Origin of the sequence: Microbulbifer sp. THAF38, from assembly GCF_009363535.1 — a bacterium.
Lineage (GTDB): Bacteria > Pseudomonadota > Gammaproteobacteria > Pseudomonadales > Cellvibrionaceae > Microbulbifer.
Map to the genome: position 1 here is coordinate 3,216,014 of NZ_CP045369.1, position 230,686 is coordinate 3,446,699.

General features: G+C 50.4%; 196 protein-coding genes and 3 pseudogenes (1 of these 199 only partly in view). 69 read left to right on the forward strand and 130 right to left on the reverse strand.

Going from position 1 to position 230,686, the window contains the following annotated elements; genetic code table 11:
* Positions 1–1,010, forward strand: partial view of a signal peptide peptidase SppA gene (sppA, locus tag FIU95_RS13880; RefSeq protein WP_152454336.1) — the 3' portion only. 859 nt of this gene lie to the left of the window's left edge; 1,010 of the gene's 1,869 nt are visible here — the last part of the coding sequence; its start codon lies beyond the left edge, outside the window; the stop codon is at positions 1,008–1,010.
* 35 nt (positions 1,011–1,045) lie between these two features.
* Here the strand turns inward: sppA and FIU95_RS13885 are convergent, their stop codons facing one another.
* From FIU95_RS13885 to leuC, 21 genes are all read right to left on the reverse strand, one after another.
* Positions 1,046–1,330, reverse strand: coding sequence for a DUF3175 domain-containing protein (locus FIU95_RS13885; protein ID WP_216646248.1), 285 nt, complete (start codon positions 1,328–1,330; stop codon positions 1,046–1,048).
* An 81-nt stretch (positions 1,331–1,411) separates the two neighbouring features.
* Positions 1,412–2,632 (reverse strand): MFS transporter, encoded by a 1,221-nt coding sequence (locus tag FIU95_RS13890; protein ID WP_152454338.1) that lies wholly within the window; start codon positions 2,630–2,632, stop codon positions 1,412–1,414.
* 24 nt (positions 2,633–2,656) lie between these two features.
* Entirely contained in the window at positions 2,657–4,681 is a 2,025-nt protein-coding gene (locus FIU95_RS13895; protein WP_152454339.1) for a DUF3488 and transglutaminase-like domain-containing protein, read from the reverse strand.
* Positions 4,681–5,694, reverse strand: coding sequence for a DUF58 domain-containing protein (locus FIU95_RS13900; RefSeq protein WP_253868638.1), 1,014 nt, complete (start codon positions 5,692–5,694; stop codon positions 4,681–4,683). The genes FIU95_RS13895 and FIU95_RS13900 overlap by 1 nt, the downstream gene beginning before the upstream one ends.
* Positions 5,695–5,704: 10 nt before the next feature.
* Positions 5,705–6,616, reverse strand: coding sequence for a MoxR family ATPase (locus tag FIU95_RS13905; protein ID WP_152456373.1), 912 nt, complete (start codon positions 6,614–6,616; stop codon positions 5,705–5,707).
* Positions 6,617–6,792: 176 nt separating this feature from the next.
* Positions 6,793–7,974, reverse strand: coding sequence for an O-succinylhomoserine sulfhydrylase (locus tag FIU95_RS13910; RefSeq protein ID WP_152454341.1), 1,182 nt, complete (start codon positions 7,972–7,974; stop codon positions 6,793–6,795).
* Between the two features lie 101 nt (positions 7,975–8,075).
* A complete protein-coding gene (purF, locus tag FIU95_RS13915; protein ID WP_152454342.1) occupies positions 8,076–9,563 on the reverse strand; it encodes an amidophosphoribosyltransferase in 1,488 nt (495 codons plus the stop codon).
* A 42-nt stretch (positions 9,564–9,605) separates the two neighbouring features.
* Complete coding sequence (locus FIU95_RS13920; RefSeq protein ID WP_152454343.1) at positions 9,606–10,100, reverse strand: CvpA family protein; 495 nt, start codon at positions 10,098–10,100, stop codon at positions 9,606–9,608.
* 433 nt (positions 10,101–10,533) lie between these two features.
* Positions 10,534–11,220: an SPOR domain-containing protein gene (locus FIU95_RS13925; protein ID WP_172975410.1), complete on the reverse strand. Its 687-nt coding sequence runs from the start codon at positions 11,218–11,220 to the stop codon at positions 10,534–10,536.
* Complete coding sequence (folC, locus tag FIU95_RS13930) at positions 11,201–12,472, reverse strand: bifunctional tetrahydrofolate synthase/dihydrofolate synthase (protein ID WP_152454345.1); 1,272 nt, start codon at positions 12,470–12,472, stop codon at positions 11,201–11,203. Before folC ends, FIU95_RS13925 begins: the two co-directional genes overlap by 20 nt.
* Before the next feature lie 82 nt (positions 12,473–12,554).
* Positions 12,555–13,409: an acetyl-CoA carboxylase, carboxyltransferase subunit beta gene (accD, locus tag FIU95_RS13935; RefSeq protein ID WP_152454346.1), complete on the reverse strand. Its 855-nt coding sequence runs from the start codon at positions 13,407–13,409 to the stop codon at positions 12,555–12,557.
* 159 nt (positions 13,410–13,568) lie between these two features.
* Positions 13,569–14,378 carry a tryptophan synthase subunit alpha gene (trpA, locus tag FIU95_RS13940; protein WP_152454347.1) on the reverse strand — a complete coding sequence of 270 codons (810 nt, stop codon included), beginning with the start codon at positions 14,376–14,378 and terminating at the stop codon, positions 13,569–13,571.
* 92 nt (positions 14,379–14,470) lie between these two features.
* A complete protein-coding gene (gene trpB / locus FIU95_RS13945) occupies positions 14,471–15,694 on the reverse strand; it encodes a tryptophan synthase subunit beta (protein WP_152454348.1) in 1,224 nt (407 codons plus the stop codon).
* A 322-nt stretch (positions 15,695–16,016) separates the two neighbouring features.
* Complete coding sequence (locus tag FIU95_RS13950) at positions 16,017–16,628, reverse strand: phosphoribosylanthranilate isomerase (protein ID WP_152454349.1); 612 nt, start codon at positions 16,626–16,628, stop codon at positions 16,017–16,019.
* 151 nt (positions 16,629–16,779) lie between these two features.
* Positions 16,780–17,673: a tRNA pseudouridine(38-40) synthase TruA gene (gene truA, locus FIU95_RS13955; protein WP_152454350.1), complete on the reverse strand. Its 894-nt coding sequence runs from the start codon at positions 17,671–17,673 to the stop codon at positions 16,780–16,782.
* A 168-nt stretch (positions 17,674–17,841) separates the two neighbouring features.
* Positions 17,842–21,261, reverse strand: coding sequence for a FimV/HubP family polar landmark protein (locus FIU95_RS13960; protein ID WP_152454351.1), 3,420 nt, complete (start codon positions 21,259–21,261; stop codon positions 17,842–17,844).
* A gap of 197 nt (positions 21,262–21,458) precedes the next feature.
* Entirely contained in the window at positions 21,459–22,454 is a 996-nt protein-coding gene (locus FIU95_RS13965) for an Asd/ArgC dimerization domain-containing protein (protein WP_152454352.1), read from the reverse strand.
* 191 nt (positions 22,455–22,645) lie between these two features.
* Positions 22,646–23,761, reverse strand: coding sequence for an aspartate-semialdehyde dehydrogenase (gene asd, locus FIU95_RS13970; RefSeq protein ID WP_152454353.1), 1,116 nt, complete (start codon positions 23,759–23,761; stop codon positions 22,646–22,648).
* A gap of 89 nt (positions 23,762–23,850) precedes the next feature.
* Complete coding sequence (gene leuB, locus FIU95_RS13975) at positions 23,851–24,909, reverse strand: 3-isopropylmalate dehydrogenase (RefSeq protein ID WP_371416966.1); 1,059 nt, start codon at positions 24,907–24,909, stop codon at positions 23,851–23,853.
* A gap of 27 nt (positions 24,910–24,936) precedes the next feature.
* The gene (gene leuD, locus FIU95_RS13980) at positions 24,937–25,587 is read right to left on the reverse strand and encodes a 3-isopropylmalate dehydratase small subunit (RefSeq protein ID WP_152454355.1); all 651 of its coding nucleotides are present in this window, start codon (positions 25,585–25,587) and stop codon (positions 24,937–24,939) included.
* Entirely contained in the window at positions 25,587–27,035 is a 1,449-nt protein-coding gene (leuC, locus tag FIU95_RS13985; RefSeq protein WP_152454356.1) for a 3-isopropylmalate dehydratase large subunit, read from the reverse strand. Before leuC ends, leuD begins: the two co-directional genes overlap by 1 nt.
* A gap of 142 nt (positions 27,036–27,177) precedes the next feature.
* Here leuC and FIU95_RS13990 point away from each other — a divergent pair, with 142 nt between their 5' ends.
* The 3 genes from FIU95_RS13990 to FIU95_RS14000 all read left to right on the forward strand — a co-directional run bounded on the left by FIU95_RS13990 (position 27,178) and on the right by FIU95_RS14000 (position 30,279).
* Positions 27,178–28,050 (forward strand): LysR family transcriptional regulator, encoded by an 873-nt coding sequence (locus FIU95_RS13990; RefSeq protein ID WP_152454357.1) that lies wholly within the window; start codon positions 27,178–27,180, stop codon positions 28,048–28,050.
* Between the two features lie 186 nt (positions 28,051–28,236).
* Positions 28,237–28,974 carry a TIGR04219 family outer membrane beta-barrel protein gene (locus FIU95_RS13995; protein WP_152454358.1) on the forward strand — a complete coding sequence of 246 codons (738 nt, stop codon included), beginning with the start codon at positions 28,237–28,239 and terminating at the stop codon, positions 28,972–28,974.
* Positions 28,975–29,226: 252 nt separating this feature from the next.
* Entirely contained in the window at positions 29,227–30,279 is a 1,053-nt protein-coding gene (locus FIU95_RS14000; protein WP_256366391.1) for a nitronate monooxygenase family protein, read from the forward strand.
* 49 nt (positions 30,280–30,328) lie between these two features.
* On the opposite strand, the gene FIU95_RS21340 is transcribed toward FIU95_RS14000, so the two are convergent.
* The 8 genes from FIU95_RS21340 to FIU95_RS14040 form a co-directional block, all read right to left on the reverse strand.
* Positions 30,329–30,541 (reverse strand): VOC family protein, encoded by a 213-nt coding sequence (locus FIU95_RS21340; RefSeq protein ID WP_216646249.1) that lies wholly within the window; start codon positions 30,539–30,541, stop codon positions 30,329–30,331.
* Between the two features lie 301 nt (positions 30,542–30,842).
* Positions 30,843–31,586: a sporulation protein gene (locus tag FIU95_RS14010; protein ID WP_152454359.1), complete on the reverse strand. Its 744-nt coding sequence runs from the start codon at positions 31,584–31,586 to the stop codon at positions 30,843–30,845.
* 88 nt (positions 31,587–31,674) lie between these two features.
* Positions 31,675–32,622 carry an IS30 family transposase gene (locus FIU95_RS14015; RefSeq protein WP_152450975.1) on the reverse strand — a complete coding sequence of 316 codons (948 nt, stop codon included), beginning with the start codon at positions 32,620–32,622 and terminating at the stop codon, positions 31,675–31,677.
* A 146-nt stretch (positions 32,623–32,768) separates the two neighbouring features.
* Positions 32,769–33,119: a VOC family protein gene (locus tag FIU95_RS14020; RefSeq protein WP_152454360.1), complete on the reverse strand. Its 351-nt coding sequence runs from the start codon at positions 33,117–33,119 to the stop codon at positions 32,769–32,771.
* A 145-nt stretch (positions 33,120–33,264) separates the two neighbouring features.
* Positions 33,265–33,591, reverse strand: a complete 327-nt coding sequence (locus FIU95_RS14025) for a hypothetical protein (RefSeq protein WP_152454361.1) — start codon at positions 33,589–33,591, stop codon at positions 33,265–33,267.
* Between the two features lie 822 nt (positions 33,592–34,413).
* A complete protein-coding gene (locus FIU95_RS14030; RefSeq protein WP_152454362.1) occupies positions 34,414–34,833 on the reverse strand; it encodes a VOC family protein in 420 nt (139 codons plus the stop codon).
* Positions 34,834–34,904: 71 nt separating this feature from the next.
* Positions 34,905–35,324, reverse strand: coding sequence for a helix-turn-helix domain-containing protein (locus FIU95_RS14035; RefSeq protein ID WP_152454363.1), 420 nt, complete (start codon positions 35,322–35,324; stop codon positions 34,905–34,907).
* Positions 35,325–35,468: 144 nt separating this feature from the next.
* On the reverse strand, positions 35,469–35,666 hold the full coding sequence (locus tag FIU95_RS14040; RefSeq protein ID WP_152454364.1) for a hypothetical protein: 198 nt from the start codon (positions 35,664–35,666) through the stop codon (positions 35,469–35,471).
* Between the two features lie 336 nt (positions 35,667–36,002).
* On the opposite strand from FIU95_RS14040, the gene FIU95_RS21345 reads away from it, so the two are divergent.
* Both FIU95_RS21345 and FIU95_RS21350 read left to right on the forward strand, forming a co-directional pair.
* Positions 36,003–36,383, forward strand: coding sequence for a hypothetical protein (locus FIU95_RS21345; RefSeq protein WP_216646250.1), 381 nt, complete (start codon positions 36,003–36,005; stop codon positions 36,381–36,383).
* A gap of 23 nt (positions 36,384–36,406) precedes the next feature.
* Positions 36,407–36,934 (forward strand): transposase, encoded by a 528-nt coding sequence (locus tag FIU95_RS21350; RefSeq protein ID WP_216646251.1) that lies wholly within the window; start codon positions 36,407–36,409, stop codon positions 36,932–36,934.
* A gap of 34 nt (positions 36,935–36,968) precedes the next feature.
* Here the strand turns inward: FIU95_RS21350 and FIU95_RS14050 are convergent, their stop codons facing one another.
* Both FIU95_RS14050 and FIU95_RS14055 read right to left on the reverse strand, forming a co-directional pair.
* Positions 36,969–37,514, reverse strand: coding sequence for a hypothetical protein (locus tag FIU95_RS14050; RefSeq protein WP_152454365.1), 546 nt, complete (start codon positions 37,512–37,514; stop codon positions 36,969–36,971).
* A 124-nt stretch (positions 37,515–37,638) separates the two neighbouring features.
* Complete coding sequence (locus tag FIU95_RS14055) at positions 37,639–37,986, reverse strand: hypothetical protein (protein WP_152454366.1); 348 nt, start codon at positions 37,984–37,986, stop codon at positions 37,639–37,641.
* A 952-nt stretch (positions 37,987–38,938) separates the two neighbouring features.
* Between FIU95_RS14055 and mutS the strand changes: the two genes are divergently transcribed.
* From mutS to FIU95_RS14075, 4 genes are all read left to right on the forward strand, one after another.
* Positions 38,939–41,593, forward strand: a complete 2,655-nt coding sequence (gene mutS, locus FIU95_RS14060) for a DNA mismatch repair protein MutS (RefSeq protein WP_152454367.1) — start codon at positions 38,939–38,941, stop codon at positions 41,591–41,593.
* A 137-nt stretch (positions 41,594–41,730) separates the two neighbouring features.
* Positions 41,731–42,054 carry a ferredoxin FdxA gene (gene fdxA / locus FIU95_RS14065; protein WP_020411359.1) on the forward strand — a complete coding sequence of 108 codons (324 nt, stop codon included), beginning with the start codon at positions 41,731–41,733 and terminating at the stop codon, positions 42,052–42,054.
* Between the two features lie 67 nt (positions 42,055–42,121).
* Positions 42,122–42,790, forward strand: coding sequence for a polysaccharide deacetylase family protein (locus FIU95_RS14070; RefSeq protein ID WP_152454368.1), 669 nt, complete (start codon positions 42,122–42,124; stop codon positions 42,788–42,790).
* A gap of 89 nt (positions 42,791–42,879) precedes the next feature.
* Positions 42,880–43,047 (forward strand): DUF1328 domain-containing protein, encoded by a 168-nt coding sequence (locus FIU95_RS14075; RefSeq protein ID WP_152454369.1) that lies wholly within the window; start codon positions 42,880–42,882, stop codon positions 43,045–43,047.
* Positions 43,048–43,093: 46 nt separating this feature from the next.
* On the opposite strand, the gene FIU95_RS14080 is transcribed toward FIU95_RS14075, so the two are convergent.
* Positions 43,094–43,636 carry a carboxymuconolactone decarboxylase family protein gene (locus FIU95_RS14080; RefSeq protein ID WP_152454370.1) on the reverse strand — a complete coding sequence of 181 codons (543 nt, stop codon included), beginning with the start codon at positions 43,634–43,636 and terminating at the stop codon, positions 43,094–43,096.
* An 86-nt stretch (positions 43,637–43,722) separates the two neighbouring features.
* Between FIU95_RS14080 and dinB the strand changes: the two genes are divergently transcribed.
* From dinB to FIU95_RS14105, 5 genes are all read left to right on the forward strand, one after another.
* Positions 43,723–44,802 (forward strand): DNA polymerase IV, encoded by a 1,080-nt coding sequence (gene dinB / locus FIU95_RS14085; RefSeq protein WP_152454371.1) that lies wholly within the window; start codon positions 43,723–43,725, stop codon positions 44,800–44,802.
* A 429-nt stretch (positions 44,803–45,231) separates the two neighbouring features.
* Positions 45,232–45,753, forward strand: coding sequence for an RNA polymerase sigma factor (locus FIU95_RS14090; protein WP_152454372.1), 522 nt, complete (start codon positions 45,232–45,234; stop codon positions 45,751–45,753).
* Between the two features lie 13 nt (positions 45,754–45,766).
* Positions 45,767–46,216: a hypothetical protein gene (locus FIU95_RS14095; protein ID WP_152454373.1), complete on the forward strand. Its 450-nt coding sequence runs from the start codon at positions 45,767–45,769 to the stop codon at positions 46,214–46,216.
* Between the two features lie 138 nt (positions 46,217–46,354).
* Positions 46,355–46,969 (forward strand): hypothetical protein, encoded by a 615-nt coding sequence (locus FIU95_RS14100; RefSeq protein ID WP_152454374.1) that lies wholly within the window; start codon positions 46,355–46,357, stop codon positions 46,967–46,969.
* A gap of 70 nt (positions 46,970–47,039) precedes the next feature.
* A complete protein-coding gene (locus FIU95_RS14105) occupies positions 47,040–47,807 on the forward strand; it encodes an ABC transporter substrate-binding protein (RefSeq protein ID WP_152454375.1) in 768 nt (255 codons plus the stop codon).
* Positions 47,808–47,953: 146 nt separating this feature from the next.
* On the opposite strand, the gene FIU95_RS14110 is transcribed toward FIU95_RS14105, so the two are convergent.
* The 5 genes from FIU95_RS14110 to FIU95_RS14130 all read right to left on the reverse strand — a co-directional run bounded on the left by FIU95_RS14110 (position 47,954) and on the right by FIU95_RS14130 (position 52,571).
* Positions 47,954–48,730 carry an SDR family NAD(P)-dependent oxidoreductase gene (locus FIU95_RS14110; RefSeq protein ID WP_152454376.1) on the reverse strand — a complete coding sequence of 259 codons (777 nt, stop codon included), beginning with the start codon at positions 48,728–48,730 and terminating at the stop codon, positions 47,954–47,956.
* A 1-nt stretch (position 48,731) separates the two neighbouring features.
* The gene (locus FIU95_RS14115) at positions 48,732–49,508 is read right to left on the reverse strand and encodes an SDR family oxidoreductase (RefSeq protein WP_152454377.1); all 777 of its coding nucleotides are present in this window, start codon (positions 49,506–49,508) and stop codon (positions 48,732–48,734) included.
* Positions 49,509–49,577: 69 nt separating this feature from the next.
* Positions 49,578–50,633 carry a phosphotransferase gene (locus FIU95_RS14120; RefSeq protein WP_152454378.1) on the reverse strand — a complete coding sequence of 352 codons (1,056 nt, stop codon included), beginning with the start codon at positions 50,631–50,633 and terminating at the stop codon, positions 49,578–49,580.
* Positions 50,626–51,858, reverse strand: a complete 1,233-nt coding sequence (locus FIU95_RS14125) for an acyl-CoA dehydrogenase family protein (RefSeq protein WP_152454379.1) — start codon at positions 51,856–51,858, stop codon at positions 50,626–50,628. Before FIU95_RS14125 ends, FIU95_RS14120 begins: the two co-directional genes overlap by 8 nt.
* Positions 51,859–51,893: 35 nt before the next feature.
* Positions 51,894–52,571: a histidine phosphatase family protein gene (locus FIU95_RS14130; protein WP_152454380.1), complete on the reverse strand. Its 678-nt coding sequence runs from the start codon at positions 52,569–52,571 to the stop codon at positions 51,894–51,896.
* A 108-nt stretch (positions 52,572–52,679) separates the two neighbouring features.
* Here FIU95_RS14130 and FIU95_RS14135 point away from each other — a divergent pair, with 108 nt between their 5' ends.
* Together FIU95_RS14135 and FIU95_RS14140 are read left to right on the forward strand one after the other, a co-directional pair.
* Positions 52,680–53,573, forward strand: a complete 894-nt coding sequence (locus tag FIU95_RS14135; RefSeq protein ID WP_152454381.1) for a LysR family transcriptional regulator — start codon at positions 52,680–52,682, stop codon at positions 53,571–53,573.
* Positions 53,574–53,785: 212 nt separating this feature from the next.
* Positions 53,786–55,822: an NADPH-dependent 2,4-dienoyl-CoA reductase gene (locus FIU95_RS14140; protein ID WP_152454382.1), complete on the forward strand. Its 2,037-nt coding sequence runs from the start codon at positions 53,786–53,788 to the stop codon at positions 55,820–55,822.
* Between the two features lie 138 nt (positions 55,823–55,960).
* Here FIU95_RS14140 and FIU95_RS14145 read toward each other — a convergent pair whose 3' ends face one another.
* Positions 55,961–57,232 carry an MFS transporter gene (locus FIU95_RS14145; protein WP_152454383.1) on the reverse strand — a complete coding sequence of 424 codons (1,272 nt, stop codon included), beginning with the start codon at positions 57,230–57,232 and terminating at the stop codon, positions 55,961–55,963.
* Between the two features lie 616 nt (positions 57,233–57,848).
* Here FIU95_RS14145 and FIU95_RS14150 point away from each other — a divergent pair.
* From FIU95_RS14150 to FIU95_RS14160, 3 genes are all read left to right on the forward strand, one after another.
* The gene (locus tag FIU95_RS14150) at positions 57,849–59,528 is read left to right on the forward strand and encodes a hypothetical protein (protein WP_152454384.1); all 1,680 of its coding nucleotides are present in this window, start codon (positions 57,849–57,851) and stop codon (positions 59,526–59,528) included.
* A 737-nt stretch (positions 59,529–60,265) separates the two neighbouring features.
* Positions 60,266–61,831: a carboxylesterase/lipase family protein gene (locus FIU95_RS14155; protein WP_152454385.1), complete on the forward strand. Its 1,566-nt coding sequence runs from the start codon at positions 60,266–60,268 to the stop codon at positions 61,829–61,831.
* 12 nt (positions 61,832–61,843) lie between these two features.
* On the forward strand, positions 61,844–62,392 hold the full coding sequence (locus FIU95_RS14160) for a histidine phosphatase family protein (RefSeq protein ID WP_152454386.1): 549 nt from the start codon (positions 61,844–61,846) through the stop codon (positions 62,390–62,392).
* 88 nt (positions 62,393–62,480) lie between these two features.
* Here the strand turns inward: FIU95_RS14160 and pepN are convergent, their stop codons facing one another.
* On the reverse strand, positions 62,481–65,111 hold the full coding sequence (pepN, locus tag FIU95_RS14165; protein ID WP_152454387.1) for an aminopeptidase N: 2,631 nt from the start codon (positions 65,109–65,111) through the stop codon (positions 62,481–62,483).
* Positions 65,112–65,459: 348 nt separating this feature from the next.
* Here pepN and FIU95_RS14170 point away from each other — a divergent pair, with 348 nt between their 5' ends.
* From FIU95_RS14170 to FIU95_RS14185, 4 genes are all read left to right on the forward strand, one after another.
* Complete coding sequence (locus FIU95_RS14170; RefSeq protein WP_152454388.1) at positions 65,460–65,906, forward strand: nuclear transport factor 2 family protein; 447 nt, start codon at positions 65,460–65,462, stop codon at positions 65,904–65,906.
* Positions 65,907–66,115: 209 nt separating this feature from the next.
* Positions 66,116–69,106 carry a YdbH domain-containing protein gene (locus tag FIU95_RS14175; protein WP_152454389.1) on the forward strand — a complete coding sequence of 997 codons (2,991 nt, stop codon included), beginning with the start codon at positions 66,116–66,118 and terminating at the stop codon, positions 69,104–69,106.
* Positions 69,107–69,298: 192 nt separating this feature from the next.
* Entirely contained in the window at positions 69,299–69,493 is a 195-nt protein-coding gene (locus FIU95_RS14180; RefSeq protein WP_152454390.1) for a YnbE family lipoprotein, read from the forward strand.
* Between the two features lie 11 nt (positions 69,494–69,504).
* On the forward strand, positions 69,505–69,831 hold the full coding sequence (locus FIU95_RS14185; RefSeq protein WP_152454391.1) for a YdbL family protein: 327 nt from the start codon (positions 69,505–69,507) through the stop codon (positions 69,829–69,831).
* Positions 69,832–69,942: 111 nt separating this feature from the next.
* On the opposite strand, the gene rpoS is transcribed toward FIU95_RS14185, so the two are convergent.
* From rpoS to FIU95_RS14255, 14 genes are all read right to left on the reverse strand, one after another.
* Positions 69,943–70,995 carry an RNA polymerase sigma factor RpoS gene (gene rpoS / locus FIU95_RS14190; RefSeq protein WP_253868642.1) on the reverse strand — a complete coding sequence of 351 codons (1,053 nt, stop codon included), beginning with the start codon at positions 70,993–70,995 and terminating at the stop codon, positions 69,943–69,945.
* 202 nt (positions 70,996–71,197) lie between these two features.
* Positions 71,198–71,935 (reverse strand): peptidoglycan DD-metalloendopeptidase family protein, encoded by a 738-nt coding sequence (locus FIU95_RS14195; protein ID WP_253868644.1) that lies wholly within the window; start codon positions 71,933–71,935, stop codon positions 71,198–71,200.
* Between the two features lie 221 nt (positions 71,936–72,156).
* Positions 72,157–73,119, reverse strand: a complete 963-nt coding sequence (locus tag FIU95_RS14200; protein WP_216646252.1) for a DUF368 domain-containing protein — start codon at positions 73,117–73,119, stop codon at positions 72,157–72,159.
* Positions 73,116–73,787: a protein-L-isoaspartate(D-aspartate) O-methyltransferase gene (locus tag FIU95_RS14205; protein ID WP_172975411.1), complete on the reverse strand. Its 672-nt coding sequence runs from the start codon at positions 73,785–73,787 to the stop codon at positions 73,116–73,118. Before FIU95_RS14205 ends, FIU95_RS14200 begins: the two co-directional genes overlap by 4 nt.
* Before the next feature lie 52 nt (positions 73,788–73,839).
* Positions 73,840–74,802 (reverse strand): tRNA pseudouridine(13) synthase TruD, encoded by a 963-nt coding sequence (gene truD / locus FIU95_RS14210; RefSeq protein ID WP_152454393.1) that lies wholly within the window; start codon positions 74,800–74,802, stop codon positions 73,840–73,842.
* The gene (gene ispF / locus FIU95_RS14215) at positions 74,795–75,280 is read right to left on the reverse strand and encodes a 2-C-methyl-D-erythritol 2,4-cyclodiphosphate synthase (RefSeq protein WP_152454394.1); all 486 of its coding nucleotides are present in this window, start codon (positions 75,278–75,280) and stop codon (positions 74,795–74,797) included. Before ispF ends, truD begins: the two co-directional genes overlap by 8 nt.
* Positions 75,280–75,999, reverse strand: coding sequence for a 2-C-methyl-D-erythritol 4-phosphate cytidylyltransferase (ispD, locus tag FIU95_RS14220; RefSeq protein WP_152454395.1), 720 nt, complete (start codon positions 75,997–75,999; stop codon positions 75,280–75,282). Before ispD ends, ispF begins: the two co-directional genes overlap by 1 nt.
* Positions 75,996–76,283 carry a septum formation initiator family protein gene (locus FIU95_RS14225; RefSeq protein WP_152454396.1) on the reverse strand — a complete coding sequence of 96 codons (288 nt, stop codon included), beginning with the start codon at positions 76,281–76,283 and terminating at the stop codon, positions 75,996–75,998. The genes ispD and FIU95_RS14225 overlap by 4 nt, the downstream gene beginning before the upstream one ends.
* A gap of 85 nt (positions 76,284–76,368) precedes the next feature.
* The gene (gene eno / locus FIU95_RS14230; RefSeq protein WP_152454397.1) at positions 76,369–77,655 is read right to left on the reverse strand and encodes a phosphopyruvate hydratase; all 1,287 of its coding nucleotides are present in this window, start codon (positions 77,653–77,655) and stop codon (positions 76,369–76,371) included.
* Positions 77,656–77,926: 271 nt separating this feature from the next.
* Entirely contained in the window at positions 77,927–78,772 is an 846-nt protein-coding gene (kdsA, locus tag FIU95_RS14235) for a 3-deoxy-8-phosphooctulonate synthase (protein WP_152454398.1), read from the reverse strand.
* 54 nt (positions 78,773–78,826) lie between these two features.
* Positions 78,827–80,461 carry a CTP synthase gene (locus FIU95_RS14240; protein ID WP_152454399.1) on the reverse strand — a complete coding sequence of 545 codons (1,635 nt, stop codon included), beginning with the start codon at positions 80,459–80,461 and terminating at the stop codon, positions 78,827–78,829.
* A 125-nt stretch (positions 80,462–80,586) separates the two neighbouring features.
* Positions 80,587–81,906 carry a tRNA lysidine(34) synthetase TilS gene (gene tilS / locus FIU95_RS14245; RefSeq protein WP_253868646.1) on the reverse strand — a complete coding sequence of 440 codons (1,320 nt, stop codon included), beginning with the start codon at positions 81,904–81,906 and terminating at the stop codon, positions 80,587–80,589.
* Between the two features lie 249 nt (positions 81,907–82,155).
* Complete coding sequence (locus FIU95_RS14250; RefSeq protein WP_152454400.1) at positions 82,156–84,735, reverse strand: exo 1,3/1,4-beta-D-glucan glucohydrolase; 2,580 nt, start codon at positions 84,733–84,735, stop codon at positions 82,156–82,158.
* A gap of 304 nt (positions 84,736–85,039) precedes the next feature.
* A complete protein-coding gene (locus FIU95_RS14255; protein WP_152454401.1) occupies positions 85,040–86,389 on the reverse strand; it encodes a sugar MFS transporter in 1,350 nt (449 codons plus the stop codon).
* Between the two features lie 353 nt (positions 86,390–86,742).
* Between FIU95_RS14255 and FIU95_RS14260 the strand changes: the two genes are divergently transcribed.
* Together FIU95_RS14260 and FIU95_RS14265 are read left to right on the forward strand one after the other, a co-directional pair.
* Positions 86,743–87,915 carry a sensor histidine kinase gene (locus FIU95_RS14260; RefSeq protein ID WP_172975412.1) on the forward strand — a complete coding sequence of 391 codons (1,173 nt, stop codon included), beginning with the start codon at positions 86,743–86,745 and terminating at the stop codon, positions 87,913–87,915.
* Positions 87,912–88,748 (forward strand): LytTR family DNA-binding domain-containing protein, encoded by an 837-nt coding sequence (locus FIU95_RS14265; protein WP_152454403.1) that lies wholly within the window; start codon positions 87,912–87,914, stop codon positions 88,746–88,748. Before FIU95_RS14260 ends, FIU95_RS14265 begins: the two co-directional genes overlap by 4 nt.
* A gap of 180 nt (positions 88,749–88,928) precedes the next feature.
* On the opposite strand, the gene FIU95_RS14270 is transcribed toward FIU95_RS14265, so the two are convergent.
* The 7 genes from FIU95_RS14270 to FIU95_RS14300 form a co-directional block, all read right to left on the reverse strand.
* Complete coding sequence (locus FIU95_RS14270) at positions 88,929–90,188, reverse strand: sugar MFS transporter (RefSeq protein WP_152454404.1); 1,260 nt, start codon at positions 90,186–90,188, stop codon at positions 88,929–88,931.
* Between the two features lie 345 nt (positions 90,189–90,533).
* Complete coding sequence (locus FIU95_RS14275; RefSeq protein WP_152454405.1) at positions 90,534–91,490, reverse strand: acetyl-CoA carboxylase carboxyltransferase subunit alpha; 957 nt, start codon at positions 91,488–91,490, stop codon at positions 90,534–90,536.
* A 92-nt stretch (positions 91,491–91,582) separates the two neighbouring features.
* The gene (gene dnaE / locus FIU95_RS14280) at positions 91,583–95,101 is read right to left on the reverse strand and encodes a DNA polymerase III subunit alpha (protein WP_152454406.1); all 3,519 of its coding nucleotides are present in this window, start codon (positions 95,099–95,101) and stop codon (positions 91,583–91,585) included.
* 58 nt (positions 95,102–95,159) lie between these two features.
* Positions 95,160–95,375 carry a DUF1289 domain-containing protein gene (locus FIU95_RS14285; RefSeq protein ID WP_152454407.1) on the reverse strand — a complete coding sequence of 72 codons (216 nt, stop codon included), beginning with the start codon at positions 95,373–95,375 and terminating at the stop codon, positions 95,160–95,162.
* Positions 95,376–95,387: 12 nt separating this feature from the next.
* Positions 95,388–95,930 (reverse strand): gamma carbonic anhydrase family protein, encoded by a 543-nt coding sequence (locus tag FIU95_RS14290; RefSeq protein WP_152454408.1) that lies wholly within the window; start codon positions 95,928–95,930, stop codon positions 95,388–95,390.
* An 81-nt stretch (positions 95,931–96,011) separates the two neighbouring features.
* Positions 96,012–96,533: a methylated-DNA--[protein]-cysteine S-methyltransferase gene (locus tag FIU95_RS14295; protein WP_152454409.1), complete on the reverse strand. Its 522-nt coding sequence runs from the start codon at positions 96,531–96,533 to the stop codon at positions 96,012–96,014.
* On the reverse strand, positions 96,530–97,996 hold the full coding sequence (locus tag FIU95_RS14300) for a DNA-3-methyladenine glycosylase 2 (RefSeq protein ID WP_152454410.1): 1,467 nt from the start codon (positions 97,994–97,996) through the stop codon (positions 96,530–96,532). Before FIU95_RS14300 ends, FIU95_RS14295 begins: the two co-directional genes overlap by 4 nt.
* A gap of 607 nt (positions 97,997–98,603) precedes the next feature.
* Here FIU95_RS14300 and FIU95_RS21355 point away from each other — a divergent pair.
* Positions 98,604–101,189, forward strand: coding sequence for a thrombospondin type 3 repeat-containing protein (locus tag FIU95_RS21355; RefSeq protein ID WP_152454411.1), 2,586 nt, complete (start codon positions 98,604–98,606; stop codon positions 101,187–101,189).
* A 61-nt stretch (positions 101,190–101,250) separates the two neighbouring features.
* On the opposite strand, the gene FIU95_RS14310 is transcribed toward FIU95_RS21355, so the two are convergent.
* From FIU95_RS14310 to FIU95_RS14320, 3 genes are all read right to left on the reverse strand, one after another.
* Positions 101,251–102,030: a PhzF family phenazine biosynthesis protein gene (locus FIU95_RS14310; protein WP_152454412.1), complete on the reverse strand. Its 780-nt coding sequence runs from the start codon at positions 102,028–102,030 to the stop codon at positions 101,251–101,253.
* Between the two features lie 244 nt (positions 102,031–102,274).
* On the reverse strand, positions 102,275–102,826 hold the full coding sequence (locus FIU95_RS14315; RefSeq protein ID WP_152454413.1) for a hypothetical protein: 552 nt from the start codon (positions 102,824–102,826) through the stop codon (positions 102,275–102,277).
* 280 nt (positions 102,827–103,106) lie between these two features.
* Positions 103,107–103,763: a glutathione S-transferase family protein gene (locus FIU95_RS14320; RefSeq protein ID WP_152454414.1), complete on the reverse strand. Its 657-nt coding sequence runs from the start codon at positions 103,761–103,763 to the stop codon at positions 103,107–103,109.
* Between the two features lie 287 nt (positions 103,764–104,050).
* Here FIU95_RS14320 and FIU95_RS21775 point away from each other — a divergent pair, with 287 nt between their 5' ends.
* The 8 genes and pseudogenes from FIU95_RS21775 to FIU95_RS14360 form a co-directional block, all read left to right on the forward strand.
* Positions 104,051–104,248, forward strand: coding sequence for a transposase (locus FIU95_RS21775; RefSeq protein WP_152454419.1), 198 nt, complete (start codon positions 104,051–104,053; stop codon positions 104,246–104,248).
* A gap of 206 nt (positions 104,249–104,454) precedes the next feature.
* Positions 104,455–104,850: a transposase gene (locus tag FIU95_RS21780; protein ID WP_152454415.1), complete on the forward strand. Its 396-nt coding sequence runs from the start codon at positions 104,455–104,457 to the stop codon at positions 104,848–104,850.
* A gap of 207 nt (positions 104,851–105,057) precedes the next feature.
* On the forward strand, positions 105,058–105,843 hold the full coding sequence (locus tag FIU95_RS14335; protein WP_152454416.1) for an SDR family NAD(P)-dependent oxidoreductase: 786 nt from the start codon (positions 105,058–105,060) through the stop codon (positions 105,841–105,843).
* A 121-nt stretch (positions 105,844–105,964) separates the two neighbouring features.
* Positions 105,965–107,797, forward strand: a complete 1,833-nt coding sequence (locus tag FIU95_RS14340; protein ID WP_152454417.1) for an ABC transporter ATP-binding protein/permease — start codon at positions 105,965–105,967, stop codon at positions 107,795–107,797.
* 72 nt (positions 107,798–107,869) lie between these two features.
* Entirely contained in the window at positions 107,870–109,588 is a 1,719-nt protein-coding gene (locus FIU95_RS14345; RefSeq protein WP_152454418.1) for a Zn-dependent hydrolase, read from the forward strand.
* A 216-nt stretch (positions 109,589–109,804) separates the two neighbouring features.
* Positions 109,805–110,002 carry a transposase gene (locus FIU95_RS21785; RefSeq protein WP_152454419.1) on the forward strand — a complete coding sequence of 66 codons (198 nt, stop codon included), beginning with the start codon at positions 109,805–109,807 and terminating at the stop codon, positions 110,000–110,002.
* A gap of 206 nt (positions 110,003–110,208) precedes the next feature.
* Positions 110,209–110,541 carry a transposase gene (locus FIU95_RS21790; RefSeq protein WP_152454420.1) on the forward strand — a complete coding sequence of 111 codons (333 nt, stop codon included), beginning with the start codon at positions 110,209–110,211 and terminating at the stop codon, positions 110,539–110,541.
* A gap of 25 nt (positions 110,542–110,566) precedes the next feature.
* Positions 110,567–111,253: pseudogene (locus FIU95_RS14360) on the forward strand (integron integrase); the annotation flags it as partial.
* Positions 111,254–111,319: 66 nt separating this feature from the next.
* Here FIU95_RS14360 and aroC read toward each other — a convergent pair.
* Together aroC and prmB are read right to left on the reverse strand one after the other, a co-directional pair.
* Positions 111,320–112,396 carry a chorismate synthase gene (gene aroC, locus FIU95_RS14365; RefSeq protein WP_152454422.1) on the reverse strand — a complete coding sequence of 359 codons (1,077 nt, stop codon included), beginning with the start codon at positions 112,394–112,396 and terminating at the stop codon, positions 111,320–111,322.
* A gap of 177 nt (positions 112,397–112,573) precedes the next feature.
* Complete coding sequence (prmB, locus tag FIU95_RS14370; RefSeq protein ID WP_152454423.1) at positions 112,574–113,497, reverse strand: 50S ribosomal protein L3 N(5)-glutamine methyltransferase; 924 nt, start codon at positions 113,495–113,497, stop codon at positions 112,574–112,576.
* Between the two features lie 384 nt (positions 113,498–113,881).
* On the opposite strand from prmB, the gene folE reads away from it, so the two are divergent.
* On the forward strand, positions 113,882–114,427 hold the full coding sequence (gene folE, locus FIU95_RS14375; RefSeq protein WP_152454424.1) for a GTP cyclohydrolase I FolE: 546 nt from the start codon (positions 113,882–113,884) through the stop codon (positions 114,425–114,427).
* A gap of 61 nt (positions 114,428–114,488) precedes the next feature.
* Complete coding sequence (locus tag FIU95_RS14380) at positions 114,489–114,833, forward strand: 5-carboxymethyl-2-hydroxymuconate Delta-isomerase (RefSeq protein ID WP_152454425.1); 345 nt, start codon at positions 114,489–114,491, stop codon at positions 114,831–114,833.
* Positions 114,834–114,859: 26 nt separating this feature from the next.
* On the opposite strand, the gene FIU95_RS14385 is transcribed toward FIU95_RS14380, so the two are convergent.
* The 7 genes from FIU95_RS14385 to FIU95_RS14415 all read right to left on the reverse strand — a co-directional run bounded on the left by FIU95_RS14385 (position 114,860) and on the right by FIU95_RS14415 (position 122,413).
* Positions 114,860–115,729: an alpha/beta fold hydrolase gene (locus FIU95_RS14385; protein ID WP_152454426.1), complete on the reverse strand. Its 870-nt coding sequence runs from the start codon at positions 115,727–115,729 to the stop codon at positions 114,860–114,862.
* 143 nt (positions 115,730–115,872) lie between these two features.
* Positions 115,873–116,331 (reverse strand): phosphohistidine phosphatase SixA, encoded by a 459-nt coding sequence (sixA, locus tag FIU95_RS14390; protein ID WP_152454427.1) that lies wholly within the window; start codon positions 116,329–116,331, stop codon positions 115,873–115,875.
* A gap of 19 nt (positions 116,332–116,350) precedes the next feature.
* A complete protein-coding gene (locus tag FIU95_RS14395; RefSeq protein WP_152454428.1) occupies positions 116,351–116,875 on the reverse strand; it encodes a DUF4389 domain-containing protein in 525 nt (174 codons plus the stop codon).
* Between the two features lie 12 nt (positions 116,876–116,887).
* On the reverse strand, positions 116,888–117,919 hold the full coding sequence (locus tag FIU95_RS14400; protein WP_152454429.1) for an NAD(P)H-dependent glycerol-3-phosphate dehydrogenase: 1,032 nt from the start codon (positions 117,917–117,919) through the stop codon (positions 116,888–116,890).
* Positions 117,920–118,178: 259 nt separating this feature from the next.
* Positions 118,179–120,092, reverse strand: a complete 1,914-nt coding sequence (htpG, locus tag FIU95_RS14405; protein ID WP_152454430.1) for a molecular chaperone HtpG — start codon at positions 120,090–120,092, stop codon at positions 118,179–118,181.
* A 263-nt stretch (positions 120,093–120,355) separates the two neighbouring features.
* Complete coding sequence (locus tag FIU95_RS14410) at positions 120,356–121,567, reverse strand: serine hydrolase (protein WP_152454431.1); 1,212 nt, start codon at positions 121,565–121,567, stop codon at positions 120,356–120,358.
* A 243-nt stretch (positions 121,568–121,810) separates the two neighbouring features.
* Positions 121,811–122,413: a peroxiredoxin gene (locus FIU95_RS14415; protein WP_152454432.1), complete on the reverse strand. Its 603-nt coding sequence runs from the start codon at positions 122,411–122,413 to the stop codon at positions 121,811–121,813.
* 316 nt (positions 122,414–122,729) lie between these two features.
* On the opposite strand from FIU95_RS14415, the gene FIU95_RS14420 reads away from it, so the two are divergent.
* The 3 genes from FIU95_RS14420 (at position 122,730) to bfr (ending at position 125,242) form a co-directional block, all read left to right on the forward strand.
* A complete protein-coding gene (locus tag FIU95_RS14420; protein WP_371416924.1) occupies positions 122,730–122,960 on the forward strand; it encodes a bacterioferritin-associated ferredoxin in 231 nt (76 codons plus the stop codon).
* Between the two features lie 161 nt (positions 122,961–123,121).
* Positions 123,122–124,450, forward strand: a complete 1,329-nt coding sequence (locus tag FIU95_RS14425) for a DUF2254 domain-containing protein (RefSeq protein WP_152454433.1) — start codon at positions 123,122–123,124, stop codon at positions 124,448–124,450.
* 300 nt (positions 124,451–124,750) lie between these two features.
* A complete protein-coding gene (gene bfr / locus FIU95_RS14430) occupies positions 124,751–125,242 on the forward strand; it encodes a bacterioferritin (protein ID WP_152454434.1) in 492 nt (163 codons plus the stop codon).
* A gap of 123 nt (positions 125,243–125,365) precedes the next feature.
* Here the strand turns inward: bfr and grxD are convergent, their stop codons facing one another.
* Both grxD and FIU95_RS14440 read right to left on the reverse strand, forming a co-directional pair.
* A complete protein-coding gene (gene grxD, locus FIU95_RS14435; protein WP_152454435.1) occupies positions 125,366–125,698 on the reverse strand; it encodes a Grx4 family monothiol glutaredoxin in 333 nt (110 codons plus the stop codon).
* Positions 125,699–125,731: 33 nt separating this feature from the next.
* Positions 125,732–125,920, reverse strand: a complete 189-nt coding sequence (locus FIU95_RS14440) for a hypothetical protein (RefSeq protein ID WP_152454436.1) — start codon at positions 125,918–125,920, stop codon at positions 125,732–125,734.
* A 120-nt stretch (positions 125,921–126,040) separates the two neighbouring features.
* Here FIU95_RS14440 and FIU95_RS14445 point away from each other — a divergent pair, with 120 nt between their 5' ends.
* The 5 genes from FIU95_RS14445 (at position 126,041) to FIU95_RS14465 (ending at position 134,343) form a co-directional block, all read left to right on the forward strand.
* Positions 126,041–127,225, forward strand: a complete 1,185-nt coding sequence (locus tag FIU95_RS14445) for an aspartate aminotransferase family protein (protein WP_216646253.1) — start codon at positions 126,041–126,043, stop codon at positions 127,223–127,225.
* A gap of 22 nt (positions 127,226–127,247) precedes the next feature.
* Entirely contained in the window at positions 127,248–128,162 is a 915-nt protein-coding gene (gene argF / locus FIU95_RS14450; protein ID WP_152454437.1) for an ornithine carbamoyltransferase, read from the forward strand.
* A gap of 833 nt (positions 128,163–128,995) precedes the next feature.
* The gene (locus FIU95_RS14455) at positions 128,996–131,935 is read left to right on the forward strand and encodes a ribonucleoside-diphosphate reductase subunit alpha (protein ID WP_152454438.1); all 2,940 of its coding nucleotides are present in this window, start codon (positions 128,996–128,998) and stop codon (positions 131,933–131,935) included.
* A 455-nt stretch (positions 131,936–132,390) separates the two neighbouring features.
* Positions 132,391–133,647, forward strand: coding sequence for a ribonucleotide-diphosphate reductase subunit beta (locus tag FIU95_RS14460; RefSeq protein WP_152454439.1), 1,257 nt, complete (start codon positions 132,391–132,393; stop codon positions 133,645–133,647).
* A 309-nt stretch (positions 133,648–133,956) separates the two neighbouring features.
* Entirely contained in the window at positions 133,957–134,343 is a 387-nt protein-coding gene (locus FIU95_RS14465; RefSeq protein WP_152454440.1) for a DUF2750 domain-containing protein, read from the forward strand.
* Positions 134,344–134,495: 152 nt separating this feature from the next.
* Here FIU95_RS14465 and FIU95_RS14470 read toward each other — a convergent pair whose 3' ends face one another.
* On the reverse strand, positions 134,496–135,026 hold the full coding sequence (locus FIU95_RS14470) for a redoxin domain-containing protein (RefSeq protein ID WP_152454441.1): 531 nt from the start codon (positions 135,024–135,026) through the stop codon (positions 134,496–134,498).
* 91 nt (positions 135,027–135,117) lie between these two features.
* On the opposite strand from FIU95_RS14470, the gene FIU95_RS14475 reads away from it, so the two are divergent.
* Complete coding sequence (locus FIU95_RS14475) at positions 135,118–136,038, forward strand: alpha/beta hydrolase (protein WP_152454442.1); 921 nt, start codon at positions 135,118–135,120, stop codon at positions 136,036–136,038.
* Between the two features lie 121 nt (positions 136,039–136,159).
* Here the strand turns inward: FIU95_RS14475 and FIU95_RS14480 are convergent, their stop codons facing one another.
* Together FIU95_RS14480 and FIU95_RS14485 are read right to left on the reverse strand one after the other, a co-directional pair.
* Entirely contained in the window at positions 136,160–137,377 is a 1,218-nt protein-coding gene (locus FIU95_RS14480) for a hypothetical protein (protein ID WP_152454443.1), read from the reverse strand.
* Between the two features lie 755 nt (positions 137,378–138,132).
* The gene (locus FIU95_RS14485) at positions 138,133–140,067 is read right to left on the reverse strand and encodes a hypothetical protein (RefSeq protein WP_152454444.1); all 1,935 of its coding nucleotides are present in this window, start codon (positions 140,065–140,067) and stop codon (positions 138,133–138,135) included.
* Positions 140,068–140,596: 529 nt separating this feature from the next.
* On the opposite strand from FIU95_RS14485, the gene FIU95_RS14490 reads away from it, so the two are divergent.
* Positions 140,597–141,367, forward strand: a complete 771-nt coding sequence (locus tag FIU95_RS14490; RefSeq protein WP_152454445.1) for an SIMPL domain-containing protein — start codon at positions 140,597–140,599, stop codon at positions 141,365–141,367.
* Positions 141,368–141,460: 93 nt separating this feature from the next.
* Here FIU95_RS14490 and FIU95_RS14495 read toward each other — a convergent pair whose 3' ends face one another.
* From FIU95_RS14495 to FIU95_RS14505, 3 genes are all read right to left on the reverse strand, one after another.
* Positions 141,461–142,129 (reverse strand): DNA-3-methyladenine glycosylase I, encoded by a 669-nt coding sequence (locus FIU95_RS14495; protein WP_152454446.1) that lies wholly within the window; start codon positions 142,127–142,129, stop codon positions 141,461–141,463.
* Positions 142,130–142,368: 239 nt separating this feature from the next.
* The gene (locus FIU95_RS14500) at positions 142,369–142,644 is read right to left on the reverse strand and encodes a DUF1737 domain-containing protein (RefSeq protein WP_152454447.1); all 276 of its coding nucleotides are present in this window, start codon (positions 142,642–142,644) and stop codon (positions 142,369–142,371) included.
* A gap of 149 nt (positions 142,645–142,793) precedes the next feature.
* Entirely contained in the window at positions 142,794–144,173 is a 1,380-nt protein-coding gene (locus tag FIU95_RS14505; RefSeq protein ID WP_152454448.1) for a DASS family sodium-coupled anion symporter, read from the reverse strand.
* A 403-nt stretch (positions 144,174–144,576) separates the two neighbouring features.
* Here FIU95_RS14505 and FIU95_RS14510 point away from each other — a divergent pair, with 403 nt between their 5' ends.
* From FIU95_RS14510 to FIU95_RS14520, 3 genes are all read left to right on the forward strand, one after another.
* Entirely contained in the window at positions 144,577–145,251 is a 675-nt protein-coding gene (locus FIU95_RS14510) for an outer membrane beta-barrel protein (protein WP_172975414.1), read from the forward strand.
* Between the two features lie 208 nt (positions 145,252–145,459).
* On the forward strand, positions 145,460–146,059 hold the full coding sequence (locus FIU95_RS14515) for an SLATT domain-containing protein (RefSeq protein WP_152454450.1): 600 nt from the start codon (positions 145,460–145,462) through the stop codon (positions 146,057–146,059).
* 42 nt (positions 146,060–146,101) lie between these two features.
* Entirely contained in the window at positions 146,102–146,620 is a 519-nt protein-coding gene (locus tag FIU95_RS14520) for a TrmH family RNA methyltransferase (protein WP_152454451.1), read from the forward strand.
* A 58-nt stretch (positions 146,621–146,678) separates the two neighbouring features.
* Here the strand turns inward: FIU95_RS14520 and FIU95_RS14525 are convergent, their stop codons facing one another.
* The 3 genes from FIU95_RS14525 to purL form a co-directional block, all read right to left on the reverse strand.
* The gene (locus FIU95_RS14525; RefSeq protein ID WP_152454452.1) at positions 146,679–147,560 is read right to left on the reverse strand and encodes an aldo/keto reductase; all 882 of its coding nucleotides are present in this window, start codon (positions 147,558–147,560) and stop codon (positions 146,679–146,681) included.
* Between the two features lie 341 nt (positions 147,561–147,901).
* A complete protein-coding gene (locus FIU95_RS14530) occupies positions 147,902–148,225 on the reverse strand; it encodes a TfoX/Sxy family protein (RefSeq protein ID WP_152454453.1) in 324 nt (107 codons plus the stop codon).
* 477 nt (positions 148,226–148,702) lie between these two features.
* Positions 148,703–152,569, reverse strand: a complete 3,867-nt coding sequence (gene purL, locus FIU95_RS14535) for a phosphoribosylformylglycinamidine synthase (RefSeq protein WP_172975415.1) — start codon at positions 152,567–152,569, stop codon at positions 148,703–148,705.
* A 413-nt stretch (positions 152,570–152,982) separates the two neighbouring features.
* Between purL and mltF the strand changes: the two genes are divergently transcribed.
* Both mltF and FIU95_RS14545 read left to right on the forward strand, forming a co-directional pair.
* Entirely contained in the window at positions 152,983–154,458 is a 1,476-nt protein-coding gene (gene mltF / locus FIU95_RS14540) for a membrane-bound lytic murein transglycosylase MltF (protein ID WP_152454454.1), read from the forward strand.
* Positions 154,459–154,580: 122 nt separating this feature from the next.
* On the forward strand, positions 154,581–154,994 hold the full coding sequence (locus FIU95_RS14545; protein WP_152454455.1) for a hypothetical protein: 414 nt from the start codon (positions 154,581–154,583) through the stop codon (positions 154,992–154,994).
* A 13-nt stretch (positions 154,995–155,007) separates the two neighbouring features.
* Here FIU95_RS14545 and FIU95_RS14550 read toward each other — a convergent pair whose 3' ends face one another.
* From FIU95_RS14550 to mtnP, 6 genes are read right to left on the reverse strand one after another with little or no spacing between them, the layout of a single operon-like run.
* The gene (locus FIU95_RS14550; protein ID WP_152454456.1) at positions 155,008–155,649 is read right to left on the reverse strand and encodes a TIGR04282 family arsenosugar biosynthesis glycosyltransferase; all 642 of its coding nucleotides are present in this window, start codon (positions 155,647–155,649) and stop codon (positions 155,008–155,010) included.
* Complete coding sequence (locus FIU95_RS14555; RefSeq protein WP_152454457.1) at positions 155,642–156,316, reverse strand: TIGR04283 family arsenosugar biosynthesis glycosyltransferase; 675 nt, start codon at positions 156,314–156,316, stop codon at positions 155,642–155,644. The genes FIU95_RS14550 and FIU95_RS14555 overlap by 8 nt, the downstream gene beginning before the upstream one ends.
* A gap of 41 nt (positions 156,317–156,357) precedes the next feature.
* The gene (locus FIU95_RS14560) at positions 156,358–157,833 is read right to left on the reverse strand and encodes an NAD(P)/FAD-dependent oxidoreductase (RefSeq protein WP_253868653.1); all 1,476 of its coding nucleotides are present in this window, start codon (positions 157,831–157,833) and stop codon (positions 156,358–156,360) included.
* 9 nt (positions 157,834–157,842) lie between these two features.
* A complete protein-coding gene (locus FIU95_RS21515) occupies positions 157,843–158,526 on the reverse strand; it encodes a TVP38/TMEM64 family protein (RefSeq protein WP_253868656.1) in 684 nt (227 codons plus the stop codon).
* Between the two features lie 31 nt (positions 158,527–158,557).
* Positions 158,558–159,505, reverse strand: coding sequence for an arsenosugar biosynthesis radical SAM (seleno)protein ArsS (gene arsS / locus FIU95_RS14565; RefSeq protein ID WP_152454458.1), 948 nt, complete (start codon positions 159,503–159,505; stop codon positions 158,558–158,560).
* 5 nt (positions 159,506–159,510) lie between these two features.
* Complete coding sequence (gene mtnP / locus FIU95_RS14570) at positions 159,511–160,410, reverse strand: S-methyl-5'-thioadenosine phosphorylase (RefSeq protein ID WP_152454459.1); 900 nt, start codon at positions 160,408–160,410, stop codon at positions 159,511–159,513.
* Positions 160,411–160,683: 273 nt separating this feature from the next.
* On the opposite strand from mtnP, the gene FIU95_RS14575 reads away from it, so the two are divergent.
* Together FIU95_RS14575 and FIU95_RS14580 are read left to right on the forward strand one after the other, a co-directional pair.
* Positions 160,684–161,250, forward strand: coding sequence for a DUF2239 family protein (locus FIU95_RS14575; protein ID WP_152454460.1), 567 nt, complete (start codon positions 160,684–160,686; stop codon positions 161,248–161,250).
* A 12-nt stretch (positions 161,251–161,262) separates the two neighbouring features.
* A complete protein-coding gene (locus FIU95_RS14580) occupies positions 161,263–162,636 on the forward strand; it encodes an MATE family efflux transporter (protein ID WP_152454461.1) in 1,374 nt (457 codons plus the stop codon).
* 86 nt (positions 162,637–162,722) lie between these two features.
* Here FIU95_RS14580 and FIU95_RS14585 read toward each other — a convergent pair whose 3' ends face one another.
* From FIU95_RS14585 to sdhC, 11 genes are all read right to left on the reverse strand, one after another.
* On the reverse strand, positions 162,723–163,442 hold the full coding sequence (locus tag FIU95_RS14585; protein WP_172975416.1) for a M12 family metallopeptidase: 720 nt from the start codon (positions 163,440–163,442) through the stop codon (positions 162,723–162,725).
* Positions 163,443–163,660: 218 nt separating this feature from the next.
* Positions 163,661–163,861, reverse strand: coding sequence for a hypothetical protein (locus tag FIU95_RS14590; protein WP_152454463.1), 201 nt, complete (start codon positions 163,859–163,861; stop codon positions 163,661–163,663).
* A gap of 56 nt (positions 163,862–163,917) precedes the next feature.
* The gene (sucD, locus tag FIU95_RS14595) at positions 163,918–164,790 is read right to left on the reverse strand and encodes a succinate--CoA ligase subunit alpha (protein ID WP_152454464.1); all 873 of its coding nucleotides are present in this window, start codon (positions 164,788–164,790) and stop codon (positions 163,918–163,920) included.
* Positions 164,791–164,792: 2 nt separating this feature from the next.
* Positions 164,793–165,959, reverse strand: coding sequence for an ADP-forming succinate--CoA ligase subunit beta (sucC, locus tag FIU95_RS14600; RefSeq protein ID WP_152454465.1), 1,167 nt, complete (start codon positions 165,957–165,959; stop codon positions 164,793–164,795).
* A 163-nt stretch (positions 165,960–166,122) separates the two neighbouring features.
* Complete coding sequence (lpdA, locus tag FIU95_RS14605) at positions 166,123–167,565, reverse strand: dihydrolipoyl dehydrogenase (RefSeq protein ID WP_152454466.1); 1,443 nt, start codon at positions 167,563–167,565, stop codon at positions 166,123–166,125.
* Positions 167,566–167,630: 65 nt separating this feature from the next.
* Complete coding sequence (gene odhB / locus FIU95_RS14610; RefSeq protein WP_152454467.1) at positions 167,631–168,824, reverse strand: 2-oxoglutarate dehydrogenase complex dihydrolipoyllysine-residue succinyltransferase; 1,194 nt, start codon at positions 168,822–168,824, stop codon at positions 167,631–167,633.
* A 46-nt stretch (positions 168,825–168,870) separates the two neighbouring features.
* The gene (locus FIU95_RS14615) at positions 168,871–171,699 is read right to left on the reverse strand and encodes a 2-oxoglutarate dehydrogenase E1 component (RefSeq protein WP_152454468.1); all 2,829 of its coding nucleotides are present in this window, start codon (positions 171,697–171,699) and stop codon (positions 168,871–168,873) included.
* A 211-nt stretch (positions 171,700–171,910) separates the two neighbouring features.
* Positions 171,911–172,615, reverse strand: a complete 705-nt coding sequence (locus FIU95_RS14620; protein ID WP_152454469.1) for a succinate dehydrogenase iron-sulfur subunit — start codon at positions 172,613–172,615, stop codon at positions 171,911–171,913.
* A gap of 19 nt (positions 172,616–172,634) precedes the next feature.
* Positions 172,635–174,407 (reverse strand): succinate dehydrogenase flavoprotein subunit, encoded by a 1,773-nt coding sequence (gene sdhA / locus FIU95_RS14625; RefSeq protein ID WP_152454470.1) that lies wholly within the window; start codon positions 174,405–174,407, stop codon positions 172,635–172,637.
* A gap of 3 nt (positions 174,408–174,410) precedes the next feature.
* Positions 174,411–174,779, reverse strand: a complete 369-nt coding sequence (sdhD, locus tag FIU95_RS14630) for a succinate dehydrogenase, hydrophobic membrane anchor protein (protein WP_152454471.1) — start codon at positions 174,777–174,779, stop codon at positions 174,411–174,413.
* Positions 174,773–175,147: a succinate dehydrogenase, cytochrome b556 subunit gene (sdhC, locus tag FIU95_RS14635; RefSeq protein WP_152454472.1), complete on the reverse strand. Its 375-nt coding sequence runs from the start codon at positions 175,145–175,147 to the stop codon at positions 174,773–174,775. Before sdhC ends, sdhD begins: the two co-directional genes overlap by 7 nt.
* A 442-nt stretch (positions 175,148–175,589) precedes the next feature.
* On the opposite strand from sdhC, the gene gltA reads away from it, so the two are divergent.
* The 5 genes from gltA to FIU95_RS14660 all read left to right on the forward strand — a co-directional run bounded on the left by gltA (position 175,590) and on the right by FIU95_RS14660 (position 182,220).
* The gene (gltA, locus tag FIU95_RS14640) at positions 175,590–176,879 is read left to right on the forward strand and encodes a citrate synthase (RefSeq protein ID WP_152454473.1); all 1,290 of its coding nucleotides are present in this window, start codon (positions 175,590–175,592) and stop codon (positions 176,877–176,879) included.
* 319 nt (positions 176,880–177,198) lie between these two features.
* Entirely contained in the window at positions 177,199–177,735 is a 537-nt protein-coding gene (locus FIU95_RS14645) for a hemerythrin domain-containing protein (protein ID WP_152454474.1), read from the forward strand.
* Positions 177,736–178,275: 540 nt separating this feature from the next.
* Positions 178,276–180,306 carry an FAD-dependent oxidoreductase gene (locus tag FIU95_RS14650; RefSeq protein ID WP_172975417.1) on the forward strand — a complete coding sequence of 677 codons (2,031 nt, stop codon included), beginning with the start codon at positions 178,276–178,278 and terminating at the stop codon, positions 180,304–180,306.
* Complete coding sequence (locus tag FIU95_RS14655; RefSeq protein WP_152454476.1) at positions 180,307–181,659, forward strand: ammonia-forming cytochrome c nitrite reductase subunit c552; 1,353 nt, start codon at positions 180,307–180,309, stop codon at positions 181,657–181,659. It begins immediately after the preceding gene.
* Between the two features lie 12 nt (positions 181,660–181,671).
* Entirely contained in the window at positions 181,672–182,220 is a 549-nt protein-coding gene (locus FIU95_RS14660; RefSeq protein WP_152454477.1) for a DUF3365 domain-containing protein, read from the forward strand.
* Positions 182,221–182,771: 551 nt separating this feature from the next.
* Here the strand turns inward: FIU95_RS14660 and FIU95_RS14665 are convergent.
* On the reverse strand, positions 182,772–182,981 hold the full coding sequence (locus FIU95_RS14665; RefSeq protein WP_152454478.1) for a DUF3820 family protein: 210 nt from the start codon (positions 182,979–182,981) through the stop codon (positions 182,772–182,774).
* A gap of 152 nt (positions 182,982–183,133) precedes the next feature.
* On the opposite strand from FIU95_RS14665, the gene FIU95_RS14670 reads away from it, so the two are divergent.
* Positions 183,134–183,403 (forward strand): hypothetical protein, encoded by a 270-nt coding sequence (locus tag FIU95_RS14670; protein WP_152454479.1) that lies wholly within the window; start codon positions 183,134–183,136, stop codon positions 183,401–183,403.
* 147 nt (positions 183,404–183,550) lie between these two features.
* Here the strand turns inward: FIU95_RS14670 and FIU95_RS21520 are convergent, their stop codons facing one another.
* From FIU95_RS21520 to FIU95_RS14750, 17 genes are all read right to left on the reverse strand, one after another.
* Positions 183,551–183,736, reverse strand: coding sequence for a hypothetical protein (locus tag FIU95_RS21520; protein ID WP_152454480.1), 186 nt, complete (start codon positions 183,734–183,736; stop codon positions 183,551–183,553).
* Between the two features lie 660 nt (positions 183,737–184,396).
* A complete protein-coding gene (locus tag FIU95_RS14680) occupies positions 184,397–185,005 on the reverse strand; it encodes a MaoC family dehydratase (RefSeq protein WP_216646254.1) in 609 nt (202 codons plus the stop codon).
* A gap of 151 nt (positions 185,006–185,156) precedes the next feature.
* The gene (locus FIU95_RS14685) at positions 185,157–185,870 is read right to left on the reverse strand and encodes a 4'-phosphopantetheinyl transferase superfamily protein (RefSeq protein WP_172975418.1); all 714 of its coding nucleotides are present in this window, start codon (positions 185,868–185,870) and stop codon (positions 185,157–185,159) included.
* Between the two features lie 54 nt (positions 185,871–185,924).
* On the reverse strand, positions 185,925–187,112 hold the full coding sequence (locus FIU95_RS14690) for a hypothetical protein (RefSeq protein ID WP_152454482.1): 1,188 nt from the start codon (positions 187,110–187,112) through the stop codon (positions 185,925–185,927).
* Positions 187,113–187,116: 4 nt separating this feature from the next.
* On the reverse strand, positions 187,117–187,914 hold the full coding sequence (locus tag FIU95_RS14695) for an outer membrane lipoprotein-sorting protein (protein WP_152454483.1): 798 nt from the start codon (positions 187,912–187,914) through the stop codon (positions 187,117–187,119).
* Complete coding sequence (locus tag FIU95_RS14700; RefSeq protein ID WP_152454484.1) at positions 187,904–190,249, reverse strand: RND family transporter; 2,346 nt, start codon at positions 190,247–190,249, stop codon at positions 187,904–187,906. Before FIU95_RS14700 ends, FIU95_RS14695 begins: the two co-directional genes overlap by 11 nt.
* Positions 190,246–191,313: an NAD(P)/FAD-dependent oxidoreductase gene (locus FIU95_RS14705; RefSeq protein ID WP_152454485.1), complete on the reverse strand. Its 1,068-nt coding sequence runs from the start codon at positions 191,311–191,313 to the stop codon at positions 190,246–190,248. Before FIU95_RS14705 ends, FIU95_RS14700 begins: the two co-directional genes overlap by 4 nt.
* Positions 191,313–191,585, reverse strand: a complete 273-nt coding sequence (locus FIU95_RS14710) for an acyl carrier protein (protein WP_216646255.1) — start codon at positions 191,583–191,585, stop codon at positions 191,313–191,315. The genes FIU95_RS14705 and FIU95_RS14710 overlap by 1 nt, the downstream gene beginning before the upstream one ends.
* A 21-nt stretch (positions 191,586–191,606) precedes the next feature.
* Entirely contained in the window at positions 191,607–193,316 is a 1,710-nt protein-coding gene (locus FIU95_RS14715; protein WP_152454486.1) for a fatty acyl-AMP ligase, read from the reverse strand.
* Between the two features lie 12 nt (positions 193,317–193,328).
* A complete protein-coding gene (locus FIU95_RS14720) occupies positions 193,329–194,510 on the reverse strand; it encodes a cysteine desulfurase family protein (protein ID WP_152454487.1) in 1,182 nt (393 codons plus the stop codon).
* Positions 194,507–194,887 (reverse strand): iron-sulfur cluster assembly scaffold protein, encoded by a 381-nt coding sequence (locus tag FIU95_RS14725; RefSeq protein WP_152454488.1) that lies wholly within the window; start codon positions 194,885–194,887, stop codon positions 194,507–194,509. The genes FIU95_RS14720 and FIU95_RS14725 overlap by 4 nt, the downstream gene beginning before the upstream one ends.
* A gap of 28 nt (positions 194,888–194,915) precedes the next feature.
* The gene (locus tag FIU95_RS14730; protein WP_152454489.1) at positions 194,916–196,103 is read right to left on the reverse strand and encodes a LuxE family acyl-protein synthetase; all 1,188 of its coding nucleotides are present in this window, start codon (positions 196,101–196,103) and stop codon (positions 194,916–194,918) included.
* Positions 196,104–196,246: 143 nt separating this feature from the next.
* Positions 196,247–196,399, reverse strand: coding sequence for a hypothetical protein (locus tag FIU95_RS21225; protein WP_172975419.1), 153 nt, complete (start codon positions 196,397–196,399; stop codon positions 196,247–196,249).
* A 2,129-nt stretch (positions 196,400–198,528) separates the two neighbouring features.
* On the reverse strand, positions 198,529–199,146 hold the full coding sequence (locus FIU95_RS14735; protein WP_253868658.1) for a cation transporter: 618 nt from the start codon (positions 199,144–199,146) through the stop codon (positions 198,529–198,531).
* 457 nt (positions 199,147–199,603) lie between these two features.
* Positions 199,604–202,735: an efflux RND transporter permease subunit gene (locus FIU95_RS14740; protein ID WP_152454490.1), complete on the reverse strand. Its 3,132-nt coding sequence runs from the start codon at positions 202,733–202,735 to the stop codon at positions 199,604–199,606.
* Positions 202,736–202,748: 13 nt separating this feature from the next.
* The gene (locus FIU95_RS14745) at positions 202,749–204,110 is read right to left on the reverse strand and encodes an efflux RND transporter periplasmic adaptor subunit (RefSeq protein WP_253868660.1); all 1,362 of its coding nucleotides are present in this window, start codon (positions 204,108–204,110) and stop codon (positions 202,749–202,751) included.
* A 2-nt stretch (positions 204,111–204,112) separates the two neighbouring features.
* Positions 204,113–205,444, reverse strand: coding sequence for a TolC family protein (locus FIU95_RS14750; protein ID WP_152454491.1), 1,332 nt, complete (start codon positions 205,442–205,444; stop codon positions 204,113–204,115).
* Positions 205,445–206,437: 993 nt separating this feature from the next.
* On the opposite strand from FIU95_RS14750, the gene FIU95_RS14755 reads away from it, so the two are divergent.
* Positions 206,438–207,181: a transglutaminase family protein gene (locus FIU95_RS14755; RefSeq protein WP_152454492.1), complete on the forward strand. Its 744-nt coding sequence runs from the start codon at positions 206,438–206,440 to the stop codon at positions 207,179–207,181.
* Positions 207,182–207,238: 57 nt separating this feature from the next.
* Here FIU95_RS14755 and FIU95_RS14760 read toward each other — a convergent pair.
* The 3 genes and pseudogenes from FIU95_RS14760 to FIU95_RS14770 all read right to left on the reverse strand — a co-directional run bounded on the left by FIU95_RS14760 (position 207,239) and on the right by FIU95_RS14770 (position 210,540).
* Positions 207,239–208,179, reverse strand: a pseudogene (locus tag FIU95_RS14760) (IS1595 family transposase).
* Positions 208,180–208,281: 102 nt separating this feature from the next.
* A pseudogene (locus FIU95_RS14765) lies at positions 208,282–209,487 on the reverse strand (IS256 family transposase).
* Between the two features lie 447 nt (positions 209,488–209,934).
* Positions 209,935–210,540, reverse strand: a complete 606-nt coding sequence (locus tag FIU95_RS14770; RefSeq protein WP_216646256.1) for a 3'-5' exonuclease — start codon at positions 210,538–210,540, stop codon at positions 209,935–209,937.
* 327 nt (positions 210,541–210,867) lie between these two features.
* Between FIU95_RS14770 and FIU95_RS14775 the strand changes: the two genes are divergently transcribed.
* Entirely contained in the window at positions 210,868–211,983 is a 1,116-nt protein-coding gene (locus tag FIU95_RS14775) for a hypothetical protein (RefSeq protein ID WP_152454493.1), read from the forward strand.
* A gap of 9 nt (positions 211,984–211,992) precedes the next feature.
* Here the strand turns inward: FIU95_RS14775 and FIU95_RS14780 are convergent, their stop codons facing one another.
* The 6 genes from FIU95_RS14780 to dcd all read right to left on the reverse strand — a co-directional run bounded on the left by FIU95_RS14780 (position 211,993) and on the right by dcd (position 220,359).
* On the reverse strand, positions 211,993–213,408 hold the full coding sequence (locus tag FIU95_RS14780) for a TnsD family Tn7-like transposition protein (protein ID WP_152454494.1): 1,416 nt from the start codon (positions 213,406–213,408) through the stop codon (positions 211,993–211,995).
* 22 nt (positions 213,409–213,430) lie between these two features.
* Positions 213,431–214,825, reverse strand: a complete 1,395-nt coding sequence (locus tag FIU95_RS14785; RefSeq protein ID WP_216646257.1) for an ATP-binding protein — start codon at positions 214,823–214,825, stop codon at positions 213,431–213,433.
* A 59-nt stretch (positions 214,826–214,884) separates the two neighbouring features.
* Positions 214,885–216,969: a DDE-type integrase/transposase/recombinase gene (locus FIU95_RS14790; protein ID WP_216646258.1), complete on the reverse strand. Its 2,085-nt coding sequence runs from the start codon at positions 216,967–216,969 to the stop codon at positions 214,885–214,887.
* A gap of 62 nt (positions 216,970–217,031) precedes the next feature.
* Positions 217,032–217,838, reverse strand: coding sequence for a TnsA endonuclease N-terminal domain-containing protein (locus tag FIU95_RS14795; protein WP_152454496.1), 807 nt, complete (start codon positions 217,836–217,838; stop codon positions 217,032–217,034).
* Between the two features lie 715 nt (positions 217,839–218,553).
* Complete coding sequence (locus FIU95_RS14800) at positions 218,554–219,762, reverse strand: NAD(P)/FAD-dependent oxidoreductase (RefSeq protein ID WP_152454497.1); 1,209 nt, start codon at positions 219,760–219,762, stop codon at positions 218,554–218,556.
* Positions 219,763–219,789: 27 nt separating this feature from the next.
* Positions 219,790–220,359 carry a dCTP deaminase gene (gene dcd, locus FIU95_RS14805; protein ID WP_152454498.1) on the reverse strand — a complete coding sequence of 190 codons (570 nt, stop codon included), beginning with the start codon at positions 220,357–220,359 and terminating at the stop codon, positions 219,790–219,792.
* A gap of 219 nt (positions 220,360–220,578) precedes the next feature.
* Between dcd and imuA the strand changes: the two genes are divergently transcribed.
* The gene (imuA, locus tag FIU95_RS14810) at positions 220,579–221,277 is read left to right on the forward strand and encodes a translesion DNA synthesis-associated protein ImuA (RefSeq protein WP_253868663.1); all 699 of its coding nucleotides are present in this window, start codon (positions 220,579–220,581) and stop codon (positions 221,275–221,277) included.
* Positions 221,278–221,289: 12 nt separating this feature from the next.
* Complete coding sequence (locus tag FIU95_RS14815; RefSeq protein WP_152454500.1) at positions 221,290–222,468, forward strand: DNA polymerase Y family protein; 1,179 nt, start codon at positions 221,290–221,292, stop codon at positions 222,466–222,468.
* A 658-nt stretch (positions 222,469–223,126) separates the two neighbouring features.
* Here FIU95_RS14815 and FIU95_RS21630 read toward each other — a convergent pair.
* Positions 223,127–223,549, reverse strand: a complete 423-nt coding sequence (locus FIU95_RS21630) for a prepilin-type N-terminal cleavage/methylation domain-containing protein (RefSeq protein WP_152454501.1) — start codon at positions 223,547–223,549, stop codon at positions 223,127–223,129.
* A gap of 394 nt (positions 223,550–223,943) precedes the next feature.
* Here FIU95_RS21630 and pilB point away from each other — a divergent pair, with 394 nt between their 5' ends.
* From pilB to yacG, 5 genes are all read left to right on the forward strand, one after another.
* Positions 223,944–225,656: a type IV-A pilus assembly ATPase PilB gene (gene pilB, locus FIU95_RS14825; RefSeq protein WP_152454502.1), complete on the forward strand. Its 1,713-nt coding sequence runs from the start codon at positions 223,944–223,946 to the stop codon at positions 225,654–225,656.
* 122 nt (positions 225,657–225,778) lie between these two features.
* Positions 225,779–226,993 carry a type II secretion system F family protein gene (locus FIU95_RS14830; protein WP_152454503.1) on the forward strand — a complete coding sequence of 405 codons (1,215 nt, stop codon included), beginning with the start codon at positions 225,779–225,781 and terminating at the stop codon, positions 226,991–226,993.
* 6 nt (positions 226,994–226,999) lie between these two features.
* Entirely contained in the window at positions 227,000–227,878 is an 879-nt protein-coding gene (locus tag FIU95_RS14835) for an A24 family peptidase (RefSeq protein WP_152454504.1), read from the forward strand.
* 133 nt (positions 227,879–228,011) lie between these two features.
* Entirely contained in the window at positions 228,012–228,608 is a 597-nt protein-coding gene (gene coaE / locus FIU95_RS14840) for a dephospho-CoA kinase (RefSeq protein ID WP_152454505.1), read from the forward strand.
* A gap of 74 nt (positions 228,609–228,682) precedes the next feature.
* Positions 228,683–228,898 (forward strand): DNA gyrase inhibitor YacG, encoded by a 216-nt coding sequence (gene yacG, locus FIU95_RS14845; RefSeq protein WP_152454506.1) that lies wholly within the window; start codon positions 228,683–228,685, stop codon positions 228,896–228,898.
* A 65-nt stretch (positions 228,899–228,963) separates the two neighbouring features.
* Here the strand turns inward: yacG and mutT are convergent, their stop codons facing one another.
* Together mutT and argJ are read right to left on the reverse strand one after the other, a co-directional pair.
* Positions 228,964–229,362: an 8-oxo-dGTP diphosphatase MutT gene (gene mutT, locus FIU95_RS14850; RefSeq protein ID WP_152454507.1), complete on the reverse strand. Its 399-nt coding sequence runs from the start codon at positions 229,360–229,362 to the stop codon at positions 228,964–228,966.
* Positions 229,363–229,371: 9 nt separating this feature from the next.
* Positions 229,372–230,574, reverse strand: coding sequence for a bifunctional glutamate N-acetyltransferase/amino-acid acetyltransferase ArgJ (argJ, locus tag FIU95_RS14855; RefSeq protein ID WP_152454508.1), 1,203 nt, complete (start codon positions 230,572–230,574; stop codon positions 229,372–229,374).
* Positions 230,575–230,686 lie beyond the last annotated feature (112 nt).

Genomic DNA, 230,686 nt, shown 5'->3' on the forward strand with positions numbered 1-230,686 from the left:
CGATGAAGGAGCTGAAAAAGGACATCGGTGAAGATGACAGCAAAGAGCGCGATTACAAATTTATCGACGCCCTCGCCTATCTGCGCAGTCACAAGCTCGCCGAAGCCGCCAAACCCATCCGGGAATCCAAGAAAATCGGCCTGATCACCGCCAGCGGTTCCATTGTCGATGGCGAAGCCCCCGCTGGGCGTATCGGCAGTGAGAGTCTCGGCAAATTAATTCAGCGTGCGCGCGAGAAAGAAGTGGATGCCCTGGTACTGCGCATCGATAGCGGTGGCGGCTCCGCCTTTGCCTCCGAAGCTATTCGCCAGGAGCTGCTGGCCACTCGCGAAGCAAAAATCCCGGTGGTGATTTCCATGGGCAGCGTCGCCGCTTCCGGTGGCTACTGGATAGCCACGGCTGGTGACCGCATCTGGGCCTCGCCGGCGACACTCACCGGTTCTATTGGGGTTTTTGGCGCCTTCCCGACCTTTGAGGATTCCCTCGAGCATATTGGTATCTACACCGATGGTGTAGGCACTTCTGATCTGGCCGGCAGTATGCGTCTCGATCGCGCCCTGCCGCCAGCTGCGGCCAGTATTCTGCAGCAGGGGGTGGACAATACTTATGCGCGCTTCCTGCGCATCGTTTCCGAAGCTCGCGGCAGTACCCCCAAAGAGATACACAAAATAGCCCAGGGGCAAGTGTGGACCGGCCGCGCCGCGAAGAAGTTGGGACTGGTGGATGATCTCGGCAACCTCAGCGATGCCATCGCCGACGCCGCGCAGCTTGCTGAAATCGAAGAATACGACGTAGTAGAGATCCAGCGTGAACTGAGCCCCGGCGAAAAATTCCTGCGCGCTTTGAGCGATAATGTAGACGCGAAAATTGCCGCGAGCCTTGAAGCCAACCTGCCACTCGGCGCCTGGTTAAACAGCGTACAGCCGGTGTTGGCACCAATCGGCGAGCTGCAGAGCTATCGCGACCCCCGCGCCCTCTACGTGCGCTGCCTGCCCTGCCAGGCACCTTAAAGCGTCTCACACTTTCACCACACTCCGCCGCCGGCTCAATGCCGGCGCGGACGCCCGTAAAGACCGCGCAGCTCCTCCTTGGCCATTTCCAGTAACCGCCGCCTTTTCGCCGGCAGCCGCTGTCCCGCCCGGTTGATATAGAACGTCAGCATAGACATGGCGGAGCGATAGGGATCGGACTTGCGCCGCTGGCTGGATTCCGCAGCCGCTTTCAATCCCCGTGCGATCGCTTTCGGGTCCTCCAGGCTAAAGAGGCCCTCACTCAAATCCAGGGCATGGCTGTGGCGCGTGGCCTCTTCCGACCAATTGGCCTTTTTCACGGGACTCACCGACACCTCCACTCATTGGCTGACCCACCTAACTATATGGTGGCGGTGTCTGGGTTGGTCGCACGAAGCAATTCAGACCTCGCTGTCAGTGATTTTGACCCGGCGCAGGGCACCACTTAAAGCCACCAGGGCAAAGGCAAGCAGACTTAAAATTCCCGCCCACAGCAAGGTGGTCAGGGGGGCGGCGTATTCACTCAAGACGCCAGCCGCCAGTGCTCCAAGGGCAGCGGAGCCAAACAGGGCAAACTGGTAAATGGAGATAATGCGACTGCGGTATTCCGCCGGGGCGAGCAACTGTACTATGCCGCGACCGAGGCCCGCCGAAGCCGCCGCCACCGCCCCCCAGCACAGACACAGCAGGATCAGGCCCAGCTTGGTGGGACCGAGACTGATGGCAATTAACAGCGCCGCACTGTAGAGCAGGCACATAAGAATACCGCGCCCAGGTTCAGCACCCTGGCCGCGACGCAACATAGTCACCGTGGCGATGACGGTACCAGCTACGAAGGCCAGTTGCAGCGTGGCGTAATAACCGGCGCCGCGACCGTAGTCCTCCGCCAACAGCGGCAGCACCACCAGAAAAACACCAATATGCACAAATCCGTTAAAGGCCATCAACGCAGTCAACTCGCGCAGTACCGGGTGCCGCCAGGCCTGGGATAAGCCATCGAGAATCAGGCTGTGAGTGATTTTTTCCTTAGTCGTACGGCTGGCCCCACCCGCGCGCAGACTAATCAAGGCCGCAGCCGCCAACAGCAGTACCCCTACCTGTACTAACAGCAAGGCTTGCAGCCCCCAGTGTTCAAAGCGGCTCGCCAGCAACATCCCCACAGCCTGACCACCGTATTGGGCCAACATCATCCAGGTCACCGTTTTCTGCACCCGCCGCTCGGAGGTTTGACCACCGCCTTGGCGTGCACTGCGCTGTACCAGATTGTCCCGCGCCGGTTGTAGGAAAGCGCTGCAAATCCCCAGGCAAATCCCGTAGAGCATCAATACCGGTAGGGAGATCACGGACAGGAGGTAAACCAGCAGCAGACTTGTGTGGCAAAGGGCCAAACCAATGCAGGCCAGTGCGGAGACCGCTGCCGGATCACGGCGGTCTGCCAGGGCACCGCCGAACAGCAGGAACACCAGATTGGGCAAAAGCACCGAAGCCTGCACCCAGCCCAGTTGTAGAGCCGGCAAATCCACCACGGTGAGCGCAATCCAGGGCAGGAGGATCACCTGCAGCCCGGTAGCCAGGGAAGTGCCGCTGTAGCCCAGCAGAAATTTTTGCAGCCTGTGAGGCATCTTTCGCGATAGACCTTCCAAAGGTTAGTGACCAGCCTGCTGGCTTTTGTTTGTCCGGACTCTTAGAGGGAGCCCCAAGCACCAACGCAGCAGACGGCGCAGCTCCATTAAAGCCCCTTTATCCCCGCCATAGGCTGCGCGCTCAAAGGCATCCGTCACCTGTCCGGCAAACTCTGCCAGCTGGGGTTTTTGCTCGGCGATGCGCCTGGCGAAATCCCTGGGCGCCTCACCGGGGCGGCGAGTGATACCGGCTCTGGCCATACGCTTGCAGAAGACTGTGTAGAGACGCTCCACGGCGGGCCGCTTGCGCCCCCGGCCGGTCAGGCGAGTCCACAGGAGAATCCCAAATAATACGACAACCACCGGAGTAGCAAAAAACAGTGCCACACGCATGGGAGAAAGATCACCGAGTAATCTTTGCAAAGTATCCCGCTGCTTTTCACTATCAAAACTCACTACCGTCTGATACCAGCGGTAATTGATCATGTCCCACTGCAGGCGCAGCTTCACCAGGACATCAAAGCGGTGCACCGGCAGCAGCGAGTCCTGCATAAACTCCTCGCCGGCGGCACTTTCAAGACCATCCCGAACCCGCTCCGGGGAGACGGCAGCCGTGGGGTCCACCCGCTGCCAGCCGCGGCCATCGAGCCAGATCTCCGCCCAGGCATGGGCATCGTACTCGCGCACCAACAGGTACTTCTCACCATTCACCCACTCGCCACCCTGGTAGCCCGCTACCACCCGCGCAGGTACACCGGCGGCACGCATGGCAAACACATAGCTGCCGGCAAAGTGTTCACAGAAACCCTTCTGGCTGTCGAATAGGAACTCGTCCACGCTGTCACTGCCCAGTGCCGGTGGACGCAAGGTATAGGTAAATTCGCGGTTGTAGAGCGCCAATAGCTGTGACGAAATCTCTTCAGCCCCCAATCCCCGGCGGCGCAAGCGTTCCACCCACTCGCGGGTGCGCTGGTTCCCATTGGCCGGCAGCTGCAGATTGCGGCGGCGCTCAGCGCTATTCAGTGGCGAGGGGATCGCCTGGGAATCACGAGGCCAGGAACGCACCTCATAGGCAAAGCGACTGTACACCGGCGAACGCTTTACCAGGCGGTCATCCGCGGTTTCCCCGACACCGGGGCTATCCGAAGCGGGCCTTGCCAGGGCAAATAACCAGGGGCTGCGGCTCGCCTCCTGAATCACCTGGTAGCGGTAACGTGGGCCGATTTGTGGCAGCGGGCGCTCGCCACTATTCCAGTACACCTGCCCCCCATTGCGCGGGTCCACACCCAACCCCTGACGCCAGGTACGCCCATCGAACTCGGAGTACACCAGCCCTCGCCAATAACGCTGCTCTGGCGGCGGTATGGGTCCATCGAAGGAAATGCGCAGTGCCGGCTTGGCGGATTTGGACAGGCGGGTGAAATCACCCGGTGCCATGGAGTCACTCACGCCGGTGCGACCGGCGGAGGTATCCTGGGGCACATTCCACAAAGGGCCCAAACGCGGCATCACCACAAACAGCAGCAGCATCAGCGGTGTGGCTTGCGCCATTAATCGCAGGGAGAGCCCCAGGGCCCGGCGCGGCCGCGCACTGAAGCTTCCCAGCTGTGCCGCCAGTGCAGCGGTAATCACCAGGGTAGCGATCAAACCGTAGAGGGCATAGGGAATCGATTGTTCGCGCACGAACAGGGTCGCGGCAACAAAATAGGCCAGCAGCAAACTGACAAAGGCATCGCGGCGGCTTACCAGCTCCAGGTTTTTCAGGGTAAAGGACAACGCTAATAAAGCCACCATCGGCTCCAGCGCAAACCAGCGCTGGTAGGATTGCGCTAAACCCGCCACCGTGAGCGCAATCACCAATAGTTTGAGGGCGCGCCCCGGCAGATCACGGCGACCGCGAAAGACCTCCAAGCGCCAATAGACTGCAAACGCCCAGGCAAAACCAATCCACAGTGGCAACTGGCTCAGCTGTGGCAGCAGGGCGACAAACTGCGCGGCGAAAATCCACAACAGGCTTTCGCGGGGCAATAGATCTCGATTATTCGCCATCAGCCACCCCACTTTGGAAACAGGGCCAGTGCCGACAACACTCGCTGCTGGTGCTCGGTGCCTAGAGAGGGCGGCAAAGTAGTGCCGGGAATGCGCAGGCCATAGGCAACGCCCTGCTTCTCCGCCTGTAAGACCCAATCACACAGGTTACTCAGGCGGGTCTCTACATCGCGCCCATCCAGCAACTCCCAGTCGAGCCACAATCGAGTATCCGTACGACTCTCATACTCCTTGCTATAGAGATCGCGACCGGCGGCATATTGTTTCCAGGCCAGATGGCGCAGAGAGTCACCGGGCTGGTAGGGTTTGAGGGAGGCATAATCATCCCCGCCGCGACGTACCTGGCCGGATGTACCCTCTACCAGGGCCTCTCCCAACGGCAGGGGCCCGGCGGTGAGCGGTCGCGGATATACCAGGAATTCCACATCCAGATCGATGCGGCTCCAGCAGCGAAACAGTCCCAGCGGAAAGCGGCTCTCAATTCTTAATCGCGGCGCCTGAATTCGCCCCCGCTGCAGGGCTGGCAGCGCAATACGAAAGTCCGCCGAAGCCACCTCACAGAGATCCACATAGGCGCCCTCCTCCGGTGGCCAACAAATTTGTATCCACTCCCGTTGGCGTTTGTCCGTACGACTCAGATTAATTTGTGCCTCGGCAAAGTCCCCGGCAAAAGCCGCTTCAGTGCCCAGTAATTGCAGACGCAGGCCGCTCAGGTTGGCGAAAGTATGCACCGGCAAGATAACGAAGACACTGATCAGTAAAAAGGTCAGGGCAAAAACCAGATTGTTCTCGTAATTGGTGGCCAGTAACCAGAGTAAAGCGGTTACCAATAAATAACCGAGCCCCGCGCGAGTGGGCAGGATAAATAAGCGGCTGTGATTTAGGGTGATATCCCGTGAGCGGGGCGCGCGCCGGCTGAGCCAGCGCTCCCCCAGCCCGCGAAAAAAATTGCGCGAGCTTTTCGAGTCTGTCGAACCTGTACTGGAAGCCTGCCGAGGAAAATCGCGGTTCACACTCATCTGCTTAGGCCGCGATAATATCCACCTGGCGCATAAGGCGCTCCACCAACTGATCGCCATTGCCGCCATCACTCTGCAAGCGGTGCCCAGCCACTGAGGGCAGCACCGCCTGGATATCCTCCGGCAGGACATGGCCGCGATTGTGAATCAGCGCCCAGGCCTTGGCGGCACGCAGTAACGCCAGGGCCCCTCGGGGCGATAAACCCACGGCACAATCCGGGCTCTGGCGGGTGTGCAGCACCAGGCGCTCTAAATAATCAAGCAGGCTGTCTGAGGCCTTCACCTGTCCCACCAGACTTTGCATTTTTTTCAGGGTGGCGAGGTCGATGCGCGGCTTTAGCTTGGCCAGCTGTTGGCGGGGGTCAGCCCCTAAAAACAGCGCCCGCTCGGCTTCGCGAGTGGGATAGCCTAGGCTGATACGCATCAGGAATCGGTCCAGTTGCGACTCTGGCAGGGCAAAAGTACCGGACTGCTGCAACGGATTCTGGGTGGCAATCACAAAGAAAGGCTGTGGCAGCGCGCGGGTTTCGCCGTCCACACTGACCTGGCGCTCCTCCATTGCCTCTAACAGGGCACTCTGGGTTTTGGGGGAGGAGCGGTTAATCTCATCGGCCAGTAATAACTGGCTGAAAACCGGCCCCTCATGAAAATGAAACTGCCCGGATTCCCGCTCAAAAATTGATACACCGAGAATATCCGCCGGCAGCATATCGCTGGTAAATTGCACCCGTTTATAGGAGAGGCCGAACACCTGGGCCAAAGCATGGGCCAGAGTGGTCTTGCCCATTCCGGGCAGGTCTTCAATCAACAAGTGGCCTTTAGACAAAAGGCAGGCCAAGGCCAGCTTCACCTGGCGCTCTTTTCCCAGCAAAACACTGCCAATATCGGAGACGATGGCGGAAACTATTTTTTGCACGGCAAATCCATTACTGCTCATTTTTTCTCAGGCCAACAGAGGCCCGGTGTAAGCGCCCGCCAACGCTGTGCGGCAGGCGCCATGGTGCCAAGTCCGGATAAAAGCGGATTTGGTACCCGCTATTAATCATAGGAAGTCAGGGACCGATCCGGCCCAATCAAGGCCCGGCGAAACGCTTATAACAGGGACAGGCCCCGCATCAGATCGCGCTTCAGATCCTCGGCATTTTCCAGACCCACAGAAATACGAATCAGGTTTTCGGTGATACCGGCGCGGGCCTTGTCCTCATCGCTGAGGCGTCCATGGGTGGTGGTGGCCGGGTGCACGATGGTGCTCTTGGCATCGCCGAGGTTGGCGGTACAAGACAGAATTTTACAGTTATCGATCACCTTCCAGGCTTCCTCGCGGCCACCGCGCACGGTAAAACTCAACACCGCCCCGAAGGCGTCCTGTTGTTCGCGGGCCAAGCGGTGCTGGGGGTGTTTGGGCAAGCCGGTGTAGTTGACCTTCTCCACCATCTCCTGCTCATCGAGCCACCAGGCCAGATCCAGGGCATTGGTGCAGTGGGCCTGCATCCGCAGCTTGAGCGTCTCCAAACCCTTGAGGAACACCCAGGCATTAAACGGACTCATACTGGGGCCAGCGGTGCGCAGAAATACCACTAGCTCATCCATGATCTCCTTGCGACCCACCGCGACACCGCCCAGGGCACGGCCCTGACCATCGAGGAATTTGGTGGCGGAGTGCACCACAATATCAGCGCCGAGTGCCAGCGGGCGCTGTAGCGCCGGCGTGCAGAAACAGTTATCCACCACCAGCAGGGCACCGGCACTGTGAGCAATTTCCGCCAAGGCACGGATATCCGCCACTTCACACAGTGGGTTGGAGGGGGTTTCCATAAACAGCAGCTTGGTGGAGCCATCCACCGCCTGCTTCCAGGAGTCCATATCGGTGAGATCCACATAGCTCACACGCACGCCGAACTTTTCCATATAGCGCCCGAACAGCGCGGTAGTGGTGCCGAATACGCTGCGGGAACAGATCACCCGGTCGCCACTTTTCAATAAGGACATACAAATACTGAGGATCGCGGCCATACCGCTGGCCGTGGCTACCGCAGCCTCACCACCTTCGAGCGCGGCGATGCGCTGTTCGAACATTCGAACGGTGGGATTGGTATAGCGGGAATAGACGTTGCCGGCACTCTCGCCGGTAAAGCGCGCGGCGGCTTCCGCGGCAGAGGGAAATACGTAACTGGAGGTGAGATAGAGGGCTTCGGAGTGCTCGCCCTCTTCCGAGCGGACCTGCCCGGCGCGAACGGCCAGGGTTTCCAGAGCGTAACCGTCGTCTTCAAACATATACCGCTTCCTGGTCAGTATTTTTGGAAGCGGTCATATTAACCGAAACGGCCGTGCATGGCGCCCTCTTCTGCCGTGAACAGAGCGCCGCCGGAGATAACTTACAGAGCGCTGGTATCGGTCTTCTTGTGTTTGGCTTCGTCGTTGCGCGCCGCGTGAAGACTATCGAGGTAATCTTCATCCACATCGCCGGTAATATAGTTACCGTCGAAAACAGAGCAGTCGAACTGATCGATTTTCTGCTTGCCGCCGCTGGAACTCACCACCAGGTCTTCCAGGTCCTGGTAGATCAACCAGTCTGCACCGATCTCTTCACAGATCTCTTCAGTAGTGCGGTTGTGCGCCACCAGCTCACTGGCAGACGGCATATCAATACCATACACATTCGGGTACTTCACCGCTGGCGCCGCGCTGGCGAAATACACTTTTGCGGCACCCGCATCGCGGGCCATCTGGATGATCTGCTTACAAGTGGTACCGCGCACAATGGAGTCATCCACTAACAACACGTTCTTACCGCGGAATTCCAGTTCAATGGCATTCAGCTTCTGGCGCACAGATTTCTTACGCTGCTTCTGCCCCGGCATGATGAAGGTTCGGCCGATATAGCGGTTCTTCACCATGCCCTCACGGAATTTCACCCCCAGGCGGTGTGCCACGGTCTGGCCAGCGGTGCGAGCGGAATCGGGGATGGGAATCACTACGTCGATATCGTGGTCCGGGCGCAGGCGCAGAATCTTGTCTGCCAGGTGCTCACCCTGGCGCAGGCGCGCCTTGTGTACGGAAACGCCATCCATAATGGAGTCCGGGCGGGCGAAGTACACATGCTCGAAAATACAGGGAGTCAGGGTTGGATTCTCTGCGCACTGCTCGGAGTGCACCGTGCCATCCAGTTCGATATACAAGGCTTCACCGGGGGCCACATCACGTACCAGGGTGTAGCCCAGTACATCCAGGGCCACAGATTCGGAGGCCACCATATACTCGGTGCCTTTGTCGGTCTCGCGCTTACCGTAAACCAGCGGGCGAATACCGTTGGGATCGCGGAAGGCGACGATGCCGTAACCCACAATCAGGGCCACACAGGCGTAGGCGCCGCGCACACGTTTGTGCACACCGCGCATAGCGGTGAAGATATCCTCAGCCTTGGGGTGCAGCTTGCGCAGCTTGTGCAGCTCATGGGCAAATACGTTGAGCAGCACTTCTGAATCGGAATCGGTGTTGATATGGCGTAGATCCTGCTGGAAGATTTCCTCCACCACATCCCCCACATTGGTGAGGTTGCCATTGTGTGCCATGGCAATACCGTAGGGAGAGTTCACATAGAACGGCTGCGCCAGGGCGGGGCCGGAGCTACCCGCGGTGGGATAGCGTACATGACCGATACCAAAGTTACCTTTCAGGCGCTCCATGTGGCGCGCGCGAAACACATCGCGCACCAGGCCATTGGCTTTTTGCTGGTTCAGGCGATCATCGTCACAGGTTACGATGCCCGCAGCATCCTGTCCCCTGTGTTGCAACAGAGTGAGCGCATCATAGAGCTGCAGATTGACATCACTCTTACCGACGATACCGACGATACCACACATATATTTGACCCTATTGATCGAAAAAGCGGCGCTAGCGCCCGATTAAAATAACTCTACGAAATAGTCCTTCACAGACTTGGCCAGCTCCCGTGCACTGCCCTCGAATTCGAGGAAGTGGGGAATCAACACCGACTCACTCCACCAGCTGTCCTGATCCACCGGAGCCAGTGCCGGGGCCAGAATCAGCAGTGCCATCACCACAATGGCTCCCCGCGCCAGACCAAACACCATACCCAGCACCCGATCGGTACCGGACAAACCAGTGGCCTCGACAAAAGCAGAAAGCATCATATTCAACAGAGCCCCAGCCAGGAGCGTACCGAAGAACAGAATGGCGAAGGCGGCGATCGCCTGGAGAGATGGGGTATCGACAAGGTTTGAAAGCAGTGGTGCCAGCTGTTCGCGAAACATCATCGCGACCAAAAAAGCGGCAACCCAGGTGAGCAGTGACAGGGTTTCACGCACGAAACCTCGACTAAGGCCGATAAGTGTGGAAACACCCACAATAGCCACGATGGTCCAGTCAGCCCAATTCATTCAAACCTACCTGCGTGGCGGCTGCTGCCGCGAAGAGCGCGCATTCTAACTTAAGGGACTAAGCGCGTGAAGCCGTAGACGAATCGATTGGAATTTCCTACCCCAACTGCAAAATTTCGTGGGCGAATCGCCTTACCGCAATGGATTTATGCCGAAAAAAGTACAGGCGTATAGCCGCTTTCAGCGCGTCACCCTCCTGGGAAAGACCATACACCAGCGGGTAACGAGCCTAGCAAGAAATGAATGGACGCCCAGCCAGTTTCACAGCCACCCGCGAAATACTGGCACAGGCTGGAGAAATTGCCGCTTCTTTAGAGTGAGAGAGAGCCGAATGGCGAGAGAGAACCAAGAGAGGGTCGACAAGAGCGAGAGCGGCTCGTCAGGCTCGCTCCCTAGCATCGCTGTAATTACCTGCTTGCAGGTCAATAAGCCATCAGGCTTTAAAGCGGAGTACCAAGGTTTGTGCTTGCAATAGGGAATCCAGCTCCCGCTTAATACCCTCGGCATCGGCCTTATTGACCTTGGGCCCCACAAAGACCCGCACAAAGCGCCCTTTGTCCGTTTCCACCGCGCGGGTATAGGCGCGATAACCCTTATCCATCAGCCGCATGCGCAGCTGCTGCGCGCGGGAGTCGTCCTTGTAGGAGGCCACCTGTACCACCCAGGCCATCGGCTGCCCCTGCTCGTCCACCAGTGGCGAAGTGGCCTTTTTGGAAGTTTTGGCAGTATCGCTCTCCGCTTCCGAGGCGGAATCGCTCACGTCTTGCTTGGACTGTGAGCCGGACTGAGAATCGGGATGAGAGTCGGAAGCGGCAAACTTGGCCGCCCCCTCCGCAGGGTTGGAAAACTTCTCCGGCACTTCCGGTTGAAAAATCTCTCCAGCCGCAGGAGCCGGTGCCACACCGGCAACAGGCTCGGGTTTGCCAATCTCAACCGGGCGAATATCGGGTTCCGCCGGGATCTGGCTCGCTTCGCTGATAGGCCCCTTGGACTCCCGGTCCAGCAGGCTCGGCAGGAAAATTACCGCGAGCGCAATCAGCACCAGCGCACCGACAATGCGCTGTTTAAAGCCGTCGTTCAGCCGCCCTCTGAGGGGGGACTTATCCTCGCAATTCTCCATTACCCTCGTCTCGTATCTGCTGCAGAACTTCCGCCACAGTAAAGAAGGATCCATAGACAAGCAACCTGTCCTGTGGACCGAGGGTCGGCAGCAGTTGTGACAACCCTTCGGCTACAGTTGGACAGCGCCGATCCATATTTGTCTCATCCACGCCAGCTTCTTGAAGCCCCGCGCACAGCGCCTCGCCACCGGCAGCACGGTTATTTTCCGGCAGCAGGGCCGGGTGCCAGCGATCCACCAGTCCACGGAGAGGGGCAAACAGGCCGGGCAGGTCCTTGTCTTTCATAGCTGCTACCAAAGCATGGGTCTTCCCCTCTACCGGGTTGGCGGCAAGCCAATTTGCCAGGTGTTCCGCCGCAGCCGGGTTGTGCCCCACATCCAACAGCAGATTTCGCTCATGCCAATAGACTTGCTGACAGCGCCCGGGCAGCGTTATTTGGGCCAGGGCTGTCTCGCTACCCTCTTGAGGTAGAGCATCCAGTATTGCCAGAGCGGTGAGCGCGGCAGCGATACTGGGACGCGGCAAGCTGATATCCGGTATCGACAGTACCAGATCACCAAAGTGATAGATCTCACTGTCCCCACTCGAAGTGATACTGAAATCCTGGCCAATAAAATAACTGGAACTGGCCTGCTTTTCGGACGCAGACAACACCGATTGAGGCGGTGCGCTATCTGCACAGATGAAGGGGGCACCGGGACGCAAAATGCCTGCCTTCTCGCGGCCGATAACCTCTCGATCACTGCCCAACCAATCCTCGTGATCAACCGCCACACTGGTGATAACCGCCAAGTCGGCATCCACCAGGTTGACCGCATCCAACCGGCCACCGAGGCCGACTTCCAGCAGGGCATATTCCACTCCCGCGCGCTGGTATAACCACAGTGCGGCCAGGGTGGTGAACTCAAAATAGGTCAGGCTGGTTTCCCCACGAGCAGCCTCCACCGCGACAAAAGACTCGACCAACTGTTGATCGGATACCTCCTCGCCATTGATACGTATCCGTTCATTAAAACGCAGCAGGTGTGGAGAGCTGTAAGCCCCAACAGAGTGACCGGCGTGACATAAGAGTGCCTCCATAGTCGCCACACAGGAGCCCTTGCCATTGGTGCCCGCCACGGTAATCACCTTGGGGGCGGGTTTTTGCACCCCCAGGGTAGCGGCGACAGAGGAGACACGCTCGAGCCCCAGTTCTATTTCAGTAGGGTGCAGCCGCTCCAGGCGGGCGAGCCAATCTTGTAATGAGGACATAATCGGATAGATCGCTGGTGGGAGGCAGCAGCCAGGTTTTCTTCCTGGCTACTCTTAAGCACCTCCGGGGAATGGGGAATAATTAATTACCGCTCAGTTTACCCAATAGGCGCGAGACGGTGGTGCGCATATCCTTGCGCGGAATAATCATATCGATTGCGCCGTGCTCCAGCAGGAATTCACTGCGCTGGAAACCCTTGGGCAATTTCTGGCGGATGGTCTGCTCGATAATATTGGGGCCAGCAAACCCGGCACGTGCGCCCGGTTCGGCCGCATTGATATCCCCCAACAGGGCCAGGGAGGCCGAAACGCCGCCATACACGGGGTCGGTCATAATGGAGATATAGGGCACACCCGCCATCTTCATTTTTTCCAGCACCGCCGAGGTCTTGGCCATCTGCATCAGGGAGATCAAAGCCTCCTGCATGCGCGCCCCACCAGTGGCTGAGAAGCACACCAGAGGAATGCGCTGCTCCAAGGCGCGCTGGGCCGCGCGAGTAAAGCGCTCTCCCACCACATAACCCATGGAACCGCCGTGGAAGGCAAATTCGAAGGCCACCGCCACCAAGGGCTCGCCGTTCAAGGTGCCCTGCATGGCAATCAATGCGTCTTTTTCACCAGTGGATTTTTGCGCCTGCAGCAGGCGATCTTTGTACTTTTTGACGTCTTTAAACTTCAGGCGATCCACTGGCAGCACATCGGTGGCCAGTTCTTCACGCCCGTCCTCATCGAGGAAGATATCCAAGCGACGGCGGGCGCCGATACGCAAATGGTGATCGCACTTGGGGCACACATCCAGGTTGCGCTCCAGCTCCGGGCGGTAAAGCATGGCGTCACACTTGACGCACTTCTTCCATACCCCCTCTGGGACCTTGCTGTTGCCGGCACGTCGCTCGGTGCGAATTACCGCGGGAACAATTTTTTCTAACCAGCTCATCTCGTTTCCAAATCCGGATGCTTTCTGTAGGCCGGCGCATTTTACCGACCGGTGAGTTTCAGGCTACGAATTAAAACACTAAGCTGAACATCAAACCCAGCCAGATCAGCCGCTATTTTTGGTGATCTGGCCAGCTTCCTGCCTTAGCCCGGGGCAAGCCTAGCGGTCCAGAGCCCGGCGCATCTCGCTGACGATGTCCCCCAGCTTCGCCTTGGCGGCAGCCAGATCCGCAGCGTTATCTACCGCTGAGACCAGCACACTACCCACTACCGCGCCGTCGCCATGGGCACTGACGGATCGCGCCGAGCTACCGTCTTTGATACCAAAACCCACACACAGGGGCAAATCGGTGAAGCGGCGAATATGTTCGAGATTATCGCGCACAGAGTCCAGGTCGAGATGGCCGGCACCGGTAACGCCCTTCAGGGAGACGTAATACACAAAACCACTGGCCAGGCCGGTAATCTCGCGAATACGCTCTTCGGTGGTGGTGGGCGTCAGCAGGAAGATATTGCGCAGGTTCCGCTCCGCCAAAAGCTTATTGAGCGGCCCCGCTTCCTCCGCCGGCAGATCCACCGTGAGGGCACCGTCAACTCCGGCATCGAGCGCAGCATCGGCGAACTCCCGCTCACCCATACGCTGGATCGGGTTGGCATACCCCATCAGGATAATCGGGGTCTCCGCATCCACCTGACGGAACTCTTTAACCAGCGCCAGACACTTGCGCAACGAGGCACCACTGGCCAGGGCGCGCTCATGCCCCTTCTGGATTACCGGCCCCTCAGCCATGGGATCGGAAAAAGGCACCCCCAGCTCGATAATATCCGCACCACTGGCCACCAGCTGATGCATCAGGGGTACGGTATTTTCCAGGCCGCCATCACCGGCGACGATATAAGTTACCAGGGCCTTTCGGCCCTCGCCGCGCAGTCTGGCAAAGCGGCGATCAATTCTATTTTGTTCTGTCACTGTGTATTCCCTGAGCTACTCCTGGCTTAGCGCCAGCTCACTTGGTCACGATTTTTTTGATAGGCCCACCCGAGGTGGTGGGCAGAGCGCCGTTAAACCTCAATACCGTCAATCGCGGCAACGGTGAAAATATCTTTGTCACCGCGACCGGAGAGGTTCACCACGATGTTTTGTTCAGGCGCCATTTCAGCCGCAAGTTTCATCGCGTAGGCAACTGCATGGCTGGACTCCAATGCCGGCAGAATACCCTCGGTGCGGGTGAGACGACGGAAGGCCTCGAGCGCCTCTTTATCATCGGCGGTGACATACTCAACACGGCCGATATCTTTGAGCCAGGCGTGTTCGGGACCGACACCTGGGTAGTCGAGGCCCGCAGAAACCGAGTGGGTCTCAATAATCTGGCCGTCTTCGTCTTCCATCAAATAGGTGCGGTTGCCGTGTAAAACACCGGGAATACCATCGTTGAGCGGCGCCGCGTGCTTGCCGGAAGCCAGGCCTTCACCGCCGGCCTCAACGCCAAACATTTTCACTTCAGAATCATTGAGGAAGGGGTGGAACAGGCCAATCGCATTGGAGCCACCGCCAACACAGGCCACCAGGGCATCGGGCAACTGACCAAACTGTTCCAGGCTCTGGCGACGCGCTTCGCGGCCAATAATGGAGTTAAAGTCCCGCACCAACTGGGGATAGGGATGGGGGCCAGCCACGGTGCCGATAATGTAGAAGGTGTTATCGACATTGGTCACCCAATCGCGCATGGCCTCATTCATAGCGTCTTTCAAGGTCTTGGAACCGGACTCCACCGGCACCACTTCGGCGCCCAACAGCTTCATACGGTAGACATTGGGGGATTGGCGTTTGACGTCTTCAGCGCCCATATAAACGGTGCACTGCAACCCCAAGCGTGCGGCCACGGTAGCGGTGGCCACACCGTGTTGGCCAGCACCGGTTTCAGCAATGACGCGACTCTTACCGCTGTGCTTGGCCAACAGTGCCTGGCCAACGGTATTGTTTACTTTGTGCGCACCGGTATGGTTGAGGTCTTCCCGCTTAAGCCAGATTCGCGCACCGCCCGCCTGCTCAGTCAATCGCTCAGCGAGATACAGCGGTGATGGCCTGCCTACATAGTGCGCCAGATCGTGATCAAAGGCAGCGACAAAATCCGGATCATCTTTCAGGCGGCTATACATTGCCTGAAGCTCATCCAATGCGCTGATCAGCGTCTCCGATACAAAGCGACCGCCGTAGGGACCAAAATGTCCGCTCGCATCCGGGAAGGTGGAAAAATCGATAGCACCTGGCTTACTCACACTCATACTCCGTGGGTCACGTGGTTTTTAAACTGTTTGCCTATTTATTAATGCTTGAATAATTCCTCCTGAACTATTCAAGCATCGCCAGAAAATACTGGCGCAGATGCGTGGATCTGCTGGTATTTTCTGGCTCGCGCCGGCACTGCCGGCGGCGGCACTTCCCTGTGCCGCTTTCATCCTATGCAACAATAGTTCCCTCTGAAGCATTCAAACATCACCAGAAAATACCGGTGCAGGTATACAGAGCTGCTTGTATTTTCTGGTTGGTACCGGTTTTACCGGCAGCGACACATTCTTGTGACGCTAAATTATTCTATCTCGCAAACTAATTGCCTTTAGCTGCGCGAATAAAAGCACTCACTTTTTGCCGGTCTTTAATACCCGGCGCCTCTTCTACGCCGCCGCTGACATCCACTCCCTGGGGGCGCGCTGCTGATATCGCCTTGGAAACATTGTCCGCGTTCAGTCCGCCGGCAAGAACTATGGACCGGCCACTTTCCTGCGGCACCCTGTCCCAGTCGAAGGTCTCACCGGTGCCACCGGGTACACCTGGGCGATAGGCATCCAGTAAAAAACCGCGCGCTTTGGGGTGTTCCTGCATTGCAGCGGCGACATTCAAGCCCTCTTTCATGCGCAAAGCCTTGATATAGGGCCGGCGAAACTGCTCGCAGTAACGGGCTCTTTCCTCACCGTGAAATTGCAATAGGTTGAGGGGAACCAACTCCAGTGCCTGACCTACTTCACTCTGAGCGGCATCCACGAATAAGCCTGTCAGGGTAACAAAGGGAGGAACCGCTGCGGCAATTACTGCGGCAGCCTTGGGGTCGATATAGCGAGGACTGGCCTTATAGAAGACCAGTCCCAGCGCATCCGCGCCGGCGTCAACAGCCATCAGGGCATCTTCTACACGGGTGATGCCGCAAATCTTCACTTGCATCGCTTAACCTGGAGCCGGCCGAGCGGCCAACAAAAATGAGGGAACTCAGGATACTAGCAGATTGGCACGGGGGGCGAAACGCGTGCTATTTCGCCGAAAGTGCAACCTGAGAGCCCGACTGAAAGGATACGCGATAAAATCTGCCAATTATTTAAAGCTGCGGGAGCGTACCGAGTGCCAGGGGCACCAGCAAAGGTCCCGGTTCGCAGACAGGCAATTGAAATTCCCGCGGGTATCGCACATCCACCAAATATAAACCGAATGGCGGCGCAGTGACTCCACCGGCGGAGCGATCGCGCTTCTCCAGTACCTCCCATACCCAGTCGGGGCTGCGCTCTCCTCGCCCCACTGCCATCAAAACGCCGGTAATATTGCGCACCATATGGTGTAAGAAAGCGTTGGCGCTCACTTCCAACACGATCAGCTGCCCCACACGAGCGATATCCAGTCGGGTGATCTCCCGCACTGGGCTCTTGGCCTGACACTGGGAGGCGCGGAAACTGGTGAAATCCTGGCGACCAACCAAGTGCTTCGCCCCCTCGCGCATGGCATCCATGTCCAGTGGGTGCTGAGTCCAGGTCACCTCGGCCGCACTGTGTGCTGAGCGGGTCGGCGCACTGTGAATTAAATAGCGATAGCTACGCGCATGGGCAGAAAAGCGCGCATGAAATTGTGCCGGCATCTCACGAACCCAGCGCACTCGCACAGAGTCCGGCAGTTTGGTATTCACGCCTTGAACCCAGGCGCGCTCCGGGCGCTGAGCACGGGTATCGAAGTGAACCACCTGATTCGTGGCATGCACTCCAGCGTCGGTACGACCAGCGCAAACCAGGGTGATAGGTTCCGCAGCGATATTGGAGAGGGCCCGCTCCAGATGGGCCTGTACAGTTTCCGCGGCAGACTTCTGTTTTTGGAAGCCGTGCAGCCGCGCGCCACAATACTCAACACCCAGTGCAATTCGACGCAGCCCTTCGGGCAGCTGTTCACCGGGGGGGACCTCTCCATTGGCTTTGTAGATGTATTCGCGATCTGTCGCCTGCGTCATAACGGCAAAAATACTCTGAAAATGTGCCGCCCCCAAAGCCGAGGGCAGTGTTTAGTAAAAAAATCCGACAACTCGAATAGAGCGCGAAAAATTCGCCGGGGAGTCCCTGGCAACATAAAAAAACCTCGCAGCCTGTGCGAGGTTTTTTTGGGCGGAGTCGTGAGGCGGTTAAACCATGCGCTCCAACATCTCCTCTGCGCGGCTCTTATGCTCGCCACCGCCATCCTGGGCCACTTCCTTGAGGATATCCTTGGCACCCTCTTTGTCACCCATGTCCATATAAGCCTGGGCCAACTCCAACTTGGTACCCATCTCGTCGCCACCTTCTAGCAGGCTGAGCTCGGAATTGAGATCGCTCTCCAAATTGAAATCCAAACCGGCAAATTCGGACTCGGCATCTTGCTGTTGTGTGGCAGCCACTTCACGACTCTGCTTATTGCCAGCCTGCTCCTGGCCAAGTGGTTCTTGAGCTGGTACAGACTCCAGATCGAGATCATTCTCGGTGCCCAACTCCAAAGCCAGATCCCCGTCGGTAGATTCGTCAATCAGGGCCAGCTCGTCTTCGAGGGAGAACTCCTCTTCAACAGCGCCTTCGCCAATAGACAACTCTTCACCGGTAGCCTCTAGGGAGGCCATATCGAAGTCGAGATCCTCTTCCTGTGGCAAACCATTGGGTTCGGCATTATCGGCAACTGCGGCGCTGGTTGCGACCTCCAGAGATTCTGTCGAAGCGAGATCACCGGTAAGATCGTCGAGATCAATGCTATCGAGATCCAGCTCACCATCCAACTCTGAGCCAATCATATCCAGGTCGTCCTCGGAGAAAGCCTCCAGCGAGAACTCATCCTCGCTACCCGCGCTTGGTGCTGCATCGACAACAGCCTCCAACTCCTGGGCTTCCAGACTATCCTCAGTCGCCGCGACCTCTTCGGCGTGCAGTTCCTTAGCGTCCCCTTCCATCATGGAGAGGTCTAATTCAAAATCCAAACCGCCAATGGAGCCACCGGACTTGCTCTTTTCAGTCTCTACACCGGCCTCTTCCAGCTCAGTAGCCAGCTCGTCAACGCCAGCCTCTGGGCTCTCAGCGGTATCGAGCGCCAGGGAGTCGAGGTCCAGTTCAGAGGTATCAAAATCGATTGGGGCAAGATCTCCCTCGTTCTCTGCGGCAGCTTCACCAGCCAGGGAATCTTGCAACGCCAGTTCATCGGACCCTGTGGTATTCAGGTCACCGAGATCCAAGTCGCCTAAATCGAGATCATCGAGGTTTAACTCTTCATCACTATTAGACGCCAACTGGGAGTTGGCCTGATCGGTATCCAGAGCGTCATCGAGATCCAAATCATCGAGGTTGAATTCGCTATCCAGATCGAGGGAGTCTCCCGTGTCCAGGGGCGGCTCCGCAAAGGTGTCATCCAGGTCGAGGGACAGTTCCTCTGTAGATAGTTCGCCATCCACTTTCTCATGGTCCAGGGACAGATCCATGGTGAGGTCGTCGAGCAGCGAGTTATCGCCATTAAAGCCCTCCTCATTAGAATGGGCTGGCTCGGCCCCGGAAAAATCCTGATCTAGAGCGGCGCCAATATCGTCCAGTTGCGCCGCTTCCAGGGACTCGCTGGAGAAATCCATCGCCGGGGCTTCAAAGTCAGGGGCACCGGCAATCGTTTCACGCAGGCGTGCCGCGCGGTCCGCCGCAGGGCCATCGCTGATAGCAAGCAGCTGGATATAGTGGTCGTCGAACTTCTCAATATCCTGATTGTGGGCGTAAACCTCCATCAGCATCAGCCGCGCATCCACTACCTGGGGGTCTTTCTCCAAGCCCAGCAGCAGTTTGCTCTCGGCTTCTTCGTACTGCCCCAGAGACAGGTGAATTTCCGCCTCAGAGATGGGGTCATCGGTACCCACATCACCCAGGTCGCTGAGGTCGAAAGCATCATCGGCTTCCATACTCTCCACTGCGGCCAGGGTTTCATCCGCTGTGGTGGCCTCTTCAGGCAAGTCCAGGGAGGATTCCTCTGCGGCCAGCTGTTGCTCCAGTTGCTGCTCAGCCTCCTGTTCAGCCTTGCGGCGGCGCCAGGTAAAGAAACCGAACAAGCCCACCAGCAAACCTGCGGCACCGATGCCGACCAATTGCATATTACCGCCGAGCTTCTCCATCAGGCTGGGCTCAGGCTGGGTTTGAACGGACACTACGCGATTGCGCGATTCCGGCTCGGCGGCAGTCGCTTGCGCAGTATTCTGCTCGACAGAATCATCGTGGGATTCGCCAGCAAGGGCTTCATCCGACTGACCTTCCTCGCTGTCCAACTCATTGTTGACCAGTTCATTGTCGGCCAGCTCGTCGCTTTCAATTTCGCTGGTATCGAGGAGCGGATCAGATAATTCGGCGGCGGCCTGCACCGCGAGCATTTCATCATTGGAAACCTCGACCAAGGCCTCCATGGTATCGATCTGTTCATCGAGTTCGGCGATACGCTCGCGCAACTCAGTATTTTCCAGCTGGGATTTATCCAGCTCTTCTTCGGCCACCGTCAGGTCGCCTTCCAGGGCCTCGCTATCCTCGGAACCACTGCCGGAGCCCGAGATAACAGATTCGTTGTCGCCGGGGGCGGTCAGGCTTACGCGACCTTCAATCTCGGTGCTGGCGAGGCGCTCTTCCTCTACAGGGCGCGCATCCAGCGGCGCTCCTGTAGCGACTTCCTCGGAGCGGTTACGCTGACGCCAGGAGTCATTCTGCTGTGCCACCTCGGAAATTGCCTCGGTGAGGCTCAGACTGCGCAAATCTTCGTTGTTGGGCAGACGCAGCACCGCACCCTTTTTCAACAGGTTGATATTGCCGTTGATAAAAGCTTCCGGATTCAGGCGCTGGATCGCCAACATGGTTTGCTGCACGGAAAATTCGCGGCTAACACGATTTTCCAGGGCGATTTCCCACAGGGTATCGGCGGAGGAAACCGGGCCGTAAACCTGGCTGCTATCGCCACTATTTGTAGAGGCGCGCTGCGGCTGACGACGCACAGGCTCGGGTTGCTGTGCCGCAGGTGTTTCAGTGGGCTGCTCCACTTCTGGCTCGACAACCGGCTGCGGTGCGGGTTGCGCCGGACGCGGAGCGGGTCTCTGAACTTGGGTGTCGCGGCGCACCTGCTGGCGCTCGCGCTCGGCCGCGCGCACCGGCTGCTGAGCGCTGTTCGGTGAAAACGCCGGCAGATCCATCAACAGGGTGTATTCCCGCAGCAGGCGTCCACTGGGCCAGCGGGTTTCAACCAGGAAATTCAGAAAGGGTTCGCGGATAGGTTCGCGGCTGGTAATACGGACTACCGGCTTGCTGCCCGAATAATCCACATCAAAACGCAGTGAAGTGAGTAGGTAGGAGCGCTCTACTCCAGCGCGGTCAAATTCATCCGGCCCTGCCAGACGCACTTTGATCTCAGCATCATCCAGGCCGCGGGTTTGCAGCAGGCCAATCTCCGCATTGAGCGGTTGATTAAGGGTGGAGTTGAGTTTGATCTCCCCCAGTCCGAGCGCCAGAGTCGCGTTGCTTCCCAGTGCACCGACTAGACCAACTGCAAGTGCCAACTTACGCACACGCATATCCGATTCCCTTTATTGTTAGAATCTTCCCAGGGCTTCCGAAAAGCGCGCCTTCAGAAAATCCCCATTACTGAACAGTAATCGTTCGACTAATTGACCGCCATACGGGCGGCCACCAACCAGGGCGAATCATTCGCCATTCGCAGCCGGACCAAAGTTAAGATTACACCTTCACTATGGCGGCTAAGTATTAAATATCAGTAGTTTTTTAGCAACAAGTGAGCAATTTGTGCACAGTTCATTGCAACGTCTTTGCGCAAATTATCCGACACCGCACAAAGGTTTATCTGCCGCTTGCCAAGTAGGCTTTGGCGCAAGCGACCGATGATTGTCACGTCACTACCCACGGCATTTTCCGCCGAGGGTTGCTCCGCCAACTGAAGACGCACACCATTGGCTAACAGTGCGCGTATTTTTTCCAGGTCCGCCTCTTCGCGCAAAACAATGCCCAAATTGGCCAGCTGGCCGTGAAATACAGAAACCGTATTAATGCTGGCATCAATAGCGATGTTATCGCCGAGCAAACGGCGCAAGTCGTGAATCAAAGTCAGCTCGCCGAGGGTATGGCCACTGGCGAGCAGGGCTTCACTGGCGCTGAGCTGATTAAATGCGAGACGGTGACCAATGGCGGGATCGACTTCCGCATCCTGGCCACTGAACATACGCGCTGTCTGCGCCGCAGTGGCATCGATGGCAGCTTTGCCTAAGGCGGATACCGGTTGATTGAGTTGCACCTGCACACCCTGCAGATTTTCTGCCAGGGGAAATAGTGCTTCAGCCACCATGGCGGCACCGGCACTGGGCACTGCCACCACGCGGCGCTCTGCGCTGGCCAGCTCTGCGGCGTTGAAAGCGGGATGAATCAGGGCAACACTCTCGTCGCCGCGGGTGTTGTTCGCCGCATCTACCACCCAGGCACCGCTATTTTCGGCGCTGGTTATCGCCGTATTAATGGCTTCGCTGGAGTCCAGCAAAATGACCACCTGCCCCTCAGCAAAAGCGAATTTCTCCAGGGCTTGCACGGAGATACTGCGATTGGCAAATACCTGCGGATCGACTTCGCGCTCCTCGCTCTCCAGCAAACACAGCTGCTCGGCGGTAATAATTTCCCGCTCCTCCAGGATTTCCAGCAGAGGGGCAAAGGCGGCGTTATCGACACCGACGATGACCAGTTCGCGGGCGGCTTCGGACATGGCTATTCACTTCGTTGGGTTGGAAAGGAAAAAATGAGGGGGCGATTATACCCGCGGGGGAAAATCGAAAAAGCCGCTATGACAACTAGTAGCGGCTTTTTACTTGATGGGGTTCACAGCTTGGCAAAATGTCCTCTATTAACAAACGCTGCAACATGCGCCGCTGGAACACTTATACCAAGCTGTACCAGTTACAGCTTACCCAGCAAAATCAGCAGAATACGGCGCAGGGGTTCGGCTGCCCCCCAGAGTAATTGGTCGCCCACGGTAAAGGCGTTCAGATACTCTGGACCCATGCTTAACTTGCGCAGGCGCCCCACCGGGATATCCAGCTTGCCGGTCACCGCTGTGGGCGTCAGCTGCTGCAGAGTGGCTTCGCGCTCATTGGGTACCACATTGACCCAATCATTAGCACTGTCCAGCAACTGCTCTATTTCTGCTAGCGGCAAATCTTTTTTCAGCTTCACGGTAAAAGCCTGACTGTGGCAGCGCATTGCGCCGATACGCACACAGGTACCATCCACCGGAATTGGACTCTGGGTTTGCAGAATTTTGTTGGCTTCCACCTGGGCCTTCCACTCTTCACGGCTCTGGCCATTGTCCAACTGAGTGTCGATCCAGGGCAGCAGGCTGCCGGCCAGAGGGGCACCAAACTGCGCAGTGGGGAAATCTGCCGAGCGCATGTCCGCAACCACCTTGCGATCGATATCCAAAATGGCGCTGGCGGGATTTTCCAGCTCTGGCGCCACGCCGTCACGGATCGCGCCCATTTGCGCAATCAGCTCGCGCATATTCTTGGCGCCGGCACCGCTGGCGGCCTGGTAGGTCATGGCACTCACCCACTCCACCAGATCCGCTTTAAACAGGCCACCCAAAGCCATCAGCATCAGGCTCACAGTGCAGTTGCCGCCGATAAAATTCTTCTGCCCCGCATCAATGGCACGATCGATCACATCGCGGTTGACCGGGTCCAGAACGATTACCGCGTCCTCCTGCATACGCAGGCTGGATGCCGCATCGATCCAATAACCCTGCCAGCCGGCCTCGCGCAGGCGGGGGAAAACCTCTTTTGTGTAATCGCCGCCCTGGCAGCTGACAATGGCGTCCAACGCCGCGAGTGCATCGAGATCGTAAGCGTCGCCGAGCGGCGGCAACTCGCGGCCGATATCCGGCGCTTTGCCGCCAGCATTGGAGGTAGAGAAGAAGATCGGTTCAGCGATATGCGCAAAGTCATCCTCGGCGCCCATGCGTTCCAGTAATACCGAGCCAACCATACCGCGCCAGCCGATAAAACCTATTTTCTGCATTGCTTTGTCCTGTTTGTGAAGTGATCTGAGTGCGCCACCGAGAAAGCGGCGCGATAGTGAAATGGGCAATTTTTTACCGTCACCAGCGCTCAAAGCGCGGCGACGACGGCGGCGCCCATCTCCGCCGTGGAAACTTTGCGGCAACCCTCTGTGTAAATATCGGCAGTGCGCAGCCCCTGCTCCAGCACCTTACTGACTGCAGCCTCAATGGCATCCGCCGCTTCACCCATATCCAGGGAATAACGCAGCATCATCGCCGCAGACAGGATAGTGGCGAGGGGGTTGGCGATGCCCTGCCCGGCGATATCCGGAGCGGAGCCGTGGCAAGGTTCATACAAGCCGAAACCGTTTTCGTTTAGGGAAGCGGATGGCAGCATGCCGATGGAACCGGTGAGCATGGCGGCGGCATCGGAGAGAATATCGCCGAACATATTGCCAGTCACCATTACATCGAACTGCTTGGGTGCACGCACCAGCTGCATCGCGGCATTGTCCACATACATATGTGACAGTTCCACATCCGGGTACTCCGGCGCCAGGCGATCCAGTACTTCGCGCCAGAGCACGGTGACTTCCAATACATTCGCTTTATCTACAGAGCAGAGCTTGCCATTGCGCTTTTGCGCCGCCTCAAAAGCCGAGCGGGCGATGCGCTCAATTTCCGATTCGCTGTATACATAAGTGTTGAAGCCCTGGCGCTCGCCATTTTCCAGGGTGCGAATGCCGCGAGGCTCACCAAAATAAATCCCGCCGGTGAGTTCGCGCACAATCAGAATGTCCAGCCCAGCCACCACTTCCGGTTTGAGCGAAGAGGCGTCGGCCAGCTGCGGATAGAGAATGGCCGGGCGCAAATTGGCATAGAGGCCGAGCCCGCTGCGAATTTTCAGCAACCCCTTTTCCGGACGAATTTCACGCGCCAGGGTATCCCACTGGGGGCCACCGACAGCGCCGAGCAATACCGCATCGCACTCACCTGCAGCTTTGAGCGTTTCGTCGGTGAGCGGCTCACCATAAGCATCAATTGATGCGCCGCCGATGAGGCCCTGCTCAAAACTCAGCCCTAAATTGTATTTTTCCGATGCAACGTCCAGCACCGCCATAGCCTGCTCAACAATTTCCGGGCCAATGCCGTCGCCCGGCAGAATCATTACTTTTTTTGTCACAGGAATTTCCTTTTAGTACTGAACCGCATCGAAAAGCCAGGGCGCTTTTTCACGTCGCGCCATTTCATATGCGCGAATATCATCAGCGTGCTCCAAAGTCAGGCCGATGTGGTCGAGACCGTTAATCAGACAGTGTTTGTGGAAGGCATCCACCTCGAAGGCAATGGTCTCGCCACAGGGCTTATGTATATGCTGTTGCTCAAGGTCGACCGTGAGCGTGTAACCTTCCTGCGCGTGCGTTTCCTCGAACAAGCGGTGTACCACGGCTTCGGGCAAGACAATTGGCAGCAACCCATTTTTAAAGCAGTTATTAAAGAAGATATCGGCAAAACTGGGCGCAATGATTGCACGAAAACCGTGATCTTCCAGCGCCCAGGGGGCGTGCTCACGGCTGGAGCCACAGCCAAAATTTTCCCGCGCCAGCAGCACTGAGCCGCCCCCATAACGGGGGAAGTTCAGGGGAAAATCCGGGTTGATCGGACGGTTCGAGCAGTCCTGGCCGGGAAAACCTTCATCCAGGTAGCGCAACTCATCAAAGAGATTGGGGCCGAAGCCCGTGCGCTTGATGGACTTCAGAAACTGCTTGGGAATAATCAGATCTGTGTCGACATTGGCGCGATCCATAGGCACCACGATGCCCTGGTGCTGGGTAAATGCTCTCATCAGGCCATCTCCTCTTGCGCTTGCACTGGTGCCATCTCGCGCACATCAACAAAGTGTCCGGCAATCGCCGCTGCCGCCGCCATAGCGGGGCTGACTAGGTGTGTGCGGCCGCCGTAACCCTGGCGGCCTTCAAAGTTGCGGTTAGATGTGGAGGCGCAGTGCTCTCCGACCCCTAATTTGTCCGCATTCATTGCCAGACACATAGAGCAGGAGGGCTCGCGCCACTCAAAACCGGCTTCGACAAAAATTTCGTGCAACCCCTCGCGCTCCGCCTGGGCCTTAACCGCCTGGGAGCCGGGTACAATCAATACCTGCTTGACACTGTTGGCCTTGCTGCGGCCCTTGGCTACAGCGGCTGCGGCACGCAAGTCCTCAATACGGGAGTTGGTACAGGAGCCTATAAAGACACGGTCCAGTTTGATATCGCTAATCTTCTGCCCGGCGCTCAGTCCCATATATTCCAGAGCGCGTTGCATACCAGTGCGCTTGGTCGCATCGCCTTCGGCAGCGGGGTCCGGCACATTGGCACTTATAGGGACAACCATTTCCGGCGAGGTCCCCCAGCTCACCTGGGGCTCAATCTCCTCACCCTGTAGTACTACAACCTGATCAAAGTCCGCATCGTCATCGGTATGTAGATGGATCCAGGCCTCAACCGCTCTATCCCAATGCTCTCCTTTTGGTGCGTAGGGTTTATCTTTCACATAATCGAGAGTGATCTGATCTACCGCTACCATGCCCGCGCGAGCACCGGCTTCGATTGCCATATTGCAAACGGTCATGCGACCTTCCATCGACATCTTACGGATGACTTCACCACCGAACTCGATGGCATAGCCGGTACCACCGGCAGTGCCGATCTTGCCGATAATCGCCAGCACCACATCTTTGGCGGTAACACCTGGGAGCAGCTCGCCATCCACACGCACCAACATATTCTTCATTTTGCGCTGGATCAGGCACTGGGTGGCCATCACATGCTCCACCTCGGAGGTACCAATGCCGTGGGCCAGAGCCCCCAGCGCACCGTGGGTGGAGGTGTGAGAATCGCCACACACTACCGTCATACCCGGCAGGGTGGCGCCCGTTTCCGGGCCAATCACATGCACAATGCCCTGCCCCGGCTCGTTGATACCGAACTGCACCACGTCGAAATCCCGGCAGTTTTCATCCAGGGTCTGCACCTGAATGCGGGAAATATCGTCGCGGATACCGCTAACACCGGCCGCACGTTCAGCGCTTTCGGAAGGCACATTGTGATCGGGAGTCGCGACCAGGGAGTCTTTACGCCAGGGCTGCCGGCCAGCCAGGCGCAGCCCTTCAAAAGCTTGGGGGGAGGTCACCTCGTGAATCAGATGGCGGTCGATATAGATCAACGCGGACCCATCGTCACGGGTCTTGATCAGGTGGTCCTGCCAGAGTTTGTCGTAGAGTGTTTGCCCTGCCACAGCCGTTCCTCTCAATAGTTAAGCGCCCGAGTCTAACCAGGACTCAAAAATAACACCAATTTATATTTATTATCCAATGTATTCCAAAAAGGAATTTGAGGTACTATTGGGCCCAGAGTTCCATCAGTGAGAGACATAGCAATTGGAAATTCAGTGGTTGAAGGCTTTCCTGGCAATTGCCGAACAGGGTTCTGTATCGGGGGCGGCAGAGCAGCTGCACCTGACCCAGCCCGCCGCCAGCAAGCGCCTCGCCGCTCTGGAGCAGCAACTGCAGGCGCCGCTGTTTGATCGCATAGGCCGTAAGCTACAGCTCACCGATGCCGGGCGCGCCCTGCTGCCCCGCGCCCGCCATATCCTCAATGAAATCTCCGACACCGAACAAGAGTTGCGTGCCCTTGGCGATACCGTTAGCGGTAGCCTGCGCATCGCTACCAGTCACCATGTGGGTCTACATCACCTCCCGCCAGTACTTAAGGAATTCAGTAATCGCTACCCGAAAGTAGCCCTGGATATCGACTTCGTAGACTCCGAGCAAGCCTACGAAGCCCTGATGGCCGCCAAATACGAACTGGCCGTGGTCACCCTTGCTCTCAAGGATTACCCACACTTGAATGCGCAAGTGATTTGGCCGGACCCCTGCGTAGTAGTGGCGGCACCGAACCATCCACTCACCAGAATCCCAGAGTTAGAGCTGGCTGACCTAGCCAATTACCCCGCCATACTGCCAGACCTCAATACCTATACCGGGCGCCTGATCAAAAGGGAATTCGACGCCCAGGGCTTAAAGCTCACTTCCAAGCTGGCCACTAATTTTCTTGAAACAATCAAGATGATGGCCTGTGTCGGACTGGGCTGGAGTGTTTTGCCCCAAACTCTGGTGGATGAAAGCCTGGCAGTACTGCCGGTGAGAAAATTACAGGTCTTGCGCAACCTCGGTGTGATTAGCCATCGCGGGCGTACGCTAAGTAATGCCGCCAGCGCGCTACAGCGAATGCTATTTGAAGCGAACCCCTAAACTGCCAGGAGGCGGGAAATAAGACATAGTCTCGTATAAATTCCGCCCACCTTCGCCCGCCTTAAATAGCACAGCGCCCCACTCTTGCTTAATCGGCCAACAAATTTGTGAAAATGTGCAACTTACAGCAACACATTAAAAATAACCCTGTAAACTCCGCGGCAAATTTATCACGGAGAGAAACTCATGAAGAAATCTGCTATTGCCCTGTGCGCCCTTCTCAGCAGCGGTGCCGCCAGCGCTGATACGATTCTCGGCCTTGATGCCAGCCTCGGTGCATGGCTGCCAAATTACGACGGTAATATTGGTAAGGACGATTATAATTTGGACAAACTCTCCCTCAGTGAAGACCACATCACCTTTATTCAGGTCGCGCTGGAACACCCAATTCCGCTGGTGCCCAATGTCATGCTGGCACACAGCAACATTGATACCGATGGCAGCGCCGAACTGCAAAGCACCGTCACTTTCGACGATGTCACTTTCCAGACTGGCTCAACCATCAATACCGACCTCGACCTCACCCACACCGACGCAACTTTCTACTACGAAATTTTGGACAACTGGGTAAACCTGGACCTGGGCATTACCGCGCGCAGATACGACGGTGAATTTACCGCCATCAGTGAAGATCGCACAGAAACCATCCAACTAACAGGCTATCTGCCAATGGCCTATGGAATGGCACGTTTTGACCTGCCATTTAGTGGCTGGTCTGTTATTGCCCAGGGCAATGGCACCGCTTATCGCGGCGATACCCTCACCGATTTCACCGCAAAAGTGCGCTGGGATTTCGTACCTGCCGTGGACCTAGCGATTGAGGCCGGCTACCGCGTAATGAACCTGGACCTGGATGAACTGGACGACCTACAGAGCGATGTTGAGATTAAAGGCCCCTATATTGGTCTAAACCTGCACCTCTAATTACCCAGCTAAGCCTCAGGCCTAATTCATCTCCACCAATTCAAAAATTACTTCCGGCCCGCTATAGCTAGCGCGCCGGAATTCCCCTAAGGTGAGCCCATACCTTGCCCCTTGAGAAACCACTAGGCGGTGCGGCAACCTCTCTCAAATACCGCTAGCTAAAATCTCACTGAATATTCTTGAGGGCCGCAGAAACACAATAAACTCTTTTTCAGAGTTTCCTTAAAGCAAGAACAGCGAGGCGAACGGGCAGTGCAATCTTTTCTGCAAACACTGGGAATTTCCCACCCCATTTTTCAAGCGCCAATGGCCGGCGTCTCCACACCAGAGCTTGCTGCCGCGGTCTCCAATGCCGGCGGACTCGGCGCCATCGGCCTCGGCCCTTACTCCCCACAGAAAGCCGCTGAAAAAATCCAGCAGACTCGAGAACTCACTGAGCACCCCTTCAACGTCAATGTCTTCTGTCATCAACCGGCAGTTGCTGATCCCCAGCGTGAAGCCGCTTGGCTCAATCACCTGGCACCCTATTTCTCGGAGCTGGATGCGACGCCACCTCAAGCGTTACATGAGCCCTACCCGAGTTTTATTGGGAACAGCGAACTACTGGAAGTGCTCCTGCAAGAAAAGCCCGCCGTGGTAAGCTTTCATTTTGGATTGCCCGAGCAAGCCGCCATCAGCGCGCTCAAAGACTCTGGAATAATCCTGCTCGCCACTGCCACCACCCCCGAAGAAGCGAAGCTTGCTGAAGACGCAGGAATGGATGCCTTGATCGCTCAAGGCATAGAAGCGGGCGGCCATAGAGGGGTATTCGATCCAGAAGAAGATCGGGAAATAGGGACGCTCGCTCTAGTCCGCCTGCTTTGCAGCCAGAACAATCTGCCCATTATTGCCGCCGGAGGTATTATGGATGGAGCCGGTATACACGCAGCCCTCTCCCTCGGCGCCAGCGCTGTGCAGATGGGAACCGCCTTTATTCTTTGCCCAGAATCCGCCGCTGACGATAACTTCCGGGCAGCTCTTAAAAGTGAGCGAGCTCATAACACCGCGATCACCGCCAATATCTCCGGGCGTCCCGCTCGCGGTATTGCCAATCGTTTTTTCCGAGATCTAAACCGCGATGCGCCAGCAAGGCCTGATTACCCCATTTGCTACAGTGCCGGCAAGGCTCTCGCCAACGCCTCGGCTGCAGCTGGCAGCGATAGTTTTGCAGTGCAATGGGCTGGCCAGGGTGCCCCCCTATGCAGGGCCCTACCAGCAGCAGAATTAATTACTACCTTGGTCGCAGAACTGGAAGCCACACAGTAATTATTGACCAAATGTACTTTTCCCCGAGAATATTTTGACTCGGGGAAAATCACCGAGCAAAAATCGCTACCTTATTTCCATCCAGATCGCGGAAATAAGCACCATAGAAGGCTCCAGGGGCTCTATGACCGGGCTCCCCTTTGCTCATAGCACCCAAGCTAAGAGCCATACAATAAATACGATCAACTTCCTTTTCATTCTCAGCTTTAAGAGCAACCATAGTGCCATTACCAAAACTGGCAGACTCACTATTGAACGGCACTGTTAACGCGAGCCTAGTAGAGGAGTTGGGAAATTTCCAAAAGACCACTCTACCAGACGCATAAATTTCCTTACCACAAGCAAGCTAATTAACTGGCCATAAAAACTGCGAGCCTGCTCCAGGTTATTGGTACCAAGTGAAATATGTGAAATCACTACAATCACTCCTGTTTAGAGTAATTGATGTAAGATATTGTTTTTAGGAGCAGCGAATCAAAATATAGCCGGGCTATTACCCGGCAATATTTTGTTCATGGTTTATCATCTGAGGCTATCGCCCTAAAGCTACATAACTATCGTGGTCAGCGGGAGAGAATTGCCTCAACCGCAGTTTGAACTTCATTATCACTGGCATCGATACCGAGAGAAAAAGACAGATATTCATCACCCCGCCCCCCAAACCTCCGGTCAATCTCGGCCAGGCAGTGAATCGTTTCTCCGTCCAAAATAAATGAAAGCTCGACTTCCTTAGCCCCGAAAAAGCCTCCACCTTTAAATTCTATTTCCTGATAACAGCCAGACTTTGAAGAAAAGGAACCGCCATTCAAATAGCCTTTTTCAACATCTACCTTCACCAGATCAAAACCCTCGCCTTCAATCAGAGCGACAATTGACTGGACTACCGGCAGGGGCTTAACTTCCAGGTAGTCCCTATCCTTGGGGTCAATGGCGAAATCTATATCAAGTGTCGTTTCCAACCAAACACGACATTCATTCTTGCGGGCCCTAAGTGCAGTAATTGGTGCCTCATCGTTTAACTTGAACTCAAAGGGAATTTCTATACTTCTGCCGGCATCAATTGTAAATGGTTCTACAATTCTTATGTCATCTAAAGTGAAATTGATATAGCCGGTACCATTATCATTCTCTACTTTAACCTCAGTACAGAGCTTTAAATTGATTGCATCAACTTCTTGCTCAACATCACCCCCCAGGATGTGGATACTTCCCTTGATTAGCTCCCCCTGAAATAGGCTAGCGCTATCTAAAACAGTATCGACCTTAGCCGCACCAATTCCCAAAGAGGCTTTCAACTTCTGCAACATAACTTCTAACTACCAACCAAGAAACGGAATAATCAATACTAAACACAGCGCCGATCAAAAGACAAATCAAGTTCAAAGAAGAAGTAGCCTAGATTGCCAACATAAGTGACACACGTTTACCCGCCAAAAATTCCAGCGGGCTCAAGTAATTTAGTACTTTCCTAGGTCGAGTATTGATTCGAAACACTGCGTCATCAATACGGCTTTTTGGTATCTTGCCAATTTCCACTCCTTTTGGGAAGAAGCGCCTCAAAAGGCCATTAGTGTTTTCGTTCAGCCCGCGTTCCCAAGAGTGGTAAGGTTTCGCAAAATATATTCTGCATCCTAGCTTCTGCGCAATCGATTGATGACCTGCAAATTCTCCTCCATTATCGAAGGTGATGGTTTTACAGATGGCCTGATATGGCTTCAACATCTGCTTGATCGCCCGGCTCACTGTTTTCTTGCTCTTATTTGGGACTCTGCGAGTGAGCAATAATTTGGAAACTCGTTCAACCAGTGTCACCAGATAGCCATCTTGACCATAAACTGTATCGCCTTCCCAGTGACCGATCTCAGTGTTTTCATCGACAATCGCAGGTCTTTGATCAATATCTATGCGCTCTGGAATAAGCTTTACGCCTGCCTCGGAACCTGCCCGTTTCTGATAAGGTTTGGCTTTCCTTGGCAGACGTGACCTCCAGTTAAGTCGACTGACCCAGCGGTAAATTGTTGAACAACTAACCGTTTTCGCACACCTCTCAAGCTGCATTCGCCCAGCGATTTGTTCAGGACTTGCATTTTTCAGCTGGTGGTCGATTTGTACCTGCATGGCAAAGTCGAGCTTGGTATGTTTAATAGCTCCGTGCCGTCGTTGCAGTGCCTGACGGTGGGCACTCTCGGCACAGTAAGGGCTGTAACGACCAAGCTCACGAGAGATGGTCTTATTGGATCTATTGAGGCGTAGTCCAATGGCTCGGGCTGAATAGTTCTGCCCATTAAGGACCTCAATCTGGTATCGTTCTTTCAAGGTCAGCTGGTTGGTACGGGTTCCCATGAGGTTCCTGGCTTGTTTGTGTGGAAGCTTACTAGCCTACAACCAGCTGGCCTCCTTCGCTATCGCCAAGTGTGTCGGTTATTGTGAGAATCTAGGTAGGACTTCCAAATAAAGACCATAATCATCCGTTATCGCGCAACTACTGGTTATATGTGTTGAAGTACATTAACAAGCTTTCCAAACGGGTCACGAACATAGAACCTTCGAACTCCCCACAGCTCTGATACTGGCCCGTATTCAATTTGAATATTTTCAGCCATTACTTTCTTTAATACCAAATCAAGATCATCAACTTCAATTGACATATCAGGAACAGCAGTCCCCGAGCCACCTTCAGATGCCACACTTATTTGGGTGGTCATTTCTTCCCCTGAGCTATATGTTTTGATCCAGCCATGGTCCATAACAAGATCAAGGTCAAAGATAGATTCATAGAATATTTTGGCATTATCTGGATTTGCAGCCTCTACATTTAAAACTATTCTCTTTACTTTCATTAAACATGCCTCAGGGTAAGTATTGTAGTTAACGCTTTTATCACCTTCGCCGTAGGTGTCGGGCGCCTGTACTTGTTAACTTTTTGGGGCCGGCCAACAATATATACCACCCAACGAAGTAGCGGCTTCAGTTGCAAGCCCAGCATCAAAAAGACCTTCTTTCCATAACCAAATTCCAAAGCGCTTGGCCACCTTTAGCCTCAGTCGGTATTACGTAGCTTGCTGGGCTCTCAGTGATAAAAAAGTGAATATCATCCGAAAACATGTAATCCGTGGCTTCAAAATAAATACGCTCAATTTCTGACAATCGAAATTTGTCATTCCACTGTTCTTTTCTAGGAGCAGCGATGTGTCTATAAATAGACTCGCTATCACAAGTAACAAAGAACCAACTTTCGAGTTTTTTACCTTCTTCTCTAGCTTTAAGCCACGCTTTGAGTTTCTTTATCATTGTGACAATGGTCTTGCCCACAGTAAGAGCATCCTCTTTTTGTGGGCAAGACCAAGTAAGACTTATCCAAAGAAGTGGTGTAACCTTGACCAGCTAAATGCTTAGACTGTAATAACAAAACCAAGTTGCACAAGTCCCCAATAAACCATAAAAGAAATTACCACTAAAGTACCGGAAAAAGCATGATATTTATAATTTGGAAGGTTACGAAAATATCTATAAGCCGATATCATGAAGTGTATAGGTGCAATGGCAATGCAGCTTATGAACCAAAACATACTTGGTATTATAAGAACATCTACTAGACCTATTTCTGTGTAATAAAAAACATAGTAACCAAGTAGATAAGAAAGAATCAGAAAAATAGAAATTATGCTAGTAATGTATTCGATACGAAGCTTCATTTTTGGCACTTAACACCCACCATGAACGGCCGAGCGATAGTGAGATCCGGCGACCGAAGGGAGCGAATTTACGTTAGCCAATTTTTCTTCCACAGGTCGATTGGTAGAGAGATATTTAGTAAATACCCAACGAGCCACATCACCCGACAACCCTTCAACGCCTCCATCATAGTACCTGGACATTCTTGATCAGCCATCTTTGACCTCCAAGACTTCGACTTTTTGACGTTTATATATTGTATTTGTGGCTTTTCTATTTTTGTTTAGAGCCAAGCGCACATTAAAATTACCTGATACCACGTAATAGTCTCCAAGTCAATTGGCATTCGTATATGCGTATGAAATAGTGAAAAGTGCGAAAATATTGCTAGAGCAAGCTTTTTGTGGCAAACCCTTTTTAAGCAGGGCACCGCTTGCAGTGCCCCTGACTTACTTTACGTTATATTTTATTTTTCCGTTGAACCAAACTAAACCAGTTCCCAGAGTTGTCTATGCCCATAGCTTCGACACCATAAAGCTGCTTTGTAGGTGGCTGGATAAATTCCACTCCTTTAGCCACAAGCTCTTCGTACGTTTTTTGGCAATTTTCAGTTTCGAAAACGCCCGCTCCAAATGCACCTTCTTTGATTAAGCTTCGTATTTTTTCGGCAGAGTCTTTAGTGAACATCGGCCCCTCTTTTGGCTCTGCCAATACCAGCTGAAGCTGTGAATTAGATTTCGGATAAACAGTCAGCCATCGGAAACTTCCTTCCACTTTCATGTCATCACCGACCTCGAAACCAAGCTTGTTTTTGTAAAAATCAAGAGCTTCGTCCTGATTAAGTACATATATTGTTGCATGCGCTATGGATGTAATCATCTATATATTCCCAGTTATTAATTCATCTATATTTTATAAAAACAATCAAGATGATATTTCTCCAATATTGCTCAACTAGCCAATTTTCCTAAAAAATGATAGGCATAGCATGCCGGTATAGCCTGCGAGGGAAAACAATATGCCTCAGTAGACAAAGCCCAAAGCTTACGACGATATAAAGTAGGTGCCATGCCAGTTTGTTTTAAAAACAATGAAGAAAAGCTGCCAAGGCTTATGTAACCCACTCTCTCGCAAATTTCTGAGACACTCAAGTTTTCCATAATAAGCATCTTCTTAGCTTTTTCGACTCTAAGCCGAATCAAGAATTCGTTAGGTGTTTCTCCAAAAGTATCTTTGAAAGCACGCAAAAAATAATAGGGGGACATATTAGAGTGCTTTGCTATACCGGATAAGCTGAGCGGTACTTGATAATTGTCAGCAATATAACCCCTGCCAGCACTCAACTTTTTAAATTTTTGGTTCGTAGTCATAAAATATATTTTTCAACCACATAAACTATAAAGCCTGCAGCAACGGCCGCAATGTAGCAGCAAAGCTGTGAAATGGAGATCCTGCCCCATAGGGATGATGTCGCCTGCATTTGTTATGTGTTTGTTGGTTAGCTGCATGACTTACTACTTTAAAAGGCGATTTAGATCGATATAGGTATCTTCTTCGCCTTCGGAAGCCAGGGAAATGTTTATGAAGATTTTCCCTCGAGCGGTATCGAGCTTCCATATTTCCCACTGATCCATATCAGTTTCAACATGCTTCTTCAGAGCTTTCAGCATATCGGTGAATTCCTTTTCGCTTAGTTTATAGGGTTCAGACAACTCTGAGGCCTCTTCTATGTTCTGGACGCTATTGACACATAACTCACACAGCAGGATTGGCAGAAGCGGAGCGTAGACTGTCCCGCGCAAACCCGACGGGCCGGAGCAGCCTGCCAGTGTTTGTATGGTTGTTTTTGTCCGATTCTGATGTTGAAAATCCTTTTCGCTAACGGGTAAATTGAGAACCACCTTCGGCGGCCACCGAAGGCCTTATTTATCACAGTTCGTTGCTGCGCCGGTTCATAAAGACCGATAACAAGTATAAACGTGACAGACACTCACTAGATAGTCATGTGGGCCTCGCACCCGAATAGCAAGGCGAAGATAGCTTATCTTATGGAACCTCAAGAGATCAATGTCGGTATCGTTACCAGCAGTAAACAACTCGATATTTATGTGAGACCTACTGGCCAGTTCTTTAGTGTTACCAATCACAAAGAAGGTATTAAAGACGCCATACAACCGCTTAAACCTCAAAGAATATTAATCGAGTCCACAGGAAGGCTAGAATTAGAATTCGTCTGTGCTGCTCATAAAGCGGGACTGCCGATAGTTGTTTGCAATCCTGCACAAGTAAGAAACTTTGCAAAGTCAGCGGGGCGGCTCGCCAAAACAGGTAAGCTATATGCAATTGATATCGCATATTTTGGTGAAGCAATGAAGCCAAGATTGTCATCAATCAAACCAGAAAACTCAGAAATATCAGTGATTTGCTGACGGTCAGGAACCGGTGCTTAGAGATGAGCAAAATACAAAAGAATCGTCTCAAGAGAATTCCTAAGTCTGCTCACAAGCCCAATCAGACTACCTTAAAGGTCATCAAGAAAGAGCTAGAAAGGGTCGATAAGCAACTTGATAAACTTGTTAACAGTGTTGCCGAGTGGAGACAAAAACGCGATCTCTTATTAAGCGCTAAAAGAGTCGGCAATGTACAGGCTTACACGCTAATGAGCGAACTTCCTGAGCTGAGCAAGTTGAACCGCAAAGATATTGCGGCACTTGTGGGTATCGCCCCCATGAATCGTGATAGCGGTAGCTTCCAGGGTAAACGTTATATTCGAGGTGGGCGACATCGTGTACGCACGGTTTTGTTTGTTTCTATGATGTCGGCAATACAATGCCACCCTAAATTAAAGCCAATGTATGAGCGCTTGGTCACTGCTGGTAAACCAAAGAAAGTAGCCCTTATCGCATGTATGAGGAAGCAACTTACCATCCTCAATACGATGGTAAAAAACAACACTTACTGGGATAAGAAAACGGCTTAAATATTTGACAAAGGGCCATAGTCACTTGTTATTTTTACAACTGCCCGTTGTATACAATGGGCTGCTCAGTAACGCCAATGTCTTTTCGTACGGTGTTTAATAAAGCCAGAGATTTAGCTCTTACTAATCGCCAATCATATGGTGTATCACTATTGATAACGACCAAGAGATAGTCGATTAGATCATCTTGCGCGTCCATAACCTCTTGAGGAGCCATCATAGCAAGGTATCCATATACTTGAATTCTCTTTTCGTTAAACAAGGCAAACAGGTTTTCTGCTTCCGCAGTCGACAATTTTCCATCCTGATATGCCTCAATTGTCGCTAACAGGTTTGCAATGATGTCGATTGCAGATCGATACACGATAATTTTGTCGTTCTGAAACCTCAGAGTTCTTTCTTTGAGTACATCAAGTTCTCTTTTAGCTTTTTCTAAACCTTCAGCCAACTGGTGCTTCTCATTTTCGAGAACCCTATTTGCCCAGACTTTTCCAAGCCAAGACGAAAGAGAAATTATTATTACTGAGCTAGCGCCGATTGATGCGATGATCGCTGCGGCAACTTCAAATATGCCTTCCATCTGTAGAAACGATCCTTCTTGTAAAAATAACGCCTCGCTAAGCGTCGAGCGAAGCAATGCGTAGCGAGTCCAGTGGAGGCCGCGCTTTTCGCGGCCGGAATGGTGCTTGAGCGGCTTGTTATGTTTATGACCAAACCAACCCTACCTCAGACGCCTCAGTTGAGCAGCAAAACATTAAGTTACAACCATGGCTACTCTGTAGCTTTATTAAATCTCGCATCTCTTCAATAGCTTTAACCATTTCTTGATAAAACTCAGGTTTCTTTGGCTTACGAGGAACATCTACTTCTGATGCATTAGCAAGTGCAAAACCACCAAGCATTAAGCTCCTACCACTGATGGCATTCCATGATGCTGCAGATTCTATATCTCCATTATCTACCGCCCTCATAAATCGCTCATTTGAAAATTTATTGCTTGATATAACAGCTCGCAATGAAGACTCAACTGTGCCAATGCATACCGTTGCCACATGCGACTCATGGTCATGATACAAGGCAAAGGTATATATATCTAATTCACGCGCTTTGGCCTTCCTAAGCCCTTCATAGATTATTTTTTTTAAATTCTTCTCTCATAATTACCACAAACTAAAATACATAACAGTTAATTCAAAAGAAGCATCTCTATATCACCCTTCTATATAATTCTAAAACCTTCAACCAAAATCATCTTAAATAGCCCATAAAAATCAAAGGGCTACACCAGTCGGCATGAATTCAACAGGTAGATATATAGCAGCTTCTTTAAAATCCCAAGCTTTATATGCTTTATATGCTTTATATCATTTTTCGGCCCACTTAAAAATCAACAACTTAGCCAACTTCTCCAAGAAATAGGAGAAGCTTCTCTTTAATTCTGATATACGCAACAGGACATAGCGTTCAATACTGTTTTTCCATTTGATGATTCATATGTGTCTAAATTGAAAGCGTAAGCAGCCGCTTTGATGAGTTTCTTTACTCACACTTACGATGAGAAAATGATAAAAGTTAGCCGGAATTAAATGCTATTACTTTCGTAGGTTACATCCTGCCAATGGAGGATGTATGGCTATAGGAAGCTATCCCATAAGTTAAAAGCCTTACTCCCCAATGAAAACTCCTCCCCAAAAATTGGGATACTGCAATTCATCCCTCATGGTGGTGATCAGCCATCCGTAGTGGTTTGCCCCCCACTCTGCTATTCTGCGCCCCCTTAAAGAGGCCCTTCGAACTTTGGGCTGGCCCTCTCGGTTCAGTTCAGCCTCGATTGTGTGCTTCAGGAACATCAGGCTTGGGCTTACTGTTCGATTTTTGAGCGGACTTTTCCATTAATAAGCCCTAAACATGCCTGCCCTCAACCTCGACCTAAGCTGACCGCACTTCCTGCGGGGCTTACGAGGTTTGCGAACAATTTTGTAACTTATTGATTTTCTTAGAAAAATGCCAAAAACCGCAACCAAGGCCGCGAAACCCGAACACACCCCGATGATGCAGCAATATTTACGCATCAAAGCCCAGCACCCCCAGGAGCTGGTGTTCTATCGCATGGGGGATTTCTACGAGCTGTTCTATGACGATGCCAAGAAGGCCGCGGAGCTGTTAGATGTCACCCTGACCGCGCGGGGCAAATCTGGTGGTGAACCAATTCCCATGGCGGGCATTCCCTACCATGCGGCCGAGGGTTATTTGGCGCGCTTGATCAAGGCCGGAGTGTCTGTTGCCATTTGCGAACAGATTGGCGACCCGGCAACCAGTAAGGGGCCGGTTGAGCGGCAGGTGGTGCGTATCGTCACCCCCGGTACCGTTACCGATGAGGCGCTGTTGAATGACCGCCGCGATAACCTGCTGGCAGCTATTTCTCACTTAGGAGATGTATTCGGTCTCGCACTATTGGACTTGGCGACCGGTCGCTTTGTGGTTCAGGAGACTGATACGCTGGAATCCCTGGCCGAACAGGTTCAGCGTCACAACCCGGCTGAATTACTCGCGCCAGAAGATCTCACTTTGCCGGTGGAAATTGAACGCCGCGCCGGTGTACGCCGTCGTGCGCCCTGGGAGTTTGAGCTGGAAACTGCCCTGCGCCTGCTCAATCAGCAGTTTGGCACTATGAATCTGGAGGCCTTTGGTTGCAGCCATATGCACGGTGCCATAGTGGCCGCTGGCTGCTTACTGCAATATGCACGAGATACCCAGCGCACCGAGCTACCCCATATTCGCGGCCTGCATACCGAGAGCGGCGACGAAACCGTCGCCCTCGATGGCGCCAGCCGCCGCAACCTGGAAATCGACCTGAATCTGAATGGCGGCGATGACAATACCCTGCTGTCTGTTTTCGACAGCTGCAAAACCGCCATGGGTAGCCGCCTTCTGCGCCGCTGGTTGAACAACCCGCTGCGCCAGCTCACTACGCTGCGCAACCGCCAGGATGCCATTGCTGCACTGATTGAAGAGTATGGTTTCGAGCCACTGCGTGATGCTCTCAAACCCGTGGGTGATATGGAGCGCATTCTGGGTCGCTTGGCACTGCGTTCCGCACGCCCCCGTGACTTGGCAAGACTGGGTCAGTCTCTAGCCCAGTTCCCCGAAATCCAAGAACAGCTAGCGAATTCCAGTGCCGTCCTACTCAAAGAGCTTTGTGGCCAGATCGGTGAATGGCCGGAAACCGTAGAGCTGCTGCAAAAGGCCATTATCGAAAACCCGCCTGTCGTAATACGCGATGGTGGTGTCATCGCTACCGGCTACGATGAAGAGCTCGATGAGCTGCGCGCTATCAGCGAGAACGCGGGCGATTACTTGGTACAACTGGAGCTTCAGGAAAAGGAGCGCACTGGTATCCCCACATTGAAGGTGGGTTACAACCGAGTGCATGGCTACTTTATTGAAATTAGCCGCGGCCAGAGCGACAAGGCACCGGCGGAATATATTCGACGCCAAACCCTGAAGAATGCCGAGCGTTTTATTACGCCCGAATTGAAAGAGTTCGAGGACAAAGCACTCTCCGCCAAGAGTCGTGCCCTGGCGCGGGAGAAGGCCCTCTATGAGGCGCTGATTAATCAGCTGAATGAATCCCTGGCAGAGCTACAAGCCGCGGCGGCCGGCGTTTCTGAGCTGGATGTTCTGGCTTGTTTGGCCGAACGTGCCGATGACCTGCGCCTCTGCCGCCCCGAGCTGGGTACTGAACCGGGCCTGCATATCAGTGGCGGGCGCCATCCGGTGGTGGAACAGGTATTGGATGAGCCTTTTGTGGCCAACGATATCGAACTGCGCGACGATCGCCGTATGCTGGTGATTACCGGCCCGAACATGGGTGGTAAATCTACCTATATGCGCCAGACTGCGCTGATTGCTTTACTGGCGCATTGCGGCAGTTATGTCCCTGCCGACAGTGCCCAGATCGGCCTACTCGACCGTATCTTCACCCGCATCGGCAGCGCCGATGATTTGGCCGGGGGTCGTTCCACCTTTATGGTGGAGATGACCGAAACCGCTAATATCCTGCGCAATGCCAGCGAGCACAGCCTGGTGCTGATGGATGAAATCGGCCGCGGTACCAGCACCTACGATGGTCTTTCCCTGGCCTGGGCCTGCGCCCACTACCTGGCCGGAGAAGTGCGCGCATTCACCCTGTTCGCCACTCACTACTTCGAACTGACCGATTTGCCTAACCAGTGTGCGGAAGCGGCCAATATCCACTTGGATGCCACCGAACACGGCGAGGGTATCGTCTTCCTGCACCGCATCCAGGAAGGACCCGCGTCCAAGAGTTTCGGCTTGCAGGTGGCCAAACTGGCGGGTATTCCAGCGGATGTACTGACCGAGGCCCGCGCTCGCTTGGCAGCGCTGGAAGCCGGCGCCCAATCGGTAGATGTACCCGCAGCTATTTCTAAACCTGATGCAACGCCTAAACAAGAACCTGAAGCGGTTGTGATTCCGTCGGTTTCAGCACCAGTACAGCCCGGCTCTCCCCAACAGGTCGACCTGTTCGGCAGCCCCAGCCACCCGGCCGTGGATGCCCTGGAAGAGCTGGACCCGGATGATATGACGCCGCGCCAAGCGCTCGAAGCGCTTTATGCGTTACGCAAGTTATTGAAGTAAAAGGCTGGGCGACTTATGTCGCCCAGTGCAACTTGTTATAAACAGTGAACTAAATCGACTGAAAAGCCACTACAATTCGCGCCAGTAATTGATAAAATCCGTGCACGAAAGAATCAGTGCACTATTGAGGGACAATCATGACATTCGTAATTGGGGAAAATTGCATTAAGTGCAAATACACCGACTGTGTAGAAGTTTGCCCGGTAGACTGTTTTTACGAAGGCCCCAACTTCCTGGTGATCCATCCTGACGAGTGTATCGACTGCGCCCTGTGCGAGCCGGAGTGCCCCGCCAATGCGATTTTCTCCGAGGACGAAGTGCCCGACGATCAACAGGAGTATATCGAGCTAAACGCTGAGCTCGCTGAGGTTTGGCCCAATATCACCGAGAAAAAAGACCCGCTGCCGGACGCCGAGGAATGGGATGGCAAGAAGGGCAAGCTCGAACTTCTCGAGCGATAACAAAACACAAAAAAGCCGTCTCAGACGGCTTTTTTCTTTTCTGGGTCAGAAAAATCTGGAGCAGTAAATGAGAATAATAATAACTGCGATTTCGAGTATTATCTTATGTCTATCCCTGACAGTATCTGCAAAATCCAGCGAGGAGAAACGCATCGCCCTCGCTTTTAGCGGGGGGCCAGTACCAGGTGCAACTGAGTCTCTTCTCAAGCAACTAGAAACCTTGCAAATACCTGCGACATTCTTTCTGGTGGGCAAAGAAATGGAGCGCTTCCCCAAACAGACTCGCTCCATTATCAATGCCGGCCATCAGCTGGGAAATCACGGTTATTCCTATATCGACCTGGCAAGCTTGCCACTAAGCAGCGCCAAAGCCGAAATAAAAAAAACCTGTAAGTTATTGCAGCACCACGGATATCAGGAAAGGCCAACGATCCTGCCCCCTTTTGGAAGCCTCTCGGAAGAGCTGGGTAGTCTATTGGCCACGCAGAACTTTCAGGTGGCCCAGTGGGACTTGGAGCCGCATCTGCATGTCGATATGAATAACCCCGACGCCATCGCCGACTATATCGTCCAGAATGCCAAAGATGGCAGTGTGGTTATGCTGCACCCAATGTATGAACACGGCAAAGAAGTGGCGGAGGCGCTGCCGCTGATCTATACACAGGTCACAGAACAGGGGTTTTACTTTGTCAGCTTGGCGCAGATCACTGATACTGGCAGTGTCGGAAATTTGTAATTACCGTCTCAATACACTACCAATTAAGTCGTTGGGAGTCGGCCCCCAAAGTACTACCTCCGGTTCCCTTATCTTATATGGAGACCACCATGATACGTTGGGCCATTATCTTCCTGGTGATTGCGCTGATTGCCGCCTTTTTTGGCTTTAGCGGTGTTGCATCCACGGCAACAGAGATCGCCAAAATCCTGTTCTTTATCTTTATTGTACTTTTTGTCCTGGCATTGATCTTCGGCAGGGGTCGACCACCTAAGTAGAGCTTCTGAAGTATTCTACTGGCCAAACCCCGGCATCTTGCCGGGGTTATTTCTGGTGCGGAGTCCTGGTAGGCACAAGACTCAACGCTTCTGCCAAATGGTTAAAACCCAACACCAACTCCATCACCCCCAAAGCCTCCAGTAGCTCATCATCTCCCGCCCCCAGCTTCCGTGCCTCTGCAATAAGGTGTTGCCGGTGATCATCAGGTGACTTATTGGCGTTGCGGGCCAGATCAAACAACGCGTGCTCCTTCTCGGAAAAGTGCACATGCTTTGGATCGGTCCGAATACGCATCACCTCATCGGGGGTAACCCCTAGCATTTGCAGGGAGGTGCTGTGGTGATAAATGCCATAGTCACAATGGTTATCCGCAGAAACCGCCAAGCCAATAGCTTCTTTCAACTGAGCCGACAGGCAGCCGTGCAGCATCACCGCCTTGAATTTCTGCCAATTGGCCAATAACAGCCCCTCATGGTGGGCATAAATCCTAAACAGACTGGGAATCCCACCCAGTTCATCCTGTATTTCCGCAAATACCCTGGAAGCCTCTTCCGAATCAGGGGTCTCCACTAAAGGGATACTGCTCATCACTCACCTTCCTGCTATCCAGCTGTCTATTGCCTACTGGCAGAAATAACTTCCTGGCGCCACAAAACACTGTATATAATCACAGCATGAGAAAGATCATCCACTGCGACTGCGATTGTTTTTACGCTTCGGTCGAAATGCGAGACGATCCCAATCTCCGTGGGCGCCCGCTCGCTGTTGGCGGTAGCAGTGATCGCCGCGGAGTCATCTCCACCTGCAACTATGAGGCCCGCAGCTACGGTGTCCGCTCCGCCATGCCCACCGCCCAGGCCAAGAAACTCTGTCCTGATTTGATTGTAGTACCCGGTAACATGGCCAAATACCGGGAAGTCAGCCACCAGATTCGTGAGATTTTCCTCGATTACTGTGACGATATTGAGCCACTTTCCTTGGATGAAGCATTTCTCGATGTCAGTAATAGTGGTCACTGCCACGGTAGCGCTACTTTGATGGCCGAGGAGATCCGCCAGAGGGTTAGAGAGACCCTTGGTATTACTATCTCCGCCGGCGTTGCCCCCAATAAATTCCTGGCCAAGATCGCCAGTGACTGGCGTAAACCCGACGGACTTACGGTGATCACCCCTGACGAGGTTGATCAATTCGTATTGCGTTTGCCGGTAACCAAGATTCATGGCGTAGGCCGTGTCACGGCAGAGAAAATGCATCGCCAGGGTATCCATACCTGCGCCGACCTGCGGCGTTATTCCCAGGTAGAGTTAAGTAAAACCTTTGGCAAGTTTGGGCGCCGCCTCTACGAGCTGAGCCGCGGTATCGACGATCGCCCGGTGAGCGGGGATGGCTCCCGCAAGAGTGTCAGTGTGGAGCGCACCTTTAACAAGGATCTCTGTGAATATGATGACTGGCTGGAAGAAATGACCAGCTTATATATGCGCCTACTGGAACGGCTGGAAAAACTCGGCGATCGTTATGAAGTAAATGGCGCCACCGTAAAGGTAAAATATACCGATTTTTCCCAGAGTACCCATGAGCGCAACAGTCGTGCAGGGCGTATTTCTGAGTTTCGCCAATTGCTGCAGGAGTGCTGGGATAAACGCTCCACTCCTATTCGCCTTCTAGGCGTGGGGCTAAGACTCACGGACTTACGCGCCGAACGCGGCCCTTTACAACTTCCTCTCCCCCTACCAGATTTGCCAATACATCACTAACTTGGCCTTTCCTTAGCCAGGATACTTTTCACAAAGTATTCATCCTGAACTGTCCAGATCAGTCGCGCTTTCCAACAAACCACACACCTACCGTTGTTCAAAAAAGTCCTTATTAATAAAGAATAAATTGCCATAATAAAAAATCATCCGCCATTTTAATAAATATGAAAGGCTTAACGCGCCAAGCGACCGTTTATCAAGATATGGCGTTACCCGTTACCCTCTGTAAGCCCCTGAAGAGCTGGGCCATCTATACTTCGCAGGCCAAGAGAACTCGGCTTACTCAAAAACCAATAGAAATCCCGCTCGTTCTCAAAGGTGCCAAGTTTAACGTTTATACCGACTACAATTTTTATGATCAATGACGCATAAACCCAGGCCTAAGCCATCTCTGGCTTGCGGGTTACCTGCGTACGGAGGCACGACATTTTGTCTCGCAAAGTGTTCCAACATTATTCCGATGAGAAGCTGCTCGATCACTACCGGGAGACTCGTCGGCTTGCTGCTTTTGAGCCACTGTATAACCGACACAAGGATGCCCTCTACCGTTACTGCATCCAGATGGCACCAAACTCCACCACACAATTATTGCAGGCTCTGTGGCAAAGCACTCTGGAGAATCCTCCGCAACTCCACGGTCGGCTATTTAAAAACTGGCTGTTTATTCAAATCAATAAGTCCCTGCAGAAGCAAACAGTCAGCAGTCCCCAACCTCAGATATTAGAGGGGGAAAATAAGGTTATCGCAGCCATTCAGAAACTCCCCAAACTTCAACGCAACGTGCTGTTGCTACACATGGAGTGCAAGCTCTCCCTGGCTGCAGTAGCAGATATAGAGCGTATATCACTGAAAAAATGTAGAGAATATTACCAATTAGCTCGGCAGCAAATTGAAACCCTGATTTACGGATCTCAAGCACAACCCTGGCAAGTGGAGGCCATTAAAGAGTGATAGAGGTAGAAGCATGAGTAACTGGGAGCACCAATACCGCGAAGAGGCGTCAGCTTTTACCTCACCGCAACAGTTAGATTCTGAAGTCTTACTACAGGCAAAGGGCTACCAGCCGAAAAAGGATATAGGCCGGATGCTATCCGGTACCTCGCTGAGTTGCGCTCTAGTGACCGCTTTATTGATGTTGGCACACCCGGCACAGCACCTCGGTGCCAGGACTCCCGCAATGACTCAAAATAGTGAGTTTCAACTTGCCACCCAGGAAATAGCCCAGTGGCAACCCCCTCCCCCAGAACCCGAAATACAAGACGATCCCTGGCAAACACTGCGCAGCCAGGTCAATGCCGAAAACTATGTTGCTCTCTGTCAGGAATGGCGACAACAACAAAATAATATTGCGGAGCAAGACTTACCCCGCGAACTGCGAAAAGCTGCCCAGAAGCGCTGCCGTATTCTGCCCTAGCGAGAGGAGTTGAAACGTTTGTTGTGCCCAGTTTCAGTTGCAGCAGTACTCGGAAAGTGCGCAAGCAACACTGGACGGCTAAGTAAACTGTATGTCCCAGAGAGTTACGCCTCTTCTGAGTAGTGCAGTTGTACAGCAATGCCCCTGACTATAAACAGAGCCCCCAGCGCACAAAACTTGGTATCAAAAAATACACTGGCGGTGGCCGGCTTTTACGGTGCCGGTGGTCCAAACGCCGGGGACAACCAATCGCTCAACGCCTGGGTCTCGCACATGGGGGGGGCCATGTTCAGCCCTTTAGCTAAAAGACAGGCAAGACAATATCTTATTCAGGGGGCTTCACAGGGAAAGTTTCTGGTATTAGTAGGTTACAGCCGGGGGGGAACCTCTGCTATTAAATTAGCAAATGTTCTCGGACGCCTTGGAATTAGCCTGAGTCACCTGGTCATTTTCGATGCACACAGTGTCTTCGATAACAAAACCTTTAAGCTGAGATACAACAATATCGGCCAGGCACATAACTTCTTCCAGAGAAACCCAAGAAGTGCTGGCCAATACGGCTGGTGGGGAATAAACCCTTACTGGGGATGTCCCTTACAATCGAATTACATAGAGGTACAGCAAATAGATTTTACCGGGGATTATTTCAAAACCGGTATTTTGGTTTCCCACCTCAACATTGTCCGTCAGTCACTAGCTGCTTTACCTTCGGCATCGGTCCAAGAACACCTAGCGCAACCTATAACGACTTAATGACCGATGAGTACTCAATGATTCAACATCAACACCCCCTGGAAACCAGCGTTCGCTCAAGGAGCCAAATATGGGAAACTGGCATTTAAACACCTTGATTCCATGGGTTATTGTATTTTTTTCAGCACCCTGCACTATCGCTAAAGAGTTGAAAGTTGCCATATCTGAGGATGCTCCCCCCTATGTTATGGATCACGCAAAAAGCGGCTTGGAAATTGAGATCATCTCACAATCACTCTCAGGGTATTCTATAGCGTTTGCTCAAATGGGTTGGGGAGAAATACAAGGTGCAATTGATCGTGGTGTCGCAGATGCTGAAGCCAATGTTCATGAAGCCAGCAAAAATTTATTCTACTCAAAAGACTATATTGCCTTTATAAACTACGCCATTAGCAAGAAAAAAGACAATATCACCATAAACAATGTCAGTGATTTAGCCGAACATCCAATCATTACCTGGCAGGGTGCCCACCGGGATCTCGGCCCCGAGTTCCAGGCGCTGTTCTCACCTGGTTCATCAAATAGTCATAACTATATTGAGCTACAAAGCTCACAGGAGCAGGTGGAAAAGTTCTGGCAGGAAGAAGGTGCAATCATTGTCATAGATATCAGCATATTTTCCTACCTCTCAAAACAAAGTGGACATTCACTGGAAGCGGTATCCCTACACAACTTCAAAATGCCTACCACAAAATTCAAAATGGCATTCAAAAAGGAAGAGGACAGGAACACCTTCGATCTTGGCCTCAGTAAACTCTGTAGCAGTGGCGCTTATAGAGAACTCTTGAGAAAGTACGGGGTGACACCAGCGGCCGATGTCTGCCCTCCAAAAAAATAGAAGTAAAGATTATAAGCTAACTTTCAAAAGCGAACTAAAGTCCACTATAAAGTCCACTATAAAGTCCACTATAAAGTCCACTAAAGGAGCGGGAGTCTGCAACTTTAGCCATTTACCAACTCTTTAGCTTTAAATCACTCCTATCCTCAATATGCCGATAAACCACCATCCACAGCCAGTGCCTGCCCGGTAACATAAGTCATCTTCGGGGAGAGTAGCATCAACATAGCTGCTACCACTTCTTCCGGCTCGCCAAGACGCTTCATCGGACAACCTTCGGCAAGAAAAGCCTGAACATCTTTCGGGCTGGCCCCTGGAGCTTCCACAGAGGTCACCATTGGCGTCAAGCAATAGAATGGGCAGATAGCATTCACCCGAATACCGTACTTGGCGTTTTCCATCGCTGCAGTTTTGGTCAGCCCAATAACCCCATGCTTGGCGGCAGCATAGGAGGCAATTTTGGGTGCGCCGCCCAGTCCGGCCATAGAGGAAACGTTGAGCACCACACCGCCACGATCTTTCATTAATGGCAGCTGGTGCTTGAGACCGAAAAATACGCCCTTCAGGTTTACATTGTATTGATGGTCCATCATCGCTTCGTCAGTCTGCTTTAGGGACATCATTGGCGGAGCGATACCAGCATTATTAACCGCCATATTCAGGCCGCCGAACTCAGACTCAGCCAGTTGCACCAGGGCAACGCAATCCACTTCAGAGGAAACATCACAACGTTGAGCGCGCACCTGGATACCATCACGACCCAGGTCATCGGCGAGCTGCATCAGGCCCTCTTCATTGATATCTCCAAGCACCAGGCGCGCTCCGCGAGATCCCAACTCTTTAGCCAGCAGTTTGCCAAAACCACTGGCAGCACCGGTAATTAGGGCAACCTGATTGTCGAAATCCAATATTGGATCTTGCATATTAAATTCCCCCACAGGAAGTCATTCCACCATCCACCACAACGCATTCGCCGGTGGTGTAACTGGAGGCGTTGGAAACTAAGTAGAGTACTGTACCCGCCATCTCCTCAGGCTCGGCGTGACGGTGCATAGGGATATGGCCGATTGCGGTTTTATAAATATCTTCGTGGGTGAAGAGTGCCCCGGCAAACTTGGTTTTGGTCAACCCAGGCAATAGGGCATTAACACGGATATTGAACTGGGCACACTCCTTGGCAAAAGCTTTGGTCATATTGACCACTGCCGCCTTGGTGATGGAATAGATTCCCTGGCCCACACCAGGCTGCAGGGCATTGACCGAGGCAGTATTCACAATCACACCTCCACCCTGCTCGCGCATCAACTTGCCCGCTTCCACAGACATAAAGAAATAGCCGCGAATATTCACTTCAACGGTTTTTTCAAAAGCCGCGAGGTCGGTATCGAGGATATGACCAAAGTAAGGGTTTGTAGCTGCGTTGTTAACCAGAATATCCAGCCGCCCAAAGCGCTCGCGGACATCGAAAAACATTTTCTGGATATCTTCCATATTGCCGATATGGCAAGGTACCGCTTCCGCTTTACCGCCGGCATCGACAATCGCATCGGCAACAGCCTGACAGCCTTCAATTTTTCGGCTGGATACCAGCACATGGGCGCCCTGTTCTGCCAAAAGTTTTGCAATTGCCTCACCAATACCCCGGCTAGCACCGGTTACCAGAGCAATTTTTCCGGTGAGATCAAAAAGATTCTTTGCCATTTTTTATCCTTATCATTTTTCCAAAGCACAATAAAAAGCACAATAAATTGTATCGAGATGACCTTCTAACTAACTCGCCTCACTGGCAATGCTCATTGCCGTTTGTGCCAGTGGCGCCACCAGGGCGCCGAGGCTCGCCGCATTGCGATTTGAGGCGTTGCCATCCTGTGCACGTTTGGCCACGCCCTGGACTATCGCCGCTAAACGGAAAAAACTAAACGCCAAATAAAAAGGCCAGTGATCAATGCCATCAATCCCCATACGCTCACAATACTTGGCCACATAGACCTGTTCAGAGGGGATACCCAGCGAGGCAATATCCAGCCCCAACAGGCCGGACATCTTGTCACCCCCAGCAGGCATACGCATTTGCATGCACTGGTAAGCAAGATCCGCAAACGGGTGACCCAAAGTAGAAAGCTCCCAATCCAGCAGGGCGATCACTTTGGCTTCTTTAGGATGGAAAATCATATTATCGAGGCGGTAATCACCGTGTACCAGAGCTATCCGACGATCGTCTTCCGGGAGCGCACTGCCAAGCCATTCAATCAACTCTTCCATCGCCGAAATAGGCTGTGTCTCAGAAGCCCGATATTGCCCCGTCCAACGCTCCAGCTGCCGCTGAAAATAATTTCCCGGGCGGCCGTAATCAGATAACCCCAAAAAGTCGATGTCGAGACTATGTAATGCGGCGAGCACCCGATTCATTTCATCGTACATAGCACTGCGCGCAGAAGCATCCACCTCAGGAATTGCCGCATTCCAGAAAATCCGCCCCTCACAGTATTCCATCAGGTAAAACATGGAGCCGATCAGATCCCGGTCTTCACATAAATGAAAAACTTTGGGCACCGGTACATCGGTATCTGCCAGTGCAGACATAACACGGTACTCACGATCCACTGCGTGCGCAGATTTCAATAGTTTTCCCGGAGGTTGCCGACGCAATACATAGGTATTTGTAGGCGTTTCCAGCTTAAAGGTGGGATTGGATTGACCGCCGGAAAACTTACTGATTTTCAGTGGTCCGGAAAAAACTTCAACATTTGCGCTGAGGTATTCTTGCAACTTTTCCAGTGGCAAAGCTTCCACTGAATTACGTGACTCCTTTACGGTTTCAGACATGCTCCTCTCCCTGTACAGTCTCTGCGGCATAACGGGCAGCCAAGTTGCGTCCCAGCTGCATCATATGTACTTGGTCTGGTCCATCGGCTAAACGGATAGTCCGCGCGTAAGCATAGTGATGGGCCAAGCTATAGTCCTGGCTCAACCCTGCCGCACCGTGAATCTGGATAGCGCGGTCAATCACCTTGCAGGCCATTTGCGGTGCAACAATTTTAATCATGGCAATCAGGTCTTTGGCCGCTTTATTGCCAAGTCGATCCATTTGCGCCGCAGCTTTTAAAGTTAGCAAACGTGCCTGCTCAATTTCACAGGCAGACTTAGCAATATCCTCCCGCACTGAGCCCTGCTTGCTCATCGGGCGTCCAAATACAATACGATTTTCCGCTCGGCCTGCCATCATTTCCAGGGCGCGCTGGGCCTGGCCAATTAAACGCATGCAATGGTGAATTCTGCCCGGCCCCAGACGCCCCTGAGCAATTTCAAAGCCTCGCCCTTCTCCAAGAATCAGATTAGACGCAGGCACCCGAACATTCTCAAAAATCACTTCCGCATGACCTTCCGGGGCATCGTCGTAGCCAAATACCTGCATGGGCCGAATTATTTTCACCCCTGGGGTATCTGTGGGAACCAGGATTTGCGATTGCTGGCGATGCCGATCCGGATTAGTGGGATCGGTCTTGCCCATCACAATCATGACCTTACAGCGCTTATTCATTAGGCCACTAATATAAAATTTATGACCATTAATCACATATTCATCGCCATCGCGCACGATAGAAGTTTCGATATTCGTAGCATCGGAGGAGGCCACCTTGGGTTCGGTCATGGCGAATGCCGAGCGAATATTGCCCGCCAGCAATGGCCTCAGCCAGGCTTCCCGCTGCGCTTCCGATCCGTACTGGGCCAGCACTTCCATATTGCCGGTATCTGGGGCGCTGCAATTAAAAATTTCTGAGGCAAATAAGACCTTGCCCATCTCCTCCGCCAAAGGTGCATATTCCAAGTTGGTAAGGCCGGCACCATAGCGGGAATCGGGTAAGAATAAATTCCACAACTCAGCCTCACGGGCCTTTTCTTTTAAGGCCTCCATAATAGGGGGCTCGCCCCAGGGGTCATTCTGCAACTGCTGTATATAGGTACTCTCAGCGGGATACACAGATTCCTGCATAAAGTTTTTGAGCCGCTGCAACAGGCCCTGTACCTTTTCTGAATATTCAAACTCCATGTCTTTTCACCTTTAATTATGTTGTAGGTTTTAATTCAGCTGTAAGTCACGGAAGTGTGGCGCTCATCTCTCTCCAAGTGAGGTACGTGATTAAAACTGTTCAAGCTGAGCCCCTGCCCTACGCTAGAAAAAAAACGGGTAGTGCCGGTATTCTGTATCTGCATATTGAGTTTGATCACCGACTCGGGAGGACCGCCCAATACCTGCCGCACCATCATGGCAATAGCCCCACCGGAACTGACCACCAGAGTTTTACTGCCTTTGGGGCTATCACCGATTAAATCCAAAACTTCACGAATGCGATTTTCGAATGCCTGCCAACTCTCTGCCGGCGCAATTTCCCCTGTGGACCAGGCGAGCATGCCCTGCATTAAAAAGCGGTAAAAGTCGGCACGGGAAGCATCGGGTTTAGGTGTAGCTGCGGGGTTTTTCTCACTGTAAAGGCGAGCTACTTCAAGGAAGTCGAACTCATTCAATTGGGGAACCACCGTCAAGTGGCCCTCTAAGTCGATGCCAAGGCCTGCACAGATACCCTCGGTAGTTTGCCGATGACGGCGCAGGCTGCCGCAGAAAATCCGGTCAAACTTCTGGCCAGTGCCCCGCCAGTATTCCCCCAGCCAGCGGGATTGCTGCCAGCCGATGTCGGAGAGATTGTCGTAATCATCGGCGCCGAAGGACGCCTGTCCATGGCGCACCACGATTGATTCGGCCACAGCGAGTTCCTCTTTTTATGGAACTCCAACCCTAGTCCTCTCGTTTGAATCATCAAAGTTTATTATGCGAATATATGATCATTCACACTGGTTATGATTGAGGCACAGATGCAGCTGCAAAAAATGGATATGAACCTGTTCCTGGTTCTGGATGCCATTTATAACTCGGGCAACCTCACCCGTGCGGCTGAGCAGTTGCATATTACCCAGCCTGCGGTGAGTAATGCCCTGGCACGTCTGCGCCGTACCCTGGACGACCCATTATTTATTCGCAGCCCCTCCGGCATGACTCCCACCCCTGTTACGGAGTCCATTATGCCCAGGGTGCAGCAGGCCCTTTCCCTGCTGGGTACCAGCCTGAATGAACACCGCCAATTCAACCCCGCCCTGGCACGCAAAACATTGCGACTATCTATGAACGACATGGCGGAAACCCTACTGCTGCCGCCCCTCTTAGAGCGCCTGGAAAAAGAAGCGCCGGGTGTAACAGTAGAGTCATTTCACGTTCCCAGGGATCAGCTTGCCAAGGAACTGGCCGCCAATACATTGGATTTCGCCCTGGATGTCCCTCTGGCGACAGCGCCCCAACTGCAACAACAGCGCCTGCACCAGGACCGTTATCTCTGTATGTTGCGCAATGAGCATCCCTTGGCTGGGGAGTCGAGCCTGACACTGGAACAGTATTTACAACTGGAACATATCCATGTTTCCAGTAGGCGCACGGGTCCTGGGTTGGCAGATATAGCACTGAATAAACTGGGGCGTCGGCGTACCATCAAGTTGCGTGTACAACACTACCGAGTGGCGCCTTTAATCGTATTACGCACAGATTTGGCTCTAACCGTACCGGCGAGTCTAGCCAGTCAGTATTCGACACGTCTATTTGAACTACCGTTCCAAATACCCCTGATGGACTGGCACCTGTTGTGGCACAAAAATCTACAGGAAGATCCCGCCAATCGCTGGCTGCGAGAGCAGCTTCTGGCGGTTTTGGCTGTGTAAATGAACAGACGAAAACCCCTTTAAAAACAGGCATTTCCGCCAAATGAGAATGGGACGCAAATAGCTTAATAAAACGTCAGGAATTGATCACTGAATTCGACCGGAAAGGTCACTGTTTCGCGTCAAAGGCTCTTGTTATCCTGCTGGGCAACGATATGCACTTTTTTGCATATATAAATGAACCCCAAAGGTTACAAGAAGAGAATTTTGCCATGTCCCAAGCCTACCCTAATATGCTTGCCCCCCTGGACCTGGGCTTCACCACCCTGAAAAACCGGGTGCTGATGGGCTCCATGCACACCAACCTGGAAGAACACCCCGGTGGCTTTACCCGTTTGGCGGCCTTCTACGCTGAGCGCGCCCGCGGTGGCGTTGGCCTGATTGTAACGGGGGGTATCGCGCCCAACGAAGAGAGTGGCGTATTTAAGGGTGCCTCTAAAATGAACACCCCAGAAGAGGCGCAACAGCATCGGGAAGTGACCGAGGCTGTTCACGCCGAAGGCGGCAAGATCTGTATGCAGATCCTGCACACCGGCCGCTACGCTTACAACGAAAACCTGATTGCCCCCTCCCCCATCCAGGCTCCGATCAACCCTTTCACTCCGCGCGAGCTGACCAGTGAGGAAATCGAAGGCCAGATCGACGATTACGTACGCTGCGCCACCCTGGCCCGCGAAGCCGGCTACGACGGTGTGGAGATCATGGGCTCCGAGGGTTACTTCATTAACCAATTCATCGTAAAGCGCACTAACAAGCGTACCGATGAGTGGGGCGGCAGCTTCGAGAACCGTATCCGCCTGCCGATCGAAGTCGTTCGCCGTGTGCGCGAAGCTGTTGGCGAGGACTTTATTATTATCTACCGCCTGTCCATGCTGGACCTGGTGGAAGACGGCAGTGACTTCGACGAAGTGGTTGCCCTGGGCCAGGCTATCGAAAAAGCCGGCGCCACAATTATCAATACCGGTATCGGCTGGCACGAAGCGCGTGTTCCCACTATCGCCACCAATGTACCCCGCGCCGCATTTACCGATATTACCGCCAAGGTGAAAAAACATCTGACTATCCCGGTAGTTGCCAGTAACCGTATCAATGTGCCGGAAGTGGCCGAAGAAGTGCTGGCCTCCGGACAGGCCGATATGATCTCCATGGCACGCCCATTCCTGGCAGATTCCGATTTCGTCAACAAGGCCGCAGAGGGCCGCGCCGATGAAATCAATACCTGTATTGGCTGTAACCAGGCCTGCCTGGATCACACCTTCCAGCTGAAGCTCACCTCCTGCCTGGTCAACCCACGCGCTTGTCATGAGACTGAGCTGAACTACCTGCCTACCGAAAACGTGAAGAAAGTTGCTGTTATCGGCGCCGGCCCCGCTGGTTTGGCTGCCTCCACCGTTGCCGCCGAGCGCGGACACCAGGTAACCCTGTTTGAAGGCGGCGACAAAGTCGGTGGCCAGTTCAATATCGCCAAGCAGATCCCCGGCAAGGCAGAGTTCCAGGAAACCCTGCGCTACTTCAAGCGTCGCCTGGAAGTGACTGGCGTTGAGGTCAAACTCAACACTATCGCTACCGCAGAAGACCTGCAGTCTTTTGACGAAGTGATAATCGCCACCGGTATCGAGCCGCGCACTCCACCGATCCCCGGTATTGAGAGCGACAAGGTGTTGGGTTATCTGGACGTACTGAAGCACAAGAAACCAGTCGGCGAAAAAGTGGCCATTATCGGCGCGGGCGGTATCGGTTTCGACGTGGCGGAATACCTGACTCACGACGGCCCCCACTCCACCGAAGAGGAAGTGGTTGCCAGCGATAAAGAAGAGTTCTTTAGTGAATGGGGTGTGGATATCGAGCTGGAACAGCGCTCTGGCCTGAAACCCCGCGAAGCAGTAAGCACTCCCCGCCAGGTTTACCTGCTACAACGTAAAACCACCAAAGTGGGTGCAGGCCTGGGTAAAACCACTGGCTGGATTCACCGTGGTAGCCTGCAACACCGCAATGTAGAGATGATTGCCGGTGCCCTTTACGACAAAATTGACGATAAGGGTCTGCATGTTCGCGTTGGCGAAGAAGAGCGGCTGTTGGAAGTGGATAACATTATTGTCTGCGCCGGTCAGGAACCTGCTCGCAAACTGTATGAAGCGCTGCAGGAGCGCGGAGTAAAGACCCACCTAATCGGTGGTGCCGACGAAGCCGCAGAACTCGACGCCAAGCGCGCCATTGACCAAGGCTCACGCCTCGCCGCAGAGATCTAAAAAATTCCCCGGCAATATTCTTGTCGGGGATTTTCTCAGGCAAATCAGAACGGGAAACTCCATGCTTACTGCTGGATTTCCCGTTTTTTATGCCTCACAGACACCTTTTATTTCTATATCTGAAAAACCTCTTTTTAACTACCCAGTGATTTTGGCACTTTCAGTTGAAGAGATTATCGGCTCTTTCTGCTCCGGCCACTGTGGGCGGGAGAGGTAAGCTGTTGTGCGATAAAGGGCGAATACGACACCGCAAAGCGCCAGCAACATCCAATAAAGCGTCGGTCCACCCCACCACTCTAGAACCACCCCTCCAGCCAGTGGGGCCAGGGCCCAACCAAGAGCGTAAAAGGAAGAGGCCCCAAAATAGGTACCGCGTAAATGCTCAGGTGCCAGACGGTCTATCTGTACACTCATGGTTGGAAAGAGAATCGCTTCAGCCAAACTGAGGACAAAGGTCGCCCCCATCCAGCCCCAAAACCAATGCATCGGATTTAAGGCAAACCACATTTGAGCTACAGCCAAAATCACCAGTCCAATCATTATTCGACCATTAATATCCAGCTTGCGCATCAACTGCATGAGCGGAAACTGCAACAATACGATGGTCATTGCGTTCACAAAAATCATGCTGGAGATCAGCTCAACCAATCTCGGTGCCTCTGCCCGTGTCAGATACTGCACCAGGCTGGAATCCATATGGGCATAGATAAACATCGTGAGGATATTGGCAACAATCACCACCATAAACACCTGGTCCCTGCGCAATATCGCCAGGGTACTGCCTAAATCGACAGAACCATCACCATTGCTCTTTACAAGCTGTCCCTTCTCTGTTTTTGCAAATCCCCAAATAAACGCCAGCGCCAAAAGCAAATAACTGAGAGAAGTTAAGCCAAAGGTGGACTGCTGCGCACTCAGCCCCGCCCAGACACCAACAATGGGCCCTAATGCCGCTCCCGCATTAATAAGGAAGTAACGCAGCTGCAGAGCTAGCTCACGACTCGCCTGGTTCTCAATCAAGTCGCCAATCAATGCACTAGCGGGCGGCTCCCAAACAGCACGACCAATTGAACACAGCGTCATTGCCAGAATAAATCCCGGTAATGTTTCAGTCACTGCCAATAGGGCAAAAGAACATAAGTTTATTAGCGAACCTAATAGCAGGATATTCCGACGTCCATAACGATCAGACAAAGCCCCCACAAAAAACCCCAATAGCGCCGCACCAATTGCTGAAGCACTAAGAATCAAACCTATTTCCGCTGCACCCAATGCAAATTTATTGAAAAGAAGAATGGCCAGGAAGGGCCAAACCATAAAGTAAGTGCCACGGCTAAAAAAACTGCCTATTAATATTATCCAGACTAGAGGAGGAAAACCCCTAAGGTTCTGCCACCAATTCCAACGCATTGCCTAATACTCCACATCAATTTCTTCCTTGTTCTCAAATAGTCCATAGAGACTTTTTGAACTCCGCGCCAAAGAGGCAAGTTCCCGCTAAATACCAGGGAGGACAGCCCATCACATAGACTTAACACCCATGTGCCACATTAAAGGTCGACAGGGTAATCAACCGCGGGAACCGACAATCAATTAAGCGGCCAATAGTTTTGACAAAAAAACCCGAAAGGGTCGCCTTTCGGGTTTAGGGATTGGCAAGTGTAAAACCTGCAAAATCATTCAACCTGGATATTAACCCTCGAAATTGCCTAAGGGTTAATCGTGAAAACCTTCGACACTTTGCGTGCCTTTCATTCTCTAGCGCGGTATCCCAATACTATCCAAGTGAATTCATTTTGGAAACCCAATATTCATAATAAATTTAATTAAAAGCAATTTCCCATAGGAGCATTACTTTCTCTCCTGCAGGATCTGTACACAAGTCTATACTCCAGCAGAAAAGTCCTCCAATGATTATCAAAATAAGCAAAATGGAAAACCTGCCCACATCGTGATCCACAGAGAGCAATAGCATATGTCCTTATCCAGCATGCTTATGCGGGCACGTCCACTGGTGGAGCGGGCCTTGAGTAAGGTAGCCCCACCTTACACTCTTTTTTTTTCCATTAGCGACAGTAAACAACGCGCCGAAGTGAGGCATACTAACGCCGCAGACTTTACCAGCGCCTGGCAAACCCTCACCGCCGACATCCACCAGGCTGTTTGGCAAGCTAAGATGAACCCCTGCTGGCTGAGGATCGACTGGGTTAACAGAAGAAGCTCTACCACCCTTGCCAACCTCTATGAAATTCTTTCTAACACTAAACCCGGTTATTTCCGCTACGGTCTAGCGTTGGATCAAGACTGTAAGATCGCTTTTCTGGAGCAGGAACTAAATGGTAATGCCATGCTCTATGAGGGCAACTGTATAGATCATGCGGTCCTCAACAAAAGAAACTTCAAATCCTATTGCCAGCGTAGATTTGGAGATCAAGTCGAACTAGATTTTGCCGACGAAAGAAATGTGGTTCTTTTATCTACAGAAGGGCTTTTCTGCGAAAGCCACAAAGAGCCAGTATATCTATCTGGGGCCGGTCCGAATACTGGACGAAGGATTATCAATAACCTCAATGCAAAACTGATCACCCAATTAATCGAAAATGCCAGCAGCTACTTAGGGCGCCAGCTTACGTCCAGTGGACATTTTCATTCTGGTTGGTACCCATGTTTTGATCTTGAGATAGAAGGCCACAACAACCTACGCCACGCCAGCTGTGCCCATGCCATGATAGAGACCTGGGAAGTCAGTAAGGATCCCGCCTTACAAGCGGTAATAGAACGAGCATTAAACGTTCTCACTAGTGATTTAATCCAAACGATACCGTTAAAAACAGGAGAGACCGCTGCCTTCTTGGTGGAATCCAATAGTGAAATCAAGTTAGGAGGCAATGCACTAAGTCTGTTGGCTCTCGTTAAATATTCCGAAGCTATGGGAGTAAGAGCCTATGCAGATCTAATGGAACAGCTGGCTAAAGGCATCGAATTTATGCAAAACCAAGCCAGCGGTCAGTTTTGTCATGTCCTCGACTACCCTTCACTCAATATCAAAAAACAACGCCTAGCCATCCAATTCGACACTGAAGCAGCCTTCGGATTGATCCGCTTATACAGCTGGGATAAAAACCCCCGCTGGCTCACAATGGTAGAAAAAGCCCTTGAATACTTTATAGCTACTGAGCAATGGCGCACTCATGATCACAGGCTGAGCTATTGCCTGAATGAACTCACCAAATACCGCCCCAAGGAAAAGTATTATCAGCTTGGCATCCGCAACTTTGCTAACCATCTGGGTTTTGTTGAAAACTGCAAGACTACTTTTCCCGCCCTACTTGAACTAATGATGTCTGCAGAGAAGATGATTTCCCACCTGCATTCCCAAGGATTATTCCAAGAGCTTCTCGACCAGGTCAACCTGGAACATTTCTATCGCGTATTAGCCAAAAGAGCCGACCACCTGCTAAACGGATATTTTTGGCCAGAGTTTGCAATGTTCTTCAAAAATCCAGAGAAAATAACAGGCGGCTTTTTTATTCGTCATAAGGGCTTTAGACTTCGAGCAGATGAGGTTGAACAATATCTTTCAGGGCTTATCGCCTATCGTAATTTTTTATTGGATCAGACACTCCAAAAACCAGCCTGTATAGATAATCCGCCTCAAACTGAGAAAGCCAACCATATTGACAACATAATGTTCTCCACACCTTAAAACCCCAGGAACTCCTTCGATAACAATTAGGCTCATCGGTATCAAAGTACCTATAGTTTACTGAGAGTTAGATATACCAACAATTTCCAACCAGCTGCAACCCCAATGAATAACATTCAAATTCATCATACAATCCCATAATAGCTAGTATTAACCTACCCCAACTGATAATGAATGATATAAGGGCAGATTAACTTATCACCTCTAGACTCAACAACCTTAAATATTTACAGTAAATTTGATCCGTCCATTCTCTCCAAAGATAGATCAAACATTGAGAGCTTCGAGCTTAAAATAGCGATTAACATCACTCCAACCGATAGCAGATCATAACGACCACAGCATCCAGCCAATAAGAACACAATCCAAATTTTGCATTGTTACCGTTACATGAATAGAAGCTCAGCCTGTCACCACCCACAAATGAAGCAGAACAATTAGTACTACTAACGACAATACTGCTTCAAGCTTTAATCACATAATAAAAATGCAGGAAACACAAAAACCTCATTAAACCCACCAAAACTTGACTAAAAGACAGTTATTACCGCATCAAGGATCTACCCAAGACTAAATTTATTATTACCTTCCATACTCAGCAAAGGTATAAGCGTGCCAATTATTTCATATATATTTCTTTGGATTAAAAATCCCAGACACAACCTTACAAAAGAACTCTAGGGTTTAATCGCAAGCGTAAAGAGTTAATTGATTTTTTGATATAATGGACGGCAGTCATGACAACGGACCCAGGCATTGGAAAGCACTTAAATAAAAATCTAACGCCAGTTGTTGAAACAAATGCCGGTCCAATTATCGGCACCAGAGATACAAAATCAGGCGTCTATAGATTTCTCGGGATACCTTATGCAAGACCTCCAGTGGGAGAGCTGCGCTGGAGCGCTCCAGAAGAACTCCCCCCCTGGACAGCCCCATATCATGCGGAAGAGTTTGGTACGCCAGCCGCACAAAACCCTTCCGCCTTGATAGAAGTGCGTGGACAAGATGGGGCTCTCCCAGAAAGTGAGGAGTGCTTATATCTCAATATATTTTCCCCGCCTATTAAGAACAACCAAAAGCTTCCTGTCATGTTCTGGATTCATGGAGGCTCTTTCTATATGGGATCTGGTTGCCAACCTGTTTACAATGGCAGCTACCTCGCCTCCAGCGGTAGGGCGATTGTGGTTACCATCAACTATCGGCTTGGCTCTTTTGGTTTTCTAAGGCTGACAGATATCAGCAATATTTCATCTACAGGCAACGAGGGGCTTCAGGATCAAATTGCTGCCCTCAAATGGGTAAAGAAAAACATCTCGGCATTTGGTGGCGATCCCGAAAACATTACAATTTTTGGTGAATCTGCTGGCGCCATGAGCATTGCCTCCCTTTTAAATATACGTGAATGTCAAGGCCTTTACTCTCGAGCGATTGTACAAAGTGGCCACCCTAAAGCCCTCCACTCTATTGATCGAGCCAATCATATGGCCGAAGCTTTTATCTCCCACCTAAGAAAAAACTGCGGCAAAAAATCACTTCGAAACTACCTTGTAAAAGATCTTCTACAAGCTCAGAATGAAATACTACATGATCCTCAAATGACTAAACAATGGGGTCAACTTCCCTTTAAACCGGTCATTGACCACATACTCATAAAGGATAATGAGGCTAACGAGTTAGCCACCTCAAAAAACATCCCCCTTCTTTTAGGGAGTAATTTAGATGAATGGAATTTATTTAGTGCCCCCAACCCAGAAATATACTCCCTAACCTACCAGAAAATTTGTAACCACTTAGAGTGGTTAATACCCGAGAGCAGCTTAAAACCAATCATAGATTACTATTATAAGCAGGCATCAACTACAAAAGATAACCTCTGGCCTAAGTGGAGTAAGACCTGGAATCTCATGCTTACAGATATGGTATTTACTCTTCCAGGAATGAGGCATCTAGGTGTACATCAAGGAGACTGTTACCACTATCACTTTACCCAACCACTTGTCGCTCAACCTTTACTGGGAGCTTGCCATGCAGTGGAGCTCGGCTATGTTTTTGGAACTCATGGTGAGGATTCACTTCAAACACTTTATGGAGGTGAAACCAAGGCACACATACTTAGCGCTTCTATTCAGGAGGCATGGTTAAGCTTTGCCGAGAAGGGTAATCCAGGTATGGATTGGCCCGTTTATTCTGGTATAAATAGCAAAAGATTTGGACACAACCCTGATACCAGAAAATTTAACACCACTGAACTCCTTCGCCTGTGGCAAGATATTCCTGATGAAGTTTTAAACAAGTATCTGTAACCTAGTAACAATATGATAAAAATTCTACTTGTCCGTCATGGAGAAGCAGCAAAAGGCCCCTCCATCGCAGACCCAACCCTCACCACTTTGGGGCAGAGACAGGCCTCCCTTCTAGCTCAAAACTTACCTGGCGATACATGCCTGAAGTTGGTAAGCAGTCCAAAATTACGCGCACAACAAACTGCACAGCCAGTAGCTGAAAGATGGGGGCAAGTTATTACCCTAGAAAGCAGAGTTAGTGAAATCCCTACTCCCAAAGGGATCTCATTACAGCAACGACTTCCTTGGCTACGCTCCTTATTGACTCAGAATTGGGATCCAAGCAATAAACAACAAAAAGAATGGCGTGAGGGTATCATAGATTACCTTTTAGGAGTTCCCGAAGATACCATGGTCTTTTGTCATTTCATGGTGATCAATTCTGTAGTAGCACACATATTAGAAGATTCGAAAGTCCAGCAATTTCGGCCTGATTATACATCCATCACCGAGCTAAGGCTCACCAAAGGAAGCCTTGATCTAGTTCAACTTGGCAGCGAGCGCACCACTAAGATCTCATAACCATCAAAGAAAATCTTGCATCCACTCTAAATCAAAGCAAAATTGGGGCGCTTTAGCGCCCCACATACAAAAATTCCAATAAATAAACTTATTTAAGACTTTTACTCACCACCTCAAAAACATCTGGTGACAACTCTCCTGCATCAAGCACATATTGAAGTGCAGCTTTCATTTTTTCAGAGAGGTTTTTACTATACTTTTTCCATCGGGTAATCGGCACAACAAGTCGGGCAGCTATTTGAGGATTTAACTTATCGAGTAAAATTACCTGCTCGGCAACAAAGCGAAACCCACTGCCATCTTCCTTATGGAACTGTTTGAAGTTTCTATTAGCAAAACCACCGATTACCGCCCGAACTTTATTCGGATTTCTAACCTCAAAGGCAGGATGGCTCATAAGATCTTTGATTTTATTCAAAGTGCCATTACGAGCACTACTACTCTGTAAACCTAACCAAAGCTCCACAACCTGTGTATCACCTTTCCAGCGTTGATAAAAATCTTGGATAGCAGAATCAGATTTCTGTATATCTTCGTAGTTGATCAATGAGCTGAGTGAAGCGGCACTATCCGTCATATTTTCAGCAGCCTCAAACTGCTTTTGCACAAGTTCTAAGGCCTCAAATTTTTCAGTAGCCGCAAGATAAGTTAAACAAGTATTTTTCAAACTACGTTCAGCGATATCCTTTGCATTAGGATCGTAAGGCTTCTGAGCATTCAATTCAGAGTATTTCGCCCAAAGCTCAGGAAATAATGCTTCAGCCAGTGATTTATACGCAAACTCTCGAGCCACCACTATAGCTTCAGCATCAATTAAGTCACTCATCTCGGCTATGGACTGCTCACTTGGCAATCTTAATATTTCAGCCACCAAAGCAGGATCAAGTGCGATGTTACTTAGCACATCTCGATAAGCCTCAACCAGTTCTGGCTGTAACTGCAATGCCCTTCCATTCCGGTAGTCTTTCTGGAGCTTAGATAGTGCTAAGAAAGCTAGCCGCTGCGAAGCATCCCAGCGATTAAAAGTATCGGAATCGTGGCGCATGAGGAAAATCAATTGCTTTTCGGTGTAAGGATAACGAACCCTGACCGGTGCTGAAAAATCACGTAATAGTGAAGGCAGTGGTTTTTCTTGAAAGCCACTAAACTCAAATACTTGATCTGATTTAGTGATTTCAAGTACTTCTTCAGTATTTCCTTTGGAATTCAGGACACAGTCATTACCACTTTGGTCCAATAATCCAATTTTTACTGGTATATGAAGAGGTAGCTTATCCTTCTGGTCAGTTGTTGATGGGCAAGATTGGGAGATTTTAAGACTATAAACACCCTTGGCCTGATCAAAGTCATCTGTGACATCTAAGACTGGTGTTCCAGCCTGACTGTACCAATGACGAAACTGTGTAAGGTTTATCTGATTGGCATCTTCCATCGCCACCATAAAATCATCACAGGTTACTGCACATCCATCATGGCGCTCAAAATAAAGGTCGCTTCCCTTGCGAAATCCCTCCGGCCCCAGCAGCGTATGTAACATACGAACGACTTCAGCGCCTTTTTCATATACCGTCAAAGTATAGAAGTTTGATATTTCCATATAAGAATCTGGCCTTACCGGATGGGCCATAGGGCCAGCGTCTTCTGCAAACTGATTGGTGCGCAGTAGAGAAACATCCTCAATACGCTTTACTGCCCGGGAATTCATATCTGCAGAAAACTCAGCATCACGAAATACGGTAAAACCTTCTTTTAAACTGAGTTGAAACCAATCTCGGCATGTAACCCTATTTCCAGACCAGTTGTGAAAATATTCATGCCCGACGATAGATTCTATTCTTTGGAAAGCTGAATCAGTTGCAGTCTCCGGGCTCGCCAGTATGCAAGCTGAGTTGAATATATTTAACCCTTTATTTTCCATGGCTCCCATATTGAAATGGTCTACCGCCACTACCATAAAAATATCCAGGTCATACTCTCTGCCATACATCTCTTCATCCCAACGCATGGCTTTTTTCAGGGATCGCATAGCATGATCGCATTTACCAATATTTTTTGGCTCAGTAAAAATCTGTAGCTTGACTTCACGACCACTGCCTGTAGTAAAGGTATCTTCAACATGCTCCAGATCTCCAGCTACCAAAGCAAATAGGTAAGCCGGTTTAACGTAAGGATCCTCCCAGGTAGCGAAGTGACGCCCATCTTCGCAATAGCCACTATCAATCTGATTACCATTAGAAAGTAATACGGGATGGTCTTTTGGTGACACTATGGTAGTGGTGAATTTTGACATCACATCCGGCCGATCCGGATAAAAAGTGATCTTTCGAAACCCTTCCGCCTCACACTGTGTGCAATACATGCCGTTGGATAGATACAGACCTTCCAAGGAAGTATTATCCTCTGGGTTAATTCGGTTGTGGATCTCAAGTAGAAATTCAGGTTTCTCTACTGAAATAGATAACCCCTGGGGTGTTACTTGATAAGTGGGTTGGGAGAGAATGGAGCCATCAATGGCAACAGACAACAACTCTAAATCAATGCCATCTAATAACAAAGGTGGCAGGTCTTTGCCAGCTTCAGGGTTTCTACGAATTTTAAGCTGTGATTTCACCAGGGTTGCTTTGGGCTCCAGTTCGAAGTGCAGATCGGTGTTATCCACCAGGTAATCTGGTACTTGATAATCCTTGAGGTAAATAGTCTTCGGCTGGGCGTCTTGCATTTTAAAAAATCCTCGATAAGTGCGTTCTCTAAGGAACAGTAGGGAACTATAAGTTGGGGTGAAATATGTCAATACAAGTTAAGAAACCTCTGCGTATATTTTACCTCTTCAGAACTCCTGTTCAGCGAACTCCTCTCTTCTATCAATCTCCGCGAGGCTTAACACCTCTCCAAGTGATCAGCCGAGACAACCCATCCCGCCCAAGGTACATCACTTGTTTCGACTTCTAACGGACACTAGGATTGGCTCGATTTCTTCAGTAGTTACAGAACCTATCCACTGGCTGCCGAATAAAAGCAATACGACTTTCATTGGCTTCTGTGGGCTTCAGATTTAGAGGGTGACTCAATGGGCTACAAACTGATTTCCTACCTCCTGATAGCAGGAGGCTTGTTGCTCGCCAGCGCCTCAAGCCTGGGCTCCAACTTGGATATGGAACTAAAGTCGCGAATGGACAGCCTTAAAGCAGCATTCATGGATCATAACGGGGAAACCATCAAAGAAATAATGACGAAGGATGGGCTGATAGTTACACCCTATTACAAGAGACCCTTAACATCAGGACAAATTGCTGCGAAATTCAAGGCCCTGAAGATCAAAAAGCACCCCTCTTACAAGATCTCCGTAATGCCATTGGGACCTAAAACCGCCTTGATGACTATGTATACCTCTTTTGAAGGCAGCTTTGAAGATGACCCAGTCTCCGCCTGGTTATTCACCGCCAGTATCTGGGTTAAGGAGCAGGGCGTATGGCGCCTGAAACTATTACAGGAAACCATGACTGAGGCCCCATGACCGTAACTTCATTTCGGCACAGGTAGATTGGCAGTTTAATGAACCATCTCGATCATTAATAATCCAATTCCCACACGGTATTATTCTGCCAGTTTGATAAGATGTTCTTTTCTCAAGTACGCAGAAGACGTCACTGACTTATTACAGGCTACTGCGGCTTACTAGCGGTAATACAAAGATATCTCCGCCCAGGAGTTTAGAGGTTTAGTGTGCGAAAGCCCCGCATTCTTGTCACTGTGTTTGCAGTCTGCTTAATCACCCTACTAATTGCTAGCTGGTGGAAAAAAGATATTGTTGTCTCACAACTAGTCAATCTGCTTGCAGGCGAAGTTGTTATTCAGCAACTATCCGGATTGGAATTGAATTTTAGTCAAGCTTCTATCGAACAAGTCCGCCTTCAATCCAGTCATGATAACAATCTTGTCCTTAATAAGGTTCAGATCCTCAATCCTTTTCATATAATTTTTGATCGGGATAACATTCAAGAGGTTGAACTATCTATTGCCGAACTAACCTATCAAAAAGTCAAAAAGACAACCTCTTTCATAAATAACCCGTCGATAATTGATCCGGATAAGGAAAGTGCTTTAACTCTAGATAATATTATTCAGAGTATAACCAGATATATGCCTGGAGTCGTGTCCGTAGAAAAAATTACGCTTGACCAGAAATTTAAAGCCGGCCCACTAAAGATTACTCGAAATAACACAGAACTCTTTGCAGAGCTACCATATAATTCCACAGAAACAGGGCAGCTCAATATCACTCTAAAAGCTGATTTAACTTCAAATAATATAACTGCTAGAGCACAAGTATTTTCTGATTTCTCTGAAGATGTTTCTCAATTGAAGCTAAACATTTCAAGAGTTAATATTGACCAGTGGGTATTTCACTCAACTGCGAATTCGAACTTAAAGTCTATTGATCCTATTCTTAGTTTTTCTGAGGCGTTGGCTGTATTCCCTTCGGATGAAATGAGCGCAAACGGAAAAATTTCCATTGATACCAAATCTATTATACCAAATAACTTCTTATCCATAGCAGACTATCAGGACACCCTAGTTAAAGTTGAAAGCAATGGACTAGAGTTAACCTTTCTCAGCGAATCTTTTAATAGCAAGGTAAAGGCTCACTTATCGACTCAATCACCTATAGAGCTCAAACTAAAAACTCTCAACCCAGTAAAACTTGAATCTGCTACTGGTTCCGGCTTTATCGAGCTCTCAACGGTTAAAGACGCAGTTGCTAAAAGCCATTTAGCAAGCTTAAAATTTAACTCTGCCAACCTCGTGGCCGATCCTAAACTGCAGGTAAACGGCTCTGTTGATCTGCTTGCCGCAAAACCACTATTAGAATCACAGCTAGTGAAGGAATACTTTCCCTCACTAATATTTACTAATCTCAAGGGTGAGCTTAACTTCCAAAGTGAAGCTTTTTTGAATCTCACTGGCACTTCGTTCACCGAGCAAGGCTGGCTTGATAAAATTCACTTAACCTTATTACCCAATAGTAAATTACAGCTTGACACAGAAGTCACTGGGCTAAAGGAAGAGCCTCCCTTACTTTCGACCGGATTAGGCCATAGTCAGGCTCAAATAGAGATCATGAAGGAGATTTTACTCATCGGGGAGCCCCCAAAATCTGATTCCTTTAAATTAAAAGCCACCGATGGAATAATTAACGCTCAATTAAAAGCTAAAAACTCTTCTACTTCTATACACGCAAAGATTGAGCAAATTCAATGCACAATGGAAGATAATGTCGAATGCATTTTTGACTTAAAAGCTAAGTCACCTGAGTTTATCGACAAGCGAACCGACATTCGTTTAAGTGAAATGAATATAGACTCCAGAGTTCATTTCCTGACAAGTGCTAACACCCAGACTATAAAACTGGAGCAGATGAAAGCATCATTCGATGAGTTAAAGACTAAAGATTTCCACATTAGCCAAGGGGAAACTCAGTCCGCTAATACCAACTGCAAATTTTCAAAAAATACTACAAGTTGCACCAGTGAGAAATGGAGCAACCAGTTTAATACTTTCACTAGCGAGTATACGACTTTCTCTGGAAATCTCGATGTTAGCAACTTTAAGCTAGTATCCTCACTAGGAAACACAGAGTTCAGTGGTAACTTTGGCAGTAACAGGCTTGAAATAAAATCACCTGAAAATTATGCCCTACAGGCCTCACTTATTGGATCATTCTCTTTAAGTGGAAATAAACTAAAAGGGCAAAGCCAGCTAAAGGCCGGCAGTTTACAATTTAATTCTAGCTGGCAACATGATCTAGAGCTGGCTACTGGAGCAATTCGATTTTCTTTACCAAAAGTCAAGTTTGATTCCAAAACGCCACTCAGCAAGTCTGTCCGTAGTTTACCTGTAGATATTGTTTCCGGAAGCCTTGCTGCCAATGGAACTATATCCTGGCCCCAACAGACAAAAGACACTATTGCTATAAACCTTAACGATGTTGCTGCTGTCTATGATGGTAGTTTTGCCACAGGTATTGACGGGAGTATCCTGGTAGAAAACCATGGAGAGCATTGGCTTACACCCAAACCACAACCCTTGACAATACAATCTGTCAACGCAGGTTTACCTTTGAGTAAAGTGTCCTTTTCCCTGACCATGGACAGAGATCAAGATCTTGTTTTGGAAGGTTTTTCTGCAGAATTTCTCGATGGGAAGTTAAGCTCTGATGCACTGTATTGGAACCGGGATAATAAAGAGCGCAGCAGTATCTTGTACGCAAAGGACGTGTCTTTAGAGCAACTTGCTGAGGTCACCGAGTCTGAAAACTTTAAGGCTAAAGGACGCCTCAACTTGACCATTCCTGTCACTACCGGTCCCCGTGGAGTCACTGTAAAAAATGGCCACCTGGAAGCAATAGAGCCTGGTGGAGAGCTTAGATATTACGGGGCATTCTCTCCGCAAATGCTCGCAGGTAACCCGCAGCTTAAACTGATTTCCAACGCTCTTGAGGACTACGACTTCCGCACACTGGAGGGCAATCTGCAATATCCCCCCAGTGGAGACCTGCAACTCAACCTAAAACTTGTAGGGCGTAGCGAGTCTATGGACGCAGAGAGAGACCTGATTATTAACCTCAACCTTGAGAATAATATCCCTGCGATGCTGCGCTCTTTGCAGGCCAGCCGCGACCTGACCACAGCCCTGGAAAAGCAACTGGACCAATAGGTTAGTAGTAAAGTAGGCTTCCCCCATTCGGGGCAGAATGGTCGGCTAGTTCAGAGCTGGTTAAGGTAGAACCTATACAATAAGCAACTGTGGTCACTCCCGACACAGTTGGCGAACCTGGCCTGATATTGACGTAACTGCTAATTATGCAACAAATACAAGGTGCCAGAGAGGTACCGTAAGGAGTATCAGATGAGGGCCAGCCGGCTGATTCCTATAGGGCTGCTGTACGTTATGGTTGCTGCAGGATGTACGCCCACTGTGGCAGTAAAGGCCCCTAGCGAGCCTATTACTGTTAACCTGAATGTTAAGATTGAACACGAAATCCGAGTCAAAGTAGACAAGGATCTCGAAAACCTGTTTGACGACAAGGAAGGCATTTTCTAAGGAGACACAATATGAGTATGTTTAAAAGAGCTCTATTATTGTTGGGCTTGATAGTGGCGTTACCCGCAATGGCGATCTCCCTGGATGAGGCCAAAAAGCAGGGGTTGGTGGGAGAGGCTAACAGTGGCTATATCGCCATCGTAGACGCCAGCTCACCCGATCTGGAGAAACTGGTAAAAAAGGTCAATGCTGAGCGTAAGCAGGCATATACCGAAATCGCCAAAAGCCACAATGTGGATATTGCCCAAGTCGCGGCACGTGCTGCAGAGAAACTAGAGGCTCGCTTGTCCCGAGGTGAGTACTATCAGGACAACCTTGGCCGTTGGGTGAGAAAGTAAGCGGACCAGAGGAAAATCGTAACTCTAACAATTTACATGGCTCCCCCAGGTTGTCCCAGGAAACCCCACAAAACACGCCGTTCATGGGGTTTCCTTATCTAGGGGCCAACTTTAAAGATTTCCAAACAGGGACTGCCCATCAAGCCCTTGCTTTTCCATGACTTCCCTAAGACGCTTGAGCGCATCAACCTGGATTTGACGAACCCTTTCACGAGTAAGGCCAATTTCACGCCCAACTTCTTCCAGAGTACTCGCTTCAAAACCACGCAACCCAAATCGCCTGGAAACAACTTCACATTGCTTGTCTGGAAGCTCACCAAGCCAACGGTTAATGCTGTCGAAAAGATCGCTATCCTGAAGAAGCTCCGCGGGATCAGACTCCTGCTGGTCAGGAATGGTATCAACCAATGTCTTTTCTGAAGAGGGGCCTATAGGGGTATCAACGGAAGTGACCCGCTCGTTGAGCCCTAACATCCGCTCAACATCCTCTACAGGTTTCTCCAACAAGTTAGCAATCTCTTCTGCGGATGGCTCGTGATCCAGCTTCTGCGCAAGCTCACGAGATGCTCGAAGGTATACATTTAACTCTTTTACTACGTGAATGGGCAGGCGAATAGTACGAGTCTGATTCATAATGGCTCGTTCTATTGTCTGACGTATCCACCAAGTAGCGTAAGTAGAAAAGCGGAAACCTCGCTCTGGATCAAACTTCTCAACAGCGCGAATTAACCCCAAGTTGCCCTCCTCGATCAGGTCCAGCAAGGCAAGGCCACGACTTACATAGCGACGAGCGATTTTTACAACAAGACGTAAATTACTCTCAATCATACGCTTTCTTGCCGCAGCATCACCACGCAAAGCCTTGCGAGCGTAATAGACCTCTTCTTCAGCGGTCAGTAGGGGAGAAAAGCCAATTTCATTTAGGTAGAGTTGGGTGGCGTCCAGGTTCTTCTGCAGATGGCTATCGCCATCCAACCTGCTAACCCTACTCTTCTCAGTGGGGGAGGATACGGAGTTATTTTTTGCCGTGTTTCTCCGCGTACGGCTACTACCTTTTCCTTCTTTGGGATTTAGTTTCTGCTCATCATTCTCAACCGCCAACTCAGGAGGAAAGTCTTCTGCCTGGCCAGCCGCCATGGACTGGTCTTGCCGTTGTGCTTCCATTTCCCCTGCTCCTTGTACTTTGCCAATATCAACCGCATAGCATGAGCCCAGAATTGGTCAAAAATACGACCAACTATGTGCACATGTGCGACAGCCACTGAATCGGCTTGACCCTTTGGTCGCCACGATTACGGTGACTACCCCAAGTGGTATTAGTTAAAAGTCCATTTTTATTTGCAGAGCTTTAGAACACCCTCCCGACTCACGGTAGATACGCAAGAGGGTCCACTGGTTGACCGTTTTTTCGTATTTCAAAGTGGAGCTTGTCGCGGTCGGTACCACTCGAACCCAGTTCCGCTATCCGTTGTCCAGCTTTGACCTTACTACCCTCTTTCACCAGTAACCGGTGATTGTGAGCATAAGCACTTAGGTATACCTCACTGTGCTTAACGATCAGCAGTTTTCCATACCCTCTCAACGCACTACCAGCGTAGATAACGGTGCCATCAGCTGCTGCCGATACAGATTCTCCCTTTTCACCGGCGATATCAACACCCTTCCTCAAGGGGTCTCCTGGGCGGAACTTGCTAATGACTTGCCCACTGGCTGGCCAGCGCCAGTGAATCGTCCCTGCGTGCTTAGTTTGAGGCTTTTGGCGCGCAGAACTTTTCGTTAAAGATTTTTTACTCTTGGCGGGAATAGCTTTCTTTGGAGTTGCCGGCTTAACCACGGGTTTTTTAGCGATCACGGGTGATTTTGATGCAGCCTGAAGCGGTACAACGCCACTCAGTTTCAGACGTTGGCCCGGATAAATACTGTAAGGGGGTTTAATGCCATTGATTGCCGCCAGCTGCCGGAAGTCCTTACCGTAACGCCAGGCAATAGAATACAGGGTATCCCCGCGGCTCACAGTATGGTGGTTGAGGCGGATACTGGGAGGCTGCTTTAGGGAACTGCTGGGTGCCCTGTGGCCGGCACAGGAGACCAGGGCCAGGAGCACTATAGCAACGCCTAATATTTTTAACGGCAAAGTCAAAAAATGACCAATATTAGGGTTATTGTTCCGCCAAAAAAGGCCCTTAACACGTCGTAAAAGATGACATTCCATTATTCTCTTTTTACATCAGACCACGGCATTTATGGAAAAAGTGTCTAAAGAAAAGCTCTAAAAATCTCTGAAAAAGCTTCATAAAAAGCTGCCATACCGAGATATTCCAGATCTTATTGCGGCGTGGCGTAGGATTTTCCTCGTTGGCCCCCGCCAAAATAGTCCACCGCAAGAACCAATATCGCTGCTGCCAGGGCCGCAATAACCGCCGGCCCCAGACTCGCATTCTCACCAGTTTGGGCCATAAAGTTCGACGGGGAGGTATTAGCGAGCAGAGGCGTGAGCTTACTGGAAACGGGTTCAGCGCCATCCATTGGGAGCTTCCAAGGCCAAATTATTTTTAAGCTACCCAGTAAAATTCCGGCAAGAAAAGCCAATGTTCTGGCTGCATATTTATGCATCAACCAGGAAAGTAATCGGCTAAAGAGCATAAGCCCCAAAGCTGCTCCAGCAGCGAAATATAATAAATTCGATATTTGCAGCTCATGCACTGCAGCAAGCACCTTAGGGTAGATCCCAATCATGAGCAGGATAAAGGCACCGGATATTCCGGGTAATGCCATCGCACAAATAGCCAGTGCCCCAGAAAAAAATAATGTGAGCGGAGTGGCCGGGATATCTCCGGGACGAAGCTCACTGACCGCAACTGCCAGCGCAATCCCCAACAATAGAAAGACAACCGTCGAAAGAGTCCACTTGGGAATATTGCGAAGGATCGGGAAGGTAGAAGCCAACACCAGGCCAAAGAAGAAAGACCAGACCAGAATAGGGTATTGCTCCAATAGGCTGCTAATGACCCTTGCCAGACTGAAAATACTGATCAACACCCCTAAAAACAGGGATAACAGGAAGCTGCCATTAATATATTTCCAAGTTGCCGACAGCCCTTCCTCCCGCAGAATTGTGATGCAGTGAGGGCCTATCCGGCTCAAAGAATCGAGTAACTCCTGGTAGATACCAGTAATAAAAGCAATGGTACCCCCGGAAACCCCCGGAACCACATCTGCTGCGCCCATCCCCATTCCACGCAGTACTACGCCCGGGTAACGGCTCTTGAAGAGCTCACTAAATTTCATCGAACAACACCACTTAGCAGCGGTACAAAACGCACTGCTTCTAGCTTCTCCACATCGAATTGATCAGTATCCTGGCGCCGAGAGATCATCATCAGGTGCTGCTGCTCCGAACCCACCGGAATAACCAAGACACCGTTGGGACCTAACTGCTGCTTCAGCTCATCGGGGATTGTCGAAGGAGCCGCTGCTGCCAGGATTGCATCGTAGGGCCCTTTTTCCGGCCAACCAAAACCACCACTGCTGAGATTGTATTCAATATTCTGGTAACCCAACTCGGTAAGGCGCTGTCGAGCCTTATCCAATAGCGGTTCGACACGCTCGACAGAAAAAAGTTGTTCAACCAGTCGAGAGAGTATGGCGGTTTGATAGCCGGAGCCAGTGCCTACCTCCAAAACCCGGTGCAGGGACTTGGCTCTACTCAATAGCAATTCCGTCATACGGGCAACGATGTAGGGTTGGGATATCGTCTGACCATAACCTATTGGCAGGGCGGTATCCTCATAGGCGCGGATCGCCAGGGCTTCATCCAGAAACAAATGCCTTGGGGTTGAAGCCATTACATCAAGGACTTCTTCATTGCTAATGCCCTCATCCCGCAATCGCTGGATCAAGCGATTACGGGTGCGCTGGGAGGTCATCCCCAAGCCTTCGTGTCTCAAGCGGTCCATAAGCTGTCTATTTCCATCCCCTGTATAACTCTCTCGCTTTCAGCCACAAATTTTATGTGTCCGAGTTCACATTGACCAGCTGTGCCACCTCCCTGAGCAGGGCTGTTGCAAATGCGCCGGGCGGTAAAGCAAACTCCAAACGGAGGTCGTCGGACTGCCACTCAAAACGAAAGGCCTCTGGACGGAGAATCAGCGGTCTGCGCTCCTGCTTGAGCCCGCAATGCTCCAGCCAGTTACACCAAGCCTGCCATTTCTCTAATACTCGCTGCTCTATTTCGCCTTGAGGACCCGAGGCGAGGTTCCTGCCGCGCCCCCACAGAGGGCCAGTTGACTCACTTTGTGGCTCACCTTCAAGACATTGCTGCCAGTTATCGATAGTAACTCTCTCAGCCAATATCTGATTAAACAGCCAGCTGCGCGCAGCCGACATCGCGAATGCCTTTTCGCTCTTGCGACAACGCCCCTCTTCTTCTGCCAGATTACGTACCAAATCCAGGTTGCCGCCATTAATACCGAAGCGCTGCTCACCAAAATAATTTGGCACTCCACCGCCAATTTGCTCAAGCACCTTTTCCGCAGCCGCCCGATCACCGCAGACGTTGCGAAGGCGAATTTTAAACCGATTACCAGCATGCTCACCGCGACGCAGCTTACGGGCACCCCTGAGAAACTGCAGAAGTGAAACCTCATCACTATTGATCTGTGACCAGTCTGCCTCTGGCTTCTGTCCGAGCCAAACACTAAACCACTGCGTGGTTACTGCATGCCGATCCTTTAGCCCAAAGTAGCTCACATCCAGGGGACGTACTCCGGCGAGTTTAGCCAGCTGCTTTGCTACCCAGGCAGTGTTGGCACCCCGCTTCTTGATATGCAGGTAGACATGCTCGCCATCCTCTGATGGCTCGGGAAATGCCAGCTCATCGACAACAAAATCTTCCGCAACCGTACGGAAATCAGCAGAGATTGCCGCCCCACCCAAAGCGCGGGGCCAATTCAGATTCCAGACCTCAGACATCGCTTCGCTCAATTAACACAACGGCCTGAGCCGCAATTCCTTCTCCCCGCCCGGTAAAACCAAGTTTCTCCGTAGTCGTTGCTTTCACACTGATATCAGCGACATCCACATCACAATCCGCCGCAATGTTGCCGCGCATGGCTTCGATATGAGGAGCCATCTTGGGTGCCTGGGCAATCAGTGTGGTATCCGCGTTCACCAGGCGATATCCCTTCTCCCTAAGCAGTGCCATAACATGCTGTAAAAGGGCACGACTATCAGCACCACTATAGCGCTCATCCGTATCAGGAAAATGATGACCGATATCACCGAGTGCCAAAGCACCAAGAAGTGCGTCACACAGGGCGTGCAGCAACACGTCCCCATCGGAGTGAGCCTTCAAACCAAAACTATGGGGAATTTTTATTCCGCCAAGTACAACATGATCACCAGGGCCAAACGCATGAACGTCAAAACCCTGGCCAACTCGAAAACTCACTATCGATGATCCTCTGTGGGAGCGTAACGCAGACGTAAAATGACCTCTGCCACTACAATATCGGTGGGATGGGTCACTTTGATATTGTCGCTCCGCCCTTCAACAAGTTGCGGAGAGTGACCAAAAATTTCCAGGGCACTGGCTTCGTCAGTAACAGCTTCACCTTGCTGTAAGGCCTGGCTAAGACAGGAGCGCAGTAGCTCAAGAGGGGCTCGCTGGGGGGTCTGCGCAAGCCAGACCTGTTTGCGATCCAGGGTTTGCTCAACACATGGAATGCCGCCTTTATCACGGCTTCGCTTAACTGTATCGCTGGCGGGACGTGCCAACAGCGCAGTCTGTGCAACCTGGCTATGCAACAGTGCATGAATGTCTTCCAATGCAACACATGGCCTCGCGGCATCGTGTACAAGCACTGGGGTATCTGCCTGCTCCCGTTGGGCGAGAAACTCCAAGGCCGAGAGGACAGAATCTGCCCGCTCAACACCACCAATCACGGTATGTATTAGCGGGTGCGAAGCTTCTTTCAGGTGGGGAAAAAATGCATCATCTTTTGATAAGGCCACAACAACACCAGCGAGCCCCGGCCAGGTTAAAATATTTCGCAGGGTGAGGGACAACAAGGGGTGCCCCAATAATGGTAAATACTGTTTGGGACGGTCTGCCCCCATGCGTTTACCAACGCCTGCAGCAGGTACAATCACCCAATAATCTGTAATCACTTTTTAGCCTCTTCCGAATCCAGGAAGATAAACAGGGTTTCCCCTTCCTTAATCAACCCCAGATCATAGCGTGCCTTGGCTTCGACACCATCAGTGCCCTCTTTCAGGCTTCGCACTTCTCTCAACAACTGGCGATTTTCCCGCGCCAAGGCTGCATTTTTTTCCTGTTGTTGGACGAGTTGTCGTTTGAGACGGGTAACTTCGGCGAGACTGCCATCACCGACCCAGACACGATACTGAGTGGCAAGCAGAATAAAGGTAAGAATTCCCAGCAGCCATTTCATACGAGATTACGATATTTCGCTTGTTCGTATTAGAGGTATTGCAGAGGGAGCCCTCTGCAATACCAGTGTGCAATTCAAAAGTTGATTATTTGAATTCAGCACGGCCGCGGTATGGTGCAGAACCGTTCAGTTCAGCTTCGATACGCAGCAGACGATTGTACTTGGCAACGCGATCGGAGCGGCACAGGGAGCCGGTTTTAATCTGACCGGCAGCGGTAGCTACAGCCAAGTCGGCAATAGTGGTGTCTTCGGTTTCACCGGAGCGGTGAGAGATCACAGCGGTGTAGCCTGCATCTTTAGCCATCTTGATCGCATCCAGAGTCTCGGACAGGGAGCCGATCTGGTTGAACTTGATCAGGATAGAATTACCCACACCTTTCTCGATACCTTCTTTGAGGATCTTGGTGTTGGTTACGAACAGGTCGTCACCGACCAGCTGTACTTTGTCACCAATCTTATCGGTGAGCACTTTCCAACCATCCCAATCGCTTTCATCCATGCCATCTTCGATAGACAGGATCGGATAGTTTGCGGAAAGCTCGGCCAGGTAGCTGGCGAAACCTTCGCTATCGAACTGCTTGCCTTCACCTGCCAGGTCATACTTGCCATCTTTGTAGAATTCAGAGGAAGCGCAGTCCAGAGCCAGGGTAATGTCATCACCCAGGGTGTAACCAGCTTTTTCTACTGCTTCAGCAATGACTTTCAGAGCAGCTTCGTTGGAAGGCAGGTTCGGAGCAAAACCACCTTCGTCGCCAACAGCGGTGTTGAGGCCGTTGCTAGACAGTACTTTTTTCAGGGAGTGGAAAATCTCAGCACCCTGACGCAGAGCTTCGGCAAAAGACTCAGCCTTAACCGGTTGCACCATAAATTCCTGAATATCCACATTGTTGTCGGCGTGCTCACCACCGTTGAGAATATTCATCATCGGTACCGGCATGGTGTATTGACCGGGAGTGCCATTCACTTCGGCAATATGCTGATACAGCGGGATTTTCTTGGAAGCTGCTGCAGCCTTGGCTGCCGCCAGGGAAACTGCCAGGATGGCATTGGCACCCAGCTTGGCTTTGTTTTCAGTACCATCGGCATCGATCATCGCCTTATCCAGGGCGCGCTGATCGGTTGCATCCATACCTTTGAGCAGGTCGGCGATAGTAGTATTGATATTCTCAACCGCTTTCAATACCCCTTTGCCTAGGTAACGGCTCTTATCGCCATCGCGTAACTCCAGAGCTTCGCGAGAACCGGTAGAGGCGCCGGAAGGAGCGCAGGCGGAACCAATGGAACCATCTTCCAGAATCACATCGGCTTCAACGGTAGGGTTTCCGCGGGAATCCAGCACTTCATAGGCTTTAACAGCGACAATCTTGCTCATTAACAATGGGCTCCGTATTGGTACTAACTAAACTTGTTACGTATTAAAAATTGGTAATAACTGAAAGAAGTTTACAAATGACTGCGCGCAAAACTTAGAACGCTTATTCTTGGGATACTTATTTCAAAATTTGTTTTTGAGAATATTTCTGATGGCCGCCTCTATAGTTAAGGCAGCCTCAGAGTAAGTACCAAGCGCCCTACAGTGCGCTAACCTACAGTGCGCTAACCTGCAGTGCGCTAAAAGGGCGCGCGCAAACTAATTCTTTCTTTTATTCGGTATCCAGAGGCGTAAAGCCTTTAATCAAATCATCCACGGCTTTCATCTGTGCGAGGAATGGCTCAAGCTTGTCCAGGGGCAATGCACTAGGGCCATCGCACAGGGCTTTGTCTGGATTTGGATGTGCTTCCAGGAACAAGCCAGCAATGCCAATAGCCAAGCCTGCACGGCCCAGTTCGGTTACCTGGGCGCGACGGCCACCAGAAGCTGCACCGGAAGGGTCACGCATCTGTAAAGAGTGCGTCACATCAAAAATCAGTGGCGCACCGCCGGAAGCATTGATCATGGTTCTGAAGCCCAGCATATCGACGACCAGGTTGTCGTAACCAAAACAGGCTCCACGCTCACACAGGATAATGTTTTCATTACCGCATTCAGCAAATTTCTCCACCACATTTTTTACCTGGGGTGGGCTCATGAACTGCGGTTTTTTCACATTGATTACCGCACCGGTAGCGGCCATAGCAGCAACCAGGTCGGTCTGACGAGCGAGAAAGGCTGGCAGCTGGATAATATCCACGACCTCGGCTACAGGCGCAGCTTGGTAGATCTCATGGACATCGGTAATCAAGGGAACCTTAAAAGTGTCTTTGATTTCCTGAAAAATCTTCAGTCCCTCTTCCATTCCCGGCCCGCGATAAGAGTGCACGGAGGAACGGTTGGCCTTGTCAAAAGACGCTTTAAAAATATAGGGAATACCCAGCTTTTCGGTGACTTTTACATAGTGCTCAGCCACCTGCATCGCCAGGTCGCGGGACTCCAGTACATTCATGCCACCAAACAGCACGAAAGGCTTATCATTGGCAACCTGGATATTTCCAACTTCAATGGTTTTCACTGTTTACTTCCTGTTATCTTCCCAAGCCTATCGAGCCAGGGATGGAATTACTCTTTAACCCTGGTTTTCACGCTGCTTCATTGCAGCTGCAATGAAGCTTTCAAACAGCGGGTGGCCATCGCGTGGAGTAGAGGTAAACTCCGGGTGGAACTGACAGGCAACGAACCAGGGGTGGTTCGGCAGCTCAACCATCTCTACCAGAGTGTCATCGGCAGACCAGCCGCCAATTTTTAAACCGGCCTGCTGCAGACGATCAACGTAGTTATTGTTCACTTCGTAACGGTGACGATGACGCTCAACGATGACGTCGGCACCGTAAATTTCACGGGCCTTGGAGTCTTTGGCCAGGCGACATTCCTGGCCACCCAGACGCATAGTACCGCCGAGGTCAGACTGCTCGTCACGCTTTTCAATTTTACCTTCGCTATCGATCCACTCAGTGATCAGACCAATAACCGGATGCGGGGTCTTGGTATTGAATTCAGTACTGTTGGCGCCTTCCAGGCCGAGTACGTTGCGTGCATACTCGATAACTACAGACTGCAAACCAAGGCAAATCCCCAGGTAAGGAATATTATTTTCACGAGCGTAACGCACCGATTCCAGCTTGCCTTCCAAGCCGCGCTCGCCAAATCCACCGGGAACCAGGATCGCATCGGCATCTTTGATCAGGTCGATGCCGTTCTCACCCTCAACGTCTTCGGCGTTGATAAAGTCGATATCCACCTTACAGCGGTGTTTTATACCCGCATGAGTCAGGGATTCGATCAGGGATTTGTATGCGTCCAGCAGCTCCATGTATTTGCCAACCATGGCAATTTTCACTTCGTGCTGAGGGTTCAGCTTGCCATCGACCACTTCGTCCCACTCGGATAGATCCGGTGCCTGGCATTCCAGCTGCAGCTTCTCCACAACGATATCATCGAGGCCATAGCCATGCAGCAGGCGCGGTACGCCATAAATGGTCTTGGCATCGGGCAGCGGTACTACAGCGCGCTCTTCAACATTGGTGAAGAGTGCGATCTTGCGGCGGGAATCCTCATCGATCTCACGCTCGGAGCGGCACAGCAGGATATCCGGCTGCAAGCCGATAGAACGCAGCTCTTTTACAGAGTGCTGGGTCGGCTTGGTTTTGGTTTCACCGGCAGTGGCGATAAACGGTACATAGCTTAGATGGATCAACAGGGCGCGGTTGGTGCCCATTTCCACACGCAGCTGACGCACAGATTCCAGGAAAGGCTGAGATTCGATATCACCTACGGTGCCACCGATTTCAACAATAGCCACATCAACATCGCGGCCACCTTCTACAACGCGGCGTTTGATCTCGTCGGTAATATGGGGGATCACCTGTACGGTGCCACCCAGGTAGTCACCACGGCGCTCTTTGCGCAGTACGGTCTCGTACACACGGCCGGTGGTAAAGTTATTACGCTTGGACATCCGCGTGCGGATAAAGCGTTCATAGTGACCCAGGTCCAGGTCAGTCTCGGCACCATCCTCGGTGACATACACCTCACCGTGCTGGAAGGGGCTCATGGTACCCGGGTCTACGTTGATGTAGGGGTCCAGTTTGAGGATGGTAACCTTGAGGCCACGGGCCTCCAGAATGGCGGCCAAAGAGGCGGAGGCGATACCTTTCCCCAACGAGGAAACCACGCCACCAGTTACAAAAATATAGCGCGTCATGCAAAACCTTGGTCAGTTGAGCGCTCGATGAATGTCGAGCTTACAGGGCTGGCCCGGGCGGATAATCCAGCTTCTCCCGGTGCCTTTGAGACGGGGCGCCAGGGTAGCAGAAAACCCCTTCCCGCTCAATCGAAAAACCGCCAGCTGGGCGGTTTCACCAAAGGCGCTCCTGGCACAGTTGAGCCCACCTTACAGCAGAACAACCCGGCGACAGCCACCAGCTCCCCATTCAGGTAGACCAGGGGTACCCTGTCCCGCAGCCAGGGTTCCAGCGCCCACTCCTGCAAAACCTTCTTGAGCATCTGGGAACGTGGCCGATTGCGAGGCTGAGTGCGCTCACCACCCCGACGGTACCTCACTTGATATGCTCCCTGGGGCCAGTCTGGCGCCGGTTCCAACACGCCACCTCTAGGGAGTGGTAGTGCTGAGACACCATCCCAAAGGAGTTCTTCATCGGTGCTGGCAAAGGATTCCAGAATGGGGGTCAGGTATAAAAGCTGCTGAAAGCGGCGTACAACGCGTCGACCCAAGCGCACTTCCACTTGCGCATCGGCACTCGCTCTCTCTATCTGCCCCAAGGCTTCCTGTAAGGTCACGGATTCCGGCGCCATACCAGCTTGTCGCAAAATCCAGTTCCGCAATAGATTTTTGCGTCGCGCAAGACTCAAATCACTAAATGCCGATATGAGGAGGCTCTCCCCAAACCTTTCTTTCCTGATATCACAGGCCTGCAAGTCAGCAAGTGCCAACTCCTCCAGCAGTAACGCCGACTCCCTAAGATTATCTGCGGCACGCTGAATGCTCTGCCGCGCCGGCCAACGTGCGGATAACAGAGGCATGACCTTTCGGCGCAAGTAGTTACGCTCAAAAGTCTCATCGGCATTGCTCTCATCCTCAATCCACCTGAGCCCATGTTCAAGCGCCCATGCTTCCAGCTCACTGCGCCCGACTGACAACAAAGGGCGAAGTAAGGATTTACCCTCACCCAAGGGCCGACTCTCCGCCATACCCGAAAGCCCAAGGGCGCCCGCTCCACGCATTAGCCTATATAGAAAGGTTTCCGCCTGGTCATCCCCGTGGTGGCCGAGCAACATTTGATCACCGGAGGACATCACCGAATCAAAAGCCTTGTAGCGAGCCTTGCGTGCACCCTGCTCCACCCCTCCATCGCTTCTATCAACTTGCATACGCACCGCAATGAAAGGCACCTGCAGCTCGCGGGCAAAGACTTCGCAATGGCGAAGCCAGCCGTCGGCATTACTACTGAGGCCGTGGTGCACATGCACTGCCCTAACGGGGATACCATTCTGATTGAGAAGGTGCAGCAAAACAGTGGAATCCAAACCACCAGAAAACCCTACCCACAGCTGCCCCTTTGCCGGGTGACGCTGCATCGCGGACTTTATAAGTTGCGGAAGAAAATTTGCTGCGGATTTGGAGATCACTGCCTATACCCTGGAACTGAGATCGACACAGTATACCGGTGCTGGGAACTGGCGTTGATGAACTGTTAAGTGGGAAGCAGAATATTGAAGGGCTGTGGCTTGCCAGCAAGCTATCAGATAGGTATCTGATAGCACCTGCGATGCTGGAGTTTTAACCTCCAGGATTGAGTCCCTAAGAGATGCGGCCCAGGCCCCAATGCTGGCTGGCCTGGGCACTTCATGAATAAAAGTCGCTAGGAATGAAAGTGACTAGCCGTCACAGCGAATATCGGCAGACACTGCGGCATCGGGCACCAATCGTACATTGGCTACGGCTATCGCTGCGGCACCCTCACTCTCCAAGCGGAACGCACTGAAAACCTTGCTAAAGTCAGCACCAGCTTTGGCAAAGCATTGCAGGTCTACCGAGAGACGGGTCCAATCATTCAGAGGCATACTTTTCAGGGTGGACTGCAGTGGCACCCTGGCAATACAGCCCTCTCCACAGGTCACTGCAGCTTGTAACGGCTTACGCAGTTCCTGATCAATGCGAATATTCAGACTCAGAGCTGAACCCTCCTCCAAATAAACGCCCAAGTTCTGCATATACTCCGCAGACAACTGCACGGCACCAGGGCGCAGGCCCTTCCATTCGAATAAACGCGCATCTTCCTGAGACGACATATCAATCGAAGTTACAACGATATTGTTATCCTCACCACTGGCTGCACGGTTGCCATTCACTGGAACTACCTCGGCTCCGTCCTCGGCAATATTCAATACCCAGGGAGCGCGCGGACGGGAGACCAATAACCAGGCATCCTCCAGTCCACCCACAGCCATATTTTCGCTGGTCTCCGGCAAATCGTTGCTGACCAGTGACTCCTCACTCGCACTCAAGCCGTAACCCAAGGCAAATAGGGGATCGTAGTGCTCGTGGTATGGATTCAAAACCGTTTGATTGGTGTACATCGGCCAGCTAAAGGGCAATTTCCCAATGAAGTCGTAGCGAATCTCGCCTTTGGCATCTCGGAATAACACATCGGCCACACCGGCACCCTCAGAGCCCGGCAGCCAGGCAGCCACGAAAGCATCCGATGCATTCAGTTCACTATTCACCCAGAGCGGGCGACCAGATAGGAAAACACTGACAACCGGAATACCCTGATCGCGCAATTTCTTCAACAGTGCCAGATCTTTCTTGTTGCCCCGCTGATACTCAAGGTTGGTGATATCCCCATGCCATTCCGCATAGGGCTCCTCACCATAAATGGCGATAGCCACCTGGGGTGCCTTGCCATTGGCAAAGCTGGCATGGTTAAAGCTTCCATCCTCACTCAGTATGGCTTCACCACCCGCTCCCTTTACCGCTGCAACAATGCCTTCAAAGATAGAAGTGGCACCGGGAAAATCTTCACGGGTATTACCAGTGCCCTGCCAGGATATTGTCCAACCACCACTTTGCTTGGAGAGGTTGTCGGCCCCATCGCCGACGACTAGAACATTCTGCTTCGCGGCCAGCGGCAACAATTGATCATTGTTTTTCATGAGCACCAAAGACTTGCGCACCGCCTCTCTGGCGATCGCGCGGTGCTCGGCATTACCGAGAATACCAGCCTTGCCCGCCAAAGGCATGTTGCGCTCGAACAGACCCGCGCGAAGCTTCACTCGCAGTATGCGGCGCACCGCATCATCCAAACGCTCAGTAGGGATTTCACCGCTCTTCGCCTGTGCCAAGGTATTGTTGTAGAGGGCCTTCCAATCCGCAGGCACCATAAACATGTCCAAACCGGCGTTAATTGCGGCAGCACAGCTTTCCAGGGTGCAACCCGGCACGAAACTGTGGCCATTCCAGTCCCCGACTACAAATCCATCGAAACCCAAACGCTCCTTCAAAACATCTGTGAGCAAGTATTTATGGCCGTGCAGCTTCTCACCATTCCAACTATTAAAAGAAGCCATTACCGTTTGCACACCAGCGGGCAAAGCGGTCAGGTAACCAGCCGCATGCACTTCTGCCAGTTCCTTTTCAGGCACAGCGTTATCCCCGCGGTCGATTCCGCGTGCAGTTCCACCGTCACCGACAAAATGCTTAGCCGTGGCCACCAGGTTTTCCCCGCGCAGGAAACCGGCATCACCCTTGGCCCCCTGCAAGCCTTTCACCATGGCTTCCGCATAGTCAGCCACCACGGCCGGATCTTCAGAGTAACTTTCGTAAGTGCGCCCCCATCGGTCATCCCGCACTACCGCCACAGTGGGAGCAAAGGTCCAGTCGATACCGGTAACAGCGACCTCTCGGGCGGTCGCGCGACCAATACGCTCGATCAGCTCGGCATCCCTCGCCGCCCCGAGGCCAATATTGTGGGGAAAAAGGGTCGCCCCAATAACGTTATTGTGGCCGTGTACCGCATCGGAGCCCCAAATCAGAGGAATGGCAACACCACCATCGGAAGTGTCCATGGAAGCCTTGAAAAAGGCATCGGAAAGCGCCAGCCAATCTTGAGGCGTGGCAAACTTATCGTTGTTTGGAAAGGCACCACCACCGTTTAGCACAGAGCCCAGGTGATATTTCTTAACATCTTCAGGGGTGACGTGGCGGATCTCCGCCTGAATCATTTGCCCCACCTTCTCTTCCAGAGACATGCGCGACATAATCTCGGAAATACGTGCTTCCAGCTTTTCGCTGCGTGGAAACGCGGGCTCGAGTAGCGGCCAGTTTTCCAGGCTACCGCCACTGCTTATCTGGGAGTTATCCTCTTTTGCCGGAACTTCTTCCCCCTGCGGCTGACAGCCAACAAGTGCCGAGACACAGAGCATTAAGCTCAGTGAAAATCGTTTTTTATATTTCACGGATAACTCCCAAAGTTTTCCCACGCTTGCCCTTCTGCCCTACCAATTCCATCGCTACCAGAATGAGTAACACAGATATTATTATTTCAGTGTAAACCCCCAAATTCCTATCACAGCCAATAAGGCCTCGATTGGATTTCAGGTATTCCACGCAACGGTATCAACGGAGCAAAGTGCAATACTTGCCGAGGAGCGCCAATAGAAATCCGATGGATTGGGCCAAATCACAGACAAGGCGGAAAACATTTTCTAGCCGGACTACTTAAAAAATAGCCTGGTGCAAAGTTTCAACTGCCATTGTCCACTACTCCATCGCAGCGCCACGCAGAGTCGGAGAAAAAGCACCGTAATAAGCGATATAGCAGTAGCACAGCAGCGGTACTAAAAAAGAAAGCTGGATACCCGCTTCATCGGCGAGCACTCCCTGAAGCAATGGAATAACCGCACCGCCAACAATGGCCATGCACAGAACACCGCTGCCCTGACTGGTGTACTGACCCAAACCTCGCAGCGCCAGGCTGAATATGGTTGGAAACATAATGGAGTTGCAAACCCCCACAGCGACAATCGACCATACAGCCAGGTAACCAGAGGAGAGCATCGCCACCCCGATAAGCACTACGGAACCCAGCGAACACACCGCCAGTGTTTTTCCCGCAGAGACATAGCGCAGTAATAAAGCCCCGGCAAAGCGGCCTACCATGGCGCCACCCCAGTAGTAGGAAACATACTTTGCCGCCTCAAATAACTGCATTTCAGCAACAGAGGATTCACTAAAAAAACTAACCAGAAAACTTCCTATAGCTACCTCGGCGCCTACATAGGCAAAAATACCAATTGCCCCCAGCGTCAACCTGGGAAAGCGCCAGATGGAAAAAGTCTCACTGCGGGATGGGCTTATACTGTGAAACGGGCTTGTACGGTGAGAAAGGCGGTGTTCGGGGATCGCTGGCAGGCGAATCCAGGAGAAAAAAGCCACCATCATCAACAGCACTACCGCCAACCAGAAATAGGGCTTTTCCACCAGGGCTGCCTCCCTAGCGCGAAATTCATCGACACTAGTGGCCGTATCGGGATCTGCGCCCATTGAAATCGCGGCAAAAAAAACGGCACCACCGGCAACCGGCGCCAAGGTAGTGCCCAGAGAGTTAAATGCCTGGGTCAGGTTTAAACGACTTGGAGCTGTTTTGGCACTGCCCAAAGCGATAACGTAGGGATTTGCCGATACTTGCAATACTGTAATTCCGGAAGCCAGTACAAAAAGCCCCAATAGAAACACTTCATAGATTTGCAGGCGTGCCGCAGGAATAAAAACCAGGCAACCGGCACAAGCCACCAATAATCCAAAGACCAGCCCCAACTGGTAGCCAACTCTACGCAATAGCAACCCAGCAGGAACAGAAACCAGAAAATAGGCCGCAAAAAAGTAAAACTGTACCAGGACAGCGCGGGTATAACTCAGCTCAAAAACATTTTTAAGGTGTGGCACCAGAACATCATTCAGCCCGGTAATAAAACCCCACAGAAGGAAAAGAGAAGTCAACGCTGCAAGATTTAAATACCCTGGAGAGCGCCCCTCTTGGGCCTGGGCATCTGAATCACAAACAGCCATTTCGTTCGAGTGAAGACTCGACTCGGGCAACATCTGGCGCATTGGAAACCGATCCCCAAATTTCAAACTCGTTTCTCGGCGATTATACTGTTCTTCCTAAACGCTTTTGAGTCGCCAGTGGAAAATTAAGGACAAAATGTGCAAATTTTTAAAGCCCTTAATTAAAAACACTTTCACTCAATGAAGGTTGTCATATGGGTCCAGATTGCCGAAAGTAACTTGACTAATCACCCCGGAAAGCGACAAAAAGGACCAAATAAGGGCTAAGCTGGAATCCCGGCGCACAGGCCCACTGGCGGGCTCCGGTAAGCCAAGGTAATATCTTCCGGATAATAATGAACGCGATGATGAGCGTCTATCCCGTCATTTTCACAAAATTAAATATACGGGACATCATGCAGTACTCTACCCGTCAATACTGGAATGCAACTGCGGAAATTCCTTCGACCCGCTGGTTTTGGAAATTACAGCTGGTCAGCTGGATTGGCATTTTGTTGGTGACATTCCTCTCCCTGACTCTCTGGCATTCACCCACTGAGTGGCCGCGCTTCGAGCCGGCAAATACTATTTTCCAATGTGCTGTGGCTTTTGTTCTCTCGGTATTCCTGAGACCCATTTTTGATATCGCCTGGTACTCTGAACTGGCCGTTCGCACAGTTATTTATCTACTCGCCGTTGCGGTGATTTCCGGCATCTGGACCCTGGTGCGCATGGAGGCCTATATCCGCCTGAGCGGGGAACACTCCATCTGGTCTGAATTCGGCGGCTGGTATTATGCCTCCCTCTTTGTCTTTCTCTTCTGGAGTGCACTCTACTGCGGGGTTAAATACCACATACTGCTTCAGGGTGAGCACAAGAAAATGCTTGAGGTAGCTGCAGTCAACGAGCGCGAGCAGCTGCGCAGGCTCCAGGCAGAGGCTATCGCCAATGAGGCCCAGCTTAAAATGCTGCGTTATCAGCTCAACCCACATTTTTTGTTTAATACACTGAATTCCATCAACGCCCTGATTCGCTTTCAACAGGCCGATGAAGCACGCGAAATGGTGGTACGCCTCAGCGATTTTTTACGCCTCTCCCTTAAGGAGAGCCCCATGCAAAAAGTAGAGCTCGAGCGGGAAGTGCAAGCGGTACTGCTCTATCTGGATATTGAGAAAACCCGTTTTGCCGACCGCCTGGCCGTTGACCTCAGTATCGATGAAACGGCCCGGCATGCACTGGTGCCCAGCATGTTGCTGCAGCCACTGGTTGAGAACTCAGTTAAATATGCCATCGCTCCCAATGAACTGGGCGGCACCATTAGAATCCATGCGAAGAGTAGTGGCCAACGCCTGTTGCTGGAAGTACAGGATTCAGGCTGCTCAGAAGATTGCGCCGGCGAGAGAAATTTTCAGGCCAGCTCCACCGGTGTCGGACTTAAGAATGTACGGGAGCGGCTCTCCAGCCTATACCCACAGAATTACCGTATAGAACAACAGGAAAAACCTGATTGCGGCATGTCGATACGAATCGATATACCGCTGGAAAAATCCACGCACCCCACCAATGAAACACAGGGAGAAGTCCAATGAACAAACTCACTGTCGTGCTGGTGGACGACGAACCCCTAGCCCTGCGCCTGCTGCAAAGCATGTTTGAGGAATTCCCGGATATAGAAATTGCCGCCTGCTGCCGCAATGGGCGTGAGGCATTGCAAGCCGTATCTGAATACAGTCCAGACCTACTGGTTCTGGATGTACAAATGCCAGGCATGAACGGCTTTGATGTGGTCAGTCGTCTACAGGCCGATACCATACCATTGGTAATATTCGCCACTGCTTTCGACGAATATGCCCTCAAAGCTTTTGAGGTTCACGCTGTCGATTATGTTTTAAAACCCTTAGATAGCGCTCGCCTAGAAACCGCCCTTGATCGCGCACGCCAGCGCTTGCAATTGGCACATGCCGATAAAAAGGATATCCACCAGGAAGAAAAAAACCGGCTGCTGCGCTCTATTGAGGAAATGAGTTCAACCAAGGGACAAGCCTCTGAGACTCGCACTCCAGTGATCAACAATCGCCTGGCGATTAAGGATCGCGGCAGTATTACTATGGTCAATCAGCAGGATATCGAGTGGATAGATGCTGCCGGTGACTATATGTGTGTGCATGTAAAAGGGGAAACCCATGTTATGCGCAGCACCATCAAAGACCTGCAAAAACAGCTGTGCCCGGATAATTTCAAGCGTATTCACCGCTCCACCCTAGTGAATCTCAACTATATCGAACACATCAAAGTACTTACCAAAGGGGAGTACTTTCTCACCCTAACTAGCGGCGCCAAAGTTAAAGTCAGCCGTAACTATCGCCTACCGATCAAGGAATTTCTTGAAGCCAATCGAGGCGTAGCTTCGGAAGTTTCCTGATAAGACTACCACTTCCATTCACTCAATACTGGCAGGGATTTGCCGGTATACCTAAAATTCTCAAACGAGAAAAACATCAGCCACATTGCCCTCTAGTTAATACAGGGTAATCATTTCTTTATAAGCAAAAAAAGCCGGTATGGAAATACCGGCTAAACGAGCTCAGAAGAGAAGAAAAAATTAAGCGCGTTTGTCTGGGCGGTGACCAATGGCACCGTAATAAAGAATGTAGAGGTAACAGAAAATAGGCAGCACAAATGCCAACTGGATACCCACTTGGTCCGCCAATAATCCCTGCAATAACGGCACTATAGCGCCACCGACTATAGCCAAGCACAAGATACCAGAACCCTGGCTAGCCGCCTTGCCAAGTCTCGCAAGAGCTAAACTGAAAATTGTTGGGAACATAATGGAGTTACACAGCCCCACCGCCAAAACAGCATACATTGCCAGGTAGCCATTAGCCGCCACGGTAATAAGCAGAAGTAGACAGGAACCCAGGGAACAAATTGCCAGTACTTTCCCCGCGGAAATAAAGCGCATAATCAAGGCACCGGCAAAGCGCCCAACCATTGCCCCGCCCCAATAGAGAGAGATATAAAAGGCCGCCTCAGACTCTTCCAGACCTGCAATGGAGTCTTCGGCAATAAAATTCACCAGGAAACTGCCGATTGAAACTTCCGCGCCGACATAGACAAAAATCGCTACCGCTCCTAAAACGAGATGGCGATAACTCCAGGCTGAAGCTTCACCTACCTGCGATGATGTCTGTGAAGTATTACTGACAATAGATGGCAGATTCAAAAACGCAAAAACCAGGGCCAACACGGCTAGGGTAGCCGCCAGAATCAGGTAAGGCACCTCGATCACCGAGGCACTGACTGCGCCGGCGGCAACTCCCGCAGCTGGGAGAATTAATAATGCACCGAATTGTGGGGCTACGGTGGTACCTAGTGCATTAAAGCCCTGGGTCAATGTCAGGCGGCTGGGTGCCGTGCGCTCATCTCCCAAAGCGGCGACATAGGGGTTGGCCGATACCTGTAAGATAGTGATACCGGAAGCGAGAATAAACAGGGCCCCAAGGAATAACCCATAGACCTCCATACGCTCCGCGGGAATAAATAGCAGGCAACCCAGCACCGCAATAGTGAGGCCTGTGACGATACCTTTTTGGTAACCGATTTTACTCACCAGGCTACCCGCCGGCAGGGAAACTAAAAAATAAGCCCCAAAAAAGCAGAACTGCACCAGCATTGCCTGGGCATAGTTCAGCTCAAAAATACCCTTCAGATAGGGAATCAGGATATCGTTCAAACAGGTTATAAAACCCCACATAAAAAACAGTGAGGTCAAAGCTACAAGAGCAAATTTTTGCCCCGCATGATCGCCAGCTTGCAACTGTCCAGCATCCGTTGCCGTATTACTTTGCAAAATCGCCATATTTATTTTCCAGAAACTTCTGCTGTGGCTATACCGTAAACGGCAAGCCAGCACCTAAACACTTGTTATTCTTTTTACTTTCTACCATGGGGGCACAGAGGCCTTGCAGCGGTTTTCGATAAGGGGGGTCAAAAATGGGGGCAATAGGGCACTACGCAAAGTGTCTTTGATGCGTTCAAGTAGCGAAGCGAATCAATAATAAGAGGCGAATGGCCGGTCTGATATAAAGGGATACCGTCAAACAGACAGCTTGAATCGAATAACAAGAGGCAGGGCTCCCAGGAGGGCAAACCAGGAGCGAAGAAAGGGACAGCTCGGTGATAGGGAGCTATCCCTCGGAGAATATTAAGAAACGATATTGCCGTAGCTCATCAGGCGCTGGTAACGCTTCTCCAGCAGCTCATCGATGGGGATAGCACTTAGCTGCTCCAGTTGCTCACCGAGGCGCTCTTTCAGGCTCACGGCCATAGCATCGGGATCGCGGTGGGCACCGCCGAGGGGTTCGGGGATGGTTTCATCCACAATACCCAACTCTTCCAATACACTGGAAGTCACCCCCATAGCCTCAGCCGCCAGCGGGGCCTTCTCTACGGTTTTCCAGATAATATTCGCGCAGCCCTCAGGGGAAATCACAAAGTAGGTAGAGTACTGCAGCATATTAAGCTGATCGCCGACACCAATCGCCAGGGCGCCACCGGAGGAGCCCTCACCGATCACGGTGCAAATAATCGGTGTGCGCAAACGGGACATCACTGCCAGATTCTGGGCGATGGCCTCACTGATCCCGCGCTCTTCACTGTCGATACCCGGATAAGCCCCTGGAGTATCGATCAAAGTCAGCACCGGCATTTTGAATCGCTCGGCCATTTCCATAATACGCAGCGCCTTGCGATAGCCCTCAGGCTTAGGCATACCGAAGTTACGAGCGACTTTTTCGTTAACAGTACGGCCCTTCTCTTCGCCGATCACCGCTACCGGCTTGCCATTTAAACGGGCGATACCGGCAATAATTGCCTTGTCATCACCGAAGTGGCGATCGCCGTGCAACTCGTCCCAATCGGTAAACAGTCGCTCAATATAGTCCTTGGAGTAAGGCCGCTGCGGATGTCTGGCCACCTGGACTACCTGCCAGGGGCTCAGGTCTGAGTAGATGGACTCGGTCAGAGTTCTGCTCTTATCCCGCAGCCGGGTCACTTCATCGGCGATATTCAGCTCATTGTCGTCCCCGACCAGCTGCAACTCTTTAATTTTGCTTTCCAGCTCTGCAATCGGCTGCTCAAACTCGAGAAAGTTGAAATTCATGAAATCTGCGCCTTAACTCTTTTCCATGCCACTGGGCAATCACAGCGACATAGCTTAACTGTACAGAACCGACCAGTCGAGCCCAGTGGACTTTAACGCCGTTCAGCGTATTGAAGCGCCACCCGCTCCCGGCCCAGCAGCTCCCGCAGGGACTGAACCATCTGGTCATTCGGCTCCACATTCCACTGTGGAGGCAGGCGGTAGAGACCTCGCGCATCGTGGCGCAACACTTCCAGGCTGACCCCGCACTGGCCGCCGGTATAAGGCTGCAAACACGAGGCCAGACGCTTGGCCAGTCCCGGTGCCGCAACACCGGTATCGACTTGCAAACGCACACCGGTCACCCGGCTCTGGCGCAGCTCATCCAGAGTGGAGACCCCATTTACGGTCATTTTCAGACCGCCACTGTAATCGTCATTGGCTACAGGGCCTTCGAGTACCAGTAGCGCATCCTTGGCCAGCTTGTCACGGTGCTCGCCAAACGCCTCGCTGAACATGGCCGCCTCAATGCGGCCACTGCGATCATCCAGGGTAACAATAGCCATGGAATCACCACGCTTGGTCTTCATCACCCGCATGGCCACCACCAGACCTGCCACTTTTTGTGCTTCACGGCCGGGTTTTAAATCGGCGATTCGCGCCTTGACTAGGTGCTGTAACTCATCGGCATATTCGTCGATGGGGTGTCCGGTGAGGTACAGACCCAGGGTGTTTTTCTCCCCCTCCAAGCGCTCGCGAATACTCCAGCAGCGGGTACGGCGGAAATCCTCGTACACATCACCATCGGAAGATTGGGGCACCACCTCGCCGAACAGGTCCATCATGCCGGCATTGGCATTGGCCTTTTGTTGTTCCGCCGCCTTTACCGCTTCATCCAGCGCGTTAAACAGCACTGCGCGGGAATAATCCAGTCCATCGCTGCCGCCAGTATCCGGCCCGATACTGTCGAAAGCACCGGAGCGCACCAGCGCCTCCAGTGCGCGCTTGTTCACCTTGCGCGGATCAACACGGGAACAGAAGTCAAACAGGTCGGTAAAGGGACCGCCCTCCTTTCGCGCCGCAATAATATTTTCAATCGGCCCCTCACCCAGGCCCTTGATGGCACCGAGACCGTAAATAATGCGGTTGTCGATATCCACCGAGAACTGGAAGCTGCCCAGATTGACATCCGGCGGCACCAACACCAACTCCATGGCGCGGCATTCTTCGATAAAGGTCACCACCTTATCGGTCTTATCCATATCCGAAGACATGGTTGCCGCCATAAACTGGGCCGGGTAATGGGCTTTCAGCCAGGCCGTCTGATAAGACACCAGTGCGTAAGCTGCCGAGTGAGACTTGTTAAAGCCATAACCCGCGAACTTCTCTACCAGGTCGAAGATCTTAATCGCAAGTTCGGGGTCGATGCCTTGCTCTTTTGCCCCGTTTTCAAAAGTGGCCCTCTGTTTGGCCATTTCCTCCGGTTTCTTTTTACCCATTGCCCGGCGCAACAGGTCGGCGCCACCGAGGGTATATCCCGCCAACTCCTGGGCGATCTGCATCACCTGTTCCTGGTAAACGATCACCCCGTAAGTGGGCTCCAGGATCGGTTTCAGCTTCTCGTGCTGGTATTTCGCATCCGGATAGGCCACCTGGGCGCGGCCGTGCTTCCGGTTAATAAAGTCATCCACCATGCCCGACTGCAGCGGGCCCGGACGGAACAGGGCCACCAGGGCGATCATATCTTCCAGGTTGTCCGGCTGCAGGCGCTTGATCAGGTCCTTCATACCCCGGGATTCCAGCTGGAATACCGCCGTGGTCTCCGCTCTTTTGAGCATTTTGAAGGTTTCTTCATCGTCCAGCGGCAGCGCGGCAATATCCAGGGGCTCCTCACCCTCGCGCGCACGGGTCTCGTCCACCATACGCTTGGCCCAGTCGATGATGGTCAGCGTCCGCAGGCCGAGGAAGTCGAACTTCACCAGGCCCGCATCTTCCACGTCGTTTTTATCGAACTGGGTGACCAGACCCGCGCCGGTCTCGTCACAGTAAAGCGGCGCAAAATCGGTGAGCTTGGTGGGGGCGATAACCACACCACCGGCGTGCTTGCCCACGTTACGGGAAACCCCTTCGAGTTGCAGGGCCATCTCCCAGATTTCCTGGCCCTCATCGTCGTGGTCGAGGAATTCCCGCAGGATCTCTTCCTGGTCGAAGGCCTTTTGCAGGGTCATGCCCACATCGGGGGGAATCATCTTCGATAGCTTGTCGGCAAGACCATAGGACTTGCCCTGCACCCGCGCCACGTCGCGCACCACCGCTTTCGCGGCCATGGTGCCGAAAGTAATAATCTGGCTCACCGCCTGGCGGCCATAGTTATCCGCTACGTAGCCAATTACCCGGTCGCGCTTCTCCATACAGAAGTCGATATCGAAGTCGGGCATCGATACCCGCTCCGGGTTGAGGAATCGCTCGAACAGCAGATCGTATTGCAGCGGGTCCAGATCGGTAATATCCAGCGAGTAAGCCACTAGCGAGCCGGCACCGGAACCCCGCCCCGGGCCCACTGGGATATCGTGGTCTTTGGCCCACTGGATAAAGTCCATTACGATCAGGAAGTAGCCGGGGAATCCCATCTGGATGATGATATCCAGCTCAAAGCGCAGGCGGTCTTCGTAGACCTGGCGGCGCTCGGCATAGTCCGCAGCGGATTTGTCGAGGATGGTCGCTAGGCGCCGCTCCATGCCCTCGTAGGAGACCTTCTCGAAGAACTGGTCTTCGGTCATGCCTTCGGGAATGGGGTACTCCGGCAGAAAGTATTTACCCAACTGGATTGGCGCGGAGCAGCGTTTGGCGATCTCCACGGTATTTTCCAGAGCTTCGGGGATATCGCCAAATAGCTCCCACATCTCTTCCGGTGTACGGAAATACTGTTCGGCGGAATAGCGGCGCTCGCGGCGGGGGTCATCAAGTGCACGGCCTTCGTGAATGCAGACACGTACCTCGTGGGCCTCGAACTCGCTCTCCTCCATAAAGCGCACATCGTTAGTGGCCACCACTGGCAAATTCAGTGTCTGTGCCAGATCCACCGCCGAATGCAAATAGTCCTCATCGCCAGCGCGACCGGTGCGCTGCAGCTCCAGGTAATAGCGACCGGGGAACAGTTCTGCCCACTCCCTTGCTAGTTCCTCTGCCTGGGCGCGACGCCCCGCAACCAAGGCACGGCCTACATCGCCGTACTTGGCACCGGACAGCATCAGTACCCCCTCGCTGTACTCTTTCACCCATTCGCGCTTGATATAGGCGTTACCGTGGTACTGGCCCTCCATCCAAGCGCGGGAGATCAGCTCGGTGACATTTCGATAGCCATCGGCATTCATCGCATAAAGCGTGATTAGCGTGGGCTTGCCCTCGCCGCCCTCGCTAAGCCAAAAATCCGCGGCGGTAATCGGCTTGATACCGGCACCCAAACAGGCTCGGTAGAACTTGATCTGGCCATAGAGGTTGCACTGGTCAGTGATCGCCAGGGCCGGCATTTCCAGCTCCTGGGCACGGGCAATGGCGGGCTTGATACGTACCAGGCCATCGATCAAGGAAAATTCCGAGTGAATTCTTAGGTGGACAAAGGGTTGAGTCATAGTCGCGTTTAGTTCCAGGCCCTGCGAGGCCCGGCCCCGACAAAGCGCTATCGATTGTTTACCAGAGTCGGCCCATTTGCCGCGCGCGCTCAGTGCAGAGCTTTAACACTGCACGGCGCTCATCATTGTTCATTGAACCCCAGCGGCTGATTTCGTTACCACTGCGAAAACAGCCCTCACACAGGTCCTGCTCATTCAGGGCACAGACAGAGATACAGGGGGACTTCACCGGGCGCTCTTTCGGCTGCACGGTTTTTACCGGTTGTTCAGACAACTTCTTTAAACCTCAAGATTTAGCCTCAAGAGACTCGAGCGGGACCAGCTCACTGGCGAAATGTTTGCCGTTGGCCGCGTAGTGATCGCTGCTGGCTTTGAGCAGCTCGTAGGTGGCGGGATCGAGAGATTTTACTACCTTGCCGGGAGAGCCCAGCACCATAGAGTAATCGGGGATTTCTGTGCCCTCGGTCACCAGCGCATTGGCGCCAATGATACAGCACTTGCCGATTTTGGCCCGGTTTAAGATCACGGCATTGATACCAATCAGGCTGTAATCACCAATGTCACAGCCGTGCAGCATCACTTTATGGCCTACGGTGACACCGGTACCGATGGTTAATGGCACCCCGGGATCCGCATGCAACACAGCGCCATCCTGCACATTCGTATTTTCGCCGATGGTAATCTGCGCACAGTCACCGCGAACCACCGCGTTAAACCACACAGAGCTGTGGGCAAGCATGCGCACATCACCAATTACATGGGCACCGGGCGCAATATAGTGGCCCTCACCTTCCAGTTGTGGCTGTTTATCCCCCAATCTGTACAGCATTTGGCCTCCGGCTCGATCTGGTTACGAACCGCTTATTATCCTGCTCCGGAGGGGATGTGGCCAGCGCATAGCAACTCTGCCCTAAAGCAATGTACCCTGAGCGATAAAATGAGCACCCTCTAGAGTAAGCAATCGAGCCTTTAGTGGCAGGCCGCCGGCATAACCTGTAAGACTGCCATTGGCCCCGATCACCCGGTGACAAGGAATCACCACTGCTATCGGATTGGCGCCGTTGGCCCGCGCCACTGCGCGAATCGCACGGGGCTGACCCAGCGACCGGGCCTGCTCGCTATAGCTGCGGGTTTCGCCGAAGGGAATTTTTAACAGTGCCTCCCAGACACGACGCTGGAACTCGGTCCCCTTAGGCGTCAAGGGAAGGTCGAAGCTTTGACGCTGCCCGGCGATAAATTCGCGCAGTTGGTCCGCAGCCCTGTCGGTCAGCTCGGAAGCTCCCCTCTGCCAACCAGAACCCACACGAAGCGGCCGCTCCATATCAAAAAACTGCAAAGCGACGATCCCTTTACTATCCCCTTCACTACCCTCTTCGCAGGCTGCGATGGCGACCTCTCCCAACTCCGTGGTGTAACACTCGTAAACAATCATTTCTTATCTCCTGATTTCAGGGATTGCCATAACAACATGGCTCCATAAGCCCGCCAGGGCCGCCATCGTTCCGCCCGTGCCAGGGCCTGCCTGGGTTTTGCCTTTTCACCCTCACTGCCAAGCGCTTGCAGAATACCCAGATCCGAAGACGGAAAGGCATCCGGCATAGATAACCCGCGCATGGCGATATATTGGGCGGTCCAATCACCAATACCTGGCAGCGCAGTAACCTGCTCACACCAGGCTTCCAGGGATTGCTCGGCAAAATTCACTCGGCCATCCAGAGTTGCCGCAACAAACCCGCGCAGGGTTTTGGCTCGGGTACGCGTCAATCCCAAGTCGGCAAAGTCTGCCCCGGCAAGCTGTTGCGCTGTAGGAAACAAAAATCGCTCTTCGCCGGCATCATCCATAAAAGACTCCCCATAGCGAGCCACCAAGCGCCCAGCGATAGTGGTTGCCGCCGCCACACTGATTTGCTGGCCGAGGATCGCCCGCAGGGCATATTCAAACGGGTCCCAGGCGCCGGGAAGACGCAACCCAGGCTGTAGGGTTAGCTGCCTTTCCAGCAGCGGGTCGCCATTTAATACCGTTTGGATTTCCTCGATATCCGCATCCAGATCAAATAGACGGCGCAGGCGTTGATTGAGCAGGTAGAGTCCCATCCCCCCTTCCTGGCCGAAGATCTCCACCACCAGGCGATTTCTCTCCGCGTCATTGGTTACCCGTATCGAACCGCGGCAGCCATCCAAGGCAATGCTGCGCGAATAGACTTCTCCATCCACCTGCTCCACGCCCTTCAGGGCACGCGCGCCCAAAAAGGACAACAGTCGAGGCCAGTCCAGCGGTGGGCGGTAATCAAGATACAGGCGAACTTGAGTGGCAATTCCCGGTTTCAACCGATCACCACTCCCCTCTCTGCGCACTTCGGAAGGGGTGCGCTGGTATATCTGCTTAAAAACGCCATTAAAACGACGCAGGCTATTAAAACCGGACTCATAAGCAATTTCAGCGATAGGCAAATGGGTATCGCGTAACAGGCGAAAAGCAAACAACGCCCGCTCAGTCTGCCACACCGCCAAGGGGCTCACACCCAGGTGCTCGGCAAATAAACGACGTAGATAGCGGCTGCTGACGCCGAGACGCTCGGCCAATCGCTCCACCGATTGCGGCTCCCTTTCACTGCGCATTAGCTTCAAGGCCCGCTGCACCGTGGTCGATACCAGACCCCATGCTGGGCTTCCCGGCGCTGAATCCGGTCGGCAGCGCAGACAGGGCCTAAAACCAGCATTGGCCGCCTCGGCTGCAGTGGCAAAATAGGTAACATTGCGCTCCAGGGGCGGTCGCGCAGGGCAGATAGGGCGACAGAAGATTCCGGTCGTCTTCACCGCCGTGAAAAAACGCCCATCAAAGCGCCGATCGCGGGCAAGCCGCGCGCTAGAACAAATTGCCGCATCAATTTTCATGTGCCCCTCCCGTATATGACTTCCAGTCTATTTCTACGCCGCACAATAAACTAGTCAAAAACGGAACTGGCCAAAAACCTTTCTGACCAAATGGTCAAAACAAGAATCCAGTCGCCACTACCTTGGATAAATAATTCAAGTAAACAGCGTTTCTGGCAGCACCAGTTATTGTTTGCTAGCCGATGAATTGGCGAATCTGATTATTCTCTTCCCACCGATAAAAATAATCAGGGTCATTAATTTCTACCTCACCAGCAGTTCAGAAGAGAAAGGCATAGCGACACCCTGCCACTCATTCATCCACATCAAGGTCGGCCACTTTATTTTTTTCATTGAAAAAAATAAAACCCACAAAATAAACCGCCTTTATTTCCTCAATCATTACCTTTATTCAGAGAAAACACACATATTTACCCACATCGAAAATTCGGTGGCTTATTTAATCTGAAAAGAAATAAATATCAGATATTTACCCCCCGAAATCTATCTAACGGGAAGAACCCATAAAAAAGTGACGATTTAATTTTCACTTCTTTTCGCGCAAGCCATAGGCCACTTCTTCGCCGAGCAGATAACAAAAAAGGATTTGTCCCCGGAGATTTTCAACATGTCCAAAATACCGCTGATTGTATTTATTCTCTCTCTACTGCTATTGAGCGCCTGTGGTTCCGACAAAGGGAGAGGTAGGGCCGCCGAAGACTTACTCCCCGGCTCCAATGTCACAGACAGTGATAGAGACGGCATACGAAACTCCGATGACAATTGCCCCAGCATCAGTAACGCCTCCCAAGAGGATCTGGACAGTGATGGCAGCGGTGACGCTTGTGACAGCGACGATGACAATGATAACCACCTGGATTCCGAGGATAACTGCCCACAAATCGCCAACACCGATCAGGCAGATAGTGATGGTGACGGTCTTGGCAATGCCTGCGATGAAGACCTCGATGGCGATGAAGTGGTAAACGAAGAGGATAACTGCCCTGCAGATGCGAACCATGAACAGGGTGATATAGACAACGATGGTGTAGGCGATAGCTGCGACAACGATCGTGACGGTGATGACTACACCAACACCCTCGACAATTGCCCAAATGTCGCCAACCCAGATCAGGCTGATCAAGACAGTGATGGCATTGGCGATCTTTGTGATGCCGATAGCGATAGCGATGACGATGGTCTGGACGATGGCGTAGACAACTGTCCGCAAGTCCCCAACGAAGATCAAGTGGATACCGATAGCGATGGCGTGGGCAACGCCTGCGACAACGACGATGACGGTGATAGTATCGAAGACAGTGGCGACAACTGTCCGAGCACTCCGAATCCCGCCCAGGAGGACCAAGACAACGATGGTCTTGGTAATGTGTGCGACCCTGACCGGGATAACGACGGCACTGAGAATGGAACCGATAACTGCCCCAACGTCTCCAACGCCGATCAAACTGACACCGACTCCGATGGGCAGGGCGACCTTTGCGACGGTGACGATGATGCAGATGGCATTGAGGATCAGAGTGACAACTGCCCACTTGAAGCCAACGCCGACCAGACCGACACCGATGGCGATGACCTCGGCGACCTCTGCGACTCGGATCGGGATGGCGATGGCGTAGACAACGATGCAGACAACTGTCCTCTTGAGCCGAATGCAGATCAGGTAGATAGCGACGGTGACAGTTTTGGCGATGCCTGCGATAACAACGCCGATATTGACGGGGATCTAATTCCCGACAGCGTCGACAACTGTGTAAGTGTTGCCAATACCAGCCAATTCGACCGAGATGGAGATGGTATTGGTGACGCCTGTGACAGTGATCTAGACGGCGACGGTAGTGATAACGAAGCAGATAACTGCCCGGCTATTCCCAATCGGAATCAGGAAAATAATGATAATGACCAGTACGGAGATATCTGTGATAGCGATGATGATAACGATGGCATCAACGACTTTGTCGATAACTGTCGCTACGCCTCCAATGCCAACCAGAAAGACAGCGACGGAGACACCCTCGGCGATGCCTGTGATTACGATCTGGATAATGACGGCATCGAAAATACTAACGACAATTGCCCCAACGCCTCCAACACCCTACAAGAGGACCGGGATGGAGATGGCATAGGCAATGTTTGCGATACAAACACCGATAGTGACAATGACGGCTATGACGACGGAGTAGACAACTGCCCAGCCGTAGCAAACCCGGATCAGGCTGATCAGGATAAGGACGGCAACGGAGATAGCTGTGATATTGACTGGGATGGAGACGGCACGGCCAATGGGCAAGATAACTGTCCCTTTGTACCCAACGATCAAACCGATAGCGACAGCGACGGCTCCGGTGACCATTGTGATAATGACCTCGACGGTGACGGTGTCGAGGACAACCTAGACAATTGCCCCCATGTGCCAAACCCAGGGCAGGAAGACGGTGATGATGATGGCAATGGGGACGCCTGTGATAGCGATGTCGATAACGACAGCTTGGATGACAGCACAGATAACTGCCCAGCTATTTCCAACCCAACCCAAAGCGATAGTGATGGAGACGGACTAGGAGATGCCTGCGACCCCGATGTGGATAACGACAGAGTAGAAAATGCCTTGGACAACTGCCCACAAAGTTGGAATCCCAATGGCGAAGACTCTGATCAGGACGGGATTGGCGATGCCTGTGACTTTGACACCCTCCTCTCCTGCACAAGCTTCGAGGGGCTAGAAATAATGGATGGAGCCAGCACTGAATTGGAGCATGGTATCAATGCCCCCTGCGAGGGCTGTTCTGTAACTTCTTTGGGCAAGGTTAGCAACGGCATACTATCCGATGCCGCCAGAATGGAAGTAGCGAGGGGCGCTGGAGGTAGCACTTATATCCAGATCAACCATGAAGATGTAAGAACTGGGCGCTATATGGTCAGCTTCCTGGTGGAGAATACCAACTCCCTGCTGGATCTTATTTACCTGAATAGTATTACCATCAGTACCTACCTGGATGGAACAGCCACAGGTGAAAATATCAGCGGCTATATGCTGGCGCCCTTTAAGGTCAATGGTGCACGGAATCACCGCCTGCTACTGGCAAATACCCGGGCAGACTTTAATCAGGTTCGTTTGACCCTTAGAGGCCTGGAGCTTAGTAACAACAAGCTGGATGTCTATCTCACCTGTGCGGTACCAATCAGCCAGCAGTAATGAATTTCTAATCAAAACAGAAAAGCCCCAGTGTTTCGGGGCTTTTTTATTAAAAATGTTATTAAAGCACTATTTTACCGCGCATATAATCTACCGCTTGGCCAATAAGTATGACCTCATTATTGACAACCTCACACGTCAACACACCGCCCCTCTTTGACAGCTGCCTAGCACTGAGACGCGATTTCCCCAATACCTGACTCCAATAGGGGGCAAGCTCACAGTGTGCGGAACCGGTTACTGGATCCTCATTTACCCGCAGCTTCGAGTAAAAACAGCGGCTGACAAAGTCACAGTGATCCCCCGGTGCGGTAATGACGACTCCTCTTAAATCTAACTCGGCCAGCAGCATAAAATTCGGCTTGATGCTCTTTAATTCAGCCTCGCTATTTAGCACAACGATATAGTCGAACGCAGCCAAAGTTTGTAGCGGTGATACACCCAAAGCGCCGGATAAACTGGAAGAACACTCAACCGGAGTGGGCACACTGGCAGGAAAACACATCTTGTAGCCGTCTTCACAAACTTCCACTTTTAGTAGACCACTGCGCGTCTCAAAGTGAATGACAGGCCTTTTATAGGATAAATGCTTAAATAACACATGGGCCGCCGCCAGAGTGGCATGACCACAGAGATCCACTTCAGCTTCAGGGGTAAACCAACGCAGCCTGTAACCATCACCCTCGGGTACAAAAAATGCTGTTTCAGATAAGTTATTTTCCTCAGCAATTCTTTGCATCTGTATACCTGGCAACCACTCGTCTAAAGGACAAACCGCTGCCGGGTTACCGGAAAACACTTCAGATGCAAAAGCATCCACCTGATAAAGATTAATCTCCATATTTTTCTGCACTATCCATCCAAAGGGGGGGAAAGCAGAGATTACTATCAATAGCGCTGACAATACAGGGCGATCATCAAGATGCAACCACAGCCTCAGCAGATACTAAAAAGGGGCATTCAGATGCCCCTTAAATAGAAACGACGTACTAACAATGAAATAATGCGTATTCAATACTTTGCAAAAAATCTCATAATATGTACACGCAGTAGTTTAAAGAACCAAAGAAAATTTTTTCAGCCAGCTAATCCAAAGGGCAAACACTTGCCAGAGAAGTTGTGAAAGCACGCTTCATAAATTCAAACTGCTCATTGGTTTCCATATGTTCACTCAGTGAGTTCCTGGCAGAAAGAAAGCGCTTCTTCTCCAAATCTGTCATACCTTCATGATAGAGGTATAGCTTTTCAACTGGCTTCATCGCCGATTTTTCGCTTCTATAAAATTGATCCTTGGACATTGCCAGATCAACCTTATCCCGAATTGAGCCATCCGGCATTATTTGAACAGAGACACTGGGAACATAGTTTGCTATCGGTCCCTTTAGATTTAATACTTCTGGATTAAGCTCACTCAGCTTCTTGGCGATATAAACTTTCAGCTTATTATTTCTAACCTCCAGTTTTACAAACGGCTTTATTATCTTGAACTTATCTTTATCCTCTTCAAACAATTGCACAGACGCCTCTAACATCACCAAACTCTGGGTGTTCAGAAAACGCTCATACTCCTCTAGCTGGCAAGAGGCTTGTGCATACTGACTGAAGAAAAAGGCGAGGACCAGGGCTGGTATTTTCATTGTTCCAATGATTATCCTTAATTTTTAGGTATTGGCCGCCCAACTCCATTAGGCGAATCTGACGTATATCACACCCTATTTTAGTCGCCTTTTTCTCTTGCATAACCTATAGGTTCACATTTGCGGGATTCCCCACAGAAAATACGTGGCTTCCTTCTTTTTTCAGGCTATACACGCCATTAAAAGACAACGGGGAGAAGATGAAAAGAAAGATCAGGGTATTACCTCTAAAGGTTTACTCTCTGTGCAGCCCAATGCAATAAAACTGAACTCTTCTTAATTAGCGATAATTATCCAGGATAATCGGGGGCAGGTTCCTGGCTTCCGACATCCACTCTTCCACACTCTCTCTAGCAAGAAGCCTTTTTATCCACTGGTGGGTCAGAGGCCAGCTTCGCATTTGAGGGCGGTGAGAATAAATTCTGATTACCGTGGGTACCAGTGCGAGATCGGCCAGGGAGAGATCACCACATAGGTAAGGGCCGCCACTAAGGCTAAGTTCTTGCTCCCAACAACGAAACAACCGCTCTGCATCTATTTGCTCTTCCTGGGTCATCTGCCGTTTGTCGGGATAAAAAGCACTTTCAAAAGATAGCCGTGGACATAGCCCTGAGAGTCCCGCATGCTGCCAGCTTAAGAAGGATCGCGCTCTAGCCCTCAGCAAGGGATCTGAAGGCAATAAATTTCCACCGCCAATATCATTGGCATATTCCATAATAGCCAAAGAATCAAAGATGATACTTTGGTTTTCCACCAGTACAGGCACCGAGGCAGCTGGGGAGATCTCGCCGATTCTACGAAGATTGTCGAAACGCTGTGGTTTGCGAATATCAACAACCTGCTCTTTAAACTCAATACCCAACTCCCTTAAAGGAAGCCAGGCTCGAAATGCCCAACTGGAGACATTCTTTGTACCAATGTATAAAATACGTTCCATGTTTAGCCTAAAAAAAATTTAAGATTCAATCTTACATCCAAATTACAAGCTAATCACAATAGGTTCACTCTTTTTCCCATCAGAGATTCCAACCTATCGAAGCTTTCTTTCCAAGCAAAGGTACACAAAGAGGCTAACCTGAAAAATCACAACAATAAAAACACCTTTACCAAATCACTAGAGGCTGTTTCATAACTTGAAATTGGCTATTCTCACGCAATTACATAGAAAAAAGCCCAGCAATAGTGAGCCGATTCAAGTCAGAATTAACCAATGATCAATGGAAAGTGATCGAACTTTGTCTTCCTGAGTTAAAACGAGGAAAGGGAGGCCCAAAACCCATTGATAATCGAACTTGTTTTGAAGGCATCCTGTGGGTTTTGCGTTCTGGAGCGCGATGGAAAAATCTTCCTTCATGCTATCCATCACCAAGTACATGCTGGAGAAGGCTTCAGTTTTGGGAAGAGCAAGGAGCTTGGTTATAGGCATGGAGAAGATTCCTAGAGCTGTTGGATCAACAGTCTTTGCTTAACTGGGAGGGGGTCTTTTCTGATGGCAGCTTTGCACCAGTAAAAAAAGGGGCTTCGAAATCGGGAAAACCAAACGGAGTAAGGGTTCAAAGTGGATGGTGGCGGTCAATGGCGAAGGTATTCCACTGAGAGGCACCATTACTTAGGCCTCACCAGTAGAAGTGGATTTATTACACCCATTACTTGATGTTACGTATAAAAATACAAAGATTCATCGCTTAGTTTATGATAAAGCTGCGGACTCTGATCCTCTTCGAGATAGTCTGTTGAGTCGTGGAATCGACCTTATCTGTCCACACAGAAGAAATAGGAAAAAAGTCTCAAGGCAGGATGGCAGAAAGCTCAGAAGGTACACTCGCCGTTGGAAAGTTAAGCGAACTTTTGCGTGGCTGGGAAATTACCGTCGTTTAGTTGTTAGATGGGAGCGATATTTGTCCACTTATCGTGCTTTTTTACTGTATTGCATGCATGTTAATTACGTTAAAGAAGTTATGAAGCAGCTTCTAGGCTTTTATATCATTTTCTTGAAATTAGGGGCTCTCTGCAAAATTCTGTGAGCCGCTCTGAAATCAGAAAACTGCTCTTTAAGATTGCAATTGCTCCGTTGCACCACTTGCAAAGGGCCATAGCCATTCGCGGTGAGCAGAGCCTAATCTCTGTCGCTTTCAAGGCCCAAAGTTGTATTATGGAATTGTTCAGAGGTCCCTAAAATATAAATAATCTCGTCATCATTGCAGTAATTATTGGCTTTGGCAGGTCGATTTATGGGAAAACTAAACAATAAAGTCGCCATTGTCGTTGGCGGCAATGAAGGTATCGGTGAGGGAACCGCTCGTCGCTTTGCAGAGGAGGGCGCCAAGGTGGCTATTTTGGCACGGCGTGCCGTAGAGGGGCGTAAGGTTGAACAATCTATTCTAGCCTCCGGAGGGGAGGCCGCTTATATTTCCTGCGATGTCACTGATAACAATTTAGTGAGCCAGGCTGTGATGGAGGTTATCAGCCTTTATGAGGCTATCAACGTATTATTTTACGGTGCAGGTACCGGCGCCCCAAATATGTTCCCCTATGAGAACTTACAAGAGTGGGAGGAAGTGTTTAAAGTCAATATGACAGGCTGCTTCCTGATGTGTAAGGCAGTCTGGCCTTACCTGATAGGTGCTGGTGGTGGGGCCATTATCAATGTGTCCTCACTGGCAGCACAGAGTGCACCCACGGATAATCAATTGGATCAAGTCGGTTTCCTGCCATCAGCCTCCTATTACGCTTCCAAGGCTGGGGTGGAAGCCTTTACCCGCTATATTGCCGGGATTGGAGCCCGCCACAATATTAGAGCGAACTGCTTGCGTCCGGGACAAATACTGACCGAAGCAGTTACTTCTCTAGATGGCAAACATGTTTTTGCTAACTTCCTCGAGACCGCACAAATGTTGAAGGGGCCGGGCTACCCTCACGATGTCGCTAATGCGGCAGTATTCCTGGCCTCTGATGACTCCCGCTTCATTACTGCGGAAACGCTTAATGTCGATGGTGGCTTAGTAGCGAAGGTGTGAACCCCGCTGGTTCAGTAGCAAGCCAAAGACTTGGGCACCAGCCAATTTATACGATTGAACGTCTATATAACTCATTCAGTCTATTTATAATGGGCGGCTATTTTGCCTTCCGGAAACGATTATGCCGAGACCCAAGTCCACTGTTTCTCTGGATGAGGTGCACTGGGGTGCGCTGAAAACCCTGTTTCCCTATTTGTTGGAGTTCCGCCGGGCTGTCGCCCTGGCAATCTTGTGCTTGATTGGGGCGAAAGTGGCCGGAGTTACCCTGCCATTTATCCTCAAGCATATCGTCGACAATCTGGATAATGCCGGCGGTATTGCCCAGGCCATTGCACTGCCGCTGGGGCTTTTATTCGCTTATGGTGCGGTGCGATTTTCCAGCACCTTATTTGGTGAGTTGCGGGATACCATTTTTGGTCGGGTAACAGAGCGGGCTCAGCGCCGGGTTGGCCTGGAAGTATTTCAACACCTGCACAAACTGGACCTGGATTTCCATCTGGACCGACGCACCGGTGGGCTCTCCCGAGATATTGAACGTGGCAATAGCGGCATCGGCTTTTTGATGCGTTTTATGGTGTTCAATATCGTGCCAACCCTGGTGGAAATTGCCATGGTGGCCGGCTTGCTTTGGTGGAATTACAGCGGTGTGTTTGCCCTGGTGGTTGTGGTCGCCGTAGTTGTTTATATCGGTTTCTCTGTATTGGCTACCGAATGGCGCACCCGTTTTGTGCGGGCCCTGAATGAGGCCGAATCCCAGGCAAGCAGCCGTGCTGTGGACAGCCTGCTCAACTATGAAACGGTAAAATATTTTGCCAATGAGCGGCATGAATCGAATCACTACGATCGAGAGCTTGCTGTCTGGGAGCGGGCTAGGCGTAAAAATCGCTTATCCCTGTTTAGCTTAAACACGGGCCAAGCATTTATCATCGCCAGTGCCATGTGTGCGGCGATGATACTGGCGGCGGTAGGTGTGACCAAAGGACAGATGACCATCGGGGATTTTGTTTTGGTGAACGCCTTTATGATGCAAATTTTTATTCCGCTGAATTTCCTCGGTTTTGTTTACCGGGAGATGAAAGGGGCTTTGGCCAATATTGAAAAGATGTTCTCTCTGCTTTCGGTTAAGCCTGCGGTGGCAGATAAGCTTAAAGCCCAGGATTTGTTGGTATCGGAAGGTCGTATTGAATTTGATGCCGTGCGCTTTGGCTACAAAGATAACCGTGAAATTTTGCGCCAGGTTAGTTTCTCTGTGTTACCGCGCCAAAAGGTGGCGATTGTAGGGGCCAGCGGGGCTGGTAAATCCACCCTGTTTAAGTTGTTGTTCCGTTTTTATGACGTGAGCGGTGGGGCTATTCGTATTGATGGCCAGGATATTCGCGCTGTGAGCCAGGAATCCCTGCGCCGCGCGATCGGTGTGGTGCCCCAGGATGCCGTGCTATTCAACCAGTCGATCAAAGATAATGTGCGCTATGGGCGGGTTGATGCCACTGATAAGGAAGTGATGGCCGCAATTCACCATGCGCATCTATCGGACTTTGTCCGCCAGCTTCCCCAGGGTGTGGATACCTTGGTAGGCGAGCGCGGCCTCAAGCTCTCCGGCGGTGAGAAACAACGGGTTGCTATCGCACGGGCGCTGCTCAAAAAACCACCGATTATGATCTTTGATGAAGCCACTTCCTCTCTGGACAGCCGATCTGAGCGCGGCATTGTCGCCTCCTTAAAGGAAATTGCCCGCGAGCAGACCACATTGGTGATTGCCCACCGCCTCTCCACAGTGGTGGATGCCGATAAAATTTTGGTGATGGACCAGGGCCAGATTGTGGAGCAGGGCTCCCATAATCAGCTGCTGGAGGAGGGCGGACACTATGCGACCCTATGGCGTATGCAACAACAGGAGCGTACGGTTGGAATAGGGGAGGAATCGCCTTTGACTTCCCAAGTTGCGGAGCCCTGAAGGCCTATCTTGATAATTGTGCGCAGCCAGACTAATGTGGCGCCGAAACAAAAAAACGATAGGCAGAGCGATATGACCATCCCCTTTCACACCACCAAGATCGCTGCCGCACTGCTGGCCCTGGCGCTGGTGGGCGGCTGTAGCAAAGACAAACAGTCCGAGGAAATCCGTAAAGACGAAACCGAGGCACAGATCGTTGAATCTGAGACGGTCACTCCACCCGCAGGGCAAGCCATAGAAAATGCCGATAAGCGCTTTGATATTTATGTACCGGTAGAACTCACCGCTGACATGAGCGATCTCACCGCGAACCAGCGTAAAATGATCGGCCTGCTGATCGATGCCAGTCGGATCATGGATCAACTGTTCTGGCTGCAGTCTTACGGCCCGGCAGAAGTACTGCTGCCCGATATCGAGGACAACCGCGCGCGCAAGTTTGCCGAGATTAATTACGGTCCCTGGGATCGCCTCAATGACAACAAGCCGTTTATTACCGGCTACGGCCCGAAACCCCTGGGTGCCAACTTCTATCCGGCAGATATGACCCGCGAAGAGTTTGAGAACTGGGACCAACCGGGAAAAGATGGCCTTTACTCTCTGGTGCGTCGGAACGATGCCGGCAAGCTGGAGCTGATTCCCTACAGCAAAGCCTACAATGCTGACCTGAAGAAGGCTGCGGATATCCTGCGCCAGGCAGCTTCACTGGCGGAAAGTAAAGAGTTCGCTAATTACTTGATTATGCGCGCGGATGCATTGCTCAATGATAATTTCCGTCCCAGCGACATGGCTTGGATGGACATGAAGGAAAATGATATCGACGTAGTGATCGGGCCCATCGAAAATTACGAAGATCAGATGTTCGCCTATCGCACGGCCTATGAGTCTTATGTACTCCTCAAAGATAAAGAGTGGAGTAAGAAGCTGGCCAAGTTTGCTGCGCTGTTGCCTGAACTACAGGAAGGCCTGCCGGTAGAGGAAAAGTACAAAGCCGAAGAGCCGGGTACCGATTCCGACCTGAATGCCTACGATGTACTCTTCTACGCGGGTCACAGCAATGCGGGCTCCAAGACCATCGCCATTAACCTGCCTAATGATGAAGAAGTGCAGCTGGCGAAAGGCACTCGTCGGCTGCAGCTGAAAAACGCTATGCGCGCTAAGTTCGACAAGATTTTGGTGCCCATCAGCGATGTGTTGATTGCGCCAGATCAGCGTAAGCACATCACATTCCCCGCTTTCTTTGCCAATACCATGTTCCACGAAGTGGCGCACGGCCTAGGTATTAAGAAGACTGTGACTGGCGGGGCAAATGTACGTCAGGCACTGAAGGAGACTTCCTCCTCCCTGGAAGAAGGCAAAGCGGATATTCTCGGCCTGTATATGGTGACCCGCCTGCATGAGAAGGGGGAGATCCAAGAAGGTGAACTGATGGATAACTACGTTACCTTCTTGGCCGGTATTTTCCGCAGTGTGCGCTTCGGTGCAGCCAGTGCCCACGGTAAAGCCAATATGATGCGCTTTAACTTTTTCAAAGAGCAGGGCGCCTTTACCCGTGACCCGAAAACCGGGCAGTACAGCGTGGATTTCGAAAAAATGCAGCAGGCTATGACCAATCTATCGCGCCTGATCCTCACTATCCAAGGTGATGGTAACTACGACCAAGCTAAAGCTCTGCTTGCCGAAAAGGGCGTTATTGGCCCCGAGTTGCAGTCCGATTTGGACCGACTGGCTGAAGCGAATATTCCAGTCGATGTTACTTTTATCCAGGGCAAAGAAGTGCTTGGATTAAAATAAGCAAAAAAATATCAAAACAAAAAACCCGGCTCCTGCCGGGTTTTTTGTTTTGATATTTTTTAAGGGAGCGGGATGCCTATATAGATGTGTGAAGGGTGAGGAGTAATTAGAGGCTGCTTCATAACTTGAAATCGGTTATTCTCACGCAATTACATAGAAAAAAGCCCAGCAATAGTGAGCCGATTCAAGTCAGAGTTAACCAATGATCAATAGAAAGTGATCGAACTTTGTCTTCCTGAGTTAAAACGAGGAAAGGGAGGCCCAAAACCCATTGATAATCGAACTTGTTTTGAAGGCATCCTGTGGGTTTTGCGTTCTGGAGCGCGATGGAAAAATCTTCCTTCATGCTATCCATCACCAAGTACATGCTGGAGAAGGCTTCAGTTTTGGGAAGAGCAAGGAGCTTGGTTATAGGCATGGAGAAGATTCCTAGAGCTGTTGGATCAACAGTCTTTGCTTAACTGGGAGGGGGTCTTTTCTGATGGCAGCTTTGCACCAGTAAAAAAAGGGGCTTCGAAATCGGGAAAACCAAACGGAGTAAGGGTTCAAAGTGGATGGTGGCGGTCAATGGCGAAGGTATTCCACTGAGAGGCACCATTACTTAGGCCTCACCAGTAGAAGTGGATTTATTACACCCATTACTTGATGTTACGTATAAAAATACAAAGATTCATCGCTTAGTTTATGATAAAGCGGTGGACTCTGATCCTCTTCGAGATAGTCTGCTGAGTCGTGGAATCGACCTTATCTGTCCACACAGGAGAAATAAGAAAAAAGTCTCAAGGCAGGATGGCAGAAAGCTCAGAAGGTACGCTCGCCGTTGGAAAGTGGAGCGGACTTTTGTGTGGCTGGGAAATTACCGCCGTTTAGCTGTTAGATGGGAGCGATATTTGTCTACTTATCGTGCTTTTTTCTATATTGCATGCATGTTAATTACGTTAAGGAAGTTATGAAACAGCTTCTAGTCATTCACAGGGAGTCTTCAAATTACAGATAGAGCTAATGTATGGCTCAGGGCTCCGTAGTGCCGAACTACTATCTCTCCGAATAAAAGATGTGGACTTTGGCAGTAAAAATATTTTTGTCCGCGGCGGAAAAGGAAATAAAGATCGAACTACCCTTCTTCCGCAGGGAGTAATCCCAGGTTTAGAACGTCAAGTTCAGTGTGTATCTCTCCTTCATCAACAGGACTTACTGGCCGGCTACGGTTTGGTTTACCTACCGGATGCACTCGACCGAAAATACCCTAATGCTGCCAAACAACTCGCTTGGCAATACTTGTTTCCTTCAACCACTATTAGTAAGTGCCCTCGATCAGGTATCTACCGAAGACACCATATGCACTCGTCCACATTGACACGTCAAGTAAGTACCGCTGTGGGTAAGGCTGGAATCAACAAACCAGCACGCTGCCATGCCTTTCGGCATAGCTTTGCCACACATTTACTCGAAGCAGGTTACGATCTGCGTACTATTCAGGAATTATTAGGGCACTCTGACATCAGCACTACTGAGATTTATACCCATGTAGTAAATCGTGGTGATAAAGGGGTTTTAAGCCCTTTTGATCGCCTTCGTAGTAATCACAAAGTTGAGGAGACTTGCCCTGGATATTTGGCTGAGATTACTGAGTTGCAAATGCAACGTTTTCAGGCTGTGCTGTAATTTAGAGGATTCTGAATACCGGCCTTCGCCGGTACCTTGTTAGAAAGACTGCTGTTTAGTAGCAAATCAGCCGGGAGTCACATCTCCATTCTGACCCCGGTGGCGTAGAGTGTGGTCCATTAACACAAGAGCCATCATTGCCTCAGCAATTGGTGTTGCCCGAATACCCACACAGGGATCGTGGCGACCTTTGGTAATCACCTCAATAGCATTGCCGGAACGATCGATACTACGGCCCGGGATGCGCAAGCTGGAAGTGGGTTTCAGGGCAATATGGGCAACGATATCCTGGCCACTGGAAATACCGCCGAGGATGCCGCCGGCATTATTGGAGAGAAAACCCTCTTCAGGAGTAATCTCATCGCGATGCTCGGTGCCCTTTTGCTCCACACAGTCAAAGCCAGCTCCAATTTCCACTCCTTTTACTGCGTTGATGCTCATCAGGCCGTGAGCCAGGTCTGCATCCAGACGATCAAAAATCGGTTCACCCAGCCCGGCGGGGACGCCGCTGGCATGTACTGAGATGCGCGCGCCGATGGAGTTACCCTCTTTGATCAACGCCTGCATATAGGCTTCCATTTCGGGTACTCGTTCGGCATCGGGGCAGAAGAATGGGTTCTGCTCGACTTGCTCCCAATCCAGTTTTTGCACCTTAATCGGCCCCAACTGGGACAGGTAACCGCGCACTTCAATACCGTATTTCTGTTTTAGCCATTTTTTGGCAATGGCTCCGGCCGCAACACGCATGGCGGTCTCCCGCGCAGAGGAGCGGCCGCCACCGCGGTAGTCGCGGATACCGTATTTTTGCCAGTAGGTGTAATCGGCGTGCGCCGGGCGTACCTGTTCGGCGATATTGCCATAGTCCTTGGAGCGCTGATCGGTATTTTCAATCAACAGGCCGATAGGTGTACCGGTGGTTTTTCCTTCAAAAACACCAGAGAGAATTTTCACCTGGTCCGGCTCACGGCGCTGGGTGGTATAGCGGGAAGTCCCTGGCTTTCGGCGGTCCAGCTCCAACTGGATCTCCTCCTCACTGATCTCCAACCCCGGAGGGCAGCCATCAACAATACAGCCCAGGGCTGGGCCATGGCTCTCGCCAAAGGTGGTGACGCAGAACAGCTTGCCAAAGGTATTGCCCGACATATGCGACTTTTCCAGATAACAGTTGGTGAATTAACAGCGGTTGGCTTTGCGGAGAACCGCGCATTATAAAGGATCTCGTTGGCGCGCGCGGAGTTCATGGCAAAAAGCACAATTGCTGCAGGTATGTGTCCCTAACAGAAAGCCCGGCAATAGCATTTGCCGGGCACACAAAAAGAATTACTCTTTTTCAAAGTGGCTTTGGTAGGCGAGCAACTCTTCGCGACTAATGACAAATACCCCGTGGCCACCGTCCTCAAACTCAGGCCACATAAATGGCACTTCCGGGAAGGCTTGCTCCAGAGCTTCCCAGCTGTTGCCCACCTCACAGACCAGCAGACCTTCCGGCTGTAGGTGATTGGCGGCCTCGCACAACAGACGGCGGGTAAAATCCAGGCCATCTTCACCGGAGCCCAGGGCAATTTCCGGCTCAGCCAGGTACTCTTTCGGCATCTCCGCTAAATCGCGGGCATCCACATAGGGGGGATTGCAAACGATCAGCTCATAACTCATGCCCTGCAAACCACTGAAAAGATCCGACTGCACGGCCCGCACACGCTCGTTGAGTTGGTGACGGTTGATATTAATCTGCGCCACCTCAATGGCACCTTCTGAAATATCGCTCAGGTCCACTCTGGCCTCAGGGAAAGCCTCTGCACAGGCGAGCCCGATACAACCACTGCCACAACAAAGATCGAGGATTGCCAGCGGCTCCACATTGAGCCAGGGCTCGAAATTGTGGCGGATCATTTCGCCTATGGGAGAGCGCGGCACCAGCACTCGCTCATCCACATAAAAAGTCATATCGCAGAAGTGCGCTTCATTGGTCAAATAAGCCGCCGGCAGACGCTCGGTAAAGCGCCGCTCAAGGAGCGTGAGTACGTCCCGCCGCTCCTCCATGGTCAAGCGCGCATGCAGGATTTCCTGCTTGCTATAGGGCGGTAAGTACAGCGCGTGGGTTACCAGCAATACCGCCTCATCCCAGGCATTGTCTGTGCCGTGACCATACCAGAGGCCTGCTTCGCTAAAACGGCTGGCTCCCCAGCGGATATAGTCCAAAACCGTGGTCAGCTCGTGCAGGCTGGATTCACGCCTTTCTATCATTGAATCTATCCTTAAGTACTATGTATCTCATCAGGGCCTATTGTCACTAATTGGCTAGCCTCTGTTGTGGCTATAGAAGCGCCAATCAAGGCACGAGGAGTGTAGTTTGGTTGTTCCAAATAAGCGACGAGTAACACTGAGTGGCGCTTTTATAGCTGCAACCCGAAGGGCCTAGGCCATTTTCCGCCCAACTGCATTATCGGTCGTTTATGGTGAGTGATTAGGTTTCACTCCTTTTGCCTTCCCAAGCTAACAATGGCCTCTGGCAGAGGCTATCAAATTGGTGTCAGTAGGCCCCTAGGTCCGCGCGGATCTTTACTCTCGGGTTACAAACGCTTAGGGTAGCGCACCCGCCCCTCGGGCTGAGATGTTGGAAAGAGCAGCATGAACGAACACTACGCGCGAATTATTGAAGCAATTGGCGAAGATCTGCAACGCCCAGGGCTCAAAGATACCCCTGAGCGCGCCGCAAAGGCCATGGAATACTTGACCCGCGGCTACAAACAGACTGTGGAAGATGTGGTCAATGATGCACTCTTCCCATCCGACTGTAGCGAGATGGTATTGGTCAAGGATATCGAACTCTACTCCCTCTGTGAGCACCATCTGCTGCCGTTTATCGGTCGCGCTCATGTAGCCTATATTCCCAATGGCAAGGTTGTTGGCCTATCCAAAGTAGCGCGTATTGTCGATATGTACGCACGCCGCCTACAGATCCAGGAACAACTCACCGTCGAGATCGCCGAGACCCTTTTAGACGTCACTGGCGCCGCCGGTGTCGGCGTTATTATTGAAGCGAAGCACATGTGCATGATGATGCGCGGTGTGGAAAAGCAAAACTCCGTGATGAAGACCTCGGCAATGCTGGGCACCTTCCGCGAGAACCAGGCCACACGCAACGAATTTCTTTCCCTGATTAGCCGCCCTTAAGGCTACAAGCCAGAACAGCGCGGCCCCTGCTGGGGTCGCCCGTATTCCGGAGTGAATTACCATGCCCCATCTGGTTATTGAGTACGCTAAAAACCTGGAAGATCGGATTTCTGTCGCCGCCCTGATCAGCTCGGCTCAAGAGGCGATGCACAGCTCCGGCTTGTTCGCCTCGCATACCATTAAGACCCGCGCCAAGGCCTATGACCAGTTTATAGCCGGTGAGCATGGCGATAGTTTTATCCACGCTGAAATTCGCCTGTTGGCAGGCCGCGATAAGCGGGAGCGGGAAGCACTGAGTTCCGCGGTGTTTAACTGCCTGTGCCAGTTTGCCGATGGAGTGCCAGCTGTATCGGTGGAAGTTCGTGAAATGGACCCCAGCTGTTACTCCAAGCGTGTACCTTTCTAGGGGCTAGGGACTAGGGGCTGTTGACACTAGTCAGCCTCACCACGCAGGAAAGGCCCAAACCATTCGGCTATGGCCTCGGCGCCGTCCTCCATATGCAAATGGTGGCCGCCAGGTATTTCCCTGACCTCGATATTTTTATAACTCTCCAATACCGGGCGCAGCCGCTCAATCATATTGGCAATCCCCTCCTCCGCCAGTACCAGGTGCACCGGCATGCTGAGGCGCGACAGGAAAGCACGCACCTGCGCCTCGTTCAATTTGGCAGAAGAAGCCGCCATCAGGCGCGGGTCATTGCTCCAGGTGTAACCGCCCTCAAGCGGCAGGGTCCCCCGCTCGGCCAGAGCGCGCGCCGCCCATTCGGACAGGGGGAACATGCCGTTCATACGCGCTTCCACCGCCGCTTCAAAAGTGGGATAGACCTTTGCTCTGCGCTGACTGTAGCGGGCGCGCTGGGCGATAGCCTTGGCAAGAATATCTGGCGCCTCGTTATCTTTCGTTGCTGGGGGGACCAGTCCGTCGATCAGGGCCAGGCGCTTGATGCGCTTGGGAAAAGCCCCGGCGGTTATCACGCTGGCGATAGCACCACGGGAATGGGCCAATAAGGAGAAATTGCGCCAGCCCAGGGCTTCGGAGACACCAATAATGTCCTCAGCCTCCTCCCAAATATTGTAATTGGCGTGAGGAGAACGATGATAGCTGCGCCCATGGCCGGCCATATCCATGGCGACCAAATTAATACCCTCTAGCAGCGGTGCCAAACGGTCAAAGCTGGCGCAATTATCCAGCCAACCATGCAGGGCTAATACCGGCTCCCCAGTGCCATCCCCCCACTGCCTCGCGGCAATGGTCTTACTGTCAAATTCCAGGCTGATTTCGCGGGGGGCGGCTTGCTTCATGCGCGCTGATTCCAGGAGAAAACTAAGAATAAAGAAACAGATGGTGCAGGCCCTGGGGCCTGCGGGCAATGACAGTTAACGCCAGCCATGTGGGGATTTGGGTGCAATAGGCCGACCGAGAGAGAAACCGGCGTGGAAAACAGTTAGCCCGCGTGCTGTAACCACTGCAGTTCGGCACAACCATTGGCCCACACTTCCGAGCTCACACAGGCGAGACTGGAAGTGCCCATGGGGTGTTGGTTGCCGCTGCCGCAGAGGTCATTCAGCAAGCTGCCCACCAGCGGCTGGTGACTCACCAGAAGAAGGGGAAAGCTATCAGCCTGGTGCTCTTGAAGTCTGTCGAGCAGCTGCTGTGGGTCGGTATCGCCAATCAGCAGAGGCTCGGTGACAACCGGCAGCCCCAGGTGAGCGGCGACAATATCGGCGGTTTGCTGGGTGCGCACGAAAGGGCTCGCCCAGATAGCACGCACCGAGGACAACTCCTCAGCGCGCTCTTTGCATACCTGCGCCACCTGCTTTCGGCCGCGCTCAGTAAGCGCGCGGTCGGCATCGTTACCGTACATGGGCTCAGCCTTGCCGTGGCGCAGGATAAACAGTTCCATGGATTTTGCCTTAGCCCCTTTAGTGTTTGTCACTGCGCTTGTCAGACTCGCCCTTCTGATCATTGAGAGGTGCGGTAGATTCTTCCGCGCTCTCTTCTACCAGCTCAGGCCTATTATCATCGCTCCCGAGGATAATCGCCTCTTCGGCCTCTTCTTCCTTTTTTGGCTCGGGCTCAGTTTTTTTAGCGGGCTCTTTATCATCCTCGGAAGCCACAACCTCAGCATTAACCTCTTGCGCCCCCTCGTAACCGGATAAATCATCCACCTCGGATTCCGGCCATTCGGCAAAAGGAAAAGGCTTTTCCTCAGAGTTGTAAATCAGAAACTGTATCGCCTGATAAATATAGGAGGCGAGCTGATCGCCAAAGCGGCGCAAATTGTCGTTGGCACTGCCGCCGATAATCGAAAACAGGAACTGCAGTACAATCACCGCCAGCAGCACCCAACTGGCAATCTGTAAGCAAATTGCGAACAGCACCATGTAGATCAGCCGCACCCACTGGTTGCCGGAAGTCAGGTTGCGTTTTAAGTCATCATTTTTCATAAGGGGCTTCCATCAAGGCTTGGCCGAGTAGGCCACATCGAAAGTTTGTGCGCCCGACATTAAATTACGAATTACCTCTGGAATCGGTCGCTCTTCAAATAATATGGCGTGAATTGCGGAAACCAAGGGCATGTAGACGCCCATTTCATCCGCTTTCTTTTTAATCAGACGAACCGTATTCACCCCTTCGGCAACCTGACCGATTTCCGCGACAGCACGATCCAAAGGCTTGCCCTTGCCCACCAGATAGCCTACCCGGTAGTTACGGCTGAGGTCGGAGGAACAGGTCAGGATTAAATCGCCAACGCCGGCAAGGCCGATAAACGTCATAGGGTCTGCCCCCATAGCCTCGGCAAAGCGCATCATCTCTGCGAGAGAACGGGTAATCAGCAGGCTGATGGTATTTTGCCCGCGGTCCAGGGCCGCTGCCATACCGGTGACAATGGCATAAATATTTTTCAGTGCCCCCGCCAGCTCCACGCCAAACACATCGTTACTGGAGTAGACACGGAAGGTTTCAGAGTGCAGTGCGGACTGGATATCCTTGCACAGGGCCTCATCTTCACTGGCAACCACGGTTGCGGTGTAGTGCCCTGCGACAATTTCCTTGGCGAAATTGGGCCCGCTCAACACCCCCACGCGCATCCCCTGGGTCTCTTCGCGCAGGATATCGCTCATCAAGTGGAAGCTGTCATGCTCAATCCCCTTAGTGGTGGAGATCAACATGGTGCCCGGTTTCAACAGCGGGGCTACACGGCGCACCACTTCACGGAAAGACTTACTGGGGATGGCGACAAAGACAATGTTGCAACCCTGCACGACTTCTTGCAGGTCACTGCTGATGCAAAGCTCGGGATGCAGAGCCACTCCGGGCAAATATTTGCTGTTCTCACGGGTTTCCCGACAGGCTTCCGCACTCTTCGAATCCCGCATCCACTGGCGGGTGTCGTGACCATTACCCGCGACAATGTTGGCAATAGCCGTACCGAAACTACCGCCGCCCAATACAGCGATGGAGAGAGGGTTGGAAGTTTCCTTTTGCATATTGATACCGATAAAGCTTCTCGAGGGCAGGGATTATAGAGCTATGACCCGCTCAGCCCAATGGGTTCAACTTTCAGGATCTTGCGCGTAAAGTTACAAAATAATACGCCAAAAACGGAAAACGGCCCCAGCGGGGCAAGCTGCCGGTTCCACAACCGGGCTGTTCCACTGGGGCCGTAGAAATAAGGCGCGGGGGGTTCAGGAAAAAACCACCGCGCCAGGCTCCTAGGAGTAGAAGCCTGTAGCAACAGACTAAAACTTAGCCGTGCATTTCCAGCAGCAGAGTATTCAGGCGACGCACATAGTCGGCTGGATCTGTTAGCTGGTTGCCCGCCGCCAAGTTAGCCTGGTCCATCAGAATATTGGTGAGATCGGCAAAGCGATCCTCATCCTGCTCCTGATCCAGGCGCTGTACCAGCGGGTGCGATGGGTTGATTTCAAAAATCGGCTTGGCCTCCGGTACCGCTTGACCGGCCTGCTCGAGGATACGGCGCATTTGCGGACCCATATCCTGCTCGCTCACTACCAGACACGCCGGCGAGTCCACCAGGCGAGTGGTAGCGCGCACGGATTCAACGCGGCTATCCAGAACAGACTGTACGCGTTCAACCAGCGCACCGGATTCTTTCTCGACTTTCTCGCGCTCGGCCTTGTCCTCTTCGCTCTCAGCTTCGCCCAGATCCAGCGCGCCTTTGGCCACATCCTGGAACGGCTTGCCATCGAACTCGTTCATATGGCCCACGAACCACTCATCTACCTGATCGGTAAGCAGTAGAACTTCGATACCTTTCTTGCGGAATACTTCCAGGTAGGGGCTGGATTTCGCGGTGGCAAAATTGTCTGCGCACACGTAGTAGATCGCCTTCTGGCCATCTTTCATGCGGCCGACATAATTTTCCAGGGATTGATCCTGCTTGTCGGTATCGGTATGGGTAGTGGCGAAACGCAGCAGCTTGGCCACTTTCTCTTTGTTGGAGAAGTCCTCGGCCGGCCCCTCTTTCAGCACATTGCCAAACAGGTCCCAGAATTTCTGGTATTCGTCACCATCCTTCTTGGCCAGCTTTTCCAGCATATCCAATACGCGCTTGGTCAGCGCATTCTTGATCGCATCGGTATTGCGATCTTTTTGCAGGATTTCGCGGGAAACGTTCAGGGGCAGATCGTTGGAATCCAGCACCCCTTTTACGAAACGCAGATACAGCGGCAGGAACTGCTCGGCATCGTCCATGATAAAAGTGCGCTGTACATACAGCTTGAGGCCGCGGGCCGCATCGCGCTGGTACAGGTCAAAAGGTGCGCGCGCGGGGATATACAGCAGGCTGGTATAATCCTGCTTACCCTCAACACGGTTGTGGCTCCAGCTGAGCGGATCGTCAAAATCGTGGGAAATGTGCTTGTAGAATTCCTTGTACTCCTCGGCTTTCACTTCGGAGCGCGGGCGGGTCCACAGCGCCTGAGCGGCATTGACCGCTTCAAATTCAGGTGCCTTCTCTTCTTTTTCCTCACCCTCTGCCGCCGGCATTTCCTCTTTCAGCATTTCCACCGGAATAGCAATGTGATCGGAGTACTTTTTGATAATGGAGCGCAGACGCCAGCCATCGGCAAATTCTTTCGCATCTTCTTTCAGGTGCAGGACTACGCGAGTACCGCGCTGGGGCAGTTCCGCATTCTCTACGGAGTATTCGGCTTCGCCGTGGCACTCCCAGTGCACGCCCTGATCGGCTTCGAGGCCGGCGCGACGGGTAAATACATCCACCTTATCGGCAACAATAAACGCGGAATAAAAACCAACACCAAACTGACCAATCAGGTGTGCGTCTTTTTTCTGGTCACCGGTAAGCTGTTGCATGAAAGCAGAGGTGCCGGAGCGGGCGATAGTACCGAGGTTTTCGATCACTTCATCGCGGCTCATACCGATACCGTTATCGGTAATGGTCAGGGTGCCCGCGTCTTTATCGAACTCGATACGAATGCGCAGGTCCGCATCATCGGCAAATAATTCTGGTTTGGACAGCGCTTCAAAACGCAGTTTGTCGGCGGCATCGGAGGCATTGGATACCAGCTCGCGCAGGAAAATCTCCTTGTTGGAGTAGAGCGAGTGAATCATCAGGTGCAGCAGTTGCTTGGCTTCTGTCTGGAACCCGTGGCTCTCTTTGTGGGCCTCAACGGTCATCTGTAGGTCTCCCCATACACGTCAATCGGAACAGGGAGCAAATATTGGGACCTGCTGACAGGTTTCAAGGGCGAAGTCGGAAATAGGGAATCTCAACTTGCGGCTGTGGCTCAATCGGCCCTTACTTTTTAGTCGCCATTTGGGTACGGCTTTGCGGGATGGAAGCAGGTCTCGGGGAGGCATTGGTAGGAGTAGGATTTCCCCTTAAAGCCCCATCAATTGGGGCTCTAAGGGGATAACATTGCTGACTATTGGGCGATCAGCTAACGCTTGCGACTGGCCTTAGCCTTGAGGGTAGCGGCCTTGCCCTTGCTGCCGGTCACATCGATCACAAAATTTGCGGTCATATCAGAAATCACCCGCGATTCAGCATTCATCAGGATAGCGATACCGATTTTCAGTTTTTCCGAATAGGCTACTGCCGCACGGAAACCAGCCACCCAACCACCGTGATAGATAATACGGTCATCACCGATGGTGTAGAGGCGCCAGCCGAGACCGTAGCCGGCGTGTGTCAGGTAATCCCGCCAAATACGGTGGCGCATATGGCGCTGGGTAGACACCCGCTCGGTGGTCATATCCTCAATCACCGCTGGAGAGAGCACCTTGGGGTAATAGCCCATCTGCGCCTTCAACCACTGGGCCATATCCGAGATACTGGCATTGACACCCGCCGCGGGGGCGGCGAAATAGTATTCTTTCTCGACCTTCACCGGGCGCCAACCGCTGCCGGTTTGCACGTGGGGCGCGGCGCGATTGTTGGAGGCCATAAAGCTCTCCCAACCCACCGAGGCATTCTGCATTTTCAGCGGTACAAAAATTCGCGTCTTCAGCTGTTTGGCAAAGGTGGTTCCCGTCGCCTGGAAGATTACATCCTCAATCAGGCTGAACAGCACATTCTGATAGCCATAACATTTCCCTGGGGTACAGCGCGGATCGATATTGGCAAATTTTGGCAATATCTTGCTGAGTGGCTTATTGCTCTCAAGGTAATCGTCGTAGGCGTTGGGCGTTAAGCCCGAGGAGTGGCTGAGCAGATGCTCCACCTGTAGCTGGCGCGACAGTGACGGCGTCTTGAAGCTGAGGTCCGGCACATAGTTGATGACCTTGTCATCCCATTTAAAGCGCTCCTCATGCTCCAGAATGGTCGCCATACTCCCGGCAAAGGTCTTTGAGACCGAGGCCAGGCGAAATACAGTATCGCGATCCACCTTGCCCTTTTTCCCGCGTATGCGCACACCGTAAGTGTCCATGGCGACTACCCGGTTGCCATCAACAATGACATAGGCGCCACCTGGAATAGACTTACCGGCCATCATCTTGCGGAAGTATCGGTCAAACTCCTTGGCCCTGGCGTCTATATCCATCGCACGGGCAGGCAGTGCCACAGCACACAGGAGCAGCAGTGAAAGAATGACACGCGCCTTCCCGGCACGGAGGTGGTAGACGATATTCGAAAGAATTGCAGGTCTCATAAGCAAATCGAGCCGCCAAAGCAATCCGGTACATGCAGATAAGACTAGCAGCCAGCGAGCAAAAACTCTATTTAGGCGCCACGCAGGACTGACTGCTGAATTCTAGTCTCTTACCACTGCCCCTGTGTGAATCCCCATGCCACCCGCTTAAGTCTGCGTATTGGCACTCATTAAAACGAAAAAACCGCCTTTCGGCGGTTTTTCCTGCATTGGGACTATTAGTTAGTCCCAGCGACTTCGAGCTTACAGCTTTTCAGCATTCTCGCTCAGGTAAGCCGCTACGCCTTCCGGAGAAGCGTTCATACCTTTATCGCCCTCCTGCCAACCGGCAGGACAAACTTCGCCGTGCTCCTGGTGGAACGCCAGGGCGTCAACCATGCGCAGCATTTCGTCAACGTTGCGGCCCAGTGGCAGGTCGTTCACAACCTGATGGCGAACCATGCCTTCCTCGTCGATCAGGAAGGAACCACGGAACGCGACGCCAGCGTCGGCTTCTACGTCGTATGCCTGGCAAATTTCGTGCTTAACATCGGCAACCAGGGTGTATTTAACCGGGCCGATACCGCCCTCGTTCACCGGGGTGTTACGCCATGCGTTGTGAGAGAACTGGGAATCGATGGAAACACCGATCACCTCAACACCGCGCTTTTCGAACTCAGCGAAACGGTGGTCGAAAGCGATCAGCTCAGAAGGACATACGAAGGTGAAGTCCAGCGGGTAGAAGAAAACTACCGCCTTCTTACCTTTGATTGCTTCTTTCAGGTTGAAGGTATCGACGATCTCGCCATTACCCAATACCGCTGCAGCGGTGAAATCCGGAGCCGGCTTGCCTACCAGTACTGCCATGAAAACCTCCTCAATCCAATGATGGGTTGTTGATAAAGAGAGTGAAGTGTTCAATTTATACGCAAGAGCTATAAATTGAATAGGAATTGATAGTGGGCCGCTATGATACACATCCACTTATTACAGGCCCATAAATTTTTTAAATGAGCCTGATAGCAGAAAAGCTATGCGTGAACCAAGCCTCAAAATAGGAAATAACCACTGCCATATCGCACAAAAAAGAAACCATCAGTTCAAAATTTAAACTTATGGAAATCTTATTGACACTCATTCTCAATTGCAATAGGATTTACATCAGTCTAGTATTGAGTAGAAATTGAGCAGAGCCACGACGATGTATGTATGTATCTGTAAAGGTATTACCGACCGCCAAATCAAAGAGGCTGTCTACGACGGCTCCACCTCTGTGAAGGCCCTGAGGCGCCAGCTTGGTGTCTCTTCCCAGTGTGGTCGCTGCGCCGAACAGACCAAGGAAATCATCAGTGAAACCCTGGGTGCCGGAATGATCACCGCTGCCAACAGCGGGCTGTTTTACTCTGCCAGTTAAGCTCCCCTTTTCGGCCGCCACACATTGAAATTGAGTGGCGGCCAAATCCTTTCCTCTGCCCTTACCTCCTAAAACCCTCTCCTGCAGACTTTGCCTGCCGCCCTATGATGCACACACGTGATGCTCTAAGCTGAGGGCACATCAATGGCTCAGTTTGGAACATGAAGAAGCATTTTCTGCACCTCTACGAAAAACTTCGCTCCAGTTTTTGGAGTGTGCCTCTCATCATGATTTTGTCGGCGCTGCTGCTCGCTTACATGATGCGTCAACTGGATGCCCTATTAAGCGCTCTGCCACTATTTGAAACCGGTCAAATTACCACCCTCGACTGGCTGCATATGCGCGATGTCAACAGCGCACGCGCCTTGCTCTCTGTTATCGCCGGCTCGACCATTACAGTGGCCGGTACAGTATTCTCAATTACCGTGGTGGCCCTGACCCTCGCCTCTAACCAGTTCGGCCCTCACCTGGTCAGAAATTTTATTCGCGACCGCAGCACCCAAAGCTCACTTGGAATTTTCCTCTCCACCTATGTCTATGCGCTGGTCACGATGCGCAGCATCGAGGGAACGACCGGCGACATAACGACTTATGGCTTCGCCATTCAAATTGCCCTGCTGCTCACATTAATCAGCATCGGCTACCTCGTTTATTTCATCCACAATGTGGCGCAATCCATTCAGGTAGATAACATCGCCCATCAGATCAACCTGGAGTTCCACCAGGCAATCGACCGGGAGTACCCAAGCTCTGCAGAGTCCGACAAGGGGGAACACTTCGATACTGAGCGCCTGGAGCTGGGGGCGAGCTGGATCGCAGTACCGACTCCCCGCGGTGGCTACGTACAGATTATCGACAGGGAAAAAATCATTGCGATTGCGGAAAAATTCAATTGCTGTGTACAGATCAGTTGCCACCCCGGCTCCTACGTACACAACTGGGGGCAAATCGGCAGAATTTACCAAAACGCCGACCCGGAAAAGATAATCCCGCAAGTGCAGTCCGCCCTACAGATAGGCGCTCTGCCCACCGCCGAGCAGGACATTGTTTTTTCCATGCGCCAATTATCCCAAATCGCGGTGCGCGCACTTTCCCCCGGCATTAACGACCCCTTCACAGCCTACTCCTGTGTCGACCGCCTCATTGAAGGACTGGGTACGGTGCTGCAGAGACCGGAACCGGCAAACTGTTTTACCGGTTCCGCCGGGGCTCTGCGCTTAGTCAGCTGCAAACTGGAATTTGCCCAGCTACTCGATGCTTCACTCGATGAGATCGTCGAACACGGCCGAGCCAATGGAGTATTTATGCGCCACTTGCTGAACGCTTTGGGCCATCTCGCTGAAGTATGCCAACGGCAAAAAGACAAAGCCGCGTTATTTAATTATCTGGAGCGCCTGGCCAACGACATTGAAACATTTATTAAAAGTGAAACCGATTCCAATCAAATTCAGGAAATAATATCGGCTATTCAAAAAAAGCTGACAGTCTGACAGTGCAACCTAAACAAGAATCATTTTCGTTGCTATTTTCGGCCAAATTCGTGTTAAAAACCGTGTTTTTTCTGCATTCCGCAGCTAACAACTTCCCCTTGACTTGCCGCAAATCGCAACGCAAACTCGGCCCGGATTGCAGTTGCCACCCTAAAATAAATTGTGGGAAATCGGTCAGCCGCAGACATAAGTGACTAACACAATTTAGTGACTTTTTATTGCTACTTATTTCAAGTAATCAACAAATAGGAATTCTCTGAGGGTGTTATCTAGCTCGCAGGGCCACAGGAGCAAAAAGCTATGAAAGGCGATCCCAAGGTTATCGAACATTTAAATAAAGTACTGGGCAATGAGCTGGTAGCGATCAACCAGTATTTTCTGCATGCGCGCATGTACGACAACTGGGGGCTGAAAGAGCTGGGTAAACAGGAATACCACGAGTCCATCGATGAAATGAAACACGCCGATTGGCTGATCGAGCGTATCCTGTTCCTGGAAGGCATCCCCAACCTGCAACACCTGGGCAAATTGATGATCGGTGAAAATACCGAGGAAATGCTCAAGTGCGACTTGAAGATTGAATCCAAGGCGATTCCCGATCTGCGCGAAGCCATCGCTTACTGCGAGTCTGTACGCGATTACGGCAGCCGTGAATTACTGGAAAAAATTCTCGACTCCGAAGAAGAACATGTCGACTGGCTGGAGACTCAGCTCGAACTGATCGACAAAGTAGGCATTCAAAACTACCTACAAACCCAAATGGAAACTGCGGCCGGCAACTCTGGCAAGTAACTACAAGTAACTAAAAGTGCCTTAGATAGGCATAAAAAAACCGCAGTTGAAACTGCGGTTTTTTTATTCTCAACAATGCACTGCCACTTTCCCCGGGCAGGTACATTGGGACAAAAACGAAAATTAACCTTCGCCTTCGCTCTCCGCTGATGCCTCTTCGATCAGGGTTTTCAGCTCACCATTTTCATACATTTCCATAATGATGTCGCAACCGCCGATCAACTCGCCCTTCACCCACAGCTGAGGGAAAGTCGGCCAGTTGGCATACTTGGGTAATTCCGCGCGAATATCCGGATTGGCCAGGATATCCACATAGGCAAAGCGCTTGCCACAGGCCATCATCGCCTGGGAAGCGCGCATGGAAAAGCCGCACTGGGGGGCGTTGGGGCTACCTTTCATATAGAGCAGGATGGCGTTGTCAGCGATCTGCTGTTTGATGTTCTCCAGTGTATCCATAAGCGTGAGAAACCTCAGGTGGTGGAAGCAAAATTAATTAACGTGTATCGCATCGGCACCCAGCCATTGCGCACAGCCGAACATTGTACCCCAGCGCAGGGGGGAATAAGTACCCGCTACTGAGCGCGACCAGAAAATAAGCGCCACACCTCCGCCGCGTATACCCTCTCTCTCATAGAAGTGAAATAGAAGGGCCACACGACGCAAAGCCTGTGGTAGCATTGATGATTCAGGATATTTTGCAGAATAAAACACATCAAACAAAATTTTCTGCGGAGCCTGACCTGTATCGAACCTATTGAACAACCGAATTGAACACCAAAGAAGAAAGGAGGCGCCTCAGTGTCCCCCCCCACACTCATGCACAACTATGGCGAGAGAACCCTGACCCTGGTCCGCGGCGAGGGAAATTACGTGTGGGATGATCGCGGCCACCGCTACCTGGATGCCATTTCCGGCATCGCCGTATGCGGCCTGGGCCACTGCCACCCCAAGGTCACTGAGGCCCTGCAGGAGCAGGCTAACACCCTGCTCCATGTCTCCAACCTGTACAACATTCCGCCCCAACAACAGCTGGCCGACCGGCTCGTATTCCTGTCGGGAATGGACAATGTATTTTTCTCCAACTCGGGAGCCGAGGCCAATGAGGCCGCCATCAAATTAGCCCGCAAACTGGGCAATGAACGCGGGCTGGCAGCCCCGCAAATTGTTGTGATGGAGGGGGCATTCCACGGGCGAACCCTGGCCACCCTCACGGCAACCGGCAATGAAAAGGTTCAGCAGGGCTTCGCCCCCCTACCCGAGGGCTTTTTGCGGGTGCCATTCAATGATGTCCAAGCCATTGAACATCTGGCGCAACAGCACAGCAATATCGTCGCCATCCTGGTGGAACCAATCCAAGGGGAAGGCGGCATTCGAATACCCGATCTGGATTATCTACATAAATTGCGTGCACTCTGCGATCGGCAGGACTGGCTATTGATGCTGGATGAAATTCAGACGGGTAACGGCCGCAGCGGTAAAATGTTTGCCTATCAGCACGCGGGCATAGTGCCGGATGTACTCACCACCGCCAAGGGGCTCGGCAATGGCGTCCCCATCGGCGCCTGCCTCGCCCGCGGTAAAGCCGCTCGCTTATTCACCGCAGGCAGCCACGGCTCTACCTTCGGTGGCAATCCACTCGCCTGCCGCGCCGGCCTTGCCGTACTGGAAACTCTGGAAGCTGAATGGTTGATCGAGCGCGCAGAAAAATTGGGCGCTCAATTACTGCACTCCCTGCGCCTGCGACTGAGCGATTGCCCTGGGATAGTGGATATCCGCGGGCTGGGATTAATGATTGGTATCGAACTCGACCGCCCCTGCGCTGAATTGGTGGCGCGGGCGCGAGAGCAGGCGTTGCTGATCAATGTCACCGCCGGTAATGTCGTGCGGCTTCTCCCTCCCCTAACACTCACCGACAGCGAGTGCCAGCAGCTGGCCGCTGATATCGGCACCCTGATTCAACAATTTACCCTGCAAGCAGTCTGAGGCACACAAAGGAGAACAATTTATGGCGATCAGGCATTTCCTCACCCTAATGGATCTCTCCGCAGAGGAACTAAAGCAAATTATCGAGCGCGCTATCGAATTAAAAACCCTGCGCAACCAAGGCATTACCACCGACCTTTTTCGCGGAAAAGTGTTGGGGATGATTTTTGAAAAGTCCTCTACCCGCACCCGTGTCTCTTTTGAAGCCGGCATGGCACAGATGGGCGGCAGCGCCCTATTCCTATCACCGCGGGATACCCAGCTGGGGCGCGGCGAACCCATCGAGGACAGTGCCCGAGTCATCTCCCGAATGGTCGACATGGTGATGATCCGCACGTTTGGTCACGAGACCCTGGAACGCTTCGCGGCTCACTCGCGGGTACCCGTAATCAATGCTCTATCTGACAGTTACCACCCCTGCCAGCTGCTCGCCGATATCCAGACTTTCGTCGAGCACCGCGGCAGCCCCGCGGGCAAAGTAGTGGCCTGGGTAGGTGATGGCAACAATATGTGCCACTCCTATATCAATGCGGCGCGGTTGTGCGACTTCGAACTGCGTATCGCCAGTCCCCAGGGCTACGCACCCGATGCCGATATCGTCGCCGCTGCCGGCGACCGGGTGAAGGTTGTGCATAACCCTGTGGAGGCCGTGCGCGGTGCCGATTGGATCACCACCGATGTATGGGCCTCAATGGGCCAGGAAACGGAACAACAGACACGCAGCGAGGCTTTCGATAATTACCAGGTGAATCACGAGTTGATGAGTCACGCCAATGAAGGGGCGATTTTTATGCACTGCCTGCCGGCGCATCGCGGGGAGGAAGTCAGCGCTGAACTATTGGAAGACGAGCGTATTTCCAAGGTTTGGGATGAAGCGGAAAATCGCCTGCATGCACAGAAAGCACTGATGGAATTTTTGCAGGAACACAGCCAGTAAACCCAATTACACGCCGGTCGATGGTGCCATTAACTACTTGTCGGCCGGCCCTTTTCTCTACCCTATCAACCTCTCTCCATCGGTAGCTGCACAAAACTTAATCATCCAGTTTTATTGCTCGGCTTCATATGGCGCTTAAATACAGATTCGAACAGAATCCCACAGGTGGACAAATAATAAACAAGCGGGCATCAGCATAAAATTCACGCCACAAAATTGATCAACTTAGTACCAACTTGCTCAAAATGCGCTCATTCGAAAATGGTTATTGCCGTTGTTAATTTGAAGCGTCCCGGCTATTAAAAAAAATTGTAAGAGCTTGTATTGGCCCCTCCCGCACAGCGGTGAATACCACACACCCCAGCTGCGGCGGGCCCTGCCGCAGAAGTGGCTACTGACTCAACGCGCCTACCCACAATTTATCCACAAACAACCACAAAGTTATTCGCCTTGAACTGACCCGCCTACCGCATTATCTTGTAGCGCACTCGAGGCAGACCCCCTATATATTGGGGTACAGGGCCTGGAGCATCCCCAAATCCAGGGGCGAATCCCGGCGCTCCGCCACACTTTTGGCGGTCGGTGCCAGACGCTGCTTTTTTCAAAGCAGAATCAGAGGTAAGCGGGCGGAAAGGAATTATCCGCCACAGGCAGCAGCCGGTAGACCTTAACTGAGAGCCGGTCGTCACGCCGCCTGTTTCCAGTGCCTCCACGGTGTGGGAGGAATCACTGGCCAAGCGATGGACCCGCTCCGCACATGCCACGCAGTCCAGTGGCGCTGTTCTAGTGAACACACGCGGACAGACAACATTACAAACCTTTCGGAGATTTACATGCACACAGAGACAGGGCGCTCTCAAACCGTGCCTGCGGCAAAATCGGGCACCTCCAGCGACCAGGCTACTGACGGCACCACTCTGGCTGCCACCGCACCGGGCCAGATCCGTGTCATCAAACGCAATGGCACCGTTGTCCCCTATGATGACGGCAAAATTTCCGTTGCCGTCACCAAGGCCTTTCTCGCTGTTGAAGGCGGCACCGCCGCTGCGTCCAGCCGTGTCCACGAGCAAGTCGAAGAGCTCGTTGGCCAGATCAGCGCTACCTTCAAGCGCCGTATGCCCTCTGGTGGCACTATCCATATCGAGGAGATCCAGGACCAGGTAGAGCTGGCCCTGATGCGTGCCGGTGAACACAAAGTTGCACGCGACTATGTACTCTACCGCGAAGAGCACGCCCGCCTGCGCGCCGAAAAAGAAAAAAGCGCCAAATCAAGCGAACAAGCTATCGATGCGCACCCCAGCATTCGAGTCAAACTCGACGACGACAGCCTCGTTCCACTGGATATGGAGCGCCTGCGCACCGTTGTCAGCGAAGCCTGTGAAGGCCTGAAAGACGTCAATGCCGAAGCCATCCTCAGCGAGGCTTTGAAGAACCTGTACGACGGCGTCTCCGAAAACGATATCAACACCGCGCTGGTGATCACCGCGCGCACCCTGGTTGAGAAAGAGCCAAACTACACCTTCGCCACTGCCAGCCTGCTGTTGGACAAGTTGCGCTCCGAAGCCCTGCGCTTCCTCGATATCGCCGAGCGCGCCACCCAGCATGAGATGGAAAAACTCTACTCTTCCGCCCTGCCCGCTTACGTGGAAAAAGGCATTGAGCTGGACCTGCTGGACCCGGCCCTGGCCACCTTCGACCTGGAAAAACTCGGTCAGGCCTTAAAAGGCGAACGCGATCACCAGTTTACCTACCTGGGCCTGCAGACCCTGTACGATCGCTATTTCCTGCACAGCGATGACATTCGCTTCGAGCTGCCGCAGATCTTCTTTATGCGTGTCGCCATGGGCCTCAGCATTAACGAAGAAAACAAAAATGAGCGCGCGGTAGAGTTCTACAACCTGTTGAGCTCTTTCGACTACATGAGCTCCACCCCGACGCTGTTCAACGCCGGTACCCTGCGCCCGCAGCTGTCCTCCTGCTACCTGACCACAGTACCGGACGACCTGCACGGTATTTACGGCGCCATCCGTGACAACGCCATGCTGTCCAAATGGGCCGGCGGTCTCGGCAACGACTGGACGCCGGTGCGCTCTCTGGGTTCCTATATCAAAGGCACCAACGGCAAATCCCAGGGCGTAGTGCCCTTCCTGAAAGTGGCCAATGACACCGCAGTAGCGGTCAACCAGGGCGGCAAGCGCAAGGGCGCTGTCTGTGCCTACCTGGAAACCTGGCACCTGGATATCGAGGAATTCCTCGAGCTGCGCAAAAACACCGGTGACGACCGCCGCCGCACCCACGATATGAACACCGCCAACTGGGTCCCCGACCTGTTTATGAAGCGCGTGTTCGAAGACAAAGAGTGGACCCTCTTCTCCCCGGCCGATTGCCCGGACCTGCACGACCTGTTCGGCACCGCATTCGAAGAGCGCTACAACCACTACGAGCAACTGGCTGCCGAAGGCAAGCTACGTCTGTTCAAGAAGATCCGCGCACTCGACCTGTGGCGCAAGATGCTGGGTATGCTGTTCGAAACCGGCCATCCCTGGATCACCTTTAAAGACAGCTGCAACCTGCGCAGCCCGCAGCAACACGCCGGTGTGGTTCACAGCTCCAACCTGTGCACCGAGATCACCCTCAACACCAAGGCCGACGACGAAATCGCCGTGTGTAATCTGGGCTCCGTCAACCTGGCTCAACACATTGGTGAGAACGGTGAACTCGACCGCAGCAAGCTTGCCAATACCGTAAAAACTGCAGTGCGTATGCTCGATAACGTTATCGACATCAACTACTACGCGGTTGAAAGTGCACGCCAGTCCAACATGCGTCACCGCCCGGTGGGCATGGGCCTGATGGGCTTCCAGGACGCGCTGTACAAGGCCGGCATCGCCTACGCCAGCGACGAAGCCGTGGCCTTCGCCGATAACACCATGGAAGCCATCAGCTTCGAAGCCATCTCCGCTTCCAGCGACCTGGCTGCCGAGCGCGGCAAGTACCAGACCTACGAAGGCTCCCTGTGGAGCAAGGGTGTTCTGCCACTGGATTCCATCCAGATTCTGGCTGAGCAGCGCGGGCAACAATTTATCGAGCAGGACACCAGCTCCACCCTGGACTGGGACAGCCTGCGCGAGAAAGTGAAAGCCCAGGGTATGCGTAACTCCAACGTAATGGCGATCGCTCCCACCGCGACCATTGCCAATATCACCGGGGTTTCCCAGTCGATCGAACCGACTTACCAAAACCTGTATGTGAAATCGAACCTGTCCGGCGAATTCACCGTGGTGAACCCCTACCTGGTACACGACCTGAAGGATCGCGGCCTGTGGGATCAGGTCATGGTTAACGACCTGAAATACTACGAAGGTTCTGTACAGAAAATCGATCGCGTACCGGAAGACCTGAAAGCGAAATACCGCACCGCATTTGAAGTGGAGCCGCGCTGGATCGTGGACGCCGCCAGTCGCCGCCAGAAGTGGATCGACCAGGCCCAATCCCTGAACCTGTATATCGCCGGCGCCGATGGCAAGAAACTGGACCTGACCTATCGCATGGCCTGGTTCCGCGGCCTGAAGACCACTTACTACCTGCGCGCCCTGGCTGCCACTACCACAGAGAAATCCACTGTGAACAGCGGCACCCTGAACGCGGTAAGCGCACACGGCGCAAGCAACGGTATGGCTGCGGCAGCGCCCGCAGAACAGGCTGCACCGGCTCCGGCAGCAGTGCCCCAGGCCTGCTCCCTGGACGATCCAGACTGCGAAGCCTGTCAGTAAAAATTTGGCCCCGTAAGGGGCCAGCACTCACTCTCGGGGGAGAGCGTCGTAACCGCACGTGCGGGCATGACCATGCGCAACGACCCCGGCTCGCCTGGCAGCCAAAAGCCGGGAAGAATTTTCGGGCCGGGGATCGTCTGCGTCTTTTTCCCAAATGCGTTTTTAAATAACTCGCACAGATATGTGCTGAGTACAAAGACCACACAAAAAAACTTTGCCATAAACCTCACAAACGTGCGGAGAAAACCCGAAATAATATTTGGGAAAAAGCAAAGTAATAATTGATCTGGCACAAAAATTTTGTGCCCCCGCGGGTTGAAAATACCTGCAGTGAATGACCACTGCCGGAGAATTCCGGATACCATCCCTGGCTTCGCTCTGCGAACAAAGCGCCAGGAAGAATACAGAAATGATTATCGAATTTTCGATAGCGAGACCGATTAAAAGGGCCAACTATGCTGAGCTGGGACGATTTCGAAACTAAGCCCCAACAATCCGAAAAAGCTACGGAAGCGCAGGTAGCGCCGAAAACCCAGGCGAAATCCGTGCAAGAACCCAGCGCTTCCTACTCTGCCAAAGCCGCAGCTCCGGCGGCCAGCGCTGCGCCCCGCAACAGCTCCGCTGCCGTTGAAGCCGCCCGCGCAGCCGTTGCCAGCCTGGACCCGGCGCCCGGACTGGAAGAGCTGGAAATGGGCGCGGCCCGTATCCAGGTAGATGAAAAGCGTATTATCAATTGCCGCGCCGACCTCAATCAGTTGGTGCCCTTTAAATACGATTGGGCCTGGCAAAAATACCTGGATGGCTGCGCCAACCACTGGATGCCCCAGGAAATCAACATGAACAAAGACGTGTCCATGTGGAAAGACCCCAACGGTCTGACCGAGGACGAGCGTCGTATCGTGGAATACTCCCTGGGTTATTTCTCCACTGCGGATTCCCTGGTTGCCAATAATCTGGTACTGGCCATCTACCGCCATATCACCAACCCGGAGTGCCGCCAGTACCTGCTGCGCCAGTCTTTCGAAGAAGCGATCCACACCCATGCCTACCAGTACTGTGTAGAATCCCTGGGCATGGACGAAGGCGAAGTCTTCAATATGTACCGCGAAGTGCCCGCCGTTGCCAAAAAGGCGGCCTGGAGCCTGTCCCACACCCAGGCGATCGGTGACCCCAACTTCAAAACCGGCACCGTAGAATCCGACCAGGAATTGCTGCGCAACCTGATCGCCTTCTATGCCGTCACAGAAGGTATCTTCTTCTACTGTGGTTTTAGCCAGATCCTGTCCATGGGCCGCCGCAACAAAATGACCGGTGTTGCCGAGCAGTTCCAGTACATCCTGCGCGACGAGTCCATGCACCTGAACTTCGGCATCGACGTGATCAACCAGATCAAACTGGAAAACCCACACCTGTGGACGGCGGAATTCCAGCAGGAAGTGACCCAGATGATTCTCGAAGGTATGGAACTCGAAGTGGCCTACGCCCGCGACACCATGCCCCGCGGCGTACTCGGTATGAACGCGAATATGATGGAAGAATACCTCCAATTCATCGCCAACCGCCGCCTCAGCCAGCTGGGCCTGAAAGAACAGTTCCCAGGCGCACAGAACCCATTCCCGTGGATGTCTGAGATTATGGACCTGCGCAAAGAGAAAAACTTCTTTGAAACCCGCGTTATCGAATATCAGACCGGCGGCGCACTGCAGTGGTAAGAGAGGCTTCCGGCCAGTGAATTACTACAAAAGGAAAAAGTAGTCGCTCACAGGAAGAGAAGTATTGAAAACGGGCTTTCAGCCCGTTTTTTTTATTGGGGAAACCTCAGTTTGCTCTTCATGCCAATCATAGATTTATATTCCACAAAACCCCTCTAGGCTTCCTATTACTCAGCATCACATCAAATCATTTGGACAGTTCCCTGTATTCGCTCATAATGCCTCGCTTTGACTGGTGTAACCATTACACTACCTATTGGGCAGGTTTCAAATTTCCACCTATCTACTAACCAGCTACTGTGAATTTATATGACCACTCCTGAACTGAATAAAGTAATTAACCTAAGCTGTGAAGACCGCTATGAGTATTTCCTGAGCATGACCGGTGAGGAGCGAGAAATCTGGATATTAGTCGATAGCCAAAACTGCTTTCTCAAAATCCATACCGATGAGGACGGCGGCTTTGAATATTTACCGGTATGGCCCAGCTCGGAGTTTGCAAACACCTATGCAGAAAGTGAAGCCGGACTCACGCCCAAAAGTATTCCCCTGCCGCAATTTTTAAAGAAATGGCTGCCCGGATTGAGTAAGGACAATATTGAAATTGGCGTATTTCCTGCGCCAGATAAAAGTGTATGGATCACCGGCACAGAGGCGCTGGAAAGCGATCTGCGCGACGAGCTAGACAATTTTTAATTTTACCGACGATAATCGGTGACTCTCCAACAACCAGCTTGCACAGAACAAAGGTCGCATTAGCAGTATCAAAAATAAATATCTTCTCGCAACAAAATCACCATGGTGATTTTGTTGCGTCCCCCTGAGAAAAAACCCTTGTCGCATTGACTTCAGTAGGTTCCCCTTATTGGATAATTATTTTCTGGATTGCGAATAAATTCGATCCCCATCAGTAGGGTCTGCAAGTCTGGTCTGGCAAAAGGTGCATTGGAGATATCAACAATCTGCAGTCTACCAGCTTCATTGACCACAAAAATTCCCGGCTCAGCGAAAGGCCTGTCAGTTTCCTGGGGTGACCTGGGGTTGGAAATATAGAGTCCCAGTTGTTGCATTTGCGGAATAGCCAAATCAAACCCAACAGGGAAATCTGGATTGACCTCCCTCATATGCTGCAAAGCTTTATCTGCACTATCAGCAGATACAGCAACAACAAAAACCCCTTCCTTATGATATCTCGGTAATAGCGCATTCAATGCACGCAAATATTTCGTACATAAAGGGCAGTGCTTCCCCCTATAGACCACCACCATTTGCCAGGGAAAACCACCTGCGGGCTTACCCAATTGCATTTGCCCACCTCCCAGTTTTGCTACATCCAGAACCGGGAAATCACTACCCGCTGCCAGTTTGAGATTGCCCATAGTGCCGCCCCTTGAGACTATAGCTTGGATCTACAAGAAGTAATGTGACCACCAAGACTTAAACATTCGTACCATAAGTATAGGGGAGCCAATGAAATCATTTATCAGCACTTTATTCTTTTTCATATTGTTAACTAGTCTGACTGGATGTTACTCAGACTCTCATGAGAGTGAACTTAGTTTCAATCAGGCGCACACACTGGAATTCTTGCCCGCATTAAAGGGAGATTATTTCAAGATGGAATCAAAAAATGTGGGGCGCGCCTATCATATTTATATCCGCTTTCCGGAAGGCTATCATAGTGACCAAAAGACACAGGAAATAAAGAAATCCTACCCCATAATTTACTTACTGGATGGGGACTCTCTGTTTCCAATACTCGCCGCCAATCATCTGTTTTTGAGTTACGATGATCTTGTTCCCGAAGCTATTGTGGTAGGCATTGCCTATGGGTCTTTCGATCCGGAGATTAATAAACGTAGCTATGATTTCTCCTTACCTGCAGCCGACAACGATCCCGAGAGAGGCGGTGCCGAGAAATTTCTCAATTTCCTGGAGGGAGAGCTATTGCCTACCGTGGAGAGTCGCTACCTCGCCGACCCAAATCAACGGGTTCTCTTTGGTCAGAGCAGAGGTGGACATTTCGTGCTCTATACCGCATTTACCAGACCAAATTTATTCAAGGGCTTTATAGCCAGCAACCCAACTTTCTTGCCGCAGAAAGATTTCTTTTATGGAAAACCACACAGTGCAAACAGAGATGATTTGAATTTGGTCATTACCAGTGGTGAAAATGACACCCAAAAGTTGAGGGGAGACGCTCTTACCTGGAATGCTCACTGGAGCAAGCAGGAAGAAATGCCCTGGGAAATAACATTTAAAACCATTCCCGCAGGATCTCACGCAGCAAATAGTACGGATAGTTACCGCTTAGGTTTGAATGTCATTTTCAGAGACGAAATCGCACAGCAACACCATCAAACTGCGGGGGGAGCTCATGAGCAGTATTAGACTTCCCCTACAAAAACAAAGCCCGCTACTAAGAGCGGGCTTCATCCTGTGAGAGCATATCAGGGAGAGACTTAACGCCTGTCCCTGATAAGTTTTTAAAGGCTTAAAACACCTAGAGAAATCACTGTGTACAGGCAGCGATACGGCCGGCACTATTCTTACCAGTACCGCAGTTCAGACCATTGGGGATACCAGTATAATCTGGAGACATAATACCGCCATTACGCTGGGCATCGTGGTCAGTATAGATACTGGCTAGGTTATAGGAGCGCGCGGTACCCTTGTGATCGTTGTCACAGGAGAAGGTAGCGCTGCCATAAGCGATACCCAGAAAGGTTTTATATTCCTTCAGGTTCGAGTAGAGATTACGCTTGGCAGAGCCTGAGCAGTTCATCTGTGAAGCCAAGTTGATGTAGCCATCATCCTCACCACCCAGCAAAAGAGAGCTTGCACTTTCAATTCCGGGGAAGCCCGCATAGCCACCAATGGTATAAACCGGAGCTGCCAGATTGGTACCCACATAGTTACGCACGGCATAAACATCATTGGTTTGCAGGTAGCGCACAGCGGCACACTCGCGACCGATAAACAAGTCATTGATTAGGCTTTCAATCCAGCTACCGTTACACAGACGATCGACCCCCTCCGTGCCAGTAATCGCGCCCCCTGTAGTGAAAATTGCGGCAATACCGGTAATAGCCTTATCGAAATCCACATTGACCGCATAGCGGTCATCCAGCCCGGCGATATTGCGTGTCTTGGTCTCAGTTTTACACTTTTTCCAGAACCACTTACCAGTGCAAACCTTATTGCTCTCGGTAATGGTATTGCTGTCGAATTGATTGTACGCGCGGTTGTAGTAAGGAGAACCTGGCACGGCATTTCCGGCCAGATACATCATCTGAGTTGCACCCTGGCTATGGGCAATTACCCAAAAAGTATCATCGGCTTTACATTGATTTTCGTGTTGGTAGCCATCTCCCTTACCGCTGCGAATATCGATAATCTGCCGCGCAATTTCCCCGGCTGTACCATCATGCCAGTAAGGCATTTCGCCCTCATCGGTGGAATTATAACCTACCACTCCATAGTTACCGCCATTGATACGTAACTGCTCAATAAAGTCACTGCCGCGATACTTATCGAAGTAGGCCTCGCTCCAGTAGTCCAATGCCGGCTGTTCGAGCTGCCCCTGGGAATTAGTGCGCTGCTTGACATGCCCTTCTGTACCGTGGCCATGAACCAGGATATAGCAGTTATCTGCCGCTGCCGAAACGGAAGCAAATAGGCCAGCCAGTGCAAGTGAGAGACTTGCACCTAAACGTTTACAAAGAGTCATTGTTGTTTCCTTATATTTATTTCCCGGCTCTAGGTCACACTTCCCAAAAAATTATTTTTATTGGCCGGAGTCATTTTTGGACACGGAAAGTTATCCGGGGATGCTCAATGGATATAGGACTTAAGGCGCCAAACGAGAACCGGGGGCGACAGGCTTGCGGACTAATCAGTCAAATTGAACGTCTTAAACAAACTATTCGTTTCATTCGTAACTATTTTTACCTTAAGCGTGCAAATTCATAAACTCACTGCAAAAAACATTCACTAGATAAAGCCACTTTTAAAGACTTATTAATTGTTGCTGATCAAATAGTGTACGAATTGTTGGCGCTTACTTTTGAGCCGGACAGGAAAGTAGCTTGGGGAAGCTTAGAAGGCAGGTTAGTTAATATCCTAAAGCCCAAATATGAATAATCTCTAGTTACCGCCCACAACCCCTTTGCCGCAGTCTCCAAATGTAAAAATATTCCTCGAAGGAGAGTCTTGGCCAAGCTTAAGTGGAGGAATACCTCTACTTTCAAGATCCACTCGGGAATTCTCAGGGGCCCTACTTACATCAGATTAGCGATAAATTCACCAGTAGCAGATACCCAAAATACGAAAAAGGAGTATAAAATTTATTCTATTTAAATACCGCCTCCAACCATGAGGTTATTTATGCAGAAATGCTATAGAAAGCTGTAACCTCACAGACAAATAAAAAGCCCAGCAATAATACTGGGCTTTTTATTTGCAATCACTTTTTTAGTTAGGATCTTAGTTGGCACTCTTAGAATGATAAATCATCGCCTGCCATACATTCTGCTGCCCCCCACCATAGTTTTCATAAGTAGGATTCTTGATATAGCTCCAGGCCACCTTGCCATCACCTAAATACATTGGCTCGTCCAAGCCTCCCCAGCCATGATTGGGGAGCTGAACTGGTCCTTCAAGGATGTTGAGATTCGCATCAATTTCCATCACGTAAAAAGCTTTTGGGACCAGCATACGCATAGCGCCCCGACTGGCGTATATACGCTGATAGCTAAGGTTATCGGAAATGCACTGGAACTTGGCATAACCCAATAAATAACGTCCATTTCTCAGGTCAACCAATTGCGGATCACTGATCTGACAATCAGGGTCCTCAACCAACCACTTAAAACTCTGTCCACTGATACTGCCGTTGCCATCAACTTTGGCAATTCCAATACGTGTAAGGGAAGACGTATCCAAAGCATCGCCTGAATACAAACCCTGACGGGAAATCGATGGATAGTTATCGCTATCGGAATTCCAGGAATTATAACTCATATAGGAGAAGAAGCAGTTTGTAGCATCGTAGTCTGCACAATCTTCATCAAACGGACCGATGCCGTTGGGATTTACTCCTACCTCATCCCAGAGAAACCGCTCCATGTCGGCATCTTCAATGTACTTGGGGGAAACAATAACTGATAAATTAGTTTTATCGTCTATCGGGACAACAGTATGTCCGCCCCCATTGGATACCATTGCTGATGTGGAGGGGACGAAATGGTTAAAATAACCTTCAAAAGAATCATTCCACTCCATTTTGATAGCTATGGTACCTAATTGACCGTGGGTACTTTTAATTGAGTTATTCCAATCACTAGTACAGAGGGCTCCAAAACTTTCATTATCTGGATTGTAAAAAGCGCGGATATTTACCACATGTCCATTGCCACAAGCCCAGTCCCATCCGCGGTTATCTGAACCACTCATGTTCATAGACCAGTCATTTCTATTAATCACTGTAAGACCTGCTGAATAATGGGACCCACCTCCCCCATCAAATACACGGCCAGAAGCAGAAAAAGCATAACTGGAGCGTCCTTGGCTATCTGTATCTACATATATCAGCTCTTCAGTACCAACATGGGAACCACCGTGGATTTTACTAACCACATATGCATCTGGTGTTTCATGCAAAGGCTTACTGTCCCACTCCATCAGCCATATCTGATTGTTATATTTCTTTTCTTTATCAGTACCCTCCACCTTATCGAGGTTATCTTCCATTTTCATAAAGGTTGTACCGTATTTTTCTACAAGATCATCCTGAACATCGTAGTTTTCATGTGCTCTGTATCCGGTGTTACACAAGACAGCTACTCGGGAGCAATCCGTACTTACAGCAATACCATGCGATTCATAACACTGTTTTAATAGAGTTGCATTTCCAGTCTGATCGAAGCCGGCAGTTTGTGGGTTGTATTTCAATTCGTAGACGGAGCCATTGGTTGTGTCATCGACATCGGTACCTTCAGCAAGAGTAGTAGAAACAAACATCCGCGGAGTCTCAGTATCTGCTGCACAGGTGGCAACATAACTGCGGATAGGAATATCAATATCTTCCTTATTACCCTCACCATCGGTACGAGCAATATAGTGAGCCATTTGATAAACCTCTTTAGCATTGTTCATTGCCTCAGGCAACGTTACATCCACAGAGGTTAGTGTGGCGAACCCCAACTCCGTCACTTCAACATCGCCCACCATAACGGAAGTACCCACATTATCAGATATCGGAGTATCTCCCTGTCCTGTACCCTGACCACTGCCTTGACCACTACTAGTATCCCCCGAAGATCCCTCACCATCCGAAGAGGAACCCCCACCGCCACTACAAGAAGCCAAAATCACTGTTAGTGAAAGTGCCAAGAGCTTTTTATTAAAGATTATTGCCATGAAACCTGCTCGCTCAGTAAGTCGTTTTAAGATAAATACAATTGGAGATATTTACTGCAATTGAGTTATCCCAGATAAGAACAGCCGCGACCTTATTAGTTCTGCAATCGATTGTCTGTGACCCACCCGAAACAGAAACTGTGGACTACATCAAGAAAGGAGTATTCAAGGTACATGAAGGTTTATTGAGTAAAACAATATAAACGTAAAAATCCGAAGCAAAACGATCAAAAATGAAACGATATATCAGTAAAACATCAATTAATGAAAAATAAAGCTATAAAAAGACATTAAACAAAGCACTAACAATGAAAAAAATAAAAGGCAGGGTGTTTCTTCATACCGACTCATTAATAACCCAAATTATTACTTACAGACAGAAAACAACCAATTACCGTAGCTTTTAACAAAAATTGTCACCCTTTGATCTATTAGGGCCTGAAAGCAAGATATGCATATATAATAAGGACTTCATCCATCATAAAAGTAGTGCCTTTACCAATAACCCTCAATAAAAGGATACTGTAAAATGAAGTGGTTTTTCCTGTTCTTCCCCTTACTATTCTCTACCCTTTGTCTGGCAGCTCCTGAAATCAGGGGAACCCCCCAGGATTTGCGAGGACTGCTCCACCCAGCGGAGAATATCGTTACCATCCATGGCAGTGCGGAAGAAACTGCATATTCGGATAGGGCCATTGTCAGCTTGATTGTAACAACAGAAGAAGAGCTACTTTCTGATGCGATTTCCGCCAACCATAGGCTCCGCTCCAAATTGCATCAGAGCCTGACAGAGGCTGGAATCAAGGGAACAAATATTAAAAGCTCAAAGTTCTCATCCTCACCCCAATATGGCTGGATGGGCAAGAAGCCCAAGAGTTATAAGGTTGTTAACCGCATAACTATTTCAATCAACGAGGAAAACCAACTACATAGTATTGCGCAGCTCACAGACCAAAACAGAGAAGTTGAAATAGCAAACACTGCATTTGAGCATTCAGAAAAGCGTTTGTATAACAAAAAGGTTAAATCCAAGGCTCTGCAAGATATTCTGGAGCAGAAAGAGGATTATGAAAAGGCGCTTGGTGTCCAGCTGACACCTGTTGGTATTCGCGGTGATAACATCCATTACCGAGCTACTGAAGGCGCCATGGCGGTAGAGGAAGTAGTTGTCACCGCTGCACGTATCTCCAGCGCCAGTGCTGAGAGCGATTTTTTTGAATCTGGCCAGGGTAAAACATTTGATGAGGTCATCTATGAGGCGGAACTCTCAGTAGACTTTCGTGTTCGCCCTCAGCCATAGTTGGTCCTAGCTCTAGTATTATTACTTCCTGATTTTCGGAGCCCATTCTTTAAGCTGCTTAAGCAGTGGGCTTCATCTACTTAACCTAACCGGCTAGCCAACAGATAAAGATAATATCTGGCTGATCTCATTTAAGCTGCGGTTCGACTGCCCTTGCCAGGTTTCAATGGCGGCTTGCAGTGCGGCCCAATCTTTTTTTGAAGAGGGGGACTTATCTACCACCCCCTCTCTTACTAGAGCACGAATAGTATCGCTGGCAAAGACTAGTGTATCCACCCCCATACGACGTAGAAAAACCTGAGCCGTTTTGCCTCCGAGTCGATCACCACCCTTCCGTAAATACTGCAGATTTTCTACATAGTTTCCTGTATTCCAGCCAGCAAAATACTCCCCCAAACTGCCATTTTCATTGGATAAATGCCAGAAGAAGTCAGCGTTCCGCGGGATTGAGCGAGTTTTGGTCCAGTGCTTAATCATGCCTTCCTGGCGCATCAAATCATCCAGAGCTTCCTCAGAGAGATATCGGCAAAAGGACAGGTCGAAACCATAAAAAATCTGCTCAATACCAGGCCATTTTTTCTCCACCACTTTCCAGCTGAATCCAGCTTGAAATACAGCCCGTGAAGCCGCAGACAACCATTGATTGTTGGGTATTGCTGAAATTTCTTTAGCGGGTTTGGGCTTTGTGAGTCTGGCAGTAAGCCCTTTCTTTCCGCCAAAGCGGTCAATGACGGGGGCTTCAATATCGAGAAAATTTCGCATTTACGCTTAATATCCTTTTATAGCTAAAGCATGTCGTACGAGTGATGACGTTAGCGGTGAGCACATTTGACAGAATCACAGTGTGTCCAAGCTATCGGAATGAGCCAATCATAGCCTCTACTCCCTCTTCTTTAGGAAGCCGTTAATCAGGAAGGGAGTTCTTACAATTGGCTTGATCACTGCAGGGATGTAAAGTGGCCTCCAGATATCTGCGTATAACAGTCTACGAATTAATAATCTCAGGTGAGCTCATCAATCAAGCGCATCGCATCCTGAGCACCATTGGATTGCCTTCTGGTAGGTTCGCCTTCAGATAACGCTTGGGCCTGGCTCTGTGAATGGTCAGAGGGCTTGGCAACATTCACCACTCGCGCCATCGCTTGGTAGGGGTAACCCGCATTAAACGCCAAGCCACCAATCGGCTTCCAGCCCTCATTCAGCAGCTGGGTAACTTCCTCTTCCAAACTGGAAAAGCCAGACTTCCCGACGGCAATTTTATACTCAGCTTTCTTCACATCTACCTCCTGTACCGCATGTTATTCCGGTTACGCTATTCACACTCTGTAACCGGTACATAACCTTATTAGGCTCAAAGGGGCGGAGTTTAAAACACATACCACCCACTCTAAAGTAATGGATACCAGCCCTAGAGAAACCTGTGAACTTAGCCCGGTAATATCAACCAGCTCATACCCGCAATAATCAACGATGCCGTCACACTGAGTACCGCTCCCTCTCGCACCATATCCTGCATGCGCACTTTACCAGTCCCGTAAGCAATGGCATTCGGAGCCGTGGCAACAGGCAACATAAAGGCACAACTGGCACTCATGGCGGCGGGGATCATCAACACCATAGGCTCAAAGCCCGCAGAAGTCGCCGCTACAGCGAGGATAGGCATGAGTAGAGTCGCAGTGGCTGTATTACTGGTAATCTCTGTAAGAAAGGTGACTCCCAGGCATAAAATCACCAACATCAACCATAGTGGCATAGCGGTAAGGAAGGACAATCCATTGCCGAGCATATCGCTCAGGCCGGAAGTAGAAAACCCCTTGGCCAGGGCAATGCCTCCTGCAAATAACAACAACATGCCCCAGGGTATAGTTTCCGCTGTCTGCCAGTCCAGCAAACGTCCCCCCTTGCCATTGGGGACTAGAAACATTGCCACCACTGCGGCAATAGCTACCGTACTGTCCCCCGCCGCTCCTATACCAAACCAATCGCTCCAACCACCAAATGGAGCGTTTCGGGTTACCCAGAAGAAAATAGCAATGGCGAACACCAGCAAAGTGCGCTTCTCCTCTGCCCGCCAATCACCCACTTGCGGCGGTTCAATCTTATTCTGCAAGTGAACATTGCGGGTAAGCCAGAGGGCCATGATCGGCAATGTCACCAGGGCAACCGGTACCCCAATCTTCATCCAGCCTAGAAAGCTAAACTCCCGGCCGGTTACTTCTTCATATATCCCCATAAAAATGACATTGGGCGGTGTCCCTAGAGGCGTCCCCACCCCTCCAAGACTTGCGCCATAAGCAATTCCCAGCACCAGGGCCACGGTGAGGCGCTGGTTATCTATTCGAGAGAGAATTGCCAAGGCAATGGGTAACATCATCAGGGTTGTGGCGGTATTGGAAATCCACATGCTGAGGAAGCCAGCGGCCAGCATAAAACCGAGTACCAAACGCCTACCGCTGGATACCCCAAATATGCGCAACATATACAGGGCCAAGCGTTCGTGGGCACCGCTCTTTTCCAGAGCTTTCGACAGGATAAAAGCACCCATCAAAAGCAGAATGACATGGCTGCCCAGGGACGCCGCAACGGTCTTGTGATCCGCAACTCCAAATAGGGGTAGAAGCACAATTGGCACCAGGGAGGTAGCGGGAATAGGGAGCGCCTCGGTTACCCACCAGGTCACGGTAAGCAGAGTGATTGCGGCAGTCACTGCAGGAAGATACTGCATCCCAGCCAGGGTCAGAAAAATGTAAAACGCTACGGCCAGTAATGGCCCCAAAACGATAAATTGTTGCCGTGCAATCGACATACCAGCCCCCAATCTCCCCCCTAACCAGAAGGGTTAACATTCTTATTGATTTATTCCCCAGGCAAATTTGATTGGCAGAGGTACCACTCAGTCTCTGGGAGCTGCACAAAATACAAGAAATCGGAAGGCTTTCGCAGCCTTAACCTGAAAAAAATAGTCAGTGCAGAGGGGGTGTTTTTACTCGAGCAGGCTTAGTAAGCATCGTTAAGTAATGTAGCGGCTGTCGCCAAAAGATTAAAACTTCTTTTGTATAGTAGAGGTACGCGAATCCACTCACATTGAGAGAGAAACCTTCTTCCCGCTCAATTGGCACATATGTACAATACGCGCCAATCCCGACTTTACGACACATAGCACCCGGCATTCCCCAAGTGCATGTCGCCTGATTGAATTGAGGTACCCCTTGAAGCAAATTGCTCTCACCGCCCTAATCGCATTAGTAAGTACCGGCGTTTACGCAGAAGAAAAGCCCTTTTACCTAAAAGCCTCACTGGGCTATATGAAATTTGATAGCGAAGACTCCACGGCGGTAAAAGAGGATCTCAACTCAACCGGCTACGCGTTTACTTTTGGTTATCGAGTGAACGACTATATTGCCTTCGAAGGTGGCATGGCGAACCTCGGTGACATCCGCAAAGAGCATGAACGGAGCGTTCGCGGCCTCGAATGGTACTATAGCGATGATGAAATCCTTGTAGAAAACTACGATTACCAGAGTAAGCAAGAAACCAAATACAAATCCTATAACCTGGGATTAGCCCTTTCCACGCAAATCCAACAGAACCTGAATGCCGGCATTCGTTTTGGCGTCCACCAATGGTGTGCAAATGACAGCGGTCGGGCAGAGCATTCCGGTAACCACAACTGGTATAGCCTAGATCGAGAACTCTTGGATGCGGAGTCCTTCGATAGGTCTTACAGCTGGAGCAGTAACAAGAACAGCGGCAGCAACCCATACTATGGTGCTGAAGTAAACTGGACGACCGGTGACTGGGGTATCAATCTGGAACACACCATCTACGAGATTCAAGACGAGAAGGCCAACCTGTCTTCAGTGGGCGTGACTTATAGTTTCTAGTGGTTTCCTGGCCGGCTTCTCATTAAAGCCCTTAAGCTTGAACCTTGTGCGGCGGGTACTCACTAACCGCCTGCACAAGGCCCGTCAAAATCTCCGCATAAAAATTAATCACCCCAATCACAATCTCCCCTGCTCCACCCTGTACATCTCATTTTTATCCGGCAAACTATCGCCCTCAAAAATAACACTAAAGGGGCGGAAGGGATTCATGAGTACAATACCGAATACCGTGGCGGTACTGGACAAACTGCGCTGGAATGCCCACCTGTGCAAGCACAGCCACTTCCGTGCCTCTATGAAAGGGCGCAATCTGCACGTACTCTGCGGTGTGCCGATTGTAGTGGTGAACCTATTTCTCGGCTCCCTGTTCTTTTCCCTAATCAATGCCGAACTCCCCGACTGGACCAAGTGGAGCGGCGCCGCTCTCGCACTATTGGCCGCTTTACTGGGGGGTGTACAAACTTTCTTCAATTTCAAGAAGAACTATGAAGGGCACCGCCAGGTAGGCAATGAATACCTGGCCATTGCCAGGGAGTGTGAGCGGCTGATCGCCCTCTACTTCGATCGCATTCTCGATCTTGAGCACCTATCCAATAAAATCTCCGAGCTGAATACCCGCTACAGTGAAATCAATCAGCGGGCTGAAGAATTTATTGTCTCCGACAAGGTCTACCGTCAAGCCATGCAGATACAAAGCCAAAAATCCAGCAAGGAGCCCTCTTTAGTGGAGCGTATGCGGAATTTGCACAATACTTCTCTCGAGGAAACTAAAATAGGCTCACAGGCATCACCAATAGGGCATAATTAAGAGCCACTTAAAAAATTAGTCGTCATTTCAGCAGTGGTAACCATGCAGAAAGAGCACAGCGATCACTCCCCAAGTAAACACAATTTTTCCCTTTGCTATCTAACCACCGATATTCGCACCCCTAGTAATATCGGTGGGCTCTTTCGCATAGCCGATGCCTTAGGCATAGAGAAAATTTACCTGGCCGGAACGAGCCTGCTACCGCCTAACTCCAAGATCCGTAAGGTATCCCGCTCAACAGAGCAGCATGTTCCCTACCAATACGAGGGTGATGCCCTGGAAGCCGTCCTGAATTTGAAGAGGGAGGGATACCGAATAATCTGCCTGGAGATCACATCTAACAGCGTTGAGCTAAGCCAGGTTCCGATCGTTGAGGGCGATAAAGTCTGCTTGGTTCTGGGATCAGAGAAAGATGGAATTTCCCCGGAACTGCTAAAGGTCGCCGATGCAACTGTACATATTGCTATGCAGGGGGTTAACTCATCGATGAATGTTGTCTCCGCCTGCGCCATTGCCACTTATGAGATCACCAAGAAAATTGGCTCAGACCAGGCGGGATGAATTGTAGGGTCAGCAGAGACTATGCAAACAGACAGGCGAAAAGTTTAGTTAACATAAATCAATCGGGCACTTTTAACGTTATATTTTTCTTGTGTGCATAATCCGGATCACCACCAAGCCGGTTATTACAGTTTAAGTTATTAATCAACTGGATATCCGTGTTGCTAAGATTAAAGTCGCTTAATAAGAAGTTAGTTCTTATATGCTCTAAAGACTCCGACTTAGGCACAACAATACGGTGCTGCTGAACATTCCACTTTAAGATAACTTGTGCCGGCGTAGCCGAATACTTTTCAGCGATCTCAGTAATCACCGGGTCCACAATTGGCTTCTCAGCCAAAGGTACCCCAGACCAGGCCCCTGTGCCCAGAGGGGACCAGCAACTAATTGCAATTTTATGGAATTGACAGTAGTCCACCAGTGGCTGCTGGGTAAAATATGGATGTAACTCTATTTGATTAATAACCGGGCGAATTTCGGCAAAAGACGCTATTTGCTCAATATCTGATTTGCGGAAGTTAGATACCCCTAAGGCTCGAACTTTCTTCTGTTGGTGGAGCGCCTCCATCGCCTCCCAGGTTTCTCTTGTGTAAGCGGGAACAGGCCACTGGATTAAATAAAGATCCAGGTACTCCAGCTTCAAACGCTCCAAACTTCGCGCAAAAGCATCGTGAGTTTTCTTGCCACCCTGCTCGGTATCCCAAACCTTACTGGTAATAAACAACTCTTCCCTTGGGATGCCCGACTCTTTGATCGCCCGACCCAGAGCCCGTTCATTGCCATAGACAGAGGCGGTGTCGAAGTGCCGGTAGCCAATGGCCATAGCTTTTAGGAGAACTTCTGTGACATATCCATTGTCCTGCTGCCAACTTCCTATCGCAGCCATCCCCATTCCGATCTGGGGAATCTCCACGCCATTATTTAATTCGATAAAGTACATACTCGATCCTTTGCCATATACCGCAATTGTCAATCTCAGTAATGAACAGTGGCTTCTGCTCTAGTACCACCCGGCGTTGAATGTAGATGATACAGATTTTGTCACGAAGAATATTTTCAATCAGATTGGATATCACAAAAAATTCTTAAGAAAAGAATACATTGCACTCGAAATCCGATGAGATGCAGGCATCGATTAAGAGCATACAGAGATTTATATACAGCGCATCTCAAGAGCAAAGTATTCCTTATTTCCGACCCTGCAGTAAAAGCTGAGCATACTTTCACTAAAAATGTAGAGAATCCCAGCCATTATTTTTTCTCGAGCCTTTGAGTTTTGTGCTATTTGGGCGGTAGCGACCCGGCGAATTCCACTCCCCGATTTACCCACTCATCAAGGTCCTGCTCCACTGCATCCTCCTCCACATAGACCATACCTTTCAGGGGACGCCCGGTGAAATCCATGGGTCGGGTATAGCGCTCCGCTAGGGCATCCTGGTAATTATCCGGCCCTACCCGCACCATTAGCTCTTCACCAACCACACCGCAAGCCATATTGCCATTTAGCATAAATGCCAGGCCGCCAAACATCTGTTTTTCAGAAAGGCCCTGACTTCCCTGTAACAAGTTGCGCACTTTTTCTGCCAAAGTTTCGTTGTACGCCATGACAATCTCCTTAATCACTTTTGCAAGGTGGGGAAAAGAATTTCAGGTACTGCTGGGATCTGCGCCAGTGGAAACGCGACAAGCGAAAGATCAATCGAAGGGGATTTGTGAGTGCTAGTCCATGCCAAACTCTCTGCATGAAGGCTAAATAACATATTGGTAATCGATACAGATAACTGCACCATAGCGAGAAAAGTTATTTCGAATAATCGTTTAAGTGTAGCAGGAAATATCAATACTGCTTTCAGAGAAGGATTAAGACGTCAAATATCTGCGTCAATAAACGCATAAAGATGTTTTTAACGACAAAGATGCCACTGTAAAACACCTGTCGATGAAATAGGTGAACCAAAGAAGGTTTAAGAAGCGATATTGGCAACCGTGACAGGCAGCATCTTTGTGCCACAGTAAGCCCTTTGCCAATCAAAAAAATAATTGGCACCCCGACGAAATGCCAGGGTGCCGAAGTGCGTGAATTTAGTCGACAAACACTCGCGCGTTGCGGAACAGGCGCATCCAGCCGGAGTCCTCGCTCCACTCATCCGGTTGCCAGCTATTGCTGACCGCACGGGCTACACGCTCAGGGTGCGGCATCATAATAGTGACACGACCATCCTCGGAACACAGAGAGGTAATGCCATTTACCGAGCCGTTGGGGTTGGCCGGGTAAGTTTGGGTAATTTCTCCTTTGTTATTCAGGTAGCGCATCGCGATGGTGCCGGAAGCTTCGCATTTCTCCAGTGCCTGCTGGTCGGCAAATTCCACACGACCTTCACCGTGGGCAACGGCAACCGGCATATAAGTGCCCGCCATATCTTTGAACAGGACGGAAGGGGAATCCTCGACACCCACCAGGGCAAAGCGCGCTTCATACTGCTCGGACAGGTTGCGCACAAAGCGCGGCCAGTGGTCGGCACCGGGAATCAACTCTTTAATCACAGAGAACATCTGGCAACCATTACACACCCCCAGACCGAAGGTGTCTTTACGGTTGAAGAAGCCTTCAAACTGATCGCGGGCACGTTCGTTGAACAGGATGGTCTTGGCCCACCCCTCACCGGCGCCGAGTACGTCACCGTAAGAGAAGCCACCACAGCCCACCAGGCCTTTGAACTCATCCAAGGCCACACGACCGGAAAGGATATCGCTCATATGTACGTCGACAGCGTTAAAGCCGGCGCGATGGAAGGAGTGCGCCATCTCCACCTGGCTATTAACACCCTGCTCGCGCAGCACAGCCACTTTCGGGCGAATACCTTTGGCGATATAAGGAGCACTGATATCTTCGTTGATATCGAAGGTGAGATTCACCGATAGGCCCGGATCTTCCTGGGCAATCGCGGCAAATTCCTGCTCGGCACACTCGGCATTATCCCGTAGGGACTGAATGCGGAAACTGGTTTCCGACCAGATCTGCTGCAGTTCAGCACGGGAGCGCTTGAAAATTTCAACACCGTTATTGGTGATGCACAGGTGTTCGTTGTTGTTCAGGTAGCCGATCTGATGCGCCGGCACACCGACAGCGGCAAAGCGCTGTACCAACATATCCGCCTCACAGGCGGGAACCTGCAGTACTGCACCCAGCTCTTCACTGAACAGTGCGGCAACGGGGTCATCACCCAATTCGTAGATTTCCACATCCATACCCACACGGCCGGCAAAGCCCATTTCCGCGAGGGTAGTGAAAAGACCGCCATCGGCGCGGTCGTGGTAGGCCATGATCAGGTCTTCATTCAGCGCTTGCTGCACCACCTCGAAGAAACCTTTGAGTTTCTTGGCATCGTCCAGATCGGCTGGCTTATCACCCAGCGCGTTGTAGACCTGCGCCAGGCAGGAACCACCGAGGCGGTTTTTGCCGGCACCCAGGTCGATCAGCAGCAGCTCGCTCTCACCTTTATCGGTGCACAATTGCGGGGTAACAGTTTTGCGCACATCGGTGACGGGGGTAAAGGCGGAAATAACCAAAGACAGCGGTGCGGTAACCGCCTTCTGCTCGCCCTCTTCCTCCCAGGCAGTGCGCATAGACATGGAGTCCTTGCCCACCGGGATGGTAATCCCCAGCTCAGGGCACAGCTCCATACCTACCGCCTCGACAGTGCGATAGAGTTTTTCCTCTTCACCCGGATGGCCCGCGGCACACATCCAGTTGGCGGAGAGTTTGATATCGGAGAGTTGCTTCACCGGGGTACAGGCGATATTGGTAATTGCCTCGCCCACCGCCAAACGGCCGGAAGCCGGCGCATCCAGCAGGGCTACCGGAGTGCGTTCACCCATGGACATGGCCTCACCGGCGTAGCTGTCATAGGCAACCGTTGTCACGGCGCAGTCCGCCACCGGCACCTGCCAGGGACCGACCATCTGATCGCGGGATACCTGGCCGGTTACAGTGCGGTCACCGATGGTAATTAGGAAGCTCTTGCTGGCCACAGTGGGCAGGCGCAGTACGCGCTCAGCAGCTTCATTCAAGTCGATATCCGCGGTGGAAAATGCTTCGGTTTCAACTTGGCGAGTTTCCGCCTCGCGGTGCATACGCGGCGGTTTGCCGAACAGCACAGACATGGGCAAGTCCACAGGCTTGGACTCGAACTTGGTGTCGTTCAGAAGTAGGTGCTTGTCTTCGGTGGCCTCACCGACAACGGCGAAAGGCGCACGCTCGCGTTCACAAATTTGCTCGAAACGCTGCAGGTCTTCCGGCATGACTGCCAGTACGTAGCGCTCCTGGGATTCGTTACACCAGATTTCCAGCGGGCTCATGCCCGGCTCATCGCAGGGCACATTGCGCAACTCGAAGTTACCGCCGGTGCCGCCGTCTTTAACCAGTTCGGGGAAAGCGTTGGACAAACCGCCCGCTCCCACATCGTGGATAAAGGCGATGGGGTTTTTCTCGCCCAGCTGCCAGCACTGATCGATGACTTCCTGACAGCGACGCTCGATTTCCGGGTTCTGGCGCTGTACAGAAGCGAAATCCAGATCCTCGGAACTGGAACCACTGGCCATACTGGAAGCCGCGCCACCGCCGAGACCAATCAGCATGGCCGGGCCACCCAGCACTATCAGCTTGGCGCCAGGAGAAAACTCGGGCTTCTCAACATGCTCTTCGCGAATATTGCCATAGCCGCCGGCCAGCATAATCGGCTTGTGATAGCCGCGACGCTCACCATCGAAGTTCTCTTCAAAGGTACGGAAGTAACCGCAAATATTTGGGCGGCCAAATTCGTTATTAAATGCGGCGCCACCGATAGGTCCCTCGATCATAATATCCAGGGCGGTAACGATACGCTCAGGCTTGCCGTAGTTGGATTCCCAGGGCTGTTCCCAACCGGGGATCTGCAGGTTAGAGACAGTAAAACCAGTCAGGCCCACTTTCGGCTTGGAACCGCGGCCAACTGCACCTTCGTCGCGAATTTCGCCACCGGCGCCAGTACCGGCACCAGAGAAGGGAGCGATTGCCGTGGGATGGTTATGGGTCTCCACCTTCATCAGCAGATGGATAGCTTCGTTGCTAAAGCCATATTCCTTGCTTTCTGGATCGGGGTAAAAACGCCCAGCCACATTGCCCACAACAACTGCAGCATTGTCGGCATAGGCGGACAGTACATTGTCTCCACCCTTGCGATAGGTATTCTTGATCATGCCGAACAGGGAGTGCGGCATTTCTTCGCCATCAATCGTCCAGGAGGCATTAAAGATCTTGTGGCGACAGTGCTCAGAGTTCGCCTGGGCGAACATCATCAGCTCTACGTCGGTGGGATTGCGATCCAATTCCTGGAAGCTGGTGAGCAGGTAATCAATTTCATCTTCGGCCAGGGCCAGGCCCAGCGTCACATTGGCAACTTCCAGTGCCTCGCGGCCACCCTCGAGGATATCCACACCACGCAGCGGGCGAGGCTCCTCTTCAACGAATAACTGCTCTGCCTGTTCGAGTTCGGCAAAGGCTACCTCAACCATGCGATCGTGCAGCTGGGAGGCCAATGCCTCGCGCTCGGCTTCACTCAACTCGACACCACTCAGGTAGTAGGCGACACCGCGCTCAAGCCGATGTATCTGGGTGAGACCAGCGTTGTGGGCAATATCGGTGGCCTTGGAAGACCAGGGAGAAATAGTGCCCGGGCGCGGTACCACCAGGATTAGCTCACCTTTCGGTTGGTGCTTCTCTTCGGTGGGGCCGTACTGGAGTAGTCGCTCAAGCAGCGCCATCTCCTTGTTATCCAATGCATCGCTGTCGGCAAAATGTACGAACTCGGCGTAGAGATCGTCGATAGTCGGTTGCAGCGCGCGCAGTTGGTTGAGTAGTTTTTTATGGCGGAATTTCGACAGTGCGGGAGCACCACGCAGAACTAACATTGCGGGAGATAGCCTCTTGTCTAAATGAGAAAGATTGCGCGAAAGAAGGATCGCACAAGGCCCCGGAAATTTGAGAGGCGCAATTGTACCCGAAGCGCCGCAACTCCAACACACCTACCCATCACTTGAGTACACATGAACTAATTAGCAATCAATATGTTCAAAAGGCGAACAAAACTGATCGTAAATTCGCTGATTTCACTAGACGCCAAAAATCTCTTACAAAAGTCTCAACAGCATTTCAAGCGCCCATGTCACAGTGCCCAAAAGCCAAATTGGGCAGATTGTCGTCAAATAATGTAAAATTGGCGGACTGTGCCAGCATTGGCGAGAAAAGCCCTGGCGGAGGTGCCCGTACCAGGCCTTAGGCATAACAGCGATAAAACCAACGGACGAGCTAGAGGGGACAGCCTATGATGATGAGAAGCCGAGCGCTGCGCTATGTCCGCCGCGTGTGCAAAGGTATCGCCCTGTCCTGCTGTGCCTCCTTATTAGTTGCCAGCAAGGCACCGAATACCCTGGAGCGAATTAAAGCTTCCGGCGAACTGGTTGTCCTCTCGCAAAACGGCCCCACCACCTATTACGAAGACGCCTCCGGCAATCCCACCGGCTTTGAGTACGGCATGCTGCACGCCTTTGCCGAAGAGCTCGGGGTTAAACTGGTCATTCGCGATGTGCACAGCCTGGACGACATGTTCGCGCGCCTGCGCGACCCCGAAGAAGGTGCCCACTTCGCCGCCGCGGGTCTCACCGTCACCCCGGAACGCCGCGAACAGGTGCGTTTCTCTCCCTCCTATTTTGAAGTCCGCCAACAGATCATCTACCGCCTTGGGGAAAAACGCCCGCGTAAAACCAGTGATCTGGAAGGCGAAACCATCGCGGTTATCGCCGGCAGCGCTCACGCCGAAGAATTAAAAAAACTCTCCCAGCGCTATCCCAATTTGCGCTGGGAGGAGGTTTCCGATGTCGACGCCATGGAATTGGTGGAGATGGTACATCAGGGCCAATATAGCTATGCGGTGGTGGACTCCAACGCCTACGCCGTGCATCGTGGGCTCTACCCCAAAACTGGAGTGGCTTTTAATCTCAGCCAGTTCCAACCGGTTTCCTGGGCTTTTCCCAAGAGTGACGACGATAGCCTCTACCAGCGAGCGCGACTGTTTATGTTGCGCGCCAATACCAACGGCATGATTGCGCAACTGCGAGAAGAATTCTTTGGCCACGTCAGCGACCTGAATGCAGGGGGCGCTCAGGCTTTCGCCAAGCGCAGCCGCGAACGACTGCCCAAGTGGCGCGGGGTTATGCAAAAAGTGGCCGACCAGTACGAATTGGATTGGCATTTGCTGGCGGCACTCAGTTACCAGGAATCTCACTGGAACCCCCGCGCTCGCTCACGCACCGGGGTGCGCGGCCTAATGATGCTCACCTTAGGTACCGCCAGGGAGTTAGGTGTAAACCGACTTAATCCGGAAGAGAGTATTGAGGGCGGCGCTCGCTATATTGTGCAGATCCGCAACAAGCTGCCGAAGCGTATCCGCGAACCAGACAGAACCTGGATGGCCCTGGCCGCCTACAATGTGGGCTATGGCCACCTGGAAGACGCCCGCGTACTCACAGAGCGCATGGGCGGCAACCCGGATCTGTGGCCCGATGTGCGCGACCACCTGCCACTACTGGCCAAACGCCAGTACTACAAGTCTACCAAGCACGGCTATGCGCGCGGCTGGGAACCTGTCACCTATGTGCAAAATATTCGCCACTACCAGGCCCTGCTGAGCTGGAGCAGCCGTATCGAAGAGCAGCGCTTGGCAGCCAACGATGAAAACGGCGGAGCTCTTGTCGAGAACAGCCCTGTAGAAGCCGAGGGCAGTGCCGCCCCCGCCCTCTAAGTTTTTTATCGACCCTAAGGCTGTCTCAGCTGAAGCTAGAAGCCAGGCTGGCAGTACCGATTCATTAGCAACATCTTGTATCCATTATCTTAACTTGGCCCAAATCAAGAGACGCTTGAGAGATGGAAGAAAAAGACACTGCCAAAGAAATCGAGGCGTTTATCGATTACCTAGTGCAGGCAGGAGTCCACTATCGAGTCGATGAGCTGGAAAGTGTCTATCACAGGGATATGCAGGTTTATATGCTGGATGAATCAGACCAGCTGACGGTAGCCGACAAGACCGCTTTTATCGATCTATTTAAGCAAAAGCGGGATGCCGGTGAATTACCGCTTAACGGCTGGACCAAAATCCACCATGTGGCCGCTAACAATAACAGCGCCCTGGTGATTTTTTCCCGAAGGAATAACCTATCTGGCCAGGAAAGAAAATTAAGGCTGGGGATTGATTTAATTTATGAGGATGGGCGCTGGCAGGTCATACGGGAGATCATTTTTCTGGAGCCACCCGCCCCTGATTCAGCCCGTCAAAATTAATAAGTAGAGACCTTCAATTCTCTTCTTGAGATAGCGCCCAGTCTCGGGGCAAAAACTGCAAGTCCTCAGGCTCATCAATATCGTGCAAGATTTCCAGGCGCCGGCAAGACATATCACACTCCTGTAAGCGCTCCAGGGTTTGCCGGGCAACCACTTCTGTGCTCCAACAAATATCTTCAAACAACCTAAAGTGCAGCCGTTTGAGCCCTAACAAAGTGTAGCCACCATCATTTGCCGGATGCATAACCGCATCGGCACTCATTAACGCCGTAGCCGCCTCACGGAGGCGCGAGGCAGTTAAGGCTGGACAGTCTGTGCCCAACAAAAAAAGACCCTGACCCGCTACATGGTGAGTGTTAGCAGCCTCCCACAAACGCTGACCAAGGCTACCTTGCGACTGATTATGAAGAGTTACCCCATCGGGTAAGGCGAATGTTCGCCAAAAAGGATGTTCGCAATCTGGTGCAACATGCAACTCTACCGGCCCGAGCTCTGCCATTACAGCCTCCTGCAAAGTTTGCTGTAACAGCTTTTCCGCTAGAAAGGCTGCACCTTGTTCCCCCAGAGCTGGAATCAAGCGGGTTTTGGCATAGCCAGGCAAAGGCGCCTTGGCCATCACCACTAGGCGTAAAGAGGGAAAAGAAGCATTACTCATAGCGTTTTGCCAGGCACTCCGCGGAGATGCCACGCCAGTAATCGAAGCGCAAGCGCCACATCAATAACACCGTGCGCCAAATACCGAATTTTTGCCAGCGGCGCCCGGAGGTGGTGGCTCTCTGGCGCAGGCAGTGCGGTCGGGCCGTTTTCAGCAGCTGACGGCTCAGCTCTATGTCTTCCATCAAGGGCTGCGGCGCATAGCCCCCCACCTCATTAAAAAGGGCACGGCGGACAAAAATCGCCTGATCACCTGTGGCGATACCGCTCAGGCGAGAGCGCCAATTAATCATGGTGGAAATCAGGGGAAACCAGGCGCTGCCGCCGCTGATACGAATATTAAAACGGCCCCATTGCGCCCCCCGAACCGAGGCAGAGGCAATCGCACTCAGGGCGCCTTGGGGCAGGCGTGTATCCGCATGCAAAAACAACAACCAATTACCGCGGGCAACCGAAGCACCGGCATTCATTTGGAGAGCGCGTCCGCGCTGGGAATGAATGACCTTCAATCCGGCGGCACTGGCCATTTCTGCACTACCGTCACTGCTGCCGCCATCGACCAGAATGACTTCGCAGCTGCTATAAGCGACCAGCTCTTTCAGCTGCGCTACCAACTCTGGTAACTGCTCCCGTTCATTTAACAGGGGCACAATAACACTGTATTGCACTGTCTTGCCTCAACTCTGCCTCGCCTTTTCTCACGCTCGTCTTATCCCCGCCTCCAGCGGTGGAACTTCTCCAGCCATCGAAGCAGGCTCTTGGGTGCATGGGCACGCTTCCAATTTCCTGCCACATATTTATTCGCTTCAGCCATAGTGGGATAGATATGAATTGTGGATAAAATCTTGTTCAACCCAAATCCCTGTTTCATCGCAAACACAAACTCAGCAATCAGCTCCGCCGCATTTTCACCAACGATACAAACCCCCAGGATTTTATCCCTACCCGGTGCCGTTAATACCTTAACAAACCCAGTTGCGGCACCATCGACAATCGCGCGGTCCAGGTCATCAATACCATAGCGGGTTACCTCATAGGCCACCCCTTGCGCAATTGCCTGGTGTTCATTTAACCCAACACTGGCCACTTGTGGGTCAATAAAAATTGCGCTGGGTATCAAGCTATAATCCACCGCAAACTTTTTTATATCCCCAAAAAGCCCATTGACCGCGGCATACCAGGCCTGATGGGCAGCAATATGCGTAAACTGATAGGGCCCGGCGAGATCCCCCGCAGCGAGAATATGAGGGTATCGGGTGCGCAGGTAGTCATCCACTTGGCATTTACCGTCCTGCACAATACCTAACTCCTCCAGACCTAGCCCCTCGGTTCTGGGGCGTCTACCTAGAGCCAGAATAACCTCATCAAATGTCACCTGTATTTCACCTTGAGCGTTTCGCAAGGTGACCACTCCCCCCTGCCCACTGTGATTTCCGGCAAATGCAGTAGCCTCGTGCGCGGTAAGCAATCGCACCCCCTCCGATTCCAGCGCCTGGGTTACAGCAGCGGAGACTTCGTGATCTTCGAGGGGCAACAGACGCTCGGCGCGTTCGATTAAGGTGACCTCTGAACCCAGCCGCGTAAATGCCTGGGCCAGCTCACAGCCAATTGCCCCGCCACCAAGTAACAATAATCGAGAGGGCACCTTATCTAGCTGAGCCAATTTGTCCCACAGAGTTTCACTGGTCAGATAATTGACCTCTTCCAATCCTGGAAAACGTGGTACTGCGGGCTCGGCCCCCGTAGCGAGGATGATCGCTCGTGCAGTAAGTGTCTGTTCTGTACCATTTTCTTTAGAAATATTTACAGTCCAGGGGTCGACAAGGCGCCCCCGCCCACGAACAACTTCCACTCCCAGATCGTTGTAGCGCTCGACACTGTCGTGAGGCTCAATCTGTTGGATCGAATTGCGCACATGCGCCATGACTGCGGGAAAATCAATTTCGGGCTCAGGCAAAACCACACCGAATCTCTTCGCCACGCGGGCAGAGTGCGCAACCCTGGCACATTGAATCAGTGCCTTACTGGGTACACAGCCGGTATTCAGGCAATCTCCACCCATATTTCCCGATTCCACCAGGGTAACCCTGGCTTTTACCGTCGCAGAGATATATGCACTGACCAGCCCTGCAGCTCCAGCACCGATCACAATAATATTACGGTCAAATTTTTTGGGTTTACTCATTGCAATCATTCACTGAGCCGCGCGGCGTCGCTTAAGCCAATTGAGAAAGTATTTAGCCAGTAGAGGGAAGATTCCCAACAAGGCAAAAGACAGCAGCAATTGTGGGGAGGCGATGTCCCCTAAATTTTCAATACGCGCAAGCTGAGTGCCCGCATTCACATAGACGATTGTACCTGCCAGCATACCCAGCTGGCTGACCCAATAAAATGTCCACACGCGCAAGTGCGTCAGGCCCATTAATAAATTGATAAGGAAAAAAGGGAAAATAGGCACTAATCGTAAGGCAAACAAGTAAAACGCCCCCTCCCGATCAACACCATTGTTCAGCACTTGCAAACGTGTTGAAAAACGCTCTTGTACATAATCGCGAAATAAATAGCGAGCCATTAGAAAAGCCAATGTGGCACCAATACTGGAAGCAAAGGAAACGATCAGTGTTCCCCACAGCAAACCAAAGATGGCACCGGCGGCTAATGTGAGAATCGCAGCCCCAGGCAATGAGAGCCCGGTTATCAGGATATAAAAAAACAGAAAAAGAAAACTAACCAGTATTGGCGAGGTGGTTTTCCACTGCTGAAATTGGTCCCCGCCTTCTTTTAGTCTTTCCAGGTTTAACCATTGATTTAGGTCAAACCAATAAAAGGCGGCAATTAAAAGTACAATAAGCAACAGCAGCGCAATTCTTTTCCTCATATCGGCCTAATCCTATACTTTCACGATTCCGTTAGAGCGCCCCACCGCAACTACTCCCCTGCCCTGCCGTACAGCCATAGCAGTGGTCCGCTACCGCAATCGCCCCCCCTTGCAGGTCCCGGTTGAGTAAATCGCGCAAATGTGGCCGACCCGGAATAGGAATATTGAGTTGCTGATTAAAGTCACAGTCAAATAAATTTCCCTGCCAGTCCACACTCACCATAGTGCGACACATAACACCTTCGAGATTTGCATCGCTGTAATTATCCCGCAGCAGAGCCATATAATCTTTAAACTGCCCCTTGGAAATCAGCATGGAACCAAAGCGTTTTATCGGCATATTGGCGAGCGCAAATAAATGATTGAACTCGATATTAAACTGCTTTCTCAACTCCCGGCGATAGTCTGCCTCCAGGGCAGTTTGCTCTGGGGGTAAGAATGCCCCCTGGGGGTTGTACACTAAATTTAAGCGCAACCCACTTTCTGGCCTGCCATAACCAAGCTCATTGAGCTTTTGCAGCCCGGCAATACTCTTGTCAAAAACGCCTTTGCCCCGCTGTTTATCGACGTTATCCATGGAATAACAGGGAAGAGAGGCGATCACTTCCACATGATTTCGAGCGAGAAACTCTGCTGTATCCTCCTGGTTGGGCTCGAACAACACGGTGAGATTACAGCGATCAATGACCTGAACTCCCAATGCTCTTGCAGCCTTGACCAGGTCTCGAAACCCCCAATGTAATTCCGGGGCACCGCCGGTGATATCCAGAACTCGAATATTGCGCTTCTCGATCACCTCCAGCAGCAACGCTAAATTTTCATCCGACATCATCTCTGTACGGTTGGGACCCGCATTGACATGACAGTGCACACAGGATTGATTACAGCGGTAGCCAATATTGAGTTGCAGGGTTTCAATGCTGCTGCGGCGTATTGCCGGGAAATCAGATACTTCTAGTAATGGCAGTGTTTCATGCATAGGTCTCAGTGCTCCACTTCTTCAAGCACTGGATTAGACGGTTCGAGCAGTGGTTTTATTACAGCAAGCTGATCTTCTGACATGTCTTCCACGGGGGTGACTAAACCACTGGCCAAGGCTGTATGGGCGATGGAGTCGGGTTTCTCCGTTCCCAGTAAACGAATTGCCTCTGCCGCCACCTGTTGGGCGCGCACCGCATTTTGCTGCAAATTGGCGATAGCCACTTCTGCCGTCACAGCTTCCTCGCGGGGATGCCAACAGTCGTAATCGGTGGCCATCGCCAGAGTGGCATAGGCAATCTGTGCTTCTCGTGCCAATTTGGCTTCCGGCATATTGGTCATACCGATGACCGATGCACCCATACTGCGATACCAGTGGGATTCCGACCGCGTTGAGAACTGCGGGCCCTCAATGCACAGATAAGTGCCACCCCGATGTAACTGCATCTCTTGTCCAGCCTGGGTGGATTCAAAGGCTCGCGCCAGGCAATCCGCCACTGCGGAACAGACTGGGTCTGCCATAGAGACATGGGCGACCGCGCCACGACCAAAAAAGGTGCTGTCGCGTTTACGCGTCATGTCGATAAACTGGTCGGGAATCATCATATCCAGCGGCCTAACCTTTTCTTGTAGAGATCCAACCGCAGAGAGAGAGAGGAGGTAGCGCACGCCCAGCTGGCGCAGCCCATGGATATTTGCCTTGTAGGGCACTTCGGAGGGGATCAATCTATGACCGCGCCCGTGGCGGGAGAGAAAAGCAACCGGAATGCCCTGCAGCTTGCCGCATACAATAGGGTCTGAGGTAGGTCCAAACGGGGTCTCCAGCTGAACCTCCTGCACCTCTGTCAGCCCTTGCATTTCATACAGGCCACTGCCCCCAATTACGCCGATCAGTGCTCTAGCCATATTCTCTCCTGGATAGTTAGTTTTTTCGCAGTATAGGAGTGGGAACAGATCGTGTATATCGCCAGCTTGAGGACAAAATACTCCTAATAAACAAACTAGAAGGCAAAATAAATGCCAAACCGCCTAGCGCATTGCTATTGATCGTGAGTCACTGAGGTCCCCCGCGCATACCCAGAGCCTACCTCGAAAGTATTTTCTGTACACAAGCCGAGCGACAACCTATATTTACCCGGGTAATAATATTTTACCCAGGTAAATTTATAGGAGGTCCTAATGACGCCAGAATATATAGCCATTGACCGACAAAACGTGATTGCACGGGGCACACTGGAAGCAGTTGTCCAACAGGTAAAATCCCTTGAGCCTCAACGAGAGCCCATGGTCTTTTCAACCGACAACTGCCAACGAGTCGAGATTGATTGGCAAGGCGATTTTGAGACGGTACTGACCAGATTGAAATCCAGCACAGCCCCCAGTAACGCAAAGCGGGGACGCCCCAAGCTTGGAGTCACCTCCAAGGAGGTCACATTACTCCCCCGCCATTGGGAATGGCTAAAACAACAGCCGGGCGGAGCCTCTGTTACCCTGCGCAAGCTGGTGGAGCAGGCACAAAAACAAGTCTCTGTCGAAGAGCATATTTCAACTCAACAACAGCAACTGGATAGGTTTATGCTGCAGGTTGTTGGTGATGTTCCAGGCTTTGAAGATGCCAGTCGCGCCCTCTATCGAAATAGTAAAGTGAGCTTTGAAAAAGCCGTCAGTGACTGGCCAGATGACATCAAACACTTTGTCTTGGCCAAATTTAACAATATCGCAGAGATGCATAAGGGTAATCAGTAAAAGGGATTTTGTATGACCCAACAGCAAGACAATATCTTTCTCAATGGTGCGCTTTTACCAGTTTTCTTCAAAACTGCAGCACCTATCATTTTTATAATGCTGGTAAACGGCTCTTTTACCCTGCTGGACGCTTACTTCCTGGGAGAGTATGTAGGCCCCGATGCACTGGCTGCTGTCACCCTGACATTTCCGATGTTTATGTTGTTGGTCGCACTGTCTTCCTTAATCTCTGGAGGCTACTCCAGTGTTCAGGCCAGACTCTTGGGTGCGGGGAAAACGGATAAAGCAAGGCAGGCATTTTCCCAGGCAATTACCTTGGCACTGATCGTTTGTGGTCTTCTTATGGTGTTGTTTACTCTAGGAGGCAAACAACTGACACTGTTGGTAGCCAATGGCTCCCAGCCTTTGGCAGAAATGGGTTACACCTATTTAACGATTCTTGTTTTTCTATCTCCTGCCCTATTTGTCGGTGCCGTTAACTCTGACACTTTGCGCTGTGAAGGGAAATTACCCTTGATGGCTAGTGTTTCGCTAACCTCCGTACTTCTCAATATCGTCTTCAACTATGTTTTTATTGCCCACTTGCAAATGGGGGTCGCAGGTTCCGCTTATGGAACAGCATTGGCTCAATCAATCGCCCTTGCGATAGTAGCTGGCTATCGTTATTACGGAAAAACAGTAATCGCTACACAGGTGATTCGATTTTCCAGCCAGAAACAATACTGGTGGGAGTTTCTATCCCTGGGGTTGCCATCCAGCCTGAGCTATATCGGCGTATCCCTCACTTCCATGGCGGTTATATTCAGCCTGCAAGCTTGGGGAGGAGAACACTATGATTCTACCGTTAGTGCCTATGGCATTACCACACGAATCATGACTTTTATTTTTCTCCCGCTACTCGGCTTAAGCCAGGCCTTTCAGACGGTAGTTGGCAATAATGCCGGCGCAAAAATATGGACACGCATGGACAGCAGTATCAATATCGCCCTAACCGTGGCATTCAGCTACTGCCTACTGCTTCAGCTTGCCGTTATTATTTTTAAGGACACCCTGGGAGCCTTGTTTATCAGCGATCCACAAATTGTTGCAGAAGTAGCGCGTATTCTGCCGATGATGACTCTGGTTTATTTCCTGGCGGGGCCACTGATGATGGTCAATATCTTCTTTCAAGCAATTGGCGACGCCAAGCGTGCCACCATACTCGGACTGGCAAAAACATATATTTTTCTGCTGCCTTTGATATTAATTCTGCCCCTAGCTATTGGTGAGGTCGGCATCTGGTATGCAGGGCCTATAGCAGAATTATTGTTACTCACATTAACGGTGTTTATTTTATATCAGCGCAGCCGAGCACACGGCCAAAAATACGGCTTGTACAGCACCTAGCCACATTGAAGAGATTAGTGCTGCGGACAAAAAAAGGGAGTCATCGACTCCCTTTTTTCAGCCACCTTAACCGCGTTGAACCTGCTCTACATGATTGGCCTTGCAAAAGATCTTGGCAGTGTCAGACGCCTGCCATCATATAAATAGGAAAGCATATCCAGATCACCCGCGCTGGGATGCCAGCTGGCGTTATTCACCTGATTGGGAGTGATTTTACAACCACCAGTCCTGGTATTTTCCCTGACACCCAGAGCCTGCGCCTGATTGTCATACATCATGATAGATTGAGCATCGAATGTGGAACCGTGTGTCATAAAGCGGGCCATAGTCTGGGTGCGGGTTTGCACTTGCAAAGAGTCCAGCGTGTTCTGTACCGCTAGAGGCGCATCCGAGCGCATATGCTCATGGGCCAAACCCAGGGTATGACCAATTTCATGTGGTAGCGAGGCAATAGCGGCTCTATTACCCCTCCAGTTCACACCGCAATACTGGTCTGTTTTATTGGTGTATCCCACAGTCGCACTACTATCGTTGTCCCTAATAGTAATTACCCCCTGCCCAGCGGTCCCCACCTGAATAAACTTGATGGCCGCAAATCGAAACGCCCGATATATACACAGCTCCCAACGGGACATTGCTTTTTTAACAGCGGTCACATAGCCCGCATCCAAATTGCGCGGCATATAATATTTCACTATTCCGTTGGGCCAGACACCACCAACACTTTCATTTCTATCTAAAGAAAAACCACTAAAAACCAACTTATAAGAAACATTTCGAATATTTTTATCTATTGACAACCCCATGCCGCAGACCTCCATCATTATCAGATTATTATTTTGAGGACTATTAAGTGCTTTATTTAATTTATAACTGGACCCAGAAAAAATCGACATCCAAGTTTTATCTCAGCATGAAATTTATACCTTAACAACTCGCAAACACCTAGGAAAAACTTTAACAACCCTCACAAGATTCCAGCTATTAATAAACGATGAGATAGCTTCTCAAACAGCAATAAAAATCATTCAACAAAATTAATTACAACAACACACCTTAAACCGGTGAAGCAGCCCAAAATAAAACCAGCAAAATAGAGAAAAATAAAAGCCACGTGTTTGAGCAGGGAAAGGGAGGGGCGAGAAGAAAGAAGAGAAAAAAGCGCAATTAAACGGCAATTTAAGGCAAACCCAGGCTGGGCAAAAATAAAAAACCAGTCTTCCAAACAAAAAAGGCCACCCAGAGGGTAGCCTTTTCTAGAGTTAACTATCTAGTAACAACTTACCAGCCAGTTACTTCCTTCAGCGCGTCACCGATCTGAGCCAGGGAGCGCACGGTTTTAACACCAGCGTCTTCCAGAGCCGCGAACTTCTCGTCAGCGGTACCTTTACCACCAGAGATGATCGCGCCCGCATGGCCCATACGCTTGCCGGGAGGAGCCGTTACACCAGCGATGTAGGAAACGACCGGCTTGGTAACATTTTCCTTGATGTAAGCCGCCGCTTCTTCTTCAGCAGTACCGCCGATCTCACCGATCATTACGATCGCTTCGGTCTGCGGGTCGTTCTGGAACATTTCCAGAATATCGATGAAGTTGGAGCCCGGGATGGGGTCGCCACCGATGCCCACACAGGTGGACTGGCCGAAGCCGTGGTCGGTAGTTTGCTTAACCGCTTCATAGGTCAGGGTACCGGAACGGGAAACAATGCCCACTTTACCCGGCTTGTGGATATGACCCGGCATAATACCGATCTTGCACTCACCGGGAGTGATCACACCCGGGCAGTTCGGGCCAATCAGGCGTACGCCCAGCTCGTCGCACTTCACTTTAGCGTCAAGCATATCCAGAGTCGGGATACCTTCGGTGATACAAACGATCAGTTTGATACCAGCGTTGGCCGCTTCCAGGATGGAGTCCTTACAGAAAGGCGCAGGTACGTAGATTACGGAAGCTTCTGCACCGGTTTCTTCTACCGCCTCTTTCACGGTGTTGAATACCGGCAGACCCAGGTGAGTCTGGCCGCCTTTACCCGGAGTTACACCACCAACCATCTTGGTGCCGTAAGCAATCGCTTGCTCAGAGTGGAAAGTACCCTGGGAGCCGGTGAAGCCCTGACAGATGACTTTGGTGTCTTTGTTAATCAGTACTGACATGATTATTTACCCTCCGCAGCTTTAACCACTTGCTCAGCAGCATCGGTCAGGCTGGTAGCCGCGATAATGTTCAGGCCGCTGTCGCTCAGAACTTTAGCGCCCAGGTCTGCGTTGTTACCTTCCAGACGCACAACAACCGGTACTTTAACGCCCACTTCTTTTACTGCGCCCACAACGCCTTCGGCGATCATGTCACAGCGAACGATACCACCGAAGATGTTGATCAATACGGCTTTAACATTCTCGTCAGACAGGATGATCTTGAACGCTTCAACAACACGCTCTTTGGTCGCGCCGCCACCAACGTCCAGGAAGTTAGCCGGCTTACCGCCGTGCAGGTTGACGATATCCATGGTACCCATGGCCAGGCCAGCGCCGTTTACCATGCAGCCGATGTTGCCATCCAGTGCTACGTAGTTCAGATCGAACTTGGCAGCGTGCGCTTCACGTGCGTCATCCTGAGAAGGATCGTGCATTTCGCGCAGGTCAGCGTGGCGGTACAGGGCGTTGCTGTCGATTACCACTTTGGCATCCAGGCAGTGCAGGTTGCCCTCAGTGGTGATTACCAGCGGGTTGATTTCCAGCAGGGCCAGATCTTTTTCCTCGAACATTTTCGCCAGGCCGAGGAAGATCTTGGTGAACTGCTTAACCTGGGTCGGGTTCAGGCCCAGTTTGAAAGCCAGCTCGCGCGCTTGGTATGGCTGAGCGCCTACCAGCGGGTCGATGGTAGCCTTGAGGATTTTTTCCGGGGTCTCTTCCGCTACTTTCTCGATCTCAACGCCGCCTTCGGTGGAGGCCATGAAAACGATACGACGGGTGGAGCGGTCAACAACGGCACCGAGGTACAGTTCTTGATCGATATCGGTGCAGCTTTCAACCAGGATACGGGAAACCGGCTGACCATTTTCGTCTGTTTGATAAGTTACCAGGCGCTCGCCCAGCCACTTTTTGGCAAACTCTTCAATTTCTGCCTTGGAATCTACCAGCTTTACACCGCCAGCCTTACCGCGGCCACCGGCGTGTACCTGGGCTTTTACTACCCACTTATCACCGCCAATTTCGTCAGCCGCTGCTACTGCCGCTGCCGGGGTTTCCGCTGCAATGCCTTTGGAAACCGGCAATCCGTATGCCGCAAACAGTTGTTTGCCCTGATACTCATGCAAGTTCATAGTCAATACCAATTCACATGTGAAATGTGTTTATTAATTGCAGATCACTCTGCACCTGAGACACAGAATTCAAAATTTCCGTCGTTGCAAATTTTGAATTCTGCAAATGAAACCGGGGCAGCTAATTAATGAATAATTAGTGCCCCGACATCGAAAAAACTTCTTACTTACGCTTCTTGCGATTTACGGTATGGATCGCATGGCCGTTTACACCCAGCGCCGCTTCCTTCACGGTCTCGGACAGGGTTGGGTGCGCAAATACAGTCATACCGATATCTTCGGCGCTGGAGCCGAATTCCATCGCGATCGCCACCTGCTGCACCAGGTCTGCCGCAGATGGGCCAACAATGTGAGCGCCCAGTACGCGGTCAGTTTCCGCGTGAGCGATGATTTTCACAAAGCCCTGGGTATCGTTGGCAGCCATGGCGCGACCGTTGATCGCAAACGGGAAGCTGCCTACGTTGTAGGGCTCGCCGTCGGCTTTTACCTGCTCTTCGGTGCGGCCAACCGCAGCGATCTCTGGATGGGTGTAGATCACGTTGGGGATCACATCGTAGTTCATCATCGGCTTCTGGCCGGCGATGCGCTCGGCAACCACAACACCCTCTTCAGAGGCCTTGTGTGCCAGCATCGGGCCGCGTACTACGTCGCCGACCGCCCATACGCCCGGTGCGGAAGTCATGCACAGGTCGTTGACGTAGATAAATCCACGTTCGTCCATCTTCACACCGGCATCTTCGGACAACAGACCTTCGGTGTAAGGGCGACGGCCCACACAGACGATCAACTTGTCGAAGGTTTCCTGGTGTTCCTTACCATCTTTGTCCTGGTAAGTGACGACCACTTCGTCGCCCTTCACTTCAGAGCCGGTTACACGGCAGGAAAGGCGGATATCCAGGCCCTGCTTCTTGAGAATTTTTTGGGATTCTTTGGCGACCTGCTGATCCATCACCGACAGGAACTTGTCCAGGGCTTCCAGAACCACAACCTCGGAACCCAGGCGGTTCCACACGGAGCCCAGCTCCAGGCCGATAACACCGGCACCGATCACGCCCAGACGCTTGGGTACTTTGGTGAATTCCAACGCACCGGTGGAATCGACAATAATTTTGTCATCTACTGGAGCGGGCGGAATATTTACCGGTACAGAACCGGAGGCCAAAATCACGTTTTCGGCTTCGTAAACGGTGCTGTTGCCTTCGTCGTCAGTCACTTCCACTTTCTTGTTGGCCAGCAGTCTGCCGGTGCCAAAAATGGAGGTCACCTTATTGGCGGTGAACAGGCCGGCTACACCGCCGGTCAGTTTGTTGACGATCTCGCCCTTGCGCTCGATCATCTTGCTCACATCCATCTTGACCTTGCCGACTTCAATGCCGTGCACGTCGAGCGCGTCTTTGGCCTCGTGGTACTTCCAGGAGCTGTCCAGCAGAGCCTTAGAGGGAATACAACCTACGTTCAGGCAAGTACCGCCGTTTACGTATTTGCCTTCCTTGTTTTTCCACTTTTCGATACAAGCGGTTTTCAGGCCCAGCTGAGCGGCACGGATGGCAGCGACATAACCACCAGGACCAGAGCCAATTACGATTACGTCAAATTTTTCCGACATGATCAGTTCCAGATATTTCTAATGCAGTGTGATCGAGGGGGCCCGCAGGCCCCTGGACTTATTTCTTAAACTTCGAGCAGGATACGCGCTGGGTCTTCGATCATTTCCTTGATCGCTACCAGGAAGCCAACCGCTTCTTTACCGTCGATCAGACGGTGGTCATAGGACAGCGCCAGGTACATCATCGGCAGGATTTCCACCTTGCCATTTACCGCCATCGGGCGCTCCTGAATCTTGTGCATACCCAGAATTGCGGTTTGCGGCGGGTTCAGGATCGGGGTGGACAGCAGGGAACCGAAGACACCGCCGTTGGTGATAGTGAAGGTACCGCCAGTCATTTCTTCGATAGACAGCTTGCCATCGCGGGCACGTACGCCCAGATCGCGGATATTGTTTTCCATATCCGCCAGACCCATGTTCTCGGCGTTGCGCAGAATCGGCACAACCAAGCCTTTCGGCGAGGAAACCGCTACACCGATATCCTGGTAGCCGTGGTAAACGATATCGTTACCATCGATAGACGCGTTCACCGCTGGGTAGCGTTTCAGTGCTTCTACCGCTGCCTTTACAAAGAAGCCCATAAAGCCCAGGCGGGTGCCGTTGTGGGTCTTTTCGAACAGGTCTTTGTAGTTCTTGCGCAGATCCATCACCGGCTTCATGTTCACCTCGTTAAAGGTGGTGAGCATGGCGGTGGACTGGGAGGCATCCAGCAGGCGCTCAGCAATACGCTTGCGCATGCGGGTCATAGGTACACGCTTCTCTACGCGCTCACCCGGAGCCACTGCCACTTCGGCAACAGCGGCAGGCGCGGTAGCTGCGGGCGCAGTACCGGCTTTCATTACGTCTTCTTTGAGAACGCGACCGCCCTTGCCTGAGCCTTCAACACCGGCCAGGTCAACGCCCTTCTCCGCCGCCATTTTCTTGGCGGACGGCATGGCAATTTTGTCACCGGCAGCGGGCGCTGCAGCTTCAGCGGCAGGCGCTTCGGCTTTTTCTTCCGCCGGGGCGGCACCGGCACCGGCGCCCTCTTCGAACTTGGCGATCACCTCATTGGAGAGAACGGTATCGCCCTCGTCCTTGATGATTTCGGAAAGAGCGCCGTCTGCCGGCGCAACCACTTCCAGTACCACTTTGTCAGTTTCGATATCCACGATCAGTTCATCGCGGGACACGGCTTCGCCGGGTTTCTTGTGCCAGGTGGCGACAGTACCGTCCTGAACGGATTCCGGGAAAGTTGGCGCTTTAATCTCGATCGTCATTTTTCCTGTTTCCTGAGATTGACTCTGCTTTATTTACTGCCGCCCGTTACTTGACGGTCAGCGCCTCGTTGATGAACTTATTCTGTTCTTCTAAGTGTGTGGACATGTAGCCCGCCGCAGGTGCCGCCGATGCCGCACGACCCACGTATTCCAATTCCAGCTTCGGATGGGTTTCCGACAGCAGGCGACGCAGGTGATGCTGGCTGGAGTACCAGGCGCCCTGGTTCATGGGCTCTTCCTGACACCAGCCGACACTCTTGATGTTTTTAAATGCGGACACCGCTTCCACGAACTCTTCGTCGGGGAAGGGGTACAGCTGTTCGATACGCACGAAAGCCACATCTTCCTGCTCGCGCTCCATACGCGCTTCCAGCAGGTGGTAGTACACCTTGCCGGAACACAGGATCAGGCGCTTGACCTTGGCCGGGTCCACACCCTGGTCCTGAATCACATTGTGGAAGCGGCCTTCGGCCAGCTCTTCCAAGCTGGAAGTCGCCAGCTTGTGACGCAGAATCCATTTCGGGCTCATAATCACCAGCGGGCGACGCATCGGGCGTACCGCCTGGCGGCGCAGCAGGTGGAAAATCTGCGCCGGCGTGGTCGCGTTGCACACCTGGATATTGTGCTCGGCACACAGCTGCATAAAGCGTTCGAGGCGCGCGGAGGAGTGCTCCGGGCCCTGGCCTTCGTAACCGTGTGGCAACAACATCACCAGGCCACACATACGGCCCCACTTGTGCTCACCGGAAGTGATGAACTGGTCGATGACTACCTGGGCGCCATTGGCGAAGTCGCCGAACTGGGCCTCCCAAACCACCAGGGACTTGGGCGTAGTGGTCGCATAGCCGTATTCGAAAGCCAGCACGGCCTCCTCGGACAGCAGCGAGTCGTAGATATAAAACGGTGGCTGGTCCTCGAACATGTGCTGCAAAGGCACATAGCTCTGGCCATCTTTCTGGCTGTGAATCACCGCGTGGCGGTGGGAGAAGGTTCCGCGACCCACATCCTCACCGGTGAAGCGGACCATAAAGCCCTCTTCCAGCAAAGTGCCATAAGCCAGGGTTTCCGCCATGCCCCAGTTCAAGGGCAGTGCGCCACCGGCCATCTTGCGGCGGTCATCGTAGATCTTGGAAACCTGACGCTGCATCACTACGCCATCGGGCACAGCGGTCATGCGGTTGGCCACATCCTGCAGCTTCGGCAGCGCATAGCCGGTATCCGCAGGCACCTGCCAATCGTGGCCCAGGTAGGGACTCCAGTCCACAAACATGGAAGAGTCCGGCTGTTTCACCAAACCGGTAGCTACGTCTTCACCCGCATCCAGTTTGTCGCGGTAGTCGTTGGCCAGCTTGTCCGCGGCAGCCTTGTCGAGGATGCCATCTTTCACCAGCTTCTCGGAATAGAGAGTGCGGGTGGTTTTATGCTTGCGGATGGTCTGGTACATCAGCGGCTGGGTACCAGAGGGGTCATCGGTCTCGTTGTGGCCGCGGCGACGGTAGCACACCAGGTCGATAACGATGTCTTTCTTAAATTCGTAGCGGTAGTCCACCGCCAGCAGCGCAGCCAGCACAACCATTTCGGGGTCGTCGCCGTTTACGTGCAGCACCGGAGCATCGATCATCTTGGCAGGATCGGTGGAGTACTCGGTGGAGCGGGCGTCTTCGCGCTTGCTGGTGGTAAAGCCCACCTGGTTGTTCAGTACGATATGCACAGTACCGCCGGTGTAGTAACCGCGGGTCTGGGACATCTGCAGGGTTTCCTGCACAACACCCTGGCCGGCAAAAGCTGCGTCGCCGTGGATGTTGATCGGCATTACTTTCTCACCAGTCGCATCTTTACGGCGATCCTGACGGGCGCGCACGGAGCCGACCACTACCGGCGCACTGATTTCCAGGTGCGACGGGTTAAAGGCCAACGCCAGGTGCACTTCACCACCGGGGGTCATTACGTTGGAGGAGAAGCCTTGGTGGTATTTCACATCACCGGAGGTATCCAGGGTTTTCTTACCCTCGAACTCTTCAAACAGATCCGATGGGTTTTTGCCGAGGATATTCACCAGGGTATTCAGGCGGCCACGGTGGGCCATGCCAATTACGATTTCCTTCACCCCGTAGGTACCGGAGCGGCGGATCAGAGCGTCCATCATCGGGATCAGACTCTCACCACCTTCCACACCGAAGCGCTTGGTGCCCGGGTATTTGGAGTCCAGGTGACGCTCCAGCCCCTCTGCCGCAGACAGGCGCTGCAGGATTTCAATCTGGATATCGGTGCCGAAGTTGGCCTTGGACTGGCTGCGCTCCAGGCGCTGCTGGAACCACTGCTGCTCTTCCAGGTTGGAGAGGTGCATGATTTCCGCACCCAGATTACCGCAGTAGGTGCGCTCCAGACCCTCTACGATCTCGCGCAGGGTGGCCTCTTCTTTACCGAGGAACAGGCTACCGGTATTGAAGGTGGTATCGAAGTCGCCTTCAGTCAGACCGTGGTAGCTCAACTGCAGGTCGGGCACCTGTTCGCGGGCCATCAGGCCGAGCGGATCGAGGGTGGCCTTTTTGTGACCGCGATGGCGATAGGAATCGATCAGTTGCAGAACTTTAATCTGCTTGCGCTCGTGTTCGATATTGACGGAGCCGGAGCCCGGCGCCACTACCGGGCGCGCGCGGTGTTTGCTGAGCAGCTCGAAGTGCTGGCGCACTGCGGCGTGTGAGACATCACTGCTGCCTTCAACGCGGGGGAGGCTGTCGAAGTAATTGCGCCACTCCTCCGGTACACCGTTGGGGTCGTGCAGATAGGTCTCGTAAAGCTCCTCCACATAGGCGGCATTGCCCCCGGAGATATGGGAGCTACGCCACAGCTGCTCCATGGTACTTTCGTGCATTTTGATGCCTACCTCGATTGCAGTGGACTCTCATCGCTCTGGCCACTGCGCTTTCCTTCACTCACAAAAGGGGAGGCGCATAAAGCCACCTCCCCTTTTTAATTTAATACCGGCCGGAGCCGGTTTATGTCATTCGATCAGCGCCCTACCTGGCACCGGGCCCACCCGAGGCGGGCCCTGATGAAAGTCATCTCGTGACTTTCAACAATCCCTATACCGCGCGTGTCAGCAGCATATTGCGAATATGGCCAATGGCGCGGGTCGGGTTCAAACCCTTCGGACATACGTTGACACAGTTTTGAATGCCATGGCAACGGAACACACTGAAGGGGTCGTCCAGGTTGGACAGGCGCTCATCAGTGGCCAGGTCGCGGCTGTCCGCCAGGAAGCGGTAGGCCTGTAGCAGGCCGGCCGGGCCGATAAACTTATCCGGGTTCCACCAGAAAGAAGGACAAGCGGTGGAGCAGCAGGCGCACAGAATACACTCGTACAGGCCGTCGAGCTTCTCGCGATCCTCTGGGGTCTGCAGGCGCTCAATCGCCGGTGCCGGAGTGTCATTCTGCAGGTACGGCTCGATCTTCTTGTACTGCTCGTAGAACTGTTCCATATCCACAACCAGGTCGCGGATCACCGGCAGGCCCGGCAGCGGACGCAGAATCAGTTTACCCTTGGGGGCAGCTTCAGACAGTGGCGTAGTACACGCCAGGCCGTTGCGGCCGGAAATATTCATACCATCGGAACCACACACACCTTCACGGCAGGAGCGGCGGAAGGACAGGGTCGGGTCCTGCGCCTTGAGCAACTCCAACACGTCCAACACCATCAGGTCCTTGCCCTGGGTGTCGAGCTGGTAGTCCTGCATGTAAGGCGCTTTGTCGGTTTCCGGGTTGTAACGGTAAATGCTTACTTTCAACATACTCTATTCCGCTCCCGAATCAGTAGGTCCGAGCTTTCGGTTCAAAGGCTTCCATGGTAGTCGGCGCGAAGTTTACCGCACGCTTGCCAAAGCGTTTCTCTGCCGGGAAGTACATGGAGTGACACAGCCAGTTTTCATCGTCGCGCTCCTGGAAGTCTTCGCGGGCGTGGGCGCCGCGGCTTTCAGTGCGGGTCTCTGCGGCAATCGCAGTGGCCTCGGCAACTTCCAACAGGTTTTGCAATTCCAGCGCCTCAATACGGGCGGTGTTAAAGGCGCGGCTTCTGTCGTCCAGGCGTACGTTCTCGATGCGCTCACGCAGGTCAGCCAACTTCTTCACGCCTTCCGCCATGTAATCGCCGCGGCGGAATACACCGAAGTGATTCTGCATCACGCCCTGCAGCTCTTTGCGCAAGTCGGCAGCTTTCTCGCCGGTTTCGTTGGTTTCCAGACGGTTCAGGCGCGCCATCGCCGCTTCGAGATCGGACTCGGAAGCTTCGCGGTGCTCGATACCTTCACGCAGGGCCTTCTCGATAAACAGGCCGGAAGCGCGTCCGAATACCACCAGATCCAGCAGTGAGTTGCCGCCCAGTCGGTTAGCGCCGTGTACAGATACACAGGCAACCTCACCACAGGCGAAGAAGCCGTCGATGATCTGATCGTTGCCGGCAGCATCCTGGGTCAGGGCCTGGCCGTGAACGTTGGTTGGGATACCGCCCATCATGTAGTGGCAGGTAGGCACAACCGGGATCGGTGCCTTAACCGGGTCGACGTGGGCAAAGGTTTTGGACAGTTCACAGATACCGGGTAGGCGGCTGTTGAGCAGCTCTTCACCCAGGTGATCGAGCTTCAGGAATACGTGATCGCCTTCAGGGCCACAGCCGCGGCCGTCGAGCATCTCGAGCACCATAGAGCGGGCCACAACATCGCGGGAAGCGAGGTCTTTGGCATTGGGCGCGTAGCGCTCCATAAAACGCTCGCCGTCTTTATTGATCAGGTAGCCACCCTCACCGCGACAACCTTCGGTCACGAGTACACCGGCACCGTAAATACCGGTCGGGTGGAACTGCCACATCTCAATGTCCTGCACAGGCATGCCTGCGCGCAGGGCCATACCCACACCATCGCCGGTGTTGATGTGTGCGTTGGTGGTGGAGGCGAAGATACGGCCGGCACCACCGGTGGCGAATACGGTCGCCTTGGATTTGATAAAGACCACTTCGCCATCTTCGATGCACATGGCGATCACACCCACCACGGCACCGTCTTGGTTCTTCACCAGGTCAATGGCAAACCATTCGTTTAGGAATTCGGTTTGGTGCTTAACGTTGTTCTGATAAAGAGTGTGCAGCAGCGCGTGGCCGGTACGGTCGGCGGCAGCACAGGTACGGGCAGCCTGGCCACCGCGGCCAAAATCTTTGGACTGACCACCGAAAGGACGCTGGTAAATACGGCCCTCTTCAGTACGAGAGAAAGGCAGACCCATGTGCTCCAGTTCGAATACGGCCTCAGGGCCTACGGAACACATGTATTCGATCGCTTCCTGGTCGCCGATATAGTCGGAACCTTTAACGGTGTCATACATGTGCCAGCGCCAATCATCATTGGGGTCGGAGCTGGCAATCGCACAGGTAATACCACCCTGGGCAGATACCGTGTGAGAACGGGTTGGGAATACCTTGGTGATTACCGCAGTCTTGTAGCCGGACTGGGCCATCTGCAGGGCCGCGCGCATACCCGCGCCGCCGCCGCCAATCACAATCCCGTCAAAAGAAATAGTTCGCATGTTCGCCATTGCTTATACACCCCAAAGAATTTCAATGCCCCACACCGTGTAAAGCACGGCAATCGCAGCCAGGATCACTTCCACGAACAGGCGCAGAACAGTGGCCTTACCGCCCATCACCCGGTTGGTGATGTAATCGGTAACCACGGACCAGAGACCAATCCAGGCGTGAATCACGGTGGACAGCAGGGCGACCAAGCTGAATACACGCATCCAGCGCTGGGCGAACAACTCAGACCAGGCCTGGTAGCCAAAGTCTTTGGTGAAAAAGATAAAGCCCACTATAAAGAGGACGTAAGCGAGCAGTATCACTGCGGTGACGCGCTGGTAGAGCCAGTCGAAAGTACCGCTACGGCCGAAGCTAGTTACTGTTCTTACCACAACCATACTCCCACTAAAAGAATAAGGATTACACTCACCACCAGCACGGCAATAGCGCTGCGGCGACCACCTTCGAAGCTCTCACCCATTCCCATATCCATAAACAGGTGACGCACACCGGCCAACAGATGGTAAATAAGAGCTGCCAGGGAGGCCCACAAAATGAGCTTGGCAGGAATACTGTTAAATGCCGCCGCCATATCGGCGAAGCCCTGTTCGGATTCCAGGCTGGCATCGAGCATGCAGAGCAACAGCGCCACAACGGCGAAGAGCACTACACCAGATACACGGTGCAAAATGGAAACCAAAGCGGCAGCGGGAAGCTTTATAGTGGAAATGTCTAAATTGACAGGTCTGTTTTTGTTCACAGGAAAAACACCTTGTTGCCCTGAACGACCGGGCGCCCGTTAGCTTTTCAAATTGGGAGGGACGAGCTGCTTGCTGATCACTTTGCACTCGACCTGATGAAGCCTTGTACAAAGTAGCCGTACCATGGCGCAAGCCGCGCGGATTATAGGCATTCAATAGTCAAAACACAACGAACGCCTTGTAATACGCCAGCTCGGTGGGCCACGTAGGCACAGAATTTGGCCCTGCGGAATTTCCACAAATTTTTTGTGTCCACCACCAGGCAAAAGCTCTACCAGTCAACGTTGTCGCCGGATATCCTGTTGCTGACAGACTGGGCGTCCACTCCTTTTGGTTTGACAATTTGCGGCGCGGCACTTAAGTTTGGCCCCGCTCAAAAGGCCGCCAGCACCCGAAAACACTTGGAAAAGGCCGCCATAAGAACAGTTTTAGGAGTCCGCAATGTCCGATAAAAAAGCGCAACTCACGGTCGACGGTATCGACGGCGCTATTGAAATGCCCGTACGCTCCGGCACCCTCGGCCCCGATGTTGTCGATGTCGGTAACCTGACCGGCAAAGGCTTATTCACCTACGACCCGGGCTTCGTATCCACTGCCGCATGTGAATCCAAGATCACTTTTATCGATGGCGCCAAAGGTCAACTTCTGCACCGCGGCTACCCCATTGAGCAGCTGGCAGAGAAGTCTGACTACCTCGAGACCTGCTACCTGCTAATGAACGGCGAACTGCCCAACGCCGAGCAGAAAAAAGATTACGTGGACACCATCATGTCCCACACCATGGTGCATGAAGCCCTGGTGAACTTCTTTAAAGGTTTCCATTACGACGCTCACCCGATGGCAATGCTTTGCGGCGTGGTTGGCGCTCTCGCCTCCTTCTACCACGACTCTCTGGATATCACCAATCCAGAGCACCGCGAGATCTCCGCACACCGCCTGATCGCCAAGATGCCGACTTTGGCTGCCATGTGCTACAAGCACTCCAAAGGCCAGCCCTTCATGTATCCGGACAATAGCCGCAGCTACTCCGAGAACTTCCTGCACATGATGTTCGGCAACCCCTGTGAGCCCAGCAAGATCGATCCGATTGTCGCCAAGGCAATGGATATCATCTTCCTGCTGCACGCCGACCACGAGCAGAATGCTTCAACCTCTACCGTGCGTCTGGCCGGCTCCTCCGGCGCCAACCCCTTCGCTTGCATCTCTTCCGGTATTGCCGCCCTGTGGGGACCGGCACACGGCGGTGCTAACGAAGCAGTACTGAATATGCTGCAGGAAATCGGCGACGAGAGCCGCATCGACGAGTTTGTGAAGCGCGCTAAAGACAAGAACGACCCCTTCCGCCTGATGGGTTTCGGACACCGCGTTTACAAGAATTTTGACCCGCGCTCCCGCGTAATGCAGGGCATTTGTGACGAAGTTCTGGGTGCTATGGGTGCCGAGAACGATCCACTGCTGAAGATTGCCAAGCGCCTGGAAAAAATCGCCCTCGAAGACGAGTACTTCGTCGAGAAGAAACTCTACCCGAACGTCGACTTCTACTCCGGTATTATCATGAAAGCGATCGGCATCCCCACCGATATGTTTACCGTGATTTTTGCCACCGGCCGCACCTCCGGCTGGATTGCACACTGGAATGAGATGATTTCCAACCCACATAAAATTGGCCGTCCGCGTCAGCTTTATACCGGCTATACCCAGCGCGATTACCTGCCGCTGGAACAGCGCTAATAGAGCCAAAAATAAAAAACCCGGCAATGCCGGGTTTTTTTATTGCCTGAAAAAATAGCCACCTCCAGATTAATACCCAACAAATTTCAGATAGCGCAACAATCAACACCACACTCAGTTGTGACAGGTATCACAATTTTAAAATAATCATCCCGTTGCAACTCCCGCCATACAGTAAAAACCCTGTCATGCAATGTAAAATCCGCGCCTCCCAGAGCGGGTGAGTTTGCACTGTAGTTCCCATACCACAGCAGCCACCTGCCCGCGGTTTTCCTTACTCGCACAACTCACAAAATTAAAACTATCAAGGGCACAGCATATGCTTAGCTTCATCTCCGGTATGTTCCGAGGTAGCAAGTCTTCCGACAGCGTCGACCTGGAAGAGAAATACACTCGCAGCAACTATGCCAGCGCCAAGGGCAGCCGAACCATTTCTTACGATCCAACACTGATCAAGGCGCTGGAAGATGACCATCGAACCCTGATTGGCATTTTCCAACGTATGTGGTCCGAGGGTTATGAAAAACAAAACTATCGCCAGCTCTCTCAGCTACTGACTCAATTCAAGTCCGGCTTTCAGGCACACCTGATCAAGGAAAATGTGCGCTTTTATGTCTACCTGGAGCAGGCTCTTGCCGGTGATGCGCACACTCTGCAAGTCGTAAAAGACTTCCGCACGGATATGAATGAAATCGCCAATGCCGTTGTGCAATTCTGTAAGCGCTACAACCACGAAGCCTTCACCCCAGAAATGGTTCGCGACTTCAAAATGGATTACCAAAAAATAGGTGAGGCATTGACTCGTCGCACCGCGCTGGAAGAAAAAGAACTTTACGTTCTCTACCAGCCATCCTAAGAAATTATTTTAAATAGAGGAGCCAGTTTCGTTACTCGACTTTTATAGGAATTGGGCACAAGCCAATAAGTGAGTAACAACTTATCTGGCAAACACTCTGTAAAAATATCTGCGACCCACAGGGACGGGGCGCATATTTTTTTAGCTATCTTTAAGCCTACACCCCATGGCTAATCAAACTTACCCACCTAGTAGGTATTGACAGCAGGCTGCCTAATAAAAAAGGTTTTCTCAATATAAAAAATAAAGCACGCATAATCGGGCCGACCGCTACTGCGCAGCGACAACGCTCAAAAAAAAGCGAGCGATAACAACAGCTTAAAAAACTTTCCAGCCAGACCTCCCTTAACTCCCCCTTATCTACCACCATTTCTATTCAAGACTAGACGTTTATTTAATTTTGTTTAAACATATGGAAACTAGAATTTAAAAAAACTTACAACGGTGGAATATTGGTCTAGAAAATTCTGAAAGCTTTGTGGCTTAAAAAAAAGAATGACAAACAGGCCAGTTTTAAAAGCCGGGGGATTCGGGGGAAATATGACTGAACTAAAAAGTTCAGCTGCTCGTCAATGTTCGCCAGGTAGCGCTCGCACCAGCGACAGCGGCTATCCAATATATGTGATTGTAGGCACTGGCCCAGTCGGAGTTCGCTGTGCACAAAAACTGCTTGAATTCTGTGACGAAGCGCAAATTGTCATCTATGGTGCCGAAACAGAATCGCCTTACAATCGGGTAAAACTATCTCAGTATCTATCCCGCCATGTGGAGCGAGAGGAACTCGATAATCCCATTCTCGGTAAGAGTGATCATCGGCTCGCAGAATATATCGATCGAAAAATCCTCTCTATCGATCGCGTCAAAAAAACGGTAACAGATGCTGCCGGTAATATTCAGCCCTACACCAAGCTGATCCTGGCCACTGGCTCCAACCCGAAGATCCCCGCAGTCCCCGGTGCGGATCTGCCCGGCGTTTATCCGTTTCGCAGCCTACGCAACACCAATGACCTGATTGCACTGCGGGAGCGACACGCCGATATATGTGTCATCGGCGCCGGCGCCTTGGGACTGGAGGCGGCAACCGCATTAAAAACACCGAAAAATACTGTCACGCTACAATCTCGCGGCAAATTACTGAGCGGCCTATTGGGTGAAGAAGGTGAGGAGTTTTTGAAATCCTCCCTTGCCGCCCTTGGTGTGGAATTGAAAGTTGGCTCAAACCTGAAATCCATTGAACGGCAAGGGGAAAAATCCACCCTGCAGTTCGCCGATAGTGAGAGCCTCTGTGTCGATGCTATTGTTCTCTGCACTGGCATCCAGCCAGAAGTCTCCCTCGCCCAACAGGCTGGGCTCGAAATTGACAGAGGGGTAGTTGTCAACGAATGGATGCAGACTTCCGACCCGGATGTCTACGCCATTGGGGAGTGCGCCGAGTTTGACCAGAAAGTTTATCAGCTGGTTCGCCCCGGCTACGAGCAAGCGGAAAGCTGCTGCTCGCATATTCGTCGCGACCATGGCGGCGAGATTTTGGAACGCCCTTACTCCGGCAGCTATACAGATATTCAACTCAAAATCGCCCATATTCCCTGTGCCATTATGGGGGATGTTGCCTCCGACAACCTTCAGCAGCAGGAAGGTTTGCAGAGCCATGTTTTCCGCAACCGTTTCAAGGGTATCTATCGCCGACTATTTGTTAAAGATGGACGCATTCTCGGTGCTATTTATATCGGAAGTTGGGACGAGGCAAACAGCCTGCGCCAAGCCGTGGCGCAGGAGGAAAAAGTCAGTACGCGAGCACTGAAGCAATTTGCGGACGAAGGCCGACTTTTCGGCCAACAGACTTCAAACAGTATTAAGAGCTTCCCCGACAGCTACCTGGTGTGCCAGTGCAATTCCGTCAGCAAAGGCGAATTGTGCAAGGCGATTTCCGAGGGCAAACGCACACTAAACGAACTGCAGCAGGCCACCACCGCAGGCTCTGTCTGCGGCAGCTGTCGCCCCTTAATGGCCGAGCTACTCGATGCGCCTGTGCCCAACCTGGTCATGCGCCATGCCAAGGGCATACTGATTACTTCGATCATTTCCCTTCTTTTGATCACCTTGTCATTCCTAATGCCGCCCCCACCGATATCCCACTCTGTGCAGAGCGGCCAGTTTTGGGAAAAACTCTGGTATGACAATTTCTGGAAACAGGTAACCGGCTACACCATTCTCGCACTTTGCTTGTTTACTGCCGCGCTGAGTCTGCGCAAACGCTGGAAAAAACTTTCCTACGGACATGTGGATCACTGGCGATACGCCCACAGTATCACCGGTGTGATTGCCGTGGCTGCCCTTGCTGTCCACACCGGCTTCCGCATGGGGCAAAACCTCAATCTTGCACTCATGCTCGTCTTCCTTGGCGTTACCGCTACCGGTTCCCTTGTCGGCGTCTTTATGGCCCGCAACCATCACTGGACCGACCTCAGGTTACGTGAACACCGCAAATGGTGGTCATACGTTCATTACGCCTTGCTTTGGGCACTGCCGGTACTCCTCGCCTATCACATTCTTGCGGTTTATTACTTCTAAATGAAATCTTATCAATTTAAATTTTGGCACTACGGCCTGCTGTTGACCCTGATAGTGGGCGCTTATGCTTCGTATAACCTGACTGCAGATGACAAGTCCCTGTTTATCACCGGTGAACCCACCCATGGCCACCACCAGATAGAGCTCGCTTGCACCTCCTGTCATACCGATGGTTTTGCCGGTGAAGAATCTATTCAACAGTCTTGCCTGAACTGCCACGCAGAGGAACTGGAACTGGCCGATGACTCCCATCCCCGCAAAAAATTCCTCGACCCCCGCAATGCTCAATTGCTGGAAACCCTGGATGCACGCCAATGCATCAGCTGCCATACGGAACACAAGCAGCAGATTACCCGCGAAATGGGCGTCAGCCTGGCCGGAGATTTCTGCTTTCACTGTCACAGCGAAATTGCCGAAGAGCGTAGCAGCCACCAAGGCATGGGATTTGAAACCTGCGCCAGCGCCGGCTGCCACAACTACCACGATAACGGCACCCTCTACGAGGATTTCCTAATCGCCCATGTAGGGCAACCGGATCTACTTGAGGATGCAAAATTACCGGCGCGTACCGCCATGCAGTCCTGGTTGCAGGAACACCCGAATAGCAAACCATTAAAGTTGCAGCAGGCAGATATCCATGAAGAAACTGCAACTGCAGAAATCGCTGCGGCCTGGGCACAGAGCCCCCACGCACAGGCTGAGGTGAACTGCAGTAGTTGCCACGCCGATGGGCAGATGCAATTTACTAGCGCGGAAGTGGTAGAGCAGTGCGCAAGCTGCCATAGCGACCAGCGGGAATCCTTTACGCAGGGAAAACACGGCATGCGACTTTCTTCCAAGCTACCGCAAGAGTTTGTCCAGCAGGTCGGGGCCATGACGCCGAACCAGGCCTGGATACCCATGCAGTCTGACGCCTCAGGGGAGTTGAGCTGTACCAGCTGTCACAGCCCGCACGATGTCGATTTACAGTTCGCCGCAGTGGAAGCCTGCCTCAGTTGCCACAGCGATGAACACAGCCTGGCTTACAAAGAGTCACCGCACTTCGACACTTGGCAGGCAAACTCGGATAACGGCGTCAGCTGTGCCAGCTGCCACTTGCCGAGGGAAACCCATGGTGAGCAAGTCGTTGTTAACCACAACCAGAATCACAATCTCCGCCCCAACGAAAAAATGTTACCCGTCTGCCTGAACTGCCATGGGGCGGAGTTTTCCCTGGCGGCTCTCGCAGACAAAAAATTGATCTCACAGAATTTCAAGCATAAGCCCGCGGACAAACACGAAACGTTTGACTTAATTCGCGACCGCATTGCGAGAATTTCCAATAGCAAAAAAAATGAAACTAAATCCCAATAGGAGGGGAACACTATGCGTATTGCCGCTTGTTTTATCGCCGGACTGGCTCTACTTACTGGTTGTGAAAAAAACCAGGGAGTTGCACCTGAGCGAATGGCGGATGCCATCTTTGCCGTTATTGAGGCAGACAGGGCAAACTACACCAACAAGGTTGTTAACCGTTTACAAAATGAGGAAAAAGTCCTGGATGCCGATGAGCATTGGCAGGATAAAAAACTGCTGCCGCTGCCCGCACAAATGATGCGCATGGGCGCTGAGCGAGTTGCAGAAAAGGGTTCTGGCTTCAGTTATGCACTGCTGTCTCTATGGCCGGTGAACAAACAAAACAAGCCTCGCACCGATATGGAAAAGCAGGGCCTGCAGTATGTAATCGACAACCCAGGTGAAAACTTTTACGGCCGTGAAACATTGGGTGATACCGAATACTTCACCGCGGTTTATGCCGATGTGGGCGTATCCCCCGCTTGTGTCAGCTGCCACAATGACCATGCCGACAGCCCGCGCGATAATTTCGAACTCGGCGAAACCATGGGTGGCGTGGTTATCCGTATACCACTCTAATTTACCACTTGTAATCACTTAGAAACCTGAACCCCGGCAACTGAGTTGCCGGGGTTCTTTCCAATGCCCTCCCAAACTCGCAGCCCATCAAACATCTACTTCTTCTCCCTAAGAATTTTCAATGCTCAAGAATATGTAATTCTTGCGAAATCAGCAGGAAAAAACTCTTAAATAAGAAGGCAAAGAGAAATATGAGGAATGTGAGAGGAAAAATTGGAAGAAAAATTGAAAAATACAATTAATTAGCGGCCGAATTCATTTCGACCGCTCCCTCTTTAACATGACTGGCTCTACTCCCGCTGCAACCTCGCTGAAATCATTTCAGACCAGTGGTCACCCGCTGTGGGCCTATTTCCGGGTAAGTCCAGTCTCCATTACGGACCGCTTCTTGTTAACGCTTCGCTCCGCAAAGCTCACCTAGGCACTTATATAATAGACTCACATTAAAGAAGATCAAAGTGAACGCCTTGGCATAACACTATGCCTGGAAGTCTAAAAAATTAACTTTGCGAGAGGTTTATACAGCGGAAAAGATAAACTGAACCGCTGAGTTATTTTAACGGCGTAATCAATCCCTCAAGGCCTTCGATCTTGATCTCCAAAGTCAGGGCCATCAGCTGCCCCAACTTCCCCTCAGGAAAGCCCTCTTTGGCAAACCAAAGCAGATACTCCTCGGGGAGATCAATCAACGGCCTGCCCGCATATTTACCGAAGGGCATTGGGGTTCGTGCAATATCAACCAACTGCTGCTTTTCAAACATCGCAAACTCCTTCAACCCTCTTATTTTGTACTATACGCGGCTAACAACTTAGATATTTGTTGCTGACCTACCCCCACCTTACACTGGCTGCGGAATAATTCGGTCAGCTTTGCCGAATTTTTATACCTCAAGCATCACTGAAAGAGGTGACTATGCGTATCAAAGCCATTAAATATCTCTGCCTCACCGCAGTGTTGACTGCGGGCCTTGGCGGCCAGGGCTGCGCCAATATGAGTGATACTGACCGCCGCATAGGAACCGGCATCGGTGTTGGTGCCGTAACCGGCGCCCTGATCAGTGGTGGCCGCCCCGGTGGCACCGCGGCAGGTGCAGTTCTCGGTGCGGGTGCCGGCTACCTTTATGATAGAGACAGAAAGCGCAGAGACTACTATCGCTATCGCGGTCGCTACTATCGCTATTAATTCTTAGTGGAGAATAGATAGGCTAGGAGCAGTTGCCTGGCTTATCCCGCGGTGCGGCTAGCCACACCGCGGGATATCCATGAAGAACTGGGAATTGACCACAAAATATCTCAGCCTAGGAATTAGCCCCTTTCCAGGCAAACCAAACTAGAGCAACTTGGTCTTGGTTTTTCCGCAGCGCTCACAAGAGTATTCGGTAACGAGTTTACCCTGCTTCACATCAAATTTACGCTCGGTGACCACTTTCCATTTGTGGAAACCTTCCCGGCAAAGAGTGCTGCCCTTATGCTTCTGCCAAGCAGTTTTTCTTTTAAAAGGAATTACATCTCCCATATGTTCTCGCACAATAAAGTTTGAACACTAATTTTATTTTGGAACAATAAAGTTTGAACACTAATCACTTCAAGAGCCTAAATGTACCTTTGGGGTATCAAACAGGTGAGATAAATGAAGAGGTAAGTTGCTTCAAATTACACACACATACCGACAATTTTATCCTAAAAAAAGAAAAAATTAGATATAGCATACCAAAAAAATCTTTATTAAAAAAATTCTTTCTATTTATTTGCTTATTGGTTGGTTACAAATCTAGCGCTCATACCTCATCATTACAAGTGAACCACCCGATCTTTGATGGAATCCATCTAGATTTGTAGCAACGCAGCCACTAATCCTCGGCAATGGAGCGCTCAGTCAGAAAGGTCAGAAATAAAAGAGTTATCTAGGTGGTAAAGACACGTCTAACGCCGCCCCCAGCTGCATTTCCCTACTTAACCAGGGAAATTAATAAACCCCAGCCCCCATAGCCTCTGAAATTCCCTATCAGATAGCAGGAATACACCTTTCGATAATCACAGATACTCAAGGTTCATATCTCTATCCAGAGATGGCTAATTCTGCGCTCTTGCAAGAGCGATCAATCGAGAATTACTCTCCTCCCAGTTTGCCTATGATAATTAGTAAGTGCCGGGAGGGTGCGCGTGCATTTTGAATTCAGAAGTAAAGTTTCAGCACACTATCCGCAACACAAACCAGGCGACCTGAACCTTCAACCTCTACCTCAATATGATTGATCATTTCCACACTACGCTTCGATGGCACCAGGGACTTTAAAGTCGTACGAGCTCGGATACGATTGCCAGTCTTAACTGGATAAGGAAAACGCACCTGTTCAAGGCCGCAGTTTATAATCATTCTAGCTTCAGGGTAAGGCGGTTTTTCCGGATTGACAGCATCGGTGAGCTCGGGAATTAGCGATAGGACCAAAAAGCCGTGGGCAATTGTGCCTCCAAACGGCGATTCAGCCCTTGCTCGTTCTGGATCAATATGAATCCACTGGCGGTCTCCAGTTACTTCGGCAAAACTGTCAATGCGCGACTGGTCAACTACAATCCAGCGCCCAATATATATCTGCTGACCAATACGTGCTTGCCAGTCTTGGTAGAAAGCGATGGCCTTAGGGTTCTTAATGACTTGTAATTCACGATTGGTAGCAGGATCAACAACCGGCCCAGCTTTCGAAGTCCATGAATTTTTAAGCAAGTTACTGATGTAATAGGACAACTGATGCAGGTGATTATCATGGGTGCTTTTGAGGTCCAAATTGTTAATCCGAGCCCTAAGCAACCTTTCCTTTTCCCTGATGTACTCGAGCACGTCCATCATCTCATCCTGTATTAATGACATTGAAGCAGCGTAACTGGACCTAAAATTAATTTTGTGCGGCAGCTACTTCCAACTCCACGTCTTGTTTCTAAAACGCCTTGCGGCTGAGTAGGTTAAAATGGTTTGTTTCCAATCGACCCAAAGGCGACAACGCCGGCGACTCCATCGCTACACAAAGCCAATAGCGTTGCGCCAACGTGCAAAGGTTAAACCAAAAGCTCCCCATTTCTCTTACCTTACACTCAAGCCACGTGGCTGGTTGCGAGTTAAGCAAAGATACAAGATCAAACTCGATCGTAGAAAAAGGCAGTCGAAGCCCCAAACCACACACTTTGGACACAGACTCTTTAATGCACCAAACCCTTGTTAACAATTCACAGTGAGCAGTGCTTGGGATAGTCATTACCTGGTCATATTGCTCTGGACTAAGTAAATGCCTGAAATTTAGACCTGAGCCCAGTTCACGAGCAAGGGGCTCCAGATCTATACCTGGATCAACGGTAGAGCTAAGCGCAATCGCGACCACACCACTAGCATGAGAAATACTAAATTTTATTGGGGCCACACTTTGGTTTAAAACTCTAGGCCTGCCTTGCTCATCAGGGAAAATTTCCCAATCTGCCGGCAAAATACTTACGCCACTTTTAGCGGATAAAACATAACGCAATAGGTAACGACCAAGCAGAAAATGTAGGCCCGCCGCTCGATTAACAATCCCACTATATCTTTTCTGCTCAGCCTCGCTAACTGTGGTGAAGACAGTTTGCGGATCATGCTCGATTAGAGTTTCAAACTCCTTCACGGTAGCAATCCAAAGACCTATATCCCTGTTAACTCCAGTCTTCATAGGGTCCGCTCAAAAAGAATAATGCAACTTAAACTCGATAAAATCCTCATCCCGTACTGGATACAGCCAAGTATCACTGCGGCCCACATTGAGGAATAAAAACGCCCGAGTTTCGATTCTAAAATAATCGCTCAGACGGTGTTCTAAGCCTAAGTCGAGGTAGTTGCCATGACTATCGAAGTCATAACTTATGACCCCTCGAAATTCGCTGTCACCGGTATCACCGAAGCTAGCTCTAAGGCCGACAAAGAGATCGTTCTGACCTAATGTTTCAGCTTGCTCATCCCTATCGTCGATTAGATATTCGGCGATCAAGGACAGATCTTGCATACTATCCGGTAGCGAATAAATCGGGTGCTCAAGGCCAACGTTTGCAGCAAAGAAACCTTGCTCCAGTTCGCGACCAGTTTTCGCTTCCAACTTCAAGGTCGTGTCGCCGAGGAGATAAAGTGTGTCCAGTAAAAAATTCTCGGTTTCGATGTAAAAGGGAGTCAACATCGTCGCTGAAGGGCTAGGCCTTACCAGTAGTGGCGCCCGCCTAGTGCCTCTGAAGTAACCGATCCCTGTTTCTAAATCACCAGCGTAAAAATGGCCTCGCAGAGCAACATCTCCACCTCTATTCGAGCTTTCAAAAAGTGCCCGGTCCGAAATCGGTAGTCCGAATGACGGGCGCTCTGGAAATTCTCGCTCACGAAAAGTTGGCAGATAGAATATCGATAGTTCGCCGTTATCAAAACGCAGACCTAAAGATGCGAAGGTCTGCCCCATCTTTTCCTTTCCGTCGATAGCTTGGCGCAAGTCAGCCTGATTAAGTACATTGACTATATTCAGAGATTCAGAAACGCCCCAAAAGAAAGTGCTAACACCAAGATTCAGCGATAACTGATCACGGCGCCAGTGAAGGCTGGCTTGGCGGATATCGGCATAACGACGCTCCCCATCCTGCTTATCCCAGCTACCAAACAACCGCAGCTTATAGCCAGTATCACCAATATCCCCCTCAGCATTTGCTTCAATTTCCAGCCCCGGTCCGAAGCGGTAGCTATCATCAATGGCCAGCGACTCCTCTTCTGCAAATATACGAGCCGTGGCCGCGATATCAACAGAATACTTGTCAACCTTGACCTCTGCGAGGACCGGCATAATGGTAAGGCTTAGACACAGCTGCACCCAAAACGCTAAACGCAAGACCCCCATACCCTTAATCCCGGAGTGTATTGCGATGGAAATTCGCAACTGAGAGACCGGTACCAAACTCGATGCGGCTATAGCTTAAGATCGTTACGTTTCCACTCTGCTGATTATGCATAACCACCTCCATGGGCCTCCAATAACGATCGTCGTAGAGGCGAAAATCCCTTGCGGAAAAAGTCTTGAGCAGCGTTTCCTTACGGTCGAAATAGTCTATACGGAAGATACGTCGAGCACTCTGATCAACCCAGACCCGCTGCCGGCTATATGCAGAGTGAGAGTCTTCTGGCACTCGGTCAATTACGTCACAAACCAGGGCACCATCTTCGCATGATTCCTCTCTCACGTAGGTATAGCGGAAATCGTCGACCGCCTTATCAGACAAGTCCTCGAACGAAAACTCACTACCGACGAACGCACCACTCTTATTGCGAGATGAGATCCTCTTAATACGGGAATAGGCAGGCAAATATAACCACTGCTTATCGGTATCCTCTAACTGCGGATGCGTTAGAAGCGCCGTGCCCCGGATATCGGCAGGAAAATTGAAGCGGATTAACGATTTGTCTCCACCCTCGTGACTCTCAAGTGAGCTGATCTGCAGTTCACGTCGAGTTTCATCTCCGGCCCTGTTGCGTAGAATCATCGTCAATTCGGCAACACTGTCGCCGTAACCAAGATCACGGTTATCCACTGCCACTGCGACCTCCCGCCCCTTTCTAACATCGCTAGCAGCGCCTTGAACCGGCAAACCGATTAGGCCACAAAGTATTGTCACTGGAAGGAGGAGACGGTAATCAGTTCGCATTATTTAGTTCCTTGTCGGTACGAAATTGCAGGTTCGACGTACGTGTCCTGCGCATAAAGGTTAGAACCAAGGCCGGTAGTAATATCAAGTCAAACACCAATGCCAACACAATAGACATCCCCGTGAGCATACCCATCTGGGCATTTTTCTCGAACGCCGAGGTCGACAATAGAAGGAAGCCTATCACTAGCAGCATTGAGCTAATCACGATCCCACCCATAGTCTTACTAATGGTTTCGCTTACGCTATCTTCAGGACTGAGCCCCCGCTTTAGACCGTTGACATACTGATAGAGGAAGTGAACTGTATCATCGACGATTATGCCGATCGCCATTGCCGACACCCCAGCCAGCCCCATTGAGATTTGACCATTAACGAGATACCAAAATCCAAATGCTGCCGCGACTGGAAGCAGGTTTGGAACCAAGCTCAATAGACCAATATCGAGTGAGCGGAATACCAGCATCAACGTCAATGAAATCACCACAAACGCTAGCGAGGCACCTTCAAGGAGACTTACAATATTTGATTGACCAATGTGGGAAAAAATCACTGCGGGACTGCTGTGATAGATATCAATGGAGCGAGGTTGGTTTTGCAATAACCACTCTTCGACCCGTTTTTCAAAAGCAATTAAGCCCACCGAGCTTAGATTCTTTAATCGTGCAGTCAGTTTCACCGAGGATTTATTCAAATTCACCTGATGGGTCACATCACGACCAAACGGCAACGACATCTCGTATAGCAGGAACTGCTGTGCAGCGGTAATTGTATCGCCAGGTAACCGGTAAGAGTCCTCATCACCACCATTCATCAAACGGTTAAGATCCTTGATTCGGTGCAGGGGGCTTGCAGTTGTAAAAACTTCTGGCTGCTCATGTAGCCAGTCATCGAATGTATCAAGAAACTGTAAAAACTCTGGCTGAAACATACCGTTCTGCTCTGGTACCGAGAGCGAGTAATCGATTGTATAAATACCAGAAAAGTGGCGATCGATACGTTCAGAATCAGCACGGAAGGGCTGCGACTCATCAAAATAGCGGATTAAATCATCGTTTAATTGATTCAATGGACTGAGTGCAGCGACGCATAGGGACAAAGGTAGCATTAGCCACAATATCCGCTGGCGGTAAGCGATAACCCAGCCTGACAACAAAGCCATGCGATTAATCAGTCGGTTGGCACCTGTTTCCCGCGTTGAAAAACGAATACGCAGCAGAAGCTGTGGTAGAACCGTCAACGACAAAAGTAGCGAGAAGAGCACACCTAAGGCAACTATATTGCCAAGATCTCGAAACGGCGGTGAGTCACTGAAATTCATCGCCAGAAAACCGATAATAGTAGTGACATGGCTCACCGCAATCGGCTTGAGATTGCGCCGGTAGGATTGCAAGACTGCTTCTTCACGAGAAACACCACTGCGTATCTGGCGCTGAATATAGCTGAGGATGTGGATGGCCGACGCTACTATCACCGTGAACATGATGATTGGAGCCGATACTGATGGCGCAGACAATTGAATACCGAGCCAACCAGCTAGACCCAAAGACCCTAGCAGTGCCAACACTACTACCGTCAAAATAGCGCCACCTGCAGCAGGTGATCCGAGAATTAGAGCAGCGCTGACCAGCACAAAAAGGATCATCAACGGTATCAGCGTGATGAAGTCTTTTTTTGCCGCCTGGAAAAAGGCACCGTTCATCTCCACCACACCGGTGACAAAAAAACGATGATCCGGATATTCCATCTTGAATGACTTAATCAATTCATCGACAGCACCGGTAACGGCTAGCACTTCGGCCTTATGGTCTAACCCTGGCAACCGAATGGTCGCATTGATCGCGGTAAATCGTCCGTTCTTACTAACCAAATTGCCAACCAAGTCCCTCTCACTACTAGCGGCAGTTTCAATAAAGGCGATCCTTTGCGGCGTCAATTCGTCAAGCTCGTAGACGAACTCCTCAATCAAAATATCATCGTCTTCAGCAGAGCTATAGGGGAAGTTCGTTAGCGAATCTACTCGAGAGACATGGGCCGTCCGCCACAACGCGCGTGTCATTTCATGTATAAGGCTCAGAGTACGCTGGTTGTAGATGTTGTCATCCACCGGTTCAATCATGATGAACACGTTATCAGTCGTGCTATAAGTATCTTGCATCTGCTCCAAGCGCAGTAGGTCACGATCGTTATCATCGAAGAAAACGCGATAATCACTGGCCAGCCCCATCCGTTTTAGGCCAACAGCCGACATCAATGTGAGCAACAGCACCAGCGCTAATAGCCACTTACTGGCGCCAGAGCGAATGATCCAATCGGTCTTTATATTTTTGTTCAAGGTATTTCTTTCCTTTCGGATAAAAAGGCTCGCAGCGGCACCATTACTCGCTCTACATCCTTCTCAACCCCCATTACCAGCTCCGACGCTCGACAACTAAGCCATTTACGTCCCACTAAGAAAAGCCCAGGCTCTGGAGTCCTTCCATAGTTTTCAATGAAGCCCCTCTCATCGACACAGTGCGGCAACTTTAGCCAGCTCGTTCGGTCGCAATAGCCTGTTGCCCAAATCACTGTATCTATGTCATGCCAACCGACGGAGTCGAAACGGATTTGACGGCCAGAGCACTCCAAAGCACGGCCAACAATCTTTACGCCTTTAGCCTTCAGCCGTCTATTGTTGTATTCACCACAGGGGACAGGGTTACGCTTTTTTAATATCTTCGCGATGAGGCTGTTCTTATCGGCGGAAAGGATACGCAAGCGATCAAGCCACCAAAAAATATCACGTCCGAACAAACGGTTGGGAGGCAGGCCACGTGGGGAACCCGTGGCCAAAAACACATTGCAACGTCCCGCTAGCCGGTCCACGATCTGACGCCCAGTAGCACCATCCCCAATAACGGCAACAGTGTGGCCATCAGAAATGACATCGGTTGAGGCGAGACTACCGTCTAGTTGCTGCACCTCTCCAGCAAGTTGGGAACTTATCGCCGGCACCTGGGGTATCTGATTAGCACCAGTTGCATTGACGATACTGGTGGCGAGCAGAGACGTGCCGTCGGCAAGGTCGACCTGAAAACTGCCGTTCGAAAGGCGATCGAGACCAACAACTTCACAGCCTTCTCGAACCTGAAGATCAAAGTGGCCTGCATAGCTGACCAAATAATCAGCTATTTCTACTGTAGTCGGGAAGCCCTCAGGATCGCCCGGAAAGGCTAGTCCTGGCAGGGCACAGAATTGACGTGAAGTGAATAGCTTCATACCTTCGAGCCGGTTACGCCAAACGTCGCCAATACTATCCCGTTCAAGCAGAAGGTAGTTGAGATCAGCCTGCTGCAGCATTCGTGCGGTGTGAAGACCGAACTGGCCTCCACCGATAACTATGCAATCAAGTCGCGACATCAACTGCGCTCCAAAGCTGTTCTTGAAAAATTCTTTTCGAGATGTGCCACAAGAGCGTTAATCGTTGGGTAGTCGAAGGCTAGCGTCGGATCGATGTCAACAGAGAGGTGGTCCTCCACCATAGTCGATAGCTGGACATGGTCTGCCGAGTCTAGACCTAGACTTGAGAAAGAGGTGTCACTGTGCTTATCAATCGAAAATTCTGGTGTCTTAGCAGCGATAAAATCTGTGATCTGTTCCACCAGGTTTTTCATTCTAAATTCATTCGTCATCTTATATTTCCTATCAACGGTTCATGCGAGCTGCGCCTCTTCGGCTGCAATCAGATCCCTGCAGGCAGTCCTACGAACTTTGCCGCTGGTGGTTTTCGGAATACCGCCAGGCTTGACCAGCAAAAGCTGGTCGAGGGCGACATCATGTGCCAACATCACTGCCTCACGCAGCTCCTGTCGGAGTTCATCGTGGTTTCGGTTAAGAAAGGCGTGGCGGCGAATCTCAACAATGGCTGCCAGTCGGTTTTGGCCATTGCTATCCACAGTGAAAACCGAGGCTCCGTTATTGCCTGCCGCATCAGGATGGTCACTACAGGTACGTTCAATATCGTATGGATAAAGGTTGCGGCCGCGCAGGATTAACATTTCCTTAATCCGCCCGGTGATATACAACTTATTGTCACGGACGAAGCCCATGTCCCCGGTTTTGAGGTAATAATGACCGTCGCAGGGCGATATACGAGCACCGAATTGCTGCTTACTAATCTCAAGGTTGTTAAGATAACCTTGTGCTATTGAGGCACCACTAATCCATATCTCACCAATACAACCCTCATCTGCTAGCCGGCCACTCTCCGGATCAACAACCTTCAAAATCATCCTTGGCGTGATACGACCGCAGCTAACCACTTGACGCCCCTCACCAGTAGATTGCAGTCGACCAGAGTCAAATGCTGCGGGATCGAAAGCCAGGGTTTCAATGCCTACGCCTTTCGGTCCTCCAGAGACAAACAAAGTGGTTTCAGCCATGCCGTAGCAGGGAAAGAAAGCAGTAGAGGAAAAACCGTAAGGCTGGAAACGTTCAGCAAATATCCTCATAGTGTCGGCGCTGACAGGCTCAGAGCCATTCAAAGCCACCTTCCAGCAACTCAGGTCTAATCCCGATAAGTCCTCTCGCTCACCTATGAACTTGATGCAGTGCTCATAGCCAAAATTAGGTGCAGCAGAGCTATGAATTCGATAGTGAGATATCAATTCTAACCACCGGCGTGGACGCTGAACGAACTTCATCGGTGGCATGAAGACGTAGGTACCACCAAGGAACAATGGCTGCAGCATATGGCCTATCAGTCCCATATCGTGGAACTGTGGCAGCCAGCCGCCAGCAATTACACCTTCGCGGTGGCCACACGCCTGCTGGATAGCCAATTGGTTATCGATAATGTTGGCGTGACTTACCATCACACCTTTGGGTAGATCAGTAGAGCCTGAGGTGTACTGAACAAACGCCAACTCATCTGGAGCCGGAAGAGGTAACTCTACATCTTTAGCAGCACCAACCTGCTGCTCATCAATCCAGGCCTGGTCGCCCAAATTAATCGCCGGTAATTCTGCTAATTGCTCAAATAGCTGTTCACGAGTCTCAGCGGTCGTCAGAATGGCTTTGGTCTTTGCATCACCAAGAATACGAACAGTGCGCTCTAATTGCTGAGCATTGCGACTCAGGTTCAGGGGTACAGCAATGACGCCAGCCGCGAGGCAGGCGAGGAAGTTGACCACAAAATCAAGACCAGCAGGGAAAAGCAGAGCAAGCGGCTGGCCTCTATATCCGCGCTCGACTAACAGTCGGGCCCGTTCCAGTACCTGCTGATTCAGTTCACCGTAACTCAGCGATAGAGCACTATCAGGCCCATGAGGCTGGAATACGCAGGCGGTACGGCTAGGCTCATTAACCACGTGTCGGGCGAACTGATCCATGAAGCGCTGAGCTGGAAAAATCTTATCCGTCATGAGCCCAACTCCTCACCCTTTAAAGCTCATGCTTTTGAGCTGTGCCACGCACCGCTGCAATGAATCAACAAAACGATCTATATCATCAAGGCTGGTAAAGCGGCCGAAGCTAATCCTGATCGCACTTTGTATTTCTTCATCACTTAGCCCCATTCCTTGTAATACAGGCGATAGTTGACGGGTCTTGTTGTTACTGCATGCAGAGCCAATCGACACCACAATCCCATCTTTCTTTTCCATTAACAGAGCAAGCGCCTCACCCCGAATGCCTGGAATCGATAGGTTTAAGGTATTGGAAATCGCCCCCTCATAATGACTAGCACCATTGATATGTGTTTCGATAGAGGATTTGCCAAGCTGTTCGATCAAGTGCTGTTTGCACTTCAGACAGTGATGATCCCAGTACTCAAGCTCCCTGCGACATTCGTCAGCAGCCTCACCGAGTCCGGCGATAGCGACCAAATTCTCGGTACCAGAGCGCATTGCCATCTCTTGTCCACCACCATGAATCAAGGGAGATATGCGATCTATATTCTGGATATATAGGCCGCCAATACCCTTGGGACCATAGAATTTGTGTGCGGAAAAAGAAACAAAATCAGCACCTAATGCCTCGACATCAAGAGGCCGCTTACCTACTGCTTGCACTGCGTCGACATGGAACGGAATGCCTCGGGAGCGGGTCAGCCTTGCCACCTGATCCACAGGTTGAATAACGCCGGTTTCATTGTTCGCATACATCATGGAAATCAATCTGGTGTCAGGCCGGATAGCTTCAGCGACAGCCTCAAAACTGACGGCGCCACTCGGTCCCGGCTTCAAGCAGGTGACTTCGAATCCGAATTGGTGGGCGCAGTATCGGATAGTTTCTAGAACTGAAGGGTGCTCAATCGCCGTGGTTAGGATATGGCCGGCCCTACCCAGGTCGTTCATCAGGCTTCCTTTAATAGCCCAGTTATTGGCTTCAGAACCGCCGGAGGTAAAGAAAACTTTTTCCGGCGCGGTACCCAGTAGGCTAGCGACATGGGTCTTTGCTCGCTGGATTAGCTCACGATTACTGGTCGAAGGAAGCGTACGCCCCGATGGATTAGCAAAGAGCCGAAGCGCAGAGGACATAGCCGTAGCTACAGCCTCCGACACCGGGGTTGTGGCGTTGTAGTCGAAGTAACCCTCAATCGAGTGAGCATTTGTCATGGCATCACCTCCCGACAATCTTTGCCAACTAAGCTCAGCAACCTATGATGAAGCTGCTGCAAAATCTCAACACAATGGTGTTGTGATGGCTCTAGTTCACCAAGCATGCCTTCTATTTCGCTACTTGTTCTCCCGGCAAGCTGTTCCGGTGCCAACCCCTCAAGCGAGGCACAGAAAATGTTGGCCGTCGCCACCGAAGTAGCGCAGCCCCAAGCTCTAAAGCGAGCACTGTCAATCAGTCCATTGGTGATGTTGATCTGAACGCGAATCCGATCTCCACATACTGGATTGCCAATTTCATATTCGTAATTGGGTTCGTTGATATCACCGACATGAGCCGGGTCGGAAAAGTTGTCAATGATGATGTCGTTGTACATGTTGTAGCTCCATCTTGGACAGCTGTAATTAGGCGACGACTGGACAACTGCCGCTAGCAGCCTGCTCTGCGTCCAAATCTTCAAGCCGCTTATCTAAATTAACCGCACAGCAACCAAATTCTTTTGACTCAGGTAGGCGCATTACATACTGCATGCGTTGACCACTTCTTCCCGAACGACTCGCTTCAGGCAACAGTCGCACCAAGTCCTCAGTAAGCATGAAACCAGGCGTCGAACGTGCGAGAGGGTCAAGAATTGCCAATTGGCCGGTCTGGCCCGGTTCGACCTCTCGATCTAGTTGTTTGGGGTCTCTTACCGAGAAATGAACGAAGGGGGAGACATGCTTGATTCCATACTCATCGTCAATAGCAATGACATTGGATTCAACCAAGGCGTAGATGTCACGGATCTGGCTCTCTTCAACGCCCAAGTACTCGATACATTCACTGTTGAATTCTGCACGTGACAACATCTGGCCTGAGAAGCGCTTCCACCCCCCAAGAGTGATGATGTAACTACTCTTATCGAGTTTAATTCGGGTGTTGGTAGCTTTGAGGTAGCTGATAAAACGATTGATCAGGAATGGAGGACCAATCAAATGGCGACTGAATTTATCATTCCAATCCTCAAGCTGTTCTAAGGCCTCTTCGGGCTTAAAAGATTCTTGCCGAACCATGAATCTATGAGTGTCCAGCAGACCTGCGAGCATATTGAGGGCCTTGATCATGCCCATTTCAGGAATTTCCTCGGTTGAGGGGCAAAGATAAAGGCCGGCACCTTTGGAGATCTTTAGGAATTCGCGATACATCGAGTAAATCCCCAGCACCGCATTGTCAACGGTGTCCGCGCAGCGGCGCGAAACGCTGGGAATACCAGAGGTACCTGTGCTTCGCATTTCTAGCTCTACATCACGTAGGCTGACTGAAAGTAACTTATGGCTATCGTTTGATTTAAAAAGCTCAATGGGAATCAGAGGTATTTTGATCAGGTCAGCTGGAGTTGAGATCATATCCGGTGTCACTCCTTTGCTATCGCAAGCGGAGCGGAAAAAAGCATTGTTCTCATAGTGATAAGCGAATGCCTCATGGATCAAGCCTGTCTTGAAATCCAGTAAGTTATCCTCTGTCATCGAATAGAGTTCCGCCACAGATGACAGTGCCACCTTTAAAGGGTCTAACCCGTTTTCCTTGAGTATGTTTTGTAACTGTATCGACATTTCAATCTCCATTTTTAAAGTCAAATAAGACACGGCCTCAATCGTCTATGCGGAGGCATTTAGGCTATTTTTTTACTGTTTTAATCAAGCTGATATATATCAAAAAACTTAACAAAAACCTCAAAGCTTGAATTAAGAATGGTTTAAACATCAGAGAATTTAGAACTCGACTGAAAGACCCATCCGGGAATCATGCCGGGTAAACCTGCCGGGTAAATCTGCCGGGTAAATCTGCCGGGTAAATCTGCCGGGTAAATCTGCCGGGTAAATCTGCCGGGTAAATCTTTGACCACCATCAAGAGTCTCTACTTATCGATTCTATTTATTATTTTCCGAGAGAAATATTAAACACATTAGAAATTTTAACAATCACTTCAAAGTAATTTTCTTTATTTTTTTATTTTTCTTGCCGCGTAGTATGGTTTTTTTTTGCTACATGACCAGCCCCTCTCACTTACACCCACTTACAATCTTACCCCTTCAAATTACCTCTAAAAATTAGCCAGAACAATCGGTCCGCCAATCACATAAAAATCATCTTGCGATCATGAACTCACAACAAAACGAACAGGCTTTATACATATTTTTTTTACTATTGAAGCTTGCACTCACACCTGAACTCCGACTCCCAACGGGAAACCCAAGAAAGCACCTTGCCGCCAATTACAGCAAATTACAGCTTATATTTTGGTAACATATTGTGACCAGCCAATTAACAAATATAAACTATTTGATGACAAGCTTAATAGAATTAATTCAATCTTAGGGGTAGAGTAAATTCGCACAAATATTCAAGCTTACATTGTCGTTTTTCCTCAATCTTTAATCTCCCTGCTATTTTTCAGCAGAAAATTCGTATTTTTAAGTAAAGATTGATACATCACATTCATATAAACCACACCACAATTAACAACACGCCCCGCAACACCAAGTAATTTATTGGATATTTTTTTATTACAACGATCTACTTTAAGGAGAATAGTACCAAGTAAGGCGCAACTGTACTTCCACCTCCTTTTCTTTTACCTACACCAACTAAACGCCATTAATTCTCATGACTAAAATAGAAAACTCAGTCTCATTTATGACAACCATCCATAATAATCTATTTATTACTCTTTATTTTTTAACTATCAATAAAAAATTATCCACATTATCTTTGCGAGATTCCCTATTGCACAATTAAAACCACAGAAACAATGGCCATTTTCAACACACAAAAAACCAGAATACCGCTTTAGACATCCCTCAGAAATACCCAATCGTGCTTACACATTTTATTACCATGGGAAAATATCTATTCAGCAGGCACTTTAGAAGCATCCACCAAACTAAAAATGCTGAAAGCTGAGCACCAGGGATAGATTTACCTACATCCGCCGATGAACTGAAAAACATTATCTTTGCCGGCCAGCTTAAAGAAGCACTACAAAATCGGCTTCAATTATAAAGCGCATACCAAACCTCGTAGATGTGGCTGAAGATAAGATCTGATTTCTAGCTAACTTTAGGAGTACTTTGCAAAATGAGAGAGCATACGGCACACGCAATCTACGTAACATTTTCTTATTTCATCTAGCAATGGCGATATTTAGTATCAAAAGAAACAGAACACCTTCCTAGTACCTCCGAGCCACCTCCCAATTAAGCCCCATACTTCACCCTAACTTAGTGTTAAATTATTAAACTCAACTTTCCCACCAAAAGTATCCACTAGACCGGAAGTTATGAAGAGTATAAATTTTTACAGGCACAGAACCACACACTTAATTGAAAATCGTTATCATTACCAATATTACCTATAGAATATGAGCGACAGAGAACTTTCTGAAACATCTAACTCGATGAAACAGCTGCTCGACAATTATTTGCCATACGGCTTTAAGACTGAAGAGATATAGATCAAATCACCGATCTAAAGCATTGCACCATACTTTGCCATGAAGCTCACCTAGTAGACATTAATGTCGCGGCTCAATATTCTTTTCAACAGAAGGTACGTATCAATTTTTAGTTACAGTCGGCTAAAAATTTAGAGCTATAAAAAAAACACTTGAGGACTTCTTAGGCTTTTATGCCCCAATGAAAGATATTCAACACCTAACAATACTTCGACTAGATCCTTTGGAGGCTGTAAGGGAATATTCGGCAGCATATAATAATAAAATTTCTGCCTAGACCATCTAGGTCAAAGGTGAAAAAAGTGCGTCATGTCATAACGCATTAAAATGGATGCACAAAACTGCTCTATGAGAGAAAAGCACTCATAAGTTCGCCAACTCAAACCTTAAGGGATCATTGCATCTTTTGCTCTCAGAAATTAGTGACAAGCATCTTCAGGTAAGACTCCCATTGATCTACAAACTATTTTAGACAAGCCACTAAGAAGTTGATATTACTCATACTATTAAAACCTTAAGGTCACTTAGGATATTTTGGCTTTTCGAGTGGACTCCCTCGCCTCTTTAAGAATCAAAAAACCACCTCGAGTGACAACAGCCGAAATTATTAAGCCTATAGCAAGATCAGGAAAACGACTATCGATTACCGCCACTAGTAGTCCTGACACAATCACTCCTAAATTTGCGACAACATCATTGGCTGAAAAAATCCAAGCGGCTCTCATATGTACACCCCCTTCCCTATACTTTGATATTATTAGGAGGCAAACAACATTTGCTAACAAGGCAGAGGCCCCTATTGATATCATTAGTATACTTTCTGGCTCGCTTCCAAAAAGTGATCTCCTACAAACCTCATACAACACCCACAATCCCAATATAATTTGAATTATTCCACTGACATTAGCTGCCTTAGCTTGATATATAACCCCTCTACCTACAACAAATAAAGAGATCCCATACACAGCAGCATCAGCCAACATATCTAGAGAGTCAGCAATCAGTCCTGTTGACTGAGCAAACCATCCAAGAATTAATTCAAACACAAACATAATTGCGTTGATCACTAGCAGCACCATTAAAGTGCTTCTCTCTAATTTATCTGCTTGCTCTACACCGCAACCACATTCAGACATATTCATGCCCTCTCTAAACAGAACTCCACTTAGGGATATTTATGTTTTAAACATCAACAATTACTTACTTCAAATTCTCTCTCGAGGCTAGATCCTGTCTTTCTTTAAAAATTCAGATCATATTTATTAGTCAACCTCATGAGAAGTCAAATTACAATTCACTAAAATCAGAGATCAAGGGCACCAGCACTTCCGCCCACTCAATTTAGGACCTATAAAGGTTGGCATTGAACTAGAATAAAAATCTGCAAGCAGTAAACTCATACTAAACCTACACACTAAAAACCCGTCACTCCATTGAGGCAATAGAAACATCTATTATTTTCTATTTATCTTATATAAATATCAAGCGCATCCATTTCTTTCATGCTCAAAAATGAACCAACAAACACTTAAATATTTTCATTAAAATTTTGCTCACCCCTACCTAAATATAAGCAAAGGTGAGCATCATAAATTATGTTTATATTTTCAATATACCTTCTCTTCCATGCACTATCCGATAAAGCAATGGCAGTACAAACAAGGTTAGGAGAGTAGAAGAAATTATGCCTCCAATTACCACCGTAGCTAGTGGTCTTTGAACCTCTGCTCCAGTACCTACATTCAAAGCCATAGGAACAAAACCGAGACTTGCAACCAACGCAGTCATCAATACTGGACGCAGGCGGATCATAGCACCATCGATAATGGATGTGAGCAACTCACCACCTTGCTGACGAAGTTGTCGGATGAAGGAGAGCATTACCAAACCGTTTAACACCGCCACACCAGATAGTGCAATAAATCCTACTCCAGCAGAAATAGATAAAGGCATATCGCGCAACCATAGGGACAAGACACCTCCAGTAAGCGCCAGGGGTACTCCACTGAAAATAATTAAGGCATCCTTGAATGAACCAAAGGCCATCACCAGAAGTCCCAGAATTACCAATAGTGTCAGTGGAACCACTATTGAGAGGCGAGTACTGGCGGATTCCAATTGCTCGAAAGTGCCGCCGTATACTAGCCAGTAACCTGCAGGCAAAGAGACCTGCTGATCAATACGGCTCTTCGCCTCTTCAACAAAGGACCCCAAATCACGGTCGCGGACGTTGGCAGTTACCACAACACGGCGCTTACCATTTTCCCGGCTGATCTGGTTGGGGGCAGGGGTCATTTCCAAGTTAGCAACTTCTGACAAGGGCACATAGCTACCCAATGGGCTACCAGTAGGTAACGGAACAGGTAAATCCCCAAGGTTCTCATAGTCTCGTCGCAAGCCTTCCGGCAGACGCACTACCAGATGAAAACGGCGATCGCCTTCGTAAATCAATCCAGCCTCTTCACCTCCAATAGCCGCTGAAACCAAATCTTGCAAGGTTTGCAGATCTATTCCATAGCGGGCGAGTGCGATTCGATTCGGCACTATTGATAGAATCGGTAGACCCTCCACTTGTTCTACACGAGCATCAGCAACACCCTCAATTCCATTTAGCACACCGAGAATTTCATTTGAAGAAGCCACCAGCTGATCCAGATCATCACCGAATACTTTAATACCCAGGTCTGCACGTACGCCGGAAATTAGTTCATTAAAGCGCATTTGGATTGGTTGGGTGAACTCGTAGTTATTTCCCGGTAACTGACGCACAGCTTCTTCGATTTCAGCAACCAATTGTTCCTGGGGCAGTTTCGGATCGGGCCATTGGTCACGGGGCTTCAGGATCACAAAATTGTCGGCTACATTTGGCGGCATTGGGTCTGTTGCTACTTCTGGTGTACCAATTTTTGCGAATACTTTATCTACTTGAGGAAACTCCTTAATACGCTGCTCCAACAAGCTTTGCATTTCTACAGATTGCTCTAAACCGGTACCAGGAATACGCAGGGCGTGTAAAGCGATATCACCCTCATTGAGCTGAGGAATAAATTCAGAACCCAGTGTTGTTGCAAGCCAGCTGCAGAACAGTACTAATGCAAGAGCCCCAGAAAGTACTAACCAGCGCACTTTCATTGCAGCAATCAACAGTGGTTTATATAAAGATTTGGTCGCAACAATAACTTTGTTTTCATTTTCACTGATTTTACCTGTCAGGAAAACAGCAACTGCTGCAGGCACAACGGTCAATGAAAGCACCAGTGCAGCGAGTAAAGCCATCACTACAGTGGCAGCCATGGGGTGGAACATCTTCCCTTCCACACCTGTAAGCGAAAATAGAGGGATATACACCACGGTAATGATCAAAACACCAAACAAACTTGGGCGAATCACTTCGTTGGTAGCTTGGAATACTAGCTCCAAACGCTCTTGTAGGGGCAGCTTGCCTCCGTTGCGATGCTGGGCTTCGGCAAGTCGGCGAATCGCGTTCTCCACAATTATCACGGCCCCATCGACAATCAGGCCAAAGTCAAGGGCTCCGAGACTCATCAGATTGGCGGAAACACCCGTTTGCACCATGCCGAAAATGGTGGCAAGCATGGAAAGCGGGATTACCGCTGCAGTAATAAAGGCGGCTCGAATATTTCCCAGCAACAAGAACAATACCACGATAACCAGCAGCGCACCCTCAACAAGGTTTTTTTGCACTGTAGCGATAGCTTTATCTACCAGAGTGGTCCGATCATAAACCGCCTCTACCTTAATACCTTCAGGTACGGTTGATTTTATTCGCTTTAAGGCTTCCGCTACACTTCGAGCTACCTCCCGGGAGTTTTCCCCTACCAGCATCATAGCTGTGCCCAATACGGTCTCTTCACCATCGCGAGTGGCAGCACCGGTGCGAAGCTCTTTTCCAATAGCTACTTCGGCTACATCCGAAATTTTAACCGGCACCCCGGCGCGACTGGTAATTACCACATCCTCAATTTCGGCAATATTTCGCAACTGCCCTGGTGAACGCACCAGAAGTTGCCGTCCATTCCCCTCCAAGTAACCAGCGCCGCGACTTTCGTTATTGCGGCTCAGCGCTAGAGCGATATCTTCCATGGATACGCCAAAGTTAAGCATCTGTCGAGGTTCGGGTGTTACGTGATACTGCTTGTTATAGCCACCGATGGTATTAACTTCAGTAACTCCGGGGACTAAGGATAATTGCGGTTTTATAATCCAATCTTGAATTTCCCTCAGTGAAGTGGCGTCGTAAGGCTGCCCATTGGGCTGGGTGGCGCCAGGCAGAGCCTCCACTGTGTACATAAAAATCTCACCGAGTCCGGTAGCAATGGGACCCATTTCAGGCTCTAACTCCGGAGGCAAATGACTTTTAATACTACTGAGACGGCTATTAATTAAGTTCCGAGCAAAATAGAGATCTGTACCCTCTTTAAAAACAACAGTGACCTGGGACAAACCGTAGCGAGAGAGCGAACGGGTATATTCTAAATTAGGCAAGCCGGCGAGTGCCGCCTCCACAGTGTAAGTAATCCGCTGCTCCGCCTCTAAAGGTGAATAACCAGGAGCCTCGGTATTAATCTGTACCTGAACATTGGTGATATCGGGAACCGCATCAATTGGAAGTCTCTGATAACTCCAAACCCCCAGGCCCACCAATACAAAGATCAGGGACAGTACGAAGTAGCGCCGCTCAATTGAGAAGCGCAGTATACTTTCAATCATCTTCTGGCCTCATTTAATGGCTATGTGCAGCGCCGGACTTTTCAATATCCGCTTTGATCAGGTAGCTGTTCTCGGTGACATAGCGATCACCCTCATTGAGGCCACTCAGCACTTCGGTTACAGTGCCGTCGCTACGGCCGAGTTTTAGTGGACGAATTTCATAGGTTTCTCCCACTTTGATAAATACCACCGTCCAATCGCGGAAAGGTTGTAGTGCACGATTCTCGACCACTAAAGGCACAGATTTTTCATTGGTTACTACTTGGCCTTGGACCATTAGATCGGTAGTCCAGAGCTCATTGGGGTTTTCAATCACCGCTCTTGCAATCGCGAAGGGCTGACCATTACTGCTCGGAGCAAGGCTGCTGATAGTTGACTCAAAAGAACGCTCACCAGCTGTAATTGAAACCTGTTGCCCTAATTTGATCTGATCGCGACGCATCGGAAATACTTGCAACTCAGCCCACAGCTGGTCGTAGTTAGCTATGGTAAACAGCACCCGTTCGCCACTGAATTCACCTTGGCTGGCTTGCTTATCAATTATCTGACCGCTAATAGGAGCGACCAATGGATAAATTTGCAAGCTGTCATTGGATTCGATAGAAGCAAGCTCTTCCCCTTTCGCTACCAAATCGCCAAGCGTTTTTTTAACAGTGATTACGGTTCCTGGGTAACGTGCACGCACATGACTGAGGTTACGATGATCTATCGCAGTTTTACCATATAAGGTAACGCTTTCTTTAATTATACCTGGAGCAGCAATTGCAGTTTTAATGCCTGCCTTTTTTGCCATTTGTTCAGAGATCTGCACTCGACCTTCATGGGACTCATAATCCCAACTTGTGCGCTCGCCGTTGTAAAAAACAGAAACGGCAACATCAAAAGAGTGAGGTTCCTTTACTACGCCTTCACCGCGGTAATACCCAACACTATCCTCCCAGGCAAAGGGTATTTGATCCACTTTTCCACCAAGTCTTTCAAGCTCTACGGAAACACGAGCATTCTCTAAAGGTTTACCATTAAGAGAAATCCAGGCTCGAAACTCTGGCTTTACACCACTTTCATAAATAAGCAACTCGGCCGTTAGATCCCCCTCAGTCAGTAAACGGCCACCATTGGGGCCCTTTTCCTCCTGATGCTCATCATGTCCGCCATGGTTATCACTATGTCCATGACTAGAGAATTGTTTCCCTTCCTGTTCATCATGCTCATCATGGCTATCATTGGAGCCCAGCTCTTCATCTTGCTTAACATGTTCATCATGACCACCATTTGCATGACCCAGGCTTGCAATCCAAAATCCAGAGAAAATGAGGAGTATGGATAATATTGCCAGGCGAATTACTTTACTTAATCTGCTCATATCTAAATCCAAAATTATTTTCCGCTTCCTACACTCTCGGAACCTAAAGGCCCTGCTGTAAGCTGCTCAATCTCAGCGCCGAAAAGAAGTACAGACCGCGCTGCTTCGATTCGTGCACGTTCAGCATCGAGCAACTCTTCCCGAGCAACAATTAAGTCAAGATAAGAACTCCGGCCACGACGATAGGCACGATCTACTTCAGTCAATGCCTCGCGAAGCTTAGGGATTACAGAATCCTGCAAACTGGAGACAGTAGCCAGGGCCTGTTCGCGACCGGTTACGGCAAGAAATAGCTGAGGATAAAGTTGTAGTAATGCCGCCTCACGACGGAGCATAACCTCATCCAATTCAGTCATTGCTGTTAGCTCGGCACCACGATTGCGTTTTGCGGTAAAGAGTGGAACTTCGAAACCAGCTAAAGCTGTAGTTTCGTCAACAGCCCGATTCACGAGAAGACCTGCAAACCATCCAACATCAGGCTTTGAGTTGGACTGGGTGAGACGAAGCTGTGAAGCACTCAGTCGCTCTTCGGAAGCAAAGCGCGCTATAGCTGGGTTTTCCTGCGCACGCGCATAAAGTTCCTCAAAACTAGCGCCGGGCTCAAAACGATAGAGCTCACTGGAGTCTACTCGATAATCTATACTCGGCTGTCCCCACAGAGCCGATAGGGCATGCCTGTAGTACACTAGCATGCTCTCATCCGTCTGCTTAGCGAGGCTTGCTTTTGTCAGGGCGGACTCCGCTCGTAGGCGTTCAGAAACCGGGCTAGCAGCAGCGCTGACTCTGGCGCTGACAGCGCTTAGCGTTTCACGTGCGAGTAATACCTTCTCCCTAGCCAATACAGCTAATTCCTGGGCAGCAAGAACCTGAGCATAGCGACGGATAACTTCTGCCAGAAGATCTAGCGCCTTAGCTTGCTCATCCGCGATCAGTAAATTACGCTGGGCATTGACTACATCTATTCGAGCTCTACGTTTATCTCCTAGCTCAATTACGGAGGATAAAGTTACCGTCAACTCAAGCTCATTGTCGGCATCATCCTCGGGATCTGGCGCATTATTGGAGCCACCATCACCAAAGTTCTTGTATTGAGCCTCACCTCCTAGGCTTAACGCAGGCCGCAGTGCTGCAGTCTCTTCAGCACCATCTAGACCTCTTCTCTGTAATGGGAATACCGCAAGCTCCGGATTCTGTGCGAGCGTCAGCTCAATCGCATCTGGTAATGTCAGTAAATCCCCCTCCTGCGCGGATACTGATTGCGCAGCTAAATACATTATCGCCACCATCAACTGGAATATGGCACGACGACGAATCACACTCTCAGTGAGCGTGCAGTAAAAATCCATGGGTATCTCCCAAGTCAGTTTTTAATTGCGCAAGGGGGCCTTGTAGCTCTCCTTACTCGCGCGGCATTAGAGCAATCAGACTTGGGTTATAGGTGGGCGGAGTAGAGGGGTAAAATAACCACTGGGAACACGTGTATTGCCGAATTCTCGATAATTAACGATTCCGCTCAGAATAGAGAGTAATGATTGACCTACCAGGGCGGTAAAGGTACTTCCATGGCAATGACAGCAGTGATTACATAAATCCAGAAGAAACGAAGATTGATCAGCCTCATCCCCGCTGGAGGGGATCTGTAAGCTTAAATCAGAAGGGGAGCTGTCCGGTTGAAACGGTAAATTGCCGGGCAGATCTTCATCATGATGTAGAGACAGGTGATTCGTTACCTCCTGAACTTCTTCATGGCTATCATAGAATGCACCTGCGGTCTGAAAGACCATAAGCACAATTAATAGAAATGATAGTCGAACTACATTCATAAAAGTTACAAAGAGACCAGAATCTACTGAATGGGATTCTAGCAAGTAAATTCAGACACCTCAACTTAACTCACTGCCCTAAAGTTATCATTAACCCCAAAGTGGCTATTTGGTCACACCTTCTCTCCAAGTGAGGAGTCAGCCTCTAGAAGAGGTCAATTTACAGTTAACGACACTTACACTAGTAAGGAGTCTATCGGTCCCATAGTCCACGGAATTTGGGTTGGAAAGGTAGAGCTTTAAAAGGGCTATATTCTTCAAGTAATCGGGATGCGAGATCATAATACTAATGTTAAATTCATTAAGTAGATTAAAATTCTTTCAGGAACCGTTAACCTTGCATGAAAGTGGGGGATTAACTTTGAATAAGCAGCCCAAATAAAAGTCTATGCGACATTCATTTAGGAATGATTTTGATAAGAGAGCTTTCGTGAAGTCTTAGGAGGTTTATTCAATTATACGAGAGGGCAGAGTTTAAATAAGCCCACATTATAACTTACCTTGGAGAACAAATGAATGAAGACACTTACTCGTGAATACTTATCAGAAACCCCTATGCTTGACTTTGAGAATAAAACCATTCAGATGTTAATTGAAAATAAGAAATGGCGTAAGCTATCTCAGTATGACGCCATTGGTGCCATCTATAAGTTTGTTCGTGATGATATTTTATTTGGTTACAATAGTGATGATCGTATTCCGGCTAGCAGGGTACTGAAAGACGGGTACGGACAATGTAACACTAAAGGAACATTGCTAATGGCTTTGCTTCGCGCTGTTGGCATTCCTACACGCATTCATGGATTTACTATTTTTAAAGACCTTCAGAAAGGTGCCATACCTAGTTATCTATTCTATATCGTACCTGAACGAATTATCCACAGCTGGGTTGAAGTATATTCAAATGATAGGTGGATCAACCTTGAAGGATATATTATCGACCGCCCATACCTGAACAAAGTCCAAGAAGGGTTCCGTAATCAATGCTCTGAGTTTAAAGGCTATGGTATTGCCACAAAATGCCTACAAAACCCACCCATTGACTGGGAGGATAAAGATACATTTATACAGAAAGAAGGTATCGCAGACGATTTCGGAGTTTATACGCAACCTGATGATTTTTATCTGCTCTATGGAAGTAATTTAACTGGCATTAAGAAATTACTATTTCGCTTCGTGATCCGTCATTTAATAAATATCAATGTTAAACGGATTCGAGCAAAGGGCTTAGGTAAATGTAATACCTTAGAATTAAGCTGATAAAGTATAGCGATACCACCTCTAGCGAGGGTGTTCAAAACTCTGCCTAATTACCACCTATACTAAGCCAATTTTCAGCAGTCTTTCCGGCATTGGAGGTGTCCGAAGAGAGAAAAAAAAAGTCTTGGAATGAGTGCTGATAAGTCGAACCGTCGATTAAATCGATATTGAAATTCTGCCAAATATCGCTGCGCATATTTCGGCCTAATCGCATGGTAGGTACTACGCAGTGCACTTTTTAGATTGCCGAGTACCGTATTCACCCAATAGAACTCAGGCTCTTCAACAGAAGCTCGACCACCACCACAAACAATCTTGTCATGTACACAATTAGCCTCTGTGACAGCATTGAAGCATGCAAGGCCATCTGAGATAACCATGCTACCGCTGCAAAGATGCTTTTTGCTCCAGGTAGAAATCTCACTGCTCCTGAAGCCCTTGATAATAGAGAGCTTGATACGAGTAGGACGTCTATCTTTGGTAGTTTCAACGGCAGCCACAAAGGGAGTTTTACCCTTAGCTCCGCGCCCCGGCTTGCATCCAGTATGTTCACCACCGAGATAGGCATCATCCAATTCAATAAAACCGGATAGCTTGTACTGTTGGTCCCGCTCCATCATCACCTGCATGAGTTTCTGCTTCATACGCCAGGCAGCGTTGTAAGAGAGACCCAGATGACGAGCCAGCTCCATAGAGGAAATACCCTTCTTATCCTGGGTAATCAGAAAGATACCGAGAAACCAAGTAGTAAGGGGCAGTTTGGTGGAGTCAAATATCGTACGAGAAGTAATCGATGTCTGACGTCGACACCGGTTACATTGCTTGAGCTTGCGGTAAGCGAGGTTGCAATGTTTGTCATGTCCGCAGTGAGGGCAACAGAAGCCATTTGGCCAACGCCATTGACAGAGAGCATCGAAGCACTGCTCTTCTGTACCATAAGCTTTAAGGAATTGGGTCAAACTAATACCCTTCTGGAACTGTACCTTGTTGCGAGCCATGGTGTATTCCCTTACAGATCAACATGATAGCTGTATTTATATACAGTTACATGTGACTTAGCAAGGGTGGTAATTAGGAAACTCTGTGTCAGCCAAATAGCCTCATAGGCTGATGTATTTCTCCAGTCGATCTGGGAAGTGGATCGTCAGCTGTGATAGTGTCAGATTCCAATTTTGAATTGGGTGCGTCCAGCGTTCGGAGGCTTTTAGTATACCGGCATAGAGAAGCTTCAGTAAGCTATTCTCATTGGCGAAGCCGCCCTTGGTCTTGGTCAACTTGCGGAACTGCCTGTGTACAGCCTCCACCGCATTCGTAGTGTAGATCGGTGTGCGGACGTATTCCGGGTATTTAAAGTAGGCCGAGAGAGTCGGCCATTTACCCCGCCAGGACTTAATCACCATTGGATATTTGTCACCCCACTTGGTCTCCAGCTCGTCCAAAGCGTGCTCGGCGGCATTGAGCGTTGCCGCCTTGTAGATGCATTTGAGATCGGCCATAAAGGCCTATTGATTCTTTGAAGCTACATACTTTAGTGAGTTGCGGATCTGATGGATGATGCAGTGCTGGATCTCGGTCTTAGGGTAGATGCTCTCTATGGCCTCAGGGAAACCCTGCAGGCCATCAACACAAGCAATGAGGATATCTTTGACCCCACGGTTGTGGAGATCGGTCAGAACACTCAGCCAATGATGTGCGCCTTCTTGATCGGATAGGTAGAGCCCCAATAACTCCTTCTTGCCTTCGATATTGAGGCCAAGAATCGTGTAAATGGCCTTGCTGGCATAACGACCGTTTTCCTTGATTTTGTAATGGATAGCATCGAGCCAGACAATAGGATAGACAGCCTCCAGGTCGCGCTCACGCCAAGCTTGTAGTTCAGGCAGCAGCTTGTCAGTAACGGCATTGATGGTGCCGTTGGAAAGCTCCATTCCGTAGATATCGGCAATATGTGTGCGGATGTCCTGATAGCTGTTACCCAGGGCAAACAGGGCGGTAATCTTGCGTTCCAGTTCGTCGGTAAGCTGAGTTTGATGCTTCTTGACGATTTGAGGCTCGAAGGTGCCGGCACGATCCCGCGGCGCCTGCAGCTCGAAGCTGCCAGCGGGGCTTTTCATAGTTTTTGAGGTGGTGCCATTCTTGCGGTTGGGCTTATCCTCGCTGGCGAGGTGCTCTTCCAGCTCCGCTTTCATGGCAGCTTCAGTGAGTTGTTTGATCAGAGGGGTGAGGATGCCATCTTTGCCATTGAGGTCTTTACCCTCGCATAAGGCTTTGACGGCGGCATCCATATCGAAAGTAGGTTTGGTCATGGGTCATCTCTTTTTTGCTAATAGTAAAGAAATGACACAGAATTCTGAACACTACCCCTCTAGCTCTAGTCTGAGATCTAAATATGTAACTTAACTGCCACTATAGGAGATATGGTGGGTATCATTTCCTTTAGATACGATATCTATAATGAGTCCCAGAAAATATAAAACAATCTTTTTGAACAAACCCAGGATTACATAATCATATAAAATAATTTAACTTTCATATCAACAACCAATCAAAGCGGAGTATCTAAACAATATTAAATCGAGTACTCTTGATCTTCCCGCAATAAAAGATTAAGAGTCATAAAATACAATAGCCATCTATGAATAAATGAGACAAATTTCTATGACATGAAAGGCAGAGGTTAAGCCTCTCATACAATCAAAATTATATTTATAATAAGTACATCACCTATTCGCATCAAACCAACGATACATTTTTTAAATAGTCAAGTAAGGAAGTATTCTCGAAATATTACGTGCATCATCCACACCGCGATGCTGCTGACCTTCAAAGACAATACCGAGAGACTGTAGAGCAGATCCAAGTCCTGAACGACGCTTCTTACCTGTCTTTTCTTGCCATACTGCTTTCAGGTTGATATGCGGTTTAGCAAAAAAATCTGGCGCGCAACCGTGCCGTATCAGCTCTACTTTGATCTGCTTCCAATCGTATTCCCCCCAGCTAGCCCAGGCTTGATACTCATAATGAGATAACCATAAGTTAAGGAGACTCGTGCTTTCTCTGAAATCAGGCGCACTAGCCACCATGCTATTTTTGATACCTGTAAGTTCACTGCAAAACTTACTAAGTTTCGGATTAATCATTGGTCTAACAAATTGACTATGACTAGCTAAGATTTCACCATCCAAAGTAGTCAGTACAAGTCCGAATTCAATGACCTCCATTACCCCAACAGATAGTGGGCGATCATTCCAACAAGTTGCCTCAAGATCTACAATCAGCAGGTGCTTAATACCATTGAAGCAATTCTGAAAAACCATGCTAAACCCTATAGTATTTTTTAAAAATGAAAAAAATCCCATTAGTATACGAAAATTATAATATACATATAAACAGAGTGAGATATTTAGAACGAGCCCGTCATCAATTGACATGGCTCAATAGAGTATTGTAAATTTTTCAAGGGATATACTATATGGAAACAATAACATGTCCTTTAAGTACTTTTAATTATTAAATATTAGATTTCTTGGTATATCATTAGGTATTCATAAAAAATAATAAGCCATTTCAAAATATATGTGTGTATATTTATGAAGCTCTATAGCTCTCAGAACAAACTTATCAGCAAGCTAGATAGAGAAACTACAAACCACACAATATTTCTATCTTTACAATATGGTATAACTATGTTTAGAGCACTGCAACAGCCGGGTGAATCCATCCATTCCTTTATATTAAGAGTTTTTATAAAAGCTGGGTTTCGGAATATAAATAGCTTAATAGCTGGCGGGGGTGGATGGAGAGAGTACCCTTCAATTCCGGATACAGCCAAAAAATATTTCACTTTTTATCCCGAGAAAGTACTGATTGACATTTTTGACTCTACTTACTCTATCGGAACAGAGGACACTTTTAGCAGAAATAGATTTACACATTTTAAAGGCTTCCCGCAAATTCTTAACTACTCTCATGGACAATTTACTGGAAAACGAATACCTATTAAGTTTTGTAAAAGGTGTATTGAAGAAAAACTTGCAAATCAGGGCCATGCGTTTTTCGAAAGCAAGTGGTTATATATATCATATTGCGAAAAGCATAACTGTCCGTTATGGCAAATCAAAAGAACCCCTTCAGTAAAAAACAAAATTAAAAGCGTGATTTTAGGTGTTTTATCGGCTAACTGGGAGAAAGTATCCAGCTCAATAAAACATTTAACTTCAGAAGTTTACAATAATAAACATTATGAGGACCCCATAAGTAAGTGGAAACTTTACTTTTCTCCCTGTGCAAAACTAACCTACATAGAATATTTTGTTCAGACTTTATCCTATCAGAAAAATTACATTGGGAAATTTTCTGATAGGAGATCAGCAGAACCCACGAAGAGCGACCTGAACCTCTTAAGAGCAAGATTGAAGAGATATTGTCATATGAGTTTTTATGATGTGTACAGTAAAGAATTGCAATCAAACTATAAAATCATTAAAAACTTCGAAAAAGAAAATTTTGAAACTATAAAAGTTAAACGATGGGGAATGGAGTTCCCTATACTTAAAGATAAAAAGGGAGCCTGCGCATCTTGTTCCCGATGGAATATAGATTCTTTCACTGACTGTTCAATTTCTGGTGTTATAGCTAGCTCTCGTGAAAGCGATTATTCAAGAATGGAAATTAACAGCAATAATTATATTGACTTTACAAAAAGATGTGCTATTACTTGGCTAAACATACAGAGATATGAGTTTCGCAAGAAGTATGGTTATAAACATCCCTTAGGCCTTCCTGCACCTCTCAATCAATAAATATGTTCTCTATTTTTTAGGATACCTCCCCTTAGCCTTTAGAGGTTTAGGTAGAGCAACCTCTAGCCATTCACGATCATATAAATACAACCAATAAAAGGCTTTATTACAGTGTAACTTAATATCTTTACGAATTGCTTTAGGGTGGGATTTGTAATATTTAAGGATTTTTAGCCTATAGCGACGTCGCATTGACTCCATATGGCATCGTTTACGATAAGTTACTAGTTCAGGATGAGTTGAGATAACTTGTTCTACTGATCCTACACCAATTTTACAAATTGTAGCTATTCGATGCCGGTTCATTCTTGTATACCCAAGGTGAATAATTTCATCTCTACAAGCCTTAGATAATTTCTTTGGCTTAAGATTCAAGGGGATATCGTGGAGCGCTGCAAGTCTTTTCAGATAAGTTCTACTTTTCCCTGTAATTTTAGAGGTTTCATTAAGCGACCTGCTTCGTAGAATATCAATACATTTCCTCTCTTTCCTTTTCGTCCTCATAGCAAAATCCTTTTTACGGGTTTGGAATTCAAACTCTACACTATTATGATCCTCTAATAATTGCTGGAAGGTAGAAAAAAGCCAACTTGAGAAAAAAATGTGCTGGAAGGGATTATGGCTTGCTCCTTGAACTAAAAGTTGAGAAACATATCTGAAGTCTTCAGAAGATTTTGGGAGCGAGCTATTATAAAATGGCCGATACTGCTGTGAATATACATAAAAATTTTGCATTAATTTTAGACGCCTAATACGGCCACTATTCGTTACCAAGCCCATATTATTTAATTTAAGGCGATATTTTGAAGTAACATCTATTAACGGAATAGGCCATTTGATCTTTCTTAAAAAATCATATCCAAACTTACCTACCTTATATTCAACACTAGATGCTTCTTTAGCACAGCAGGTCACTGATGGTAACAATCCAAGGTTAATTCGTTGACGATTAAGTAAGTCAATTCTCTCTAAGAGTACTGGATGTATACCACAAGAAGAGACCCCAGGGATTTGATGCGACCTATGCCAATAAGCAACTCCATATTGATTTATATCGCTACAGGCGCACTCTTGACACCATTTCAAGCATAGCGAAGAACCTGCACCAAATGATGGGAGCTGACTTTCCCTTATTGATCTCGCGCTATCATTACTCAACATAAATTTTATTATGTTATTTGAATACTTAGGCAAATAAAATATATATATTGGAGCCAATGTCTGACCAAATAAAATTTCGTACGCTTCATCATCTGTCAGGGCTGAAAGTTTTTTTAGATTCGATGTCAAAAAGGGGTGTATGGAGGCCCTCTCCTCAGCAAGATATATTTTATTAAACTCTTTACCCTTTAATCCAGAAATAGTAGCAAAGCGAATAATTCGACTAAAGAAAAGTTCATCAGGAAAAGCTTTGGGCAGGAGCATATTGTCAAATATGGGGTGAAACTTACTTTGAGGATAGATGCTTGATCGGATTTTTAAATAAAATTTCCATTTTTTTTAACTCAGCTTCAGGATTCTCTGCAATAGATGCTCGCCTTATCAAGTCTGGATCTTTAATAAGTTCATTTAAGTCACCAATAGATTGCAAGTAAGATAGCTTCTGATGAAATTCATGGTGCTGGGGGCGATTTAAATCTCCGGGGATAATCATAACTTCTGATTTCGAAGTATCTATAGATTTAACGGAAATTTCACTAGTTTCGACCTTAGACCTATTATTACTCTTTTCCCTTCTGATACGCCGAAATTTTTCAAGCCTATTTATCCTTGCTTCATCTACAGATTTTTTGGAGAAATTTATAGCTTTTTTTGCTGCATACTCCAGGACATATTCTGTTATAGACTCGTTATCTGAACCAATTACTAAACGCTGAGACTCCCTATAAATTCTTACAGCCAGATCCATATTACCAATAGATAGATCATATAATTTGTCACTAAGAGATTTAGTTAAAGGAGTTTTTTCCTTTGTCCATTGCAACACCCAAAGTTCTTCAACAAACATGGTCCACTCCTCATCATTTTTCATCAAGTCCATAGTAAAAGAAGCTTGACTTTCTGCACGTCTTGCTGTCTTTAGAGTTTTCCCTAATAATTTGTCAAAAGGAGGGTTTGCACACAGAAGAATGGGAACTCCCAATTCATTCATAAGATTATGAAGAAACCCCAGAAATTTATCTTCGCCTCCAGCTTTTGCCAAATTTAAATGCTGCATTTCATCTATTATTATGACACCTAAAAAGCTAGACTTTATTTTAGCTTCAATTTGCTTAACAAGTAGATCACTCGTTTTTTCTGGCTTAGTCTCTTCTCCTCCAAGCTTTCTATCAATTTCCGATAAAATCTTAAGACAAAGGGCTCTGATACTTGAGTTTTCTGGGCAATCTACTTTAGCCCATACTACTTGCTTAATATATAAAGGCTCACCTTGGTATTTACGATGCTCAATAACTTCTGGAAAACAATTTAAAATCTGCTCTAGCATACAACTTTTTCCGACACCGCTTTCCCCAAGTAAAGTTATACCACTCCCGTTAGATTTGAAATAACCTGTTCTAGGAGCAACTTTAGATCGTTGGTCTACAGGGTAGTGTAAATAGTTCATGGTTGTCGGCGACAGGGGATTCTTGCTTGAATAACCTTTCTTAATCGCAATTTCAATTGCTCTAAAGCATTCTAGATATACTGGAAGAGGCTGCCTTAACTCTTCGATTCTTGTAAGGTATTCAATACGCTCGAAAGCACTCAACTTTCTCTCGTTTTCAGAAAATGAAGGATAGCTACTTAATTTTTCTACCAAATCCTCATCTTTCAATTTTTTTGGTAATGCTTCGATCAAGGGGTTCCCCCGATGCTCCGGGAGTATTGCAATGTTATACTCTGCATAATTTACACCTCTCACTGGTTCCGCCTCTTCCTTTTTATTAATGAGACAGCTTCATTTTTCCTTTTTGACTCTAAGTTCTCATCATCGGGATATAGTTCTGATTTCTCTTCTCTAATGGATTCACCGTATTCAATTCGTCTATCAAGAACCGCCTCTTTTCTTCGTGTTCTCATTCCCTTTATTCGCTCAGTCTTACTCTTATCTTGTACATCTTTTTTTGTTTCACTTTTTGCTACTTGGCTAACTAATTTACGTCTATTATGTCTTTCTATAGACTTTTTACCTGGTTTATTTTTACATTTTTCTTTCTTTTTCCAATCTTTAAAATACAATATATCAGCTTGATGCTTATCACTAAGGCTTGCAGAAAACTTCATCAAGTTGCATTTAGTGAACCCTTCGCGCTCCTTAAGGCGAACATATATGAATGAAGAGTTATCTTGATCGATACGAGCTTCCATTTTCCAGCACTTGGTAGACCTGGCAAGCACTTTCCATTCTTGAAATTCTTCCCGGTCACATTCATAGTACATATCCTCATTTAAGCGGATACCTTTACTCGTCATAGATACTTCTACCGCAGGTAGAAGTTTAGCCCTTACTTCGGACTCCTCTGATCTACTTAAAGCATGCCGATGCTTTTTTAGATGGATATTCCAATAATTAAGCGGTGTAGGGGGCAATCCATTTTGCACTAACAAGACGGATTGTGCAGCTAAACCGTCAAATAGAGAATTATTATGCTCCATAACCTCATCAATAAGTAATTTTGTTACTTCATCTAATGTATATGTTGCATCGAGACGTGGATCACGATCACCTCGAATATAATGATGTCCTCTAGTTGTCCCTAATAATTCATGGACTAGATTTTTATTCAATATTTCGAATCTTCGTTCCACAATGCCTTTAAGATCGGCGCGATAAGGTGGAGCTATACTCAGGTGACCGATTAATGGAACGGCTAATTTTTCAGCGCTCTTACATATAAACTCCCCTCGATCGCAAAGCAAACGCTGGGGGATATGATGGCAAGGCCATTCATGATCTTCGATTTCGATACCGAACCTAGAACAATAACTTTTCTTATCCGTAAAGCTATTGACAAGAGCTTGACGACCCGCACGCCAAGAAGCATATTCCATAGAAACGTGAAGCCCAACAATCATCCTGCTTTCTTTATCTACCACACAATAAACAGTAGGCCTACCTAGAACATGAGAGCGCCTAAATTCAGAGACAATATGAACATCCAGTACTGTTGAATCCAATTCAAAGCAACTTCCAGGAACTTCGGTATGATCTGTCGCAGCTCCTCTTAACCCACGCTTGTTTCTTTCAAAGTCACCCACTGTAGTTTGCTTTCGGATTATTTCATTTTTTGGGATTAATTTTTTAACCCAATATATAAAAGTACGATATGATGGAACATTCGGCGACCTAGATTCACTCTCTGCCAGTATTAGTTCTTGTGAGTATAGCTCCTTCAACATTTTTTCATAAACTTGACTAAATGGAACTCGACGCCCTTTCAAGCCATACTTCTTCATCGCTAAAATAAAATTATTCTTATCATTTTCCGAAGTGTTAACCCCTTGATGTATTTCCATGCTCGGTGTAAGCATTCTTATTGGAGCTCCACGTTTAAGACCTCCTGAGACCCTAACTCTTCCAGCTCCTCCAGAATTCTTGTAAGCAGGCAGGAGGGCATTTCTTTCTTGCCCACCCCTCCAATATTGATTTAATAACCTATATATTCTCTGAGCCCTTACCCCTTTACTTTTCGCCTGATTTACCAGAACTTTGCTTCTTTCTTCAGTAGAAATCTCAAGGAGAAAATCTGGATTTTCTATTAGCTCACTTATCAGCTCAATATTTCTATCACGTTTTTTAATATGAGCTTCAGGTATCAACCCCTCATCAGCTAGCTGATAGTAGGGAAGAGGACTAAAGTTTCTTTTCACAGCTCCTCCTTTAATCGCACACAAAAATCTGGAGCTATCAATCTTAATAGGCCTTCTTAAACCTCCAGATTCTTCAAGATTAAAAAGAACCAGAATATTTATATCATAAAAAAGTTCAAGAACACGATACACACCACTATCAACCCCATCAATATCAGTTATACTCCAAACACTGTTTCGTTCAACTCGCATGCTTACCTACCGATTGATGAAAGAATATTTGTTATATCTATAACTCCAGACTCTGCTATCGGTTTACTTAAGTCTACCTCAACTTTCTTAATAGCGATTAAATGCTTCAAAAGTACTAAAGCTTCATCGTTCTTAACATCTACATTTTTACAGAATCCATTGCATATATCTTCGATCAAATTGATCCCGACATGTAATGTCTTTATGGCTTGCTTTTCTATACTTTCCTTAAATCTACGTCCTTGTCTATATGCAGAGGTAAACCACTGAATATTTTTAGATTGAATAACCGATATTTCATTCATAGTATATATATGGAAATTTACCCCCAGAAGCTCCCACCAAATACGTTCAATTTCTAATTTTTCAGCTGTACGCTTTATTGATAGTTCTTGGGCTGATTTAACAGAGATAGCCTCATACCAAAAGTCGTGTTTATCTGTGCAAGTCAAAACAAAGTCTGTAGTCATGACATTGTATGATCCAGAACCAGGCACTTTTGGATGATTTATATCTAGATTCTTTGCAATCTTGATAGAAAAGTCTAGGGGGAGAAGGGGAAACTGTTCCCTTATATCGATTACTGAATCACAGTTTTCAACCAGATAGAAGAGACAGCTTTCGTTTTCTGAGAGGGTATGATGCTCTCTATTAACTTTAATACCCTGAATTTTTCCACTATTTCCCTTAGATTTAACATCCTGAACTCTCAGCCAGGGTTTGTATTCTTCTCCAGCTCCCAGCCCATACTTGTTTTTCAGAGCTCTTTGAAAATCAGTTAGCCTCTCTAACCTTCTGTGTCGCGCCAAAACTTTTCACCCCAATCTGATTTATGACTAAAGCATTAACATCTTAGGTCTGTAAGATTTATTAATCCGGTATCTATAGTATACATACTGAGGTCATATTTAAGTGGTTGTGTTCATCCTTATTCAAACATTATGAAATTTAGCAGATCTTACAAATTCGTAGGACCGCTACGCCTAAACCGTAGAGTGTTTCTACCTATTATAAATCTGATTTTTTTATGTTATATGATTTAAGGATTGTCTTGATAATTTCTTATAAAAAGAAAATATCTCATAAAATTTTCAGCCAAAGTAAATCTACTATGAGTCATAGAAATAGGCTCTATGACTCATTTAATGGGTATTTTGTGAGTCATAGAAATAGGCTCTATGACTCATTTAATGAGTATTTTGTGAGCCATATAAAGCCTTACACAACTTCTGAGCTTGGCTTAAAATACGGAAGGCCTTAAAAGGTGGCATTCAAATCAACAGTTTGCACTTAATATCTATATATAAGATTTGGTTTGTTATCGATTTTGAACTAGTAACGAAGGATATATTGTTATATTCATCCTCATTTATTCCTGCTGCATAGGCTGCACGACTACCTCTCCCGCTGAGTGCACTCGCAGATGTGGCAATATTCACACTTTATAATTAGTGTTCAAACTTTATTATTCAGTGTTCAAACTTTTTCTACAGTGTTCAAACTTTATTGTACCGGCACACCATATCAGGCGACCTCCCCCGCCGCACGCCCAGAAGCCCAAGCCCACTGAAAATTAAAGCCACCCAACCAGCCGGTCACATCGAGTACTTCGCCGACAAAATACAGTCCCGGTTGAGTTTTACACTCCATAGTGCGTGAAGAAATCTGATCGGTATCTACACCACCGAGAGTCACTTCCGCAGTGCGATAGCCTTCAGTGCCAGCGGGAACCAGTGTCCAGGTCTGCAACTTGGCGCCGAGTTCCTGCAACTCTACGTCAGTAAACTGCTTGAGGGGGCGGCTGTCGATATGCTGCCGCTGCAAGAAAAACTGCACCAGCTTCTTAGTCCAAACCTCGGCCAATACACTGTGCAAGTGAATCTCCGGGCTCTCGCAACGGCGCTGTTGCAGCCAATCCGCCAAATCACGATCCGGGGCCAGATCAAAAGTTACTTTTTCGCCTTCGCGCCAGTGGCTGGATATTTGCAACACCGCGGGCCCACTCAACCCTCGATGCGTAAACAGCATCTGTTCGTGAAAGCTGCCCTCACCACAGGATGCCGTTACGGCCAGGGCACTACCGGGCAGACTATCTTGCCTTTCCAACTGGCGCTTATGCTGGGTAAAAGGCACCAGGGCCGCACGGGTGGGAATGATATTGAGCCCAAACTGACGAGCGATTTCGTAGCCAAAACCTGTGGCTCCCATGGTGGGAATCGACAGCCCACCCGTAGCTACCACCAAAGATTCACAGCGCACCGCCCCCAGACTGGTTTTCACCCAATAACCGCCCTGCCCCGACTCTATTGCTGAGATGGCACAGCGGGTACGGATCTGAGCCTTAGCCGCACGGCATTCAGCCAGTAACAGATCGAGAATATCCTTGGACTTGTTATCGCAAAACAGCTGGCCCAGGGTTTTCTCGTGGTAGGGGACCCCATGCTTTTCCACCAATGCAATAAAATCCCATTGGCTATAACGCGCCAGGGCAGACTTACAAAAGTGGGGATTGCGGCTGTAGAAATTTTCCGCACTGGTATAGAGGTTGGTAAAGTTACAGCGGCCACCGCCGGACATCAGGATCTTCTTGCCAACCTTATTGGCATGATCCAGTACCAGCACGCTGCGGCCGCGCTGGCCGGCTGTAGCCGCGCACATCAAACCCGCCGCCCCGGCGCCGATGATCAATACATCAACACACTCAGGCAGCTGGCTATTGGATACATCACTCATGTGTTAGGGCTGCGCAATCACCCTGATTCAGGTACGAGGGAGGGTCACGCCACGCTGACCCTGGTACTTACCACCGCGATCTGCGTAGGACACGTCACAAACCTCATCGGACTCGAAAAACAGCATCTGCGCGATACCTTCATTGGCGTAGATCTTCGCCGGTAAGTTGGTGGTGTTTGAAAACTCAAGGGTCACATGCCCTTCCCACTCCGGCTCCAACGGCGTTACATTGACGATAATGCCACAGCGCGCGTAAGTGGATTTGCCCAGGCAGATGGTCAGTACCGAGCGTGGAATACGGAAATACTCCACAGTGCGCGCCAGGGCAAAGGAGTTCGGCGGGATAATACAGTACTCCCCTTCCACATCGACAAAGCTGTTCTCATCGAAGGTCTTGGGGTCCACCGTGGCAGAGTGCACATTGGTGAAGATCTTAAACTCACCGGCACAGCGCACATCGTAACCGTAACTAGACGTACCATAGGAGATGAGTCGCTCGCCATCATTGCCATGGCGCACCTGGCCCGGCTCAAAAGGCTCAATCATGCCGTGCTGCTCTGCCATGCGGCGAATCCACTTATCGGACTTGATACTCACTCCGTCCCCCTGAAAACAATAGATAGATGCTCGAGATAGGTACTCGATAAAAGAGGCGGAATCATAGCGGGTTTGTGCTGTGCAAAAAAGTGCCAATCGACGCCTTTCGACCTTGTCGTCAACCAACGACTACTGTATAAATTCACAAATAGCTGTATGTACATACAGTTATCTAGCTAGATCCGATAGAAGACCGAGACAAGAATGCGGGGTAGCAATGTGAATAGAGCTAAAAATTCCTTACAAAACAATCAGTTGGACTGCCAAACCAACCCCTCAATCCAACTGCGACACTTTAGAGACAGGGAAGTCTCCCAGGCAGCCAATGAACCCCAGAGCCCAGGCGCAGCCACCGGTTTTGCTAGCTTGGACGCCCTACTCAAAGACCACGGCTGGCCGCGCGGTGCTACTACTGAATTGCTTGTAGGCCAGGCAAACTCCAACGAGCTGAGCCTCCTACTACCCATCCTGGCTCAGCTGACACAAAAGGGAGAGATGGTGATTCTAATCAAACCCCCGCTTACTCCCTGCGCCACAGAGCTTACCCAGTATGGCGTCCAGCTGGAGCACCTGTTGTTAGTCCACCCCCGCGACAAACGAGACTGCCTCTGGGCCATAGAGCAATCTCTACAATCCGGTGGCTGTAGTGCGGTTTTGAGCTGGCAGGGCAATCAGTCGATGAGTTATCGAGAGCTACAGCGCCTGCAGCAATCCGCCGAAGAAAGCGGCTGCCTGCACTTCCTGTTTCGCCCGCAAAGCGAATCTGCCAACCCTTCACCAGCCAGCCTACGTGTGCAGCTCAAATCTGATGGGCAGTTGGCTCTCAAACTCCTGAAGCAGCTCGGGGGTGCCCGTGGTCAGAATCTCTATTTAGCCAGGCGTGCGAGACTGGTCCTCCGCGACCAACCACTACACTAATCAGGTTATCCTATGCTCTGGCTCTGTATGCAGTTCCCCAAACTCCCCCTGGAGGTGCTTACTCGCGCGCAGGCAGAGAACTCGACTCCGCAAGTCGTCGTTGAAAAGCAGCTGGTTATCGAGCATAACCTGGCCGCAGCCCAGTGTGGAATTGTGAACGGCCTGAACATCACAACCGCATGTAATCTCTGCGCTGATCTACAGTTATTAAACCGCGATGCCCAACGAGAACAACTACAGTTGCAGCAACTGGCCCAGTGGGGCTACAGTTTTACACCGGTCGTCTCGCTCCAGCCGGCGAAACCCGCAAGCAGCGGGGAAAGCACAGCAGCTCTCCTTTATCTAGAGTTGAGCGGCTGCTTGACGGCTAACGGCGGCTTCAAAGCATTGATAGAACAGCTCCGCAGTGAGCTTAAGCTGATGGGGATTGATAGCATAATGGGGCTCAGCCACAGCCCCAGTGCCGCACGCCTGCTGAGCCAATTAGCAGAGCACCGCCAGTGGCTTTTACAGACATGTACCCCACCCAGCCCCCAGCAGTGGAAACAGTGGATAAGTTTGGCTCCAAGCAAATTACTCGACTGCGATAATAAAACCATTTCCAAACTCTACGCTTGCGACCTAAAAAGAGTCAGCCAACTACTCGCCATCCCCTTGTCAGAGGTGGGCTCTCGTTTTGGGCGCTCATTTGTCGACTACCTGGCCCGCCTCAATGGCAGCCGCCGGGACTCAGTTTGTCACTATCAACCGACAGCACAATTTACCAGCGAATTATTTTTCCCCACCCCGCTGAATAGCAGCGAACAACTGCTTTTCCCTATCCGGCGATTACTGCGAGAACTCTATTCACAAATGCAACGACGGCAACTCCACACCCAGCAATTGCACTGGCAACTGGACTTTGGCCAGGGTAATACCGAGACAATAACTGTAGAAATATCGACCCCACAGTTAGAGCCCCAGCGCCTGATAGCCCTAACCAAGCTGCGAGTGGGAAAGTTGCCCTTAAAGCATCCCGTACAGTCGATAAGCTTAAACTGCAACCAACTGGTGCCACTAAAGAAAGAGTTAGTGGCCAATGATTTATTTGGAAGTGACAACCAAGCCCATCGCAGCCAACAACTTTTAGACAAGTTAAAAGGCCGCCTTGGTCGCCAGGCTATCTCAGGAATTGCCCTTAAAGAGGGCTAGCCGTCAAAGCAGGCTTGGTAAATCGCGGACACCTGTTCATTGAGGGTAATTCTAAGGACTAACCAACTAAGCCCATTAAAGCGCTCAGCCGCAACTGGCTGCGGACTCGTCCACGCAAGTTAGAAAGCAGTGAGTACAAACTATTTTTCCAAGGCGAACTTTGTTGTTTTTTTCAGGATCGCAAGCTGGGAAATAATTTTTATAGTTAACTCTCAACCCCTGAAATCCTGACTCCAGCCGGAATGGCGAAATATTGCAATCTTACGCCTCTAACTTTTTTATATCAGTGTTTGGGACGATTAATTAAGACCGAACATTTATGGAAAAAGGAAGAGTACTTGTAGTTATTAGCTGCTGACCTCAATTAGCTAACCTCAGTGGCAGCAATAAATATATTGCCACCTATTGAAAAGCATCTACGAAAAAACAGGCGGATATAGACTTAGGACAAATCATTAGGAATTTTCGCCAAGATCAGCCCCTCGACTTTTTAGAGAAACAAGCCTTGCAAGTGAGGTAACTAAGACTATAACGCAACTTAGGCAATCGGTAGATTAGAGGTTGGCAACCACTCACTTTGAATACATAAGTGCAAAAAAAAGGCCACGCTAACGCATGGCCCTTAAATAAAACACTAAACTCGGTTTCAGGCTAAGACTTAATAGAAACCTTTACACAGTTTGTCGTCTACACATGATCCAGAGTAAGCCCAGGTTACTGCGTTGTTGGCAATAGTGGGGGTCAGGGTTAGAACCAGACCACCCTGAGCTGCACTACCGGTCAAGGTTAAAGCACCAGAAGCAGCGTCAATTGCTGCAGAGGCAATGTTTTGATCATTGTCTAAGTCACCAGCAGCAGGAATGCCAGGGCCACCATCAATATCTGCCACAGCAGTAATCTCACCAGTTTGCACTGCTACATTCACCGCTGTCTGGAAGGCGCCCGCTGCAGCAGTCATACCTACAGCACGCGCGGACTTCTGGTAGTTTTCATAAGCAGGCAGCGCAACGGCAGCCAAAATACCAATGATTGCCACTACAATCATCAATTCAATAAGAGTAAAACCCTGTTGCTTTTTCATTGTAACCGTCTCCATACAGACTTAAATAAATATGAATTCCGTGAGGAAAAGCATCCTGTGAGGAAATCAGAGAATACGATACAAGGTTTGTGCCAATTCTTGCAAGCTGCCGAATGTCATAGCCACCACGATTGAGAAGTTAGTCACTCCACTAACCGCACAGGTGCTCTCAGACAACACTATATGACACGCCCCTCCAAAGAGTGACAAAAATTGTCAAAATAGATCTCTCCAATGATGCTAACCACATTCGCGAACTTCTGATTTGGCTCACTTCGGCTAATTCGTTATATTTACTTGGGCTATGCTATCAGCAGTGATCCAGCTCAGCCCCAAAAGATATAAAGATATGTAGGCGTAAACTCTGCAATAACACTATTTGGCACTCCAATCCATGACAACTTCCCCTCTTAGCGGCTTGGCAAAACGCTTGGTTGCAGACCAGGTGCTTAATGAAGCAACAGCAATTTCGGCAATCAAAGCTGCTCGTAGAGAAAATCAAACTTTCGCCCAACATGTAATTGAGGCCAAACTGGTCTCAGCAAAAGAGCTTGCCAACATCGCCTCCCTTGCTTTTGGCACCCCCCTTTTTGAGTTAGGAAGCTATAACTTTGAGCTGATTCCAAAAGATATCATTGATGAAAAACTGATCAGCAAACATTTTACGCTACCGCTTTACAAGCGAGGCGGTCGTCTCTTTGTTGCCGTAGCAGACCCAACCAATCTCGCCGCCTTAGATGAAATCAATTTCAGCACTGGCCTAAACACTGATGCAGTTCTAGTTGAAGCCGATAAGCTCGGCAAAGCTATCGAAAGCTATCTATCTCAAAACGATGATATGAGTGCTGGGCTAGGGGGTGTTGACGATGAAGAACTGGACGGGCTAGATATCGACGATAATGAGCCAGATACCAGCAATGACGGTGAACTAGGTGGAGATGAAGCGCCGGTTGTTCGATTCGTTAATAAAGTTCTATTGGACGCAATTCGTACAAATGCCTCTGATATTCACTTTGAACCCTATGAAAAATCTTACAGGGTACGCTTCCGAACCGATGGTGTACTACACGAAATTGCCAAGCCTCCAATCCAATTAGCCAGCCGACTTTCAGCTCGCCTAAAAGTAATGTCCAGGATGGATATTTCCGAAAAGCGAGTGCCGCAGGATGGTCGCATTAAAATGAAGCTCTCCAAAACCAAGGCAATTGATTTTCGTGTAAATAGCCTACCGACCTTGTGGGGAGAAAAGATTGTATTGCGCATACTGGATCCCTCCTCTGCCAAGCTGGGCATTGATGCTCTTGGCTATGAGGATGAACAGAAAAAAATCTATATGGATGCACTGGCCCAACCACAAGGGATGATCCTGGTAACAGGCCCTACCGGCTCCGGTAAGACTGTCTCATTATATACAGGCCTCAATATTCTCAATACGCCTGAACGCAATATATCCACTGCTGAAGACCCTGTAGAAATCAATCTGGAGGGCATCAACCAGGTCAACGTATCCAATAAGGTGGGCCTCAACTTTGCCGAGGCATTGCGCTCATTCCTACGACAAGACCCAGACATCGTAATGGTGGGGGAAATACGGGATTTGGAGACAGCAGAAATCGCTATTAAAGCAGCACAAACCGGACACCTAGTGCTATCCACACTGCATACAAATTCAGCACCCGAGACCCTAACACGCCTAATGAATATGGGGGTACCTACTTTTAATATTGCCACCTCGGTCAGTGTGATTATTGCCCAACGCCTTGCGCGGCGCTTATGCAACGAGTGCAAGAAGCCTGTAAATCTACCCAGCGAAGTACTTGAGGCTGAGGGCTTTAGTAACGTTACTATCCCCCAGAGTGAGTGGAGCATCTATCAGCCGGTTGGATGCGAGCATTGCTCCAAGGGCTATAAGGGGCGTGTGGGTGTGTATGAAGTGGTTCGCATTACCGACGGTATCTCAAGAATTATAATGGAAGGCGGCAACTCGATTCAGATCGCTGATAAAGCTAGAGAAGAAGGCTTTAACAATTTAAGAACCTCCGCTTTACGCAAAGTAGTAATGGGAATAACCAGTCTCGAAGAGGCAAACCGGGTAACTAAAGATTAGCTCTCAGTACACAATTAATCAGTACCAGACTAGGCACAAGCTTCAGTATTTACAGGTAAAAACATCAACGCTGCAGATAAGTAAGAAACCGTTGATAGTAAAGACAGAGTAGGAAAACACTTATGGCCAACGCCACAGCAGTCCCATATATCTACAAAGGGGTGGATAGCAAAGGAGCCAAGGTTCAGGGAGAAATTAATGGCACCAGTCCAGCGCTGGTGAAGGCCCAGCTGCGCAAACAGGGGATTATTGCTAATCGCGTCCAGAAAAAGCCCAAACCTTTATTTGGGGGAGGCAAGAAAAAAGTTAAACCCGCAGATATTGCCCTATTTACCAGGCAGATGGCTACCATGATGAAAGCTGGGGTTCCTTTAGTGCAAAGCTTTGAAATTGTCGCCGATGGCTTAGACAACCAAGGAGTTAAAGAACTTATTTTTAAAATTCGAGACGAAGTTGCTTCAGGCACTGCCTTTGCCGATGCCCTTCGAAAACATCCTCTTTACTTTGATAATCTATTTTGCAACCTAGTCGCTTCCGGTGAACAATCCGGGGCACTTGAAACAATGCTAGATAGGATTGCCACTTATAAAGAAAAAACGGAGTCACTTAAAGCTAAAATTAAGAAAGCGATGACCTATCCTATTGCTGTTATCGTTGTAGCTATTATTGTTACTTCTATTCTACTGATTAAAGTTGTTCCTCAATTTGCCCAAACATTCTCCGGCTTTGGTGCAGACCTGCCAGCCTTTACACTATTAGTTGTAAGTATGTCAGAATGGATGCAAGCCAATTGGTTTTTCGCATTATTAGCGACGGTTATAAGTATTGGCGGCACTATTGAAGCCAAAAAACGAAATAAAAATGTCGCCGATTTTTTTGATCGATTGATATTAAAAATTCCAATCTTAGGACAGATCACTTATAACTCCATTGTCGCACGCTTTGCTAGAACTCTCTCTACAACCTTCGCAGCGGGTGTCCCACTGATTGATGCGCTGAAGTCAGTGGCCGGAGCAACAGGAAATACTATTTATCAGGAAGCAACCTTAAAAGTTAGGGACGCTGTAGCAACAGGAATTCCCCTCAACACCGCACTACGTACGTCTGGGCTATACCCAGCTATGCTGGTGCAGATGACAGCAATCGGTGAAGAGTCCGGCGCATTGGATGAGATGCTGGGAAAGGCAGCAGATTATTACGAAGAAGCGGTAGACAATATGGTAGATAACCTTACCACCCTTTTGGAGCCCATGATTATGGCCGTACTCGGTATCCTGGTGGGCGGCCTGATGATTGCAATGTACCTACCCATCTTCCAGCTGGGCCAAGTTGTATAAAAAATAATGCCAGAATATTTATTTTCATATCCAGCGCTGCTAATAGGCAGCGCTTTTATTTTAGGCCTAGTCATAGGCAGCTTCCTCAATGTGGTTATCCTGCGCCTGCCTGTAATGATGGAGCGGGAATACAAGCGGGATTTTTATAGCTACTTCAATACAAAACCAGACCTTTTGGAACAGAAAGAGCTGGATAAACCCTTTAACCTGGTACTACCCAACTCACACTGCCCTAAATGCAAAACCGAGATTAAACCCTGGCAAAATATTCCTGTAATCAGTTATCTACTTTTGCGTGGTAAATGTGGTTCTTGCGGCACGCCCATTCCCATGCGTTACCCTTTCGTTGAGCTGGCTACTGGCATTCTCACCGCGGTAGTGGTTTGGCAGTTGGGCTTTACCTGGCAGGCACTGGCTGGCTGTGTCTTTACCTGGGCCTTGGTGGCACTTACTGGTATCGACTTCGATAAGCAGTTATTACCAGACAGTATTACCTTACCTCTACTCTGGGGCGGCCTACTGATAAACCTGTGGGGTATTTTTGTTCCGCCGCAAGATGCCGTTATTGGGGCTATTGCCGGTTATCTTTCTTTGTGGCTGGTATTTCATATCTTCAAGCTGGTTACCGGTAAAGAGGGGATGGGAGCTGGAGATTTCAAGATACTCGCAGCTATCGGTGCTTGGTTTGGCTGGCAGATGCTGCCTTTGGTAATTCTGCTCTCTGCTGCTGTGGGCGCTATTGCCGGTATAACCTGGAGCCTGGCAGTTGGGCGAGATCGCAATCTGCCGATTGCCTTTGGCCCTTACTTGGCAGGTGCCGGCTGGATTGCCATGCTGTGGGGTGAGCAGATTGTCGGTTGGTACCTGAACTTTTCCGGTCTGTAGTCAACCAGAGCTATCTGATTATTTTACAATCCAATTACCCTTTGTAAAGCAAGTGAATTACCATTAACCCGGCTACTAAATTGCCGGGTTTCTTGTTTTTGGCCCCAAGTTATTTTTCCAGGGAGGTAACCCATTGTTCCGAGTAGGCTTAACTGGAGGCATAGGCAGTGGCAAGTCGGCTGCCGCTGGATACTTCCGCGAACTGGGTATTCATGTGGTGGATGCGGACTGGGCCGCCCGGGTGGTCGTACAACCAGGTAGGCCTGCGCTAGAGCAGATTGCTCAGCATTTCGGAGCGAATATCTTGCTTGAAAGTGGTGAGCTGGACCGGGCGCAGCTACGTGCCTTAATATTTAATAATTCTGAGGAGCGGACCTGGTTAGAGGGGCTACTACACCCACTAATTCGCGAGGAGATTATCAACTCCCTGGAAAAAAGCACCAGCCCCTACGCGATACTGGAGTCGCCACTACTCATCGAGTCCGGCCAGTATGAGTTGGTAGATAGAATCTGCGTTGTGGACTTGCCGGAAAGTTTACAATTAGAGCGGGCCAGCGCTAGGGATGTCAATCACCCGGAACAGATCCGCAAAATCATGGCAGCACAACTCAGCAGGCAGGAACGCCTGGCCAAGGCCGATGATGTGCTGGACAATACCTCGGGCTTGGTGGAGTTGCGCAGCCAAATAGAAGCCCTACACCAGAAGTATTTGCAATTGGCGAAGCCTTAGCGCGACTCTATGCTTTAAAAGTAGCCTGCTCAGACACTAACTATCACATCGAAAAAGTTGTACCTAAACCCACTATGTCGAAACCCAAAGAAGCCCCGACGCTAAATTGCCCCACCTGCAAAAAGCCCATCGAGTGGAGCGATAAGTTTCCCTTCAAGCCTTTTTGCAGCGAGCGCTGTAAGTTAATTGATCTGGGGGAGTGGGCCAGTGAGGGACACAAGATTCCGGGTGAGCCTATCTACGATGATGTATTGAGTGACGACCTGGACCCGAGCAAGCAGCGCCATTAAGTCCAGATCTATGATTGCAGCCTATGCACAAGACTCTGCCAAAACTTTACATAGGCGCGCTCGATTTAAACTTCCACAGCCTCGATGGCCTCAATAATCGCCTGGTTGGCATCTGGGAACTGATAATTCTTTAGCTCCTTTACCGCCACCCAGGCAGTCTCCTGCCCTTCGCGTCCCTGGGCCTCACCTGTAAATGCCGTTACCTGCCAGGTATCGAGAAGTACGGTTTTTTCTGCATAGTCATGCTGAATTTTCAGCAGAGGCTGTAGCTGTTGCACTTCAATCGCAACTTCTTCGCGCAACTCACGGGTGAGAGCCTGCTGTACGCTTTCCCCAGCCTCCACCTTGCCACCAGGGAACTCCCAGCGCCCCCCCATATGCAAATGATCGGGGCGTCGGGCAATTAAAATTTTGCCGTCGCTGCGACGGACAATACCAACAGCAACATGAATCACACGGCTCACAACAACTCCTCAGGTGCGGTATTCGGCGTTAATCGTGACATACTCATGAGAGAAGTCACAGGTCCAAATATGCTCGCGGGCGTTACCGCGGCCCAGTTCTATGCGAATGGTAAACTCAGACTGAGAAAACACCTGTTCGCCCTGCTCTTCCCGGTAGTTAGCAAAGCGGCCTCCGGCCTCCACGACTTGTACGGTGTCCAGATAAATATTGACCTTGCCGGTATCCAAGCCGTTCGGCAGTGCATTACCAATCGCCATCACCAAGCGACCCCAGTTAGGGTCTGAAGCGTAGAGCGCAGTCTTTACCAGGGGAGAGTTACCCACCTCGAAGGCGACTCTAAGAGCCTCGTCACTACTCTCTGCCCCCTCCACCTGCACAGTGACAAATTTAGTGGCCCCTTCTCCGTCCCTAACCACCTCCTTGGCCAGCTCGATATGCACCTGAGTGATGGCTTGCATCAATTCGCTGTAACCCTCGTCAGTGGGACTATTTATAGGCTTGCCCGTCACTCCGCTGGCAATCAGCACGCAGGCATCATTGGTTGAGGTATCACCATCCACGCTGACACGATTAAAGGAAGCATTAACGGCCTCCTTCACCATTCGATCCAGCAATGGCTGCGCGATACTGGCATCGGTAGCGACATAGGCGAGCATGGTCGCCATATTTGGCTGAATCATGCCGGAACCCTTGGCGATCCCCACGACCGTAATTTCTTCACCGCCTATATTCAGGAGACGCTTGGCGGTTTTCGGGCGGGTATCAGTAGTCATAATGGCTTTTGCCGCCCGCCCCCATCCGCTTTCGATAAGCTCAGTCGCAGCTGTGGGGATGGCATCCAGTAATCGCTGCAAGGGTAGATGCTCGCCGATAACGCCGGTACTAAAAGGCAATACCCGCTCTGCACGAACACTCACCGCTTCGGCCACTGCCGCGCAGCAGGCCCTGGCGTCGCTTAGACCGCGCTCACCAGTGGCCGCGTTGGCATTACCTGCGTTCACCAGCAGGGCACGGATATTTCCCTGTCCGATATGCTCTTTGGCTACCAATACCGGTGCGGCGCAAAAGCTGTTCTGGGTAAAGGTGGCCGACACCGATGCACCTTCGGCGACCTCTATTAACAACAGGTCATCACGGGACCAGTCTTTGATCTTGGCGGGTACACTGGCAAGGCGAACCCCTTTTACAGGAGGAAGTAGTGATTCAGGCATAACGGTTCAACTTAAGCACCAGCTTCGGCTGCTTTAATAAAAGCTAGCCTTAGGTAGAAAAGCGTCATTATTAGATTCTGGCCCCACTGAGGCAAGAATTATCCGCACTTAA

Bases quoted from the DNA above. Each gene is read 5' to 3' on its own strand.
- FIU95_RS13890 (WP_152454338.1), bottom strand. From the start codon at position 2,632: ATGCCTCACAGGCTGCAAAAATTTCTGCTGGGCTACAGCGGCACTTCC.
- FIU95_RS13895 (WP_152454339.1), bottom strand. From the start codon at position 4,681: ATGGCGAATAATCGAGATCTATTGCCCCGCGAAAGCCTGTTGTGGATT.
- FIU95_RS13910 (WP_152454341.1), bottom strand. From the start codon at position 7,974: ATGTTTGAAGACGACGGTTACGCTCTGGAAACCCTGGCCGTTCGCGCC.
- purF (WP_152454342.1), bottom strand. From the start codon at position 9,563: ATGTGTGGTATCGTCGGTATCGTCGGTAAGAGTGATGTCAATCTGCAG.
- FIU95_RS13920 (WP_152454343.1), bottom strand. From the start codon at position 10,100: ATGAATTGGGCTGACTGGACCATCGTGGCTATTGTGGGTGTTTCCACA.
- FIU95_RS13925 (WP_172975410.1), bottom strand. From the start codon at position 11,220: ATGGAGAATTGCGAGGATAAGTCCCCCCTCAGAGGGCGGCTGAACGAC.
- folC (WP_152454345.1), bottom strand. From the start codon at position 12,472: ATGTCCTCATTACAAGATTGGCTCGCCCGCCTGGAGCGGCTGCACCCT.
- accD (WP_152454346.1), bottom strand. From the start codon at position 13,409: ATGAGCTGGTTAGAAAAAATTGTTCCCGCGGTAATTCGCACCGAGCGA.
- trpB (WP_152454348.1), bottom strand. From the start codon at position 15,694: ATGAGTGTGAGTAAGCCAGGTGCTATCGATTTTTCCACCTTCCCGGAT.
- FIU95_RS13950 (WP_152454349.1), bottom strand. From the start codon at position 16,628: ATGCAAGTGAAGATTTGCGGCATCACCCGTGTAGAAGATGCCCTGATG.
- truA (WP_152454350.1), bottom strand. From the start codon at position 17,673: ATGACGCAGGCGACAGATCGCGAATACATCTACAAAGCCAATGGAGAG.
- FIU95_RS13960 (WP_152454351.1), bottom strand. From the start codon at position 21,261: ATGCGTGTGCGTAAGTTGGCACTTGCAGTTGGTCTAGTCGGTGCACTG.
- FIU95_RS13965 (WP_152454352.1), bottom strand. From the start codon at position 22,454: ATGTCCGAAGCCGCCCGCGAACTGGTCATCGTCGGTGTCGATAACGCC.
- asd (WP_152454353.1), bottom strand. From the start codon at position 23,761: ATGCAGAAAATAGGTTTTATCGGCTGGCGCGGTATGGTTGGCTCGGTA.
- leuB (WP_371416966.1), bottom strand. From the start codon at position 24,909: ATGATTCTGCCGGGCGACGGCATTGGCCCGGAAATTGTTGAGCAGGCT.
- leuD (WP_152454355.1), bottom strand. From the start codon at position 25,587: ATGAGAGCATTTACCCAGCACCAGGGCATCGTGGTGCCTATGGATCGC.
- FIU95_RS13995 (WP_152454358.1), top strand. From the start codon at position 28,237: ATGAAGAAATCTGCTATTGCCCTGTGCGCCCTTCTCAGCAGCGGTGCC.
- FIU95_RS14010 (WP_152454359.1), bottom strand. From the start codon at position 31,586: ATGTTGCAGAAGTTGAAAGCCTCTTTGGGAATTGGTGCGGCTAAGGTC.
- FIU95_RS14015 (WP_152450975.1), bottom strand. From the start codon at position 32,622: ATGGGAACCCGTACCAACCAGCTGACCTTGAAAGAACGATACCAGATT.
- FIU95_RS14020 (WP_152454360.1), bottom strand. From the start codon at position 33,119: ATGAAAGTAAAGAGAATAGTTTTAAATGTAGAGGCTGCAAATCCAGAT.
- FIU95_RS14030 (WP_152454362.1), bottom strand. From the start codon at position 34,833: ATGATTACATCCATAGCGCATGCAACAATATATGTACTTAATCAGGAC.
- FIU95_RS14035 (WP_152454363.1), bottom strand. From the start codon at position 35,324: ATGACTACGAACCAAAAATTTAAAAAGTTGAGTGCTGGCAGGGGTTAT.
- FIU95_RS21345 (WP_216646250.1), top strand. From the start codon at position 36,003: ATGGAACCTCAAGAGATCAATGTCGGTATCGTTACCAGCAGTAAACAA.
- FIU95_RS21350 (WP_216646251.1), top strand. From the start codon at position 36,407: ATGAGCAAAATACAAAAGAATCGTCTCAAGAGAATTCCTAAGTCTGCT.
- FIU95_RS14050 (WP_152454365.1), bottom strand. From the start codon at position 37,514: ATGGAAGGCATATTTGAAGTTGCCGCAGCGATCATCGCATCAATCGGC.
- mutS (WP_152454367.1), top strand. From the start codon at position 38,939: ATGCCAAAAACCGCAACCAAGGCCGCGAAACCCGAACACACCCCGATG.
- fdxA (WP_020411359.1), top strand. From the start codon at position 41,731: ATGACATTCGTAATTGGGGAAAATTGCATTAAGTGCAAATACACCGAC.
- FIU95_RS14070 (WP_152454368.1), top strand. From the start codon at position 42,122: ATGAGAATAATAATAACTGCGATTTCGAGTATTATCTTATGTCTATCC.
- FIU95_RS14075 (WP_152454369.1), top strand. From the start codon at position 42,880: ATGATACGTTGGGCCATTATCTTCCTGGTGATTGCGCTGATTGCCGCC.
- FIU95_RS14080 (WP_152454370.1), bottom strand. From the start codon at position 43,636: ATGAGCAGTATCCCTTTAGTGGAGACCCCTGATTCGGAAGAGGCTTCC.
- dinB (WP_152454371.1), top strand. From the start codon at position 43,723: ATGAGAAAGATCATCCACTGCGACTGCGATTGTTTTTACGCTTCGGTC.
- FIU95_RS14095 (WP_152454373.1), top strand. From the start codon at position 45,767: ATGAGTAACTGGGAGCACCAATACCGCGAAGAGGCGTCAGCTTTTACC.
- FIU95_RS14100 (WP_152454374.1), top strand. From the start codon at position 46,355: ATGCCCCTGACTATAAACAGAGCCCCCAGCGCACAAAACTTGGTATCA.
- FIU95_RS14105 (WP_152454375.1), top strand. From the start codon at position 47,040: ATGGGAAACTGGCATTTAAACACCTTGATTCCATGGGTTATTGTATTT.
- FIU95_RS14110 (WP_152454376.1), bottom strand. From the start codon at position 48,730: ATGCAAGATCCAATATTGGATTTCGACAATCAGGTTGCCCTAATTACC.
- FIU95_RS14115 (WP_152454377.1), bottom strand. From the start codon at position 49,508: ATGGCAAAGAATCTTTTTGATCTCACCGGAAAAATTGCTCTGGTAACC.
- FIU95_RS14120 (WP_152454378.1), bottom strand. From the start codon at position 50,633: ATGTCTGAAACCGTAAAGGAGTCACGTAATTCAGTGGAAGCTTTGCCA.
- FIU95_RS14125 (WP_152454379.1), bottom strand. From the start codon at position 51,858: ATGGAGTTTGAATATTCAGAAAAGGTACAGGGCCTGTTGCAGCGGCTC.
- FIU95_RS14135 (WP_152454381.1), top strand. From the start codon at position 52,680: ATGCAGCTGCAAAAAATGGATATGAACCTGTTCCTGGTTCTGGATGCC.
- FIU95_RS14140 (WP_152454382.1), top strand. From the start codon at position 53,786: ATGTCCCAAGCCTACCCTAATATGCTTGCCCCCCTGGACCTGGGCTTC.
- FIU95_RS14145 (WP_152454383.1), bottom strand. From the start codon at position 57,232: ATGCGTTGGAATTGGTGGCAGAACCTTAGGGGTTTTCCTCCTCTAGTC.
- FIU95_RS14155 (WP_152454385.1), top strand. From the start codon at position 60,266: ATGACAACGGACCCAGGCATTGGAAAGCACTTAAATAAAAATCTAACG.
- FIU95_RS14160 (WP_152454386.1), top strand. From the start codon at position 61,844: ATGATAAAAATTCTACTTGTCCGTCATGGAGAAGCAGCAAAAGGCCCC.
- pepN (WP_152454387.1), bottom strand. From the start codon at position 65,111: ATGCAAGACGCCCAGCCGAAGACTATTTACCTCAAGGATTATCAAGTA.
- FIU95_RS14170 (WP_152454388.1), top strand. From the start codon at position 65,460: ATGGGCTACAAACTGATTTCCTACCTCCTGATAGCAGGAGGCTTGTTG.
- FIU95_RS14180 (WP_152454390.1), top strand. From the start codon at position 69,299: ATGAGGGCCAGCCGGCTGATTCCTATAGGGCTGCTGTACGTTATGGTT.
- FIU95_RS14185 (WP_152454391.1), top strand. From the start codon at position 69,505: ATGAGTATGTTTAAAAGAGCTCTATTATTGTTGGGCTTGATAGTGGCG.
- rpoS (WP_253868642.1), bottom strand. From the start codon at position 70,995: ATGGAAGCACAACGGCAAGACCAGTCCATGGCGGCTGGCCAGGCAGAA.
- FIU95_RS14200 (WP_216646252.1), bottom strand. From the start codon at position 73,119: ATGAAATTTAGTGAGCTCTTCAAGAGCCGTTACCCGGGCGTAGTACTG.
- FIU95_RS14205 (WP_172975411.1), bottom strand. From the start codon at position 73,787: ATGGACCGCTTGAGACACGAAGGCTTGGGGATGACCTCCCAGCGCACC.
- truD (WP_152454393.1), bottom strand. From the start codon at position 74,802: ATGTCTGAGGTCTGGAATCTGAATTGGCCCCGCGCTTTGGGTGGGGCG.
- FIU95_RS14225 (WP_152454396.1), bottom strand. From the start codon at position 76,283: ATGAAATGGCTGCTGGGAATTCTTACCTTTATTCTGCTTGCCACTCAG.
- eno (WP_152454397.1), bottom strand. From the start codon at position 77,655: ATGAGCAAGATTGTCGCTGTTAAAGCCTATGAAGTGCTGGATTCCCGC.
- FIU95_RS14240 (WP_152454399.1), bottom strand. From the start codon at position 80,461: ATGACGCGCTATATTTTTGTAACTGGTGGCGTGGTTTCCTCGTTGGGG.
- FIU95_RS14255 (WP_152454401.1), bottom strand. From the start codon at position 86,389: ATGCGCCAGATGTTGCCCGAGTCGAGTCTTCACTCGAACGAAATGGCT.
- FIU95_RS14260 (WP_172975412.1), top strand. From the start codon at position 86,743: ATGCAGTACTCTACCCGTCAATACTGGAATGCAACTGCGGAAATTCCT.
- FIU95_RS14265 (WP_152454403.1), top strand. From the start codon at position 87,912: ATGAACAAACTCACTGTCGTGCTGGTGGACGACGAACCCCTAGCCCTG.
- FIU95_RS14270 (WP_152454404.1), bottom strand. From the start codon at position 90,188: ATGGCGATTTTGCAAAGTAATACGGCAACGGATGCTGGACAGTTGCAA.
- FIU95_RS14275 (WP_152454405.1), bottom strand. From the start codon at position 91,490: ATGAATTTCAACTTTCTCGAGTTTGAGCAGCCGATTGCAGAGCTGGAA.
- dnaE (WP_152454406.1), bottom strand. From the start codon at position 95,101: ATGACTCAACCCTTTGTCCACCTAAGAATTCACTCGGAATTTTCCTTG.
- FIU95_RS14290 (WP_152454408.1), bottom strand. From the start codon at position 95,930: ATGCTGTACAGATTGGGGGATAAACAGCCACAACTGGAAGGTGAGGGC.
- FIU95_RS14295 (WP_152454409.1), bottom strand. From the start codon at position 96,533: ATGATTGTTTACGAGTGTTACACCACGGAGTTGGGAGAGGTCGCCATC.
- FIU95_RS14300 (WP_152454410.1), bottom strand. From the start codon at position 97,996: ATGAAAATTGATGCGGCAATTTGTTCTAGCGCGCGGCTTGCCCGCGAT.
- FIU95_RS21355 (WP_152454411.1), top strand. From the start codon at position 98,604: ATGTCCAAAATACCGCTGATTGTATTTATTCTCTCTCTACTGCTATTG.
- FIU95_RS14310 (WP_152454412.1), bottom strand. From the start codon at position 102,030: ATGGAGATTAATCTTTATCAGGTGGATGCTTTTGCATCTGAAGTGTTT.
- FIU95_RS14315 (WP_152454413.1), bottom strand. From the start codon at position 102,826: ATGAAAATACCAGCCCTGGTCCTCGCCTTTTTCTTCAGTCAGTATGCA.
- FIU95_RS14320 (WP_152454414.1), bottom strand. From the start codon at position 103,763: ATGGAACGTATTTTATACATTGGTACAAAGAATGTCTCCAGTTGGGCA.
- FIU95_RS14335 (WP_152454416.1), top strand. From the start codon at position 105,058: ATGGGAAAACTAAACAATAAAGTCGCCATTGTCGTTGGCGGCAATGAA.
- FIU95_RS14340 (WP_152454417.1), top strand. From the start codon at position 105,965: ATGCCGAGACCCAAGTCCACTGTTTCTCTGGATGAGGTGCACTGGGGT.
- FIU95_RS14345 (WP_152454418.1), top strand. From the start codon at position 107,870: ATGACCATCCCCTTTCACACCACCAAGATCGCTGCCGCACTGCTGGCC.
- aroC (WP_152454422.1), bottom strand. From the start codon at position 112,396: ATGTCGGGCAATACCTTTGGCAAGCTGTTCTGCGTCACCACCTTTGGC.
- prmB (WP_152454423.1), bottom strand. From the start codon at position 113,497: ATGATAGAAAGGCGTGAATCCAGCCTGCACGAGCTGACCACGGTTTTG.
- folE (WP_152454424.1), top strand. From the start codon at position 113,882: ATGAACGAACACTACGCGCGAATTATTGAAGCAATTGGCGAAGATCTG.
- FIU95_RS14380 (WP_152454425.1), top strand. From the start codon at position 114,489: ATGCCCCATCTGGTTATTGAGTACGCTAAAAACCTGGAAGATCGGATT.
- FIU95_RS14385 (WP_152454426.1), bottom strand. From the start codon at position 115,729: ATGAAGCAAGCCGCCCCCCGCGAAATCAGCCTGGAATTTGACAGTAAG.
- sixA (WP_152454427.1), bottom strand. From the start codon at position 116,331: ATGGAACTGTTTATCCTGCGCCACGGCAAGGCTGAGCCCATGTACGGT.
- FIU95_RS14395 (WP_152454428.1), bottom strand. From the start codon at position 116,875: ATGAAAAATGATGACTTAAAACGCAACCTGACTTCCGGCAACCAGTGG.
- FIU95_RS14400 (WP_152454429.1), bottom strand. From the start codon at position 117,919: ATGCAAAAGGAAACTTCCAACCCTCTCTCCATCGCTGTATTGGGCGGC.
- htpG (WP_152454430.1), bottom strand. From the start codon at position 120,092: ATGACCGTTGAGGCCCACAAAGAGAGCCACGGGTTCCAGACAGAAGCC.
- FIU95_RS14410 (WP_152454431.1), bottom strand. From the start codon at position 121,567: ATGAGACCTGCAATTCTTTCGAATATCGTCTACCACCTCCGTGCCGGG.
- FIU95_RS14415 (WP_152454432.1), bottom strand. From the start codon at position 122,413: ATGGCAGTACTGGTAGGCAAGCCGGCTCCGGATTTCACCGCTGCAGCG.
- FIU95_RS14425 (WP_152454433.1), top strand. From the start codon at position 123,122: ATGAAGAAGCATTTTCTGCACCTCTACGAAAAACTTCGCTCCAGTTTT.
- bfr (WP_152454434.1), top strand. From the start codon at position 124,751: ATGAAAGGCGATCCCAAGGTTATCGAACATTTAAATAAAGTACTGGGC.
- grxD (WP_152454435.1), bottom strand. From the start codon at position 125,698: ATGGATACACTGGAGAACATCAAACAGCAGATCGCTGACAACGCCATC.
- FIU95_RS14440 (WP_152454436.1), bottom strand. From the start codon at position 125,920: ATGCTACCACAGGCTTTGCGTCGTGTGGCCCTTCTATTTCACTTCTAT.
- argF (WP_152454437.1), top strand. From the start codon at position 127,248: ATGGCGATCAGGCATTTCCTCACCCTAATGGATCTCTCCGCAGAGGAA.
- FIU95_RS14455 (WP_152454438.1), top strand. From the start codon at position 128,996: ATGCACACAGAGACAGGGCGCTCTCAAACCGTGCCTGCGGCAAAATCG.
- FIU95_RS14460 (WP_152454439.1), top strand. From the start codon at position 132,391: ATGCTGAGCTGGGACGATTTCGAAACTAAGCCCCAACAATCCGAAAAA.
- FIU95_RS14465 (WP_152454440.1), top strand. From the start codon at position 133,957: ATGACCACTCCTGAACTGAATAAAGTAATTAACCTAAGCTGTGAAGAC.
- FIU95_RS14470 (WP_152454441.1), bottom strand. From the start codon at position 135,026: ATGGGCAATCTCAAACTGGCAGCGGGTAGTGATTTCCCGGTTCTGGAT.
- FIU95_RS14475 (WP_152454442.1), top strand. From the start codon at position 135,118: ATGAAATCATTTATCAGCACTTTATTCTTTTTCATATTGTTAACTAGT.
- FIU95_RS14480 (WP_152454443.1), bottom strand. From the start codon at position 137,377: ATGACTCTTTGTAAACGTTTAGGTGCAAGTCTCTCACTTGCACTGGCT.
- FIU95_RS14485 (WP_152454444.1), bottom strand. From the start codon at position 140,067: ATGGCAATAATCTTTAATAAAAAGCTCTTGGCACTTTCACTAACAGTG.
- FIU95_RS14490 (WP_152454445.1), top strand. From the start codon at position 140,597: ATGAAGTGGTTTTTCCTGTTCTTCCCCTTACTATTCTCTACCCTTTGT.
- FIU95_RS14495 (WP_152454446.1), bottom strand. From the start codon at position 142,129: ATGCGAAATTTTCTCGATATTGAAGCCCCCGTCATTGACCGCTTTGGC.
- FIU95_RS14505 (WP_152454448.1), bottom strand. From the start codon at position 144,173: ATGTCGATTGCACGGCAACAATTTATCGTTTTGGGGCCATTACTGGCC.
- FIU95_RS14515 (WP_152454450.1), top strand. From the start codon at position 145,460: ATGAGTACAATACCGAATACCGTGGCGGTACTGGACAAACTGCGCTGG.
- FIU95_RS14520 (WP_152454451.1), top strand. From the start codon at position 146,102: ATGCAGAAAGAGCACAGCGATCACTCCCCAAGTAAACACAATTTTTCC.
- FIU95_RS14525 (WP_152454452.1), bottom strand. From the start codon at position 147,560: ATGTACTTTATCGAATTAAATAATGGCGTGGAGATTCCCCAGATCGGA.
- FIU95_RS14530 (WP_152454453.1), bottom strand. From the start codon at position 148,225: ATGGCGTACAACGAAACTTTGGCAGAAAAAGTGCGCAACTTGTTACAG.
- purL (WP_172975415.1), bottom strand. From the start codon at position 152,569: ATGTTAGTTCTGCGTGGTGCTCCCGCACTGTCGAAATTCCGCCATAAA.
- mltF (WP_152454454.1), top strand. From the start codon at position 152,983: ATGATGATGAGAAGCCGAGCGCTGCGCTATGTCCGCCGCGTGTGCAAA.
- FIU95_RS14545 (WP_152454455.1), top strand. From the start codon at position 154,581: ATGGAAGAAAAAGACACTGCCAAAGAAATCGAGGCGTTTATCGATTAC.
- FIU95_RS14550 (WP_152454456.1), bottom strand. From the start codon at position 155,649: ATGAGTAATGCTTCTTTTCCCTCTTTACGCCTAGTGGTGATGGCCAAG.
- FIU95_RS14560 (WP_253868653.1), bottom strand. From the start codon at position 157,833: ATGAGTAAACCCAAAAAATTTGACCGTAATATTATTGTGATCGGTGCT.
- FIU95_RS21515 (WP_253868656.1), bottom strand. From the start codon at position 158,526: ATGAGGAAAAGAATTGCGCTGCTGTTGCTTATTGTACTTTTAATTGCC.
- arsS (WP_152454458.1), bottom strand. From the start codon at position 159,505: ATGCATGAAACACTGCCATTACTAGAAGTATCTGATTTCCCGGCAATA.
- mtnP (WP_152454459.1), bottom strand. From the start codon at position 160,410: ATGGCTAGAGCACTGATCGGCGTAATTGGGGGCAGTGGCCTGTATGAA.
- FIU95_RS14575 (WP_152454460.1), top strand. From the start codon at position 160,684: ATGACGCCAGAATATATAGCCATTGACCGACAAAACGTGATTGCACGG.
- FIU95_RS14580 (WP_152454461.1), top strand. From the start codon at position 161,263: ATGACCCAACAGCAAGACAATATCTTTCTCAATGGTGCGCTTTTACCA.
- FIU95_RS14585 (WP_172975416.1), bottom strand. From the start codon at position 163,442: ATGGGGTTGTCAATAGATAAAAATATTCGAAATGTTTCTTATAAGTTG.
- sucD (WP_152454464.1), bottom strand. From the start codon at position 164,790: ATGTCAGTACTGATTAACAAAGACACCAAAGTCATCTGTCAGGGCTTC.
- sucC (WP_152454465.1), bottom strand. From the start codon at position 165,959: ATGAACTTGCATGAGTATCAGGGCAAACAACTGTTTGCGGCATACGGA.
- lpdA (WP_152454466.1), bottom strand. From the start codon at position 167,565: ATGTCGGAAAAATTTGACGTAATCGTAATTGGCTCTGGTCCTGGTGGT.
- odhB (WP_152454467.1), bottom strand. From the start codon at position 168,824: ATGACGATCGAGATTAAAGCGCCAACTTTCCCGGAATCCGTTCAGGAC.
- FIU95_RS14615 (WP_152454468.1), bottom strand. From the start codon at position 171,699: ATGCACGAAAGTACCATGGAGCAGCTGTGGCGTAGCTCCCATATCTCC.
- FIU95_RS14620 (WP_152454469.1), bottom strand. From the start codon at position 172,615: ATGTTGAAAGTAAGCATTTACCGTTACAACCCGGAAACCGACAAAGCG.
- sdhA (WP_152454470.1), bottom strand. From the start codon at position 174,407: ATGGCGAACATGCGAACTATTTCTTTTGACGGGATTGTGATTGGCGGC.
- gltA (WP_152454473.1), top strand. From the start codon at position 175,590: ATGTCCGATAAAAAAGCGCAACTCACGGTCGACGGTATCGACGGCGCT.
- FIU95_RS14645 (WP_152454474.1), top strand. From the start codon at position 177,199: ATGCTTAGCTTCATCTCCGGTATGTTCCGAGGTAGCAAGTCTTCCGAC.
- FIU95_RS14650 (WP_172975417.1), top strand. From the start codon at position 178,276: ATGACTGAACTAAAAAGTTCAGCTGCTCGTCAATGTTCGCCAGGTAGC.
- FIU95_RS14655 (WP_152454476.1), top strand. From the start codon at position 180,307: ATGAAATCTTATCAATTTAAATTTTGGCACTACGGCCTGCTGTTGACC.
- FIU95_RS14660 (WP_152454477.1), top strand. From the start codon at position 181,672: ATGCGTATTGCCGCTTGTTTTATCGCCGGACTGGCTCTACTTACTGGT.
- FIU95_RS14665 (WP_152454478.1), bottom strand. From the start codon at position 182,981: ATGTTTGAAAAGCAGCAGTTGGTTGATATTGCACGAACCCCAATGCCC.
- FIU95_RS14670 (WP_152454479.1), top strand. From the start codon at position 183,134: ATGCGTATCAAAGCCATTAAATATCTCTGCCTCACCGCAGTGTTGACT.
- FIU95_RS21520 (WP_152454480.1), bottom strand. From the start codon at position 183,736: ATGGGAGATGTAATTCCTTTTAAAAGAAAAACTGCTTGGCAGAAGCAT.
- FIU95_RS14690 (WP_152454482.1), bottom strand. From the start codon at position 187,112: ATGGGGGTCTTGCGTTTAGCGTTTTGGGTGCAGCTGTGTCTAAGCCTT.
- FIU95_RS14695 (WP_152454483.1), bottom strand. From the start codon at position 187,914: ATGCGAACTGATTACCGTCTCCTCCTTCCAGTGACAATACTTTGTGGC.
- FIU95_RS14705 (WP_152454485.1), bottom strand. From the start codon at position 191,313: ATGTCGCGACTTGATTGCATAGTTATCGGTGGAGGCCAGTTCGGTCTT.
- FIU95_RS14710 (WP_216646255.1), bottom strand. From the start codon at position 191,585: ATGACGAATGAATTTAGAATGAAAAACCTGGTGGAACAGATCACAGAT.
- FIU95_RS14715 (WP_152454486.1), bottom strand. From the start codon at position 193,316: ATGACGGATAAGATTTTTCCAGCTCAGCGCTTCATGGATCAGTTCGCC.
- FIU95_RS14720 (WP_152454487.1), bottom strand. From the start codon at position 194,510: ATGACAAATGCTCACTCGATTGAGGGTTACTTCGACTACAACGCCACA.
- FIU95_RS14725 (WP_152454488.1), bottom strand. From the start codon at position 194,887: ATGTACAACGACATCATCATTGACAACTTTTCCGACCCGGCTCATGTC.
- FIU95_RS14730 (WP_152454489.1), bottom strand. From the start codon at position 196,103: ATGTCGATACAGTTACAAAACATACTCAAGGAAAACGGGTTAGACCCT.
- FIU95_RS21225 (WP_172975419.1), bottom strand. From the start codon at position 196,399: ATGGTGGTCAAAGATTTACCCGGCAGATTTACCCGGCAGATTTACCCG.
- FIU95_RS14735 (WP_253868658.1), bottom strand. From the start codon at position 199,146: ATGAATATGTCTGAATGTGGTTGCGGTGTAGAGCAAGCAGATAAATTA.
- FIU95_RS14740 (WP_152454490.1), bottom strand. From the start codon at position 202,735: ATGATTGAAAGTATACTGCGCTTCTCAATTGAGCGGCGCTACTTCGTA.
- FIU95_RS14750 (WP_152454491.1), bottom strand. From the start codon at position 205,444: ATGGATTTTTACTGCACGCTCACTGAGAGTGTGATTCGTCGTCGTGCC.
- FIU95_RS14755 (WP_152454492.1), top strand. From the start codon at position 206,438: ATGAAGACACTTACTCGTGAATACTTATCAGAAACCCCTATGCTTGAC.
- FIU95_RS14770 (WP_216646256.1), bottom strand. From the start codon at position 210,540: ATGGGATTTTTTTCATTTTTAAAAAATACTATAGGGTTTAGCATGGTT.
- FIU95_RS14775 (WP_152454493.1), top strand. From the start codon at position 210,868: ATGTTTAGAGCACTGCAACAGCCGGGTGAATCCATCCATTCCTTTATA.
- FIU95_RS14780 (WP_152454494.1), bottom strand. From the start codon at position 213,408: ATGCTCCTGCCCAAAGCTTTTCCTGATGAACTTTTCTTTAGTCGAATT.
- FIU95_RS14800 (WP_152454497.1), bottom strand. From the start codon at position 219,762: ATGAGTGATGTATCCAATAGCCAGCTGCCTGAGTGTGTTGATGTATTG.
- FIU95_RS14815 (WP_152454500.1), top strand. From the start codon at position 221,290: ATGCTCTGGCTCTGTATGCAGTTCCCCAAACTCCCCCTGGAGGTGCTT.
- FIU95_RS21630 (WP_152454501.1), bottom strand. From the start codon at position 223,549: ATGAAAAAGCAACAGGGTTTTACTCTTATTGAATTGATGATTGTAGTG.
- pilB (WP_152454502.1), top strand. From the start codon at position 223,944: ATGACAACTTCCCCTCTTAGCGGCTTGGCAAAACGCTTGGTTGCAGAC.
- FIU95_RS14830 (WP_152454503.1), top strand. From the start codon at position 225,779: ATGGCCAACGCCACAGCAGTCCCATATATCTACAAAGGGGTGGATAGC.
- FIU95_RS14835 (WP_152454504.1), top strand. From the start codon at position 227,000: ATGCCAGAATATTTATTTTCATATCCAGCGCTGCTAATAGGCAGCGCT.
- yacG (WP_152454506.1), top strand. From the start codon at position 228,683: ATGTCGAAACCCAAAGAAGCCCCGACGCTAAATTGCCCCACCTGCAAA.
- argJ (WP_152454508.1), bottom strand. From the start codon at position 230,574: ATGCCTGAATCACTACTTCCTCCTGTAAAAGGGGTTCGCCTTGCCAGT.